This is a genomic window from Aquamicrobium lusatiense, from assembly GCF_014201615.1.
Classification (GTDB): Bacteria; Pseudomonadota; Alphaproteobacteria; order Rhizobiales; family Rhizobiaceae; genus Mesorhizobium; species Mesorhizobium lusatiense.
Genome location: NZ_JACHEU010000001.1, coordinates 267,631 through 491,642, shown reverse-complemented (window position 1 = coordinate 491,642; position 224,012 = coordinate 267,631). Strand labels below are relative to the sequence as shown.

The window sequence follows — 224,012 nt, the reverse complement described above, 5'->3', positions numbered from 1 at the left end:
ATGATGATCGTCTCGATGCTGCTGGTCAGCCTCTACAACTGGGTGATCGAAAAGATCGCCTACCGGCCGCTGCGCGGTTCCTTCCGTCTGGCGCCGCTGATCACTGCCATCGGCATGTCGATCGTGCTGTCGAACTTCGTGCAGGTCACGCAGGGTCCGCGCAACAAGCCGATCCCTCCCATGGTCAGCCAAGTCTACAATGTCTACGGCATCTCGATCTCGCTCAAGCAGATCATAATCGTCGTGGTTACAGCCCTGTTGCTGGTCATCTTCTGGTATGTCGTCAACAAGACCGCTCTGGGCCGCGCCCAGCGTGCCTGTGAGCAGGACCGCAAGATGGCGGCGCTTCTGGGCGTCAATGTCGACCGCACCATCTCAATCACCTTCATCATCGGCGCTTCGCTCGCCGCCGTCGCCGGTACCCTGTTCCTGATGTATTACGGCGTGGTGGTCTTCTCGGATGGTTTCGTGCCGGGTGTTAAGGCATTTACCGCGGCAGTGCTCGGCGGGATCGGCTCCATTCCGGGCGCCGTGATCGGCGGCCTTGCCATCGGCTTCATCGAGAGCATCTGGTCGGCCTATTTCTCCATCGACTACAAGGACGTCGCGGCCTTCTCGATCCTTGCCATCGTGCTCATCTTCATGCCCTCCGGCATTCTCGGCCGGCCAGAAGTCGAAAAGGTCTGACCCATGGCCATGGCTGAAACGAAAAATTCCGCTGGCAGCGCCAACATCGCTGCCGGGCTGCGCGAAGCTGTCTATGCAGCGGTGATCGCCTTCTTCATGTTCGTGCTGTTCATTGGCGTGAAGACCGAACAGAATATTCACAACGAACTGGTGCTGGTCACGCGCTGGGGCCTTCTGGCGACCGTGGTGGTGCTGGCTGCTGTCGTGCGCTTCCTTCAGGTCGTCTACCTGATGCCGTTCCTCGCATCGCAGAAGACGGTCGATGCGAAAACCGGCCTTCTGCCCACCAGCGTTGCGCTGCGCGTGTTCAGCAAGCGCAATCTGATCATCGGCGTGGTTGTGGCCGGCGCTCTGCTCCTGTTCGGCAATACCATCCAGGAGGCCGTCGGCCCTTACTGGGGCGCCTATGTAGGGCTGTTGCGCGCTGCTGCGATCATCTTTGTGATCGCCTGGGGCATCTTCTACTTCCGCAATTTCATCAGCACCTATTCCTATTCGCTCGGCTTCATCCTGCTGGTGCTCTATCCCGTCGTGATGGTGTCGCTGTTCGGCTTCCAGGGCTCGCTGAAATGGGTCGATAATTTCGGCATCCAGATCCTCATCTATGTGATGCTGGCCTGGGGCCTGAACATCGTCGTCGGGCTCGCCGGCCTGCTCGATCTCGGCTATGTCGCCTTCTACGCGGTCGGCGCCTATTCCTATGCGCTGCTCGGCACCCAGTTCGGCTGGTCATTCTGGATCCTGTTACCGGCGGCCGGAGCCATGGCGGCGATGTGGGGCATCATCCTCGGCTTTCCGGTGCTGCGCCTGCGCGGCGACTATCTGGCCATCGTCACGCTGGCCTTCGGCGAGATCATCCGCCTGGTGCTGATCAACTGGCGCGAAGTGACCAATGGCGCGGCCGGCATTTCCGGCATCCCGAAGGTCAGCTTTTTCGGCCTGATCTCGTTCAACGTCTCCGACCCGAACTACATCTCGAAGGTGCTCGGCATCGCCCAGTCCGGCTCCTACTACAAGATCTTCCTCTATTACCTGATCCTGGCGCTGTGCATGCTGACCGGCTATGTCACCATCCGTCTGCGCCGCCTGCCCGTGGGGCGTGCGTGGGAAGCGCTGCGCGAGGATGAAATCGCCTGCCGCTCGCTCGGCATCAACACCACCACCACCAAGCTCACCGCCTTCGCCATCGGCGCCATGTTCGGCGGCTTCGCCGGCTCCTTCTTCGCCGCGCGGCAGGGTTTCGTCAGCCCGGAATCCTTCATCTTCCTGGAATCGGCGATCATCCTCGCCATCGTGGTTCTGGGCGGCATGGGATCGCTCGGCGGCATCGCGGTTGCGGCGGCCGTCATGGTGGGTGGCACCGAGATCCTGCGCGAAATGCAGTTCCTCAAGCAGATCTTCGGGCCGGATTTCACGCCTGAACTTTATCGCATGCTGCTGTTCGGCGCGGCGATGGTGATCGTCATGGTGTGGAAGCCGCGCGGGTTCGTCGGCAGTCGCGAGCCGACAGCCTTCCTGAAGGAGAGCAAAGCCGTCTCGGGCTCGTTTACGAAGGAAGGGCACGGCTGATGAGCGCGACGATCACCACAGAGATGCCGATCCTGCGTGTCGAGCATCTGTCGATGAAGTTCGGTGGCCTCGTGGCCATCGGTGACCTGTCCTTCGACGTCAGGCGCGGCGAGATCACGGCCCTGATCGGTCCCAACGGGGCCGGCAAGACAACCGTGTTCAACTGCATCACCGGCTTCTACAAGCCGACCGAAGGCATGATCCGCTTTACCGGGCGCGAGGGCAACGAGTTCCTGCTTGAGCGCCTGCCGGACTTCCAGATCACGGCGAAGGCCAAGGTGGCCCGCACCTTCCAGAACATCCGCCTGTTCTCGGGCATGACGGTTCTGGAAAATCTGCTCGTGGCCCAGCACAACAAGCTGATGAAGGCCTCCGGCTATACCATTCTGGGGCTGCTGGGCATCGGTGGCTATCCAAAGGCCGCCGCCGAGTCGATCGAGAAGGCGAAGCACTGGCTTGAGAAGGCCGACCTGACCGATCGGGCCGACGATCCTGCCGGCGATCTGCCCTATGGCGCGCAGCGCCGGCTGGAGATCGCGCGGGCCATGTGCACCGATCCGGAGCTGCTGTGCCTCGACGAGCCGGCGGCAGGCCTCAACCCGAAGGAGTCGCTGGCGCTCAACGCCCTTCTCAACGACATCAAGGCCAATACCGGCACCTCGATCCTGCTGATCGAGCACGACATGTCGGTGGTGATGGAGATTTCCGACCATATCGTCGTGCTGGAATATGGCCGCAAGATTTCCGACGGCACGCCGGAAGAGGTGCGCACCGATCCGCGCGTCATCGCAGCCTATCTCGGCGTTGACGACGAGGAGGTCGAGGAGGTGCTGATCGAGGTCGGTGACGAGGACGTCATCGAACAGCTCGATACCGGCCCCGATGCCGATCACGGCCCGGAGGCGTCGTCCTCCATGCTGGCCGGCCCGGTGAACGATACCGTGGTGCATGGCAATGGCGAGCGGGTCACGGTCGAGAAGGGCGCTGGCAAGGCCGCTCAGGTGAAACCGCAGCAGGTGGCAGGCAGCACCGCCGCGCGCAAGCCGGCCGCGAAGGCGGCGAAAGCGAAAGCCGAACCGGCCCCGAAGGCCGCAACGCCTGCAAAGCAGGCAGGCGCGGCAAAAGCCGCGAAGGCAAGCCCCGCCTCAAAGGCCGCTCCCGCCAGTGAAAAGCCGATCCCGGCGGCCGGTAAGGGCAAGGAGGCAGGCATCTCAAACCGCCTTCCGGCAGCGCGCGGCGGCAAGGCGGACGATCTCCAGCTCATCAAGGGGATCGGACCGGTCAACGAGAAGAAGCTCAACGCCCACGGCATCTATCATTTCGATCAGATCGCAGCCTGGAAGAAGGCCGACATCGCCGCCGCTGAAGCCTATCTGGCCTTCGACGGGCGCATCGCCCGCGAAGACTGGATCAGCCAGGCGAAGGTTCTCGCCCGCAAGGCTGCATCCGCACCGGCAACCAGGCGCGGAGGGCGCAAATAATGTCCACAGCACCGCTTCTCGATGTCAGGAATGTCGAGACCTTCTACGGCAATATTCAGGCGCTCGGCGGCGTTGACGTCAGCGTCCAGCAGGGTGAGATCGTTGCGCTCATCGGCGCCAATGGCGCCGGCAAGTCGACCCTGATGATGACCATTTTCGGCACGCCGCGGGCAAGTTCGGGCAGCATCATCTTCGCGGGCACCGATATCACGCGCCTTCCCACGCATGAGATCGCACGGCTGCGTATTGCGCAGTCGCCGGAGGGCCGCCGCATCTTCCCGCGCATGACGGTGCTGGAAAATCTGCAGATGGGTGCCAGCCTCGATAACCTCAAATATTTCGATGAGGACGTGGAAAAGGTCTTTACCCTGTTCCCGCGCCTGAAGGAGCGCATCGCTCAGCGTGGCGGCACCCTCTCGGGTGGCGAGCAGCAGATGCTGTCGATCGGGCGTGCGCTGATGGCGCGGCCGAAGCTCCTGCTTCTGGATGAGCCTTCCCTTGGCCTCGCACCGCTGATCGTGAAGCAGATTTTCGATGCGATCCGCGAACTCAACCGGACCGAGGGCCTGACGGTGTTTCTGGTCGAGCAAAACGCCTTCGCCGCGCTCAAGCTCGCCCATCGCGGTTACGTGCTGGTCAACGGAAAGGTGACGATGAGCGGCAGCGGCAAGGATCTGCTGGCCGATCCGGAGGTGCGCGCCGCCTATCTGGAGGGCGGGCGCCACTAGAGCATGTCGTCCGAAAGCGGGAACCGGTTTCGGAAAAAAGACATGCGTGAAAACAGGGACTTAAAGCGTGAGGAGCGGATCTGAAGGATCGCGATGCGCTTTAAGGCAATTCCGGCAGAAGCGCGCAGCGTTTTTGCGTTCCGGAATTGAGAGAGACAAGGGGTGGAGCGTTTCTGCGATTTTCGGAAATGCTCCGGAGCCGGGATCGGAATGCCGGAGCTTCGGCATTCTGCGGAAACCGGAAGTTTGAACTGCGACCGGAGCCGGCGGGGCTCCGGCAGAGTGCGGAGACATGATCATGCAGGGCATTCTCTACGAGGAACCCTCAATCTGGCAGTTCTTCTTCGTCACCTGTCTGCTGGGTGGCTGGGCGGCCTGGATGACCGGGCGCGCCTGCGCGCAGACCTGGCGGCCGCAGCTGGCGCTGTTCTTCTATCTGCTTGGGCTGGGGCTTGCCGTCCGCTTCATCCATCATGCGCTGTTCAACGGCACCATGTTCAGCCTGCAATATTATGGCGTCGACACCATCATATTGATGGTGCTGGGCTTTCTTGGTTATCGCTATACGCGAACCAATCAGATGGTGACGCAGTATGGCTGGCTCTATGAAAAGGCATCGCCGCTGAGCTGGCGCTCGAAAGACCAGGCCCAATAGGCGAACAGGACGGGCGGATGCAGCAAAGATCCATGCAGGTTCCGGCAAGGCGGCGCTTCAGGGCACCGGGCCGGAGCATGCAGGATGTCTGTCGCTGGCCGTCTGTCTTCATTGTTCGGGCGACAAGTCGTTGCAAGATGAATCAACGTGACAACTGCCTTGAAATAGGCAAGGTTGGCTTTCTGCGAGATGGGTGGGCATCGCACGAAAGTATAACTGTCGCCCACTCTGAAAAAATGGGAGCGTTTAAATGAAGAAGTCACTCTTGTCCGCAGTATCGCTTGGCGCACTGCTGGTGTTCAGCGGTTCCGCCTGGGCCGACGTGCTGCTGGGCATCGGCGCACCGATCACCGGTCCGAATGCTGCTTTCGGCGCTCAGATTCAAAGGGGTGCCGAGCAGGCGGTAGCTGACATCAACGCCGCCGGCGGCATCAATGGCGAGCAGATCAAGGTGTCGATCGGCGACGACGTCTCCGATCCCAAGCAGGGCATTTCGGTTGCCAACAAGTTCGTTGCCGATGGCGTGAAATTCGTCGTCGGCCACTTCAACTCGGGCGTCTCGATCCCGGCGTCGGAAGTCTATGCCGAAAACGGCATCCTCGAAGTCACGCCGGCGGCCACCAATCCGGTCTTCACCGAGCGCGGCCTGTGGAACACGATCCGCGTCTGCGGCCGTGACGACCAGCAGGGCGAGGTTGCCGGCGCCTACATCGCGGAGCACTACAAGGACGCCAAGGTTGCCGTCATCCACGACAAGACCCCTTACGGACAGGGCCTTGCCGACGAGACCAAGAAGGCGCTCAACGCAGCAGGCTTCCAGGAAGTCATGTATGAAGGCGTCAACACCGGCGACAAGGACTTCTCGGCCCTCATCGCCAAGATGAAGGAAGCCGGCGTGACCCTCATCTACTGGGGCGGGCTGCACACCGAGGCCGGCCTGATCATCCGTCAGGCAGCCGATCAGGGCCTGAAGGTGCCGCTGTTCTCCGGCGACGGCATCGTTTCCAACGAGCTGGCCTCGATTGCCGGCGACGCGGTGCAGGGCACCCTGAACACCTTCGGCCCCGATCCGCGCAAGAACCCCGCTGCCGCGGAAGTGGTGGAGAAGTTCCGTGCCGCCGGCTTCGAGCCGGAAGCCTACACGCTCTATGCCTATGCCTCGACCCAGATCATCGCGCAGGCCGCTGCGGCTGCCGGCTCGAACGATCCTCAGGAAGTGGCCAAGGCGATCAAGGAAAAGGGTCCGTTCAAGACCGTTCTGGGCGAGCTCTCCTTCAACGAAAAGGGCGACCGCACCGACGCCGACTATGTCGTCTACGAATGGCGCAAGGCGGACGACGGCAAGTACAACTACTTCCAGCTCGACTAAGGCATTTCGCCAGCCGGACTGCATCGTCCGGCTGGCGTAGATGCGACGCGAGCAGGCTTGTCGCCTGACGAACAAAGGCCCGGCGCCCAGCGCCGGGCCTTTTTGCCTGTTTCGGCCATTTAGCGCCTCACGCCGCGTCATTCCCGGTTGCGCCGCAGCATTTTCACGCTAATCATTCGCGCGCCTTCTTCCAGACAGCGGAGTATCCCATTGGCCATCACGAAGATTCTCGTCGCCAACCGGTCTGAAATCGCCATCCGCGTGTTCCGCGCGGCCAATGAGCTGGGCCTCAAAACCGTGGCCATCTGGGCGGAAGAAGACAAATATGCCCTGCATCGGTTCAAGGCGGACGAGAGCTATCAGGTCGGGCGCGGACCGCATCTTGCGCGCGATCTGGGACCCATCGAAAGCTATCTGTCGATCGAGGAAGTGCTGCGCGTCGCGAAGCTTTCGGGGGCCGACGCCATCCATCCGGGCTACGGCCTGCTTTCTGAAAGCCCGGAATTTGTCGAGGCCTGCGAGGCGGCCGGCATCACCTTCATTGGCCCGAAGCCGGCCACCATGCGCCGTCTTGGCAACAAGGTCGATGCGCGCAACCTCGCCATCGAGGTCGGCGTGCCGGTCATCCCGGCCACGGAGCCGCTTCCCGACGACATCGAGGCGGTGAAGAAGCTTGCGGCCGAAATCGGCTACCCGCTGATGCTCAAGGCCTCATGGGGCGGCGGCGGGCGCGGCATGCGCGTCATCCGCTCCGAGGCCGATCTGTCCCGCGAGGTCATGGAAGGCAAGCGCGAGGCCACAGCCGCCTTCGGCAAGGACGAGGTCTATCTCGAAAAGCTGATCGAGCGGGCCCGCCATGTCGAGGTGCAGATTCTGGGCGACACCCACGGCAATGCGGTGCATCTGTTCGAGCGCGATTGCTCGATCCAGCGCCGCAACCAGAAGGTCGTGGAACGTGCGCCCGCCCCCTATCTCAGCGACGAGCTGCGGCAGGAACTGTGCGGCCATGCGCTGAAGATCGCCCGCGAGACCGACTATATCGGCGCCGGCACCGTCGAGTTCCTGCAGGATGCGGACACCGGAAAATTCTACTTCATCGAAGTCAATCCGCGCATTCAGGTCGAGCACACGGTGACGGAAGAGGTCACCGGCATCGACATCGTCAAGGCGCAGATCCACATTCTCGACGGTCATGCCATCGGTACGCCGGAATCGGGCGTGCCGGCCCAGGAGGACATCCGCCTGCAGGGCCATGCCCTTCAGTGCCGCATCACCACGGAAGACCCCGAGCAGCATTTCATTCCCGATTATGGCCGCATCACCGGCTATCGCTCGGCGGCGGGCTTCGGCATCCGCCTCGATGGCGGCACGGCCTATTCGGGCGCCATCATCACCCGCTTCTACGATCCGCTGCTGGTCAAGGTCACGGCTTCGGGGCGCACGCCGGAGGAGGCGCTGAGCCGCATGCACCGCGCGCTGCGCGAGTTCCGCATCCGCGGCGTCGCCACCAATCTCACCTTCCTCGAAGCGATCATCACGCATCCGAAATTCCGGGACAATTCCTACACCACCAGGTTCATCGACACGACGCCGGAACTGTTCACGCAGGTGCGGCGGCAGGACCGCGCTTCCAAGCTGCTCACCTATCTGGCCGATGTCAGCGTCAACGGGCATCCTGAAACGCGCGGCCGGCCGGCGCCGAAGCAGGATGCCGCAGCTCCGCTGGTGCCGTGGTTCACCGGCCCGATCCCGGACGGTACCAGGCAAAGGCTGGATGCGCTCGGGCCGGAAGGCTTTGCGAAGTGGATGCGTGACCGGAAAGAGGTCCTGATCACCGACACAACCATGCGCGACGGCCACCAGTCGCTGCTGGCGACGCGGGTGCGCACCCATGACGTCGCCCGCATCGCCGGCACCTATGCGCGCGCCCTGCCGCAGCTCCTGTCGCTGGAATGCTGGGGCGGCGCGACCTTCGACGTCGCCATGCGCTTCCTCACCGAAGACCCGTGGGAACGGTTGGCGCTGATCCGCGAGGCGGCCCCCAACATCCTGTTGCAGATGCTGCTGCGTGGCGCCAATGGCGTCGGCTACACCAACTATCCGGACAATGTCGTCCAGCATTTTGTCAAACAGGCGGCCGAAGGCGGCGTCGACCTGTTCCGTGTCTTCGACTGCCTGAACTGGGTCGAGAACATGCGCGTCGCCATGGATGCGGTGATCGCAGAGGGCAAGCTGTGCGAAGCGGCCATGTGCTACACGGGCGACATTCTCGATCCGTCCCGCGCCAAATACGACCTGAAATACTATGTGTCGCTCGCCAAGGAACTTGAGGCGGCTGGCGCGCACATCATTGCGGTCAAGGACATGGCCGGCCTTCTGAAGCCGGCCGCGGCGCGCGTTCTGTTCAGGGCGCTGCGCGAGGAGACGGACCTGCCGATCCACTTCCACACGCACGACACGTCCGGCCTGTCGGCCGCGACCGTGCTGGCGGCGGTGGAAGCGGGCGTCGATGCCGTCGAGGCGGCGATGGACGCGTTTTCCGGCAACACCTCGCAGCCCTGCCTCGGCTCCATCGTCGAGGCGCTGAAGGGCAGCGAGCGCGATCCGGGGCTGGATTCGGAATGGATCCGCAAGATCTCCTTCTACTGGGAGGCCGTGCGCAACCAGTATGCGGCCTTTGAGAGCGATCTCAAGGGACCTGCCTCGGAAGTCTACCTACACGAGATGCCGGGCGGCCAGTTCACCAACCTCAAGGAGCAGGCTCGTTCGCTCGGTCTTGAAACCCGCTGGCACGAGGTGGCGCAGGCCTATCACGACGTCAACCTGATGTTCGGCGACATCGTCAAGGTCACGCCGTCCTCCAAGGTGGTGGGAGACATGGCGCTGATGATGGTCAGCCAGGAGCTGACCGTCGCCGATGTCGAGAACCCGGATCGCGACATCGCCTTCCCGGACTCCGTGGTGTCGATGCTGCGCGGAGATCTCGGCCAGTCGCCGGGCGGCTGGCCGCAGGCGCTGCAGAAGAAGGCGCTGAAGGGTGCAAAGCCGATCACCGTGCGGCCGGGCTCGCTGCTGGACGCGGCCGATCTGTCTGCCGGCAGGAAGGAGGCCGAGGAGAAGGTCGGGCGCACGCTGTCGGAACCCGAATTCGCTTCCTGGCTGATGTATCCGAAGGTGTTCTCCGACTTCGCCGCCGCACAGGAAACCTATGGGCCCGTCTCGGTGCTGCCGACGCCGAACTATTTCTACGGCATGAAGCCGGAGGACGAGATTTTCGTCGACATCGAGAAGGGCAAGACACTGGTGATCCGCTGCCTCGCCGTCGGCGATGCCGATGAAAACGGCATGGTCACGGTGTTCTTCGAGCTCAATGGCCAGCCGCGCCGCGTGAAGGTGCCGGACCGCGCCCATGGCGCTTCGGCCGCCAGGGCGCGGCGCAAGGCGGAACCCGGCAACGAGGCGCATGTGGCTGCCCCGATGCCCGGCGTGGTCTCCACGGTCTCGGTGACGGCCGGGCAGAGCGTCAGGGCCGGCGACGTGCTCGTATCCATCGAGGCGATGAAGATGGAGACGGCGCTGCATGCCGAGCGCGACGGCACCGTGGCCGAGCTTCTGGTGCGGCCCGGCGACCAGATCGACGCCAAGGACCTGCTCATCGTTTTCGAGTGAGTGTCAGCAGATCGTTTGCGGGGCCTGATGGGGCCCCACAAACTGCTTGACCCGCCCGAGCCTGTCGGGCATCGAACCGGGCTGAATTTGCGGCCGGGCTTGCGAGTCGCCGCCACCAACCGGAAAAGATACGGAGAACATCATGGCCGACGAGATCACCGAAACCAGCAATACCGTGGCCGCCGGCCAGCTGCGGGCCTTCATCGAGCGCATCGAGCGTCTCGAGGAGGAGAAGAAGACCATCGCCGACGACATCAAGGAAGTGTTCGCCGAGGCTAAGGGCACCGGCTTCGACACCAAGGCGATGCGCACCATCATCCGCCTGCGCAAGAAGGATCAGGCCGAGCGCGAGGAGGAGGAATCGATCCTCGACCTCTACAAGGCCGCTCTCGGAATGGTGTGATCGCCGCAGCCTGTAACCGGCACCGCTGCTTTCCAAAAGAAAACGCCCTGAAGTGCTGCTTCAGGGCGTTTTCTTTTTGAGCGTTATAATGCGGCTCAGGCGGCCTTCTGCTTCGGCTGGATGAGCCTGCGTGCCACCAGCAGTTCGGCGATCTGCACGGTGTTGAGGGCCGCGCCCTTGCGCAGATTGTCCGACACGATCCACAGGTTCAGGCCGTTGTCGATGGTGGAATCCTCGCGGATGCGGGAGATGTAGGTGGCGTCCTCGCCGGCGCTCTCGATCGGCGTGATGTAGCCGCCGTCCTCATGCTTGTCGATGACCAGGCAGCCCGGCGCCTCGCGCAGGATGTCGCGGGCCTCGTCGGCGGTGATCGGCTTCTCGAATTCGAGGTTCACGGCCTCCGAATGGCCGATGAACACCGGCACGCGCACGCAGGTTGCGGTGACCTTGATCTTCGGGTCGAGCATCTTCTTGGTCTCGGCGACCATCTTCCACTCTTCCTTGGTGGTGCCGTCTTCCATGAACACGTCGATGTGCGGGATGACGTTGAAGGCGATGCGCTTGGTGAACTTCTTCGCTTCCACCGGGTCAGCCACGAACACGGCGCGGGTCTGCGTGAACAGCTCGTCCATGCCTTCCTTGCCGGCGCCCGACACGGACTGGTAGGTCGAGACAACGACGCGCCTGATGGTCGCGGCATCATGCAGTGGCTTCAGCGCCACCAGCATCTGCGCGGTCGAGCAGTTGGGGTTGGCGATGATGTTTTTCTTGGAGAAGCCGTCGATGGCGTCGGGGTTCACTTCCGGCACGATCAGCGGCACGTCAGGATCGGTGCGGAAAGCGGAAGAATTATCAATGACGACGCAGCCCTGCTTGCCGATCTTCGGCGACCATTCCTTGGAGACGTTGCCGCCGGCGGACATCAGGGCGATGTCGGTGTCGGAAAAATCGTAGGTTTCGAGCGCCTTCACCTTCAGCGTCCTGTCGCCGAAGGACACTTCGGTGCCCTGGCTGCGGCGCGAGGCAAGCGCCACGACTTCGCTGACCGGAAAACCGCGCTCTTCCAGAATGTTGAGCATTTCGCGACCCACATTGCCCGTGGCGCCGACAACCGCAACCTTGAAGCCCATCGAAATCTATCTCCTGTCGCTCTCCGCTTGTTTTGCTTGGAGAAACCCGCCGGCCATTCGCGGGTCCCGCCTCCCTCGGGCCGGACCCGGGGAGAGGGCGAGCAGGCCAAGGGAGATCAGACCGTGGTGGCGGTCGTTTTTTTGGCCGTGGTTTTGGTCGAAAGCAGCGACGCGATCATGCGCCCGGCGGGAGCCGGGGTCTCGCGGCTGAAAAGACCGCGTGCGAGAAGAGCCATGGTAAGGCCGCGCATGGTGGAAACGTCCTGTTCGGTGGCGCTTTTACGCGTTTTGCGTCAAGAGTCAATTGCGCACGCTCTGTACAATGGCCGCGTTGCGCAGTAGGAGCAGCGCAGTTTCGTTTCCGGCCGTGCGGGCGTTTGCCCCCGGGAGGCCGGCTTTGCTTTTATCGAAGGCCGCGACAGGCCCTGTATTCCGAAAGACGACGATGATGGTTGATGGTATCGCGCCCGCGCTGGCCGAAGCGCTGGAAAAGCGCGGTTATTCCGAACTGACGCCCGTGCAGAAGGCCGTGCTCGATCCGGCACTGGGGCAGTCCGACGCGCTGGTTTCCGCGCAGACCGGCTCCGGCAAGACGGTGGCCTTCGGGCTGGCGCTCGCTCCGACCCTGCTTGGCGAGACCGAGCGCTTCGGGGCGGCGGGTGCGCCGCTTGGACTGGTGGTCGCGCCGACCCGCGAGCTTGCCCTGCAGGTGGCCCGCGAACTTGTCTGGCTCTACGAATTCGCGGGCGCTTCGATCGCCACCTGTGTCGGTGGCATGGACATGCGCACCGAGCGGCGGGCGCTGGAACGCGGCGCCCATATCGTCGTCGGCACGCCCGGACGCCTGCGCGATCACATCACCCGTGGCGCCCTCGACATTTCCGGCCTTGCCGCCGTGGTGCTGGACGAGGCCGACGAGATGCTCGACCTCGGCTTCCGCGAGGATCTGGAATTCATTCTCGGCTCTTCGCCGGTCGAACGCCGCACGCTGATGTTCTCGGCCACCGTGCCGCGCGCCATCGCAACGCTGGCGAAGGAATACCAGCGCGATGCCGTGCGCATCGCCGCGGCGGGCGAGCAGAAGCAGCATCACGACATCGAATATCGCGCGCTGGTGGTGTCCCCTTCCGACCGCGACAACGCCATCGTCAACGTGCTGCGCTACTACGAGGCGCGCAACGCCATCGTGTTCTGCAACACGCGCGCGGCGGTGAACCATCTCACTGCCCGCCTGAACAACCGCAATTTCTCCGTCGTCGCCATGTCGGGCGAGTTGAGCCAGAACGAGCGCACCCATGCCTTGCAGGCCATGCGCGACGGGCGGGCACGGGTGTGCATCGCCACCGACGTGGCGGCGCGCGGCATCGACCTTCCGGGTCTCGAACTGGTGATCCATGCCGACCTGCCCTCCAATCCCGACACGCTGCTGCATCGCAGCGGCCGCACGGGCCGGGCAGGGCGCAAGGGCATCAGCGCCCTGATCGTGCCGCACCCGGCGCGCCGGCGCTGCGAGCGGGTGCTGCAGGCTGCGCGCATCGAGGCCGAATGGGCGCGGCCGCCCTCCGCCGACGAGGTTGTGGCGCGCGACAATGAGCGCATGCTGGTCGACCCGGCCCTGTCGGAGCCGGTCAGCGAGGGTGAGCGTGACTTCGTCGCCACCCTGCTCGACCGGTTCGGCCCCGAGCAGATGGCGGCGGCCTATCTGCGCCTCAGCCGCTCCGGACGCTCCGCGCCGGAATATCTTTCGGAAAGCGGGCCGCTGCCGGCCGCCGGCAAGGCACGCGGCCAAGCCGGTACTCCATCCAAATCGCGGGACGATTTCGGTGACAGCGTCTGGTTCTCGCTGTCGGTCGGCCGCAAGCAGAATGCCGAGCCGCGCTGGCTGATCCCGATGCTGTGCCGCACCGCCAATCTGACCAAGCGCGAGATCGGGGCCATCCGCATGCAGCCGGAGGAAACCTTCGTCCAGATTTCCGCTGACAGCGCCGATGCGTTCGTGGAAGCGCTGGGTCCGCATATGACCATCCAGGGCAACATCCGTGTCGAGGCGGTGGAAGGCGAACCGGATTTTGCGCGCAGCGCCTATCGTCCGCAGCGGCCGGAAAAGAAGCCGCACCGCGGCAAGGGCGGATACGACAAAGGCAATGACGAGCGTCCCGCCAAGAAGAAATTTACCGAGGCCGGTACCAAGCCGTGGGGCGATAAGCCGGGAGCTGACAAGCCATGGGGCAGCAAGAAGCCGGCCAAGCCGAAATTCGAGAAGGGCGCTGCTGCAAAGCCGGCAAAGAAGCCGAAGCGGCCGAAATCCGATTGAGACATCAGCGTCTTCAGCGTGCGCATCGGATATCGTCACGGGCGCAGCACCTCCTGAACAAAAAAGCCCCGGCATGACCGGGGCTTTTTAATTTGCACAAAGGCTGCGTGCTTATGCGTGGGGCGCTCAGCCGGCCGTTTCGAGGCTGGCTTCCCACTTGCCGAGCGCTGCCAGCGAGTTCATGCGGGCGCGGTGGGTGAAGGCAGCCTGCGCGGCGGCGACGTTTTCCACCTTGCCGGACCATGCCTTCTGCGGCGCGGCCTGAAGGGCGCGGCCGTAGGAGAAGGTCAGCTTCCACGGATGCGGGCCGATGGCGTTGATGGCGTTGAGGTTGGCGGTGGCCTCCTCATCCGACTGGCCGCCCGACAGGAAAGCGATGCCCGGAACGGCAACCGGAACCGTCTCGCGGAACAGCTTGATGGTCTTTTCGGCCACTTCCTCGGGCGAGTTCTTCGTGCCCGACTTCTTGCCGGCGATGACCATGTTCGGCTTGAGGATCGTGCCTTCCAGAACCACGTCGGCGGCGTTCAGCTCGGCATAGAGCTGGAGCAGCGTGACCTTGGTGACGTCATAGCAGGTGTCGATGTCGTGCGAGCCGTCCATCAGCACTTCCGGCTCGACGATCGGCACGATGCCGGCTTCCTGGCACAGCGCCGCATAGCGGGCCAGCGCATGGCAGTTGGCGTCGATGGCGTAGCCGGAGGGAACGGCCTCTTCATCGTTGATGTCGATGACCGCGCGCCACTTGGCGAAGCGGGCGCCGAGCTTGTAATACTCGGCCAGACGCTCGCGCAGGCCGTCGAGGCCCTCGGTGATGGTGTCGCCGGGGAAGCCGGCCAGCGGCTTGGCGCCGGCGTCGACCTTGATGCCTGGGATGGAACCGGCGGCGCGGATGACATCGACCAGCGGCGTGCCGTCGGCGGCCTTCTGGCGGATCGTTTCGTCGAAGAGGATGACGCCGGAGATGTACTTCGTCATCGCTTCTTCCGAGCGGAACATCAGCTCGCGATAGTCCCGGCGATTGTTCTCCGTGGATTCGACATTGATCGCGTCGAAACGCTTCTTGATCGTTCCGGAACTTTCATCGGCTGCAAGAATGCCCTTGCCGTCGGCCACCATGGCCGCCGCGATATCCTCAAGACGTTCGCTCATGTATCACTCCTCAAAAAGGTGCGTGCTGGAAAGCATGCCGGCCGCATAGCAGACCCGGCCCAGCAAAGGAATGCTGCGCCAAAGTCCTAATCGATTGAAAGTTCACCGTTTCCGCCTTTTGGGCGAAAGCTGTGGGAATCAGCGCTTCAGAACCTCGACGCCCGGCAGCGGCTTGCCTTCCATCCACTCCAGGAAGGCGCCGCCCGCGGTGGAGACATAGGTGAAATCGTCGGCAGCCCCCGCATGGTTGAGCGCGGCCACCGTGTCGCCGCCGCCGGCGACCGAGACCAGCCTGCCCTCGCGGGTGCGGCCTGCGGCATGACGCGCGGCCTCGACCGTGGCGCGGTCGAAGGGCTCGATCTCGAAGGCGCCGAGCGGGCCGTTCCAGACCAGCGTTGCGGCGCGATCGATCCACTGATTGATCACCTCGATGCTCTTCGCGCCTGCGTCGAGGATCATGGCGTCGGCGGGTACGGCATCGATGGCGACGGTTTCGTTCGGGGCATTTGCTTTGAACTCACGGGCCACGACGCCATCGGCGGGCAGGATGACCGCGCAGCCGGCCTCGGCCGCCTCGATCATGATCTGCTTTGCCGTTTTGGCCAGATCATGCTCGGCCAGCGACTTGCCGACCTCAGTGCCGCGCGCGGCAAGGAAGGTGTTGGCCATGCCGCCGCCGATGACCAGCGCGTCGACCTTCTTCACGAGGTTCATGAGCAGGTTGATCTTGGTGGAAACCTTGGCGCCGCCAACGATGGCGACGACCGGCTTGACCGGGTTGCCCAGGCCCTTTTCCAGCGCTTCCAGCTCCGCCTGCATGGTGCGGCCCGCATAGGCCGGCAATATATGCGCCAGCCCCTCGGTCGAGGCATGCGCGCGATGGGCGGCGGAAAAGGCGTCGTTGACATAGATGTCGCCGTTTTCGGCCAGCGCCTTCACGAAATCGGGATCGTTCTTTTCTTCACCCTTGTGGAAACGGGTGTTTTCCAGAAGCAGAACGTCGCCGTCCTTCATGGCGGCAATTGCGCCCGCAGCCTTTTCGCCAATGCAGTCGCCGGCGAAGCCCACGGCGCGGCCGAGCACTTCGGCCGTAGCCTTCGCCACCGGCTCCAGCGAGAATTCCGCGTTCGCCTCACCTTTGGGGCGGCCGAAATGGGCAAGCAGGATGACCTTCGCGCCCTTGCCGGACAGTTCGGCAATGGTCGGGCCGACGCGTTCGATGCGGGTGGCGTCGGTAACCTTGCCATCCGCCATGGGCACATTGAGATCGACGCGCACAAGCACCCGTTTGCCGGCTATGGAGCCGATGTCGTCCAGCGTCTTGAAGCCAGCTGTCATGTGAAAATCACCCTCTCAAGAAATGCGCCGGAGCCCACAGGCCGGCATTGCCATGCAAGGCTTATGACACAAAGCAAAACGCCCGGCAAAGCCGGGCGTTTCATTACGTTAATGCCGTTCAGGCGATGGTCTTGCCCAGCGCAACGGCCGTGTCGGCCATGCGGTTGGAGAAGCCCCATTCGTTGTCGTACCACGACATGACGCGCACCAGATTGCCTTCGATGACCTTGGTCTGGTCAAGCGCGAAGGTCGAGGACGCCGGGTTGTGGTTGAGGTCGATGGAGACCAGCGGCTCGTCGGTATATGCGAGAATGCCTTTCAGCGGGCCATCGGCGGCAGCGACCAGTGCGGCGTTGACCTCTTCGACGGTGACGTTGCGCTTCGGCACGAACTTGAAGTCGATGACCGAGACGTTCGGGGTCGGCACGCGGATCGACACGCCGTCCAGCTTGCCCTTCAGCTCAGGCAGCACGAGGCCGACGGCCTTGGCGGCACCCGTCGAGGTCGGGATCATGGAGACGGCGGCGGCGCGGGCGCGGTAGAGATCCTTGTGCATGGTGTCCAGCGTCGGCTGGTCACCCGTATAGGCGTGCACGGTGGTCATGAAGCCCTTCTCGATGCCAAAGGCGTCGTTGAGCACCTTGGCGACCGGGGCCAGGCAGTTGGTGGTGCACGAGGCGTTGGAAATGACGATGTGGTCCTTCGTCAGCTTGTCGTGGTTCACGCCATAGACGACGGTGAGGTCAGCACCATCGGCCGGGGCCGAGACGATGACGCGCTTGGCGCCGCCGGCGAGGTGAGCCGAGGCTTTTTCCTTCGAGGTGAAGATGCCGGTGCACTCCAGCACGATGTCGACGCCAAGCTCGCCCCACGGCAGCTTCGACGGATCGCGCTCGGCGAACACCTTGAAGGAGTCGGAGCCGACCGAAATGGTGTCGCCATTGACCTTCACTTCGCTCGGGAAGCGGCCATGCACGGAATCATAGCGCAGCAGATGCGCATTGGTTTCGACCGGGCCGAGGTCGTTGATGGCGACAACGTCGATATCCTTGCGGCCGCTCTCGTAAATGGCGCGCACGATATTGCGGCCGATGCGGCCAAATCCGTTGATGGCAACCTTCAAAGTCATGTCCGTCTCCTGAAGCGGGAAAATCCCTGCCGTTCTTAAGGGAGGCGGGCTCCGGAATCCATTGCCCGCCATCTGCTTCAAATCGATTAGCCAGGCTCTGGTCCACAACTTACCAGCGCCTGACTCCCGATTGTGCGAAGATCAGCCGTGCAGCCGGCCTTCCGCAGCCTTCGCCACAGCCTCGGCGGTGATGCCGAAATGCGCGTAGAGCTGCTCGATGGTGCCGCTGGCGCCAAAACCGGTCATGCCGACGAAGAGGCCGTCGGTGCCGATCACGGCGTCCCAGCCCTGACGGATGCCGGCCTCGACCGCGACCTTCACCTTCGCCGTGCCGATCGTGGCCGCGCGGTAAGCCTCGTCCTGCTGCCAGAAGATGTCGAGGCAGGGGGCCGAGACGACGCGGGCCGGATGGCCGTGGCCCTGCAACAGGTCGCGGGCCTTGAGGGCGATCTCGACCTCGGAGCCGGTGGCGAAGATGGTCACCGCAGCTTCACCGCCTTCGGCGGCGGCCAGCTCGTAGGCACCGCGTGCGGAGAGGTTCTCTTCCACATAGGTGGTGCGCACCGCCGGCAGGTTCTGGCGGGTCAGCGCCAGCGTCGACGGGGTCTTTTCCGTTTCCAGAGCGATCTGCCAGCACTCGGCCGACTCGGTCGCATCGGCCGGACGGAACACATTGTGGTTGGGGACGGCGCGCAGGGCGGCCAGATGCTCAACCGGCTGGTGGGTCGGGCCGTCTTCGCCGAGGCCGATGGAGTCATGGGTCATGACGAAGATGGAGCGGATGCCCATCAGCGAGGCCAGACGCATGGCCGGGCGCGCATAGTCGGAGAAGCACATGAAGGTACCGCCATAGGGAATGACGCCGCCATGCAGGGCAAGGCCGTTCATGGCAGCCGCCATGCCAAGCTCGCGAATGCCGTAATGGATGTAGCGCTCGCCGTAGTTGTCGGGCGTGATCGCCCTGGTCTGGCTGGTCTTGGTGTTGTTGGAGCCGGTCAGGTCGGCCGAGCCGCCGATGGTTTCCGGCAGCACGCCGTTGATGACCTCCAGCGCCATTTCCGACGATTTGCGGGTGGCGACCTTCGGCTTGTCCTCGGCCAGTTTCTTCTTGTAGTCGGCGATGGCCTTGTCGAGACCGGCCGGCAGCGCGCCTGCCATGCGGCGCTCGAATTCGGCGCGCTGGCCGGCATCGACCTTGCCGAGGCGCTCTTCCCATGCAGCACGTGTCTGGGCACCGCGCGCGCCAGCGGCGCGCCAGGCGTCCAGCACCTCGGCCGGAACCTCGAACGGCTCATAGGACCAGCCGAGCGCCTTGCGGGTGGCGGCGATCTCGTCGGCGCCTAGCGGCGAGCCGTGCACCTTGTTGGTGCCGGCCTTGGTCGGGGCGCCGAAGCCGATGGTGGTCTTGGCGGCGATCAGCGTCGGGCGGTCGGATTTCCGCGCGGCTTCGATGGCGGCAGCAATCGCTTCCGGATCATGGCCGTCGATCTTCAGCGTGTTCCAGCCGGAAGCGGCGAAGCGGGCCGCCTGATCGGTGTTGTCGGACAGCGTCACCGGGCCGTCGATGGAGATGTTGTTGTCGTCCCAGAAGACGATCAGCTTGTTGAGCTTCAGGTGCCCGGCCAGCGAGATCGCTTCCTGGCTGATGCCTTCCATCAGGCAGCCGTCACCGGCCAGCACATAGGTGTAGTGGTCGACCAGATCGTTGCCGAAGGCCGCATTCATGATGCGCTCGCCGAGCGCGAAGCCGACCGAATTGGCGATGCCCTGGCCGAGCGGACCGGTGGTCGTCTCGATGCCGGCGGCATGGCCGTATTCGGGGTGACCGGCCGTGCGCGAACCGAGCTGGCGGAAGTTCTTGATCTCGTCGAGGGTGATATCCTCATAGCCGGTCAGGTAGAGCAGCGAGTAGAGCAGCATCGAGCCGTGACCGGCCGACAGGATGAAGCGGTCGCGGTCGGCCCAGTGCGGCTTTTTCGCATCGAACTTCAGGTAGCGGGTAAAAAGCACCGTGGCGATGTCGGCGCAGCCCATCGGAAGCCCCGGATGGCCGGAATTGGCCTTCTCGATCGCATCCATGGAAAGAAAGCGGATCGCATTCGCCATCCGGTCGTGTTGTTCGCGCGAGGGCATGGTTCCTCCAGCAGGATCTGGGCAGGGAAAAGGGGTGGGGCGACACATAGCAGGCGACGCCTTGAAGTCAACAAATCGGTGCGTTTTCATGGCGTTTCGGCCGATTGGACGCAGTCCCGCGCAGCGTTAGCGGGGGACAGGATGAGAGCTTTGTTGACGCATGGTTCACCCGGAGCTTAATGTTTCGGAGATAACGCGTTCTGAACGCGTACGATTCGGTGATGCGCATAATGGGATATGAGCCATGACCGGGGACACCACGCTCAAGGAGGTCATCGCCCGTCTGGGCAAGGCCATGGAAAGCCTCGAGAACGCGGTCGCAGCCCGGCTCGAAAATGAACGCGACTATGCCGAGGCGGAAGCCGAGGTGCAGCGGATGAACGCGGACCGTTCGCGGCTGGCGCAGGAACTCGACAATTCGGAAGCCCGCGCCGAGCGGCTCGAAGAAGCCAACAAGGAAGTGTCGCGGCGTCTGGTGACCGCTATGGAAACCATACGCGCGGTGCTGGACAGGTAGTTCGGGAGTGTCGCAATGGCCCAGGTGACGGTTTCGATCGACGGCAAGCAATACCGGATGGCTTGCGACGAGGGTCAGGAAGAACACCTGATCGGTCTCGCCGAGCGTTTCGACCGCTATGTCCTCCATCTCAAGGAATCCTTCGGCGAAATCGGCGATCAGAGGCTGACGGTGATGGCCGGCATTATGGTGATGGACGAGCTGTCGGAATTGCAGAAGCGTCTCAAGGGCATGGAAAGCGAGATCGTGACATTGCGCAAGACGCGCGATGACGCCCTCAACAAGGCCGACAAGAACGACGCAGCCCTCACCGGTGCGCTGGGCACGCTCGCCGGGCGCATGGAAATGCTGGCCGCCACGCTGAACACGCGCAAGGAAGAGGTCTGAAATTTCCAGTTCCCCTCTGTTTGGAAGTTTCTACCTTAAATCGACATTTTTTGAGTGTGATTTTTCAGAAATCATAACTGCCCGGCATCGGCTTTCTTTCTGAAGCGAGCCATCGCGCGTTAGACTTCGTCCATCCTATTTTCAGACAACAAGGCAGGGACAAGGTCATGAGCCTTCGTATCAACGACACCGCGCCTGATTTCACGGCCGATACAACGCAGGGCGCAATCCGTTTTCATGAGTGGATCGGCGACGGCTATGCCGTGCTGTTTTCCCATCCGAAGGATTTCACGCCGGTCTGTACCACCGAACTCGGTACCATGGCCGGGCTTGAGGACGAGTTCGCAAAGCGGAATGCGAAGATCGTCGGCATCTCGGTCGATCCGGTGGAAAGCCATGAGCGCTGGAAGGACGACATCCGCACGGTGACCGGCCATGCGGTCAACTATCCGCTGATCGGCGACACCGATCTAAAGGTGGCCAAGCTCTACGACATGCTGCCAGCCGAGGCCGGCGACAGCTGCGAGGGGCGCACGCCCGCCGACAACGCCACGGTGCGCTCGGTGTTCGTCATCGGGCCGGACAAGAAGATCAAGCTGATCCTTACCTATCCGATGTCGACCGGCCGCAATTTCCAAGAGATCCTGCGCGCCATCGATTCCATCCAGCTCACTGCAAAGCATCAGGTGGCGACGCCGGCCGACTGGAAGCAGGGTGACGATGTCATCATCACCGCGGCCGTCTCCAATGAGGACGCGGTCAGGCGTTTCGGCTCCTACGAGACGATCCTGCCCTACATCCGCAAGACGAAGCAGCCGGCCGCCTGACTGGTTCGGCTCATTCTCAAACGTCGCGAAGCCGGGCCGGCTTCGCGACGTTTTTGTTCCGGATCAAGCGGGCCCGCAAGCAGACGTGCTATGCGTGCCGGGCATCCGGATGCAGGGACATGGCATAATGGGTATTCCGCTCAACAAGGGCGAATTGCTGAAGGCGATCAATTCGCGCTTCGACCGGCTTTTTGCCGATCTGGAGCGTGTAGATCCGGCGAAAGCCGCAGAACGCACCATGGAGGGCCATGTGCGGGACACGCTGATGAGCGTCTGCGATCTCGTGGCCTATCTCAGCGGATGGAACCAGCTGGTCCTGAAATGGCTGGAGCGGGATGCCGCCGGCCTGCCGGTCGATTTCCCGGAAACAGGTTTCAAATGGAACGAGCTTGGCCGGCTCGCCGGAAAATTCTACGCCGATTATGAAGGCATTCCCTATCCGCAGCTTCTGGAGCGGCTGAAAACCGCCAAGGAGGAGATCGTTCACGCCGTCGAATTCCGGGATGACGCCGAGCTTTACGGATGCGCCTGGTATGGCAAATGGACCATGGGACGGATGATCCAGTTCAACACGTCCTCGCCCTACGCCAACGCGCATGCCCGCCTGCGGAAATGGCGCGCGGCGGGCGGTCAGGCGCATGGCTGACCCGTCTTCCCGCAATGTCATCGACCTTTACGACCGCAATGCTGCGGAATGGGAAAGCCTGCGCGGCACAACCCTGACGGAGCAGCCGTGGCTTTCGGCTTTTCTGGCGGCGATGCCCGTGGCTGGCAAGGAAGTGCTGGACATTGGCTGCGGCTCCGGCGTCCCCGTCGCGCGCTGGCTGATCGGACAGGGGTGCCGGGTGACCGGCGTGGATGGAGCGGCGGCGCTGATCGACCGGGCGAGATCGGCTTTCCCCGATCACCGCTGGATCGTCGAGGATATGCGCACCCTTTCATTGACGGACAAATTCCATGGGCTGGTTGCCTGGCACAGCTTCTTTCACCTTCCGCCGGAAGATCAGCCGGCGATGTTCGGGCATTTTGGCCGGCTCTCGGCGCCGGGGGCGGCACTGATGTTCACCAGCGGCACGACCCATGGCGAGGCAATCGGCAGCTTTGCAGGCAGTCCGCTTTATCACGCCAGCCTCGATGCGGACGAATACCGGACGCTGCTGGCCCGCAACGGATTTACCCTTCTGAATCATGTCGGGAATGATCCGGCTTGCGGTGGCGCGACCATTTGGCTTGCCAGAAGGGAAGGGTGAGGACGAGGGCCTGATTTTTCAGGCAGGTCCTTCCGTATCGGAACATTGGTGTTGTCTTGTGACGGACCGGCGTTCATGACAGGTTTCGTGTCAAAGCCGTTATTCACGCGCACCCAAATCAAAGGCAGGTCAATATGGCTCCCGCCGGCTATCGGGTCTTTGCCCGGACCCCTTCCGTCGAAGATTACATGCGCCTGCGCGCCGCCGGGGGCCTGAGCGCCTTTTCCCGTGAAGCTGCCGGTGCCGGGCTGGAAGGCACCCGTTTCGCCGTTCTGGTCATGAAGGGCGACGCGGTCGTCGGCATGGGACGGCTGATCGGCGATGGGGGCTGCTTTTTTCAGATTGTCGACATCGTGGTGGAGCCTGAGCATCAGGGGCATGGGCTCGGCAAAGCCATCATGGCGGCGCTTATGGAGCATGTGAAGGCAGCACTTCCCTCATCGGCCTATGTCAGCCTGATTGCGGATGTCCCGGCAAACAGGCTCTACGAGCAGTTCGGGTTTCGCGAAACCGCGCCAAGATCCCTTGGCATGGCCTTCAAGGTGCCCTGACCGCAGACACCGGACAGGCCTTTGCGCAAATAAAAACGGCGCTCCGGGGAGCGCCGTCTGCTTTTTCCGAATTCGGGCCGTTACGCCGCAGGCTGCGCTTCGATGGTGCGCAGGGCCTGCAGCTGGCGCTTGGCTTCGGCCTTGACCGCATCCTGCACCTTCTCGAAGGCGCGCACCTCGATCTGGCGTACGCGCTCGCGGCTGATGTCAAACTCGCCGGACAGCTCTTCCAGCGTCAGCGGCTCTTCGGCAAGGCGGCGCGCCTCGAAGATGCGCCGCTCGCGGTCGTTCAGAACGGACATGGCGCCCGCCAACATCTTGCGGCGGTTGTCCAGCTCGTCCTGCTCGATCAGCATTTCCTCCTGGCTTTCGCTGTCGTCGACCAGCCAGTCCTGCCATTCGCCGCTCTCGCCTTCGGTGGCGCGGATCGGCGCGTTGAGCGAGGCGTCGCCCGACAGGCGGCGGTTCATCGAAACCACCTCCTCCTCGGAGACGTTGAGACGCGTGGCGATCTCCGCGATCTGCTCGGGCTTCAGGTCGCCGTCGTCCAGCGCCTGAATCTTGCCCTTCACCTTGCGCAGGTTGAAGAACAGGCGCTTCTGGTTGGCGGTGGTGCCCATCTTCACGAGGCTCCACGAGCGCAGGATGTATTCCTGGATCGAAGCCTTGATCCACCACATGGCATAGGTGGCCAGCCGGAAGCCGCGCTCCGGCTCGAATTTCTTGACCGCCTGCATCAGGCCGACATTGCCCTCGGAGATGACCTCGCCGATCGGCAAGCCGTAGCCGCGATAGCCCATGGCGATCTTGGCAACGAGACGCAGATGGCTGGTGACGAGCTTGTGGGCGGCCTCGGTGTCGCCATGCTCATTGTAGCGCTTGGCGAGCATGTACTCTTCCTGCGGCTGGAGCATGGGGAAGCGGCGGATTTCTTCCAGATAGCGGGTCAGGCCGCCTTCGCCGGAAACGATACTGGGTAGTGACTGGGCCATAAAGCACCCTCCTCTCTGGATCGATGCCCCCGAAACGCGGCGGGCATGTGGCGCGGATGCCGGAATGCGCACATCCACAGGGACAATCTATACAGGAACAAAACCAGAAACGCACGCATTTGTTCAATGCGAAACAGATTGTCACGACGAAGTGAACAAGGCGAGTCAGGTTTTTTGATGGCAGGTTCAGAGTTGGCGAAAGCCGCTCACCAGAGCGGCCATATCAGCGGGCAGCGGTGCCTCGAACGTCATCATCATATGGGTGGCGGGGTGGCGGAATGCAAGCAGGCGCGCATGCAGCGCCTGCCGCGGAAAGGCCAGCACGGTCGCCTTCAGCGCATCGGGAAGGCGGTTGGCCTTGGTGCGGAAGGCTTGCCCGTAGTCCGGGTCTCCCACCACGGGGTGACCGATATGGGCCATGTGCACCCTGATCTGGTGGGTGCGCCCGGTTTCCAGACGGCATTCGATGAGACTTGCCGGCGCATAGTTCGTCTGGTCTTCGCCGAACCGTTCCTCGACCCTGTAATGGGTGATGGCATGACGGGCATCGTCGCGGGTTTGCGGTACCACGGCGCGGCGCACCCGGTCGGCGGCACGGCCGAGCGGAGCATCGACGGTGCCGGACAGGCGTTCGGGAATGCCCCAGACCAGTGCGACATAGGCGCGTTCGAGATCGCCATCGCGGCCATGGTCGGCAAAGGCTTCCGACAGCGCCTTGTGGGCTCGGTCGGTCTTGGCCACCACCAGAACGCCGGAGGTGTCCTTGTCGAGGCGGTGGACGATGCCCGGCCGCTTGACGCCGCCGATACCGGGGAGGCTGTCGCCGCAATGGTGGATCAGCGCGTTGACCAGCGTGCCGGTCCAGTTGCCGGCCCCCGGATGCACGACCAGTCCGGCCGGCTTGTTGACGACGATCAGCTCGTCGTCCTCATAAAGAATATCGAGAGGGATGACCTCGCCCTGCGGGGTGGCGGGTTCGGGCTCCGGCATGGCGATCTCGACCTGTTCGCCGGCCGCCAGCTTGCGTTTCGGTTCGCCCGCTGCCACGCCGTCGATGAGAACCGCGCCCTGTCTGATGAGGGCCTGCACGCGGCTGCGTGAGAGGTTCGGCGCCAGCCGGGCGGCCAGCCACTGGTCGAGCCTCTGGCCGCTTGCGTCGGCATCCGCGACGAACCGTGCCCGCTCACCCTCTATCAATCCCGCATCCACTTCGTTATGACCGCCCGATCCAGATAAACAGTTGCGGACCCTGCCATGACCCGGCCCGAAGCCGAAGAAGACGACGACAAGCCGCTGGACCCTTCCATCGAGAAGGTGCGCCGCAAGATGGTCCGCTTCATGGGCATCAATCTCAGCATTCTGTTTCTCGCCCTTATGGTGGTGATCGCGGCCCTTGTCTACAAATCCCGGACATCGGCACCGCAGGTCGCAGCGCCAGCCGGCGACATACAGGCGCCCGCCGGGCAGGCCGCGGAAGGCGACATCGTGCTTCCGGTCGGCGCGCGGATCGTGTCGCAGTCGATTTCCGGCAATCGCATTTCGCTGGATGCAGAACTGGCCGGCGGCGAACGCGTGCTGTTCGTCTACGACATTGCCGAACAAAGGCTGGTCGGGCGTTTCACTATCAGAAACCGATAAAGCATGTCGCCCGAAAGTGGGAACCGGTTTCGGGGTAACGACATGCGTAAAACAGGAACCTGAAGCGTCGGAAGCGAATCTGAAAGATCGCGACACGCTTCAGCCCGATCACTTCTGCGCGCGCAGCGCCGGGTCGTCTTGAAACTGCAATGCGACTCTGCCTATCTTTCACCTGTCGCCTGATGTGCAGGCGGCATGGTTGTTCTTGTTGCGAAAGGAAAGACACTGAGAACAGCACTTCGGAAGAAGGCCGACATCGCGCCTTCGCCGGCCGGGATAGGCGTCAGCCAGCCCCGCGCCCTCGACATCGTCCTTGCCAGTCTGGAAGACTCCAAGGCCGAAAACATCATCCCCATTGACATTCAGGGCAAATCGAGCCTCGGCGACCACATGGTCATCGCATCGGGCCGGTCGCACCGTCATGTCGCGGCGGTTGCCGATCACCTGCTCACCGCGCTCAAGGATGCCGGCTTCGGCAATGCGCGCGTGGAAGGACTGTCCGGCGCCGACTGGGTGCTGATCGATTCGGGTGATGTCATCGTCCACATTTTCCGTCCGGAAGTTCGTGAGTTCTACAATCTGGAGAAGATGTGGCAGGCGCCGGATCTGGAGGACGGGACGCTCCACTGACAGGGCGCGTCCCGCTTTAGGGCGGGCATGAAACTCATCGTACACGCCGTGGGCCGTATGAAGTCCGGCCCCGAGAAGGAGCTTGGCGACCGCTATTACGAGCGGTTCGCCCGCAGCGGCCCTGCCGTCGGCCTCGAATTTGGCGGCATCACCGAAATTCCCGAAGGGCGCGGCCAGACCGTGGACGAGCGCCAGCGCGAGGAAGGACAGAAGCTGCTTGCCCATGCCAGACAGCTGGGAGGCCAGGCGGGAGGGCAGGCGGGCGCCGCCCTTTTGCTGCTCGACGAGCGAGGGAAAAGCTTTTCGTCGGAAGAACTCGCCCGCCGTATCGGTGCCATGCGCGACAATGGCCGCAAGGCGCTGGTCGTCGCGATCGGCGGCCCGGACGGCCACAGCGAGGCGCTGCGCAACGAGGCGGAACTGATCGTCTCCTTCGGCGCGCTGACATGGCCGCATCAGCTGGTGCGCGTCATGCTGGGCGAACAGCTCTACCGTATAGCCACTATCCTTGCCGGACACCCCTATCATCGCTCCTGAGAATCACGGCAGATGAGACGGCTTCGCCCGGATTTTCGCCCCATTCTGCCGTCACCAGCAGAGCCGGGTGCAGGTCGGGCTGCGAAACCCGCAAACATGGTTGATGATTCGTTAACGATGCCGCCGCTACTGTCGCTCCCGCATGGATGAGCGCTTGAGACCGCAACCGGGGCCGCATGGTGCCCGCCATCTGCTGGCAGCGCTGACGCTGCTGGCATCGTGCGTTTTTGGCCACGCCGCGCCGGAGGATGCCGCGCAGGAAGCGCCTGAAATCGATGCGAAACGCAGCGAATACGAACAGGTGACGAAGGAAATCAGCCTCTCTTCCGAGCGGCTGGCAAAGCTCGCCGCCGACATCGCCTCCGTGCGCAAGGATTACGCCTCGATCACCGCGGCGCTCATCCAGTCGGCCAAGACCGAGCAGAAGCTGGGCCAGGATATCGAGGATATCGGCACCAAGCTGGAAGACCTGAATATGCAGGATGCGCGCATCCGTGCTTCGCTGGCCGAGCGGGCCGATGTGCTGGCCGAGGTGCTTGGCGCCCTGCAGCGCATGGGCATCAATCCGCCGCCGGCCATACTGGTCCGGCCGGAAGATGCGCTGGCCTCGGTGCGCAGCGCCATTCTTCTGGGCGCCGTGGTTCCCGAATTGCGCCACGAGACCGAAAAGCTGATGGCGGACCTGAAGGAGCATTCGCGCGTCACCGCCTCCATCGAGGCCGAGCGCGCGCGGCTGACGGCCTCCGTGACCGAGCAATTGGCCGAAAAGCAGCGGCTGAACATGCTTCTCGAAGCGCGCCGGAAATTCCAGGCCGAAACGCAGGCCGCGATCGAGGCCGAGCAGCAGAACGCGCAGGAACTGGCGGCAAAGGCCCGCAGCCTGAAGGAACTTGTCGAATCGCTCGACAGGCAGGCGAAACGCAAGGCCGAGGAGGAGGCGCGCATCGCTGCTTTGCCTGTTCCCGACGCCAATCGCCTGCTGGAGCGCATCCCGTTCCGCTCGCTTCAGGGCCAGATCGCGCTGCCGGTGACAGGTCAGGTGAAGCGCCGCTTCGGCGCCAATGACGGTAACGGCTCAGTGATGCAGGGCGACATGGTTGCGACACAATCAGGCGCCATCGTCACGGCCCCGGTCGACGGGGAAATACTGTATGCGGGGCCGTTCCGTTCATATGGACAACTCTTGATCCTCGATGCCGGCGGCGGCTATCATGTCGTTCTGGCGGGGATGAACAGACTGACCGTCGCGTCGGGCCAGTCCGTTCTCGCGGGCGAGCCGATTGGCGCGATGGGTGAAGCAAGGGTGGCAAGCACCTCTGCGACACAGGATGCGAAAGCCACGCCGGAGCTCTATGTCGAGTTCCGCAAGGATGGTAAACCCGTTGACCCGACCCCCTGGTGGGCGGACCGTGTTTCTGGAAGGACGTGAAATGATGCGGAAACTCTCGCTCCTGTTTGCCGGTGCGCTGATGGGCGCTTCCGCCATGAGCCTTGTCTATGGCGTTCCGGGAACGGCGGCGAATGCCGCCGGTGCTGAGACCTACAAGCAACTCGCCATCTTCGGCGACATCTTCGAGCGCGTGCGCGCCCAGTATGTGACGCCGCCCGACGACAAGGCGCTGGTCGAGAACGCCATCAACGGCATGCTCACCTCGCTCGACCCGCATTCCTCCTTCATGAACGCGGAAGCCGCGCAGGACATGCGCGTGCAGACCAAGGGTGAGTTCGGCGGCCTCGGCATCGAGGTCACCATGGAAAACGACCTCGTCAAGGTCATCAGCCCGATGGACGACACGCCCGCCGCCAAGGCCGGCGTGCTGGCCGGCGACTTCATCGCCAAGATCGACGGCGAGGAAGTGCGCGGCCTGACCCTCAACGACGCCGTGCAGAAGATGCGCGGTCCGGTTTCCACCCCGATCACGCTGACGATCCTGCGCGAGGGCGCCGACAAGCCGCTCGAGATCAAGATCGTGCGCGACATCATCAAGGTGCAGGCGGTGAAGTTCCGCGCCGAGGACGATGTCGGCTACATCAAGATCACCTCCTTCACCGAGAAGACCTATGACGACCTGGAGGCCGCCATTGCCTCGATCAAGAAGGACATTCCGAAGGACAAGCTCAAGGGCTATGTGCTCGACCTGCGCCTCAATCCGGGCGGCCTGCTCGATCAGGCGGTAAGCGTTTCCGATGCCTTCCTCGACCGTGGCGAGATCGTTTCGACCCGTGGCCGCGATCCCAAGGACGTGACCCGCTTCGACGCCAAGCCCGGCGATTCGATCGACGGCAAGCCGGTCGTGGTGCTCATCAATGGCGGTTCGGCCAGCGCCTCGGAAATCGTCGCCGGCGCGCTTCAGGATCTGCGCCGCGCCACGGTCGTCGGCACCCAGTCCTTCGGCAAGGGATCGGTGCAGACCATCATTCCGCTCGGCGAGAATGGCGCGCTGCGGCTGACCACGGCGCTCTATTACACGCCGTCGGGCAAGTCGATCCAGGGCAAGGGCATCGCGCCCGACATCAAGGTCGACCAGCCGTTGCCGCCGGAATTGCAGGGCCGCGACCTGACCCGTGGCGAATCGGACCTCAAGGGCCACATCAAGGGCGCCGAAGAAGAGGATGCCGGTTCAGGCTCTGTCGCCTATGTGCCGCCGGAAGCCAAGGACGACATCCAGTTCAACTACGCGCTGGACCTGCTGCGGGGCAAGAAGACCGATCCGGCCTTCCCGCCGAACCCCGACAAGGCCGTTCTCAACCAATAGGGCCGTGCGGCTTCGCGGACCTGTTCATCCGCGCCATGCAATGTCATCCTGCCGGAACCGCGAGGTTCCGGCAGTTTTGATTCAGGTTTGATTCGGGGGGATGCCGCTTGCCAGATCAGAAGGACATCGACCGGCCGCTCGGGCAGGGGCAGAAACCGCGCGCCGGCGACGATTTCCGAGGCGCTGGCCGGTTCCGCATTCCGGCGGGCAGCGTGCTGGTCGGGCTGGCGGCACTGGTGGTGGTGGGCGCCTCGGCCATGATCGCATTGCGCGAGCAGCCCTTCCGTCAGCCTGAAGTGGTCGCCGTGCCCGAAAATCCGGTTCCGAACGCGCCGCCACCCCGCACCGAAGCACAGGTCACAAAGCAGCCGGGCGGGGCGCAGATCATCCGCGTGCAGCCCGACGCTACGGAGGGCGGTGGCATCGTTGTGCGCGATCCTTCCGCCCTGCAACAGGATTTGCGGGTCGCCCATCTGCCGGACCGGGCATTGGTGGAGGACAGCGAAACCGGCCCGTTGCCGCAACGCGCGGCGGACGGAAGGCGGCCCTTCGACGTCTATGCGCGGCCGTGGTCTGGCGCGCGGGGCGCACGCGTCGCCATCGTCATCGGCGGTCTCGCCGTCTCGCAGACCGGCACGCAGACAGCCCTCGCAAAGCTGCCGGCGGAGGTGACGCTGGCTTTCGCATCGGGTGGCAACTCGGTCGGCCGCTGGATGCAGGAAGGACGCCGCAAGGGGCACGAAATCGTCCTGCAGTTGCCGATGGAGCCGTTCGACTATCCCAATGTCGATCCGGGCCGCAACACGCTGACTGTGGATGCCGCGGCGCAAGACAATCTGCAGGCCATGCGCCGCGTGCTGTCGCGCACGACCAATTACACCACGGTGATGAATTACATGGGCGCGCGCTTTACCGCCGACGAGCAGGCGCTTGGTCCCGTCATGCGCGAACTGGCCGCGCGTGGTCTCGGCTATCTGGACGACGGCTCTTCCGCCCGCAGCCGAGCGCCGGAGCTTGCCGCGCAGGAACGCATGCCGCTCGCGATTGCCGACACCCAGATCGACGCCGTGCAGGATCGCACCGCGATCCTGAAGAAGCTCGATGAGCTGGAAGCCACCGCCCGCGCCAAAGGCAGCGCCATCGGCATCGGTTCGGCCTTCGACCTGACGGTTGACGCCGTGGCCGCATGGGTCGATGAAGCGAAGATGCGCGGCATCGAGATCGTGCCCGTTTCCGCCGTCGCCAACGATCCGGAGAAACGCTGAGCATCTCGCCCGAAAGTGGGAATCGGTTTCGGGCCAACGACATGCGTAAAAAAGAATTTGAAGCGCAGGGAGCGAATCTGAAAGATCGCGACACGCTTTAAGCCCGGAGAAAGGCCGCACCATGCCGAAGAACAAGCTCGTCGATCCCGAATCCCTCCCCTACCGCCCCTGTGTGGGCGTCATGGTGCTCAACAGCCGGGGTCTGGTGTGGGCAGGGCACCGGCTCCCTGAGCCGGATGACGAAACCACCGGCTCCGACATGTTGTGGCAGATGCCGCAGGGCGGCATCGACAAGGGCGAGGAGCCGCTGGCGGCGGCGCACCGCGAACTGTTCGAGGAAACCGGCATGAAGAGCGTCTCGCTGCTGGCCGAGGCCCCGGACTGGTTTCGTTACGACCTGCCGCCCGAACTGGTGGGGCTCGCCTTCAAGGGCCGCTATCGCGGCCAGATGCAGCGCTGGTTCGCCTTCCGCTTCGAGGGCGATGAAAGCGAGATCCGCATCAATCCGCCGCCGGCAGGAAACACGGCCGAATTCGACCGCTGGGACTGGCTCCCCATGTTCAGGCTGCCGGAGCTGATCGTGCCCTTCAAGCGCAGGGTCTATGAGGATGTGGTGAGCGCCTTCCGCCACCTTGCCGGATAATCATTCCTGCATCCCCGGATGAAGGCTGGAAACCGACAGGTTTTCGGCCTTTTTAGTGAATGCAGCATTTCCGTGCGGAATCGATGCTGCACAGCCTTTCTTGTCGAATGATCCACTAATGTGATGCCTATATTCGCAAGGAATGTGCGCATGATCGGTGTTACAAGCATTTAAGTGCGCTGCCGGCGCATATTTGCGAAAGAATACCGGGTGGAAGACATGAATCAGGTTCCGCGTGGATACAAGGCCGTTGCGACCGATCCGGCGGCCGATGCCGGCTCCGTCCTGACCATCGATCTCGGCGCAATCCGTGAGAATTATCGCCGCCTGAAGGCGAGGCTCGGCAACACGAAATGTGCCGGCGTCGTCAAGGCTGACGGCTATGGGCTCGGCGCGGAGCGTGTCGCCCGCGCCCTGATGCAGGAAGGCTGCGATACCTTCTTCGTGGCCCATGTCGGCGAAGGCATTGCATTGCGCGCCGCCATCGGCACTGGCCCCGCCATCTATGTGCTGAACGGGATGCCTCCCGGTGCGGAGACCGATGCGGTTGCCGCAGGCCTGATCGCCGTGCTCAACAGCACCGAACAGCTTAGCGCATGGCGTGAAGCCGCCAAAGCCGCAGGACATTCCCTGCCGGCAGCCTTGCAGGTCGACAGCGGCATGTCGCGGCTTGGCATGTCGCCACGGGAAGTCGAGGCGGTTGCGGCCGATCCAAAGGCGCTGGAGGGCATCGACCTCAGGCTGGTGATGAGCCATCTCGCCTGTGCCGACGAGCCGCATCATCCGGCCAACGAGGCGCAGCGCCGGGAGTTCGACCGCCTGCGCGCGTTGCTGCCGGCCGCGCCTGCCTCGCTAACCAATTCGTCCGGGATTTTCCTCGGGGAAGGCTATCATCACCAGATCGCGCGGCCGGGTGCCGCTCTCTACGGCATCAACCCGACGCCGGGTGAGGAAAATCCGATGCTGCCGGTGATCCGGCTTCAGTCCAGAGTGATCCAGACGCGCACGGTGGAGCAGGGTGCCGGCATCGGATACGGCCACACGGCAACCGCTGCTGGCGCGCAGCGCCTCGCCACGATTTCGCTCGGCTATGCCGATGGCTGGCACCGCTGCGCGGCATCCGCCGCCCGCTTCAACGGTATCGAACTGCCTTTTATCGGGCGGGTGTCCATGGATTCGATCATCCTCGACATTTCCACCCTGCCGGAAGGCGCGCTGCGGCCCGGTGATCTGGTGGACATGATCGATGCCGACCAGACCATCGACGATGTGGCAGGCTCCTACGGCACCATCGCCTACGAGGTGCTCACCAGCCTCGGCCACCGTTTCCATCGCATTTATGTCGGCGCGTGATCCAGCCGGGCCACAGATTTTTCGGGAGTAGAGCATGAAAGTACTGGTCCTCGGCAGCGGCGTCATCGGCGTTACCACAGCGTATTTCCTCAGTGAGGCCGGCCACGACGTGACGGTCATCGACCGTCAGAGCGGTCCGGCGCTGGAAACCTCCTTCGCCAATGCGGGCGAGGTTTCGCCCGGCTATTCGTCGCCGTGGGCTGCCCCCGGCGTGCCGGTCAAGGCGCTGAAATGGCTGACCATGAAGCATGGGCCGCTGGTGGTGAAGCCGACGCTCGACTGGCACATGTATGCCTGGATGATGAAGATGCTGCGTAACTGCACCGACGCGCGCTACGCACTCAACAAGTCGCGCATGGTGCCGATCGCCGAGTACAGCCGCGATGTTTTGAAGGATCTGCGCTCGCGCACCAACATCGCGTATGATGAACGCATGCAGGGCACGCTCCAGCTGTTCCGCACCCAGAAGCAGCTCGACGGCATCGGTGGCGATGTCGAGGTGCTGAAGCAGACCGGCGTTCCCTTCGAGGTGCTCGACCCCGAAGGCTGCATCGCCGTCGAGCCCGGCCTCGGCAATGTGCGCGGCAAGTTCGTCGGCGGCCTGCGCCTGCCCGGCGACGAGACCGGCGACTGCCAGATGTTCACCGAAAGGCTGGCGGAAATCGCGACCGCAGCCGGCGTGAAGTTCGAATATGGCGTTTCCATCACCGGCATCGAGACGTCCGGTGGGAAGATCACCGGCGTCAACACCAGCGCCGGCAAGCGCAGCGCCGACAGCTATGTCATGGCGCTGGGCTCGTATTCGCCGATCTGGATGCGCAAGCTTGGCCAGCCGATCCCGGTCTATCCGGTCAAGGGCTATTCGATCACCGTGCCGATCGTCGATGCGTCACGCGCACCGGAATCGACCGTGATGGACGAGACCTACAAGATCGCCATCACCCGTCTCGGCGACCGCATCCGCGTCGGCGGTACGGCGGAGATTTCCGGCTACAACCTCAATCTGAGCGATGCCCGCCGCGATACGCTGGTGCATTCGGTGACCGACCTGTTCCCGGGTGCGGGCGACATCGCTCAGGCGACCTTCTGGACCGGGCAGCGGCCGATGACCCCGGATGGACCGCCGATCATCGGTGCCTCGAAATACGCCAATCTCTACCTCAACACCGGCCACGGAACGCTCGGCTGGACCATGGCCTGCGGCTCGGCGCGGGTGCTGGCCGACATCATGTCCGGCCGCAAGCCCGATATCGACGCCAGCGCACTGGGGCCCCAGCGCTACGCGGCCTGATTCACGGGAAACAGGACTGTTGAAATGCCCGGTCTCAGCCGGGCATTTTCATTCGCGGCGTCGTCTGCGGTCAGTCGGCCGACTTGAAGTTCAGCGCTATGCCGTTGATGCAGTAGCGCAGGCCGGTTGGCGGCGGGCCGTCCGGAAAGACGTGGCCGAGATGGCTGCCGCAGGTGGCGCAGTGCACTTCGGTGCGCAGCATGCCGTGGCTGCGGTCGGTAGTGGTGCCGACCGAGCCCGGAACCGGATCGTTGAAGCTCGGCCAGCCCGTGCCGCTCTCGAATTTCAGGTTGGCCTCGAACAGTTTCGCATCACAGCCCGCGCAATGGAACGCGCCGGCGCGGTGCTCATGCAGCAGCGCGCAGCTTCCCGGCCGCTCCGTGGCGTGCTGGCGCATGACCGCATATTGTTCCGGCGAAAGCAGCGCGCGCCATTCGGCATCGCTGCGGGTGACGGGGTAGGTGGTGGTTTCCATGAAAATCTCCTGCCGTCGCGGTCCGCTTCATCGATCAGCGCGCTTGTCCTGACGCAAATCCGAACGCAAACCGCTTTGCACTTCTGCTGGAATTTCTCTTAAAGATAGGACCGCGTGGCCGGTCTGACCAGCCGCATCAATGCACGGCGCGTCCAAGCTGCTTTGTCGCCGCTTCCAGCCCGGCCAGAGTGAGCGGATACATGCGCTGCCCGAACAGCTCCTGGATAAGGCCGATGGAATAGGTATAGCCCCAGTGCTTTTCGGCGGTGGGATTCAGCCACACGGCGTTCGGCCACTGGGCGAGCGCGCGCTGCAGCCATGCGGCGCCCGCTTCCGGGTTCCAGTGCTCGACCGAGCCGCCCGGATGGCTGATCTCGTAAGGGCTCATCGCAGCGTCCCCGACAAAGATCGCCTTGTAGTCGGAACCGTATTTGTGGATCACGTCGAAGGTCGGGATCACCTCGGCATGGCGGCGGCGATTGTCCTTCCACACGCCTTCGTAGAGGCAGTTGTGGAAGTAGAAATATTCGAGCTGCCTGAACTCAGTGCGTGCGGCCGAAAACAGTTCCTCGACCACCTTGATGTGGTCGTCCATCGAGCCGCCGACGTCGAAGAACATCAGAAGTTTCACCGCGTTGCGACGCTCCGGCCGGGTCTTCACGTCGAGATAGCCATGCTCGGCGGTGGAGTGGATGGTGCCCGGCAGGTCGAGCTCCTCGGCCGCTCCGTCGCGCACCCAGCGGCGCAGGCGCTTCAGGGCGACCTTGATGTTGCGGGTGCCCAGTTCCACCGAATCGTCGAGATTGCGGAATTCGCGCTTGTCCCAGACCTTTACGGCGCGCCGGTGGCGGCTTTCGTGCTGGCCGATGCGGATGCCTTCGGGATTGTAGCCATAAGCGCCGAAGGGCGAGGTGCCGGCGGTGCCGATCCATTTCGAGCCGCCCTGATGGCGGCCCTTCTGCTCTTCAAGCCGTTCTCTCAGCGTCTCCATGAGTTTCTCGAAGCCGCCGAGCGCTTCCACCAGCCGCTTTTCCTCTTCGGAGAGATGCTTTTCGGCCAGCCGCCGCAGCCATTCCTCCGGCAGGTCGGTAACATCGACGCCGCCTTCGCCGGAAACGGCCTCGACGCCGCGGAAGACATGCGAAAACACCTGATCGAAGCGGTCGATGTGGCGCTCGTCCTTCACCAGCGCGGCGCGCGCCAGATAGTAAAAACCCTCGACATCGTAGTCGACCAGTCCCGCGTCCATGCCTTCCAGAAGCGACAGATATTCCCGGAGCGAGACGGGAATTTTTGCGGCCTTCAGTTCGAGGAAGAAGGGAATGAACATGCCGGCTTTGTAGCGCTTTTCACCGTATTGTAAAATGGCGGCAAGCCATGCCCCTTACAGCCGGTATTTGAGGAAACCCGTGTTTGTCGCCACCCGGTCGTAGAGCCGGCGGGCCGTGGCGTTGCTCTCATGGGTCAGCCAGTAGACCTCGCCTGCCTGTGCTTCTTCGGCGGCCCTGCGCACCGCTTCGATCAGGGCAGCACCCACCCCGCCGCCGCGCACGGCCGGATCGACGAACAGGTCCTGCAGATAGCATTTGTTGGCCAGCGACCAGCCCGACCGGTGATACATGTAGTGGGTGAGGCCCACCGCCTTGCCATCTGCCAGCGCGAGAAAACCTTTCGGCTCATATTCGCCGGGCAAAAACAGCCGCTTCCATGTCTCCGCGTAGACCTCCTGCGGCAGTTCGGTCTCGTAGAATTTCAGATAGGCGCGCCACAGCCGGCGCCAGTCGTCGTGGTCGCCCTGCTGCAGCGGCCTGATGGTGATGTCGCTCATGCTCTTCTCCCTTTGCCGGGTCAGCCTAAAGGGGCAGGTGGGTCCGTGCCATGGTGCAGGAGCGGGCTGTTGCCTGCGCCATGGAGAGCCCGCGCCTTTCCTTATGTGCCGGCTTTGTGTAAAGCGAAGGTCAGCAACTCCCGCAACGACACTACGGGCACAAGCCATGGATAAATTCACTCAGCTCACCGGCGTTGCAGCGCCCCTGCCGATCGTCAATGTCGACACCGACATGATCATCCCCAAGGATTATCTGAAGACGATCAAGCGCACCGGCCTCGGCAAGGGGCTGTTCGCCGAGATGCGCTACAATGAGGACGGCTCGGAAAATCCCGATTTCGTGCTCAACAAGCCGGCCTACCGCAACGCCCAGATCCTTGTCGCCGGCGACAATTTCGGCTGTGGTTCGAGCCGCGAGCACGCGCCATGGGCGCTGCTCGACTTCGGCATCCGCTGCGTCATCTCGACCTCGTTCGCCGATATTTTCTACAACAACTGCTTCAAGAATGGCGTTCTGCCGATCACGGTCAGCCAGGAAGATCTCGACAAGCTGTTGGATGACGCCTCGCGCGGCGCCAATGCCACGCTGTCGATCGATCTCGAAACCAAGGAAATCCGTGGGCCGGACGGTGGCGTGATCAGCTTCGATCTCGACGATTTCCGGCGTCATTGCATGCTCAATGGCCTCGACGACATCGGCCTGACGATGGAGAAGGCAAGCTCCATCAGCACCTTCGAGCAGAAGAACGCCGAAACACGCCCCTGGGCCTGACAGTCTCGGTCTGACAGTCTCGGCCTGACAGTCTGGGCCAATCCGGCCTCTCGACGGGATGCGCGCCGCAAGGTTCGCATCCCGTTTTTGTCAGGGGATTGAAATTCGCCGCCCGATGATGTGGACACCGCGGCGTCAGCTTCCTAGTTTTGCATGCTCCAGCCACCCCGATTCGGTCGCTCCGATCAGGCAGCGTCCAGTGCGCAACCGGAGTTTCGCAATCATGAAACTGATATTCCGTCCGTCGCTCGCGGCTCTCCTCGGTCTTGGCCTTTGCGCAAGTGCATTCGCCGAGACGGAGAAGCCGCAGTCCATTGCCTTCGCAGGCGGCGCTCTCACCATCACCCAGAAGGAAGAGTATGGCGAAAAGACCCTGTCCTTCGGCGACAAGGAGCTGGCCAGCGCCTATGTGATCTATTTCGACCAGATTGCCCGGTTGGGAGACACCGAGGTCGCGCTGTTCGATGTCGGCGACGGCGGCAATGCCTGTGGTCCGGCCAAGGTTCTGGTGTGGAAGGGCGACAACGACGCCATTCAGCGCGCCAGCATCGGCGAGGAGGATTGCGGCGCGCCGGTGACGGCAGTCGCCAGTGACTGGATCTATTTCGTTCCATGGCTGATGCCGGGCACTTCCGGCGTGGTCAAGCGCTGGACCCCGCAGGATGGTTTTACGACCGCAGGCGAACTCGTCTATGCGCCCGAAGCCGGAACGACGTGGAAAGATTTCAATCCGGAAAGACTCGGCAGCATGCTCGAGGCATTCCAGAACGAGGCCGTCTATGCGCAGGCAAAGGAGCTTCTGGGCGACAGGCTCGAAGAAGTTGCAACCAGCCTCATGGTCAGCGCCGAGCCGGAAAAGACCGCCTCGGGCCTGATCTACGGCGATGGCTGCATTCCGCATGCCTGCGGCACCTACGATGGTTTCATGGCTGTCGATGCGGCCAGCCAGAAGCTCTATCTGGCTCGCCAGACCGATGGCAAGTCTCCGGAAACATGGCCTGAAGCCGGGACGTGGCCGGCCGATCTGCGCCAGACCATGGAAAAGGCGCTGGCAAAGAGCGAATAGCCATGAAGGTCAGGCGCATCATCGCCAACATTGCCGCCGCAGACCTTGCGGCGGCGAAGCGCTTTTATGGCGATGTGCTCGGACTCGACCTTCTCATGGATCATGGCTGGATCGCCACATGGGGTTCGACCGAACAGATGCCGGTGCAGATTTCCTTTGCCGTGGAGGGCGGCTCCGGCACGCCGGTGCCCGATCTCTCCATCGAGGTGGATGACGTCGAAGCGGCGCTCGCCGGCATGAAGGCGGCGGGATTTGCGATCGAATACGGTCCCGCCGATGAGCCGTGGGGCGTGCGCCGTTTCTACGTGCGCGACCCCTTCGGCAGGCTGGTCAACATTCTCTCGCATCTGTAACGGGCATTCCGGGCGCCGCGTCTCGCCGCTTTCGTCTTGCGCAAGCGCGCCGGCGCGGCTAGCAAAGCTGCGGTTCAAAAATTCCCCGGGGAAATACGCATGGCTTCGAAAAAACTCTTCCTCCTTCCAGGTGACGGCATCGGTCCCGAGGCGATGACGGAGGTAAAGAAACTCATCGCCGTCATGAACGAGAACGGCGCCGGTTTCGAGACCGAGGAAGGTCTGGTTGGCGGCTCGGCCTACGACGCGCACGGACAGGCTATTTCCGAGGCCGACATGGAAAAGGCGCTGGCGGCGGACGCCGTTCTGTTCGGCGCGGTCGGCGGTCCGAAGTGGGATGACGTGCCTTACGAGGTGCGCCCCGAGGCCGGTCTGCTGCGCCTGCGCAAGGATCTCGAACTGTTCGCCAATCTGCGCCCGGCCATCTGCTATCCGGCGCTGGCTGCTTCCTCCTCGCTCAAGCAGGATGTGGTCGAAGGCCTCGACATCCTCATCGTGCGCGAGCTGACCGGCGGCGTCTATTTCGGCGAGCCCAAGCAGATCATCGATCTCGGCAACGGCCAGAAGCGCGGCATCGACACGCAGATCTACGACACCTTCGAGATCGAGCGCATCGCAGGCGTCGCCTTCGAGCTGGCCCGCACCCGCAACAACCACGTCACCTCGATGGAAAAGCGCAACGTCATGAAGTCTGGCGTGCTGTGGAACGAGGTCGTCACCGCCACACACAAGGCTAAGTTCAGCGACGTGAAGCTCGACCACATGCTGGCCGACGCCGGGGGCATGCAGCTCGTGCGCTGGCCCAAGCAGTTCGACGTCATCGTCACCGACAACCTGTTTGGCGACATGCTCTCCGACGTGGCCGCGATGCTGACCGGCTCGCTCGGCATGCTGCCCTCCGCCTCGCTCGGCGCGCCGGACGCGAAGACCGGCAAGCGCAAGGCGCTCTACGAGCCGGTGCACGGTTCGGCGCCCGACATCGCCGGAAAGGGCATCGCCAATCCGATCGCCATGATCGCCTCCTTCGCCATGTGCCTGCGCTACTCCTTCAACATGGTCGCAGAAGCCGACCGCCTGGAGAAGGCGATCTCGGCGGTTCTGGACGCAGGCTATCGCACCGGCGACATCATGTCGGAAGGCATGAAGAAGGTCAGCACCGCCGAAATGGGCGATGCCATAGTCGCGCAGTATCGCGCCGGCTGACATCGGTCGTTGAGGGCAAAAGGCTGCGTGAGAGCGGCCTTCAGGGAATTGCAACCCCTCGGTTCGCGGCACCAGCCGGGATCGAGGGGTTTTCGTTGCAGGGCTCGTGGTTTCGGAAACAAGGGAACACGGCGGCGGCTCGCGCATTGTGAAATGAGACAATCACAAGGCGGGAGAGTTCGACCATGCCTCTTACGACCCTTCTCATCATCGTTCTGGTGCTGATCCTGATCGGCGCCATTCCCAGCTGGCCTCATTCGCGCAACTGGGGTTATGGCCCCTCGGGCATTGTCGGCGTCGTGCTCGTCATCCTGCTGATACTGGTGCTGCTGGGCCGGGTCTGACCCCGCCCAGCGCCGGTCCCGTTTATTCGCCGGGGTGGTCTGCTGTGTAGTCGGCACGATGGGCCAGTCCCGACATCAGGAAGACGATGAACAGCAAGCCCGACAGCCCGATAAAAACCGGGCCGAAGCCGATATGCTCGGCGATGAAGCCGATGGCGGAGGGCGCGACCAGAATGCCGCAATAGCCCATGGTGGTGACAACGCTCATGCCGATGCCGGAGGGAATTCCCTGCTGGTTGCCGGCGGCGGAAAAGGCGATCGGCACCATGTTGGCGATGCCCACACCGCACAGGGCGAAGCAGGCGATGGCCATCCAGGGCAGGGGCGAGAGCCCGGCACCCAGCATCCCGGCGCAGGCCAGCAGCGCGCAGGCACGCAGCGTGGTCACCGCGCCGAAACGATTGCGAACCGAATCGCCGGCGAACCGCATGCAGGCCATCACGCCGGAAAAGGCGGCAAATGCGAGGCTGGCCGTGGCGAGGTCGGCGCCAAGCTCCTGCTGAAGATAAATGGCTGCCCAGTCGAGCACGGCGCCCTCCGGGGTCATGGAAAACAGCGCCATCACGCCGATCAGGTAGATGAGCGGATTGCGCGGCAGGGTGAAGCGCGGGCGCTCCTGCGCCGTTGCCGGCCTGTTCTCGGTCACGACATGGCGCATGGCCAGCGAAACGCCGGCAAGGGCCACGATCGTGATGATGACCGCATGGGCGAGATGGCCGAAAGTCTGGATGCCCATGCCGCCAAGGCCACCACCCACGAAGCCGCCAAGGCTCCAGAAACCATGCGACGACGACATGATGGCGCGGCCGAGCCGGCGCTCGACCACCACGGCATTGGTGTTCATGGCCACGTCCATCGCCCCGATCAGGCCGCCAAAGATCACCATGGCGACGGCGGCAAGGGTTACGTCCGGCGCCATGGCAACCAGAAGCAGGCCGAAGCTCGTGCCGACGGAAATGCGCTTAAGCGTGACGCCGGATCCGTACCTGGCAATGAAATGGCCGCACCATGACATGGCAACCACGGCACCCGCGCCGAACAGCAGGATGAGCAGGCCCAGGGTGAACTTGCTGATCTCCAGACGCACGAGCAGCGTGGGGATCTGCGGGGCCCAGCTTCCGGTGATGAAACCGTTGACGAAGAACATGGCGGCCACCGCCCAGCGGCCGCGCATGGCGATGTCCTTGTGGCCCTGATCAGTCATTGTAGCCGCCTGCAACGATGTGGTCAGCGCCTTTTAAATCGTTTTATATTGCGCGTCCAATCGCAACCGTGAACGAGTTTTGGGCCAGTACGCAACCAATGTGCGCGCTCAATGCGGATGAGCGGGCAGGGAGGCAGAACTTCCACGCCTTCCCTGCGAACCCGTCGCTCCCGTTCAAGCAGGCCTCAGCTCGTGCCGATCTTGTCGAGGTCGAAGGAGGTCGACTGGTAGACCTGATTCAGCCAGTTTCCGAACAGCAGATGGGCATGGGAGCGCCAGCGGTTGAGCGGCGGCCGTGCCGGATCGTTGTCCGGATAATAATTGTGCGGCACCTCGATTGCCGTGCCGGCGGCGACATCGCGGTCGTACTCCTCCTTCAACGACGTCGAATCATATTCGATGTGGTTGAACATATAGAGCCGGTTGCCCTTCTGCTCCGACAGCAGGCAGGGGCCCGTCACGTCCGATTCCATCAGCAGATCGAGCCCGCTGGATGGCGCGATGTCGGCGCTGCGCACTTCCGTCCAGCGCGACACGGGCACTGCGAAGTCGTCCGAAAATCCGGCCAGATAGGGCGAGGTCGGCGCGTTGTTGCGGTGCCGGTAGACGCCGAAGGCCTTCTTCTCCAGCGTGTATTTCGGGATGCGGTGGAAGTGCCAGGCGGCGGCCATGGCGCCCCAGCAGATGAAGAAGGACGAATGGACGTTGGTGGTCGTCCAGTTGAGTATCTGCTCCAGCTCCTTCCAGTAGTTGACCTCCTCGAAGGGCAGGAGCTCGATCGGCGCGCCGGTGATGATGAAGCCGTCGAACTTCCGGTCCCGCACTTCGTCCCATGTCTGGTAAAAGGAGATCAGATGTTCTTCCGGCGTGTTCTTGGCCTTGTGATTGCCGACGCGCACCAGCGTCAGCTCCACCTGAAGGGGCGTGGCGCCCATCAGGCGCGCGAACTGCGTTTCGGTACGGATCTTGTTCGGCATCAGGTTGAGCAGGCCGATCTGGAGCGGGCGAATATCCTGACGCATCGCGGTGCGTTCGTCCATGATGGATACACCCTCGCGCACGAGGACTTCGCGGGCAGGTAGCTGATCGGGAATCTTGATCGGCATTGCACAAGCTCCAAACAAAAAGACCGGCGGCGAAATCGCGGCCGGTCCCGACGTGCTCGTCAGCCTCGGCCTTTTTAGCGACTTCTTTAACGTGGCTGCAAGCCGACCGGCCAAATCACCACGGAACGGTTTTCTATCTATGGCCGGCTTGTGCCTGCGTCAATGCCAAGGTGCACGGGGCCACAGGTGCACGGGCCACAGATGTACGGGCCAGAGATGGACGAAGCCAGAGATGCCCTGTGCCAAGTCTTCACCCTCGACATTGCTCTTCATGGCGGTTATTTCCGAGCATCTTGCCGGAATGTTCCGGCGTTCAACGGATTCTGATCATGACCACGGCACAAGAAAACTCCCGTCCCCAGCCCCGCGCCGGTATTCTGGACATCGAGGCTTATGTGCCGGGCAAAAGCGCTGCTCCTGCCGGTGTGAAGCTGCACAAGCTTTCCGCCAACGAGAACCCGCTGGGTGCCTCGCCAAAGGCGATCGAAGCCGCGCGTGAAGTGGCCGGCCGGCTGGAATTCTACCCCGACGGTTCGTCAACGCGCCTGCGCGAGGCGATCGCCGAGGCGCATGGTCTGAACATGGCCAACATCATGTGCTTCAACGGCTCCGATGAGGCGCTGGCGCTGTTGTCGCGTGTCTATCTGGCTCCGGGCGACGAGGCGATCTATCCGCAATATGGCTTCCTCGCCTACCGCATCGCCATCATGGCGGCGGGAGCAACGCCGATCATCGCGCCTGAAACCAACGAGCGCGTCGATGTCGATGCCATCCTTGCCGGCATCACCGACAGCACGCGCATGGTGTTCCTCGCCAATCCCGCCAATCCGACCGGCACCTACATTCCCTTCGAGGAGGTGCGGCGCTTGCATGCCGGCCTGCCGAAGAACGTCATGCTGATCCTCGATGCGGCCTATGCCGAATATGTGCGCCGCAACGATTACGAGGCGGGCGTCGAGCTGGTGGCGGGCGCGGAGAACGTTGTCATGACCCGCACCTTCTCCAAGGCTTACGGCCTCGGCGGCGCGCGTATCGGCTGGATGTATGCGCCCACGCACATCATCGAGGCCGTCGAGCGCATTCGCGATGCCTTTAACGTGACCGCCACGGCGATCGCGGCCGGTACTGCTGCGGTGCGCGACCGCGCGCATGTCGACACGTCCATTGCTCACAATGAAACCTGGCTGCCCTGGCTGACCAGCGAGCTGACGGCGCTCGGGCTCAGGGTAACGCCCAGCGTCACCAACTTCGTTCTCTTCCATTTTCCGGAGAACGGCAGGCATTCGGCTTCGGCCGCCGACGAGTATCTGACCGCGCGAGGGTATATCCTGCGGCGCGTTGCAGGCTACGGTTTTCCCAACGCGCTGCGGATGACAGTCGGAACCGAAGAAGCCAATCGCGGCGTCGTCGCCGCACTGACCGAATTCCTGAAAAGTTGAGAAAATGTCCGAACCCATGTTTGAGAAGGTCGCCCTTGTCGGCATCGGCCTCATAGGCTCGTCGCTGGCCCGCGCGATCAGGCAGAACCATCTCGCCGGCCATGTGGCCATTTCCACCCGCAGTCCCGAGACGCTGAAGCGCGCCGAACAGCTCGGCCTCGGCGACAGCTACACCACCGATGCGGCAGAAGCCGTGCGCGATGCCGATCTGGTCATCGTTTCCGTGCCTGTGGGTGCTTCGGAAGCCGTGGCGAAGCAGATCGCGCCGGCTCTGAAGCCCGGCGCCATCCTCACCGATGTCGGCTCTACCAAGCTCTCCGTCATCGCCCAGATGCAGCCGCATGTGCCGGCCGGTGTCCACTTCATCCCAGGCCACCCGCTGGCGGGAACCGAGGATTCCGGTCCGGATTCCGGTTTTGCGGACCTGTTTCGCAACCGCTGGTGCATCTTCACCCCGCTGCCGGGAACCGATCCGGCAGCGCTGGAGAGGCTGTCGGAATTCTGGCGGCGCTGCGGGGCCAATATCGACACGATGGACGCCGACCATCATGACCGCACGCTGGCCATCGTCTCCCACCTGCCGCATATCATCGCCTACAACATTGTCGGCACTGCCGATGATCTGCAGACGGTGACGAAGCAGGAAGTCATCAAATATTCGGCTTCCGGTTTCCGTGACTTCACCCGTCTGGCGGCCTCTGACCCCACCATGTGGCGGGACGTGTGCCTGCACAACAAGGACGCCATCCTCGAGATGCTGGCGCGGTTTTCGGAAGATCTCGCTTCGCTGCAAAGGGCGATCCGCTGGGGCGACGGGGAGAAGCTGTTCGACCTGTTCACCCGCACCCGCGCCATCCGCCGCTCGATCATCGAGGCAGGGCAGGATATCGACGCCCCGAACTTCGGCCGTCAGGTCGCGGAGCAGCCCGCCAAGCCTTGACGCATGTCGCCCGAAAATGGGAACCGGTTTTGGGATAACGACATGCGTAAGGACAGGAGCTTAAAGCGTAAGGAGCGACTCTGAAAGATCGCGACACGCTTCAAGTGGCTGCGCAGCGGAAAAACACGACATGAAAAAGCGGCCGGACCCTCGGGTTCCGGCCGCTTTGCTGTTCTGCGCTTGGGGCAGGCGTCAGGGAAGCGGCTTGATGGCGCCGAGCGGGATGAAGCCCATCATGGCATTGCCCTTGACGATCTTCAGCGGCATCGCCGGCTGTTTGCCCATCATGGCGAGCGCACCGAAGCCCTGCCTTATCTTCTTCGCCTCTTCGGGAACGGCAGTCGCCAGAACCTCCGCCACGGCCTGCGGATTGGTCAGGCGGATCATCAGGTCCGCGTCCACCAGCCCTGCTTCGTCGACGGAGACAGGCCCGGACACGGAAATGCGGGCTTCGCCGGACGACAGTTCCAGATTGGTGATGTCGAGCGCCTGCCCGCGCAGGCTTTTCGGCTTCGACTGCACGACCGCGACGCCGTTCTTCAGCCGGGCTTCGCCAAAACCGTCGAGCGATGGCACGTTGCGGCCCTGAAGCGCGTCGGCGGTGATATCCAGCTCGGCAAAGCTGCCACGATAGAGGATGTCTTCGCCTTCGGGCCAGAAGTCGAGTGCGATGTCGCTCAGATTGAAAAGCTGTGTGGGCTCGTCATCCTCCGGGTCGGTCTGGCCCGAAACGCCGTTTGCGGTCAGCGTCACCTGCCGGGGCAGGGGCCAGAACAGCTTGGTGCTGACATCGAGGCTGTCCCAATCGAGCCACAGTGGCGCCAGTCCCGGCGCCAGTGTCCTCACCGGCCCGCGCAGGTTCACATCGGCCACCAGGGGCCGGAAGATGCTGGTGCTCGCCTCCAGAGCACCGGTGGTCGCGGCAATGCCTTTGGCGTCGTCCTGATAGGCAATGCCATTGCACAGAACGGCGAGCCGCAGCGGATAGCCTTCAACCCGAAGTCTCGCGCAATCGGAGCGGATACCTTTCCTTGAAAGATCGGCGATGGCCTGCCGGCTCTCATCCCTGATGCGGTCGGCTGCATAGAACCAGCCGGCGCTGTAGAGCCCGAACAGCACGGCGAGGAAAAGAAACAGCCATAAAAGACCGCGTCGCTTTCGTGGTTGCGCCTGATGTCTTGACGTCATGCTGCCGCTCTCGTTAACCCGTTGGTGTGAGGGAATGGACCTTCACCATGCTGCCCGGCGCGATTTTTTGCCGTGCCCGACTCTGGTCTTGCGATATGGGCGATTTTTGGGTTTTTGGCTATGGCTCTCTGATCTGGAAGCCTGGCTTCGATTATGCAGAGGCGCGCAGGGCTCACCTCTATGGCTATCGCCGGGCGCTGTGCATCTACTCCTTCGTCCATCGTGGTACGCCCGAGCGGCCGGGCCTCGTTCTGGGGCTCGACCGGGGCGGTTCGTGCGTCGGCATGGCCTTCAGGGTGGAGGCGGCATCGCGCGAGGCCGTGATCGCCTATCTGCGCGAGCGCGAGCAGGTCAACAACGTCTACATTGAGCGCAGCCTTCCGGTGCGGCTCGACAATGGCGAGCGTGCCGCCGCGATCGCCTATGTGGCGGATCGCAGCCACAGCCAGTATGCGGGCGCGCTGGACGAGACGGCGGCCGCCGCCGTGGTGCGCGGAGCCGCCGGCCAGTCGGGGCCCAACGAGGATTATGTGGCGAACACGGTGCGCCATCTGCAGGCGCTCGGCATTCGCGATCACTGGCTGGAAGATGTGGAGCGGCGCATCGGGCTGTCCGGATAGTTCCCGGATCGTCATTGGCAATTTGCATCCCAGCCCTATCTTCGACGCGGCGCCGGCTTATGCTGCGGGCGATTCCTGAAGGGAGACCGACTTGCAGAAGAGAACACTGGGCCGCACCGGTCCTGAAATCGCCCCGCTGGTTTTCGGCGGTAACGTCTTCGGCTGGACGGCCGACGAAAAAACCTCCTTCGACCTGCTCGACCGTTTTGTCGATGCGGGCTTCAACGCCATCGACACGGCCGATGTCTATTCCCGCTGGGTTCCCGGCAACTCGGGCGGCGAATCCGAAACCATCATCGGCAAATGGCTGAAAGCCCGCGGCAACCGCGACAAGGTGGTTCTTATCACCAAGGTCGGCTCCGACATCGGACAGGGACGGGTGGACCTGTCGCCGCTGCATATCGAGAAGGCGGTGGAGGCGTCCCTGAAGCGGCTGCAGACCGACGTGATTGACCTCTATCTGTCGCACTGGCCCGACCCGACGGTGCCGCACGCCGAGACGCTGGGGGCCTACAAACGGCTGATCGAGAAGGGAAAGGTACGCCATATCGGCGCCTCCAACCTCGACGCCGGCCAGCTCAAGGCCGCCCTTGATGCTGCCGACCATCACGGTCTTCCCAGGTATGAGGCGCTGCAGCCGGCCTACAATCTCTATGACCGCAGCGAATTCGACGGTCCGCTGCGCGACCTGTGCATGGCAAGGGGCATCGGCGTCATCAGCTATTACGGGCTGGCCAAGGGCTTCCTGTCGGGAAAATACCGCAGCAAGGCCGATCTCGGCAAAAGCACGCGCGGCAGCAGCGCTGCTTCCTATCTGAACGAGCGCGGCATGCGCATCCTCGCAGCCCTTGACGAGGTGTCGGCAGCTCACGGCGTCACTCAGGCGCAGGTGGCGCTGGCCTGGATCATGGCGCGGCCCGGTATCACCGCGCCGATCGCTTCGGCCACGTCGCTGGATCAGCTCGACAGCCTGACAGGTGCCGCATCCCTGCACCTTTCCGTCGCTGACATGAAAAGGCTGGATACGACGAGCGCGCCCTGAACACGTGTGGCGGCGGAAAGCAGCCTCAGGTCGCCGCGCTGCCGCCGTCCGGCTGGACAATGCCCGTTTCGGCGTCGCCGAAACGGGATGATCCGGCAAAGCGCATGCCGAGGCTCGGCGCGCCCTGTGGCGACAGCACCGGCACGAAGACGCGCCGCGAGGCGCGCTGGGCGACCGGGATGCCCTGATAGAGGCGTTTTTGCGCTTCCACGGCGATGACGCCTGAAAAGATCGGCCACAATATGCGTCCGCTGCGCTCCAGCACGCTGTTGAGCTGCATGACGAATTTGCGCCGCGAGGGTGGAAAAAACAGCGCATCCGACCAGGCGGCGGGCGTGAAGTTGGTTTCCCTGAGTAATTCGCCAAGCTGGCTTCGCGAATAGGGCCGGCCGGTGCCGAAGGGGGTGTGCTCGAAGCGCGCCCACACGCCGCGCCGGTTCGGCACCACGATGACGACCCGGCCGGCCGGCGACAGCACCCGCCAGATCTCGTTCAGCGTTTCGCGCGGGTTCTCGACATGTTCGAGCGAGTGCACCAAAAGCATCCGGTCCACCGAGGAGTCCATCAGCGGCAGCTCTTCCTCGAACACCAGCGCCGTGGCGGCCTTGCCCTGTGCGGGCCACACCACGGCGCCTTGAGTGGCCGGCATGAAGGCAAAGACGCGCTCGGCATCAGCGCCGAACCGCTCCAGCCATGGCAGCGCATAGCCGAGCCCCACCAGCCGCTCGTTCGGAACCGGCGCCCAGATCGACGACAGCGACATGGCAATCGAGCGCTCGGCAAGGCGGCCGAGCGGCGAGGCGTAGAACGAGCGCAGGTCGACGATGTCAGAATGCATGAAAAGCCTGTTTCGCGAGGTCCGGGCCAAAGGTAGCCCTTGCGGGGGCTGAGTTCAACGAAGCCTCTGCCAGCCAAAGGGGTGACAGGCGCGGGTGCAGCCCCTATCTCTGGGTCTCACAGGAGATTTTGTATGGCCATCGCGATCGAACAGTTCATGTGCCGTCAGGACAATTTCGGCGTGCTGATGCGCGATTCCGGAACGGGTGCGGTCGCGCTGGTCGATGCGCCGGAGGAAGCGCCGATCCTCGCAGCCATCGAGCGGACCGGCTGGGTGCCCTCGCTTCTCCTGATCACCCATCACCATGGCGACCATGTCGAGGCCAATCTGGCGCTGAAGGAGCGCTTCGGGCTGCGCATCGTGGGGCCGGAGGCGGAAAAGGCGAAAATTCCCGGCATCGACGAGACCGTTAAGGAGGGATCGCAAATCCCGTTCGGCGGCACGACCATCGAGGTCATCTCCACGCCCGGCCACACCGCCGGCCATGTCAGCTACCATCTGCCACGAGAGAAAGTCGCATTTACCGCCGACACGCTGTTCGCACTGGGCTGCGGGCGCCTGTTCGAATGCCCGCCCGAGGTGATGTTCGCTTCGCTGAACAAGCTGGCAGCGCTGCCAGCCGACACGCAGGTTCATTGCGGTCACGAATATACGCTCGCCAATGCCCGTTTTGCGCTGACCATCGATCCCGACAACGCCGCCCTGCAGGCGCGGGTGAAGGAGATCGAGGCGCTGCGCGCCGATGGCAGGCCGACGCTGCCGACCACGATCGGCGCCGAGATTGCCACCAATCCGTTCCTGCGCTGGGCCGATCCGGCGATCCGCAGGTATCTCGGCATGGAAGATGCCGGCGATGTCGAGGTGTTCGCAGAAATCCGCCGCCGCAAGGACAACGCCTGATCCATGCGCCCCGAAAGGGACGCGCAATAGGCTTCAGGCGCGGGCAGGTACCTTTCTTTTGCCGAACAGCAGCGATTTGGCGGCCAGCACCGCCCCGCCGGTGATCAGAACGCAGGCGGCAAGAATGCGCCAGCTTGGTTCCGCGAAGCCGGTGACGATCAGCACCAGCGTCGACAACAGCGGCGCGGCATAGCTGGCGGCGCCCAGCACCTGAATGTTGCCGCGCTTCACGCCGATGTCCCATGCATAGAAAGCCGCACCCACAGGCATCAGCCCGAGGCCGAGCACGGCCAGCCACTGGCCGGCATTGGCGGGCAGGACCGTTTCCTCAAGCATAAGATGACAGACGAGCGACAGCACGGACGTCGCCGCGCAGAACCATGTGACGATCGTGGTCGGCACCTCCGGGAAGCGCCGCGACAGAAGCGAATAGGCCGACCAGACCAGCGCGCAGACGCCGGCCATGGCGTAGCCGAAGGCGTAGTTCGCATCGAAGGACAGTCCGCCGCCGCGGGTGACGATCAGGAAAGTGCCGGCAAGGCCGAGCAGAGCGCCGGCGACATGGTTCCAGGCGAGGCGTTCACCCGGCATCAGTGCCGAGCCGACGACTATCAGCAGCGGCCACAGATAGGCGATGAGGCTGGCCTCCACCGCCGGCGCGTTGCGCAACGCGGTGAAGTAGAAGAAGTGGTATCCGAACAGGCCGGCGATGCCGATCACCCAAACGAGCGGCGGGATGCGGACCTTCTGTTGCGGCGGTGGCATGAAGATGCGGGCAACGAGGCCGACGCAGGTGCCGATGGCGAAGGTGATGGCCGACAACAGGAACGGCGGCACTGCGCCGGAAGCATCCGTCAGAAGCGCCAGCAGCGCCCACATGGCAACCGCTGAAAAACCGATCAGTGTCGCGCGTCCCATTCGCCTCCCCTTCCCGCTGCGCCCGCCTGCCACGGTCCGATGTGGGAGCAGGCAGAACCACCGCGGTCCGCTATCTGGCGGCTTCGAAGCGGTGCGCGCTGACGGTTATGGTGCCGATCTGGGTTCCTACCGTCGCATAGATGGGGGCATATACACCCGTCTCGCCAACCGGGGCAAACGTAACCATGATGCGGCTGCGGTTTTTCAGATAGTCCAGCGCCTTCTTGCCCTTGCGATACCCGGCAACCGGCTGGAAATTCATGCGGCAGGTCACGGTGGGGCCCTTGTAGCCCTTGACCGAGGTTGCGCCGCTGGATGCGAAGCTGAGCCGCAGGTCGGCCCGCAATTCACCGTCATACATTTTCACCGTGCGTCCGCACACCTTGTCGGGGCTGTCGGCGCGCACCAGCGTTGCGGCGATCGGGTCCACGGCCCGGCGCAGATGGGCTGCATCGAGGCCGATCCAGTCGCTGCCGCGCTTTTTTGGCGCAGGCTTCACCTGCGTCGAGGCGACAGTTCCATTGGCGAACCGGATATCGACCAGCGACGGCTTTTTTGCCGAAACGTAGTCGGCCCGGAAGGAGCTTGGAGCGGGGCTGTCACCGCTAAACTGTCCCACGGCGCGCAACGTGCCCTTCGTGTCGTCGAAGATGCGGGCAAGCCCGGCGCTCGTGACGCTGCCGTCGATGCTGTAATCATCACCGTCATAGCGGCTCTGGAACGAGGCACGGGCCACCGGCAGGCCGAGATAGGAGATCGTATAATCGCCATGGAAGGTTTGTGGTGAAGCGGCCTGAGCCGGAGATGCGGCCGTAAGCACGCCGGAAGCCGACAGGACAAAGGCAGTTGCGGCAAGCCGGATCGCAGGCGGAAAAGGCATGGTCGGATCGTTCCTGATGCTGGTGCGCCAACAAAATTGTGGCATCATGTCCCTTTGCGGTTGTATATAGGGCGGATTCCGGCCTTTGTGTGAAGCTTCGGCCGCGTGACGTTTTGCCGGGTTTTGCGAGCTTGCGCTTGACGCCTTGGCCAAATGACACTATGGAACGCCGACTTTCCTTTAGGCCGCCCGCTGGAGACCGCGCGCCGTATTGCGCGGGCACATGGGTTTGGCCGGAACAAGAATTGAAGGGTGCATCATGTCCCGCGCTTGCGAACTTACCGGCAAAGGCGTCCAGACTGGCAATAATGTCAGCCACGCCAACAACAAGACCCGTCGCCGCTTTCTGCCCAATCTGGTCAATGTCACGCTCATTTCCGAGGCGCTGAACCAGAATGTGCGTCTGCGCGTTTCCGCAGCCGCCCTGCGCTCGGTCGAGCATCGCGGCGGTCTCGACGCGTTTCTGGCCAAAGCCGACGAGGCTGAGCTGTCGCAGCGCGCCCGCCTGCTGAAGAAGCAGATCGCCAAGAAGACGGCTGAACAGGCTGCCGCCTGAGCCTGATTTTTTTGCGCAGTGCCGCCGCATGGCCGGCGCTGCTCTGGTTCCATCACCCAGGTTAAAAAAATGAACTTCCTGTTTCGCTATTTGCCTTTCGTGGCCGCCATGGCGCTCGTCGTCGTGGCGTCGAACGTGCTTGTGCAGTTCCCGCTGCAGCTTGCCATCGGCGATTTTTCGTTGGCCGACGTGCTCACATGGGGCGCGTTCACTTATCCCTTCGCCTTCCTCGTCACCGATCTCGCCAACCGCCGCTACGGACCTTCCGTGGCCCGGCGCATCGTGTTCGTGGGGTTCATGGCCGCCGTGCTGTGCTCCATCGTCAGTCCGCCGCTTCTCTACAGGCTTGGCCTGATCGAATTCGACACCGCAGCCGGAAGGCTGGTGCGGATTGCCTGCGCCTCGGGTGCTGCCTTCCTTGCCGCCCAGTTGCTCGACGTCGCTGTATTCAACCGGCTGCGCCGGCAAAGCTGGTGGCGCGCGCCGATCTTCGGCACGCTGGCAGGTTCAGTGCTCGATACGCTGGTGTTCTTCTCGGTGGCCTTTGCGCCGGCTTTCGCCTTTCTCGGCCCGAATGAGCCCTTCGCGCTCGAACAGGCACCGCTGATGGGCGTCTTCTCCACCGATGTGGTGCGCTGGCTGTCATGGGCGGCGGGCGACTTCACGGTGAAGCTCGCCATCGCCGTGTTCGCCCTCATCCCCTACCGGCTGATGGTGCTGCGCTGGAGCCGTCCGGCAACTGCCTGAAGCATGTCGCCCGAAAGCGGGAACCGGTTTCGGGATAACGACATGCGTAAAAACAGCCACTTAAAGCGTAAGGAGCGAATCTGAAAGATCGCGACACGCTTTAGAGCCGTTGCTTGTTTCACGGAATCGCTGAATGGCTCCAAGCCTTTGGCTTGTCGCGTTTCCGAACCGGAAAAGTATTTTCACTTTTCCTGGAAACGCTCTGGCGGATCAGTTGTTGCGCCGTGCCATGAAGGCAAGGCGCTCGAACAGGTGCACGTCCTGCTCGTTCTTCAGAAGCGCGCCGTGCAGGCGGGGCAGTGCGGTTCTGGCGTCGCCGCGCAGATCTTCGGGCGAAACGTCGTCGGAGACCAGCAGGCGGATCCAGTCGAGCGCTTCCGAAGTCGAAGGCTTCTTCTTCAGCCCGGGCGTTTCGCGGATCTCGAAGAATTGCGTAAGGGCCGCCTCGACCAACCTTTTCCTGATGCCCGGATAGTGCACCTCGACGATGCGCGACAGCGTGTCCACATCGGGGAAGCGGATGTAGTGGAAGAAGCAGCGGCGCAGGAAGGCGTCCGGCAGTTCCTTCTCGTTGTTGGAGGTGATGATGACGATCGGGCGCTGCACGGCGCGGATCGTCTCGCCCGTCTCGTAGACGAAGAACTCCATGCGATCGAGCTCCTGCAACAGGTCGTTGGGGAACTCGATGTCGGCCTTGTCGATCTCGTCGATGAGCAGCACGACCTTCCTGTCCGAGGCAAAGGCCTCCCACAGCTTGCCGCGGCGGATGTAGTTGCCGATGTCGTTGAAGCGGTCGTCGCCGAGCTGGCTGTCGCGCAGGCGTGAGACGGCGTCATATTCATAAAGCCCCTGCTGGGCCCTGGTGGTCGACTTCACGTTCCACTCGATCAGGTCGAGGCCAAGCGCTTCGGCAACCTGCCGGGCGAGTTCCGTCTTGCCGGTACCGGGTTCCCCTTTCACCAGAAGAGGACGCTCCAGAGCGATGGCCGCGTTGACCGCCACCATCAGATCCTTGTCGGCGATATAGGCCGAAGTGCCTTCGAAGCGCATGCTCTTCCTTCCCGTTGTGGTCGTGCCCGGACGGAGCTGAGTCCCGTCCGGGTCGTGCAGTTGTGTAGCCAATCCGCATTCGCCTGCCAAGGGAAGGTGCCTCGCGGAAGTTGCAGGCGGAAACTTTGCCGGTTTCGGTGATCAGGCGCATGCCGGCGCTGGCGCGGCGGCGCGGTTCGGCCTATATATGGGGCGACGGTCTGCGCTTCCCGGCAGGAGAGACATATCCCCGGGGCCTTATCGATCTCGAAGGGAGCTGTCCCTGACCGGACCCGTGGGTCCGGACATATGGCGCCCACCTACTTTGTAGGTTCCCGGGATCGACTTCTTCACCGGTCGTGTGGATCGTCACCCATGCCCTTGTCGGGCTGTGCCGTGTCCGTGTTTCGAACTGTGTGTCCCCCGCCACCGGTCTTCGCAACTGATGAAGACCCGCTTCGTTTTTCCGGAACAGACCGAGCATGATTTCTCTGAAGGAGCAGAAGAATTCCGTTCGCCGTGAAGCACTGGCGCGCCGCGATGCGCTGGACCAGACATGGCGTATCGAGATGTCCCTGCGCATTGCCGAGCTCGGCGCGCCGGGGATCGACATCGAGCCGGGTACGGTCGTTGCCGGATTTTTGCCGATCCGCTCTGAAATCGACCTGCGGCCCCTGATGTCGGCCCTGCGCGAAAAGGGTGCGCGGATCTGCGTGCCTGTGGTTCTCGACAAGCAAACCATCGTTTTCCGCGAGCTGGACCGGCGTGCGGAACTGATCGAGAGCGGTTTCGGCACGGTGGGGCCGGGGCCTGATGCCGCCGTTCTCGATCCCTCTGTCATGCTCATGCCTCTTGCCGCCTTCGATCAGCGCGGGCATCGGCTGGGCTATGGTGCCGGTTACTATGACCGTGCCATCGCGCGTATGCATGAAAGAGGCCTGAAGCCGCGCCTCATCGGTACGGCCTTCGAATGCCAGAAGGTGGAGCGGGTGCCGGAGGAGAACCACGACGTCGCGCTTGACGAAATCCTGACGGAGCTTGGGCTGAGGCATTTTCGCAAGGCCGACAATCCCGATCTCGCGCCGGCCTGAGCGTTTGGTGTGCGAACAAATCCCGCCCGTTGCTCCATGAGTTTGTTTTAGCTGCATTTGTGCGACGTCAGGTGATTCCACTTGCCTGCAAAATGCTCTAAGTAGCCTTCCCATGAGACTTCTTTTTCTTGGCGACATGGTTGGAAAAGCAGGCCGCACGGCGGTCTGGGAGCAGCTTCCCGGCCTGATTTCGGATTACCGGCTCGATTTCGTCATCGTCAATGGCGAGAACGCGGCCGGCGGCTTCGGCATTACCGAGCAGATCTTTCATGCCACCATCGAGGCCGGCGCCGATGTGGTGACCACGGGTAATCATGTCTGGGACCAGCGCGACGCGCTGAATTTCGCGCCGCGCGAGGACCGCTTCCTGCGTCCCGCCAACTTCCCCAAAGGCACGCCCGGCAAGGGCGCGGGGCTCTATATCGCCCGCAACGGCGCGCGCGTCATGGTCGCCAATATCATGGGCCGGGTGTTCATGCATCCCGAGCTTGACGATCCCTTCCAAGCCGGCGAACAGGAGCTGGCCGCCTGTCCGCTCGGGGAGCAGGCCGATGCGGTGGTCATCGACTTCCACGCCGAAGCAACCAGCGAAAAGATGTGCTTCGCCCATTTCGTCGACGGGCGCGCCTCGCTTGTCGTCGGCACCCACACCCACCAGCCGACCGCCGATCACCAGATCCTCAATGGCGGCACCGCCTATATCTCGGACGCCGGCATGTGCGGAGACTATGATTCCTCGCTGGGGATGGACAAGGAAGAGCCGCTCAACCGCTTTCTCTCAAAGGTGCCGAAAGGGCGCTTCGAGGCCGCGAACGGGCCGGCGACGCTGTGCGGCGTCGGTGTCGATATTTCGGATCGCACCGGGCTCGCCGAGCGCGTTGCGCCATTCCGGCGTGGCCCGCGTCTGGAAGAAACGGTTCCTTCTTTCTGGGCCTGAAAGAAGAAAAAGATGGTCCGGCATTGAAGGCCGTACCTTTGTACCCTAATTTCCGTCTCCACCTTATCTGGAGACCTTAGTCTACAATGTTAGACCTCATCGCCGACCATTTCGACTGGTTGAGCAATCCAACCGCGTGGGTAGCGCTTCTCACCCTTGTCGTCCTTGAGATCGTTCTCGGCATCGACAACCTGATTTTCATCTCCATCCTGACCAACAAGCTTCCGCCGGAACAACGCGCAAAGGCCCGTGTGCTGGGCATAGGAGCCGCTCTGGTGATGCGTCTGGTTTTGCTGGCGACGATTTCCTACATCGTCAAGCTCACCACCCCGCTGTTCACCCTGTTCGATGAACCTTATTCCTGGCGCGACATCATCCTGATCACGGGCGGATTGTTCCTTGTCTGGAAGGCAACGCGGGAAATTCACCACACCGTCGATCCCGAAACGGACAAGAGCGAAATGATCGGCCGCACGGTGCAGCTTTCGCTGGGTGCGGCGATTTTCCAGATTTTGCTGCTCGATCTGGTGTTTTCGATCGATTCCATCATCACCGCCGTGGGCATGACTGATGAGATCGCGATCATGTACATCGCGGTCATCACAGCGGTGGTCGTGATGTTGCTGGCGGTGAACCCGCTCTCCGCTTTCATCGAGAAGAACCCCACCATCGTCATGCTGGCGCTGGGCTTCCTTCTGATGATCGGCATGACGCTGATCGCGGATGGCATGGGCTTCCATGTGCCCAAGGGCTACATCTATGCCGCCATGGGCTTCTCGGCGCTGGTCGAGGGGCTCAACATGCTGGCAAGGCGGCGAAAGTCAAAAGTCAGGAGCGGCGGCGGGCACTGAGGCCGCCGCCACCTGAAACGTCAGCTGCCGTCCGGGGTTGGCAGCTCGCCGCGCATCTCGCTGGGGTAAAAACCCTCGCGCAGATTGATGCCGTATTCGACATAGGCCTTCATGCAGGACAGCATCTGCGACCAGCCCTCGCAATTGCCGTAGGAGGCCTTGCGGCCGCGTTCGTCCTCGCGCCAGCCGGATTCGGCGATGGTGACGAAAGTGCCGCCGTCCTCCAGCGGCTCGAAGCCCATCTCGATGCGCTGCCGATCAGGCGCATCCACGACCGCTGGATCAGCGAATATGCCGGCCATGCCATGAGCATTCTCGACCGCCTCAAGAGCGATCTCGACGGCTGATCGGTTTCAGACGCCTTTCAGCACGATGATGGTGCGCTGGCGCGGCAGGGTGCGCAGCGACACGGTGAGCGAGGGGCTGTCGCGGAACTCGACGGCGAAGCCCGCTCCCATGCGGCCGGTGAAGGCGCCGATCGGCGTGGAGTGCCGGTGCATGGGCAGGACGATGGACGAACTCAGCCGCCCGGCGATCTCGCTCATGCCGTCGAGGGAGAGCGTCATGCCGCCGTCTATGGGGACCATCACCACGTCGAGCCGGCCGATCGCCGCATAGTGGGCGTCGGCCAGCCGGATGTGCAGATGGCCGAGATGGCCGATACACAGCCCTGCCACCTCGAAGATGAAGATGGAATTGGCGTCGCGCTCCAGATCGCCGCCCCATGTGCGGATGTCGGTGGGCACGTTGCGGACATAGACGTCGTCGATGCCGAGCGCATGACTTGCCGGTCCGCCATCCGGGTTCCAGCCGCGCAGCACATGGGCGATGCCCGGATCGGGCGTTTCGGTGTAGTGGGTGCGGTGCGCCTTGTTCATGGTGACCACGTCCGGTAGCGGATCGGAGCCATAGGCGCCGTTGTAGTCGGTGGCGATGCGCACGCCGCCGGGCGTCTCGACGACATAGGTGGAGTGGCCGGCATAGGTGATGCGAACCTCGTCCTTCGCCCCGGCTTGCGCCGGGATGAAACTGGCAAAGGTGACATGCGGCAATGTCTGCGCGATGGCGAGGCAGCGCGAGGGCGCGGCCTGCTCCTGCGCCATGACGGGGGCAGCCATGAGCCAGAAAAGGCTGAGGCAGATGAGCAGCAGGCGCGGAACCGACATTGCTCCCTCCGGGTTGGACCCTCACCAGACGGGCCCCCTTTCCGGATGGGCCTCTCCATGCAGGGCGACACAAACTACGATTGCCCGCGCCATGACCGCCAGTCACGTTTTCGCGACCGGGCAAGGCGGTTCGTCTGGACGGATTGCGTTGATTTCTTTATAAGCCGGCCATTCCGAGCATCGGTTCCCCAGGCGGAATCAGGCTTGCGGACCACCCGATGCTTTATCACACAATCAGGTCCGATCCCCGGGTACACAGGCCCGCCGCGATCCGGATACCCGAGCATCAAGGAGTCCCATGGCCGGCCATTCACAGTTCAAGAACATCATGCACCGCAAGGGCCGTCAGGACGCGATGCGCTCGAAGCTGTTTTCCAAGCTGGCGCGCGAAATCACCGTCGCCGCCAAGCAGGGCATGCCCGACCCGGCGATGAACCCGCGCCTGCGTCTCGCGATTCAGAACGCCAAGGCTGAATCCATGCCGAAGGACAATATCCAGCGCGCCATCAACAAGGCGTCCGGCGGCGATGGCGACAATTACGAGGAGGTCCGTTACGAGGGCTATGGCCCCGGTGGCGTTGCCGTGATCGTGGAGGCGCTGACCGACAATCGCAATCGCGCCGCGTCCAACGTACGCGCGGCCTTCACCAAGGCCGGCGGCGCTCTGGGCGAAACCGGATCGGTTTCATTCATGTGGGATCGCGTGGGCGAAATCGTCTATCCGGCCTCCGCCGGTTCCGCCGATGCGGTAATGGAGGCAGCCATCGAGGCTGGCGCCGAGGATGTGGAGTCCGACGAAGAGACCCACACCATCTACTGTGCGTTCGGGGATATGGGCGAGGTTTCCAGAACGCTCGAAAGCGCCCTTGGTGAAGCCAGCTCCGTCAAGGCGATCTGGAAGCCCCAGAACACCATTCCGGTCGATGAGGACCGTGCCCGCTCGCTGATGAAGCTGGTTGGCGTCCTTGAAGATGACGACGACGTCCAGAACGTCTACGCCAATTTCGAGGTCGACGACGAGACCATGGCCAGGCTCAGCGCCTGATGCAGGCGGATCGCGGCCCCCGCATCGTCATAACCTACTGCACGCAGTGCCAGTGGCTGCTGCGTGCGGGGTGGATGGCGCAGGAGCTGCTGTCCACCTTCGGGCCCGATCTTGGCGAAGTGGCGCTGGTGCCCGGCACCGGCGGCGTCTTTTCGATCACCTGCGGCGACACCCTGATATGGGAGCGCAAGCGCGACGGTGGCTTTCCCGATGCCGCGCGGCTCAAGCAGCTCGTGCGCGACGTGATCGACCCCGAACGCAGCCTCGGCCATTCTGACCGCAAGCCGCAGGACTGAGCGAAAAGCTTGTCCCGCCGACCGGCCAATAAAAAACCCGCCTCGAAGGCGGGTTTTTTTATTCCAGTCCGGCGAACCGGCTCAGATGCCGAGATTGGCGAACTTGTTCTTGAACTTCGACAGACGGCCACCGCGGTCGAGCAGGGTCTGCTGGCCGCCGGTCCAGGCCGGGTGCGTGGTCGGGTCGATGTCGAGGTTCATCGTGTCGCCTTCCTTGCCCCAGGTCGAACGGGTCATGTACTCGGTGCCATCGGTCATCACGACCTTGATGGAGTGGTAGTCGGGATGGATATCTGCCTTCATCGCTCTCGTCCTGGCTTGGGGGGACGGCGGCCCTGCGGCGATGCGCCCCTTTTTAAAACTCGAAGCCGCAGCTATTCAAAAGCCGCGGCCTCTAAAACGGTCGGCGTGCCTATACATCAACCGAAATTGAATCACAAGGTCGTGCCGTAGCATAATGGCGGTGGCCGAAGGGCAGGGAGGACCACCGCAGACATGGCGCAACCGGAAAGCGCGGAACAGCGCAGGCGTTCTCTCAGGCCGCTGAGGCGGGTCTTCCCTTACATCGGCAGCTATCGCGGCCTCGTTCTGGGCGCCATGGTCTCCCTGATTCTGGCCGCCGTGACGACGCTGGCGCTGCCGCTGGCGGTGCGGCGCATGATTGACCACGGCTTTTCCCATTCCGACACGACGCTGGTGTCCAACTATTTCACCATGCTGCTGGCCATGGCCGCGATGCTCGCGCTAGCCTCGGCCGGTCGCTATTATTTCGTCATCACGCTGGGCGAGCGGGTGGTTTCGGACCTGCGCCGCGACGTGTTTTCGCATCTGACGACGCTGTCGCCGTCCTTCTTCGATCGGGTGCAGTCCGGCGAGATCGTCTCGCGGCTGGCCGCCGACACCACGCAGATCAAGTCGGCCGTCGGCGCCACGGCGTCGGTGGCGCTGCGCAACATCATTCTGGGGTTCGGTGCGCTTGCCATGATGGTGGTGACGAGCCCCAAGCTGTCCGGTCTCGTCATCGCCGCCATTCCGCTGGTGATCGTGCCGCTTGTCGCTTTCGGCCGCTCCGTGCGCGGGCGTTCGCGCGCCGCGCAGGACATGCTCGCCGCCGCCAATGCCTATGCCGGCGAGCAGATCGGCGCGGTGCGCACGCTGCAATCCTTCACCAATGAAGGGCTGGTCACGTCCCGCTTCCGCGCGGCGGTGGAGGCCGCCTTCAACGCCGCCCGCGCCTCCATACTGGCGCGCGCCATGCTCACCTTCGTGGCGATCTTCATCATCTTCGCGTCGGTGGTGGCGGTGTTGTGGTTCGGCTCGCGCGATGTGCTGACCGGTGCGATGACGCCCGGCACGCTTGGCCAGTTCCTGCTCTATTCGGTGTTCGCCGCCGGCGCGCTGGGCGCGCTGTCGGAGGTCTGGGGCGAGCTTTCTCAAGCCGCGGGCGCTGCCGAGCGGCTGACCGAGCTGCTGGAGGAGGAGCCGGGCATCAAGGCCTCGGCCCATCCAAAGCCGCTCCCGGTTCCCGCACGCGGTGAAATCGCCTTCGATCATGTCTCCTTCGCCTATCCGGCCAGCCCCAATCGCTCTGCGCTGCATGATCTCAGCTTCGCCGTGCGTCCGGGCGAGACAGTGGCGATCGTCGGCCCTTCGGGCGCCGGCAAGAGCACGGTGTTCTCGCTGATTCAGCGTTTTTACGATGTCGCCGGCGGCGCAATCGCGGTCGACGGGATTGATGTGCGCGAAGCGGACCCGCAGACGCTGCGCGCGCGCATGGCCATCGTGCCGCAGGAGGTGACGATCTTCGCCGCCACCGTGCGCGACAACATCGCCTTCGGCCGGCCCGATGCCACCGACACCGAAATCGAGGCAGCGGCTCGCGCGGCGCAGGCGGAGGAATTCATCCTCAGGCTGGAGCGCGGCTACGATACGCAGGTGGGCGAACGCGGCGTGACGCTTTCGGGCGGCCAGCGCCAGCGCATCGCCATTGCCCGCGCCATCCTGCGCGATGCGCCCATCCTGCTGCTCGACGAGGCAACCTCGGCGCTGGACGCCGCCAGCGAGACGCTGGTGCAGGAGGCGCTGTCGACGCTGATGCGTGCGCGCACCACGCTGGTCATCGCCCATCGTCTGGCGACAGTGCTGGAGGCCGACCGCATCCTCGTCATGGATGAGGGCCGCATCGTGGAAGAGGGCACACACCGCAGCCTCGTCATCAAAGGCGGCCTCTATGCTGAGCTTGCGCGTCTCCAGTTCGACGCCGGGGCCGGCATTCTGGAAGGGGCGGCGGAGTAGCGCAGCCGCTTATCCGAGAAGATCGCGCGCGGTGCGCATGAAGATCCGCGCGCCGATGGCGATCAGCTCGTCGGGAAAATCGTAATCGGGATTGTGCAGGTTCGGGCGGTCGACACCGGAGCCGAGATAGAGCATCGCCGATTTCGATGTGTGGCCGAAAATGCCGAAATCCTCGGAGGCGCGCATCGGCAGTTCCTCCTCGTCATGGGGCACGTTTTCGGCATCGAGCGCGGCCGCGAGAAGTGCTGCCGCTTCAGGCTCGTTCAGGCTGGCGACGAAGATCTCGTGATAGTCGAAGGTGCATTGAAGTCCTTCAGCCTTTGCTTCCTCGCGCGCCATCGCTTCGGCCGCAGTGCACAGGCCCTCCATGCGTGCATCCTGCCTCGTGCGCAGGGTCACGCGGATCTCCGCATGGCCGGGGGCGACGCCGAAAACGGGCTCGCCCATGCGCAGATGGGTGACGGTGGCCATCGAGAACTCGTCGCTGTCGAAGGAGCCGCCGCCGAGTGCTGCGAGCCTTGGCATCAGCCGGCTTACAGCAAGCATCGGCGAAACGCCGCTTTCCGGCATGGAGGAATGGGCGGTCCTGCCGTTCAGCGTGATGCGCAGGCCGCGCGAGGCGCAGTTGACGACGCCTTCGCGCAGGCGGACGTGGCCGAGCGGAGTGCCGGGCAGATTGTGCAGCGAGAAGGCGAAATCGGGCCGGATCAGCGCATAGCGCGGATCGGCGGTCACGCCGGCCGCGCCGTCGCCGGTTTCCTCGGCCGGCTGGTACATCAGCACCACGCGGCCGCTTGCCGGCCGCTGCCGTCCGAACAGGCGGCCAAGGGCGGCGAGGATGGCCATATGGCCGTCATGGCCGCACATATGGCCCTTGCCCTCGATGGTCGAGCGATGCGGAATGTCTGAAATCTCTGCGATGGGCAGGGCATCCAGTTCGGCGCGGAAGAGAAGCGTCGGGCCGGGTTTTCCGCTGTCATAGACGAGGGCGACGCCGTGGCCTCCCAGTCCGGTCAGCATTTCGTCGGCTCCGGTGTCGGCCAGAAAGGCAACCACGCGTTCTGCCGTCTCCTTCTCCTCGTTGGAGATTTCGGGGAAGCGGTGCAAATCGCGGCGGAAGGCGACGAGGTCTTCGATGTCCTGATTGGTAAGCTCCATTAAGGCTCTCCCTTGCCGCCATAGCGCTTTTGCAGATGGGCGATGAAGTGGTGCGCGTCGAGCTTTTCGCCGGTGGCGCGCTGCATCAGGTCCGGCGTCGACCAGCGCGAGCCCTGCGCCCAGATGCGGGTTCTGCGCCATTCGTTGACGGCGGAGAAATCGCCTCTCGCGATGGCCTCATCCGTGTCGGGATGTTCGCGCACAAGTGCCGCCCATTGCTGCGCCGCCATCATCGCGCCCAGCGTGTAGGAGGGGAAATAGCCAAAGGCGCCGCCCGGCCAGTGAACGTCCTGCATCGGTCCGTCGCCCGGATTGTCGATGGTGGAAAGACCGAGATAATCGCGCATGCGCGCATCCCATGCCTGCGGAATATCGGCGACGTCGAGTTTGCCGGAAATCAGCTCCTGCTCCAGCTCGTAGCGCAGGATGACATGCAGCGGATAGGTCACCTCGTCGGCATCGACGCGGATCAGCCCACGCCCGACCTGATGGACGTGAGGCAGGATGTCGTCCAGCGACCAGCTTTCGCCGAGGTGGCTGTCCACCACCGGCAGCGCCCAGCGCCAGAAGGCGGGGTTGCGGCCGATCTGCTTTTCCACGAACAGGCTCTGGCTTTCATGGATAGCCATGCCGCGCGCCTTGCCGAGCGGCCAATGCGACCAGTCGCGCGGCAGGTTCTGCTCGTAAAGCGCATGGCCGGTCTCGTGCAATATGCCCATCAGCGCCGACAGGAACTCGGTGGTGCGGTAGCGCGTGGTGATGCGCACGTCGCTCGGCACGCCGCCGCAGAACGGGTGGTGGGAGACCGACAGGCTGCCCCGCGTCAGGTCGAAGCCGACAGCCTCCATCATGGCGAGGCCGAGCGCCCGCTGTTTCTCGATCGCATAGGTGCCGGAGAGCGGTTTCAACGGGCGCTTTGCACGTCGCTGCGCCTGCACATCGAGCGCCTGCGGCACGAAATCCTTGAGGAACGCCTTGAGGTCGGTGAAGACCGGGGTGATGTCGGCGGCGCGGTTGCCGGGATCATATTGCTCCATCAGCGCATCATAGGGGGAAAGGCCCAGCACCTCGGCGCGCATGGCGGCTTCCTCCCGCGCCAGCGCCACCACGCCCTCAAGTGCCAGCTGGAAGCTCGACCAGTCGCCTTTTGCGCGCAGGTCGCGCCACAATTGCTCGCAGCGCAGGCGCGCCGCCGTCTGGCGCTCGACGAACTCGGCCGGCAGGCAGGTGAGGTTGGTGTGGTGGCGCCTGAATTCGCGCAGCGCCGCCGTCTGGTCCTCGTTCAGCGCCTCGGTCTCGGCAGCGGCGATCCAGTCGCCGATTTCGGGTGCGGTCGCCTGCCGGTGATACAGGCCGGAAAGGGTAGCCATGGCCTCGGCGCGCTTTTCGCCGCCGCCCACGGCCATATGCGTGGCCTCGTCGGCGCCCAGTATGGCCAGCGCATGTTCGAGCGCTTCGAGCCGGCGGCAAAGATCATCGAGCTTCTGGAACGACATTCTGCAGTCCTGATTCTGTAACGAAGGGCAGGGGACAGGAATGCGGCGCGTCTGGCAAGAGGAGCCGGCATGCGGGCCGTTATGGGTGCTTGCGAATCAGATAAGTGTGTGCTTATGTGATGGCATGAACGAGAATGAGATATTCCGCGCGCTGGCCGATCCCACCCGCCGCGCGATCTTCGAGAAGCTGGCGGGCGGCAGCATGAACGCCAGCGCGCTGCGCGAAGGCATGGCGATCAGCCAGCCGGCGATGTCGCAACATCTCGGCGTACTGCGTGGCGCCCGGCTGGTGCGCGAAGAAAGGCAGGGGCGCTTCGTCAACTATGAGGTCGATCCCGAAGGGCTGATAGCGATGGCGCGCTGGATGGCGAAATACCGCAATTACTGGCCGGCGCGCATCGATGGTCTGCGGGACCTGTTGAAGGACATGGATCAATGAACGACGCACCGACACAAGAGCAGGATGCCGGCATCGACCAGACTTACGAGCTGGATGCCCCGCCGCAAAAGGTCTGGCGAGCGATCAGCCTGCCGCAGTTCCGCGAGCAATGGCTGCCGGGCACGGATCTGGCCGATCCGCAGGCAGAAACCATCACGCCGGGCGCGGAAGTGCGCTACCGCATGCGCGACTCCGCGCCGCCCTTTCTTGAAAGCACGGTGACCTTCCGCATCGCCGCCAATGCGGATGGCGGCACCAGCCTGCGCGTCATCCACCGGCTTGTCGATGTGCGGTCGGCCAGTCGCACGCAGGCGGCCAACAGCAACGGAATGCCCGTCATGCGCGCCGCCTGACGTTTTCCAGATCTTCCCCAATCACTGAAAAACGGAGTTCGCCGATGCGCGAAACGATGCAACTCGTCCCTATGGTCATAGAGCAGTCGAGCCGCGGAGAGCGGTCGTTCGACATTTTCTCGCGCCTGCTGCGGGAACGGATCATTTTCCTCAATGGTGAGGTCAACGATACGGTTTCGGCTCTGGTCTGCGCGCAGATGCTGTTTCTGGAATCGGAGAACCCGAAGAAGCCGATCCATCTCTATATCAATTCGCCGGGCGGCGTGGTGACCAGCGGCCTCGCCATGTACGACACCATGCGCTACATCCGCGCCCCGGTGCACACGCTGTGCATGGGCACGGCCCGCTCCATGGGTTCGTTCCTGCTGATGGCGGGGGCGCCCGGCCATCGCGCGGCGCTGCCCAATGCCAGCCTCCTGGTGCACCAGCCGTCCGGCGGCTTTCAGGGGCAGGCCTCCGACATCTTCATCCATGCCGAGGAAATCCAGCGCACCAAGCGGCGCATGACGCAGCTTTACGCCGAACATTGCGGGCGCAGCTACGCGGAAGTGGAGCAGGCGCTGGACCGCGACCATTTCATGACGGCGGAGGAGGGACTGGAATGGGGCCTGATCGACCATGTCCTGCATGCACGCGATGAGAGTTCGGATCAGGGCGCCGGCGCGTGATCTCCGGCTGATTGGGCGAGGCGGGCACATGGCCCGCCCCGAGGATGCCCTGCAGGCATTTTCCTGGAGCAATCCCGGTGAAAAGAGGATCACCTGCAATGCTCTATCTCTTTGTTTCTACGCAATTCAGGGCGCAAAACCGCTACGCACTTTTGCTGGAATTGCTCTAGTAGATGATCGGGTTTACCTGATAGGAAATGCCCTGAACCCGGCCAAGCAGCTGATGATATTGCGCCGTCGGAATCTGGCCATGGTCGGAAGCGGCCAGCGCCATGGTGTCCTTGCGGATGCTGCGCGCGTCGGCGCGCAGCGTTCTGGCCTGATCCGGGCTGATGACATTGTCTGCGAGGGCCGCGTTGATGCCGTCGCTGACGCTGCCGAGCTGGTCGAGGATGACCCTGGCCGTGCCTGTCTGTGCGGTGACAGCGGGCAATCCCGGCGCTGCGTCATCCGCCGATGCAAAGGCACCGGTCAGCGGCGCGGCGGCAAGGGCGGCAGTGAGGGCGAGGGTGGTGTAAGACAAAGAGCGCATCTCGGCGTCTCCTTTTCTGAAGAGAAACATGATTTCTCTGAGCGGATCGTCCGGTTCCGTCGCGTCGCGGCATTGAAAGCCACCGGCAGTTCCCGATCCGCGAGCAGGCTAGGACCGGATGCCGGCAAACAAAAATTAAAAAAAGATAATGTTGGCCGCGCTTGCCGGCCGCATTTCACGCTCTAATCGGGAGTGTTACCGCTCGGTGAGCTTCAGTTCGATGCGGCGGTTGCGGTCACGCGCTTCCTGTGTGTCGCCTTCGTCGAGCGGCTGGTATTCGCCGAAGCCTGCGGCGACCAGCCGGTTGGCGGGTACGCCGTTGACGATCAGGAACTTGACCACGGAGATGGCGCGTGAGGCGGAAAGCTCCCAGTTGTCGCGGAAGCGGCCGGTGCCGGAGAGCGGCCGGTCGTCGGTGTGGCCGTCGACGCGCAGCACCCAGTTGATCTCGGGCGGGATTTCCTTCTGCAACTCGATGATGGCATCCGCGAGCTTCTTCATCTCGCCCTGACCGGCCTCGTTGATCTGGTCGGAGCCCAGCGGGAACAACACTTCCGACTGGAACACGAAGCGGTCGCCGACGATGCGGATGTTCTCGCGGTCAGCGAGGATCTCGCGCAGGCGGCCGAAGAAATCGGAGCGGTAGCGGTTCAGCTCCTGCACGCGCTGGGCGAGCGCAACGTTCAGCCGCCGGCCGAGATCGGCGATCTTGGTGTTGGATTCGCGGTCGCGCGCTTCCGAAGCGTCGAGCGCCTGTTCAAGGGCGGCGATCTGGCGGCGCAAGGCCGAAATCTGCTGGTTGAGCAGTTCCACCTGCGACAGCGCGCGCTGGCTGATCTGGCGCTCGCTGTCGAGTTCGCCCTCCAGCTTGTCAGCGCGGGCGGTGGCGGCGCTTCCGGCTCCTGTCCCGGCGGCCAGCAGTTGCTCAAGCCGGCTCTTTTCGGCCTCTGCCGCGGACAGGGAAGCCTGCAGGTTGGCCAGCGCATCCTGCGCGTCCTGCGTGTTGCCCTTTTCCAGAGCGAGCAACTGGGTCAGCTCGTTGATCTGCGCATTGAGGCGGTTGAGCGCTTCGTCCTTGCCGGAAATTTCGCGGCTCAGCAGGAACTGCGCCAGCACGAACACCGAAAGCAGGAACATGATGGCGAGCAGCAGCGTCGACAGCGCATCGACGAAGCCCGGCCAGTAGTCGATATGGCGATAGCTGCGGCGTCCGCGCCCCAGAGCCACCTCACTTCACTCCCTTCTGTGTGTCGAGGGCGGAGGCGATCTTCTCCAGCGTTTCGCGCATGGCGCGCTGCTCGTCGGACTGGGCTTCCACCCAGTCGCGCATGATCTGCTGTTCGGAGCGCATGTTCTTGACCAGCCCGGCAATGCCGTCGGCCAGATTGGCCATGGCGGCTGCCGTGCGTGGGTTGGAGCCGTTGCTTTCCTGCAGGGAGCGCAGCCGCTCAGACAGAGAGCGAAGCTCGTCCGTGGTGCCGGCGCTGCGTCCGTTTTCGGGGCCGGCCAGGTCGGAGGAGAGGTCCGTGACCGAGGAGAGCCAGTTCTCCAGCTCGGTGTAGAAACGGTTCTGCGCGCGGCCGGCCTGAAGGTCGAGGAAGCCCAGAACCAGCGAGCCGGAGAGGCCGAACAGCGAGGAGGAAAAGGCCGTGCCCATGCCGGACAGCGGCGCGGAAAGGCCCTGCTTCAGCGCTTCCAGAACCGAGGCCGAGTCGCCGGTGCCGGGATCGAGCGACTGGATGGTGTCGCTGATCGATCCGATGGTTTCCAGGAGGCCCCAGAAGGTGCCGAGCAGGCCGAGAAACACCAGCAGGCCGACGAGGTAGCGCGAGGTGTCGCGGGTTTCGTCGAGGCGGGTGGCGATCGAATCCAGCATTGTGCGCATGGAACTGGTGGAGACGGCGATCGCCGACGAACGGCCAAGCATCGCCTTCATCGGCGCCAGCAGGACGGGGTCGGTGGCTTCCACGCCGGCGCGGAAGGAGTTCACCCACCGAACCTCGCGAAACAGGCGGCCGACCTGCGCGAAGGCGAGCAAAATGCCGACGATGAGCACGCCGAGGATCAGGCCGTTCAGGCCGGGATTCGTGGAAAAGGCCGAGTGGATCTGGCGGGACAGGATGATGGCGATGAAGCCGACCAGTCCCAGAAAGATGACCATGGTGAGCAGGAACACCTGCGGGCTGGAAAGCTTGTGGGGATCATAGCTCAGCACATCCGAGCCGCCGCCTATGCCGAACGATCTGAGCAGGGCCATCCGTCTTCCATTTCGTTTCTGCGCGCTGGCGGCAACTCTAATCGGATTTGCGGCGAAATTGGAAGCCGCGCCGTCGAGATGAGAGGATTATGCGGCCGTGCCACACTCTCGCCCATCTCCAAATTATGCTGAAGCAGTCGAATCGGTGATGGCGGGAGGGGCTTTCGAGAGAAAAGACACGGATGCGTGCCGTCACTCATGAATCCAGTAAATATATACAGAAACAGCCATATCGATGCCCTAAGGGGTGCTGGAATACTTCTTGTCGTCTTCGGACATCTGATCGAGAAGCCGTCGTCAGATTCTGAATTGTTGCATGCGATCTATGTCGGCATCTACAGTTTTCATATGCCGCTTTTCATTTTTCTGTCCGGCATGTTCGCCCGTAACAGGCTTGAAGGGCGCGACTATCGCAAGATCGTGTGGACACTGATCCTGCCGCTGGCCGTCTTCCAGCTTGTCTATATCGGCGCCAGCCGGCTGACGGGCTGGTATGAATATTCGCTGCTCACGCCTTATTGGCTGCTGTGGTTCATCGCCAGCATGGTCATCTGGCGTCTTGTGCTGCCGCTGTTCGCCTCGCCGGCGGGTCTGGTGGCGGCCGTGGCGGTGGCGGTGGCGGCCGGATATGACGATGGCATCGGCTATACGCTGAGCCTCTCCCGCACGCTCTACTTCCTGCCCTTCTTCGTGCTCGGCCATCTTTATGGCGCCCAGCTCGTCGCTGCCGCGCGACAGCGCCCGGTTGCCTTCGCGCTGATGTTTGTCGGCAGTGTGGGTGCCGTGCTTTTCTGGTGGAAGCTGGGTCTCAATGCCGGTGCGCTCACCGGCAGCCGCGCCTATGCCAGCGGTGCCGCCGACGCCGATTATCCGGCGATCGCGCGTCTTGGCCTGATGGCGCTGGGCGGTTCGGCGGCTGTGGGTTTCGCGGCTCTGGTGCCGGCGCGGGCGGCGATGCTCGGCTGGCTTGGCGAGCGCTCGCTGGCCATCTATCTGCTCCACGGGCTGGTGGTGATGGCGTTCGTGGCTTCCGGCGCGCCGGCACTCATCCCGCAGGTTCTGCTCCTGCCAGTGCTGGCAACACTGTCGGTGCTGGTGGCGCTGGCGACCGCGCCGGCAGACGGGCCGATGCGGCGGCTGTTCAGCCCGCCGCAGGCCGCATGGAGCCGGATGGTGTCAGCGTGACGAGACGGGCCTTGAAAGCGTTTTGACCAGCGCGCGGTGGATGGTCTCGTTGCCGGCGACGACATTGCCGCTGTCGAGCATGTCCTGACCGCCATCCGGTTCGGAGGCGAAGCCGCCCGCCTCGCGCACCAGCAGAAGGCCGGCGGCGATGTCCCATGCCGAAAGGCCGGTTTCCCAGTAGCCGTCCATGCGTCCCGCCGCCACATAGGCAAGGTCGAGGGCAGCGGAGCCCATACGGCGCACGCCCGCCACTTCGTTCATGACGTTTCGCAGCTCGACAAGGAAGTTGCCGTGATGGCCGCGACCCAGATGCGGAATGCCGCAGCCGACAACGGCATCCGAGAGCTTCGTGCGGGCGGCGACGCGCAGCCGGCGGTCGTTCATGAAGGCTCCGCCGCCGCGCTCGGCGGTGTAGAGCTCATCCATGGCCGGGTTGTAGATGACGGCGGCGACGAGCTGGCCCTGACGCTCCAGCGCGATCGAGATGGAGAAGATCGGGATTCCGTGAAGGAAGTTGGTGGTGCCATCGAGCGGATCGACGATCCAGCGGTGCTGGTCGTCGTCGCCGGCCACCGCGCCGCGTTCTTCCATCAGGAAGCCGTAGCCGGGGCGGGCCTTGGCAAGCTCGGTGTAGATGATGTCTTCGGCCTTGCGGTCGGCCTGGCTGACATAGTCACCCGGGCCCTTGAGCGAGACCTGCAGGTTCTGCACCTCGCCGAAATCGCGCGAAAGCGAGCGGCCGGCCTTCATGGCAGCCTGAACCATGACGTTTAATATGGCGGAGCGGGCCATGTCTGTGAGGTCTCCGGATCTGTGGAATGGGCGCCGGCAAAGGGGCGTGCGATTGGCGTTCCCAAGACCACAAATCGCGTTCCGAAGCAAGAGAAAGGCCGTCGCAGTGGGTTCGTCGCCCGCATCAGGGCCTAATGGCGGGCATCAGGGCAGGCGGTTGGCCTTCTGCACCGCTTGCTTCATCTGCTCATCGGTCAGGCCTTCGAGATAGTCTTCCATCTCGCGGTCGATGAGCCCGGCGCGGCGTGCAACGATGTACCAGCCGGCGGCGAGGATCGGGTCGGGATCGGTGCCGAGGGCGGCGACATAGAGCTTGGCCAGCCGGTTCTGGGCGGCGACATTGCCGCCGCGCGCAGCTACCAGCATCCAGCCGAAGCCTTCCTTGTAGTCGCGCTCGCCGCCGCGACCGTCGATCAGCCATTGCGCAAGGTCGAGCTGGGCGGTGTCGAAATTCTGACGCGCGGCCTTTTCGAGGAAGCTGCGGGCTTTCGCATCGTCATGCGCCTTGCCGCCCACACCGTTGGCGTAGGCCTGCGCCAGCGCATATTGCGCATCGGCAAGGCCGGCTTCCGCAGCGCGCTCGTAATAGGTCACCGCGCGGGAGAGATCGCCCGGATTTTCCTTCACCAGAAGCTGGGCGAAATTGAACTGGGCGAGCGCATTGCCGGCCTCGGCCGCCGCCTGCATCAGCGCATGAGCCTGCTTTTCATCCTTTGGCACGAAGTCGCCGTCAAGCAGCATCAGCGCATACTGGAACTGCGCCTCCGGGATGCCGCGTTCGGCCGCGGCCGCATACCATTTCGCGGCTTCCTTGGCGTTGAGGGGAACGCCCATTCCGCGTGCCAGCAGTTCCGCCACCAGCGTCTGGGCGGCCGGGTCGCCGTTTTGCGCCCGGGGCAGGGCCAGGTTGTAGGCGGTCTGGTAGAGGCCGCGCTGATAGGCGCCATAGGCATCGTCGGTCAGCTTGCCGAAGCGGGCCGGATCGAGAGCGGGCAAGACGGCCTTGTCGTCGGCAGGTTGCGGCAGCTGGCGGTCGCCTTTGGCGGTTTCATCCACCTTGCCGGTGGTTTCATGGGTGGAAGCGGCGTCGGCCGGCGTCTCGGCCGCGTGCGCGGCGACGTGGCCTGCGCAGAAGATCATCACAGCCAGTGCCACACACCTTGCCATGGTTCATTCCCCGAAGCGCGGCGCGTTGGCGTCGAGCAATGCGTTGATTTCTGCGACAGCCGCACGCGGATCAGCGCCTTCGGCGAAGATGGCGGCGGACAGCGCCACGAATTCGGCCCCGGTCGCGGCCACTTCCGTCACCGAAGCGATTTCGGAACCGCCCATCACGATGCAGGGAATTTCCACCATCTCCGCCCACCATGCGCCAAGGCCCAGATTGCGCGGATGAGGCACCGGGTCATTGTCATAGCCGAAACGGCCGAAGAACATGTAGTCGGGACCAGCCTCGCCAAGCTCCAGCGCGGCATCGCGCGTCTTGACCCCGCCGGTGCCGACCATCATGCGCTCCTGCAGGCGTTCGATCGTGTCGGCGAGTTCCGCAGGAGCTGCTTCGACATGAACGCCATCCGCCTTTACCCGGTCGGCCACGCGGCTGTCGCCGGCGATTACGGCGGCGGCGCCTGCAGTCTGGGCGACTGGCACGAGGTCTGCGGCGACGCGCTGAAATGCGGAATCGTCGAGCGTTCCCTGCACGAAGATCACCGACGCCACATCGCCGCCTTCAAGTGCAGCCTGAAGCCGTCCGGCATCGGTGCCGGGCATGGCGATCAGGACAAGACGGCAGCGTTCGGGAGGCGATTGGGTGTTCATGGCGTATCCGGTTTCGATCTGCCCTATGCAGGGCGAAATTGGTGGCAATGGGGCATAGAGCAAAGCAGCTGTCTTGAACAGGTCGCTGCCTGAGGCAATACGATTGCGAAGACGCTGAAATACAAGCCCGCAGTACCGCTGCGGAAGGGGTTCTCGAGCAGAAATCCGGGCCCTGTTAACCGGGCATTAAGCTTTACAGCTGTTTACTATGTGCATCCAGTGATCTGGATTCTTACCGAGTGGTTGGAGCCACTTTGTTTGACGCCTCCCTGTTAACTTCTGAGAGCCGCCTTACCCGCGGCTCTTTTTTTCTTCTCAGGCGCGGGAATGGCCGGTGTGCCGATTTTGGCACGCAGCCTGTTCATATTAACCCTTTATTAAGTATAAGCTTGCCTTGCGAAGCTCTGAAGCGCATTTTCCGGCTCGGAAGCCTTATAGGGTGGCAGTCATGCTGCAGGGGCGAATCGCTTCTGCAGGTGACCAGGGTGCATCATGAATCGATCTTCACAGGAAAGCGGGAACACGATCAGGCTGGCCGAGCGCCGCATTTTCTCGCAATCCTTCCAGCCGCTGTACAATGAAGGCATGGGGCTGGTTGAACAGGCCGCCGAATATCTGGATTCGCGCGGGCGCACCGAGGCGAAGAAGCTGACCCGGCTGGCCGCGACCCTTTATGCGGCCGAATCGATGCGGCTGACCACGCGCCTCATGCAGATCGCCTCCTGGCTGCTGCTCCAGCGCGCCGCCAATTCCGGCGAGATGACGCGCGATCAGGTGGCCGCCGAAAAGGCGAAGGTGCGTCTCGACACCGTCTCGGCGCACGAGGATGCGGAAGGCTGGAGCGAGCTGCCGGTCGAGTTCGTCGATCTGGTGCGCCGCTCGTTGCGCCTGCAATCGCTGGTGCGGCGCATGGACGAGGAAGTCTATGGCGATGCGCTGCCGCAGGGTCTTGAGCGCGGCAGCCCGGTGTTCGACCAGATATCGCTGCTCAACACGGCCTTCGCGCGCGGCTGACGCGCTTTTCGTTTCTGGTTTGTTCACATTTCGCTGGCAAGTCTGCCGCCGGTGAATAGAGTGGGCAATCATGGCGGAAATGATTCGGATCATCGGCATCGACCCGGGGCTGCGACGCACCGGCTGGGGCATTGTCGAAAGCCTCGGCAATTCGCTGCGCTTCGTCGCCTCCGGTTCCGTGTGCTCGGATGACAAGGCGACGCTCGCGTCGCGTCTGTGCCAGCTTCATGACGGACTGTCGAAAATTCTGCATGAGGCCATGCCGCATGAGGCGGCCGTGGAGCAGACCTTCGTCAACAAGGACGCAACGGCGACGCTGAAGCTCGGGCAGGCGCGTGGCATTGCCATGCTGGTGCCGGCGCTGGCCGGCCTGCCGGTCGCCGAATATGCGCCCAATGCGGTCAAGAAAGCGGTAATTGGCGTCGGCCATGGCGACAAGAAGCAGATCCACATGATGGTCAAGGTGCTGATGCCCAAGGCGGTGTTCGACACCCATGATGCGGCCGATGCGCTCGCCATCGCCATCTGCCATGCCCATCACCGGCAAAGCGTGGCATACAGGCTGAAGCAGATTGCATAGCAGGGACGGGCGGGGATCATGATCGGCAAGCTGAAGGGCACGCTGGACGAGATCGGCGAGGATCATTGCGTCGTCGATGTGCATGGCGTCGGCTATGTCGCCTTCTGCTCGGCGCGCACGCTGGCCTCTATGTCAGGGCCGGGCGAGGCGGTCGTGCTGTTCATCGAAACGGTGGTGCGCGAGGACATGATCCGCCTGTTCGGGTTCAGCTCGGCGCTGGAGCGCGACTGGTTCCGGCTGCTGTCCACGCATGTGCCGGGCGTCGGCGCCAAGGTGGCGATGTCGGTCCTGTCGACGCTCAGCCCTTCGGATCTGGCCAACGCCATCGCGCTGCGCGACATCGCCATGGTCAGCCGCGCCCCCGGCGTCGGCAAGAAGGTGGCGGAACGCATCGTCACCGAACTGAAGAACAAGGCGCCTGCCTTTGCCGGCGAGGCCGCCGGCACCATCGGGCTCAAGCAGGAACTGGGCGAGGGCTTGGCGCCTGCGCCGATTGCCGACGCGGTTTCGGCGCTGGTCAATCTCGGCTACGGGCGCGACATTGCCGCCAATGCGGTGGCCGCCGCGCTGAAATCCGCCGGCGAAGACGCCGATTCGGCAAAGCTCATCCGTCTTGGCCTGAAGGAACTGGCACGGTGATCGCTGACTTGTTCCCGACATCGCGTCATGGCAGGACGGCATCATGAGTTCCGATGATCGCCTGATCTCCTCCGAAAAGCGGGGCGAGGATGCCGAGCAGACGCTGCGGCCGCAAACGCTTGACGATTTCGTCGGGCAGGCGGCGGCGCGCGCCAACCTGAAAGTGTTCATCGAGGCGGCGAGGGGGCGTGGCGACGCGCTTGACCATGTGCTGTTCGTCGGCCCGCCAGGATTGGGCAAGACTACGCTTGCCCAGATCATGGCGCGCGAGATGGGCGTCAATTTCCGCTCTACCTCCGGCCCTGTTATCGCCAAGGCCGGCGATCTGGCGGCGTTGCTCACCAATCTCGAAGACCGCGACGTGCTGTTCATCGACGAGATCCATCGCCTCAGCCCGGCGGTGGAGGAAATCCTCTATCCGGCGATGGAGGATTTCCAGCTCGACCTGATCATCGGCGAGGGACCGGCGGCGCGCTCGGTCAAGATCGACCTCGCCCGGTTCACGCTGGTGGCGGCGACGACGCGGCTCGGCCTGCTCACCAATCCGCTGCGCGACCGTTTCGGCATTCCGGTGCGGCTCAATTTCTACACGGTCGACGAGCTGGAGCTGATCGTGCGGCGTGGCGCGCGCCTGCTCAACCTGCCGATGAGCGACGACGGCGCTGTCGAGATCGCGCGCCGGGCGCGGGGCACGCCGCGCATCGCCGGGCGGCTTCTGCGACGGGTGCGCGATTTCGCGACGGTGGCCGGGGCGGAAACGGTCAACCGCAGGATCGCGGATGAAGCGCTGCTGCGGCTGGAAGTCGACGGCCTCGGCCTTGATGCGCTCGACCGCCGCTACCTGACCATGATCGCCGGCAATTTCGGCGGCGGCCCGGTCGGCATCGAGACCATCGCGGCAGCCCTTTCGGAGCCGCGCGACGCCATCGAGGACATCATCGAGCCCTATCTGATTCAGCAGGGCTTCATCCAGCGCACGCCGCGCGGGCGCGTGCTGACCGCCAATGCCTGGCGGCATCTGGGGCTGGAAGCGCCGCGCGACATCACCCAGCAGCAGATCGGCCTGTTCGAGGACGAATGACCACCGCCCCGCGCAGGATGGTGACGCTGGACCATGGCGCCCGGCGGTTCAACTTCAGGGTTGCGGGCGTTGCGCTGCGCGACGGGCATCTGCTTGTCCACCGCGCCGAGGCGGACGATTTCTGGGTTCTGCCGGGCGGCCGGGTGGAGATCGGCGAGACGACGGTGGCCGCGCTGGCGCGCGAAATGCGCGAGGAACTTGGGGTTGAGCCGGCCATCGGCGCGCTGTTGTGGACAGTGGAGAATTTCTTCGGGCTGTCAGGCAAGGAATGTCATGAACTTGCCTTTTATTACGCCATGGATCTGCCGGAGGCGTTCCCCTTCTCCTGCGAGGAGATCGTGCACCGCGTCGAGGATGGCGGCACAATGCTGGAATTCCGCTGGGTGGAACTGAGCCGGACTGTTCTGGCAGGCTTGCCGCTGCTGCCTGTCTTCCTGCAGGAGAGGCTCTGCGAGCCATTTTCCGCGACGCAGCATGTGGTGTGGTACGGATGAACCGACAGAAAGGTGAGGCAATGACCAGCCAAAGACCGTCACTTGCGGCACAGGAAGCAGCCCTTTCCGGAGAGCTCACGGAATTCGGCCACCGGCTGCTGGCGCGCGTCTACTATGCCGATACCGATTTCTCCGGCGTCGTCTATCATGCGCGCTATCTGGAGTTTTTCGAGCGTGGGCGTTCGGACTTCCTGCGACTGGTCGGCGTTCATCACACGGCGCTTGCTGCCGGTGAAGGCGGAGAAAAGATCGTCTGGATCGTGCGGCGCATGGAGATCGATTTCCGCGCGCCCGCCCGCATCGACGACATGCTGACGGTGGAGACCCGCACGGTAGACGTGTCGGGCGCGCGTATCACCATGGCCCAGCAGCTCAGGCGGGGCGAGGAACTGCTGGTGGAGGCGCGGGTGGAGGCTGCCATCATCGGCGAGAACGGCCGTCCGCGCCGGTTTCCGAAAGATTGGATCGCGGCCTTCATGCCGAAATCCTGAAAAATCCGCGGCCGGTGGGCACAAATGTTCCGCCGGCACCACAGAAAATATCGGCTGATCTGCGCAGCGCATCTTGCGCCTGAGAACAACATTCCGAAAACCGGCCGCCATTTCAGGCAAGATCGTGCCGGAAACCCGGCATGAGAAAAAGAGATCCTGTCGTGCCGGAAACGGCGTTGTTTCAGATCGCCGTGCGTCCATTCGGACGCACGGCGATCTGAATTATTGGTGGAGCATCGGAATAACCGAAAACCGGATTCCACTTTTCGGTCCGATGCTCTAACGCATCCTTAACCATAACGGTTCATGAAGGTTTCGATGAAAATCGAAGGAATCGGCGCGCCTTCCTTTTACCAACATTTGCCGCGACAAGGCCGCAAACGGCGCTGATCGCAGGCATTTGCGGCGGGGTTCGGCGCGCTGGACCATGAAGGGTTAAAGCGTCGTGGGCCGGCGGACGCCCAGCGCCCGTGAAGTTTTAAGGAACGTTTGGATGGAAAATATCGCTCTTGCCGAACCGGCGGCGAATCTGTCGATCTGGGCCCTGTTCATGCAGGCCAACTGGGTGGTCAAGCTGGTCATGATCGGCCTGCTCGGCGCATCGGTGTGGACGTGGGCGATCATCTTCGAAAAGATCGTCTCCTATGGCCGCATGCGCTCGGCGCTCAATCGTTTCGAGCAGATATTCTGGTCCGGCCAGTCGCTGGAAGAACTCTATCGCACCCTCTCCGACCGCAAGACCAGCGGCATGGGCTCGATCTTCGTTGCCGCCATGCGCGAATGGAAGAAGAGCTTCGAGAAGGGCGCCAAGTCGCCGCACGGCCTGCAGATGCGCATCGATAAGGCCATGGACCTTGCCCTGACCCGCGAGATGGAACGGCTTGAGGGCAATCTCGGCTTCCTCGCCACCATCGGTTCCGCCGCGCCCTTCATCGGCCTGTTCGGCACGGTCATCGGCATCATGACCTCGTTCCAGGCAATCGCCGGCTCCAAATCGACCAGCCTTGCCGTGGTGGCACCGGGTATCGCGGAAGCGCTCCTGGCAACGGCCATCGGCCTGATGGCGGCCATTCCCGCCGTCATCGCCTACAACAAGCTTTCATCGGATGCGGGCAAGCTCGCCGGACGCATGGAGGGCTTCGCCGACGAGTTCTCCGCCATACTCTCGCGCCAAATCGATGAGAAGGTCGCCCGGTCCTGACCGGTGAGATCTGATCGCGCAACGGGGCAGTCTGAGGTTTTTTAAATGGGAATGTCAGTAGGTACGGGCGGCGGGGCCAGAGGTGGACGCGGAAGGCGCGGCCGCCGCAACACGCTGATGTCGGAAATCAACGTCACGCCCTTCGTGGACGTGATGCTGGTGCTGCTGATCATCTTCATGGTCGCAGCCCCCCTGCTCACCGTGGGCGTGCCGATCGACCTGCCGGAAACGCAGGCCAGGCCGATGAATTCCGACACCCAGCCGATCACCGTTTCGGTGAACGACAAGGGCCAGGTCTATCTGCAGGAAACCGAGATCGCCGTCGACGAGGTGGTGCCGCGGCTCGAAGCCATCGCCAAGACCGGCTATGAGGAACGCATCTATGTGCGCGGCGACAAGACCGCCGACTATGGCACGGTGATGCAGGTCATGGCCCGCATTTCGGCGGCCGGATACAAGAATCTTGGCCTCGTCACGCTTCAGGAACAGGATCGGTAATCTTGAAGGCGAGCCTCACCACATCGTTGGCTCTGCATGCGGCGATGCTGGCTTTCGGGCTGGTGTCGTTGTCGGCGCCTGCCGCCTTTGAAGTGAGCGAAGTGGAATCGCTGCCTGTCGACATCGTGCCGCTGGAGGAACTGACGCAGATTCAGCAGGGCGACAAAAAGGCGCCGATGAACGAGAAGCCGGCGCCGATGCCCACCAAGCGGCCGGATATCGTCGCCGATGCCCGCGAGGTCGGCGAGAACATGGTCGATACCGACAAGCCGGTCACGCCCGACCCCAAGCCGACCCCGGTCGACAACGCCTCCGCACCCCCACCCGCTCCGACGCCGAGCGAGAAGCCGGTTCCGGCCGAGCCGCCCAAGCCTGTGGAGCAGCCGAAGCCTGAGCCCGTCAAGCCGCCTGAGCCGAAGCCGGATCCCAAGCCCGAGCCGGTGAAGGAACCCGAACCTGCGCCAAAGCCGGCGGAGCCGAAGCCTGCCGAGGCCAAGCCTGAGCCGGTTACGCCCGATGCCGTTGCCGAAGCGATCGCGGCGGAAGACAAGCCGACGGAACAGTCCGCGCTGCCCGACAGGGCACCCGCTCCGCAGGCGCGGCCGAAGCCGGCTGAAACACAGACAGCGAAAGCCTCGGAGAGCAAGCCGTCCGAGAAGCCGGCGAAGGACAGCTCGGCGGCACAGAAGTCCGACGAAAAGGACTTCAACGCCGATGAGATCGCTGCGCTGCTCGACAAGCGCAAGCCTTCCGGCGGCGGCGCCAAGCGCTCGACGGAGCAGGCTTCGCTGGGCGGCAGGAAGACGACCGGCGGCAATCGCCTGTCGCAGAACGAGATGGATGCCCTGCGCCAGAAGCTCGGCGGCTGCTGGAGCATTCCGGCCGGTGTCGATGATGCGGGCATGCTGAAGGTTTCGGTGCGATTCCGGCTCGACCGCTCCGGCGTTCTGGAAGGCCGCCCGGAAATAATTGCCGGAGGCGCTGCCTCCGGTCCCGGCCGCACGGCGGCCGAATCCGCGGTGCGCGCGGTCCAGAAATGCGCGCCCTTCAACCTGCCTGCCGACAAATATGACAGCTGGTCGGAAGTGGTGGTCAATTTTGACCCGAGCGACATGTTCTGATCGCCGGACTGGAACAAATGAGGCTGAAAGCATGAAGACACTGCTCAAGACGCTCATGATGGTCGCAGCCCTTGCCGGCGCCGCCACGGGGCTTGCCATCGGCCCCGCCAGCGCGCTGGTGGAGATCGACGTCAACAAGGGCACGATCGAGCCGCTGCCCGTCGCCATCACCGATTTCGCGGGTGGCGCGCTCGGCGCCGAGATCTCCTCCATCGTGCAGGCGGACCTGAAGCGCTCGGGGCTGTTCGCGCCGATCGACAAGGCCGCCTTCATCGAGAAGATCGCCAATCCCGATCAGACCCCGCGCTTCGACGACTGGAAGGTGATCAATGCGCAGGCGCTGGTCACCGGCCGCGTCAGCAAGGAAGGCGATGGCCGCATCCGCGCCGAATACCGGCTGTGGGACACCTTTGCCGGACAGCAGCTTTCGGGCGAGCAGTTCTTCGCCAACGGCGCCAATACCCGCCGCGTCGCCCATATCATCGCCGACGCGATCTATGAGCGGCTGACCGGCGAGAAGGGCTACTTCGACACCCGTGTCGTGTTCATCGATGAATCGGGCGCCAAGAATGCGCGCAAGAAGCGGCTGGCGATCATGGACCAGGACGGCGCCAATGCCCGCTTCCTCTCCGATGGCCGCTCCATCGTGATGACGCCGCGTTTCTCGCCGAACCGGCAGGAAATCACCTACATGTCCTATGAGAGCGGACAGCCGCGCGTCTATCTGCTGCAGCTTGAGACCGGCCAGCGCGAACTCGTCGGCAATTTCCCCGGCATGACCTTCGCGCCGCGCTTCTCGCCGGATGGTCAGCGGGTGATCATGAGCCTGATGCGCGACGATGGTAACTCCAACATCTATTCCATGGATCTGAGGAGCAGGAACACCACGCGCCTCACCAATTCCAACGCCATCGATACCTCGCCCTCCTATTCGCCGGACGGCTCGAAGATCGTCTTCACCTCCGACCGCGGCGGCCGTCCTCACATCTATGTGATGGGGGCCGATGGGTCGGGCCAGACGCGCATCTCTTTCGGTGAGGGTACCTATTCCACGCCGGTGTGGTCGCCGCGCGGCGATCTGGTGGCCTTCACCAAGCAGTCGGGCGGCCAGTTCCAGATCGGCGTGATGCGCACGGACGGTTCGGGTGAGCGTATCCTGACCTCCGGCTTCCTCCAGGAAGGCCCGACATGGGCGCCCAACGGCCGGGTGATCATGTATCTGAAGGAAACGCCGGGTGCCGGCGGGCCTAAGCTCTATTCGGTCGATCTGACCGGGCGCAACGAGCAGCAAATTCCAACCCCGAATTTCGGGTCCGATCCGGCCTGGTCGCCGTTGCTCGACTGAAGCTGATGAAGGATGGAGCGTGGCAATTGCGCTCCATTCGCGGCTTTTTCGGCCGGATACGGGCTTAAAATAGCCCGCGACGGGGAGGCGGACAAGATTTCGCCTCTTTGTCGTCATCTGGCTGCATGCCAGTGAGAGGGATGCGCATTCAGGGGGCTCGCCGGATGCGTGAACCGAATTTTAACCGTGTTTTTTGAGTGCCGGTTAACCGAGATGTGGTTACTGGCAGATCAACGAAGTCACTCGAATGCGAAGGAGAGGCGGTATGCGCCGTATCGCAAAACTAGCAGCAAACCCCGTGATGGTCGCGCTCGTAGCCTCGTTGGCGCTTGCCGGCTGCGCATCCAAGAAGACCCCCAACAACGCAGCTGATCTCGGCCTCGGCGGCAGCGCGGCGACGCCCGGCTCGGCGCAGGACTTCACCGTCAATGTCGGCGATCGCATCTTCTTCGATCTGGACTCTTCGTCCATCCGCGCCGACGCTCAGCAGACGCTGGCCCGTCAGGCTCAGTGGCTCAACCGTTATCGCCAGTATTCGATCGTTGTCGAAGGCCATGCCGACGAACGCGGCACCCGCGAATACAACCTTGCGCTCGGTGCCCGCCGTGCTGCCGCGACCCGCGACTATCTCTCGTCGCAGGGCGTTGCCGCCAACCGCATCAAGACCATCTCTTACGGCAAGGAACGTCCGGTCGCCGTTTGCGACGACATCTCCTGCTGGTCGCAGAACCGTCGCGCCGTCACCACGCTGGGCGGCGCCGGCTCCTGATAGGGAAGCACGGGCTTTCAAAGTGACAAAAAGGCGGCTCCCGGAGCCGCCTTTTTCATTGAAATAAGCTTCAAACAAAATTTGGCCGAAGTCTCGCGCCCTGCTAGAAACGGTGCTGTTCCTGACCTCGACGGGAGAGCAGGACGCGAAACCGGGTTTCACTGTAATGGCGAGAGGCTCATGCATCTAAGATCAATCCTGAGCGGCACGCTGGCTGTGCTGCTTCTGTCCGGCGCGGCCGCCATGGCGAGCGAAGCCGGACCTGCGGCTGCCGAGCGCGGCGGCTTTTCCTTCAAGCTGCCGGGCGTGGAACTGCCCGACCTGTTCGGCGCCAAAAAGGATGAAGGCACCGTTCAGCTGGCCCAGAGCGGCGGCATGACGGCGCTGGAAGAGCAGATTCGCTCTCTCAACGGCAAGGTCGAGGAACTCAACTTCCAGATCCTGCAAATGCAGGAGCAGATCCGCAAGCAGCAGGAGGACAATGAGTTTCGCCTCCAGCAGCTCGAAGAAGGGTCACAGGGCGGGCAGAAAAAATCGGATGCGGGCGGTTCGGGCAGTTCCATTGCCGCTGCCCCCGGCGCAACGAATTCCGACCCCGCAACCTCTGGCCCAACAACCTCCGGCGATGTCGCCGGAGGATCCACCGTGGAGGACATCATCGTCGATTCCGGCGATGGCGAGCCGGGCAAGCTCATTCCGGGTACCCCTCCCGGTAATTTCGGCACCATCACCGTCGACAAGGACGGAAATGTCATCGATGCCGGCGCCGGCACGCGCTCGGTAACAGTGACCGACCCCGGTGCTTCGGCGACACCGCCGGCCGATAGCGGGAATACGGTGGTTGCAGCCCTGCCGCGCACCGACAACCCGCAGGAGCTCTACCGGAACTCCTATCAGTTCGTGCTTTCAGGTGATTACAGCACCGCCGAAGCCGGTTTCCGCGAGCATATCGAGCGTTTTCCCAAGGATGCAAACGCTGCCGACGCGCATTACTGGCTGGGCGAATCCCTGCTCGGGCAGCAGAAGTATCGTGATGCCGCCGAAGTCTTCCTTGCCGCCAGCAAGAGCTATCCCAAGGCAAAGAAGGCCCCCGACATGCTGCTCAAGCTCGGCGTTTCGCTGGTGGGTCTCAAGCAGCGCGATGTGGCCTGCGCCACCTTCGGCGAGATCGGCAAGCGCTACCCCAACGCATCGGGTGCTCTGAAGGAACGCGTAAAACAGGAACGGGCGCTCGCGTCGTGCTGACGCTGGAAGCAGAACCGGACCACGAAGCCCGCCTTTTTTTTGATCTCGATCTGTCACGCGGTGCGGTCGTGGCAATTTCGGGCGGCAGCGATTCCACCGCACTTCTCTTTCTTCTCAACGATTTTTGCCGCAGGCATCGGCCGCACGCGAGGCTCGTCGCGGTAACGGTCGATCACGCCCTGCGCCCCGCCTCTCATGACGAGGCGTTGAAAGTCGGCGCTCTGTGCGCTTCGCTCGGCATCGAACATCGAATTCGCGTGTGGGAGGGCCAGAAGCCCAAGACGGGCCTTCTCGCCGCCGCGCGCGATGCGCGTTACGACCTGCTGGCCGGGGTTGCCCGCGACAAAGGCATCCCGATGGTGCTGACAGGCCACACGGCCAACGATCAGGCCGAGACCGTGACCATGCGGCTGGAGCGCCGCGACGTCGTTGACGCAACGGAGCGCGGGCTTGCCGGCATGGCCCCTTTTACCCTGTTCGACGGAGATATCTGGATCGTCCGGCCTTTGCTTCGCATGCGCCGCGAGGCTCTACGCGCCATGTTGCGGACAAGAGGTGCCGGCTGGATGGACGATCCCACCAATGAGGACCATAGCTATGAGCGGCCCCGCGTGCGTGCCGCCCTCGGTGAGCCCGGCATCGCTGCGGCCCTGAAGGTGGCAGAGGCGGCAGGCAGGAACCGAAGCGATCTCGATGCGCGCGCGGCCAGTCTGATCCGCCGCCATGCCTCCCGCCCCGCCCGGGGACTTTTCAGGCTGCATCCCGCTTTCGCGGACGAAGAAGATCGCGCTGCCGCTATCCATGCGCTGCGTCTGTTGCTGTCGACCATCGGCGGTCTTCCCATGCTGCCGGACGAGGCGGCTGTCACCTCTTTGCTGGAGGCGCTGGGGAAGGGCGGTTCGCATCGCGCGACGCTGGCGCGGGTTCTGGTCGATGCAAGACGGACCGGCATTTTCCTGCTGCGCGAGGCGCGCGGCCTGCCGGCGCCCCTGCGGGCAGTGGACGGAATGCTCTGGGATGGACGCTTCAGGGTTAGCATGCGGAAAACGGCCGCTGCTTCGGTCATTCGCGCGGGCGCGGTCCTTTCCAGGGGCAAACCCGTCGCCGGAACTCTGCCAGACCCATTTCCGCTCCCTGATGTGCCGGTGAGCCTCGTGCGTGCGGCCCTCGCCGCCGAGCCGGAGGTGGATTGCGCCGGAGAAAATGTCGCACTCATGCCAGTGATTGCGCCTTTCGCCCGTTTTTTGCCGGGTTTCGATGTTCAGTCGGCCGGGATTCTGGCAGAACTTGCAATGGCATCGCCGCTTCCTCCGCTGCCTTTGCCGAACGCAGCGGTTTAGACAGCCGGACAGGGACAATGCGCCGCCTTAACCGATTGTCGTGCTTTTGCTTGGCAATGGAGTATGGGCTGCCTATGTTAGGCGAAGGCTCCTTTCAACGACGCGCGCCTGACGGCCGCCAACGGGACAATCGATGAATCCGAACTACCGCAACCTTGCGCTCTGGGCGATCATAGCGGTTCTGCTTATCGCTCTCTTCAATCTGTTCCAGACGCCGCAGACGCGCGGAGCCGCGACCGACATTCCCTATTCGCAGTTCCTGCAGGATGTTCAGTCGGGCCGCGTCAAGACCGTGACCATCGCCGGCGACCGCATCAGCGGTTCCTACGGCGACAGCGCTTCCGGTTTCCAGACCTATTCGCCGGGCGATCCGTCGCTGGTTTCAAAGCTTGAGGCCAAGGGCGTGACCATCAATGCGCGCCCGGAGACCGACGGTTCCAACACGCTTTTCGGCTATCTCCTGTCGTGGCTGCCGATGATCCTGATCCTCGGCGTGTGGATTTTCTTCATGCGCCAGATGCAGTCCGGTTCCGGCCGCGCCATGGGTTTCGGCAAGTCCAAGGCCAAGCTTCTGACCGAGGCGCATGGCCGCGTCACCTTCGCCGATGTGGCGGGCGTGGACGAGGCCAAGCAGGATCTTGAGGAAATCGTCGAGTTCCTGCGCGATCCGCAGAAATTCCAGCGTCTCGGCGGCAAGATTCCGCGCGGCGTGCTGCTCGTCGGCCCTCCCGGCACCGGCAAGACGCTGCTGGCGCGCTCGGTTGCGGGTGAAGCCAATGTGCCATTCTTCACCATTTCCGGCTCGGATTTCGTTGAAATGTTCGTGGGCGTCGGCGCAAGCCGCGTGCGCGACATGTTCGACCAGGCCAAGAAGAACTCGCCCTGCATCATCTTCATCGACGAAATCGATGCGGTGGGTCGTCATCGCGGCGCCGGTCTCGGCGGCGGCAATGACGAGCGCGAGCAGACGCTGAACCAGCTTCTGGTCGAGATGGACGGTTTTGAGTCCAACGAATCGATCATCCTGATCGCCGCCACCAACCGTCCCGACGTGCTCGACCCGGCTCTGCTGCGTCCCGGCCGTTTCGACCGGCAGGTCGTGGTGCCGAACCCCGACATCGTCGGCCGCGAGAAGATCCTCAAGGTGCATGTGCGCAACGTGCCGCTGGCGCCGAATGTCGATCTTAAGGTGCTGGCACGCGGTACGCCCGGCTTCTCCGGCGCGGACCTGATGAACCTCGTCAACGAAGCGGCGCTGATGGCGGCGCGGCGCAACAAGCGCCTCGTCACCATGGCCGAGTTCGAGGACGCCAAGGACAAGATCATGATGGGCGCGGAGCGCCGCTCCTCGGCCATGACGCAGGCCGAGAAGGAGCTGACCGCCTATCACGAGGCCGGCCACGCCATTCTGGCGCTCAATGTTCCGTCCGCCGATCCGCTGCACAAGGCGACCATCATTCCACGCGGCCGTGCGCTCGGCATGGTCATGCAGCTGCCCGAGGGCGACCGCTACTCGATGAGCTACAAATACATGATCTCGCGTCTGGCGATCATGATGGGTGGCCGCGTGGCGGAAGAACTCAAGTTCGGCAAGGAAAACATCACCTCCGGCGCATCTTCGGACATCGAGCAGGCGACCAAGCTCGCCCGTGCCATGGTCACGCGCTGGGGCTTCTCCGACAAGCTCGGCCATGTTGCCTATGGCGACAATCAGGAAGAGGTGTTCCTCGGCCATTCGGTCGCGCGCACCCAGAATATCTCGGAAGAGACCGCGCAGATCATCGATGCCGAAGTTCGCCGCCTGATCGAGGAAGCCTACACCACTGCGATGAATGTCCTGACCAAGAAGAAGAAGGACTGGATCGCGCTGGCGGAAGGGCTGCTCGAATACGAGACGCTTTCCGGCGACGAGATCAGGGACCTGCTGGCCGGAAACAAGCCTTCGCGCGATCTGGGCGACGATACGCCGACCAGCCGCGGCTCGGCCGTGCCCAAGGCCGGCGGCACCGCGAAAGGCAAGAAGAAGGGTCCGGAGCCGGAAGGCGGCATGGAACCCCAGCCGCAGAACTGAGTTCCCCGGCGACCGCGCCGACACATGGAAAATGCCGCGCTCTGCGCGGCGTTTTCTTTTGAAGGGGTGTGCGGGACGGCTTTTTCGGGGAGGAAAAGAGCCTTCCGTCAGGAAATCTTATGATTTGGGCGAGATATTTTCCAAATTCAGTTCACCGTTTACCTTGGAATGATGACTTCCAATCATATAATTTGATATCGGGTGCGGGGCTGGGTGTGGCAATAGACGCCACTGTGCGATCGGTAAGGGGAAGCTTTTCATGGCACGTTACTTCGGCACCGACGGTATTCGCGGGCAGGCCAACAAATTTCCGATGACGGCGGAGATTGCCATGCGTGTGGGCATGGCGGCGGGTCTGTCGTTCCAGCGCGGCAGCCATCGCCATCGCGTCGTGCTCGGCAAGGACACGCGGCTTTCCGGCTACATGATCGAAAACGCCATGGTGGCCGGTCTGTGTGCGGCCGGCATGGATGTCTTCCTGCTCGGCCCCATTCCGACACCGGCCGTCGCCATGCTGGTGCGATCCCTGCGCGCCGACATGGGCGTCATGATCTCGGCATCGCACAATCCCTTTCAGGACAATGGTATCAAGCTGTTCGGGCCTGACGGCTACAAGCTTTCCGACAAGATCGAGGGGCGCATCGAATCACTGCTCGACAATGGTGTCGACATGGCGCTTGCCGACCCGGAGGGCCTTGGCCGGGCCAAGCGTGTCGACGGTGTCCATGACCGCTATATCGAATTTGCCAAGCGCACCCTGCCGCGTTCCATGTCCCTGTCGGGTCTGCGCATCGTCATCGACTGCGCCAATGGCGCTGCCTACAAGGTCGCCCCGGCCGCGCTGTGGGAACTGGGCGCCGACGTCATCTCGATCAATGACGATCCCAACGGTTTCAACATCAACAAGGAATGTGGCTCGACGCATCCCGCGGGCCTGCAAAACAAGGTCCACGAAGTGCGCGCCGATATCGGTATCGCGCTCGACGGCGACGCCGACCGGGTGGTGATCGTCGATGAAAAGGGCGAGATCGTCGATGGCGACCAGATCATGGCGCTTATCGCTGAATCCTGGCATCAGAGCGGCCGCCTCACCGGCAACGGCGTGGTTTCCACCATCATGTCCAATCTCGGTCTGGAGCGTTTTCTCACCGGACTGAAACTTGACCTCCACCGCACCAAGGTCGGCGACCGCTATGTGGTCGAGCATATGCGCGCCAACGGCCTGAATGTGGGCGGCGAGCAGTCCGGCCATATTGTTCTGTCCGATTTCTCCACCACCGGCGACGGGCTGGTTTCCGCCCTGCAGGTTCTGGCCTGCATCAAGCGGCTGAACAAGCCGGTCAGCGAAGTGGCGAAGAAGTTCGAGCCGGTGCCGCAGCTGCTCAAGAATGTGCGTATCTCCGGCGGCGCGCCGCTGGAGGAGAAGCAGGTTCAGGAAGCCATCGAAGAAGGACGTAACCGGCTTGGAGAGGGTGGTCGCGTGGTCATCCGGCCATCCGGAACCGAGCCTCTCATCCGCGTCATGGCAGAAGGCGATGACGCGAAGCTGGTGGAATCCGTGGTCGACGACATCGTGCAGGTTCTCTCCCAGGTGCGCAGCGCAGCCTGAAACTTTGCTTGTTTCTCTGGGGTTTGCGGCCGGGCAAGTTTTGTCCGGCCTTTCAGGTGATGCGCCGACCGCAACCTGTGTGCGATTTTTTTACGCCAGACACGTGGTTAATGAGCAGGGTTAAATCACCCTTAACCGTTACCATTCATTGTCCTTACTGAACGCAATGATTTTCAGACCCTCTTCGGGTCAGGGCATTCAGGGGAAGACAAGGATGTTCAGCTTCGCAAGGAAAGCTGTTTTGGCCGGCATCGGGGCGGGCCTGGTAGCTGGTTTCGCCGGTCCTTCACTGGCAGCGGACATTACGGACGAGCCGCTGGTGATCCGCGATCCAGCGCCGGTGGTTTATGAAGAGCAGGGCAGCTACAGCGGCTGGTACATCCGCGGCGACGTGGACTACCACTGGTCGAAATTCCGCGGCGCCGATTACATCACCTATGGCGCCAGTCCGGGCACAGGCAGCTTCGATCATCATAAGCTCAAAGGCGCCATGTCGGCGGGCATCGGCGCCGGTTATCAGTTCGACAACCGTTTCCGCACCGATCTGACACTCGACTGGCTGGCCAAGTCGAAGTTCCGCGGCGGCACGAGTGGCTGGTGCGGCGCCAGCCAGTGCACCTCTGTCGACACCACCTCCTATTCGGCGCTGCTTCTGCTGGCCAATGCCTATGTCGACCTCGGCACCTGGCACAGGATAACGCCCTATGTGGGCGGCGGCATCGGCGGCGCCCATGTGAAATGGGACAAGCTCGACAACACCATCTGCGACGACCCGAACAATCCGGGTTGCTCCACCACGACGCATGGCGGAAAGAAGGGCTGGCGCTTCGCCTATTCGCTTGCTGCCGGCGCATCCTACTGCCTGACGAAGAATCTCGACCTCGATGTCGGTTATCGCTTCACCCGCATCGAAGGCGGCAAGATGTTCGACTATGCCGGGCCAGCCGGCGGCATCGGCGCGGGTCCCGGGCACGACAAGGGCCTGAACAACCATGAGGTTCGTGGCGGTCTGCGCTACACCTTCGGCGAGGGATCTGGTCGTTGCGAAGAGCCGCAGACGGTCGTCTACGAGCCGGAGCCGATCTACACCAAGTAGCGTCAGCTTCCAGAACAGCCTGTTTTCCACCGCCCGGCCATGCGCCGGGCGGTTTTGCTTTTTCGCCCGGCAACGCAAACTCTTTGTGCCGTGGGTGCTGAAAGGATTGGTTAGCCTTAACGCTGATTTAACCGGTATGGTTAACAATGCTTCATGACAGGCGGCTGGGTTTCCCTTTTTTCGACCAGCGCCAACCTCGGGAGTTGGTGACATGAAGCTGAACACTTGCATCGCGCTGGCGCTGGCAACGGCCCCGCTTGCTCTTCTGACGGCTGCCGCATCGGCGGCCGATTACGATCCGCCGATCTTTGTGGAAGAAGCGCCGGAATATGTTCCCGTCGAGATCGGTTCAGGCTGGTATCTGCGCGGCGATGTGGCCTATCTTCCCGAGGAAAGCTACAAGCACGTCAATTTCGATTCCACGGTTTTCAGCTTTTCCGAAAAGGAAAAGCCCGTCTTCGCCAGCCTCGGCTTCGGCTACCATTTCAACGACTATCTGCGCGGCGACGTGAACATCGGCTGGCTTCCCGGCAACAAAACCGATGCATGGGGCACCGACGGCACCGCCGATCTGACGGCGCGGGTCAAGAACAACGCCTGGACGGCGATGGTCAACGGCTATGTCGATCTCGGCACCTATGTCGGCATCACCCCCTATGTCGGGGCCGGCATCGGCGTGATGCAGTCGCGCAGCAGCGCGTCGTACAGCTACACCGATCCTACCGGAATACTTGCCGCTTCGGGGAAGAAGAGCGAATATTCTTTCGCCTATTCGCTTGCTGCCGGCGCAGCCTACAAGCTGACGGACAATCTGGTTCTGGATGTCGGCTACCAGTATCTGTCTTCGCCCGATGCGGAGTATTTCTCGCTGGATGGCACCTCCGGTATTTCCCAGCACAAGGGCATCGACAACCATCAGATCAAGGTCGGCCTGCGCTACGACCTGTGGTGAACGGGACCTCGAACGGATTCTTACGAGGGCGGGCTCCGGTCCGCCCTTTTCGCATGTGCGGCCTTTTTGCGCGTGCGGATGTGTTCCGCCCGCGACATCAACTTTCCTCTTGACGCCTGAGGCATGAAGGCATATCGCCGTCCGTGGGCCACCCCTCCCCAACGAGGGGCTACCTATCTGGAAGGATAGACCACGATGACAGCACTGCCTCTGCCGGACAAGCGTCCGGCCAATCCCCGTTTTTCCTCTGGTCCCTGCGCGAAGCGTCCCGGTTGGTCGCTCGAAGCGCTTGCCGATGCCGCGCTCGGGCGCTCGCATCGAGCAAAGCTTGGCAAGAACAAGCTGGCCGAGGCCATCGATCTTACCCGTGAAATTCTGCAGGTTCCGGCCGATTACCGCATCGGCATCGTTCCTGCCTCCGATACCGGCGCCGTCGAGATGGCGCTGTGGTCGCTGCTCGGTCCGCGCGGCGTCGATCTGGTCGCCTGGGAATCCTTCGGCGCCGGCTGGGTGACCGATGTGGTCAAGCAGCTGAAGCTTCCCGACATCCGCAGGATCGAGGCGCCCTATGGCGAGCTGCCGGACCTTGCGCAGATCGATTTCGACCGCGATGTGGTCTTCACATGGAACGGCACCACATCCGGCGTGCGCGTGGCCAATGGCGATTTCATTCCCGCCGACCGTCAGGGCCTGACGATCTGCGACGCGACTTCGGCGGCTTTCGCACAGCGTCTCGATTTCGCGAAGCTCGATGTCGTGACCTTCTCCTGGCAGAAGGTGCTGGGCGGCGAGGGCGCGCACGGCATGCTGATCCTGTCGCCCCGCGCTGTCGAGCGGCTGGAAAGCTACGTGCCCGCCTGGCCGATGCCGAAGCTCTTCCGCATGACCAAGGGCGGCAAGCTGATCGAAGGCATCTTCAAGGGCGAGACCATCAACACGCCGTCCATGCTGGCGCTCGAGGACTATCTCGACGCGCTGCGCTGGGCGAAGGAGATCGGCGGACTGGATGCGCTGGTCGCCCGCGCCGACGCCAATTTCGCCGTTGTCGACCGCTTCGTGGAAACGTCGGACTGGCTCGCCAATCTCGCCACCGATCCGGCAACGCGCTCGAACACGTCCGTATGCCTGTCGATCGTCGATCCCGACATCGCAGCGCTCGACGCGGATGGTCAGGCGGCCTTCGCCAAGGGGGTGGTCGCGCTGCTCGACAAGCAGGGCGTCGCCTATGACATCGGCCACTATCGCGATGCCCCTCCGGGCCTTCGCATCTGGTGCGGCGCGACTGTCGAGACCTCCGATCTCGAAGCGCTGATGCCATGGCTCGACTGGGCCTTCGCCCAGCAGAAGGCGACGCTGAAGGCCGCTGCCTGATCGTGATTTCGGGCTGCCTGCTGTCAGGCGGCCCATTCCTCTCCCGAATTTCCAGATTTTCAGACGAAGGAGGCCATCATGGCGCCCCGCGTACTCGTTTCCGACAAGCTTTCTCCTACCGCCGTCCAGATCTTCAAGGATCGCGGCGTCGAGGTCGATTACCTGCCCGATCTCGGCAAGGACAAGGAAAAGCTTCTCGAAGTCATCGGCCAGTATGATGGCCTTGCCATCCGCTCGGCCACCAAGGTGACGGAAAAGCTGATCGCCGCCGCGACCAATTTGAAGGTTGTCGGCCGCGCCGGCATCGGCGTCGACAATGTCGACATTCCGGCCGCCTCGCGTCGCGGTATCATCGTGATGAACACGCCGTTCGGCAACTCCATCACCACCGCCGAGCATGCCGTTGCGCTGATGTTCGCCGTGGCCCGCCAGCTGCCGGAAGCCAATGCTTCCACCCATGCCGGCAAGTGGGAGAAGAACCGCTTCATGGGCGTCGAGATCACCGGCAAGACGCTGGGCATCATCGGCGCCGGCAATATCGGCTCGATCGTGGCGACCCGCGCCGTCGGCCTGAAGATGCATGTGGTGGCCTTCGACCCGTTCCTCTCCGAAAGCCGCGCCGAAGAGCTGGGCGTCGAGAAGGTGGAACTTGAAGAGCTGCTGGCCCGCGCCGACTTCATCACCCTGCACACGCCGCTGACCGACAAGACCCGCAACATCATCAACGCCGAATCCATTGCGAAGATGAAGGACGGCGTGCGCATCATCAATTGCGCCCGCGGCGGCCTGATCGTCGAGGCCGACCTTATCGCCGCGCTGAAGAGCGGCAAGGTGGCGGGCGCCGGCATCGACGTGTTCGAGGTCGAGCCGGCGACGGACAACGAGCTGTTCAACATGGAAAACGTGGTCTGCACGCCGCATCTGGGCGCTTCGACCTCGGAAGCTCAGGAGAATGTCGCCCTGCAGGTTGCCGAGCAGATGTCGGACTATCTGGTCAAGGGCGCGGTTTCCAACGCCATCAACATGCCCTCGATCACCGCCGAGGAAGCGCCACGCCTCAAGCCGTTCGTGAAGCTTGCCGAAGTGCTGGGCGCGTTCGTCGGTCAGGTCACGGAAGATCCGATCAAGGAAGTCGAGATCCTTTTTGACGGTTCGACCGCAACGATGAACACCAGGGCGCTGATCAGTGCTGCCCTTGCCGGCCTGATCCGCCCGCAGGTGGCCGATGTGAACATGGTGTCGGCACCGATCATGGTGAAGGAGCGCGGCATCATCGTCGCCGAGGTCAAGCGCGACAAGTCCGGCGTCTTCGACGGCTATATCAGGCTGACGGTGAAGACCGAGCATCAGGAGCGTTCGATCGCCGGGACCTGCTTTTCCGACGGCAAGCCGCGCTTCATACAGATCAAGGGCATCAATCTCGATGCCGAGGTCGGCCAGCACATGCTCTACACGACCAATGCCGATGCGCCCGGCATTATCGGTCTCCTGGGCACGCTGTGCGGCAAGCATGAGGTCAACATCGCCAACTTCGCGCTGGGCCGCAACCGCCCCGGCGGCGATGCGATCGCGCTGCTCTATCTCGATGCGCCGTTCCCGGAAGATGCTCTGGCCGAGGTGCGCGCGCACGAAAAGATCGATTCGGCCAAGCGCCTGCAGTTCGACGTCAACGGTCTGTAGACCACAGCTTCACATATTCAGAACAAGGCCGGGGACGGGTTCCCCGGCCTTTTTTACGTCCGGGCGCCCGAGGCCCGGCGGCGTCCGTCCCACTCGGCGACGAGCACCCCCGACAGCACCAGAACCAGCGCAATGGCGTGATAGGCCTGAAATTCCTCGCCGAGGATGACGACTGCCAGCAGTGCGCCCCAGACCGGCAAAAGGTTGATGAACAGGCCGGCGCGGTTGCCGCCGATGATCTCGACGCCGCGTATGTAGAAGATCTGCGACAGCAGCGACGGGAACAGCAGGACATAGGCGATGATCGCCCAGCCCGTGGCATCGGGCAGGATCAGCGCTCCGGCCGCCATTTCCGCCCAGAGCAGGGGCAGGGCGCTGATGAACGCGCCCGCGCACAGCGCCGCCATCAGGCTCATCCAGTGAAGCTGCGGCTTGCGCCGCAGGGCGGCGGTGTAGAAGCCGTAGGTCAGGATGGCGATGATCATGAGGGCGTCGCCGAAGTTGACGTCGAGCTGCAGGATCCGCTCCGGTTCGCCATGCGTGGCGGTGAGTATGATGCCCGCGAACGACAGCACGAAGCCGCCGAACTGGGCAAGCGTGGTGCGGGTGCCATAGAGCAGGTAGCTGAAGATGAAGACTAGCAGGGGGATGCCGCCCTGCTCGATGCTGGCATTGGTGGCGGAGGTGTAGAGGAGCGCGCTGTAGAGCGCCGCGCTGAAAATGGTGAACCCGATGGCGCCCATGGCCAGCAGGTACCATTTGTGCTGGCGGATGACGGGCCAGTCCGCCATGATCTCGCGGCGCCCGGCAACAGCCAGAACAACCAGCACGATGCCCCAGCGGATGGCGTTGAGGAACATCGGCGACACATGGCCGACCGCCATCTTGCCTGCAACGGAATTTCCCGCCCAGAACAATGTGGCTGCCGCCAGCAGGAGATAAGGGTTCTGTTTCATGGGATGGAAACCACCGGGACGGAAGGCAAGTGCGTTCGGGACGTTGTAATGGCTCTTCTTGCCAGATAAACCACGCCTCAGCCAAAATTGTTGTGCTGCCAGCGCCTCCAAACGGCAAACAAAGGTCGCGCGCAGCGTTTGTGGACGCTATAGAGGCCTGTCGTTTTTACGGGCGCGCTGGATTGCGGCCCGATTGAAGGGAAGAAGACATGGCCAATGTGGTGGTCGTCGGCTCGCAATGGGGCGACGAAGGCAAGGGCAAGATCGTGGACTGGCTGTCGGAGCGCGCCGATGTGGTGGTGCGTTTTCAGGGCGGGCACAATGCCGGGCATACGCTCGTCGTCGATGGCAACGTCTACAAGCTGTCGCTGCTGCCTTCGGGCGTGGTGCGCAACAAGCTCTCCATCATCGGCAATGGCGTGGTCTTCGATCCGCATGCCTTCGTGGCCGAAGTGGCCAAGCTGCGCGGGCAGGGCGTGGAAATTAATCCCGACAACCTGAAAATCGCCGAAAATACCGCGCTTATTCTTTCCCTGCACAGGGAACTGGACGGTTTCCGCGAAGACGCGGCCTCCAATTCCGGAACGAAGATCGGAACGACGCGGCGCGGCATCGGTCCTGCCTATGAGGACAAGGTCGGCCGCCGTGGCATCAGGGTGATGGATCTGGCGGATCTCGAAACACTGCCGGCAAAGGTGGACCGTCTGCTGACGCATCACAATGCGTTGCGCAAGGGGCTGGGCCACGCCGAGGTGGCGCATGAGGCGATCATGCAGGAGCTGACGTCGGTCGCCGGCGAGATCCTGCCCTACATGGACCGCGTGTGGAAGGTGCTGGACGATTGCCGCAAGGCGGGCGAGCGCATCCTGTTCGAGGGCGCACAGGGCACGCTGCTCGACATAGACCATGGCACTTATCCTTTCGTGACCTCGTCCAACACGGTGGCCGGGCAGGCCGCCGCCGGCTCCGGCATCGGGCCCGGCGCGCTCAGCTATGTGCTCGGCATCACCAAGGCCTACACCACGCGCGTCGGCGAAGGCCCGTTCCCGACCGAGCAGGTCAATGAGATCGGCGAGTTCCTCGGCACGCGCGGCCATGAATTCGGCGTCGTCACCGGCCGCAAGCGCCGCTGCGGCTGGTTCGATGCCGTGCTGGTGCGCCAGGCCGTCGCCGTCAACGGCATCAAGGGCATCGCGCTCACCAAGCTCGACGTGCTCGACGGTCTCGACGAGATCAAGGTGTGCACCGGCTATATGCTCGATGGCGAGAAGATCGACTATCTGCCGGCCAGCCAGGGCGCGCAGGCTCGTGTACAGCCCATCTACGAGACGCTGGAAGGCTGGAAGGAAACGACCGCCGGCGCGCGCAGCTGGAACGATCTGCCGGCGCAGGCAGTTAAGTATGTGCGCCACATCGAGGAACTGATCGGCGCCCCGGTGGCGCTGCTTTCCACCAGCCCGGAGCGGGACGACACGATACTTGTGACGGACCCGTTTCAGGATTAACTATGCCCGTTCGGCGGGGCGGGCCGTGGGCTCCGCGCCGCCGATGACAAGGACAGGTCGACTGTAGCATGGCAGATTTCGTTGCGGTTCTGAAGAAGACGCTCGGCGGTCTGGGCGAAACCACGCCCGAGATCCGGGCCAGGGTCTATGACAAGGCCCGTGCGACGATCGCTTCCAAGCTGGCCGCTCTGGATCCGCAGCCGCCGGAAGCGGTGGCCGAACGCCAGAAGAAGATGCTGGAGGACGCCATCGCCACGGTCGAGCGCGATTTCGCGCCGCCGCCACCTCCACCGGAACCTGAAATCGACCCGCTGGCCGAGCTGGAGAACATCTTCTCCTCCATCGACCGCAACAAGAACCAGCAGACGCATACGGCTCCGGCCGTGTCTGCTCCGGTCATTGGCCGCACGCCCCCTGCGGCTGCGCCCGCGCAGACGTCGGCTTCAGCCCCGGCTCCGACAAGATTGGAACCGGCGGCGCCGACACCTGCTGCTTTCCCTGCCAAGACGCCTGCTTCTCCTCTCCCGTCGGAAAAGCCGGTGCCGCCTCCAGCCGCTCCCGGGCCTGCCGAGGACATAGGCACAAAACCCTTTTCGGACCGTGGAGAGCCGGTTTCCCGCGCGGAACCGTTCCGATACGAGCCTGAAGTCGATGCCGGCGAAGCCGATATCGGGACAGGTCGTTCCCCTGCCGGCAACGCATATCCGCAGGATGATGACGATGAGCTGTTCGACATCCCGCCTGAGCCGCCTGTGGACCGCCAGCCCGAACTTGCGTTCGACTTCGAGGAAGAACGCGGGCGCAGAAGCTACCGGGGGCTGATCATCGGCCTGCTGGCACTGCTGGTTCTGGGCGGTGGCGGCTACGCGGCCTGGCTCAACAAGGACGCCCTCGGGGATGCCTTCGGCACCATGTTCGCAAGCAGCGATGGCGATCCGAAGCCGATTGTCGTCAAGCCGGTCAAGGTGCCCCCGCCTGCCGAGAATACGGCCGATGCGCAGCCGGCAACGCCCGCGCCGGCTCCTGCTTCCCCTCCAGCGACCGGCAATGGCGAAGGTTCGGAAAAATTCACCCAGCGCCTGCTGCCCGACGGCAAGGAAACCGATCCCGGCCCGGCCGGCGGCGGCAGTTCCATCGGTGAGGGCTCCTCGGTCGTGGCGCTGACGACGCCTCCGCCTTCGGCAGCTCCCGATTCCAGCCAGCCGGCCGCACCTTCGCAGGCCCAGCAGGCCCAGACCGGGCAGGCAGGCGTGGCCGTCGGCCAGAAGGCAATCTACTACGAAGAGCGCACCAATGTCGCGCAGGGCTCCGCTGAGCCCGGCAATGTGGTGTGGTCGCTGGTTCAGGAATCGCCGGGCGGCGACGAGCCGCCGGAGCCCGCCATCCGTGGCGAGGTTCAGGTTCCGGGCAAGGAGGTGCAGCTTCGCTTCACCATCCGTCGCAATGCCGACGACACTCTTCCCGCCAGCCACATCATCGAGATGATCTTCCTGACGCCCGACGGTTTCGAGGGCGGCGGCATCGACAATGTTCTGCGCATTGCGCTGAAGGCGGCCGAGCAGGAAGCGGGCAATCCGCTGATCGGCATCCCGGCCAAGATCGCGGACGGTTATTTCCTCGTCGCGCTCAACGACACGAAGGCGGATCAGGAAGCCAACCTGTCGCTGCTGCGCAATCAGGAATGGATCGACGTGCCGGTGATCTACAAGTCCGGCCGACGTGCCCTGCTCACCATGGAAAAGGGCATTCCCGGCGACAAGGTCTTCGACGAGGCGATCAAGGCATGGCAGGCGAAAGCGTCCGGACAATGATGTCCGGGCGGGGCTGACGGCTTAAAGCCGCCGAGGGTTGCCGGGAGGGGCGTCCATGGAAATCGTTGTTCCCAGTGCGGCCAGTCTCGGGCTGTTCGTGGTCTCCGCCATCGCGCTGCTCATCATTCCGGGGCCAGCGGTGCTTTACATCGTGGCGCGTTCGGTGGCGCAGGGGCGCAAGGCCGGCCTGGTTTCCGACATGGGCATCCATGTCGCCACGCTGGTTCACGTCGCTGCCGCCGCGCTCGGCCTTTCGGCGCTGCTCGCCTCCTCGGCCGTTGCCTTCTCCATCGTCAAATATGCCGGTGCCGCCTATCTGATCTGGATCGGCCTGCGCAAGATTTTCGGACGTGACGAAGAGGGCGGCACGGACATGCAGATGAAGCCGCACAGCTATCCGCGCCTGTTTCGCGACGGCTTCGTCGTCAATCTGCTCAATCCCAAGACGGCCCTGTTCTTCCTGGCCTTCCTGCCGCAGTTCGTCGAGGTGGAGCGCGGGCATGTGGCCATGCAGATCGCCTTTCTGGGGCTGGTGTTCACGGCGCTCGGCGTGGTCAGCGACGGATGCTACGCTTTCGCGGCTGGGGCTCTGGGTGAGCGTCTGCGTCAAAGCCGCTCCTATGCCCGTTTCGAGCGCTATGTGAGCGGCGTGCTGTTCATCGGCCTTGGCGTCAGCGCCGCCTTCGCCGGGAACAACCGCAAATAGATCGGCCGTCAGGAATCGGGTCGCCAGTAGCCTGACCGCGTGGCAGGGACCAGCGCGCGGCATTTCTGCTCTTTTTTAGCCGTACTCATGCGACGCCAGCTGTTTTCAGCTGGCTGCGAAATGCTCGGGGTGAGACATGACGAAACCAGTTGCGGCCAACCGGCCGATGACCCCGGCGGAATGGGCAACCCTGTTGTGCCTGTCGCTGTTATGGGGCGGGTCGTTCTTCTTCAACGCCATCGCGGTGCGGGAACTGCCGGTGTTCACCGTCGTGGTGGGGCGCGTGGTGGTGGCGGCGGTGCTGATGCTTGTCCTGTTGAGGGCGACGGGGCTGAAACTGCCGACCGGCAGGCGCATATGGGCGGCCTTTTTCGTCATCGGCCTTGCCAACAACGCCATTCCCTTTTCGCTGATCGTCGGCGGCCAGCAGCATATCGCGGCCGGCGTCGCCTCCATCCTCAACGCGGCGACGCCGCTGTTCACCGTGCTATTCGCGCATTTCCTGACTGCGGACGAAAAGATGACGGGCAACCGCTTCATCGGTGTGGTCATCGGTTTTCTGGGCGTTGCCGTCATGGTCGGCATCGATGCGGTGCAGGATCTGGGCAGCCATGTCACGGCGCAGCTGATGTGCCTGTCGGCCACGGTGTCCTATGCGCTGGCCAGCATTTACGGGCGGCGCTTCCGCACCATGGGCGTGGCGCCGCTGGTGACGGCGACCGGGCAGGTGGTGACCGCCAGCATCCTTTTGGTACCGGTCATGCTGGTGGTGGACAGGCCGTGGGAACTGCCGATGCCGTCAATGGCGGCAATCGGCGCCGTGGCGGGGCTTGCGGTGCTTTCGACGGCGCTTGCCTATGTGCTGTTCTTCAGATTGCTGGCATCAGCCGGAGCCAGCAATCTGGCACTGGTCACCTTCCTTGTGCCGGTCAGCGCCATTCTGCTTGGCTTCCTGTTTCTCAACGAGGTGCTGCTGCCGCGCCATCTGGCCGGCATGGCGCTGATCGGCCTCGGCCTCGCCGCGATCGACGGAAGGCTGTGGCGGGCGCTGGCCGGGCGACGCGTGCCGCCGCCCGCGGACGGGGCCTGACCGATTTACCCTTCCAGCTCTTCGCGGAGCATTTCCAGTTCCAGCCATTCCTCCTCGAAGGCGGCGAGTGCCGCGCGCTCCTTGTCGAGGGCGGCGATGGTTTTCTGGAAGCCTGTCGGGTCGCGGTCGTAAAACCCCGGATCGGCGATCTGGTCTTCCAGCCGGTTGATCGTGTCGGTCGCGGCCTCGATCTTCTTCGGCAGGTTTTCGAGCGCGAATTTCTGCTTGAAGGACAGTTTTTTCGAGGCGGCCTTCGCGGCTTCCTGCGATCTGGCGGCGGGCTTGTCGTCATCGCCGGAGCTGCGCGCGCGTAGCTTGCGGTCGTCCAGCTTCGAGGTCCCGCGCTGCGAGAGCATGTCGGAATAGCCGCCGGCATATTCGATCCAGCGCCCGTTTCCTTCAGGAGCAATCACGCTGGTGACGGTGCGGTCGAGGAAATCGCGGTCATGGCTGACGAGGATGACCGTGCCGGCAAAGCCCGCGACGAGCTCCTGCAACAATTCCAGCGTCTCCATGTCGAGGTCGTTGGTCGGCTCGTCCAGCACCAGAAGATTGGCCGGACGCGACAGCACGCGCGCCAGAAGCAGGCGGGCGCGCTCGCCGCCCGAAAGCTCGCGCACCGGCGTGCGCGCCTGCTCCGGCTTGAACAGAAAATCCTTCATGTAGGAGACGACATGGCGCTGCTCGCCATTGACGATCAGGCTCTCGCCGCGCCCGTCGGTGAGATAATGGGCGAGCGTCTCGTTCGGGTCGGCGGCCTCGCGCTTCTGGTCGAGGGTCGCGATCTCCAGATTGACGCCGAGGCGCACATTGCCCGCGTCCGGCTTCAGCTCGCCGGTCAGCATTTTCAGCAGCGTGGTCTTGCCGGCGCCATTGGGGCCGACGAGGCCGATGCGGTCGCCGCGCTGGATGCGGGTGGAGAAGTCGCTGACGACGGTCAGCTCGCCAAAGCTCTTCGAGATCGACTTCGCCTCGATCACCAGCTTGCCGGATTCCGCCGCGTCGCTCGCCACCATGGTGGCAGCGCCTTCCGCGCCGCGATAGGTGCGGTGGCGCTGGCGCAGGGTCTGCAATTCGCCGAGGCGGCGCACATTGCGCTTGCGCCGGGCGGTGACGCCATAGCGCAGCCAGTGTTCCTCGCGCGCGATCTGGCGACCAAGCTTGTGCTGGTCGCGCTCTTCTTCCTCGAGAATCTGGTCGCGCCATTCCTCGAAATGGGCAAAGCTCCGGTCGAGCCGCCTTGTCTGGCCGCGATCGAGCCAGACGGTGGCGCGCGAGACGCGCTCGAGAAAGCGGCGGTCGTGCGAGATGATGACGAGCGCCGAAGAGGAGCGGATCAGCTCTTCTTCCAGCCACTCGATGACATTGAGGTCGAGATGGTTGGTCGGCTCGTCGAGCAGCAGAATGTCGGGCTCCGGGGCCATGACGCGGGCAAGTGCGGCGCGGCGGGCCTCGCCGCCCGAAAGCTCGCCCGGTGCTTCATCGCCGCTGAGGCCCAGATGTTCGAGCAGATAGGTGGCGCGGTAGGGATCATCGGCGGGGCCGAGACCTGCCTCGACATAGGTGCGCACCGTGGCGAAGCCGTCCATGTCGGGCGCCTGCGCCAGATAGCGGATGGTGGCTGTCGGCTGGCGGAAAACCTCGCCGTCCTGCGCCTCGGCCAGACCGGCCGCGATCTTCAGAAGTGTCGACTTGCCCGAACCGTTGCGCCCGACCAGCGCGATGCGGTCGCCGGGCGCGACGGTGAGGTCAGCGCCGTCGAGTAGTGGTGTGCCGCCGAAGGTCAGGCGGATGCCGGCGAGATTGAGAAGCGGGGGAGCCATGTCAGCCCTCTTTTGAAGTAAGTGGATGGGCGACGAGCAGGGCGCGGCCCTGTTCAAGCCCGACGCCGAGCCGGCCGCGCACCTCGTTCGACATCGTCAGCGACGAACCGAACGGGACGCGCACGGCTTCAAGCGGCCATTTCGCGCCGTGCACGGTCAGGCCGGTCAGCTCCGAAAAGCCGAGGATCGAGAACAGCGTGCCGTCCGAATAATCGAAGACTGTGGTCTTGCGATGGAGGAGCGGGCGGCCTTCCTGCGTGCCGCTCGTCAGCAGCACCTCGGTTCCCGCCTCTGCCAGCCGCAGCGCCAGCGCAAGGTGCAGGAACGCGTGGTCGGCGCGCGCGCCGCCGAAAGCGCCGGCCAGCACCAGCGCGGTCGCGCCCTGTTCAAGGGCGATGTCTACCGCCAGTTCGCCGTCGGTGCTGTCCTTGTCGGCAGGGAATTTCTGCGTCGGCACCGATGCCAGATGATCCGGCAGGTCCGGCGGCGCGGAATCGAAATCGCCCACCCACAGCTCGGGAACGATGCCGAGCGTCTCGGCGTGGCGGATGCCGGAATCGGCGGCGATGAAGCGCGTGCCGGCGATCTGGCGATCGAGGGCGGGGGTGCGGACAAGCTCGCCGCCGAGAAGGATGGTGTATCGGCTCATGGGATCAGGGCATTAGCAGTCCCGCCGGAGGAACGGAAGGGCGGGGCATCGCTCTTGCTTCCCGCCGCATGGGGGCCTATTTCTGAAGATGCTCTAACGGGGTGCCGGACGCGTCATTGCGGCCCGGCTGAGAGGCGAGACCACGCCAACCCGCTGAACCTGATCCGGTTTGTACCGGCGGAGGGATTAGAAGCTGTCGGACATCCGGCGCCTCGACCCCCTGAAACGCAACCAAGGAGGCGCCGATGCGCACGATGCTCTTATCCTTTCTGTCGGTCGCAGCCGTGCTGGCCGCCGCACCGGCTTCGGCGGAAGGCAGGCTCACCATCTACACCTATGACAGCTTCACCGCCGAATGGGGCCCCGGCCCACAGGTGAAGGCGAATTTCGAGGCCGAATGCGGCTGCGAGGTCGATTTCGTCTCGGTGGCCGACGGGGTCGCCCTGCTCAACCGGGTGAAGCTCGAAGGCGCGTCCACCAAGGCCGACATCGTGCTCGGTCTCGACACAAATCTCACCGCCGAGGCGCGGGGCACAGGCCTGTTCGTCGCCAATGGTGCGACGCCGCGGGTCGACGTTCCGGGCGGCTGGGACGATGACATGTTCGTGCCCTACGACTACGGCTATTTCGCCGTGGTCTATGACACGGAAAAGCTGCCCAACCCGCCGGCCAGCCTCAAGGAACTGGTCGAAGGCGACGCGAAGCAAAAAATCGTCATCCAGGACCCGCGCACCTCGACGCCGGGGCTCGGCCTGCTTCTGTGGGTGCGCTCGGTCTATGGCGACGAGGCGGGTGCGGCATGGGGGAAGCTCAAGGACCGCGTGCTGACGGTCACGCCGGGCTGGAGCGAGGCCTATGGGCTGTTCACCAAGGGCGAGGCGCCGATGGTGCTCTCCTACACGACCTCGCCCGCCTATCACATGATCGCCGACAAGAGCGACCGCTATCAGGCCGCCGCCTTTGCGGAAGGGCATTATCTTCAGGTCGAGGTGGCCGGCATCACCGTTACCGGAGCGAAGAATCCGCTGGCCGGAAAGTTCCTCGCCTTCATGACCGGTCCGGGTTTCCAGGACGCGGTGCCGGAAACGCAGTGGATGTATCCGGCGGCGAAGACCGACAAGCCGCTCGACCCTGCCTTCGACAAGCTCGTGAAGCCGGCAAAGGCCCTGCAATTCAGCCCGCAGGAGGTCGCCGACAACCGCAAGGCATGGGTGGACGAGTGGCTGTCCGTGATGGGCCGGTAAGAAAACTTGGCCGATCGCGTCGCCTCCGAATACAGGGATCCGCGCGTCGCCGCCGGCATCGTGGCGCTGGCGGCGATCTCGCTGCTGATCGGCGGGGCCTTCGCCGGGCTGATCGTGGAGGGCATGCGCGATCTTTCCGGAGCGATTGCCGCTTTCGACCCCTACCTGTTCAGGGTTGCCCGCTTCACGCTGTGGCAGGCGCTGTTGTCTACGCTTTTGTCGGTCGTGCCGGCGCTGTTCGTGGCGCGGGCTTTCGTGCGCCATCCGGATTTTCCGGGGCGGGGCCTGATCCTTCAGCTTTTTGCGGTGCCGCTGGCTCTGCCGGCACTCGTGGCCGCACTTGGCGTGCTGGCGCTCTATGGTCGGGCCGGTTATTTCGCCGGCTTTCTTTCGATGCTGGGTGGCGAGACGTGGCCGGGCATCTACGGGCTTTCCGGTATCCTCGTAGCGCATGTGTTCTTCAATCTGCCGCTGGCGACGCGCCTGTTCGTCGAGGCCTTGCAGACAGTGCCGGCGGACCAGTGGCGGCTGGCGAGCCAGCTTGGCATGGGCGCGCGCGCCGGCTTCAGGCTGATCGAATGGCCGGTGCTGCGGCAGGCGCTGCCGGGTGTCGCCGGGCTGGTGTTCATGCTGTGCGTGACCTCCTTCACCATCGTTTTGACGCTCGGCGGCGGCCCGCGCGCCACCACACTGGAAGTGGCGATCTATCAGGCGCTGCGCTTCGATTTCGATCCCGCGCGCGCCGTGGCACTGACCGCTTTGCAGATCGTGCTGACGCTCGCCATCGTCTTCGTTCTCAGCCGTTTCGGGGCCGGCACCGTGGCCGAGGCCAGCCTCTCGGTGGCACCACGGCGGTTCGTTTCGGTGAGCGGCGGGGAGACGGCGCTGAACGGCGCGTTGATCCTGCTCGCCCTGCTGTTCGTGGCCGGACCCATGGCGGCCACCGTGGCGGCGGGGCTGCAGGCCGAGCTTGGCCGTCTCGTTATGGAGCCCGCCGTGCAGCGCGCCGCGCTGACCAGCCTCGTTCTGGCGCTGTTGTCGGCGTTGCTGGCGGCAGCCCTTTCCATGGCGCTGGTGATGGCAAGGCAGGCGCTTGCCCTGCACCGCGCCGGCGCGCGTAGGCCCTTGCTCGAATATCTCACCGATACGGGAGCAGGCTTCGTTCTGGTGGTGCCGCCCATCGTCGTCGGGGCGGGCTGGTTCATCTTGCTACGCCATGTGGCCGATGTGTTCGCTTTCGCGCCGGTGCTGGTCGTCACCGTCAATGCGGTGATGGCGATGCCCTTTGCGCTGAGGGCTTTGCGCCCGGCCTATGATGCGGCAAGCGCCCGTCACGAGCGGCTGTGCGCACAGCTCGGCATCGGCGGCTGGACGCGGTTTCGGCTGATCGACTGGCCTTCGCTGCGCCGGCCTCTGGCCACCGCCGCCGCCTTCGCCATGGCGCTGTCGCTGGGCGATCTGGGCGTCATCGCGCTGTTCGGCTCCGATGCGGTGCAGACGCTGCCCTATCTGCTTCTGGCGCGCATGGGCAGCTACCGTACTGCGGACGCGGCGGGGCTGGCGCTGCTTCTCGGGCTCGCCTGTCTCGCCCTGATGTTCCTGTCCGCCCGGCTGGCGAGGGAGACGAAGCCATGACCCAACCGGCAGCATCCGGCGTGGAGGTCCGTCTGGACAAGGTGGCGTTCAGCTATGGCGAGACGGCATTCGCCTTCGATGTGACGTTCCGGCCGGGCTGCATCACCGCCATCATGGGGCCGAGCGGATCGGGCAAATCCACGCTTCTCAATCTGGTGGCCGGTTTCGAGATGCCGCAGAGCGGCCGGGTGCTGATCGGCGCGCGCGACGTGACCGGCGATCCGCCGGCGTCCCGGCCCGTCTCCATGGTGTTTCAGGAAAACAATCTGTTCGCGCATCTTTCGGCGGAGCAGAATGTCGGGCTCGGCCGCTCGCCGTCGCTGCGCCTCACCGATGCCGACCGCGCGGCGGTGGCGCAGGCGCTGGAGCGCACCGGGCTTTCCGGCAAGGGGCGGCGGCTGCCGCGCGAACTGTCGGGCGGCGAGCGCCAGAGGGTGGCGCTGGCGCGGGTTCTGGTGCGCGAGCGGCCGGTGCTGCTGCTCGACGAGCCCTTCGCTTCGCTGGGACCGGCCCTGCGGGAGGACATGCTGGATCTGGTGGCCGGTTTGCAGGCCGAGCGCAACATGACGGTTCTGTTCGTGACCCATCAGCCCGAGGATGCACGGCGCATTTCTCACGACATGACCTTCATCGAAGCCGGCAAACCCGTGGCGAGCGGCCCGATCGGCGACTTCTTCGGCGAGGCTGGACCGGAGGCGTTTCGGCGCTATATCGGGTTTTCCTGAGGGGTGGCGCGCAGGTTTGCCCGCATGCGGACATAATTTGCCATCAATGCGACATTAGGGAATATGGCAGGACTGGCCGAATCGTGGCCGTTTGGTGCCTGGTCAGGTCCGGTATGGTCAGATCCGGGCGGGTGCGGCCGGCGCCACAGCCGTGGAAAGGAAGTTCAACTGTCGTCCGTCGTCAAGCCCGAACGCAAGCAGTTCCCGGCCCGAGCTTTCCTGCTCGCGGGCGTCGCTCTGGCGCTGGCTTCATGTCAGGCCATCGTGCCTCCGGACATGCAGGAATCGGCGTTCCGGCCATCCGCGAAGCCCGTGACGGTGGACAACGTCACCGCCAACAATAAGCTGGCGGAACTGGCGCGCGCGCAGCATCCCAGAATTCTGGCGACCTATGGCGGCGAATATTCCGATCCCAAGCTGGAGCGCATGGTGGCCAAGGTCATCGGCAGCCTGACCACGGTTTCGGCGAATCCGACCCAGAACTACCGCATCACCATTCTCAATTCGCCCAACGTCAACGCCTTCGCGCTGCCGGGCGGCTATCTCTACATCACGCGCGGGCTTTTGGCGCTCGCCAATGATTCATCGGAGCTGGCGGCTGTGGTGGCGCATGAGATGGGCCACGTCACCGCCAATCACGGGCTCCAGAGGCAGCGGCTGGAAGCGGAAGAGGGACTGGCCACCAAGGTCGTCTCCGACGTTCTGGGCGACAGCCCGACCGCCAAGGCAGCCCTCATCCGCGGCAAGCTGAGGCTCGCCCAGTTCTCGCGCAATCAGGAACTGGAAGCCGACGTCATCGGCATCCGGTCGGTGGGTGAGGCGGGCTATGATCCTTATGCGGCGAGCCGCTTCCTGCAATCCATGTCGGCCTACACCGATTTCCGCTCGGTCAGCGGAGCGACCGACGCCAGTCTCGATTTTCTCGCGACACATCCGAATACACCGCAGCGCATCGAACTGGCGCTGCGCCACGCGCGCCAGTTCGGCCAGCCGGGCACCGGTACGCGCGATCGCGACAGCTATCTGGCCGGCATAGACGGTCTGCTCTATGGCGACACGCCCGATGAAGGCTATGTGCGCGGCAACAATTTCCTGCATCCGAAGCTCGGCATCTCCTTCTCCGTGCCGGATGGCTTCATGATCGACAATTCGGCCGCCGCCGTGACCGCTACGGGTCCGGGCGACATGGCGGTGCGCTTCGATGGCGTGTCGCTCGATCCGAACCGCTCGCTGTCAGACTATATCCGCAGCGGCTGGGTGGCGGGCCTCGAAACGGACAGTGTGCGTGAAACGACCATCAACGGCAGCCCGGCGGCAACCGCGCGGGCGCGGGCCGAAGGCTGGCAGTTCGACGTCACCGTGATCCGGGCCGGCAGTCAGGTCTACCGGCTTTTGACCGCGGCACCCGCAGCCAGCACGTCGCTCGACAGCGTGGCAAGGGCGGTCGGCGGCTCCTTCCGGGTTCTTACGCAGGCGGAGAAGGATGCCCTCAAGCCGCTTCGCATCCGGGTCGTGACCGTCAGGCCCGGCCAGACCATGGGCATGCTGGCGGCGCAGATGGTAGGCGTCGATCGCAAGCTCGACCTGTTTCGGGTGCTGAATGCGCTGGCGCCGGGAGCGACGCTTTCAGCCGGAGACAAGGTCAAGATCGTCACCGACAGGTAGGTGCCGCCACGGCGTTCTTCCGTGTCGTCGCGTCGGCTATGCCGTCTGCCTCAGGCGATGATGTCGGGAATGATGCGATCTTCCAGCGTGCGCAGCCTGTCTTTCAGCGCCAGCTTCTTCTTCTTCATGCGCTGGATCTGCAACGGATCACAGCCCGTGGCGATCATGGCGTTTATCGCGGCGTCGAAATCGGCATGGTCCTGCTTCAAACGCGCAAATTCGAGTCGAATCTCGGCCTGTTCCTGCTCGGACATTACCTACCATATATAAAATTCGACGCCCGCCGCATGCTGCAACGGGTATCCGATTAGGAGGGGGAGAGGCTCGAAAAAACCGCTCGCTGGCAAATCACTACCACATTTTGGCCAAGGGTGGAATGCAACCCTTATGCGTTCGACAACCGCCGCCGTTGATGGCACAGTGTCATGCAGCCGTCACAAATGTGGACTGGCAACATCGGTGGCGGCCGCAATCGAGGAAACCATGAAAGGGAGAACCAATCATGTCTCTTGCATCCCATCTTGACGAACTCAGCAGGAAGCACAGCGATATCGAGCGGCAGATCAACGCGGCGATGCTGCATCCATCCATCGATGCTCTCGAAATCGCCAACCTGAAGCGACGCAAGCTGGCCCTCAAGGACGAGATTGAGAAACTCAAGTCCCAACCAACCTCTCACTGAATTTCCGCCGGCCTGACAGCCGGAAACAAGGCAGACCCGGTCAGCGGCGTCAGGCCGCTGGCTGGTCAGCCGTTTTGCCGGATCGACAATCAGCCGCATCCTGACGATGTCTGTGGGCGCCCGCGCTTGATGTGATTTTCCATCACATGGCAGCCGTGTGCATTGGCGGCATTGACAAGATCGGTTGCGTCCTCCACCTCATGGCAGAGTTTCGCGTGCCTGGTCTGCGCGTGCCGGTGCCTGTTCTGCCGGTCGCGCTATCCCGGACCGGTATGCAGAATGTGTTGCAGCAGGGTTTGCGACGCGTCCCGCGGGATGCGGACAAGTCCATGGAATAATGTCAGAGGCAGCCGGTATGACCGGGTATTTTTCCTCTCCGTTCCCGCGCCGCGCCTCGGTCGGCGTCGATGTCGGCGGCGTCATGGTCGGCGGCGATGCGCCTGTCGTGGTGCAGTCGATGACCAATACCGACACGGCCGACATCGACGGCACGGTCGCGCAGGTGGCCGCCCTGCATCGGGCCGGTTCCGAACTGGTGCGCATCACGGTGGACCGCGACGAGAGCGCTGCGGCCGTGCCGAAGATCCGCGACAGGCTGGCGCGGCTCGGCATCAACGTGCCGCTGGTCGGCGATTTCCACTACATCGGCCACAAGCTTCTGGCCGACCATCCGGCCTGCGCCGAAGCGCTGGCCAAGTACCGCATCAATCCCGGCAATGTCGGCTTCAAGGACAAGAAGGACAAACAGTTCGCCGATATCGTGGAAATGGCGATCCGCTACGACAAGCCGGTGCGCATCGGCGTCAACTGGGGCTCGCTCGATCAGGAACTGCTGACGCGGCTGATGGACGAGAACCAGGCCAACGGCTTTCCGATGACCGCGCAGCAGGTGACGCGCGAGGCGATCGTGCAGTCGGCCATCCTGTCGGCGCATATGGCGGAAGAGATCGGTCTTGGCCGCAACCGCATCATCCTTTCGGCCAAGGTCAGCGGCGTGCAGGACCTGATCGCCGTCTATGCCGAGCTGGCACGGCGCTGCGACCATGCGCTGCATCTTGGCCTCACCGAAGCCGGCATGGGATCGAAAGGCATTGTCGCCTCCTCGGCCTCGATGGGCATCCTGCTCCAGCAGGGCATCGGCGACACCATTCGCATCTCGCTGACGCCTGAGCCCGGCGGCGACCGCACGCGCGAGGTGCAGGTGTCGCAGGAACTGCTCCAGACCATGGGCTTTCGCCAGTTCGTGCCGATCGTCGCCGCCTGTCCGGGCTGCGGACGCACGACCTCGACCGTGTTTCAGGAACTGGCGCAGAACATCCAGGCGGACATTCGCCGCAACATGCCCGTGTGGCGCACGAAATATCCGGGCGTGGAACAGCTCAAGGTGGCCGTCATGGGCTGCATCGTCAACGGACCGGGCGAATCCAAGCATGCCGATATCGGCATATCTCTGCCCGGCACCGGCGAGACGCCCTCCGCACCCGTGTTCATCGACGGCCAGAAGGCGGCGACGCTGCGCGGACCCAACATCGCCGCCGATTTCGAGAAAATGGTTTCCGAATACATCGAAAACCGTTTCGGCATGGGGATCACGGCCAGAGCTGCCGAGTGAAGCCATGCGTCTGGCCGCGCCGCTGATCGCTGTCCTGATCGGCGCCTGTGCCGCCAATGCCGCCTGTGCAGATCCGCCGAAGCCGGCGCGGGAGCGGCTGATCGATCGGGTATGTGACCTCATCGAGTTTCATTCGGATCGTGCCGGGCTGCCGCGTGATTTCTTCGCGCGGCTGATCTGGAAGGAAAGCCGCTTCGATCCCAACGCGGTGAGCCCGGTGGGCGCGGAAGGCATCGCCCAGTTCATGCCGGGCACCGCGAAAATTCGCGGACTGGCCGATTCCTTCGACATCGAGCAGGCAATCCCGGCCTCGGCCGCCTATCTGGGCGAACTGAAGCGGAGTTTCGGCAATCTGGGACTGGCTGCCGCTGCCTACAATGCCGGCGAGAACCGGGTGGCGCGATGGCTCTCCTCCGGCGGTTTCCTGCCGCTGGAGACGGAAAACTACGTGCTCGACATCATGGGCGAACCGGCCGATGTGTTTTCGGACAGGGCCTATGCCGGCAAGGTGCAGCCGCTGCATACCGCGCTCGGCTTCGGCCCGGCCTGCCGGCGCCTGCCGGTTTCCGCGCCGTCGACCATCGCCATGGCGACGGTGACGGTCCAGCCATGGGGCGTGCAGGTGGCCGGCGGCTTCAACCGGGCGGCGGTGATCCGGCAGTGGCAGCGCTTGCAGGCGCGCCATTCCAGCGTGCTCGAAGGGCATGATCCGGTGGTAAGCCGGGTGCGCTCGCCGCGCGGACGGCGTGGCATCTATGCGGTGCGCATCGGTGCGGAAAGCCGTTCGCAAGCCGACACGATCTGCCAGAAGCTGCGCGGCTCCGGCGGCTCCTGCGTGGTGCTGCGCAACCGCTGAGGACTGAAGATCAGCCTGTTCTGGCAGTCAGCGTCTCGCCCAGCCAGTTGCCGATCTTGGCGGCCAGCCGGTCGGGCGATACGGGCTTGGGCAGGTAATCGTCCATCCCGGAATCGAGGCATTTCTCGCGGTCGCCCTTGAGGGCGTGTGCCGTCACGCCGATGATCGGGATGCGGTGGCCGCTGACAGCTTCCGAGGCCCGGATGGCGCGGGTTGCCTCATATCCGTTCATGTCGGGCATCGAGACATCCATGAGGATCAGCCTCGGGTTCAGCGCCCGGTGCATGTCGATCGCAGTGCGGCCGTTGCCGGCGATGCGATAGCTGAGGCCGAGCCCATTGAGGATCTGGCTGAACACCAGCTGGTTCACCTCATTGTCCTCGGCAATCAGGATGTCGATCGATCCGTCAGCCATATCATTGCCTGAAACCGAAACGAGGACCGGCTTCTCGATCTTCCGCACGGCCTGTAAAGGCCGTGGCGGTTCGCGCACGAACTGTGTCGCACCCGGCTGCATGCGCGCCTTCTGGATGGTCGATATGATGGTTCCCAGGAGCACGACCGAGCGGGCCGGCTTGGTGAGGTGCGCGGCGATGCCGTAATCGATGACCAGACGGCCGAAATCCACCTGATCGACCGATGTCAGGAGCACCACGGGTATGGAGGAGAAGCGGCTGTCGGTGGCAAGCGCGCGCGCCACGTCCGCGCCGTTCATGCCCGGCATCTGGTAGTCGAGGATGATGCAGTCGACGCAGGCGCCGAGCTGGCTTGCCCGTTCGAGGAAGGCGAGGCCGACGGCGCCGCTTTCGGCGGCTGCGCAATCGAAGCCCCAGCTCCGCAGCTGTTCCAGCAAGATGTCGCGGTTGACCGGATTGTCGTCGATGATCAGCACCCGCGCGCCGGTCACGTCTCCGGGGACGTTCTCGTCGTCTACATGGGTGTCGTGGACCGGCATCGGCACCCTGAACCAGAAGATGGAACCGCGGCCCGGCTCGCTGCTCACGCCCATCTCGCCGCCCATCAGCTCCACCAGACGGGCTCCGATGGCAAGGCCGAGGCCGGTGCCCTCATGGCGGCGGGTCGAGGAGGCGTCCACCTGCGCGAATTTCTCGAACACGCTTTCCAGCTTTTCCGCGGGAATGCCGATGCCGGTGTCCTCGACGCTGACCTTCAGCATTGCGATGCCGTCCACAACCTCGCCGCTGACATCGACCAGGACATGGCCCTTCTCGGTGAATTTCACGGCATTGCCGAGCAGGTTGGTGATGATCTGGCGCAGGCGGCCGGCATCACCCACCATGAAATGCGGCAGGCGGGGATCGACACGCACGATCAGTTCGAGGTTCTTCTCGGCGACGCGCGCCGAAACCAGCGTGGCCACGTCCTCCACGGCTTCGCTCAGCCGGAAGGGCGCGGGGCTCAGCGTCAGCTGGCCTGCGTTGATCTTGGAGAAGTCCAGAATGTCGTTGATGATGGTCAGCAACGCATGGCCGGATTTCACGATCACGTCGGTAAAGGTCTTCTGGCGCGGGGTCAGGTCGGTGTTGGCCAGCAGTTCCGCCATGCCGAGAACGCCATTCATCGGCGTGCGGATCTCATGGCTCATATTGGCGAGGAACTCGGATTTGGCGCGGTCGGCTTCCTCGGCGCGCTTGAGCGATTCCGCCGTGCGGGCGAAGGCGCGCCGGATGGCCTTTTCCATCGGCCGGAAGATCCAGAAGGTGACGCCCGCCAGCGTCAGCGCGAAGACGATCGTTCCCCACATGAGCAGGTTTGATGAGCGGGCATCGGCCAGCCGGCGCTCGCCATCCAGCGCGACGCGCGCCCGCATCAGCAGGGGCTGCGCAAACAGGGTGTTCTGGTTGAGGATGTCGCGGTGGTTCCAGTCGTCGAGGCTTTTTGCCTGCGTCATCAGCGCGAGGTTGCGGGCCATGTCGCGCGCCGACCACATGAGATCGCGATTGACCGAGGCCGCCGCAAGCGCGTCGGTCGTTTTTTGCGTCATCCGGGGCGTGAGTTCCGCCAGATCGTCGGTAATTTCCTCGATGCCCTGCATCAGCTTGCGGGCATGCAGGCCGGCCGATCCGGTAAATTCTTCCTTCGCCGTGACGTGCCATGCGGATGCGGCGTTTTCAGCAAAGTTCGCCGCGTTGTCGAGGCTGGTGCCGAAGCTGGCGATGAGCGCGCTCAGCATGTCGACGCGGTTGCGGTAGGTGTTGATATGGTTGAGGGCCGCGATGAGGCCGATCACCGACAGCGCCAGCACGGTGAGGCCGGAAAGATATCTGATCCGGACCGACCGGATGAACGACGAATATTCCGGCATGCGCAGTCCCCAACCCATCTACGCAATTCCAGAGCGTGTCGCGATCTTTCGGATTCGCGCCTTACGCTTCTGGTCTTGTTCTGCGCAGGTCGTTGTCCCGAAAGCGGCGGTTCGCACTTTCGGGCGACATGCGTCAGTGGCCGGGATTACGCTCCATATACCATTAACATTCCGTTGCGGGCCGGACCGGCGGGATCACCTGTCGCGATAGGCCACGAAGCGGGCGGCCTGCCTGAGGATCGCGGCGTTTTCGCCAAAGGGTTCGAGCAGGCTGGATGCCTGTTCGACAAGGCCGTGAAGCTGGCTGCGGGCCCAGTCCGGCCCATGCAGCGCGGCAAGGGTCGCTTTGCCGGCGGCGGCATCCTTGCCTGTCGCCTTGCCAAGCTGGCTGGCGTCGGCGGTCAGGTCGAGAAGATCGTCGGCAAGCTGGAAGGCAAGCCCGATGGCCGAGCCGAATTCGGCCAGCCGCTCGCGGTCGCCTTCGCCAGCGCCGGCCACGATGGCGCCTGCCTCGCAGGCATAGCGGAACAGTGCGCCGGTCTTCATCGCCTGCAGGCGGATGATGCCGGCTTCGTCGGGTTTTTCCTGCCCAGCGGAAAGATCGAGCATCTGGCCGCCGACCATGCCGCCTGGCCCCGAGGCGCGGGCAAGGCCGCGCACCAGTGCAAGGCGCGCCGCTGGCGGCACGGCTGCCGGGCCCCGGTCATGGGCATCGTCGGAGAGGATATCGAAGGCCAGCGTCAGCAGCGCGTCACCGGCCAGAATGGCGGTCGCCTCGTCAAAGGCCTTGTGGACCGTCGGCTGCCCCCGGCGCATGTCGTCGTCATCCATCGCCGGCAGATCGTCATGAACCAGCGAATAGCAATGCACGCATTCGAGTGCGGCCGCCACGCGCGCCGCTTCAGGCTGACGTGCCTTCGCACCGAACAGGGCGGCACTTTCAATGACAAGGAAGGGCCGCAGGCGCTTGCCGCCGTTGAGCGCGCCATGGCGCATGGCATCGATCAGGCGTTCCGGGCGTACGATCTCGCCGGGCAGCGGGTTCTGATCGAGAATGCTGCGCAGCAGCGTCTCTACGGCCTGAGCGCGTTCATCGAGCAGGGTTTCGAAGCGAATTCGGGCATCGTTTTCCATGCCGGGAGCGGTAGCCGACGCGCAGACATTGCGCAAGAAGCCAACCACCTTTATGCGGGAAGGGAGAAGGCGGGAGCGGCCGGGTGTCGGAACCGATCATAGAGCAGGAGACCGAGGGGCTGGTCCATCGGCAACGGAGCAGGGCTTCCCGATCCCGGGCGAGAGGCGGTCGTCGGGGATGGATTCGCTCGTTCGTGCGGGTTGCGGTGGTCATCGCACTGGTGCCGGCGGTGCTGACCCTGCTTTACCTGCCGTCCTTCGTGCATCCGGTTTCCACGCTGATGCTGAAGGACCTCGCCACGTTTTCGGGCTACGATCGCCGCTGGGTGCCGCTGGACGACATCGCGCCTGTGCTCGCCCATTCCGTGATCATGTCCGAGGACGGGCAGTTCTGCTCGCATCATGGGGTGGATCTGGGTGAATTGCGTGCGGTTGTCACCGATGCGATGTCCGGCGGCGGTGCGCGGGGCGCTTCGACGATCACCATGCAGATGGTGAAGAACCTCTATCTGTGGCACAGGCCGCTCACCACGCTGCGCAAGGGCGTCGAACTGCCGCTTGCGGTCTATGTCGATCTGGTGATGTCGAAACGGCGCATCATGGAAATCTATCTCAATATCGCCGAATGGGGGCCTGGCATCTATGGCATCGAGGCGGCTGCGCAGCACCATTTCGGCGTCTCCGCCTCGAAGCTGACGCGCCGGCAGGCGGCGCTTCTGGCCGTGACGCTGCCCAATCCCGAGGCCCGCAATCCGGCAAAGCCTGGTCCTGGCCTGCGCCGGCTCGCCAACCTGATAGAGCGGCGCGCGGCCCGCTCGGGCAGCTATGTCGGCTGCCTCAAATCGGCGCGCAGCTAAAAAACTTAGCTCCCCCCGCTGGCCAAAAGGCTGCAGGACGTGTATAGGCACGCCACTTTCATCTGGAATTTGGCCCTGCAGGCGGCCCTTGATCAAGGGCGAAGCGGGCTGTCGAACATGAGCGGAGCATATCCATGGCCGTACCGAAGCGAAAAACCTCCCCGTCCAAGCGCGGCATGCGCCGTTCGGCCGACGCGATCAAGGCGCCGACCTATGTCGAGGACAAGAACTCCGGCGAGATGCGTCGTCCGCATCACGTCGACCTGAAGACCGGCATGTATCGCGGTCGTCAGGTTCTGACGCCGAAGGAAGGCTGATCCTTCAGGATCGGCAAGAATTTTGAAGAGACCGCCTCCGGGCGGTCTTTTCGTTTCTGCAACCTGTCACTACCGCGCGCGCAACCCGCCACTACCGCGCGGAGAAACGGACCCGGGCCTCAAACGGCCCAGAACTGGTCAAGCCACAGGTTCAGGCTGACGAAGCCATTGTTGCTGACACTGTAGACGCGACGGGTTCCTTCCGCCTGCGCGCTGACCAGCCCGGCGTCCAGAAGCACCTTCAGATGCTGGGAAACGGCCGGCCGCGAGACGGGAAGCCCCGATGCAAGTTCAGTAACGGTTTTCGGGCCACGCCGGAGTTCCTCCAGAATATAGCGCCGGTTCGGATCGGCAATTGCCATGAATGCATCTGCAAGCATCATGATGCTAGTAGTGCGTCAAACTTGCTTAATTCTCAACCGTCGGTTTCATTTTTTGTGCGGGGATCGAGGGTCAGAGACTGCGGCGTAATCGACCGCTCCACCGGAAGGGTGTTGAAAGCCTCACGATCCTCGATCGGGACCGGAGCCCGGCGCCTGATCCGCAGCATGGTGTAGCCCGCGATCAGAAGATGGGCGAGCGCGGTGGTGAGGAACAGCCCCTCCGGTCGCCACCATTCCATCATGCCCGCCGCCAGCATGGGGCCGATCATGGTGCCGAAGCCGTAGAGAATCAGCAGCCCGCCGGATACCTTGACGAATTCCTCGGCCTTTGCGTGGTCGTTGGCGTGGGCGACCGCAATCGAATAGAGCGTATAGGCGAAGGCGCCATAGGCGGCAGTCATGATCAGCACGAAAATGCCGGAGCGTGGCTGGACCAGAAAGATCAGCACGGCCACGATCGTGCCGCCAAGAGAGGCGGCAGCCAGAACATAACGGCGGTCGGTGCGGTCGGAGAGGCGGCCGGCTGGAAGCTGCATGAAGGCGCCGGCAATGACGACGAGGCTCATCATCAGCGCGATTTCGGCGGTGGAAACGCCGATGCGTGCGCCGTAGACGGCGCCGAGCGTTCCCCATGCGCCATTGGCCACGCCGACCAGAAGGCAGGCCAGCGCTGACACGGGCGAGTTGGCGTAAAGCCCCTTCAGGTCGAGCGACACATCCTGCAAAGGCTGCGGGTGCGAAGCGGTGGAGACTGCCGTGGGAATGAGCGACAGACAGAAGAAGATGCCGGTGATCATGAACAGCGAGGCCGAGCCGACATCGCCCGCGGCGACGATCATCTGCCCGCCCATGATCGAGGCGTAGGTGACCATCATATAGAGGCCGAAGACGGTGCCGCGGTTCTCGTTGGTGGACTTTTCGTTCAGCCAGCTCTCGATGACCATGAATGCGCCGGCCATGACGAAGCCGGTGAAGGCGCGCAGCGTGATCCAAGCTGCCTCGTTGATGACGAGACCGGTGAGCAGGGCGATGATGGCGCCGCAGGCGGCGAAGGTGCCGAAGGCGCGCACATGGCCGGCGCGGCGCACGATGCGCGGGGCGAAATAGCAGCCAAGCACGAAGCCGGCCGCCCATGCCGTGCCGATCAGGCCGAGAGAGGTGGTCGAAAAACCTTCCATCTGACCGCGCAGGGGCAGAAGAAGACCATGCAGACCGGATGCGGCAAGGAGAAAGGCCGTGCCACGCAGGAGGGACAGGATCGGTCTGTAGGCTGCAAGCATCTGGCGGGTCCGGCGTCGAATCAGGTCTGCTGGGTATCTCGGCAGATTGTTTCAGGCTTTTCGGTGGCCGTCTCCCCGGTTGGCGACCATGCCGCGTCGCGATGTGCTGCTTTTCACCGCCTGTCAGCTGCGGCGAAAGAGCGCCTCGGCTGCCGAGCGTGTCGATCCTCTGCTGTGCAGCTCTGTCTCGACGCGTGTGATCTCGCCGCGCAGCATGTCGATGCGCGCCCGCAGATCGTCAATCGAGAGCCGGCTCAGATCCTGGCCGATTTCATGAGGGGTGTTTTTTCTTGCCGGTTCGTCGTGGAAGATCGCCATGGTCGTTCCCCGGAAATCCTTTTGTGTACGGCATCGACAGTTTGCCTGCGCCGTCAATCCGAATAGATAGAAGCATAGATAGGGCAGGTGTCCTGTGCAAACAGGGCTGTCAGAGACGGGAAAGGAAGAGGTCGCATGACGAGGACCGAAAATTTGCCGGAAACCATGACGGCAGTCGCCATTTCGGAACCGGGCGGGCCGGCCGTGCTCAAGCCGGAGCGGCGTGCTTTGCCGCAGCCGGGGCCGGGTGAAATCCTGATCCGCGTGCGTGCCGCCGGCGTCAACCGGCCTGATATCGCCCAGCGCAGCGGTTCCTATCCGCCGCCACCGGGCGCTTCCGATCTGCCGGGGCTGGAGGTGGCCGGCGAGGTGGCGGCCCTTGGAGACGGTGCTGCGCGCTGGCGTGTTGGTGATCAGGTATGCGCGCTGACGCCGGGCGGCGGCTATGCCGAATATGTGAAAGTCCACGCCAGCCATGCCTTGCCGGTGCCCTCCGGCTTCACCCTCACCGAGGCTGCTGCCGTGCCGGAGACCTATTTCACGGTCTGGCACAATGTGTTCGAGCGTGGCGGCCTTCAGTCCGGCGAGACACTGCTGGTGCATGGCGGCACCTCCGGCATCGGCACGACGGCGATCCAGCTTGCCACCGCACGGGGATCGCAGGTGATCGTCACCGCCGGTTCGGCGGAAAAATGCGAGAGCTGTGTGAAGCTTGGCGCCATGCGCGCGATAAACTATCGCGAAGAGGATTTCGTCAAGGTCGTCAGGGAGGTCACGGACGGTAAGGGCGTCAACGTCATTCTGGACATGGTGGGAGGCGACTATGTCGACCGCAACTACATGGCGGCAGCCGAGGAGGGCCGCATCGTGCAGATTGCCGTGCAGGGCGGCATGACTGCGACGGCCAATTTCGCCCGGCTGATGGCCAAGCGGCTGGTGCATACCGGCTCCACGCTCAGGCCGCGCAGCGACGAGTTCAAGGGCAGGATCGCGCAGGCGCTGGAGGCGGAGGTCTGGCCGCTTCTTGCCAGTCGCCGTGTCGCGCCGGTAATGGACATGATCTTCCCGCTTCGGGAGGCCTGGCGCGCGCATGAGCGACTGGAAAGCGGCGAGGCGATCGGCAAGATCGTTCTCGACGTCGCATGAGTGAAAGGTTCGCTTAACCTTTCATTTATGCTGCAATGCACAAACGCATTGCCGCTATGCAAAAGCGTCTGTTCAATAATTGGGCAGGACAGCCTATCTAGAGGGCATCGAATTCATACACCCTTAGGAGGCAAACATGAACCTGATCCAATCTTACAAGAACTGGCGCCGTTACAACGAAACCGTTCGTGCGCTGAACCGCCTGAACACCCGCGAGCTCAAGGATCTCGGCATCAACCGCGCCGACATTCCTTCGGTTGCCCGCGCCGCTCTCTAAGCCTGAGAGCGCCCAAGCAGAGCTGATGTCTGGCACTTGAGAAAGTGCCTCCGGCTCCGAGCCCGCTGGACCTCGTCCGGCGGGTTTTGTTTTTGTGCCTGCCAGATGTGCATTATGTTGCACTGCACATAATAAGATCATTTCGAGCCTGTCGGCCTGTGGCCTTCTCGACATCGGCAGTATCTCCCCCTTATCTGTCCTCCATGGAATCGGGCAAGGACGACACAATCGCGGTGCGAATCGCAAAGGCTCTGGCCGAGCGCATCATTTCGGGTGCGATCGAGCCGGGTGCGCGTTTGCGTCAGGACCATGTTGCGGAGGAATTCGGTGCCAGCCATGTGCCGGTGCGCGAGGCGTTCCGGCGGCTGGAGGCGCAGGGCCTTGCCGTGAGCGAGGCGCGCCGGGGTGTGCGGGTCGCGGCTTTCGACCTCGATGAGGTGAAAGAGGTGGCGGAGATGCGCGCTGCCCTGGAGGTTCTTGCGCTGAAGCATGCGGCACCGCATCTGACGGCCGCGATCCTCGACAAGGCCGAGGAGGCGACGCACGCCGGCGACCGTTCGCGCGATGTGCGCTCATGGGAAGAGGCCAACCGTACCTTCCACCGCCTGATCCTGACGCCCTGCGGCATGCCCCGCCTGCTGGCTGCCATAGACGATCTTCATGCCGCCAGCGCCCGCTTCCTGTTTGCTGCATGGCGTTCGGAGTGGGAAACCCGCACCGATCACGATCACCGGGCAATCCTCAGCGCCCTGCGGCAGGGGCAGGTGGATACGGCGGCCTCAATTCTTGCCCGGCATGTCCAGTGGATCGGCCAGCGCCCGGTGCGCATGCAGTCCGGTGCCACCCGCGAGGCTTTCACAATCGTCGGCTGACGTTGCCGTCGAGGGAACGGACGAATCGGCGGTCTGTGTCGCGGGTGCCGTTTCGATCCCGCGCTTTGATGCGTTGTGCGCGCATGGCGGGCGATGCCCCTGAACCAGTCATTGAAATCAAAATGAAATTTCGGATTCTGCGTGGGTTTTTCCAGCGCCGGAGAGCCGGTTTTTGTCTGATCAGATCAAAAGCACTTGCCTCCGGATTGAAAATATGGATTCGATAATAGATCAGAATCAAAAATTATCTATAATTTGGAGAATGCCAGTGTCGCAGTCAGAAATCCCCACCGTAACGCCCTCCCTCAGCCCGCTTCGCCTGCAGGAGCGACCCCTGCTGTGGCAGGTGGCTGCTATTGCCATCGGTACGCTGTTGCTTGCGCTGTCGTCGCGAATCGAAGTGCCGATGATTCCGGTGCCGATCACCATGCAGACCTTCGCGGTCACGCTGGTCGGCGCGCTCTATGGCTGGCGGCTTGGTGCGCTCACCATTCTGGCATGGCTTGGCGAAGCGGCGATCGGCATGCCGGTGCTAGCCGGAGGCTCAGGCGGCCTGGCGCCTTTCGTCGGTCCGACTGCGGGCTATCTGGCCTCGTTCCCTATCATCGCCGCCCTTGTCGGCTGGCTGGTCGAGCGCGGCTGGAACGGGGATCGCGTGTTCATGGCCTTCGCGGCCATGCTGATCGGCAACGGTCTGTGCCTTGTCATCGGCGCGCTGTGGCTGGCCGGCCTCGTTGGATTTGAAAAGGCGGTGGCGCTTGGCGTCACGCCCTTCATTGTTGGCGGCGTGCTGAAGTCGGCACTCGCTGCCGCCACGCTGCGGCTGTTCCCCCGCGCAAAGACGGAGCGGCAGGCTTCGTGACCATCAGGCTGAGGGCGCATCACCTTCTGTGCATGCTCACCTATGTCGGCAAGGGGTACACGCCTGCCTTCACAGCCAATTATGACGTGATCGCCGGGCGGCTGAGCCGTGGCGAGGACATCGTGATCGTGGAGGGGCCGGACGATGTCTGCGCCCCTCTGCTGTCAGATCCGGAAGCGCATTGCCTCAACGCAAGCGTTCTGGAACGGGATGCGCAGGCCGCCCGCGATGTCGGAGATCTGCTTGGCCGGCGCATCGGTGCCGGCGAACGGATCGCACTTGACGCGATCTTGCTGGAAAAGCTGCGGTCGGGTTTTGCCGCCGGGCTGACACGCACTGCCTGCGTGGGGTGCGAATGGGCGGGATTGTGCACGGACATCGTTGGTGATGCCTATGCCGGCGTGAAGGTTGGCGGGCCGCCCTGCTGACGGCCCGCCTTTCTGGAAATCAGTTGAGCGCGGCGACATTGCCGAGCCGCAGGAACAGGGTTTCGCCGGACGAATCGGCGACGCCGTCATTGTCGGTGACGACGAAGGCTTCGCCGTTCTTGTCGATGGTGAAGCCCTCCACCTTATCGAGCACATAGCCGTTGGTGGCGGCCTTGAGGTCAGGCACCAGGTCGCGCACCAGCGTCTTTTCCACCAGCGGCAGGTCGCCACCCAGTTCCGCCGGCGTGAAGCCATCGAGCGCCACGCTGTAGATGCGCTTCACCTTGGCAGCATCGCCGATCAGATTGTCGCGCTCGACGATGTAGAGCTTGCCGTCATGAGCGGTGATTTCCGACAGGCCCATCCAGCCGCTTTCGGCCTTCTCCAGCGGATAGCGCACGGCCGACCATTCCTTTGCCTTCGGCTTGTAGGCGAGCAGCTTGACTTCGCCCTTCGCATCGTCACCCCATTCGCGCTGCACGGCGGCGATCAGCGTCAGCTCGTCACCTTCGCCAATGGTGGTGATGCCTTCGAGGCCATAGCGGGTCTGATGCGCGACCAGCTCGGCCGGCAGGGCGATTTCCTGTTTGATCTCGCCCTTGGCGTCGACGCGGAAGATGGCATGCGGAACGAGCTTGGCGACGTCGCCTTCATTGGACAGCCAGAACCCGCCTTCGCCGTCCGAAGCAATGCCTTCGAGGTCGAGCTTCTGGGCGGGGTTGCCGCCGCGCGTGATCACGGTCTTGCTTGTGATACGGGCCGGGGACTGGGTGGCATCGATGGTGAAGATCGCCGGTTCCGCGCCATAGACCGAATCGGATACGGCGTAGAGCTTGCCGGGCGCCTCGGAATCGGCGGCGAGGCCCGACAGCGCACCCCAGCCGATCGGCAGGCCGTTGGCGTCGGTGTCGGACCGGATCATCGGGTAGATCGGCTGGCCTTCGGCTCGCTCGAAGATCATCACATGCGAGCGGGCGCCGCCATCCTCGACCAGATCGGTTTCGTTGGCGGTGACGAAGAGGTTGCGGGCGGGAAGCGCCAGCAGGCCTTCCGGGCCGATGCCGGAGGGCAGCGCCTGAAGGAATTTCGGCTCCGCGCCGGTGTCCTCATAGACGCCGACCAGCGAGGCGCGCTCGGCGCCGACGAAGATCAGCTTCTGGTCGCCATAGGTGCCGACCTCCATGCCCTCGGGTTCGATGCCCTTCTTGTTGCGGTGCTCGGGGTAATGGCCGAGCTGCGCCGCGATGTATTCGAATGAAGGGCCGGATTCGTAGAGCACTTCGCCGGTCTTCGAGAAGATGGTGAAGCCGCGCGAGCCACCCTTGTAGTCGCCCTCATTGGCGATGACGAGGCGGTCATTGTCGAGCCATTGCACGGCGTCGGGCTCGCGCGGAGCATTCTCGACCTTGCTCGTGAAGGAGAGCCTGCCGTCCTTCTTGGTGTCGACGTTTTCGAGCGACACCGATCCGGCCGAAAAATGCGAGACGATCTCGCCCGTTTCGGCATTGACGATGGCGATGTGGTTGTTCTCCTGCAGGGTCACGGCGATCTCGCCGGCCTCATTGAAGTCGACGAATTCAGGTTCCGCATCTTCCGGAGCGATCTCGGCAAGGCCGTTCAGGTCGACGGTGCGGATGGTGGCGCAGTCGGGCGCGCCATCCTTCAGCGAGACGATCTTAAGGTTGCCGGCGGGAAGCTGCGGGATCTCGCCGTCGTTGAGGTCCTCGTCGCGCTCGTTCTCGATGGCGACGGCGAGGAAGCGGCCATCCTTGCTCACCGCTACCGAATCCGGCTGGCCGCCGAGATCGCAGGATGCTTCGATCGTCTTCGAGGCGATGTCGATGACCGTCAGGTTTCCGGAAGGCTCGGTGTAGCTCTTCGAGGTGTTGACGCCGGCCAGAACCCTGTTGCCGATGACGGCGACGGAGGTGGGCTCGCCGTCGATCCTTACGATGCCGCCGGCCTTCGGGGCTTTCGGGTCGGTGATGTCGATGAAGCCGATTGCGCCCAGCGGGCTGTCGGAATAGACGAGCGTGTTGCCGTCTTCGGTGGCGGTGATGATCTCGGAGGATGTCGCCGTGGCCGGATCGGTGCCTTCGGGCAGGTTGGAGGCGACCGGGAACGTGGCGATGCGGTTGAAGACCTGATCGGCGTGAGCCGGCAGGGAAACGGATGCGGCAAGTGCGGCCATGGCCGCGACGAGTGACGAACGGGTGCGCATGGGATCTCTTTCCCTCATGAGAAGAATGCGCATTCCCTTTGTGCCATCGGTATTTCAGCCCGATGACGGTTTCGCGACACAAGCATGACGTTCCGGAGCGTGCTTCTTTCGGCCGGGATTTTCTTGCTCTCGGGCACGAACGCGGTTATAGGAAAGCGGATTTTCCCTTTTTCGGTGGCTTGTAAAACCACCGCCCGCGTAACGGGACGCGGGCGAACGAGAGGATTTTATTCGATGGCAAATACGCTTCTCATGCCGAAGGCGACCGCCGTCTGGCTGGTCGACAACACCGCGCTTTCCTTCGACCAGATCGCCCAGTTCTGCGGCCTGCATCCGCTTGAGGTGAAGGCGATCGCGGATGGCGAATCGGCGCAGGGCATCAAGGGCATGGACCCGGTGATCACCGGCCAGCTCAGCCGCGAGGAGATCGCGCGCGGCGAGCAGGACCAGAACCATCGCCTGAAGCTTTCCGAGCCGAAGGTGCGGGTGCCCGAGACCAAGCGCAAGGGCCCGCGCTACACGCCGCTGTCCAAGCGTCAGGATCGTCCCAATGCGATCCTGTGGCTGGTGCGCAACCATCCCGAGCTGAAGGACGCGCAGATTTCGCGTCTGGTCGGAACCACCAAGTCGACCATCGAGCAGATCCGCAACCGCAGCCACTGGAATGCAGCAAATCTGGTGCCGATGGATCCGGTGACGCTGGGGCTGACCTCGCAGATCGACCTCGACATCGAGGTGCAGCGCGCTTCCCGCAACCGCGAGGTTCAGCCCACCGGTGATACGCTGCTGCCGGCTTCCCTCACCGAGCGCCTGGACCCGCAGGCCGATGCACCGCGCGACGAGGATGCGGAGCTGGACGCGGATGCCGTGTTCGCCAAGCTCTCGGCGCTCAAGGGCGTGGAGCCGGAAGAGGACGACGAGGAATAAGCCTCGCCTTATAGTCATTTAGAAAAAGCGCGGGCCTGACCCGCGCTTTTTTGTTGCGGTTTCAGCGGCGGATCAGCCGGGTGACGGCAATGCCGCAAACCATTGAGGCGACGAAGATCAGTGCGGCGGGTTGGCCCAGTCCGAGCGCCGGGATCGAACCGCCGGGGCAGAAACCGGCGATGCCCCAGCCGACGCCGAACAAGCCGGCGCCTGCCAGCAGCGGCAGATCGATGTCTTTGCGGGCCGGCAGGTGGAAAGCTGTATCGAGCAGTGGCGCCGGGTTTTTCAGCACCAGCCGGTAGCCGATGGCCGTGACGATCAGTGCGCCGCCCATTACGAAGGCGAGCGAGGGATCCCATGTCCCCGCGACATCGAAGAAATTCAGCACCTTGGCCGGATTGATCATGCCGGAAAGCGCGATGCCGGTTCCGAACACGAGGCCGATCAGCAGGGCGGTGATCATGCGCGACATCACAGCCCTCCCACGATGTGACGCACGACATAGACGGTGATGCCGGTCGTTGCCATGAAGGTCAGCGTGGCGGCGATGGAGCGCACGGACAGGCGCGCCATGCCGCACACGCCGTGACCCGAGGTGCAGCCGGAACCGAGGGTGACGCCCACACCGACGATCAGGCCGCTGACGATCAGCCAGAATGTCGGCGTGGTGCTGGCAAAGGCGATGTCATGGCCGGTCAGCGCGATGATGAGTGCAGGTGCGGCGATCGCCCCGGCAAGGAAGGCAGCGCGCCAGCCCCAGTCGGCGGCCGCTGGCGGCAGGATTCCGCCGATGATGCCCGATATTCCGGCGATCCGGCCATGCAGCGCCATGAGCAGCACGGCGGCCAGACCGATCAGCGCACCACCGGCGAGCGACGTCAAAGGCGTGAATTCGGTCATCTCCTGCAGGCCTTTCCGTTGGTGGAGCAGCCCAGCATGCAGTAGGCGGGACAGAAGCGCAGGATGCCGGTGATGACGAGGACAAGGCCGACGATGACCGACAGCCACGTCCACAGTGCGCTTTCAAAGAAGGCCCAGCCGGACATGAAGGGCAGGGCAACGAGCAGGACACCGGCGACGATCCTGACGATGCGCTCCGGGGTTCCGATATTGGCGGTCATGGAGTTTTCTCCTGTGAAGCGGTCACTGCCCTATTTGCAGAACAGGGCATGCATGGTGTGGATGAAGGTCGCGATGCGGGGGTCGGCAAGCCGGTAGAAAACCTGCTTGCCCTCCTTGCGGCTGGCAACGAGGCCGGCCTCGCGCAATTCGGCGAGCTGCTGCGACAGGCCCGGCTGGCGGATGCCGAGCAGGTCCTCCAGCTCGCGAACCGAATGCTCGCCATCGACCAGCGCGCAGCACACCATCAGGCGATCCGGGTTGGACACCTTCTTCAGGAAGGCGGACGCCTCGTCGACATTGGCGCGAAGATTGGCGGCCTCGCAGGACAGCTTTTCCGATGTGGTCATGTCCGGTTCACCCCCATGGTGCGCCCTTGAGCAGGTCGAGCGGGATCTTCAGGTAGCGGGTGCCGTTGGCTTCCGGCCCGGGAAGCCGGCCGCCATTGGTGTTCACCTGCAGGGCGTGCAGGATCAGCTTCGGCATCGGCAGGGTGGCGTCGCGCGCCTCGCGGGCGGCGACATAGTCGGCCTCTGTCAGATATTTCGACATGTGGCTGTTTTTCGCCTTCTGCTCGGCCACGGTCGATTCCCACAGCGGTTCACGCCCGCCCGGCTGGTAGTCGTGGCCGGTGAAGATGCGCGTGTCGTCTGGCAAAGCGAGGATCGCCTGGATCGACGCCCACAGGGCCGCAGCGCTGCCTCCGGGGAAATCGGCGCGGGCCGTGCCGCTGTCGGGCATGAACAGCGTGTCATGCACGAAGGCCGCGTCGCCAATCACATAGGTGATGGAAGCGAGTGTATGGCCGGGCGAGAACATCACGCGGGCGGGGATCGAGCCGATCATGAAGGTGTCGCCGTCGGCAAACAGCCGGTCCCATTGCGAGCCGTCGGCCGGGAAATCGGGCCAGTTGTAGAAACCCTTCCAGAGCTTCTGGACGTCGACCACCTTTTCACCGATGGCCGTCGGGGCGCCGGTCTTCTGCTTCAGATAGTGCGCGGCCGAGAAATGGTCGGCGTGGGGGTGAGTGTCGAGGATCCATTCGACCGTGAGGCCCTTTTCCTGCACGAAATCCAGGATTCGGTCGGCATTGGTGGAGGCGGTCTGCCCGGACTTTTCATCGTAGTCATAGACCGGGTCGATGATGGCGCATTTGCCGGTGGCCGGGTCGGCCACGACATATTGCACCGACCATGTGCGCGGATCGAAGAATGCAGTGACGTCCGGTTTCTGGCTCATGCGATGTTTCCTCTGGCTTGCCGGATGGTTCATCCGGTCACATCTTGATATTTGCATAAATATGATTGCAAAAAAATGCAATCGTTATCTTGAAGAAACAAAGACCAGAGGTGGTCGGCCGGAAAAACAAGGCGGCGTTTTAGTCGCCGAGCAGGGTTCTGGTCAGGGGATGATCGGGGTCGGCAAGACCGTCGATAACGTTGAAGTGATGCCGGTCGGGTTCCGCCACGGCGGCGGTGCGCGCGCCAAGTCCGGTCCAGATGTTGGCCAGAAGCGCGTTCTGGCGCAGGAATTCCGCTCGCTCCGCGGCGCCGACCCAGCAGGTGAGGCGGATGCCTTCGCGCGGCTGCAGCAGGGCGGGGCTCTCGGCCAGCGCCTCGGCCTCGTAGATGTGCAGCGTTGCGTTCATGCCGGTGCGCATCAGCGGTCGCAGGTCGTGCACGCCGGAGATCGACACGACATGGCGGATGCGGGCCTGTACGGCTTCCGGCATTGGCGCACTGGCGCTTGCCATGCGCGACACGAGATGGCCGCCGGCGGAATGGCCGGTGAGCATCAGCGGGCCGTCGATCTCGCCGGCGGCGAAGGCGATGGCGGATGCGACCTCGCGGGTGATGCCGGAAATGCGGATGTCCGGGCACAGCGTGTAGGAGGGCATCGCCACCGCATAGCCATGGGCGAGCGGCCCGGCCGCCAGATGCGACCAGTAGCTCTTGTCGAGCCCCATCCAGTAGCCGCCATGCACGAAGACCACAAGTCCGCGTGGGCTGGCTTCCGGCAGAAACAGGTCGAGCCGGTTGCGGGCGGCATCGCCATAGGCGAGGTCGATTTTCGCGCGTCCCTGCGCCGCCAGTTGCTCGCGGAAGCTCTGTGCCGGCTCCACCCATGCCGCGGGCCAGCGGTCGCCGCCGGGTATATGCGCGCCATTGGTGTAGGCGTCGCTCCAGTCCTCGATATGGCGGCTCAGCATGGTCGGTTCTCCGGTCTTTCGGTATCTGTGCAGAAAGCCCTGCGCAGGGCGGCGAAGTCAATTCCCGTCGCAATCATCGTAGCGAAGAAACTTTAGGCTTGAAATAATTTTCGGCCGGTGTCATTTTTTCTTCTGTCGACGATGCCGGCGTGCCCCTTCCGGGAAGCGCGGATGCCGGGCCGGGGGAGGAACCGGCCGGCAACGATCCGGCGCTCCATGCTGAGCGGGCCCCGGCAGTCGTCGCAGGGAGGACATCACGCGCATGCTTGGGCCTACGGCACATATCGACACCTTCACCCGTGACAACCTTCCCCCGCAGGAAGAGTGGCCGGATTTCCTGCTCGACGGGTTCGACTATCCCGAATTCATCAATGCGGGCCACGAACTCACCGACCGGCTGGTCGAGCAGGGTTTTGGCGATCATACGGCGCTGATCGGCAACGGTCGGCGGCGCACCTACAAGGAACTGTCGGACTGGACCAACCGCCTCGCCCATGCGCTGGTCGAGGACTACGGCCTGCAGCCCGGCAACCGGGTGCTGATCCGCTCCGCCAACAATCCGGCCATGGTGGCCTGCTGGCTGGCTGCGACCAAGGCGGGCGCTGTTGTGGTCAACACTATGCCGATGCTGCGGGCAGGGGAACTGGCGCAGATCGTCGACAAGGCGGAAATCTCGCTGGCGCTGTGCGACACGCGGCTGATGGACGAGATGGTGGCCTGCGCCAAGGACAGCCGTTTCCTGAAGAAGGTGATCGGCTTCGACGGCACCGCCAACCATGACGCGGAGCTGGACCGCATCGCGCTCGGCAAATCCGTGCGCTTCGAGGCGGTGAAGACCGGCCGCGACGATGTCGCCCTGCTCGGCTTCACCTCGGGCACCACCGGCGTGCCGAAGGCGACCATGCATTTCCACCGCGACCTGCTGATCATCGCCGACGGCTATGCGAAGGAGGTTCTGGACGTGACGCCGGACGATGTGTTCGTCGGCTCGCCGCCATTGGCCTTCACCTTCGGCCTTGGGGGGCTGGCGGTGTTTCCGCTGCGTTTCGGGGCGACGGCCACCCTGCTTGAAAACGCCTCGCCGCCCAACATGATCGAGATCATCGAAACCTACAAGGCGACCATTTCCTTCACCGCGCCCACCGCCTACCGGGCGATGATGAAGGCGATGGATGAGGGGGCGGACCTGTCGTCGCTGCGTGTCGCGGTGTCCGCTGGCGAAACGCTGCCGGGGCCCGTCTTCGAGGAATGGGTGCAAAAGACCGGCAAGCCCATTCTCGACGGCATCGGCGCGACCGAAATGCTGCATATCTTCATTTCCAACCGCTTCGGCGACATGCGCGCCGCTTCAACGGGCAGGCCCGTGGGCGGATATGAGGCGCGCATCGTCGACGATGACATGAACGAGGTGCCGCGCGGCACGGTGGGCCGGCTCGCCGTGCGCGGCCCGACCGGCTGCCGCTACATGGCGGACGAGCGCCAGCGCGCCTATGTCCGCGATGGCTGGAACCTCACCGGAGACACCTTCGTGCAGGACGAGGACGGCTTTTTCCACTTCGCCGCCCGGTCCGACGACATGATCGTCTCGGCCGGCTACAACATTGCCGGGCCGGAGGTGGAAGCCGCGCTGCTTGCCCATGACGATGTGGCCGAATGCGCGGTGATCGGCGCGCCCGACACCGAGCGAGGCCAGATCGTGGAAGCCTATGTGGTGCTGGCGCGCGGCATGGCGGGCGATGCGGAGATGGTCAGGCGCTTGCAGGATCACGTCAAGGCGACTATCGCTCCCTACAAATATCCGCGCTCGATCCGCTTTCTCGATGCCCTGCCCAAGACGCAGACGGGGAAGATTCAGCGCTTCAGGCTCAGAGTGGAGCGCCAATGAGCGACAAGCCCTACGATCCGTCCGCCGAGGGCGCGCAGATGTCCTTTCGGGGGCGCATGTCCTATGGCGACTATCTGCGGCTGGACAAGGTGCTCGACGCGCAGGAGCCGCTTTCGGCCGCGCATGACGAGATGCTGTTCATCATCCAGCACCAGACCTCCGAATTGTGGATGAAGCTGGCGCTGCACGAACTGCGTTCGGCCATTGCCTGCGTGCGGCGCGGCGAGGTGCGGCCCTGCTTCAAGATGCTGACGCGGGTGGCGCGCATCTTCGAGCAGCTCAACAGCGCCTGGGACGTGCTGCGCACCATGACGCCCAGCGAATACACCGAGTTCCGCGATTCGCTCGGCCAGTCTTCCGGCTTCCAGTCGTGGCAGTATCGGGCGATCGAGTTCCTCGCTGGCAACCGCAACCTCGCCATGCTGGGGCCGCACAACCATCGCCCCGATGTGGTGGCGAAGCTTGAGGAAATTCTTAGCCAGCCCTCGCTCTATGACGAGGCGATCCTGCTGCTTGGGCGCAGCGGCTTCGACATCGGCGCGGACGGCCGGCGCACGGACTGGCGCGAAACGCGCACGGAAAGCGAAGCCGTTCTGGAGGCGTGGCGGGCGGTCTATCACGAGCCGAACCGCTACTGGGAGCTTTACGAGCTGGCCGAGAAGCTGGTCGATTTCGAGGATTATTTCCGCCGCTGGCGCTTCAACCACGTCACCACGGTGGAGCGGGTGATCGGCCTGAAGCGCGGCACGGGCGGCACCGGCGGCGTTTCCTACCTGAAACGGATGCTTGAGGTTGAACTGTTTCCGGAACTCTGGAAAGTTCGGACACGGCTGTAGAAAACGTCTGCGGACGGGGAACTCTGGGAGGAGAACAAGATGAAAAGAATTCTGACGGCGAGCCTGCTCGCGCTTTCAATGACGGCGGCCGGCGCAGCACTGGCTGATCCGGTCAAGATCGGCGTCATCACCACGCTTTCGGGCGGCGGTGCCGGACTTGGCGTCGACACGCGCGATGCCCTCGTTCTGGCATTCAGGAAGTCCGGCAACACGGATGTCGAGCTGGTCATCGAGGACGATGCGCAGAAGCCGGAACTCGCCGTGCAGATCGCCGAAAAGATGATCCAGAGCGACAAGGTCGATCTGATGACCGGCATCATCTGGTCGAACCTTGCCATGGCGGTGGTCCCGAACACTGTGGCGCAGGACGTGATCTATCTCTCGCCCAACGCCGGCCCCTCGGCGCTCGCTGGCGCCAACTGCAACAAGAATTATTTCAACGTCGCCTACCAGAACGACAATTTCCACGAGGCGATGGGGCAGTACGCCAATCAGGATTACAAGAAGACCTTCATCCTCGCGCCCAACTATCCGGCCGGCAAGGATTCGCTGACCGGCTTCAAGCGCTACTACAAGGGCGAGCTGGCCGGCGAACTTTACACGCAGGTCGGCCAGACCGACTATGCGGCCGAGATTGCGCAGATCCGCGCTGCGGGCGCGGATTCGGTGTTCTTCTTCCTGCCCGGCGGCATGGGCATCGCCTTCATGAAGCAATATGCGCAGTCGGGCGTCGGCCTGCCGGTGCTTGGTCCGGGCTTCTCCTTCTCTCAGGACGTTCTGCCGGCCGTGGGCGATGCCGCGCTCGGCGTGAAGAACTCGGCGAGCTGGTCGAAGGACCTCGACAACGAGGCCAACAAGGAGTTCGTCGAAGCCTTCCAGGCCGAATATGGTCGCCTGCCGTCCATCTATGCGGCGCAAAGCTGGGATACGGCGAACCTCATCCTGTCGGCGCTCGCCAAGGCCGACGTCAAGGACAAGGACGCCTTCCGCGCGGCGCTTAAGGCAGCGGATTTCAAGTCGGTGCGCGGCGAGTTCACCTTCAATACCAACCAGCACCCGATCCAGAACATCTATGTGCGCGAGGTGGTGAAGGAAGGCGATGTGCTGACCAACAAGATCATCGCCACCGCCTTCGAGAAGCATGGCGACGCCTATGTCGAGCAGTGCAAGATGTAGCCTTTTCTCTCCTGCGGGAGAATGAAGCCTCTTCTTGTTTCCGCTGCCTGAACGGGTTTATCCCGCTGCCGGTTTCCCGTCTTCCTGTGAGTCGGAAAACCTGCAGGGGATGTGAACCCCGCAACAGGTGGATCCATCTGAAAATCCAGCCGGAAGCTTTCGCTTTTGTCCATCGCCCTCATCATCGAGCAATTGCTGAACGGATTGCAGCTCGGCGTCATGCTGTTCCTGATTGCGGCCGGCCTGACGCTGATCTTCGGCGTCATGGGGCTGATCAACCTCGCCCATGGCTCGCTCTACATGATCGGGGCTTTTGCCTGTGCGGCCGTCGCCGCGGCGACCGGCTCGTTCTGGCTGGGGCTGGCGGCGAGCCTTGCCGCCGCCGCCGCCGCCGGGGCACTGATGGAAATGGCCATTATCCGCCGGCTTTATGAGCGCGATCATCTCGATCAGGTGCTGGCGACCTTCGCGCTGATCCTCATCCTGTCGGAAGGCACGCGCTGGATGTTCGGCTCCTTCCCGCTCTATCTCGACATTCCGCCGCTGTTGCAGGGCGCGGTGCCGCTGCCGGGTGGCGGGCAATACCAGCTTTACCGGCTGGCGATCATCGGCGTCGGCATCGTCGTGGCGGTGGGTCTCTACCTGCTGATTTCGCGCACAAGGCTCGGTATGCGCATCCGCGCCGGCGAAAGCGACCGCGAGATGATCGCCGCGCTCGGCGTCGACATCCGCACGCTCTACACGGTGGTGTTTGCGCTAGGTGCTGCCCTTGCCGGTCTTGCCGGCGCGCTGGTCGGCGCGCTGCAATCTGTTCAGGTGGGTATGGGCGAGCCGGCGCTGATCCTTGCCTTCGTGGTCATCGTCATTGGCGGCATCGGCTCGATCAAGGGCGCGCTGGTCGGGGCCATTCTGGTCGGGGTGGTCGATACGATGGGCCGTTTCCTGCTGCCCAAGCTGCTGGCGCTGACCATGCCCGCTTCGCAGGCCAATCTGGTGGGGGCAGCCCTTGCCTCGATGCTCATCTACATTCTCATGGCGCTGATCCTGGCATTGCGGCCGCGCGGCCTGTTCGCGGGGCAGGCATGATGGCTCTGTCGCGCGGAACGCTGGTCAGCGCGCTGCTGCTCGTGCTGCTGGTCGCCATTCCCGTGGCGGCGACGATGGCGGGCGAGCCGTTCTACGTGACGCTTGCCACCCGCATCGCCATTCTGGCGCTGGCGGCGGTGGGGCTGAACATCGCGCTCGGCCTTGGCGGGCTGGTGTCGTTCGGACACGCCGCCTTCTTCGGCCTTGGCGGCTATGTCGCCGGCATCTTCGCCACCCACGCCTTCAATGGCGAGCCGCTGCCGTTCGGCCTTACGGCGACCACCTCCATGCCGGTGATCTGGCTGAGCGCCATGGCGCTGTGCGGACTTGTGGCGCTGCCGATCGGGGCGATCAGCCTGCGCACCTCGGGCGTCTATTTCATCATGATCACGTTGGCCTTCGCCCAGATGATCTATTATTTCGCCGTCTCCTGGCCGAGCTATGGCGGCGAGGACGGGCTGTCGATCTATGTGCGCAACGGCTTTCCGGGCCTGAATACGGCGCAACCCTTGCCCTATTTCCTGCTTTGCCTCGGCGTTCTGGCGGCGGGGCTCGTGCTGTTCCAGCTCATCAAGGGCTCGCGCTTCGGCACGGCGCTGGAAGCCTCGCGGCAGAACCCGACGCGGCTTGCGGCCGTCGGCATCGCACCGTTCGCCATCCGGCTGGTCGCCTTCGCCGTTTCGGCCATGGTGACGGGGCTGGCCGGCGCGCTGTTTGCCGATCTCAACCGCTTCGTCAGCCCCTCCATGCTGTCCTGGCACATGTCGGGCGAGCTGATCGTGCTCATCATCCTTGGCGGCAAGGGCCGGCTGTTCGGTCCGCTGGCCGGGGCGATGGTCTATGTCCTGTTTGAATATGCGCTGGGGGGCATCACCGAGCGCTGGCAGTTCTTCCTCGGGCTGATCCTGCTTGGCGTGGTGCTGTTCGCGCGCGGGGGACTTCTCGGACTTCTGGCCGGAAAGGCGCGCCATGGCTGAGCCCGTCCTCCAGCTTTCCGATCTGCGGAAGAACTTCGGCGCGCTCAAGGCCACCGACGGCGTGAGCCTCGACCTGCGCGCGGGCGAAATCCATGCGCTGATCGGCCCCAACGGGGCCGGCAAGAGCACGCTGATCCACCAGATCTGCGGGTCGATCCGGCCCGACAGCGGCACCATCCGCTTTCTCGGCGAGGATATGGCCGGGCTCGACATGGCGGCGCGGGTGCGCAAGGGGCTGGGGCGCAGTTTCCAGATCTCCTCGCTGGCGTCGGAATTTTCCGCTGTGCGCAACGTCATGCTGGCCGTGCAGGCAAGGCAGGGGTCCAGCTTCCGCTTCCTGCGCCCGGTGGCGAGCGATGGCAGCCTGACCGGGCCCGCCATGGCGATACTGGAGCGTGTCGGGCTTGAGGCGCGGGCGAAGGTGCCAGCGGCGGAACTGTCGCATGGCGAGCGTCGCCAGCTCGAGATCGCCATTGCACTGGCGCTGGGGCCGAAAGCCTTCCTGTTCGACGAGCCGATGGCGGGGCTTGGGCCGGAAGGCTCGAAACGGCTGACCGGATTTCTCGATGGCCTGCGTCACGAAGCGCCGATCCTGCTGGTCGAGCACGACATGGATGCCGTCTTCGCGCTTGCCGACCGCATCTCGGTGCTGGTCTATGGCCGCATCATCGCCACCGGCACCGTGGCCGAAATCCGCTCCGATGCGGAGGTCCGGCGCGCCTATCTCGGAGATGGGGCATGAGCCTGCTCGTCCTCAATGGTGTTGAAAGCTTCTATGGCGCCTCGCAGGCGCTGTTCGGTGTCGATCTTGCCATCGAGGATGGCGAGGTGGTGGCGCTGATGGGCCGCAACGGCATGGGTAAGACCACGACCATCAATTCCATCCTCGGCCTTGTGCGGCCGCGCGCGGGCTCGGTCCGCTTTGCCGGCAGCGAACTGGCGGGCTTGCGCCCGCATCGCATCGCACGGCTGGGGCTCGGCCTTGTGCCGGAAGGACGGCGCTGCTTCCCCAATCTCACCGTGGAAGAAAATCTTTTGGTGGCGGCGCGCGGCAGTGACTGGACACTGGAGCGGGTGAACGACCTGTTCCCGCGCCTCGGTGAGCGTCGCGGCCAGTACGCCAACACGCTGTCAGGCGGCGAGCAGCAGATGCTGGCCATCGGCCGGGCGCTGATGACCAATCCGCGCCTGCTGATCCTCGATGAGGCGACGGAGGGGCTCGCTCCGGTGATCAGGCAGGACATCTGGGCGGCGATCCGCAAGCTGAAGGCCTCCGGCCAGTCGATCCTCGTGGTCGACAAGACCCTGTCGGAATTGCTGCCGGTCGCCGACCGCTGCTTCGTGCTGGAAAAGGGCGTCACCGTATTTGCCGGCACGCCACAGGCGCTGACATCCGACTTGCAGGACCGCTATCTGGGCGTTTGAGCCCTGAGCCTCGTTCTCATCCGGGAAACCGTCGCCATGCGATGGCTTCCCGGTTCATGGGCCGGATGATTGGGAAAGGTCAGGTCACCGCGGCGCGCACGGCGAAGCGTGGCTCTTTCCACACGCCGCTCGCCAGAATGTCTTCCAGAACGGCCACCGCATCCCAGACATCGCGATAGCTGGTGTAGAGCGGCGTGAAGCCGAAGCGGAGTGTGGACGGGGCGCGGAAATCGCCGATCACGCCGCGCTCGATCAGCGCCTGCATCACCTCATAGGCATGGTCATGCACGAACGGCACCTGACTTCCCCGGCTGGTGCGGGCGCAGGTGGTTTCCAGCGAAACGCCATATTGGCCGCAGCGGGACTCGACCAGTTCGATGAACAGGTCGGTCAGGGCGAGGCTCTTCTCCCGCAGCGCCTGCATGTCGACCTCGTCCCAGATGTCGAGAGCGCCCTTGAGTGCCCGCATCGACAGGATCGGCTGGGTGCCGCACTGGAAACGGCGTATGCCTTCAGCCGCCGCAAATCCGGTTTCCATGGCGAAGGGGCGGGCATGACCCCACCAGCCGGAAAGCGGCTGTACGATATTGTCGTGATGCCGGCGGGCCGCGTAGACGAAGGCCGGGGCGCCGGGGCCGCCATTGAGGTATTTGTAGGTGCAGCCGACGGCGAAGTCGGCCCCGGCGGCGTCGAGCTCCACCGGCAGGGCGCCGGCGCTGTGGCACAGGTCCCAGACGGCGAGCGCGCCGGCATCGTGGATACGCTTGGTCAGCGCCGCCATGTCGCGCAGGGTGCCGCTCTTGAAGTTGACGTGGTTGACGAGCACCACGGCCACCGTCTCGTCGATGAGATCCTCGATCGCCGGCGCATCGATGCCTTCCAGTTTCAGCGACGTGCCCGGACGGGTCGAGACGACGCCTTCGGCGACATAGAGATCGGTCGGGAAGGAGCCGCTTTCGGCGACGATGGTGTTGCGGCCGGGACGCAGGGCGAGTGCGGCATGGAGGGCCTTGAAGATGTTGACCGAGGTGGTGTCGCCGACCACGATCTGGCCCTCGGCGGCACCCACCAGCCGGCCGATGCGGTCGCCGAGCTTCACCGGCATGTCGAACCAGCCGGCCGTGTTCCATGAGCGGATCAGGTCCTGGCTCCATTCCTGCCGGGCAGCCGTTTCGAGCTCCGCAAGTGCGGCATGCGAGGCAGCACCCAGCGAATTGCCGTCGAGATAGATCACGCCTTCGGGCAGCACGAACCGATCGCGGAATGCGCGCAGCGGATCGGCCGCATCAAGCGCCTCGATAGCGGAAAGATCGGGAAGAGCGGACATGTAAACCTCCGGGGGCTTTTTCTGCTTTTCTCCGCATTCGGAGAAAAGCTCCAGCCCCTTGTTCTGGCGCAATTCTGAACGCAAAGCCGCTTCGCACTTTTGCTGGAATTGCTAAGGCGGGCCACGCCGTGGGAGCAGAGGCATTGCCCGATTGTGTGGGTTACGGGCTGCCGGCGAAGCGCTGAGGCTTCGCCGGAGCTTTTTGCGGAGCGTACTCCCTATTCGCGGAACGTTTCCTTGGCGGCGGCGGGGCCGCGGCCGCGCTTGATGCTGGGCAGCGCCAGCATGATCAGCACGAAGAGGCCGGTGGCCAGCTTCAGGTCGGGCGGCGGCATGCCGGCGGCAAGGCACAGCGATACGAGCTGGTAGTAGACGATGGCGCCGACAAACGGGGCCAGAAGCTGGCGCAGCACGGTCTGCTTGCCGGTGATCGCCTCGCCGATCATCAGCGCGGCCAGACCGTTGATCAGCACGCCGATGCCCATGTTGACGTCGGCAAAGCCCTGGCTCTGCACCATCAGCGCGCCGCCGGTGGCCGAGAAGGCGCCGGCGAGGCCAATGCCGCCGATGGTGGCCGCCCAGACATTGATGCCCTGCGCTTCGGCCATATCCGGATTGGAGCCGACCGCGCGCATGGCGGTGCCCTTCTCGGTCTTGAAGTAGAAGTAGAGCAGGCAAAACACCGCCAGAACGACGATGCCGGCGACCACGATCTTGGAGGCCGGGAACCCGCCCTGCAGGCCCGGCACCCAGTCGAAGACGGTGGCGTTGCCGAACACGGACAGGTTGGAGCGGCCCATGATGCGCAGATTGACGCTGTAGAGCATGGTCATGACCAGAATGCCGGCCAGAAGCGTGTGGATGCGGAAGCGCAGATGGATGAAGGCCGTGCAGCAGCCGGCCACGAAGCCGGCGAGCAGAGCGCCGGCAATGGCGACGACCGGCGAAGCGCCGGCGATCATCAGCACGCCGCAGACGCTGCCGCCCAGCGGGAAGGCGCCTTCGCTGGTCAGGTCGGGAAAGCTCAGCATGCGGAACGGGATCATGATGCCGAGCACGACAAAGCTCAGGATCAGGCTCTGCGCCAGCGTGACGGGAATGAGCGAGACGAAGCTCGACAGGGTGGTTTCGATGAAGCCCATGATGTCAGCTCGCCAGCAGCATGCGGTCGGTCTTGACGGAGAAGTGGCCGATCAGGTCCACCACCGTCACGTTTTTCTTTTCCTCGCCGGCGATTTCCAGCTTCACCTTGCCAGCATCCAGCATGATGACACGGTCGCCGAAGTCGACGGCGTGCTGCATGTTGTGGGTCACCATCAGCGTGGTCAGCTTCAGCGAGGAAACGGTGCGGATGGTGGCCTGCATGACGATGTCGGCGGTGCGCGGGTCGAGCGCTGCGGTGTGCTCGTCGAGCAGCAACACATCCGGCCGGTCGCTCACCGCCATGATCAGCGACAGCGACTGGCGCTGGCCGCCGGAAAGCAGCTCGACCTTGGTGTCGAGGCGGTTTTCAAGGCCGAGGCCGAGCACCGAAAGGCGCTCGCGATACTCAGCCAGACGGCCGGCATTCAGGCCGGGCCGGAACGTGCGGCTTTTGGCGCGCAGTTCGGCCAGCAGCATGTTCTCGGCCACCGTCATCGAGGCGGCGGTGCCGCGCATCGGGTCCTGAAACACGCGCGCCAGCCGTGCGGCGCGCTTGTGAACTGGCATCGAGGTGACGTCGGCGCCGTTGATGAGGATCTTGCCGGAATCGAGCACCAGCGAGCCCGAGATGGCGTTGAGCATGGAGCTCTTGCCGGCGCCGTTGGAGCCGATGACGACGCCGAATTCGCCGGTGGCGAGCGTCAGATTGAGATTGTCGAGCGCGACCTTCTCGTCGGGCTGACCCCGATAGAAGACCTTGCGCGCGGACCGGACTTCCAGCATCCGCACCTCCTGCGCGTTTCCAAAAGAACTTAAGAAAAAGGCGGCGCTTTCAGAGCGCCGCCATTTCCGGCGATGGAGATATTCGTCAGTCGACGAAGCATCCGCAATCATCGAGGGCGGCCGGGATTTCGAGGCCGAACTCCTTGGCGGACTTCTTCGAGATCACCATGACGTGGTCCTCGTAAGCAGGCTTGGAGGGGGCGATGGACTTCGGATCCTCGCCCTTGAGGATGCGCACGGCGATCTTGCCGGCGTTCTCGCCGACCTTGTCGTAGTTGACGGCAAAGCTTGCCGGAACCACACCCTCGCGGACAGCACCGTCGTCGGAGTTGACGATCGGGATGCCGGCCTGGCGGGCGGCGGCGGCCACGGCGGCAACGGCCGGCTGCAACAGGTTCGAGGTCGGAACGTAGATCACATCGGCCTTGCCGGCGAAGGAGGCAACGCGCTGCTGGATGTCGTTGACGTTGTCGACGCCGACGGCAACGATCTCCAGACCGGCATCCTTCGCCAGTTCGCGGGCGCTGTCGACCAGCGCCACGTCATTGGCCTCGCCTGGATTGTAGGGAATGCCGAAGCGCGTGGCGTTGGGCATCAGCTCCCTGGTGAACTTCATCACGGCGGCCAGATCCTGAAGGTCGGAAGAGCCGGTGATGCCCTCGCCGCCTTCATCCCAGGACGGCACCAGCTTGGCGGCGACCGGATCGGTAACGGCGGTGAAGACGATCGGAATGCCGGAGCCCGCGAGCGCCTTCTGGGCGATCTGCGAAACCGGGGTGGTGACGGTGTAGATCAGCTTCGGCTGCTCGGCCTGCAGCTTGGCGATCATCTGCGGCACCAGCGAAGCGTCGAAATTGGTGTGGCTTTCGGTGTAGACGACATCCTTGCCGTCTTCGTAGCCGGCGTCGGAAATGGCGCGCTTGAAGCCTGCAATGGCAATGTTGAGCTGCGAGTGCTCACCGAAATTGGCGATGCCGATGCGGACAGGATCCGCCGCCGCCGTCATGGCGCTTGCCAGCATGGCGCCGGCGACAACAATTCCGGACAGCCAGCCGGATTTCGACATGTTCATTGTAACCTCCCGAGACATCGACCATCGGCGTTTTCATTTTCGCCTTGGGGCGTGATCATACCGGCTTCGGAAGTCTTGTCAAACGTATATATATAGATCGGAGGAATGCAGCGGATGATATATAATTTGGCTCTGGAGCCATTTCATATATAATTCGTGCGGAGCCGGGGAGGAGACGCGATCATGGCCGGAGACGGCCTGATGCAAGCGGATGGCACGATGCAGGAAGAAACCCGACAGAGCAAGACGGAAGCAGCCTACAGCCTGCTGCGGCGCGATATTCTGGCCACCCGGCTGAAACCGGGGGCGGCGCTGAAACTGGGCGCGTTGCGCGATGCCTATGGCGTCGGCTGGACGCCGCTGCGCGAGGCGTTGTCGCGGCTGGAGGCGGAGAAGCTGGTCACAGCCATCTCCAATCGCGGTTTCGCGGTGGCGCCGGTGTCGAAGGGCGAGCTTGAGGATCTGGCGCGAGCGCGCATGGTGGTGGAGTTACCGCTGTTGCTGGAATCGATCGCCAACGGTGATGAGGCGTGGGAGGCGGCGGTCGTCACCAGCCATTTCCGTCTGTCGCGCTGCAAGATCGCGCCCGACGATCCGTCAGAAGCTGCGGTTGACGAATGGGATGAAAAGCACAGTGCTTTCCATGATGCCCTGCTGAGCGCTGCGCGATCAAGCTGGCTGCTGCGCTTCCACGCCACGATCTCCGATCAGTTGCGCCGGCACCATCGCTTTCTGGGTCTGGCACCTACCCTGCGCGCCGCTGAAGGGCGGCAGGAAGGCTATGAGGCAGCGGTGACGGCGTTGCGCGAAGCAATGGGGATCGAGCATCACACGGCGCTGATGGAGGCGGCGCTCGACCGCGACATGGAGCGGGCGCGCCGGCTGATGGAAGAGCATATCGGCTACACGCTCCATGCCTATATTCAGGCCGGGGAAGAAGCGGGGCGCCGCAAAAGGTCGGACAAGGCCGGGAGCAGAAAGGCCGCTGTGGAATGAACGCCCCGCAAAGACCGGTGCTTGCAGCGATGCAGGCGGCGCAAGCACGCCTCGTCGCTTATATGCAGCCGACTCCGCTGGTGCCGCTCGATCTCGGGCTTCCGGACCGGCGCATTTTCCTGAAGCTGGAAACGCTCTCGCCCATCGGCGCTTTCAAGCTGCGGCCGGCGCTCAATGCGCTGCTGTCGCGAAAGCAGGCGGAGCTGTCCAGCGGCGTCGCCACGGTCAGTTCCGGCAACATGGCCTATGGCATGGCGTGGGCGGCCCACGCGCTCGGCGTGAAGATGGCCGCCTACATGTATGAAGGCGCGCCGCAGACCAAGATCGACGGCGTGCGGGGTCTCGGCGGCGAGGTGCGTTTCATAGGCATGGACGACTGGTGGCGCTACATCACCGATGCCGACCGTCCGCAGCTTGACGAGTTGCTGATCAATCCGGTCACCGATCAGGCCGTGCTGGACGGCAACGGCACCATCGGGCTCGAAATCGTCGAGGCGCTGCCTGAGGTCGATGTGGTCTTCACTCCCTATGGCGGGGGCTCGATGACAACGGGTGTCGCCAGCGCTATGCGGGCGCTGAAGCCGGACACAAAAATTCTGGCCGTCGAGGACGAGAATGCCGCGCCGGTCACCGCGGCTCTCGCCGCCGGCCGCATCGTGGATATCGAAACGAAGCCGTCCTTCATCAAGAGCATAGGCGGACCTTCGCTGGTGCCGCAGCTGTGGCCCGTGGCGCGCGAGCTGATCGACGGCGCCGAGACCGTCAGCCTCGAGCAGGTGACGGATGCCATGCGGCTTCTGTTTTCGCGGGCCAGGGTGGTGGCGGAGGGTGCAGGTGCTGCTTCGCTTGCCGCCGCCCTTTCCAGTCCGCGCGCGCAAGGCAATGTGGTGTGCGTGATCTCCGGCGGCAACATCGATGCGGACGCCTATGCGACGGTGCTTGCAGGCGGCATTCCCCGGCCCTGACGCCCTGCCGATGCAAGCTGCGGCTTGTCCAGACCGGCTAAACGGCTCTACAAGAGCCGGATTGCTGGAGGACGACCGGGCCGGAGATGAACGAGATCAGGGACGACGAGCGTCAGGCCGAATGGCTGGACGGGGAGACCAAGGTGCTGGAGGCGCCGGGCGACCATGGCGCGGAAATTCGCCTGTGGCTCAGGCTCCTGACCTGCGCGACGCTGGCTGAGACCGAGATCCGGCGGCGGTTGCGCGAGGAGTTCGACTTCACCCTGCCGCGCTTCGACCTGATGGCGCAGCTCGAACGCGCCGAAAACGGCATGGTGCTGGGCGAGGTTTCGCGGCGCATGATGGTTTCGGCCGGCAATCTTACCGCGCTGGTCGAGCGGCTGGTGGAGATGGGCTATGTCAGCCGCACTGTCTCGCCGAAGGATCGCCGCGTTCAGATCATCGCCCTGACCGATGAGGGACGTGCCGCATTCCGCACCATGGCGGACCGCCATGGCGAATGGATCGGCGAATTGTTCGGCCATCTGTCGCGCAATGACGAAGCCTTGCTGATGGATGCACTGGGCCGGCTCAAGGGTTCGATCCGTCAGGCACTGTCGGTCACCTAACCCCCTTTTCGCCGGCTGGTGCATGGTTCCCGCCAGTTCGCCCGGCGGGAGAGTTGCGATTTTTGCGTCACTCCAAGAAACTTTAAGCTTGAAGTTTTTTTCGGAATGCTCTTTCTTGAGAGCGGCAAAGGTGGTGTTCAGGCTCCGCCATGCCGATGACGGGAGGAACGATCATGCGCATTGTCTGCATCGGAGGCGGGCCGGCCGGTCTCTATTTCGCCCTGCTGATGAAAAAGCAGAATCCCGCGCATCGGGTGACCGTGGTCGAGCGCAACCGGGCCTTCGACACGTTCGGATGGGGCGTGGTGTTTTCCGATGCCACCATGCAGTCGATGCGCGAGTGGGACCCGCAGACGGCCGCCACCATCGAGGACGCCTTCAACCACTGGGACGACATCGAGCTGGTGTTCAAGGGTCGCAAGATCCGCACCACCGGCCACGGCTTCGTCGGCATCGGCCGCAAGAAGATGCTCAACATATTGCAGGAGCGCTGCCTCGAACTCGGCGTCGAGCTGGTGTTTGAGCAGGATGTGCAGAGCGACGAGGAATTCGCCGATGCCGACCTGATCATCGCTTCGGACGGCGTCAATTCGCGCATCCGCACCCGCTATGAAAACGTGTTCCGGCCCGACATGCTGATGCGGCCCAACCGCTATATCTGGCTCGGCACCGACAAGGCCTTCGATGCCTTCACCTTCGATTTCCAGCGCACCGAGCATGGCTGGTTTCAGGCGCATATCTACAAGTTCGACGACAGCACCTCGACCTTCATCGTCGAGACCACCGAGGACGTGTTCAACGCCCACGGCATCGGCGAGATGGATCAGGACCAGTCGATCGCCTTCTGTGAAAAGCTGTTCGCGGATACGCTGGGCGGCTCGCGCCTGATGAGCAATGCGCGCCATCTGCGCGGCTCCGCATGGCTGAATTTCGGCCGGCTGATCTGCGAGAAGTGGAGCCATTTCAACGGCAAAAGCCATGTCGTGCTGATGGGCGACAGCGCTCACACCGCCCATTTCGCCATCGGCTCGGGCACCAAGCTCGCCATCGACGACGCCATCGAGCTGACCCGCCAGTTCAACGCCTTCGGCCACGATGCGAAAAATATCCCGGCCGTGCTGGACGCTTATGAGGAGGTGCGCCGCATCGATGTCGCGCGCATCCAGAACGCGGCCCGCAACGCCATGGAATGGTTCGAGGTCGTTGGGCATCGCTATGCCGACCGGCTTGAACCCGAACAGTTCATGTATTCCATGCTGACCCGCTCGCAGCGCATCAGCCACGAAAACCTGCGCCTGCGCGACCCTGAATGGCTGGAAGGCTACGAGCGCTGGTTCGCGAAACGGGCCGGCGTGGAGCCGGCAGCCGACGGCAGCGTGCCGCCGCCCATGTTCACGCCCTACACGGTGCGCGGCCTGACCCTGCGCAACCGCATCATCGTGTCGCCCATGGCCATGTATTCCGCCACGGACGGGCTGGCCGACGATTTTCACATGGTGCATCTCGGCGCACGCGCCATGGGTGGGGCAGCCCTCATCTTCCCCGAGATGACCTGCACTTCGCCGGATGCCCGCATCACGCCGGGCTGTCTTGGCCTTTGGAACGACGAGCAGGCTGCGGCGTTGAAACGCATCGTCGATTTCGTGCATGGCCAGACGCCGGCGAAAATCGGCATCCAGCTTGGCCATGCCGGCCGCAAGGGTTCCACAAAGCGCGGCTGGGAAGGCATGGACCAGCCGCTTGATGAAGAGAACTGGCCGCTTCTTTCGGCTTCCGCCATTCCCTATCTGCCGCAGTCGCAGGTGCCGCGCGCCATGACACGGGACGATATGGACCGCGTCGTTGCCGATTTCGTCGCGGCCACGAAACGTGCCGCAGCGGCCGGTTTCGACATTCTTGAAATCCACGCCGCGCATGGCTATCTGCTGTCGTCCTTCCTGTCGCCGCTGACCAACCGGCGTGATGACGCGTATGGCGGCAGTCATGAGAACCGCGCCCGCTTCCCGCTGGAGGTGTTTCGCGCCGTGCGCGCGGCATGGCCGCAGGATCGCCCGATCTCGGTGCGCCTCTCGACCACCGACTGGCACGAGGGCGGCAACACGCCGGAGGATGCCGCCATCTTTGCGCGGATGTTCAGGGAGGCCGGCGCCGATCTCATCGACTGCTCGACCGGGCAGGTGGTGACCGACGACAGCCCCGTTTACGGGCGGCTGTGGCAGACGCCGATGTCGGACAAGATCCGCAACGAGGTCGGCGTTGCGACCATCGCGGTCGGCGCGATCTCCGAGGCCGATCATGCCAATTCCGTCATTGCCGCCGGCCGTGCCGACCTGTGCGCCGTCGCCCGCCCGCATCTGGCCGATCCGTCCTTCGTTCTGCATGAGGCGGCGAAGATCGGTTTTTCCGGCGTGGAATGGCCGAAGCAATATCTGTCGGCGCGTTCGCAGTACGAAAACAATCTGGCCCGCGCGGCCGCAGAAGCGGCAGGCCGGAAATGAGCGCGCAACACGCCTTCGTCACCGGGGCGGGCACCGGCATCGGCCGGGCCATCGCGCTGGCGCTGGCGGGCAAGGGTTTTGCCGTCTCATTGGCGGGGCGGCGGGCCGGACCGCTTCAGGCGGTTGCCGCCGAAATCGTGGCTTTGGGCGGCAAGGCGCTGGTGGTCGACGGTTTCGACGTGATCGACGAGCAGGCAGTTGCCGCTGGCGCTGCGCAGGCAATTTCGGCGTTGGGCGAGGTCTCGGTGCTGGTCAATTGTGCCGGCGAAGCGCCGTCCGCGCCCTTTGAAAAAACCGATCCTGGGCTGTGGAACCACGTCGTCGCGGTCAATCTCACCGGCACCTATCTGGTCACGCGCGCGCTGCTGCCCTCGCTGCGCAAGGCCGGCTCGGCGCGCATCATCAACATCGCCAGCACCGCCGGCATGACCGGCTACGCTTACGTTTCCGCCTATTGCGCGGCCAAGCATGGCGTGGTCGGGCTGACGCGGTCGCTGGCGCTGGAATTGGCGCGCACCGGCATCACCGTCAATGCCGTCTGCCCCGGCTTCACCGATACGCCGCTGCTCGATGCGGCAGTGGACAACATCACCGGCAAGACCGGGCGCAGCGCCGACGATGCGCGGGCGGCGCTGGCGCGGGCAAACCCGCAGGGCAGGCTGGTCACGCCGCAGGAGGTCGCCGATGCCGTGCTGTGGCTGGCCGGCGAAGGGGCCGGCGCCGTCACCGGGCAGGCGATCGCGGTGGCCGGCGGTGAAGTGATGAACTGAAACCGGGAGGACATGATGGCAGAAAAAGATGAAGTCGAAGGCGGGATCACCGCGAACGGCAAAGGCTACGGGAATGTGGAGTGGAACATTCTCGGCCAGCGTTATTTCCCCAAATCCGTCGGCGCTTCGAGCTTTGCGTTCGAGACCAACAGTGCGGCCGGTCAGTTCGTTCCGGTGCATGTTCACCCGACGCAGGATGAGTTCATCCTCGTTCAGGAGGGCGAGTTGCAGGTGAAGCTGGATGGCAAGTGGTTCACCGCTTCCGCCGGCGATCTCGTGCGCATGCCGCGCGGTGTCCCGCATGGCTATTTCAACAAAACCGACAAGCCTGCCCGCGCCCTGTTCTGGGTGTCGCCGGCCGGGCGGCTGAAAGAGCTTTTTGAGAAGCTGCACAACATGACCGACACCGACGAGGTGGTGAAGGTCTCGGCTGAACACGATGTGGATTTTCTGCCGCCTTCCGCCAACGACTGAGCGGGCCGGACAAGAGGAAGAGAGTTTGTCATGACCAATGCCATGCAGGCCAAGCTCCGGCCGTTCCGGGATTTCCAGCCGAAGCATTTTCGCTTTGAGACGGATGAGGACGGGGGCGTGGCAACGATCACGCTCAACCGGCCGGACAAGAAGAACCCGCTCACCTTCGAGAGCTACGAGGAGCTGGGCGATCTGTTCCGGGCGCTGACGCGCGCCAGCGATGTGCGCTGCGTGGTGCTGACCGGCGAGGGCAACAATTTCTGCTCCGGCGGCGACGTGTTCGAGATCATCGAGCCGCTGACGGTCATGAAGATGCCGGACCTTCTGGCCTTCACCCGCATGACCGGCGATCTGGTGCGCCAGATCCGCGCCTGCCCGCAGCCGGTGATCGCCGCGGTGGACGGCATCTGTGCCGGGGCGGGCGCGATCCTCGCCATGGCATCCGACTATCGCCTTGCCACGCCTGAGGCGAAAACCGCCTTCCTGTTCACGCGCGTCGGGCTGGCCGGGGCCGATATGGGCGCCTGCGGCATTCTTCCGCGCATCATCGGGCAGGGCCGGGCAGCGGAGCTTCTGTTCACCGGCCGGGTGATGACGGCGGCGGAAGGCCATAACTGGGGCTTTTACAATGAGATTGCCGAACGCGATGCGCTTCTGGGGCAGGCGCAGGCCTTCGCCCGCAGGCTGGCGGACGGTCCGTGGTTCGCCCATTCCATGACCAAGAAGATGCTCGATCAGGAATGGGCGATGGGCATCGAGGAAATGCTGGAATCGGAAGCGCAGGCGCAGGCGATCTGCATGGCGACCGGCGATTTTCGTCGCGCCTTCGAGGCGTTCGCGGCCAAGGCCAAGCCCGATTTCAAGGGGAACTGAGCCATGGCGCATTCCTCGACCCCGGCCTCGACCCCGGCCCCAACCCCGGCAAAGCCGCCACCCCGCGACCATCTCGACTGGCCCTTCTATGGCGACGGGCATCGGGCGCTGGCGGCGGAGGCAGACGCGTTCATCGCTGCCGGCGGGCTTGGCGAGATCGACCATGGCGATGCTGACGCGGCCTGCAGGGCGCTGGTGAAGAAACTCGGCGCTGCCGGTTTCCTGCGCCATTGCGTGCCTGAGGCTTATGGCGGCATTTCGCCGGAGATCGACAGCCGCTCGCTGTGCATTCTGCGTGAGACGCTGGGCCATGAGGATGGGCTGGCCGATTTCGCCTTCGCCATGCAGGGGCTTGGCACGGGGGCCATCAGCCTTTCGGATAGCGAGGACCTGAAACAGAAGATCCTGCCGAAGATCGCGAAGGGCGAACTGATTTCGGCTTTCGCGCTGACAGAGCCCGACGCCGGGTCGGACGTGGCGGCAATGAGCTGCTCTGCCCGCCGCGACGGTGACCATTATGTGCTCGATGGCGAGAAGATTTTCATCTCCAATGGCGGTATCGCCGATGTCTACACGGTCTTTGCCCGCACCGGCGAGGCACCCGGCACGCGCGGCATTTCGGCTTTTGTCGTCGATGCCGATACGCCCGGCTTCATAATCGCCGAGCGCATCGAGACCATCGCCCCGCATCCGCTGGCGCTGATCCGTTTCGAGAACTGCCGCATTCCGGCAGGGCGCCTGCTGGGAGCGCCGGGTGAGGGCTTCAAGATCGCCATGCGCACGCTCGACATCTTCCGGCCTTCGGTAGCCGCTGCCGCGCTCGGTTTCGCACGCCGCGCGCTTGCGGAAGCCGTCACCCATGCCGGTTCGCGAACGATGTTCGGGGCCACGCTGGCCGATCTTCCGACGGCGCAGAGCACGCTGGGTGAAATGGCGACGGCCATCGACGCGGCGGCACTTCTGGTGGCGCGCACCGCATGGCGGCGCGACGTGCAGAAGCTGCCTGCGACGAAGGAAGCGGCCATGGCCAAGCTGACCGCCACCGAGAACGCACAATGGGTAATCGACCAGGCCGTGCAGATGTTCGGCGGGCGCGGCGTGCAGGTCGGCAACATCACGGAGCGGCTCTATCGCGAGATCCGGGCGCTCAGAATCTACGAAGGCGCCACCGAGGTGCAGAAGCTGATCATCGGCCGTGAGCTGGTGAAACTATCGAGACAGGAGTCGTCATGAGCGAGACCAAGCCCGCAGAGCAGGCCCCGCCCGCAACCTTGCCCCGTACCCCGCATCGCATTCTGCACCCGGAAGGCTGGGACAAGCCTGTCGGCTATTCCAACGGCATCGATGCGCGCGGACGCACCATCTATGTCGGCGGCCAGATCGGCTGGAACGGCCAGATGAAGTTCGAGGCGCACGATCTGCCGGGCCAGATCAGGCAGACGCTGGAAAACGTGCTCGCCATCCTGCGCGAAGGCGGCGCGGGTCCCGAGCACATCACCACCATGACGTGGTACGTCACCGACAAGAAGGTATATTCGGCTTCGCTGAAGGAAATCGGCGCTGCGTGGAAGGCCACGATGGGACGCAATTTCCCGGCCATGGCCGTGGTTGAGGTGTCGGGCCTGATTGAGGACGAGGCGCTGGTCGAGATACAGGCGACGGCGGTTATCCCGGACTGAGCGGCTCGCCTGCCGCCCGCCCGATGGCCGGGCTGACCGGGCCGACTGTGCGGGCCCTTTTGCTGCCTGTGCTGTCAAAGTGGCTCGCCTGCTCTTTTTCCCGGTCCCGAACTGTTCTATATTTTGACCGGAGTGGAACAATCTGCCGGGATCGGGACAGGCATGACAGAGGAATTCGATATCGGCGCGCGGCTCAAGGCGCTGCGCGCAGCCGCTGGCCTGTCGCAGCGCGAACTGGCGGCGCGCGCGAGTGTTCCGCATGCCCAGATTTCGATCATCGAGAAGAACAAGTCGAGCCCTTCCATCGCCACGCTGCGCAAGATACTGGGCGGGCTCGACGTGTCGATGTCGGACTTTTTCGAGGACGACCAGCGCCAGCGGCATGGCCCCTTCTTCGGCGCCGACGATCTCAAGGACCTCACCTCGCGTGTCACGGCGCGGGCTATCGACAAAGGGGAGGGCCGCCTGACGCTGCGCCAGATCGGCGATGCGCGCGCCTATAACCTCCAGATTCTGCACGAGATCTATGAGCCGGGCGCCGATACCGGCGAAGCCATGCTGGCGCATTTCTCGACCGAGGGCGGTTATGTGGTGGAGGGAGAACTGGAGCTCACCGTCGGCGACGATGTGCGGGTTCTGAAAGCGGGCGAATCCTATCTGTTCGACAGCCGCCTGCCGCACCGGTTTCGCAATGCCTCCGAGGGCGTCACCATCGTCATCTCAGCCTGCACACCCCCCTACCTTTGACTAATGGCGCTCAATATATTGAGCGGTATGTTGCGCAAAATTTTGAACGGTGTTAGGAATTCCGCAGGGGCAAGGTCGCCGATATGGCGGCATCTGGGGCGCGGCAGGAATGGAGGCCTGCATCGCGGCATATCCGGAGCCGGGCCCTGCAAGGCAGGCTGAGGAGACGACTGCGTTGATTGCAAAGCATGGTGAAATGCCGTCGCAAACGGTCTGCCTCGTGCAGAGCGGTGCTTTGGTCCGGGCCGGCCGCATCCTTTCATCTGGTGATGCGCCAGGGGGCGCTGCGCCTTCTTCCGCAACAGAGCGAAAAGCGGTCGGGTCCTGTCCGGCCGTCCTTATCTGATCCGAAAAGCTTGACAGTTTTCCGCGACGGTCTTTGGATTGTCGCTGACGGCTTCAGGCATACGAAAACAACAACCTGGCCAAAATGGGAGATAGCATGCGTAAATTGACGGGAATTCTGGCAATCAGCGGCCTGATGGCGGCAACGATGGGCATGATGTCGCCGGTTCAGGCCCGCGACCTCACCGTGGTGTCATGGGGCGGCACCTATCAGGACGCGCAGCGCGAAATCTATTTCAAGCCCTATGCGGAAAAGACCGGCAAGCCGCTTCTGGACGAGGCATGGGATGGCGGCATCGGCGTGCTGCAGGCGAAGGTGAAAGCCGGCAACCCGAACTGGGATGTCGTGCAGGTCGAGGTCGAGGAGCTGGCGCTGGGCTGCGCCGACGGCCTCTATGAAAAGATCGACTGGGCAAAGCTGGGCGGCGAGGACAAGTTCATTCCCTCGGCCGTGAACGAATGCGGCGTCGGCGCGATCGTCTGGTCGACGGCGATCGCCTATGATTCCGAGAAGATCGCCGACGGGCCGCAGTCCTGGGCAGATTTCTGGAACGTGGAGAAGTTCCCGGGCAAGCGCTCGCTGCGCAAGGGGCCCAAATACACGCTCGAATTCGCGCTGATGGCCGATGGGGTTGCCCCCGCCGACGTCTACGACACGCTCGCCACCGACGAGGGTGTGGACCGCGCGTTCAAAAAGCTTGAGGAGCTGAAGCCCAACATCGTGTGGTGGGAAGCCGGCGCCCAGCCGCTGCAATTCCTGGCATCCGGCGAGGTGGCGATGGCTTCCGCCTATAATGGCCGCATCACCGGCATCAACCGTTCGGAAAACCGCAAGTTCAAGGTGGTGTGGCCGGGCTCGATCTATGCCGTCGACAGCTGGGCGATCCTCAAGGATGCCGAGAACAAGGAAGCCGGCATGGATTTCATCGCCTTCGCCAGCCAGCCGGAAAACCAGGCCAAGCTGCCGCAATATGTGGCCTATGGTCTGCCGGCAAAGGATGCGGCGGCGATCGTGCCGGACGAATACAAGGCCGACCTGCCGACCGAGCCTGAAAACATGAAGGACGCTCTGGCGATCGATGTCGATTTCTGGATCGACAATGCCGAGGCCCTGACCCAGCGCTTCAACGCCTGGCTGGCCCAGTAACGGCCACTTCGATGAGAGACGGCACGGGACTGCTATGGTCCCGTGTCCCATTCCCTTTTTGCAGAGGGCCGCTTTCCTGAGCGGTGATCATCCTTGAGCCAGTCGGACATCCGCTTTGAAAAAGTCAGCAAGGCCTATGGCACGCTGCGCGTCGTAGACGATCTCGACCTGAACATCGCTCAGGGTGAGTTCCTCAGCCTGCTCGGTCCCTCGGGGTCGGGAAAGACCACCATCCTGATGATGCTGGCGGGCTTCGAGGCGCCGAGCGGCGGCACCATTTCGGTGGGCGGCCGGCGCGTCGACCATCTGCCGCCGCACAAGCGCAATATGGGCGTGGTTTTCCAGAACTATGCGCTCTTTCCGCATATGAGCGTCGCGGCCAACGTGGCCTTTCCGCTGGAAATGCGCGGTGTTGCGCGATCAGAGATCGAGGAGAAGGTCACGCGCGCGCTCGACATGGTGCAGCTCGGCGCCATGAAGGACCGCCGCCCGGTGCAGCTCTCCGGCGGCCAGCAGCAGCGCGTGGCGCTGGCCCGGGCGCTGGTGTTCGAGCCCTCCGTCGTGCTGATGGACGAGCCGCTCGGCGCGCTGGACAAGCAGTTGCGCGAACAGATGCAGCTCGACATCCGCGCCCTGCACAAGCGGCTCGGCCTCACCATCGTGTTCGTGACCCACGACCAGTCGGAGGCGCTGACCATGTCGGACCGCATCGCGGTGTTCAACCGCGGCAAGATCGAGCAGATCGGCAGCCCGCGCGAAATCTACGATCAGCCGCGGTCGCGCTTCGTGGCGCAGTTCATCGGCGAGACCAATCTCGTCGAGGGAACGCTCGCCGAGGCCGGCGATGCCGGTGCGACGGTCAAGCTGGACGGCGGCGGCACCATCCGCGTGCAGCCCTCCGATATTCGTGCCGACGCTGGCCGGATCCTCGTGTCGGTGCGGCCGGAGCGCATCCGGCTGGGCACGGATGCCGGCTCGCAGAACGCCTATCCGGCGACCGTTGCCGACGCCGTCTACCATGGCGATCATCTGCGCATCCAGCTCGATGACGGCGCTTTCGGCTTCATCGCCAAGGCAGACCGCAAGACGGCCGAATTCAATCCCGGCGACAAGGTCGTCGTGTCCTTCGCCCCGTCCGATTGCTGGATGCTGCCGGCATGAGCGAGACCTCGTTCAAGGGACGCCTGACGGCACTCGCGCTGGTCGCGCCTCTGGTGCTGTTCCTGGCGATCTTCTTCGCCTGGCCATTGGCCACGATGCTCAAGGAATCGGTTTCCGATCCGGTGGGTTCGCGCGCCTTTCCGCTCACCGCTGAGGTGGCGGGTGACTGGGACCGGCAGTCCGATCCGCCCGAAGAGCTGAAGCAGGCTTTCGTCGATGATCTGCGGGCCATTGACGACCAGCAATTGCTGGGCGATGCGGTGCGCCGCCTCAACAGCGCCCAGAACGGCTTCCGCACGCTGATGAGCCGCACCACGCGGGCGCTGGAAGATCAGCCGCAGGGGCCGGTCGATCTGGTCGCGGTCGACAAGCGCTGGTCCGATATCCGTTTCTGGCGCGCTGTGGCCGATTCAACCAATCCCTACACCGACCGCTATCTGCTGGCGGCGCTGGATTATGAACGCGATGCCAGCGGCAAGATCACGGCCCTGCCGACGGAAGCTTCCGCCAACAGCGCAATCCTTCTGCGCACGCTCGGCATCGGCGCCATCGTGACGCTGGCCTGCGCGCTGATCGGTCTGCCCTATGCGATGCTTGTGGCGTCCGTGGACGGATGGAAACGCCAGCTCCTGCTCGGCGCGGTGCTTCTGCCGCTGTGGACGTCGCTTCTGGTGCGCACCGCCGCATGGTTCATCCTGTTGCAGGAGAAGGGGCTGATCAACGACACGCTGATGTCGCTCGGCCTCATCAGCGGACCCTTGCCGCTGATCTTCAACCGGCTGGGCGTGGTCATTGCCATGACCCATGTGCTCTTACCCTTCATGGTGCTGCCGATCTATTCGGTGCTCTTGTCGATCCCGCGCAACCTTATGCCGGCGGCTGCCTCGCTGGGTGCGCCGCCGTGGCGGGCCTTTCTGCGCGTGCTGTTGCCGCTGTCGCTGCGCGGGGTGGTGTCGGGCTCGCTGCTCGTCTTCATGACCGCCATCGGCTACTACATCACGCCAGCGCTGATCGGCGGCGCGCAGGACCAGATGATCTCCTCGGTCATCGCCTTCTACGCCATCGGCTCGGCCAACTGGGGCATGGCGGGCGCGCTGGGCGCCATCCTGCTGGTCGCCACGCTGGCGCTCTACACGGTGTATGGCCGCCTTTCCGCTGACCGTACGGGAGGCCGCTGATGCGCGCGTCGAACCTCGTCAGGCTGGTGTTCGCGATCGCTGCGGTGGTTTTCCTGATCGCGCCCCTCATCGCCATCCTGCCGCTTGCCTTCACCTCAAGCGTGTTTCTGACCTATCCCATTCCCGGCTATTCGATGCGCTGGTTCGATGAACTGGCCAGCGCCGATGTGTGGCGCATGTCGATCGTCAACAGCCTGATCATCGGCACGGGAACGACGCTGCTGGCGGGAACGCTGGGAACGCTGGCGGCATTGGGGCTGCGCAATGCGGGGCTGGTGCTTCCGGGCCTGTTCCGCACCGCCTTCCTGCTGCCGATGGTGGTGCCGGCGGTGGTGCTGGGCGTCGGCATGCAGGTGTTCTTCGTGCATCTGGGCCTCGCCAACTCCTATGCCGGCGTCATCGCGGCGCATTCGGTGGTGGCGGTGCCTTTTGTCGTGGTTTCGGTAACGGCTTCGCTCGCCGGCATCGACAGGCGGGTCGAGCGAGCCGCTGCCAGTCTGGGCGCGGGGCCGCTGACCGTGTTCCGGCGCGTGACCCTGCCGCTGGCGCTGCCCGGCATATTGTCGGGCGCGGTGTTCGCCTTTGCCACATCGCTCGACGAGGTGGTGCTGACGCTGTTCGTCGCCGGTCCCAACCAGCGCACGCTGGCGCGGCAGATGTTTTCCTCGATCCGCGAGAACATCAGCCCGGCGATTGCCGCTGCCGCCTTCCTGTTCATCATCGGCACGCTGCTGATCGCGGCGGTGGCGGTGCTGGTCAGGCGGCGCACCGAACGGCTGAAGCAGCCGGCGGAAGCCTAAAGCGTTTCCAGGAAAAGTGGAAACACGTTTCCGGTTCGGAAACGCGCCAAAACAAAGACTTATAGCCGTTCAGCGATTCCGTGAAACGCTGAACGGCTATAAAGCATGCCGCGCGAAAGTGGGAACCGGTTTCAAGATAACGACATGCGTAAGAACAGGAACTTAAAGCGTAAGGAGCGAATCTGAAAGATCGCGACACGCTTTGGTGGCGCTTACATGCCCCGGGCCGTCGGCCCGGTGCCGTAGGTCTCGCTGTCTTCCACGGCGCGGTAAAAATCCGTCAACTGTTTGCCGGGCTCGGGCCTGAAAGCCCGCCCGGCTCTGACCAGGGAGCTGATGCGGTCGATGCGGAAGGCGCGGAAGTCGTTGCGCATTTCGCACCATGCGATCAGCGTCCACACCTTTCCCCAGAACCACAGGCCAAGCGGGCGGATGTCGCGCATCGTGGCGCGCCCTGCCTCGTCGCTGTAGTCGAGGGTCAGCACCTGCCGCTTTTCGACGGCGCGCTCGATGATGTCGATGGCTTCGCGGGCGCTGTCGGTGAGCACCCACAAAGGGGTATGGATTTCCGTGCGGGCGATGCGTTCTCGCTCGGTCTGCGGCAGAACTGCGCCGATCTTCACCAGCGCCTCGTCGGCGGCGCGGGCCATGGCTGCACCGCCGAAGGCGCGCACCATGCGGGCTCCGGCGACCAGCGCCACGATCTCGTCACGCGTGAACATCAGCGGCGGAAGGTCGAAACCTTCCCGCATCAGATAGCCGACGCCGGCCTCGCCGTCGATCGGCACGCCGGTCGATTGCAGGTCGGCTATGTCGCGATAGATGGTGCGTTCGGACACTTCCAGCCAGGTCGCCAGCTTGCGGGCGGTGACCAGCCGGCCACCGCGCAGATGCTGCACGATCTGGAAAAGCCTGTCGGCCCTGCGCATTGTTCGCTCCCTCGGCGTCTGTCCCCCGAGCCCTTGCTGCCAATTCCTGACAATCTCCCTTCGGACGGCTCGTGCCAAGCATTATCTGGCCCGGCTGCTTTTGCCACAGCCCTGCTGACAGCATGGTGTCAGCAGCCACCGGCTCCCTGCACACGGCGCGGTCAGGCGGCGCGCCTTGGCGGCAGCGAGGGCAGTTTCCAGCTCGCTTGCTGGTGTTGCGCGGCTGGGCCGGGAAGGGCGGTGCGCGGGCGCAACCGCGCCACGGCGGAGTCGGGCTGGCCTATGCCGGGAGGCAGGCGGACGAAACCGTCCATTGCGACATGGAAATCGGGCCAGCCTATGTCGGCCTGGATTTCCGGTGGCAGGGATGCCAGCAGGCGTATGGTTCGCACCTGTCTGCGACGGAGGCGCGACCATGCGACGTAGCGCGCGAGCGCGGAAAAAATGCCGGTGCGGGTCATGTGGCTCTCCTTGCAATCTGAAGGGAGCAACATCGCACAGAGCTGCTGACAGCTCTCTGTCAGCAGCCGCGGAGGCAAATGTCTATAGCGGCCAGACCAGCATCAGCATCGGAACGGCCACGATGACGACCATGAACGAAAGCGGCAGGCCGAGCCGCGGATAATCCGAGAAGCGGTAGCCGCCGGGGCCCATCACCAGCGTGTTGCACTGGTGGCCGATGGGGGTCAGGAAATCGCAGCCGGCGCCGATCGCCACAGCCATCAGGAAGGCTTCCGGCCGGTAGCCCAGATTGGCGGCGAAGCTTGCGGCGATCGGCGCCATGACCAGAACCGTCGCGGCATTGTTGAGGAAGGGCGTCACCATCATCGCAGCGATCAGCATGAGCGCCAGCGCGCCTTCGCCGGGCAGCATGTGGCCGAGATCGGCGAGAACGGCCGCGATCACATCGGTTGCGCCGGTGGTGCGCAGCGATTCGCTGACCGGAATGAGGGCGGCGAGCATAACCAGGATGGGGCCATCCAGCGCATCGTAGGCCTCGCGCAGCGGAATGGCGCGAAACAGCACCATGGCCACAGCGGCGGCGAAGAAGGCCAGCGCCACCGGCAGCAGGCCGAGCGCGGTCGCGCCCATGGCGGCGATGAGGATCGACACCGGCACCAGCCCGCGCCGCACGGAGCCCAGCAGCACCTGCCTTTCGGCAAGCGGCAGGAGCTCGAAATCCTTGAGGAACTGCGGCAGGGTCTGGCTGTCGCCGCGCAGCATGACGATGTCGCCGAAATTGAGGGTGATGCTGCCGAGCCGCTGGTTGAGCCTCGTGCCCTTGCGGGAGACGGCGAGCAGATTCACATTGAAGCGGTCGTAGAGCATCAGATGCTGGGCCGACCAGCCGATGAGGCTGGAATTCTGGGTGACCACGGCTTCCACGGCCATGGTCTCGGGCCCGGCGCCCTTGCCACGTCCTGCGCCCACTTCGAGCTTGGCCTGCGCGACCAGCCGGTCGAGCGCTTCCTGTCCGCCCTCGATCAGCACGATGTCGTCCTCGTGCAATATGGCGTCCGGCAGCGGCGCGATCCGCAATCCGCCAGCCCGCAATATCGCGGTTATGGCAGCTTCGCCGGCGGAAATCCTGAGCAGGGCCGACAGGGGTTTTCCCGCCACCGTTGAGGTGGCGGTGATGCGCGCTTCGGCGGAATAGTTCTCGATGGCAAGTGCCGCGTTCAGGCCATTGTCGTTGCGCTCGCGCGCCGGCACGAGGAAATAGAACAGGGTGAGGAACACGCAGCCGGCCGCCGTCAGCGCCAGCCCGACCGGGGTGAAGTCGAACATGGTGAAGGACGTGCCGGTCAGTTCCTCGCGCAGGCGCGGCACCACCACGTTGGGCGAGGTTCCGATCTGCGTCATCAGCCCGCCGAGCAGCGAGGCAAAGGCCATCGGCATCAGGAAGGTGGACGGCGACACACCGGAGCGGCGGGCGAACTGGAAGGCGATGGGGATCATGATCGCCAGCGCGCCGATGTTCTTCACGAAGGCGGACAGTATGGCGACGGTGACGACCAGCAGGGCAAGCTGCGCGCGCACCGAGGTGACGCCGGGCGCATAGCGCTGCAGCGCAAATTCCATGATGCCGCTGCGGGCGACGCCGGCGCTCACCAGCAGCGCGCTGCCGACGATGATGACGATGTCGTCGCTGAAGCCGGAAAACGCCTCGTCGAACGGCACCACGCCGACCGCCACGGCGGCCAGCAGCGACAGGGCCGCGACCAGATCGTAACGCAGGCGCCCCCATATGAAGGCCGCCATCATCAGGATGATGACGGCAAATGACAGGGTCTGCGGCAGTGTCAGCATGATTTTTCCCGATCGACAAAGAAAAACGCCGCATGGCGGCGTTTTCCGTCTGAACAGGGAAAGATTATGCCGCGATGCCCATGTCAAGCGGCATCATGTTTCAATGGCCTATTCCGCGCGACTTCAGCACTGCGTCGATCTCGTCGAGAACGGCCGGATCGTCGATGGTGGCCGGCATCTTCCATTCCTGCCGGTCGGCGATCTTCTGCATGGTGGCGCGCAGCACCTTGCCGGAGCGCGTTTTGGGCAGGCGCTTGATGGTCAGCACCGTCTTGAAGGCGGCGACCGGCCCGATGCGCTCGCGCACCAGCGTCACCACTTCCTGCTCGATGGCGACCGTGTCGCGGGCGACACCGGCATTGAGCACCACGAATCCCAGCGGCGACTGGCCCTTGAGCGTGTCGGAAACGCCGATCACCGCGCATTCGGCCACATCGGGATGGGCGGCCAGAACTTCCTCCATCGCCCCGGTGGAGAGGCGGTGGCCGGCGACGTTGATGATGTCGTCGGTGCGCGCCATGACGAAGAGATAGCCGTCTTCGTCGAGGATGCCGGCATCGGCGGTGTTGTAGAAGCCGGGGAAGGCATCGAGATAGGATTTGCGGAAGCGATCTTCCGCCTCCCACAGCGTCGGCAGGCAGCCGGGTGGCAGAGGCAGTTTCAGAACGACATTGCCGAGCGTTCCGGGCGGCACCTCGTGGCCGGCCTCGTCCAGCACCCTGATGTCGTAGCCGGGCATGGGAACGCCGGGCGAGCCATATTTGACCGGCAGCATGCCGAGGCCGACCGGATTCTGGGTAATCGGGGCGCCGGTCTCCGTCTGCCACCAGTGGTCGATGACGGGAATGCCGAGGCGCTGCTCGGCCCATTTGATGGTCTCGGGGTCGGCGCGCTCCCCGGCGAGGAACAGCGTGCGGAAGGTCGACAGGTCGTATTTGCCGATGAATTCGCCCTGCGGGTCCTGTCCCTTGATGGCGCGGAAGGCGGTCGGCGCGGTGAACAGGGCGACCACGCCATGATCGGAAATGACGCGCCAGTAGGTGCCGGCATCGGGCGTGCCGACCGGCTTGCCCTCGAAGACGACGGTGGTGCAGCCATGCAGCAGCGGCGCATAGACGATATAGGAATGGCCGACCACCCAGCCGACGTCGGAAGCAGCCCAGAACACTTCGCCCGGCCTGATGCCGAACTCGTTTTCCATGGACCATTTCAGCATGACCATGTGGCCGCCATTGTCACGCACCACGCCCTTGGGCTGGCCGGTGGTGCCGGAGGTGTAGAGCACATAGAGCGGATCGGTGGAGGCGACGGGCACGCAGGGCACTTGCGTGCCGGCTTCCTTTTCCCGAGCAACGGCTTCAGCATAGTCGATGTCGCGGCCTTCGATCAGGTCGCAGCCAAGCTGCTCGCGCTGGAACACGACGCAATGCTGCGGGCGGTGTTCCGAAAGCGCGATCGCCTCATCGAGCAGCGGCTTGTAGGCCACGATGCGGTTGGGCTCCAGCCCGCAGGATGCGGAGATGACCAGTTTCGGACGGGCGTCATTGATGCGGGTGGCCAGTTCGCGCGCTGCGAAACCGCCGAAGACCACGGAATGGATGGCGCCGAGACGGGCGCAGGCCAGCATCGACACCACAGCCTCGGTGATCATGGGCATGTAGATGATCACCCGGTCGCCCCTGGTCACGCCATGATTGGCGAGAACGGCGGAAAGCGCCACAACTTCGCGCAGCAGTTCGCCATAGGTCAGGCTCTGCTTCGTGCCGGTGATGGCGCTGTCGTGGATCACCGCTGTCTGGTCGGCGCGGCCATTGGCGACGTGCCGGTCGAGCGCGTTGTAGCAGGTGTTGCAGGTTGCGCCGGGAAACCAGCTTCCATAGACGCCGGCGTCGGCGTCGAACACTTTATCGAAGGGCGTGAACCAGTCGATGTCGCGCGCGGCTTGCGACCAGAATGCTTCAGGGTCCCGCTTCCAGTCGGCATAGACCTGATGATAACGCGATACCATGTTTCAAGAACCTCCCAATTCTCCTCGACAGGTTTGTAACCCCTGCGAAGGGGGGGCGTCCATCTGACTAAGGGCCAATGGCCGGATTGGGGAGACGGACTGCCGCAGGTGCAAGTGCTTTGACAGAACGGGCCGGGGCTGCTCAAAAGCGGCATGACGAAGATCCTCGCCTTCCTGATCCTTGCGATGATGGTGTTTCACCTGATCAAGCCGCTCGGCCTGCCCGGCCTGAGGCGACGCGCGGATTTCTGGAAGCTGGCGGTGCTGGCGCTGGGGCTGATGGCTCTGGCTGCGGCAGCCAGTCACGGTCGCTGAGTGCAGATTGGGGGCCTTGCCCCGTGACAAAGCGGCCGGAATGGTGTATCGCCCCGACCGGATCGGAGAAATGGGTCTTCCGGTCCGGGTCACCCGTCAATACAGGACGGTGTAGCCGCCCCTGCCAAAGGCCTTCACGGTCGGCGGCATAGCCCAGCGGTCATGGTACTGCTGCGGCGAGTGCAGGGCGCTCTGGCTGTCGGAAGAACAAGAAGTGGATTGAAAGATGGATATCATCCGTCAGCTTGAGGCCGAGCAGGCCGCAAAGATCGAAGAAAAGCGCAAGCTTCCCGAATTCCAGCCCGGCGATACCGTGCGCGTCAATGTGCGCATCACGGAAGGCAGCCGTACCCGCGTTCAGGCCTATGAAGGCGTCGTCATCGCGCGTTCGGGCTCGGGCCTGCATGAGAATTTCACCGTCCGCAAGATTTCCTACGGCGAAGGCGTGGAGCGCGTGTTCCCGATCTACTCGCCGATGGTCGAAAGCGTCGACGTCGTGCGTCGCGGCAAGGTTCGCCGCGCCAAGCTCTATTACCTGCGTGACCGTCGCGGCAAGTCCGCGCGCATCTCGGAGAACACGGGCGTTCGCGCCCGCAAGCTCAACGATGCCGAGCGCGAGGCGCTGAACGCCGAGAAGGCCCGCATCGAGGCCGAGAAGGTCGCCGCAGCGCAGGCTCTGGCTGCCGAGAAGGCCGCTCAGGAAGCCGCTGAAAAGGCCTCCGCGGAAGCTGCTGCCGCCGAGGCTGCTTCGGCCGAGTAAGCTGTTTTTCAGCAGAAAATATCGGAAAGGCGGCTTCGGCCGCCTTTTTCGTAACTGCCATGCAGAAGCTTTCGGAGCTTTTTCGCCTGCCGACCGTTTCGGCGAACGACGTGTCTTGCAAGCGGCCGGCAGTTGGCTAATCTTGGCTGATACCAGCCATTTCACCTGAAATTTTCCTACACCGGAGCGCCGCATGAACAGGTTTACCATCGCATTGGCGGGTTTGCTGGCCTGTGTTCTCTCGCCCCTGACGGCCGTGGCGCAGTCGCTTCCCGATCTTGGCGGCAGAACGATCACGGTGGTGACGGAAAATGCCTATCCGCCGCTGCAGTTCGTGGATCCCAAGACGGGTGGGAAGATCGGCTGGGAATATGACGCCATGGCCGAAATGGCCAGGCGCCTGAATTTCAAGGTCGAATATCAGAACACGTCGTGGGACGCGATGATGCAGGCCGTTGCCGATGGCGAATACAATATCGGCATGACCGGCATCACCATCAAGGAAGAGCGCAAGCAGAAGGTGGACTTCTCCGACCCCTACATGCATTCGGAAATGCGGATGCTGGTTCGGGCCGATGAAGACCGCTTTTCCGACGAGAAGTCCTTCGCCGCTTTCGAGGACGGGCTGATCGCAGCGCAACCCGGCACCACGCCGTTTTTCGTGTCAGTCTACGATATTCTCGACGGCAACGAACAGAATCCGCGCATCAAGCTGCTGGAAACGTTCGGTGCGACCGTGCAGGCCCTCAAGGCCGGCGACGTCGATCTGGTGCTGACCGATGGTGTTGCCGCCCAGGGATATGTCGATACTTCGGAGGGCAAGCTGAAGATCATCGGCGGCCCGCTGGGCAATGAAGAGTTCGGTTTCATTTTCCAGAAAGGGTCCGATCTCGTTGCGCCCATCAATGCGGTGATCGCCGCGATGAAGGCCGATGGCACTCTCGATGCCCTGAACAAGAAATGGTTCCTCGACTACAGGATGGGCCAGTAACGGATCAGGCAGGGCCGGCTGTCCGGTTCATGCCGGACGCCCGGTTCCCGCATTTTCGAGATGCAGGTTCCCCCGACCGCTTCGCGCACGAAAGCTGATTTTCCCTGGTGGCTTGCAGTCGCTGCTGCGATTGCAGTCGCTGTTGCGGTTTTCGTTGCCACCAACGACCTTTATGCGCAGGTCTTTTCGACCGTCATACAGGGCCTCGGGATCACCATATTCGTCACGCTGGTCGGTTTCAGCCTTGCTTCGACCCTGGGGCTGCTCGTCGCCCTGATGGGGCTTTCGGGATCGATATGGCTTCGCCAGATTTCGCGCTTCTATGTCGAGGTGATCCGTGGGGTGCCGATCCTCGTCCTTTTGTTCTGGATCGCCTTTGTCGGCGCACCTGCCTTTGTCGCAGGGTGGAATGCGCTGACGGCCTCCCTTCAGGACGCCGGATTGCTGAAGCCATTGCATGTGCGCGACGTTTCGCTGCTGTGGCGCGCCATCATGGCTCTCACCATCGGCTATTCGGCTTTCATCGCCGAAGTGTTCCGTGCCGGCATCCAGTCGGTCGAGGCGGGGCAGATCGAGGCGGCGAAGGCACTCGGTCTGAGCCGTTTCCAGCGTTTTCGCCTGATCGTCCTGCCGCAGGCGATCCGCACCATCCTGCCGCCGCTCGGCAATGATTTCGTCGCCATGGTGAAGGACTCCTCGCTGGTCTCGGTGCTTGGCGTGGCCGATATCACCCAGATGGGCAAGGTCTACGCCACCGGTTCGTTCCGCTTCTTCGAGACCTATGCGATCGTGGCCTATATCTATCTCGTGCTGACGCTGAGCCTTTCGCTCGCGCTGAGGGCGCTGGAGCGGCGCATGCGCAAGGGGCGCGGCGTGTAGTCTGCGGCCCGTCCCGATCATCTGCGGCAAGCGCCGTCATTGCGGACCCCATCAACCGACGCGCGCACTGGCCGCAGGGTGCGCGTGCGTGGGCAATTGCCGTGTCGGCAAAAGATTGGTATCTAGGGGTGATGGAAGAACTGTTTGGAGACCCGTGCTACAAAGGGTTCGTGCTGCAGGACAAGAAGCGTCTGCCGGCACGGTTCTTTGCGTGGGTCTCAGGCTCGGCGACAAGCCGACTTCGCTAAAGCGCGCCTGATCGCCATCGGCCCGGCTTGAGGGCCTCCCTTTCCATTGTCGACGGATTTACGCAAATGAGCGCACCGCGCACCCTCTATGACAAGATTTTCGACGATCACGTGGTCGATCGCCAGGACGACGGCACCTGCCTGCTCTACATCGACCGCCATCTCGTGCATGAAGTGACCAGCCCGCAGGCCTTCGAAGGGCTGCGCATGGCTGGCCGCAAGGTCCGCCATCCCGAGCGCACGCTGGCCGTGGTCGATCATAACGTTCCGACTTCGCCCGACCGCGTCAACGGCATCAAGAACGAGGAAAGCCGCATTCAGGTCGAGGCTCTGGCCCGCAATGCCGCCGACTTCGGCGTGGAATACTACTCCGAGAAGGACCGCCGGCAGGGCATCGTCCACATCATCGGTCCCGAGCAGGGTTTTACCCTTCCCGGCATGACCATCGTGTGCGGCGACAGCCACACCTCGACGCACGGCGCTTTCGGCGCGCTGGCGCACGGCATCGGTACCTCGGAGGTGGAGCATGTGCTCGCCACCCAGACGCTGATCCAGAAGAAGGCGAAGAACATGCTGGTGCGCGTCGACGGGCAGTTGCCCGATGGCGTCACCGCCAAGGACATCATCCTCGCCATCATCGGTGAGATCGGCACGGCCGGCGGCACCGGCTATGTCATCGAATATGCCGGCGAGGCGATCCGCTCGCTGTCCATGGAAGGCCGCATGACGGTCTGCAACATGTCGATCGAAGGTGGTGCCCGCGCCGGCCTCATCGCGCCCGACGAGATCACCTTCGACTATGTGAAGGACAAGCCCCGCGCGCCGACAGGCAAGGCGTGGGACATGGCGGTCGATTACTGGAAGACGCTGAAGACCGACGAGGGCGCGCATTACGACAAGGTCGTGGTGCTGGACGCAGCCTCGCTGCCGCCGATCGTCACATGGGGCTCATCCCCGGAAGACGTGGTGTCCGTCACCGGAACGGTTCCCGATCCGGAGTTGATCGAGGACGAGAACAAGCGCAATTCCAAGAAGCGCGCGCTGGAATATATGGGGCTGACGGCCGGCACGAAGATCACCGACATCGAGATCGACCGTGTCTTCATCGGCTCCTGCACCAATGGCCGTATCGAAGACCTGCGCGCCGTTGCGGCGGTCGCCAGGGGCAAAAAGGTCAATCCGCGCGTCAATGCCATGATCGTGCCGGGTTCGGGCCTTGTGAAGGCACAGGCCGAGGCCGAGGGTCTGGACAAGATCTTCATCGAGGCCGGCTTCGACTGGCGTGAGCCGGGCTGCTCCATGTGTCTTGCCATGAATGACGACCGGCTGAAGCCGCATGAGCGCTGCGCGTCGACATCGAACCGCAATTTCGAGGGCCGTCAGGGCTTCAAGGGCCGCACCCATCTGGTTTCGCCGGCCATGGCGGCTGCAGCGGCGATTGCCGGCCATTTCGTCGACATTCGCGACTGGCAGTAAGCCGTTCCACCCACATATTTGAAAAAGGCCCCGTGCGATCCGCGCGGGGCTTTTTCTTTCTGGCTACTCCGGCTGCCGTTCGAGCATTTCTGCTTTTCGTCGCATCGGAGAAATGCCATACCTATTTGTTTTTAAACGTATTTATGCGACGCCAGATGTCTACATCGGGCTGCAAAATGCTCTAGCGGCAGGGACTCAGTTCCGGCATCTCGCCCTCGGCGAGCCCGTACATGTAGCTGCGGCCCTTGACGAAGACCGGCGGCCGGTAGCAGTCGGACCATGCCGCCTCCTGTTCCGCTCCGTCCAGATAGACGACACGCGGCTCACCTGTGGTCGTGTTCGCAGCCGTGTGCCGTGCCATGTGACCCTGCCCGACGACGATGCGCTTGTAGCCGGCGGCACTGTCGACCACGAGATTGCCGAACGAATCAGCGTAGACATGGTCGTTGTTCTGAAAGGCGCTGGCCGGAACGGCAGCCCCGGCGCACAGCGCTGCAAGACCGAAACCCGCAGCACGCAGCAGATGGTGAATATGCGGCATTTCTGCCTCCTTCAGGACTGCGGAGAGGGCTTCCCCGCAAGATTTCAGGATGCAGAATTAACTATTTCTTAATCTTTGTTAAGAGGCAGAAGAAGAGCGCGGCTTCTTTTCTGAAAGTGCTTCCTATGTAGCTGATATCAAAGGCTGTTTTCAAGGTGCTCCACCGCTTTCTCGTGAAAGGCGTGCGTTGCCCTTGATCCTGAAAGGGGAGCGCGGTTACATCGTGCCGCGCCACCGCTCGTGGGCGCATGGTTCGGTTTGCAGATGCAGACGATCGAATTGATTCGCGTCCGGATGCCGCCTCGGGGCATGTTTGCTCTGGCAGTCCGGTTCGGTTCCCCTTGGAGGTATCACCGCATGAAACTGTGCCGGATGGCGAGGGTGGCTTTCGTTCTTCTTCCTGTTGCCTGCGCGGCCTGCGTGTCCGGTCAGGGCGCGAAAGTGCCTGAAGACAAGGCGCTGATCGGTCCCGACGGCGAGAAAACCTCGATGACCATCACGGCTGAGAAGGAGGTCTCGCAACCCTCTACCTCCACATATAACTGTGCCGATGGGTCAATGATGACGATCCGCAATCTCGGCAGTTCCATCCGGGTCATGGGACTGGACGAAGAGGAAGAGCTGCCGGCCGCACCGGCAAATCAGCGCAGCCGCTACGGCAAGGGCGTGGATGCAGTTGTGCTGGACGGGCGTGAGGCACTGGTGGTCAAAGGACGCCATTCTCCACTCACCTGTACAAGATGACTATTTTTGTCAACTTAAGTATTCGCGCGGCTGATCTTGAATTTCTTAACCGGTTGAATGTCACCGAATCGAATTGTTCAGACTAAATTATGAATAGGAAACGGTTTTCTGGCTTTGACGCGGTGCAAAAAGAGTTCTAGAACGCCGCTGTCCTTAAAGTCGCTTTCCGAGCCGGCCATGACGCATATGCGTCCGACGGCCTGTATCGGTGGAGCTCAATTGGGGGAGCCATGAGCCGTTCACCAGCCACCCACGCGCAGCCGAGACCAAGGCCGCTATCGCCGCATCTGACGGTCTACCGGCCGAAGATCACGATGACCACGTCGATCCTGCACCGCATCACCGGCGGCGCGCTTTATGTCGGCACCGTTCTGGTCGCGTTCTGGCTGATCGCCGCCGCCGGATCGAAAGAAAGCTTCGACTACGTCAACTGGCTTTTCGGCACCATCATCGGCCGGCTGATCCTGTTCGGCTACACATGGGCGCTGATGCTGCATATGCTGGGCGGCATCCGCCACTTCATCTGGGATACGGGTGCTGCGCTTGAGAAGCACACGGCCTCGAAGCTCGCATGGGCGACCGTGGTGGGCTCGGTGGTGCTGACGATTGCGGTCTGGGTTGTGGGCCTGATGGTTCGGGGAGGCTGGGCATGAGTCGTTCCCGCAAGGATATGCGTACGCCGCTGGCCAAGGTGCGCGGGCTGGGCTCCGCCCATGAAGGCACCATGCATTTCTGGCGCCAGCGTCTGACCGCAGTGGCCAACATTCCGCTGTTCCTGTTCTTCGTCGGCTTCCTGATCGTCATGAACGGGGCGGGCTATGATGAGGTGCGCGCAGCGCTCGCTCATCCCGCCGTGGCGCTGGTCATGGTCGCCATGCTGGTTTCCGGCCTCTACCACATGCGTCTCGGCATGCAGGTCATCATCGAGGACTACGTTCACGCCGAAGGCATCAAGCTGGTGTGCCTCCTCCTCAACACCTTCTTTACCGCAGCAGTCGGCATCGCTTCGATCTTTGCCCTGCTCAAGCTTGCATTCGGAGGCTGACCCGTGGCCGCCTATACTTATGTCGATCATAAATTCGATGTCGTCGTCGTCGGCGCCGGCGGTGCCGGCCTGCGCGCTACGCTCGGCATGGCCGAGCAGGGGCTGAAGACGGCCTGCATCACCAAGGTTTTCCCGACCCGTTCGCATACGGTCGCGGCACAGGGCGGCATCGCCGCCTCGCTGCGCAACATGGGGCCGGATCACTGGCACTGGCATCTCTACGACACCGTGAAGGGCTCCGACTGGCTGGGCGATACCGACGCCATGGAATATCTGGCGCGCGAGGCGCCGGCTGCCGTCTACGAGCTTGAGCATTACGGCGTGCCGTTCTCGCGCACCGAGGAAGGCAAGATCTATCAGCGCCCGTTCGGCGGCCATATGCAGAATTTCGGCGATGGCCCACCCGTGCAGCGCACCTGCGCTGCCGCAGACCGTACCGGCCACGCCATCCTGCACACCCTCTACGGCCAGTCGCTGAAGCACCATGCGCAGTTCTTCATCGAGTATTTCGCGCTCGACCTGATCATGGATCAGGACGGCACCTGCACTGGTGTGGTGGCCTGGAACCTCGATGACGGCACCATCCACCGCTTCTCGGCCAAGATGGTCGTGCTGGCGACCGGCGGCTATGGCCGCGCCTATTTCTCGGCCACTTCCGCCCATACCTGCACCGGCGACGGAGGCGGCATGGTCGCACGCGCCGGCCTGCCGCTTCAGGACATGGAATTCGTGCAGTTCCACCCGACCGGCATCTATGGCGCGGGCTGCCTGATCACCGAGGGCGCGCGCGGCGAGGGCGGCTATCTGGTCAATTCCGAGGGCGAGCGCTTCATGGAGCGCTATGCGCCATCGGCCAAGGACCTTGCCTCGCGTGACGTGGTTTCGCGCTGCATGACGCTGGAAATCCGCGAAGGCCGTGGCGTGGGCAAGAACAAGGACCACATCTTCCTGCATCTCGACCATCTCGATCCGGCCGTGCTGCACGAGCGGCTGCCGGGCATCTCCGAGTCGGCCAAGATCTTCGCCGGCGTCGACCTCACCAAGGAGCCGATCCCGGTGCTGCCGACGGTGCACTACAATATGGGCGGCGTGCCGACCAACTACTGGGGCGAAGCGCTCAATCCGACCGCCGACGATCCCAATCGCGTGACGCCCGGCCTGATGGCTGTCGGCGAGGCCGGCTGCGCCTCGGTGCACGGCGCCAACCGTCTCGGCTCCAACTCGCTGATCGATCTTGTTGTGTTCGGTCGTGCGGCTGCCATCCGCGCCGCCGAGGTCGTCGACGCCAAGGCGCCGGTGCCGGACCTGAACGTTGCCGCGTGCGACAAGATCATGGAGCGCTTCGACCGCCTGCGCCACGCTAACGGCTCGACGCCGACTGCCGTCATCCGCGAGCGCATGCAGCGCGCCATGCAGGAAGACGCCGCCGTGTTCCGCACCCAGGAATCGCTTGAGAATGGCTGCAAGCGCATCGCCCAGATCTGGGGCGAACTGAAGGACATCAAGGTTTTCGATCACTCGATGATCTGGAATTCCGATCTGGTGGAAACGCTGGAGCTGGAAAACCTGATGGCCAACGCCATCACCACGGTCGTCAGCGCAGAAGCGCGCAAGGAAAGCCGCGGCGCGCATGCGCGTGAGGATTTCTCGGCACGCGATGACGTGAACTGGCGCAAGCACACGCTTTCGCACCTCAGCCCCGATGGCAAGGTCACGCTCTCCTACCGCCCGGTGAAAACCGAGCCGCAGATCAAGCCAGAGGATGGCGGCATCGACCCGGCCAAGATCGCGCCCAAGGCGCGCGTGTATTGAGGATCTGAAAAATGGTCGAACTCACGCTCCCCAAGAACTCGCAGATCCGGCAGGGCAAGACCTGGCCGAAGCCGGAAGGCGCCACCAATCTGCGCGAGTACCGGATCTATCGCTGGTCCCCCGACGACGACGAGAATCCGCGCATCGACACCTATTTCGTCGACATGGACGATTGCGGGCCGATGGTTCTCGACGGCCTGTTGTGGATCAAGAACAAGATCGATCCGACGCTGACGCTGCGCCGCTCCTGCCGCGAAGGCATCTGCGGTTCCTGCGCCATGAACATCGACGGCGCCAACACGCTGGCCTGCACCAAGGGCTCTGAGGAGATCAAGGGGCCGATCAAGGTCTATCCGCTGCCGCACATGCAGGTGGTGAAGGATCTGGTTCCCGACCTCAACAATTTCTATGCCCAGCACGCCTCGATCGAGCCGTGGCTGCAGACCGTTTCGCCCGAACCGGCCAAGGAATGGTTGCAGAGCCACGAGGACCGCGAGAAGCTGGACGGCCTCTACGAGTGCATCCTGTGCGCCTGCTGCTCCACCTCCTGCCCGAGCTACTGGTGGAACGGTGACCGCTACCTCGGTCCCGCCGTGCTGTTGCAGGCCTATCGCTGGCTGATCGATTCCCGCGACGAAGCCAAGGGCGAGCGCCTCGACAACCTGGAGGATCCGTTCCGGCTCTATCGCTGCCACACCATCATGAACTGCGCGCAGACCTGCCCCAAGGGCCTCAACCCGGCCAAGGCGATCGCCGAGATCAAGAAGATGATGGTGGAGCGCCGCGTCTGACGGCAGCATTCCTCAAAGCCGGCGCGAAAAGTTTGCGCCCCGGTTTCGATGGGTTATAGCAAGGCCGCTGCCGGGACCCCGGTGGCGGCCTTTTTGTCTGGATCGGAGAGTTCAAAGCGATGGATAGCGAAGGATTGCCGCAGCTGAGCGCCCTTGAGGCCCGCATTCTGGGCTGTCTTATCGAGAAGAAGGAACTGACGCCGGACGTCTACCCGCTCACATCGAATGCGCTTCTGGCGGCGGCGAACCAGAAGACTGCGCGCGATCCGGTCATGGCGCTGACCCAGCCGGATATACTGCGCGGCCTCAAGATGCTGGAGCAGAAGGGTTTCGTGCGCCAGATCTTCGCGTCGCGGGTTGAGCGCTACGAACATCTGATGGCGCAGAAATTTTCGCTGACCGTGCCGCAGACCGCACTGCTTGGCCTGCTCATGCTGCGCGGCCCGCAAACGGTGCACGAGCTTCTGGCGCGCGCCGAGCGCTTTGCACGCTTCGCCTCCGCCGACGATCTGCGTACCGAACTCGACATGCTGATCGGCAAGCGTCCGCCGCTGGTGCAGGAAATCGGCCGTGGTCCCGGCCAGCGTGAGGATCGCTATGTGCATCTTCTGTGCGGGCCGGTCGATGTGGCAGCCCTTTCCGCGGCATCTGGCCCCGTGGTGGTGGCCGGAGATGCAGAGCTTGAAGCGCGCATTGCAGCGCTTGAGGAGCAGGTGCGCCAGCTCGCCGAACGGCTGGACGCGTTGGGCGCCTGAGACTGTTTCATGAAAAAAGCCCCGGATTTCCGGGGCTTTTTTGTTCGTGCCGGGTGTTGCCGGAACGGCGGTTCAGGCGAGTTTCGCGTCGAGCGATACCTTGATCGCACCGAGCGCTTTTGAAACGGGACAGCCGCTCTTTGCCTTCTCGGCCAGTTCCCGGAACTTCGCCTCGTCTATGCCCGGCACCTTGCCGGTCAGCTTCAGCGCGCTTTCGGTGATCTCGAATCCGCCACCTGCTGCCGGGCCGTAAGTGACGACGGCCTCCGCTTTCAGTTCTTCGGCCGGGGTGCCGTTCTCGGCCAGAAAATGCGAAAGCTGCATGGCGAAGCAGCCGGCATGGGCGGCCGCGATCAGTTCTTCGGGATTGGTGCCTGACTTGCCTTCTTCATCCTGGAACCGGCCCTTGAAGGAATAGGGCTGGCCGGCGAAAGCCCCGCTCTGGGTGTCGAGCGTGCCGGCTCCGTCGGTGAGCGTGCCTTTCCAGACGGCGGTGGCGTGACGGTTCATGATCTTCTCCTTCTGCCAGATTGGCAGGCGGCGCCTGCCTGATGAAGGAGAGATAGTGCGCGCGGCCGGCTTTGTAAGGCAAGGCTGCCTGAAGCGCGTCGCGTCCAGGTGCAGCCAGATGCCGTTGCTTCAGGCCTTCGCCTTACCTCGTTTTCCGGGTCCGACCAGCTTTTGGGGCATGCTTTTATTGGCAGACATCCACCCATTCGGCGCCGGTCAGTTCGGCCAGCCGTTCGGTTTCCATGCGCACGGCGGCGTTGGTGGCGCCGGCGGCCGGCACGACCTCGGCGAATGCGCGCAGCGAGATATCGCAGTAGATCGGCAGCGCGGCCGGCAGGCCGAACGGGCATACGCCTCCGACCGGGTGGCTGGTGAGTTCCACCACTTCCTCGGCGCCTGCCATGCGTGCCTTGCCGCCGAACCTGTCCTTGAACTTTCGGTTGTCGATACGGGCGAGTCCGCCGGTGACGATCAGCATGGGCGGCTGGTCTGCAGCCCTGAGGCAGATGGTCTTGGCAATCTGCGAAGGTTCGACGCCATGCGCCGCCGCGGCAAGCGCAACCGTTGCCGAGCTTTCCTCGGTGACGATGATTTCAACGTCGGGGGCATGTTCGCTGAACCAGGCACGGACGGACTCGAGGCTCATGGGCCACCTCCTGAAATGACTGCGATGATGGGAAAGGCTTCAGATAGGCTCGCCCCGGAGCAGTTTTGGCGTGTGGGGGGAAAGACCTGCGGCCTGACGAATGAAGAAGTCCTTCAGCCGTGGCAGGCGCTCGACCAGCCCGAGACCGAAGTCGCGGGCGAAACGCAGGGGGGTGCTGTCATTGGAGAACAGCCGCGTCAGAACGTCCGTGGTCACGCCCATCTGCACCGTGTCGAACCGGCGCCATTGCTGGTAGCGCTCCAGCACGTCGAGTGCGCCGATGTCCTGACCCAGGCGGTCGGCCTCGACGATCACTTCCGCAAGTGCTGCCACATCTCTGAAGCCGAGGTTGAGGCCCTGTCCGGCAATCGGGTGGATGCCGTGCGCGGCATCGCCGGCCAGCGCCACACGCGGGGCGACGAAACTGCGCGAGAGGGTAAGTCCGAGCGGCCATGCGCGCGGCTTGTTCTCGACGCGGATTTCACCGAGTTCCAGTCCGAAGCGGCGCTCCAGTTCCGCCTCGAAGATCATTTCGTCGCCATTGACGAGCCGCTCGGCTTCTTCCGTCCGTTCAGCCCACACCAGCGAGGAACGGTTGCCTTTCAGGGGCAGAATGGCGAAGGGGCCGGAAGGAAGGAAATGCTCCACGGCGCGGCCATTATGCGGGCGCTCATGGGCCACCGTGCAGACGATGCCGGACTGGCCGTAATCCCAGTGCACCGTCTTGATGCCGGCCAGGTCGCGCAGCCTCGAGCGCACGCCGTCGGCGGCGACCAGCAGCCGGGAGCGCAGCGAAGCGCCATCCGCCAGTTGCACGGTGATGCCGCCGCCATCGGTTTCAAACCCCTGCACGCCCACGCCCTGAATGATGTCGATGCCGAGTTCGGCCGCCCGTGGGCGCAATGCGCCGTTGAGGTCGCGGTTGGCGATCATGTGGGCAAAGGGTTCGCCCTCACCCACCTCGCCATCGAAAGTGAGGAACACCGGTCGCACCGGATCGGCCGTGCGTGAATCGGTGATGATCATTTCGGTGATCGCCTGCGCTTGCGGTGCGACGCGGTGCCAGACATCGAGTTGCTCCAGCATCCGGCAGGCGGCGGCGGCGATTGCGGAGGCGCGGTTGTCCTTCTGCCAGGCGTCGGCAGGGGCGGCATCGACCACGGCAACCCTGAGGTTCGGGCGGGCATGCTTCACGGCGACGGCGCTGGCCAGCCCGACATATCCGGCGCCTGCGATCAGAATGTCGAGCTTGTCGGCACCGGCCGACTTTTCCGCTGTTTTCGTCGCTTTGCTCTTGACCGTCATCGTCCAACCTTCTTCACCGGCTGCCTGAGGATATATAGCAGCCTTGACGCCATGCCCATCCTGTCGGACATTACAGAACACGATAAGGCAGGGGACCACTCATGATCACCGCGATGGACGAGCTTCTTTCCATTCTCGACCTCGAAAGGCTGGAGCACAATCTGTTCCGTGGTCGCAGCCCTGAAAGCGACTGGCAGCGCGTGTTCGGCGGCCAGACCATCGCGCAGGCGCTGGTGGCGGCGCAACGCACCGTAGGCGGGGATCGCCATGTGCATTCCCTTCACGGCTATTTCATGCGTCCGGGCGACACCAAGCTGCCGATCGTTTATGAGGTCGACCGCATTCGCGACGGGGGCTCCTTCACCACGCGGCGCGTCGTGGCGATCCAGCACGGGCACGCCATTTTTTCTCTGGAAGCCTCCTTCCAGCAGGATGAGGAGGGGCTGGAGCATCAGGTGGCGATGCCGCTCGACGTTCCCGAACCCGATTCGCTGATGACGCAACAGGAGCTGATCGGCCATTTCGGCGACAGCGTGCCGGAGGGAATAAGCCGCTACTGGGAGCGGCCGCGCCCCGTGGAAATGAAGCCGGTCATGCTCAAGCACTATACGAGCCGCGAAAAGCTGGAGCCAAAGCAGAACATCTGGATCCGCACCACTGGCCCGGTTCCGGCCGACCGCGCGCTGCAATGCGCGGTGCTGGCCTATCTTTCCGACATGACCCTGCTCGACACCTCCACCTTCGCGCATGGGCGGGCGGTGTTCGACCGCGACATCCAGGCTGCGAGCCTCGATCATGCCATGTGGTTCCATCGCCAGAACCCGCTGGACGACTGGATCCTCTACACGCAGGACAGCCCTTCGACGCAAGGGGCGCGGGGTTTCACCCGTGGCGCGCTGTTTGCACGTGACGGAACGCTGATCGCCTCCGTCGCGCAGGAGGGGCTTATTCGCCTGCGCAAGAAGCCTTAATTTTGTGCATCTTGAGATTACTGCCTAATATTTAATCTCATCGATTGCCGGCGGGCGCATGACCAGCCTCGGCAGGAAAGTTTTATCGCTTTGAAATCAGTGTGTTGAGCGCGTGCCACGGCAACTGGCACGGCGCTTGATTGTCACTTTGTGCTGCCGGTCCGCGTCGGGTCGGTGAGACAGCGTGCGGGATGCCGCACCAGCAGAGGGTGAAAGCTGATGAAAATCGTGATGGCTGTCATCAAGCCGTTCAAGCTCGACGAGGTGCGCGAGGCGTTGATGGCGCTCGGCATCGAAGGTCTGACCGTTACCGAGGTCAAGGGCTACGGGCGTCAGAAGGGGCACACTGAAATCTACCGCGGCGCCGAATACGCCGTGAGCTTCCTGCCGAAAATAAGGATCGACGTCGCGGTCGCCGGCGATCTTGCCGACAAGGCCGTCGAGGCCATCCGCACCGCCGCCCGCACAGGCCAGATCGGAGACGGCAAGATCTTCGTCTTCGGCATCGATCAGGCCGTGCGCATCCGTACCGGCGAAACCGACACCGACGCCCTGTGATCAGGCGCGCCCGATTTATCATGGAGAGATCAATGAATTTTTCTTCCACCCTGACAAGAGCGGGGCTGCTTGGCCCGGCGGCTCTGGCGCTGTTCGGCCCGCTCGCCGCCTCGGCGCAGGAAGCTGCCCCGGAGGCGGCGGAAGCCGCGACGGAAGCGGTTGCGGCAGCCGCGATCAATTCCGGCGATACAGCCTGGATGCTGGTTTCGACCATTCTCGTGCTGTTCATGATCCTGCCGGGGCTGGCCCTGTTTTATGGCGGCCTCGTGCGGTCCCGGAATGTGCTGTCGGTGCTGATGCAGTGCACCATGATCACCGCTGCCGTCATCGTGGTGTGGGTGCTGTGGGGCTATTCCTTCGCTTTCGGCGGCAGCGACAGCCCCTTCTTCGGCGGCTTCGGCAAGCTTTTCCTCACCGGGGTGACGCCGGACTCCGTCTCGGGCACCATTCCCGAACTCGTCTTCATCTGTTTCCAGATGACCTTCGCCTGCATCACGCCGGCGCTGATCGTGGGTGGTTTCGCCGAGCGCGTGAAGTTTGGCGCCGTCATCCTGTTCGTCGTTCTGTGGGTCAGCCTCGTCTACTTCCCGGTCGCCCACATGGCGTGGGATGAGAACGGCCTGTTCTTCGGCTGGGGCACCATGGACTTCGCCGGCGGCACGGTGGTTCACATCAATGCCGGCATCGCGGCGCTGGTCGGTGCGATCGTGATCGGCAAGCGTGCGGGCTACGGCAAGGAAAACATGGCGCCGCACAATCTGCCGCTGACGCTGGTGGGTGCGGCCATCCTGTGGGTGGGCTGGTTCGGCTTCAATGCGGGTTCAGCGCTTTCGGCCGGTGGATCCGCAGCTCTTGCCATGATCAACACCTTCACGGCCACCGCCGGCGCCGTCATCGCCTGGTCGCTGGTGGAAAAGGCGGCGCGGGGCAAGGCCTCGATGCTGGGTGGCGCGTCCGGTGTGATCGCTGGTCTCGTCGCGGTGACGCCTGCGGCCGGCTTCGTTGGCCCGGTCGGCGCCATCGTTCTCGGCGCCATCGCCAGCGTGGTGGCCTATTACTTCGTTGCGGTCGTCAAGATCCGGCTTGGCTATGATGACTCGCTCGACGTGTTCGGCATCCACGGTGTCGCCGGCATTGTCGGGGCCATCGGTACGGGCATCTTCGCTTCGACCTCGCTGGGCGGTGTCGGCTACGGTGAAGGCGTGACGATGGGTGCGCAGCTGTGGACGCAGTTCCTCGCTGTCCTCATCACCATCGTCTGGTGCGGCGTCGTGTCAGCCATTCTCTACAAGCTTGTCGATGCGCTTGTCGGGTTGCGGCCCAAGGCTGAAGAGGAAGCGCAGGGGCTGGACATCACCTCCCATGGCGAGGTCGCGTATCACTCATAACCACCCCCATCACTTAATAACCACCAAAGGGGAACGCCCCGCAAAGGGAGCAAACAGAGTGGACATGTTGAGGTCTGATTCTCAACACAACTCGGGGCCGGTTTTGCCGGCCTTCTTTTTTTGGTTGCGGGGCGATTCGCGCTTGTTGGTGAAGGATAATCTTCCCTTACGGGACCCGTTGGTTAACAAGAGGTTTCCATCGCCGCAAAAACCGTTGCGTTTGTGCAACACACCTTTCGGATAGCGGCGGCGAGGGTTGCAGTGAGTTGTGTTCCCTGTTGAACCCGAAAGCGCGATAGGTAATGTCGATTTCGAAGAAGAAGCGCGGTGCGCCTCTTTTTCGATCGTGGGGATGGGGGCAGGGAACAATGTCCTTCAGTAAAGACAAAGCCCAAACCCGTTTTTGAACTTTTGACTGGAGGTCAGAAAATGAACATCAAGAGCCTTCTTCTCGGCTCCGCTGCGGCCCTCGTCGCAGTCTCCGGCGCCCGTGCTGCCGACGCTATCGTCGTGGCCGAGCCGGAACCCGCTGAATACGTCCGCATCTGCGACGTCTACGGCGCTGGCTACTTCTACATCCCGGGCACCGAGACCTGTCTCAAGGTCGGCGGCTACCTGCGTTACGACATCGGCGTGGGTGATGTATCGGGCCGTGAAAGCTGGGACAAAAAGGATGCCTATAACGGCATCTCCGACAAAAACGACACGTACTTCAAGCGCATGCGTGCCCAGCTCACCTTCGACGCTCGTGGTGAAACCGAGTACGGCACGCTCCGTTCTTTCACCTCGGTGTATTTCCAGCGCGATTCCTTTGAGAACAGCGCCGGTTATTCCGACATCAATCAGGCTTGGGAACTTGAGCACGCCATCATCCAGCTCGGTGGCCTGACCGTCGCTTACACCGACTCGCTGTTCGAGACGCTGACTGGCTCGGCCGGTTCGGTCATCAACGACAGCATCGGCGTCAACTACACGCCGGGCAAGACCCACCTGATTGCCTACACCTTCGATGCCGGCAACGGCTTCTCCGCCACGGTCGGCGTGGAAGAAGGTAAGGGTGAAGATTACACCATCGACTCCTACGTTCCGCATGTCGTGGCCGGCGCCTCGTTCACGCAGGGTTGGGGCAAGGTCTCCGGTGTCGTTGCTTACGACTCCAACTGGGGTGAAGTTGCTGCCAAGCTGCGCGTTGACTTCAACGTCAACGAAGCTCTGAGCCTGTGGGTGATGGCCGGTTATCAGGACTACGATTTCGATCGCGCCTGGAATCTCGGCACCGCTACCACGCTCGCCAAGCCCAGCTACTACGGCGTCTGGGGCGGCGACTGGGCTGTCTGGGGCGGCGGCAAGTACAAGTTCACCCAGAAGGCTGCACTGGACTTCCAGCTCGCCTATGACGACCATGAGAATTTCGGCGCTGCTGTTGGCGTGAACTACGCGCTGGTTCCCGGCTTCAACATCCGTCCGGAAGTTGTGTACGCCTCGGGTTACGAGCGTGACATCACCGGCGCCAAGGTTGGCGGCAAGAAGGACGGTTGGGGCGGCTACCTCCGCTTCCAGCGTTCGTTCTAAGATCGGTTTTACCGTCTGAACAAAAGAACCCGGCAGGCAACTGCCGGGTTTTTTCTTTTGCCTTGGAGAAGGTGACGAGCCTCGTGTCTTCGTCTGCATTTCTGATGCGATCAGGCGGTGTATGAATTGCACGCAATATTCTCAGGGTTAACAATGCGTTACCGTTGAGCCCAAAATGTATCAGAACTGCAACACCCACGCTCCCGCAGCACTTTTTGCCGGCTCCGAAATGGCAAACAAGCTTGTAAGTGCATGCTCCTTTGGCGACTAATCGGTGCACAGAGGCGAACGGGAATCACCCAGTTCCTGAAAACGTCCGTGAGCGATATCGGCATGCACGATATCAAGTTGTGTCAATTTCGACTGGAGATAAACATGAACATCAAGAGCCTTCTTCTCGGCTCCGCTGCGGCCCTCGTCGCAGTCTCCGGCGCCCGTGCTGCCGACGCTATCGTCGTGGCCGAGCCGGAACCCGCTGAATACGTCCGCATCTGCGACGTTTATGGCGCTGGCTACTTCTACATCCCGGGCACCGAGACCTGCCTGAAGATCGGCGGCTATCTGCGTTACGACATCGGCGTGGGTGATGTGACGGGTATTGAAAGCTGGGACAAAAAGGATGCCTATAACGGCATCTCCGACAAAAACGACACGTACTTCAAGCGCATGCGTGCCCAGCTCACCTTCGACGCTCGTGGTGAAACCGAGTACGGCACGCTCCGTTCTTTCACCTCGGTGTATTTCCAGCGCGATTCCTTTGAGAACAGCGCCGGTTATTCCGACATCAATCAGGACTGGGAACTTGAGCACGCCATCATCCAGCTCGGTGGCCTGACCGTCGCTTACACCGACTCGCTGTTCGAGACGCTGACCGACTCGGCCGGTTCGGTCATCAACGACGACATCGGCGTCAACTACACGCCGGGCAAGACCCACCTGATCGCCTACACCTTCGACGGTGGCAACGGCTTCTCCGCCACGATCGGCGTGGAAGAAGGTAAGGGTGAAAATTACACCATCGACTCCTACGTTCCGCATGTCGTGGCCGGCGCCTCGTTCACGCAGGGCTGGGGCAAGATCGCCGGTGTCGTTGCTTACGACTCCAATTGGGGTGAAGTTGCTGCCAAGCTGCGCGTTGACTTCAACGTCAACGAAGCTCTGAGCCTGTGGGTGATGGCCGGTTATCAGGACTACGATTTCGATCGCGCCTGGAATCTCGGCACCGCTACCACGCTCGCCAAGCCCAGCTACTACGGCGTCTGGGGCGGCGACTGGGCTGTCTGGGGTGGCGGCAAGTATCAGTTCAACCAGAAGGCCTCTCTCGACGTTCAGCTCGCCTATGACGACCATGAGAATTTCGGCGCTGCTGTTGGCGTGGACTACGCGCTGGTTCCCGGCTTCAACATCCGTCCGGAAGTTGTGTACGCCTCGGGTTACGAGCGCGACATCACCGGCGCCAAGGTTGGCGGCAAGAAGGACGGTTGGGGCGGTTACCTCCGCTTCCAGCGTTCGTTCTAAGATCGGTTTTACCGTCTGAACAAAAGAACCCGGCAGGCAACTGCCGGGTTTTTTCTTTTGAAGTCCTGTCCGGCTTAAAGCATTTCGCAGATTCCGTGGAGTTTAGCTTCCGGACAGGCGGCGGTTGAAAAGCACTCACCTCCCGCATGGTTAATGCGGTTTTAACCATCCCTTCGTTAGTTTGAGCCTCAGAGTCCGTCCGGCGTTCGCGCCGGCTCACCAAGACCGACGAGGACCAGATTCATGCGTTCAGGGGCGACAGCACGGCTTGCGCTGGAAGAACCGGCCTATGGAGGCCTGCAGGCATTCGCGCGACGGCAGGTCGGGCGGATAACCGGCTTCGCGCTGTTCGCTTTCGTGGGCTTCGGCGTGGCAAGTCTGGCTACCTGGAACGTCTCCGATCCAAGTTTCAGCCATGCTACCGATAACATCGTCACCAACGCCATGGGCTATGCCGGCGCGGTGTTCTCGGATCTCGCTATGCAGTTCTTCGGTCTGGCTGCCGTCGCCAGCCTCGTGCCGGCGGTGATCTGGGGGTTCCTTCTGTTTTCATCGCGCGGGATCGGGCGTCTGCCCCGGCGCGCGCTTGGCTGGCTGGGCTTTTCGCTGCTGGCCGCCGCGATGGCCGCCTGCATCACGCCGCCGCCTACCTGGCCGCTGCCAACAGGGCTCGGGGGTGTTTCCGGCGACATGGTGCTGCGAATCCCCGGCATGTTCATCGGCGATTATCCGACCGGACTGGTGGCTGCGGTCATTGCCGGCGTACTGGCGGCGCCCTGCCTGTGGCTGTTTGCCTATGGTTCGGGCCTGATCCGGCGCGGCAATGGCGTCGCCATCACAGATGCAGATGAATATGACGACGCAGATGATGCGGATTCCGTCCTCTATGAAGATGACGAGGACGAGGACGACGATGAGGGGCGTGGCAGCCTGCTGCTGGGTATGCTGGGCCACTGGTGGATGTCGGCTCGGGGCTGGATGCACCGGCACGTGCCGTCCCGTCGGGCGGCTGACGATGGTTATCCCGAAATGCCGGCCCAGTCGCGCCGCAGCGCATGGCGGCAGGCGGCTGAGCGCGTCGAAACGGCGGAGATGGAAGAAGAACGCATGTATCGCGGCAGAAGCGCTCGCGTGGAGCCCGAGCTTTTTGCGGAAATGGTCAGGCAGCCCTCACCGCCGCTCGATCCGCATGACCGCGGCGTCTTCGACGAGGGGGACGAAGGCGATCTCTGGTTCGACGATCAGCACGGCCATGCGCCGCAAGGCCATGTCCAGAACTTCCGCTCGCCCGAAGGCGGAGCGCGCGTGGCATCGCCCGCGCCGCGTCCCGCGCCCGGCGCCCGCGTGCAGCGCGAGGCGCAGACTTCGCTCATTCATCCGGGCATGAGCGGTGCGCACAGCTTTGAGATGCCGTCGCTGCACTTCCTGTCCAACCCGCCCAATGTGGTGCGTGATTCCAGCCTCTCGGCGGATGCGCTGGAGCAGAACGCCCGCCTGCTGGAAGGGGTTCTGGAGGATTTCGGCGTCAAGGGCGAGATCATTCAGGTGCGCCCCGGTCCGGTGGTCACCCTCTATGAGCTGGAGCCCGCGCCCGGCATCAAGTCGAGCCGCGTCATCGGCCTTGCGGACGACATCGCCCGCTCCATGAGCGCGATCGCCGCGCGCGTCGCCGTGGTTCCCGGCCGCAACGCCATCGGCATCGAGCTTCCCAATGCAAGGCGCGAAACGGTTTATCTGCGCGAGATTCTGGCCAGCCGGGATTTCGAGACCAGCAAGGCCAAGCTCGCTCTGGCGCTCGGCAAGACCATCAATGGCGAGGCGGTGATCGTCGACATCGCCAAGATGCCGCACGTTCTGGTGGCCGGCACCACCGGTTCGGGCAAGTCGGTGGCCATCAACACCATGATCCTGTCGCTGCTTTATCGGATGACTCCGGAGCAGTGCCGCCTGATCATGATCGATCCGAAGATGCTGGAGCTGTCGGTTTACGACGGCATTCCCCATCTGCTGACGCCGGTGGTTACCGATCCGAAGAAGGCCGTCGTGGCGCTGAAGTGGACGGTGCGGGAAATGGAAGACCGCTACCGCAAGATGTCCAAGGTGGGCGTGCGCAACATCGACGGCTTCAATGCGCGGGTGGCGGCGGCCGACAAGAAGGGGGAACAGATCACCCGCACCGTGCAGACCGGCTTCGACCGCCAGACCGGTGAGGCGATCTACGAAACCGAACACCTCGATCTTGAGCCGATGCCCTATATCGTCGTCATCATCGACGAAATGGCCGACCTGATGATGGTGGCCGGCAAGGACATTGAAGGCGCGGTGCAGCGGCTGGCGCAGATGGCGCGTGCGGCCGGCATCCATGTCATCATGGCGACGCAGCGGCCGTCAGTGGACGTCATCACCGGTACGATCAAGGCCAATTTCCCGACCCGCATTTCCTTCCAGGTCACCTCGAAGATCGACAGTCGCACCATTCTGGGCGAGCAGGGCGCCGAGCAGCTTCTGGGCATGGGCGACATGCTCTACATGGCCGGCGGCGGTCGTATCCAGCGCGTTCACGGTCCTTTCGTTTCCGATGATGAGGTCGAGAAGGTGGTCGCGCACCTCAAATTGCAGGGCGTGCCGCAATATCTCGATGCCATCACCGAGGATGACGAGGAGGATGGCGATGAGCCCGCCGGCAAGGGCGGTTCCGGTGGCAATTTCGAGGACTCGGACGATCCCTACGATCAGGCGGTTGCCGTGGTGCTGCGCGACGGCAAGGCCTCGACTTCCTACATTCAGCGGCGTCTCGGCATCGGCTACAACCGGGCTGCCTCGATCATCGAGCGCATGGAGCAGGAAGGCATCGTCGGGCCCGCCAACCACGCCGGCAAGCGTGAAATCCTCGTGCCGACGGAAGAGGACAAGTTCTGACCGGAGCAATTCCGGTGAAAAAAGAAACACCTGCAATGGTCTGTTTCTTTGATTCTACGCAATTCCGGACGCAAAATCGCTACGCACGTTTGCTGGAATTGCTCTGGCCTCATGGAACTTCCTGCGGCGGTCAAACTTAAGCCCAACTGAAAGCTCAAAAGCATTTTGAAGGGCAGACGAGACGAGAGCGACACGAATGACGAACCAGACTTTTGCCACGGCCGCCGAAACCGGTTTCTCCCGCCGCCGCCTGATTCGCCTCGGATTGGGCCTCGGGCTGGCCTGCGTCGGCGCGGCGGCGCTCAATATCGCTCCCGGCTTCACGCCGGAGGCTGCAGCGCAGACGGTTCCTGCCGCCGCGCAGCGCATTGCCGATCATTTTTCCTCAGTCAGGTCGATGACCGGCGAGTTCGTGCAGTTCGGCCCCAAGGGTGAGCAGACCGGGGGCAAGTTCTTTCTGGAACGCCCCGGAAAAATCCGTTTCAACTATGACGGCTCCTCCAAATTCCGCGTGATTGCCGATGGGAAATCGGTGGTCATTCTCAACCAGAAGCTCCAGACCTCCGATCTTTATCCTCTGTCGAAGACGCCTTTGAAGCTGCTGCTCGATGAACGCATCGACCTGTCGGGCGACAAGGTTCGCAGCGTGAAGCAGGAAGACGATCTCACCACCATCCAGCTCGCCGACAAGTCGGTGTTCGGCAACGCCATGATCACCATGATGTTCGACCCGAAAACCTTCGAGCTGCGCCAGTGGACGATCACCGACGCACAGGGCAAGGACACGACGGTGATGATCTTCAACGTGCAGGAAGGCGTGCGTTTCGCTGCCGACACCTTCACCATCGATTATCGCGCCAATCGCGTGCTCAACAGCAAGGGGCCGTAAGGTCTTCACGGCGTCTGTGGAAATCCCGCCGGGGCGTGTCGGAAGGCGCTCCACGGCTTGTTTTTCGCATCCGTCGCTGACATGTTCCGCGCCATGTCTTTCAAGCTCGCCACCTGGAACATCAACTCCGTTCGTCTGCGCATGCCGCTGGTGGAACATTTCCTCCAGCTCCATCAGCCGGATGTCCTGTGTTTGCAGGAAACCAAGTGTCCGGACGACCTGTTTCCGTTCAAGCCTTTGCGCAAACTGGGTTACGAGCACATCGCCATCCACGGCCAGAAGGGCTACCACGGCGTTGCAACCATTTCGCGCCGGCCGCTGGAGATCGTCGAGAAGCGGCGTTTCTGCGAGATCGACGACAGCCGCCATCTGTCGGTGACGCTGGATGCGGGATCGCGGAAAATCCTTCTGCATAATTTCTATGTGCCGGCCGGCGGCGATGAGCCTGATCCCGAGATCAACCCGAAATTCCGCCACAAGCTGAGTTTCGTCGAGGAAATGCGCGCGATCCGCGCCGAGCATGACGAGGTGTCCGGTTCGATTCTGGTCGGCGATCTCAACATCGCGCCGCTGGAACATGATGTCTGGTCACACAAGCAGCTGCTCAAGGTGGTCAGCCACACGCCGGTCGAGACGACGAATTTCGAGGCGATGCGCGAGGCTGGCGAATGGGTGGACCTGATGCGCCACAACATTCCCCATGAGCAGAAGATCTATACGTGGTGGAGCTACCGTGCGCGCGACTGGGACATTTCGGATCGCGGGCGGCGTCTGGACCATGTGTGGTCCTCGCCCAATCTGGTGCCGCACTTTGCCGGATATGAGATCCTGCGCGAGGCACGCGGATGGGAGCGTCCGTCGGACCATGTGCCGGTGATCGCCAGCTTCGATCTGTGAAGCGTACGCCGGCTTATTCCTCGAAGCGGGGCGCCATGCCTTCGATGCGCGCCACCAGCGCCTGAAAGCGTTGCAGGATGCGGCCGTGCAGGTGCACGGCGACCTCCGGATATTCTTCCAGAATGCGCCGGAACATCGACCGGTTGAGCCGCAGCACCTGCGTGTCGGTCTGGGCGTAGGCGCTGGTCATGCGCCGCGTGTCGGAGATAAGAGCCATCTCGCCCAGAATCTCGCCGGCGCCGGCCACGGCGATCGGCGTTCTTTCCGCGTCATCCTCGTAATACAGCGCGATGCGGCCGCCGATGATGATGTAGGCGCAGTCGGCCTCATCGGCTTCCCGAAACAGCTTGCGCTCTGCCTGCAGGCTTGTCGTTTCCGCACCGAAGGCGAGCAGGCGCAACTGTTCGCTCGTGAAGTCGGCAAAAAGCTCCACGCCAGACAGGATGCGGATGTCATCATCCAGCGCCATCAGCTATGTCCCCGTATCGGCAGGCCGCTCCCTCCATCCACGACCCGCCCCGAATCATTGTCGGTTAATACACCTGAAATTGCTTAAGGAACCAGCTTGTAGCCTCCACTTTCCGTTACGAGAATCTCCGCATTGGAGGGATCGCGTTCGATTTTCTGGCGCAAGCGATAAACATGGGTCTCCAGCGTATGGGTGGTGACGCCTGAATTGTAGCCCCACACCTCCTCCAGAAGCACGTCGCGGGTGACGACTTTCTGCTCTGCCCGGTAGAGATATTTGATGATCGCGGCTTCCTTTTCGGTGAGCCTGATCTTGCCGCCGCGCTGGTCGATCAGCAGCTTCTGGCTGGGCTTGAAGGTGTAGGGACCGACGGTGAAGGTGGCATCCTCGCTCTGCTCGTGCTGGCGCAGCTGTGCACGGATGCGGGCCAGCAGCACCGCGAAGCGGAACGGCTTGGTCACATAGTCGTTGGCGCCTGCTTCCAGCCCCAGAATGGTGTCGGAATCGGTATCATGTCCGGTCAGCATGATGATGGGGGCCTTGAAGCCGCCCTTGCGCAGCATCTTCACCGCCTCACGGCCGTCCATGTCGGGCAGGCCGATGTCCATGACGAGCAAATCGATCAGTCCGTTGCGCACAGCGGCCATGCCGCGCGCGGCGCTGGCTTCCTGCAGAACGTCGAATTCCTCGTAGAGCGACAATTGCTCCACCAGCGTTTCGCGCAGGTCCTCGTCATCATCGACAATCAACAGGGTCCGTGAGGTCATCGTGGATCAGTCCGTTCTTCTGCCTGGTCTTCCGGCTTCCGGTTGACCGGGGCGATTTTTTGCGGAAGGTGACCGGCAAACTTCCGATCACGCTGATTTGTTCCGTGGCCAGATCATACAGGAAAATGCGCGGACGCAAGGCCGCGACTGAAACTTTCCCCGGCAGCCTTGCTGTTCTGGTGGTCCGGGCGCGTCCGGGCAAGCCCATGCAGGGGCTTTTGCAGGCCGGACCGCTGGTCATTCCATGCGCGCTGGGCAAAGGCGGAATCACCGCCAACAAGCGTGAAGGCGATGGGGCAACGCCGCTGGCCGCGATGCGCATCCTCTCCGGCTACTTCCGCAATGAGCGCTTTGCCGGCGCCCGCCGCACGCTTTTGCCCATGGCGGCGACGGATGCGGGGCTCGGCTGGTGCGACGCGCCGGGCGACCGCAATTACAACCGGCCGGTGCGGCTGCCCTGCAAGGCAAGCCACGAGACCATGCAGCGTGCGGATCATCTCTATGACGCCTGTCTCGTACTCGACTGGAACATCGCGCCGCGCAGGCGCGGGCGTGGCAGCGCCATCTTCTTTCATCTGGCAAGACCGGGCTACACGCCGACCGAAGGCTGCGTGGCCATCAGCCGCCGCGACATGGAGCGGCTGCTGCCGCATCTTTCCCGGCGAACGGTGCTGAAGGTGATCAGATAGCGGTGCCGCCAAACCGCCACACGGTGGTGCGCTTGACCTCGGCATCCTCCAGCGCGCGCGTGACCGGCACTTCATAGACGGCGAGCTTTTCGAGCCCGGATTTCGGCAGGTAGGAGCGACCGGGATCGCCGACCAGTATGTCGGCTCCCCGTGCCCTCAGGGCTGCAAACCATGGCACCAGCCGCTCGGCAAAGGGCTTTTCGTAGAACACGTCACCGGCCAGAATCACGTCCCAGTCGCCATCGGTGCCGACGAGGTCGGAACCGTCAAAGGCGATGGAAACGCCGTTAGCTGCAGCATTGAGGTTGATGGCGGTTTCGCAGAATGGATCGATGTCGCAAGCCATCACACTGGTCGCGCCGGCTTTTGCGGCCGCAATGGCGACAAGGCCGGAACCTGAGGCGAAATCCAGCACGCTTTTGTCGCGCACGATTTCGGGATGATCGAGGATGTGGCGGGCAAGCCCCTGTCCGCCCGCCCATGCGAAGGCCCAGAAGGGTGGTGGAAGGCCGATCTCGGCCAGCTCCTCCTCGGTGCGCTGCCACAGATCATGCGCTTCGTCGGCCAGATGGAGCGCGATTTCCGGCACATGCGGCGGCCTGATCAGGCCCGTATTGGCGCGGATGAACGTCTCTGCCGTCCGCGCCGTTAGCTTCATGGAGCGGGCCTCATGGGAGCGGGCACGAGGCCGCCCATGCGGCAGACCTCTTCCCATTCCGCCCGCGTCACCGGCTGCACCGAAAGGCGGCCAAGGCGCACCAGCGCCATTTCCGACAGATGCGGATTGGCCTTCACATCGGCAAGGCTCACGGGTTGCGGCATGTCGCGCACATAGCGGATGTCAACGCATTCCCAGCGCGGATCGTCGATGGTGCTGTCAGGATGGGCCAGCGCGCAGACTTCCACGATGCCGACGACGTTCAGCCCCTCATTGGAGTGGTAGAAGAAGCCGAGGTCGCCGATCCGCATGGCGCGCATGTTGTTGCGCGCGGCATAGTTGCGCACGCCATCCCATTCCTCGCCCTTCTCGCCTTTCTTCTTCAGGTCGTCGAAGGAGAACTTGAACGGCTCGGATTTGAACAGCCAGTGGTTCATTGCTCAAGCGCTCCCCTCAGGCCGACGGCTTGTTGAAGACCCAGTTCCAGGCCCGCACCTCGACGCTGTCGAACAGGCTGGCGAGTGCATACGGGTCGGCCGCAGCAATGGCTTCGGCCTCAGCCTTGTCCGCGGCCTCGACCACGACGAGGCTGCCCTCCGGCTTGCCGTCGGCATCGAGGAAGGGCCCGGCGAAGGCGAGCTTTCCGGCTGCGTTGAGCCCTTCCAGATAGGCGGCATGGGTGGGCCTTGTGTCTAGGCGCAGTTGCAGCGATCCGGGCTTGTCCTTGCAGATCAGGGCGAAAAGCATGTTTCTGGCTCCTAGATTTTGTTTTCGTGCTTCAGCGGCCGGGTCATCAGCGCTTCCACGGCTTCCGTGACGGTGATGGCGCCCTGCAGGATGGCGGCGACGGCCGAGATGATGGGCGCTTCCACGGCATGTTCGGCGGCAAGACGCGCGGCAATGGCGGCTGTCGGCACGCCCTCGGCCAGCGGCCGGCCTTCAAGCGATTCGCCCCGGCCCAGCGCCAGCCCGTAGGTGAAGTTGCGGGACTGGGTGGAGGAGCAGGTGAGCATCAGGTCGCCGAGGCCGGAAAGGCCCATCAGCGTTTCGGGCTGCGCGCCGAAGGCCGCGCCCAGACGGCGCAACTCCACGAAGCCGCGGGTGACCATGGCAGCCTGCGCGCTGGCGCCAAGCTCTGCGCCGACGACCGCGCCGGCGGCGATGGCGAACACGTTTTTCAGGGCACCGCCCAGTTCCACGCCAATGATGTCGTCGCTGGCATAGCAGCGCAGGTTCTGCGCGGAAAAGCGGGCTGCAAGCTGCATGGCGAGGTCGTTGTCGCGGGCCGCCACGACCACCGCCGTCGGCAGGCCGCGCGCCACATCCGCCGCGAAGCTCGGGCCGGAAAGGATGGCGACCGGATTGTCGGGCAGGATTTCGGCGACGATCGAGGACAGCAGCGCGCCGGTCTCGCGCTCGATGCCCTTGGCGCACAGAACGAACGGAATGCCGGCCGGCATATGCGGTTTCACCTGCTCCAGCACGCTGCGCAGCGATTGCGCGGGCGTGACCGAAAGCACGCAATCGGCATCGGCAAGGGCGGCCTGCAGATCGGTGGTCGTTTCGATGCCGGAGTCGAAGGAAATGCCGGGCAGGTAGCGCGGGTTTTCGCCTTTCGCGATCGCAGCCGCCATGTCCGCATCGCGGGCCCACAGGCGCACGGCATGGCCGGCATGAAGGGCGGCAAGCGCCAGCGCCGTGCCCCAGGCCCCGCCGCCCAGAACGGTGGTTCGTGGCGTGGCTGGATTTCGGCTCATGCTTTTGCTCCGCGTCTGCCGGACCCGATCAGGGGTGCGGAAACCTCATCCAGCGGCCAGCGCGAGCGCGGTGCGAAATCGAAGGCGTCGATGTCGGCCTTGCCGGCGTTCAGCCGCTCGATGCCCGCCCATGCGATCATCGCGGCATTGTCCGTGCACAGGCTGTGCGGCGGGGCGACGAAACGAAAGCCTTTCTCGGCGCACAGGCGCTCAAGCGTTTCGCGAATGGCGCGGTTGGCGGCGACGCCGCCGGCCACCACCAGCGCAGGTTCGGCCTTGCCGGGATAGTCCGCCCGGAAACGGTGCAGGGCGCGCGCGACGCGGTCGGCCAGCGCGTCGGCCACCGCCGCCTGAAACGAGGCGCAGATGTCGGCCACGTCCTGATCGGACAGGGGCGCAATCGCCGTCGCGGCCTGCCGCACGGCGGTCTTGAGGCCGGAGAAGGAAAAATCGGGCTGGGCCGAGCCCTTCATCGGGCGCGGGAAGGCGAAGCGGGACGGATTGCCGTTCGCAGCCGCCTTCTCGACATTGGGGCCGCCGGGATAGGGCAGGGCCAGCATCTTGGCGACCTTGTCGAAGGCTTCACCCAGCGCGTCGTCGATGGTCGTAGCCCAGCGGCGATAGTCGCCGACGCCGGCGACGCGCACGATCTGGGTGTGCCCGCCCGAGACCAGCAGCAGCAGATAGGGAAACGCCAGCCCGTCCGTGAGGCGGGCGGTGAGCGCATGGCCTTCCAGATGGTTGACGGCGATAAGCGGCTTGTTCGCGGCGGCGGCAATGGCCTTGGCCGTCATCAGGCCGACGATCAGCCCACCGACAAGGCCGGGACCGGCTGTGGCGGCGACGGCATCGACTTCGGCAAGCGTGACCCCAGAATCGGCAAGCGCTGCCTCGATGATGCCGTCCAGCGCCTCGACATGGGCGCGGGCGGCGATTTCCGGCACCACGCCGCCGAAGGCGGCATGTTCTTCCACCTGGCTGAGGATCACGTTGGACAGGATCCGGGGCGGTGCCGACGCATCGTCGAGCGCGACGACGCTTGCCGCCGTCTCGTCGCAACTGGTTTCGATGCCAAGCACGCGTATCACGTCGCCGCGAACCTCAAAGTTGCCCCTCATCGCTTTCCCCGATAGGAGAAGGGCCGATCACAATCGTCGCCGGGTTATCATGGACCGCGTGTGATGCAAACCGTTATCAGGAAGGGGCAATCCGTGCTGAAGATCGGAACACGCGCCAGCCCGCTGGCCATGGCACAGGCGCATGAGGCGCGCGACCGGCTGATGGCGGCGCATGGGCTCGGTGCGGAAAGCTTCGAGATCGTGCCGATCACCACCACCGGCGATGCGATTCAGGACCGGCCCCTTTCGGAAGCCGGCGGCAAGGGCCTGTTCACCAAGGAACTGGAAGACGCGCTTTACGACGGGCGCATCGACATCGCCGTCCATTCTTCCAAGGACATGCCGACCCTGCTGCCGCCCGGTCTGGTTCTGTCCACCTTCCTGCCGCGCGAGGATGTGCGCGACAGCTTCATCAGCCTCTCCGCGCCGTCGATCATGGACCTGCCGCAGGGCGTGAAGTTCGGGTCGTCGTCGCTGCGGCGGCAGGCACTGATCCGCCGCATGCGGCCGGATATCGATGTGGTGATGTTCCGGGGCAATGTGCAGAGCCGGCTGCGCAAGCTGGAAGAGGGCATCGTTTCCGGCACCATGCTGGCGCTCGCCGGCCTGAGGCGGCTGAAGATGGAGCATGTCGCCACCGACATCATGCCGGTGGACAGCTTTCCGCCCGCCCCGGGGCAGGGCGCGATCAGCATAGAGCATCGCGGGAACGACGCGGAGGTCGTGCGCATGCTGGCACCCATCCATGACGAGGTGACGGGACAGGCGCTTGCCTGTGAGCGTGCTTTTCTCGCGGCACTGGACGGGTCCTGCCGCACGCCGATCGGCGGCCATGCGGTAGTCGAGAACGGCATGCTGCGCTTCAAAGGGCTGATCATCACGCCGGACGGCACGATCTGGCATGAGATCGGCGCCGAAGGCCGGGTGGAGAATGCCGCAGCCATCGGCGCGAAGGCCGGCGCCGACGTGCGCGAGAAGGCCGGAACGCAGTTCTTCGAGGGCTGGTTCTGACGCGGGTTCTCGTCACCCGGCCGGAACCGGGCGCCACCCGCACGGCGGCCCGGCTGGCCGGTCTGGGCTTCGAGCCGCTGGTGCTGCCCCTGTCACGCACCGAAGCGCTCACCATCGATCTTTCCACTGTTTCCGGCGATGCCGGGGCGGTGGCCGTGACCAGCGCCAATGCGCTGCGCCACGCCTCGCCGGAGCTTATCGGCAGGCTGTCGCACCTTGTCTGTCATGTCGTGGGCGCGCGCACTGCGGAGGCCGCACGCAAGGCCGGCTTTACCCGTATCGAGGAAGGTCCGGGCGATGCCGCCGGGCTCGCCCGGCAGATCGCTGCCGGGTTTTCCGGCAAGCTCGCCTATCTGTGCGGGCGTGTGCGGTTTTCGGGCTTCGAGGAACGATTGGCCGCATCCGGCGTTCGTGTCGAGGCGCTGGAGGTCTATGATACGGTGGCGATCGACTATGACGAGGCGGATATCCATGAACGGCTTGGCGGACAGCCAGTCGATGCGGTGCTGCTTTATTCGGTGACGGCGGCGCAGGCCATGCGCGCTCTGATGCGGCGGGAAGCTCTGCGCCCGCTCTTTGCGAAGGCGGATTTTTTCGCGCTTTCGCAACGTATTGCCGCCGGTCTCGGTGAAGAATCTGCGGTCATGGTGAACAGCGCTCCGCAGCCCTCGGAGCCTGCATTGCTGGCGCTTCTGTCCGGCCGCCGGGGTATGTAAGTTGGGGGGCGCGTCATCACACCGCCCCTTTTCACCGCTTTGAGGTGTGCTAGACCTCTGTTGAAATCCTGTGTCCGCGGGCGGCACGAAGAAGTGGGGAGCCGGCATGGTCAAGACGCCAAGAACGCGCCATTCGAAGAGCAGCCGTGAACCGGTGACAATCGATCTGGAGTCCGATCAGGTGTCGCGGGTGGAAAAGGCCGATACAGACGCGCCCACGCCAGAGCCTGTGCCTTCCGCGCCCGAACCTGCGGTGAAAGCGGAAGAAACCGTCAGAGCCGCAGCAGAGGCAAAGCCGGCGGAACCGCCGGTGCGCGACCATGCTCGGGACTACAGTTTTACGGAAAAGCCTGCGTCGAAGACAGACGAAAAACCGGTAGCAGACACCGCAAAGGATACCGCGAAGCCTGCCGAAACGGCATCTCCGGCAAAGCCGGCACCCCAGGCGGAACCGCCTCGGCGCAGCGGCATCGGCCTGCTGGCTGCCGGCATCGTTGGCGGTGTGGTGGCGCTGGCCGGTGCTGGCGCCCTGCAGTTCGCCGGGGTGCTTGGAGCTCCGGGCGGCTATGCTTCGACCGACAGCAGCGGGCGTATCGCAGAATTGCAGGCGCAGGTTTCCGATCTTGCCGCATCGCGGGGCGATGACGGATCCGCACAGCGTATCGAAAGCCTTTCCACCGGTCTCGACCAGCTGAAGGGCGAACTTGCCTCCCTGAAAAGCGCAGTGGAGGCGAGCGCAGGCAGCAGCGACAATGGCGAGGCGCTGGCAGCGCTGTCGCAGAAGGTGGGCGAACTCGAAACCTCGGTGGCCGCGCTTGGCGAGGCGGCAAGGCCGGAAGCCGTCGATCTGGGCCCCGTCAATGAGCGGCTGGCCGCGCTGGAGCAGCAGGTGCGCGCTGCCGGCGACGGTGTTGAGCAACAGGCCAGCCGTCTGGCGGTGCTGGACCAGTCGCTGGCAGACGTGACCGGTAAGGTCGAGGAGCAGGCGGGACAGCCGAAGATCGCGCTGGCGATCGCCGCTTCCGCGCTGAAATCGGCGCTGGAGCGTGGCGCCCCGTTCAAGGCCGAACTGGAGACATTTGCGGCGATCGCACCGGAAGCGCCGCAGCTTGCAGGCTTGCGCAGCTATGCCGAACAGGGCGTGGCGACGCGCACGGAGATCGCCGCGCAGGTGGATGCGGCGGCCGACGCCATGGTGGCGGCCGACAATCCGGTCGACGACAATGCCGGTTTCGTCCAGCGCCTGATGTCGAGCGCGGAAAAGCTGGTCAAGGTACGGCCCATCGGGGCCGTAGAAGGTGCCGGCGTGCCGGAGACGGTGGCGCGGCTGGAAGCGGCCGTGACTCAGGGGGACTACGGCAAGGCGCTCACCGAATATGAGGCCCTGCCGGCGCCGGTGCAGGCAGCGGGCGCGGATTTCGCCGCCGCGCTCAGGGCCCGCATGGAGGCCGAAGCGCAGGTCGATGCGCTGGTGGCGGAGACCATGGCGGGAGGCGAAGGGTAAGGCATGATCCGCATCCTGTTCTATCTCCTCATCGTTCTGGCGCTCGGTCTCGGCTTTGCGTGGCTGGCGGATCGTCCGGGCGACATGGTCGTCACCTTCGGCGGCTATCGCTATCAGGTGAGCCTGATGGTGGCTGCGGTGGGCGTCGTCGCCGTCGTTGCGGCGACGATGATTTCCTGGTGGCTGATCAGGTCGATCTGGAACAGTCCCTACGCCATCGCCCGGCATTTTCGCGTGCGGCGGCGTGATCGCGGTTATCAGGCGCTGTCCACGGGCATGATCGCAGCGGGAGCGGGCGATGGCGTGCTCGCCCGCAAGAAGGGCAAGGAAGCCGCCAAGCTGATCAGCTCCGATCAGGAACCGCTGATCCATCTGCTGGAAGCCCAGACGGCCCTGCTGGAAGGCGATCATGATGCGGCGCGGCGGAAATTCGAGGCGATGCTCGACGATCCCGAGACGCGGCTGCTTGGGCTGCGCGGGCTTTATCTGGAGGCCGGGCGTCTCGGCGACCGCAATGCGGCGCGCCACTATGCCGGCCGTGCGGCGGCCGTGGCTCCGCAGCTCAACTGGGCGACGGAAGCGACCATCGAGGAACTGGCCGCGCGCAGCCAGTGGGACGGCGCGCTGGAACTTGTGGCAGCACAGAAATCGACGAAGCGGATCGAGCCGGCCGTGGCCAACCGCCAGCGTGCGGTGCTGCTGACGGCCAAGGCGACGGAGCTGATGGACACCGATCCGGCGGCGGCAAAGACGGCGGCGCTGGAAGCCAACAAGCTTGAACCCGACTTCGTGCCGGCCGCGCTGGTCGCGGCCAGAGCGCTTCTGCGCAATGACGATGTGCGCAAGGCCTCGAAACTGCTTGAGCATGTGTGGCGGGCCGCACCACATCCCGAGGTCGCCGATCTCTATATCCATGCCCGGCCGGGGGATGCCGTGCTCGACCGGCTGAAGCGGGCGCGCAAGCTTCAGGACATGAAGAAGAACAACGCCGAATCGGCGCTGGCGGTGGCGCGCGCGGCGCTGGACGCAAAGGACTACCGCTCGGCGCGCGCCGAGGCGGAAGCCGCCATTCGCATCGACCCCCGGGAGGGCGCCTACCTGCTGCTTGCCGACATCGAGGAGGCCGAAACCGGTGACGAAGGCAAGGTGCGGCAGTTGCTGGCAAAGGCCGTGCGCGCACCCCGCGATCCTGCATGGGTGGCGGATGGCGTGGTTGCGGAAACCTGGGCGCCTGTCTCGCCCGTCACCGGCAGGCTGGACGCCTTCGAATGGCGTGCGCCGGTCGAGCATATCGGCCACATGATCGAGAGCGATGAGCCCGGCAAGACTGAAAAACCGGCTCCCGCTATTGCCGCGCCCGTCGCTGCGGAACGGCTGGGCGAGGTTGCTGAAGCCGAGATCATCGAGGCTGGACCGGCTGTCGTAGTTGCGGCCGAACCAGCCGCCCGCAACGGGCAGGCTCCGGCCGTGGTGCCGCCCGCAAGTCAGGCCCCGGCTGCGTCACCGCCCGCCCAACCGGCGGAAGCGCCGGCCCCGAAGCCTTCCGTGGCGGTCAGGGAAGAGCCCGCTCCGGCCCCTGCGCAACCCGATTCGGCAAGGCGGGCGGGTGCGAGCAAGATTCCGCCGCCACCGGATGTCGAAAGCGCGTCCCGGCAGGATTTCATGCCGCGCCTTCCCGATGATCCCGGCGTCGATCCCGACGACGAGCCAGAGCCCCAGGCAACAAGGTTCAAGCTGTTTTGATGTTCGAGCGTTTTCTAAGCTTCCTCAAGGAGATTCCGGGCGGGTCCGGTCGCAGCACCGGTGACGACGATCCGCGCGTGGCCGCCGCAGCACTGCTCTACCACGTCATGAATGTCGACGGTGTGCGGCAGGATGCGGAGTGGGAGCGCTTCAAGGCCGTTCTCGGTGAGAATTACGGCGTGTCCGGAACCGAGCTGGACGAACTGGCAAAGGCTGGCGAGCAGGCGGACCGCGAGGCCGTTGATTTCTATGCCTTCACCAGCGTGCTCAAGCGCCATCTCGATCCCGACGGGCGCAAGGCCTTCATCGGGCTGATGTGGGAGATCGTCTTCGCCGATGGCGAGCTGCACGAGCTGGAGGACAATACGGTGTGGCGCGTTGCAGAGCTGCTGGACGTGGAGCGGCAGGACCGTATCAGCGAACGCCGCAAGGTAGCGGCGAGCCTGCCGGACCCTGCTAAAATTCCTGACGAGGAGTAGGATCCGACCGCAAAGCGTCTGGTTTTCTCTGCGCGCCACACTGACGATCTAACCCTTTGTTTTCACGCAATTGCGCTTCGCACTTTTGATGAAGTCGCTATAATCCGGCAAATCATCTGCTGATTCTGCCCGCGATGCTTGCCAGAACCCGACCGAGAATACTGACAGTCCTGCATCAGGAGACGTCGAGCCCCGGCCGCGTCGGGCACATGCTCATGGAGCGTGGCTTCGATCTCGACATCAGACGCCCGCCGCTTGGCGATCCCTTGCCGGACACGCTCGACGGCCATGCCGGAGCGGTGGTGTTCGGCGGGCCGATGAGCGCCAACGATCCCGATGAGTTCGTCAGGCGCGAGACCGACTGGATGCGCGTTCCGCTGAAGGAGGACAAGCCCTTCCTCGGCATCTGCCTCGGCGCGCAGATGCTGGCAAAGCATCTCGGCGGCAAGGTGGAGGGACATGGACGTGGGCTGGTGGAGATCGGCTGGTATCCGATCGAGGCGACCGGCTGTGGACGGCAGCTGCTGCACTGGCCCGACATGGTCTATCAGTTCCACCGCGAGGGCTTTACGCTGCCGTCCGATGCGACGCTGCTCGCCACGGCCGACACATATCCCAATCAGGCCTTCCGCTATGGCGAAAAGGCTTATGGCATCCAGTTTCACGGCGAGCTGACGCAGGCGATGATGCATCGCTGGGTGGTGCATGGGGCGCAGCGCTTCTCCCTTCCGGGTGCCCAGCCCGGCCGCGACCATCTCGGCGGGCGGCTGATCTGGGACATGCATCTCAGGCGCTGGCTCGGCGAGTTCCTGGAGACGATCTTCGGCCACGCGCCGGTGCGGTAAGGCGATTCAAGAAAAAACCGCGGATCTTGCGACCCGCGGTTTTCATGTTTCGGTCGCCAGTGCCAGATAGGATCAGGCGGCTTCTTCCTGCTCGCCTTCCTCATTGTCGGCCTTGGTGCCGCGCTTGGGACCCTTGTTGAGGTTCACCTCGATCAGGCGCACCGCTTCGGTCTCCGACATGCGGTTGACGGCCGCGATCTCGCGGGCCATGCGGTCGAGGGCTGCCTCATAGAGCTGACGCTCGGAGTAGGACTGCTCGGGCTGGTTCTCGGCGCGGTAGAGGTCGCGCACGACTTCCGAGATCGAGATCAGGTCGCCGGAATTGATCTTGGCATCGTATTCCTGCGCGCGGCGCGACCACATGGTGCGCTTGACGCGGGCGCGGCCCTGAACGACCTTCAGGGCGCGATCGACATAATCGGTTTCCGAAAGCTTGCGCATGCCGATGGAGGTGGCCTTGGCCACCGGAACCTTCAGCCGCATCTTGTCCTTCTGGAAATCGATGACGAACAATTCCAGCTTGTGCCCTGCGACTTCCTGCTCCTCGATGGTTACGATCTGGCCGACGCCATGGGCTGGATAGACGATGAACTCGCCGCTTTTGAAACCGTGACGCGTGGGAGCAGACTTCTTCTGCGGGGTGCTGGTTGCCATTACGCCATAGACTCCTTGTTGTGGCCGGCGCCACGCCGACCGTACACAGTGGGGCCGGACCAGCCGGCAGATACCGCGCAACAGTGAATTGTCCGGAAGAAAAGCTGAGGGCCGGGACGCTAAACGACCACATGGCCCAGATCGCTCTGGTCCGGACTGGGAGATTCACCTTTCAGTGATTAGGGCGTGTGCGCCATAAATCGACGTTGTGTCACGGGCATGTTGGCCGATGTGTAACACAAAAAGTCGCAAGAATCAAGATTTTGCTGCACACGCTAACGGCAAGCGCCATGAAGGGCAAGCATAGCTGCCATTCTCAAAGGCACGATGACAAAATAAAGTGCTAGTCGCCGCTGCCGGCTTCAGGAGAAAAATACTTCTCCAGCTTGCCGGTCTGTCCGTCGAATTCCTCGGCTTCGGGAAGCTGATCCTTCTTGGTGGTCAGGTTCGGCCACTTCTCCGCATATTCGGCATTGAGCTGCAGCCACTGATCGAGGCCAGGTTCCGTGTCGGGGCGGATGGCGTCGGCCGGGCATTCCGGTTCGCACACGCCGCAGTCGATGCACTCGTCGGGATGAATGACGAGCATGTTCTCGCCTTCATAGAAGCAGTCGACCGGACACACTTCGACACAGTCGGTGTATTTGCACTTGATGCAATTGTCGGTGACTACATAAGTCATACGAGGCTCCGGGCGTCCCGTACATGCCAATTTCGGGTCGCGTCATCGAGGGGTGAGGTAACGCCTTTGCGCCGCGCTTTCAAGCCGAAGCGCATGCGCCATAGCGCCCCTGGCGGAATGGTTTTGCGCCGGTGGTTCTCGCTCCAGCATGTTATTCCCGCCCCAGCAGCCGGTTCGTGATACGGCGTTCCTTCTTGGTGGGACGACCGCTTCCCGCCTCCCGCAGGGGAGCCTGCGCATCCGGAATTTCCGCCTGTGACGGGGCCGGAGACAAGTCCTCGTAAAGGGTTCGGGCTTCGGGTGCCGGGCCGCGGCGCGTGCCGGTGTCGAGCACTTTCCAGACCAGTATGCGACGCTCCAGCGTGATGGTGAGAACGTCGCCCGGCTTCACCAGATCGGAGGCCTGCGATGCTTTGTCGCGATTGATACGGACGCGCCCGCTGACCGCCAGTTTGGCGGCAAGCGAACGCGATTTCACGACACGCGTAAAGAACAGCCATTTGTCGAGGCGCTGGCGGCCTGCTGCTGCCATCGTCCGACGCCGGGCCCGGAGCTACTTCTTGAGCTGCTCGCGCAGGGCGGCGAGCTTGGCAAAGGGCGAATCCGGATCGATGCGCACCGGGCGCTCCTCGCGCTTGCGCGGCTCGAACTTCGGCTTGCCGCCGGATTTGCTGTCCGGCCGTTCGGGGCGATCCCCTCCCGGCTTGCCGCCCTTGCGGTTGCGGTCGAAGCGGCGGTTGTCGCCTTTGTTGCCCTCGCCGCCTTCGCGACGTTCACCGCCCCCGTGCTGGCCGCGCCCCTGCTGGCCGCGCTGGCCCTGCCTGCCGCCCGGCCGCTGGTTCTGGCGATCGAAGCGGCCCTGACGCCAGATGAGCACCGGCTTCGGCTCTTCGGCCGGCTCCGGAGCTGCTTCCGGTGCAGGCTCGGATGGCGCCGGAGTGGCTTCTTCCGTCGTCGTAGCGGTTTCTTCGGCAACGGGGGCCATGGCTTCTTGCGAAGTCCCGGCGGAAGCATCGGGCGCTTCGGCCTGCGCCGGCTGGTCCTGCCCGGCCTCGGTGGGGGCCTGTTCGTCGGATGCCGGCTGATCGGCTGCCGAAGCATCCACTTCGACTGCCGCAATCTGATCCTGCGCGGCTGCTTCCGTATCCGCAGGTGCCTGCGTCTCAGCGGTGGCTTCTGCCTGTGCTGCGTCCGCTGCCGCCTTTGCTTCTGCGGCTTCGCGGGCGGCGGTGTCGAAGGCCTCGACCTTCGCCTTCACCTCTTCGGCCGGCTTCGGGTCGGCACGGTAGCCGAGGCCCTTGAGAATTTCCTCCATGTCCTCGGCGGTCGCGCCGAGGATCGACATCATCGGCGGCGTGACCGTGAAGGTGCCGCCATCGAAAGCGCCATCCGGGCGGGGCCCGAGGCCCGGCTTCCAGTTGATGGCGGGGCGGATGAGATCGGCCAGTCGTTCCAGAATGTCCACGCGCACGGCGCGGCGGCCAAGGCTGCGATAGCCGGCGAGGCGATAGAAGTTGCGGTCGAACGTCTGGTCCACCACTACCGACGTGCGGCCGGTGGAGAGCGCATTGACGACATCGCCGAAGCCCGGCTTGTCCTTGCCGTCATTCTGAAGCGCCCACAGCAGCGTGACGAGCCCGGCAGGCGCCGGCTTCAGCAGGGCCGGAACGAAGACATGGTATGCTCCGAAGCGCACGCCGAGGCGGCGCAGGGCCGCGCGGCCATCCTGCTCCAGCGAGCGCATGTCCTCGGCGATGTCGCGGCGGTTGAGAACCCCAAGATTCTCCACGAGCTGGAAAGCAATACCGCGCGCGATGCCGGTGAGCTGGTCGTTGGCCTTCAGGTCGACCAGCGGCTTCAGCAGGCTTTCGATCTGGAAGGTGACGAAGCGCTCGGCGCGGGCGGCAACCTTGTCGCGTGCCGGACCGGTCAGCTGCTCGTCGGCCAGCAGAACCAGACGCGGACGCAACACGTCCTCGCCGGCGACAAGCGTGGCGATCGGCGCGCCGATCCAACGCAGCACGCCATCGGAGCCGAGTGCAATGTCGTTGTTGCCGGAGGCGGCAAAGCGGTCGGCGCGGGTTTCAAATTCGACGGCCAGCGCCTTTTGTGCCGCGGCGCGAACCGCCTTGGCGGCTTCGCCACCGGCGCTCTGGTCCGCGGTAAAACGGAACCCCTGCAATTCTCCGACATGGTGCCCTTCGACGAGGACTGTTCCGGAAGGGCTGATTTCTGCTTCGGACATGGTATTTTCTCTGAGGCGGCGCATAAGCACGGAAGTCCTGCGGTCTACGAAGCGTTTCGTCAACCTGTCATGCAGCGCATCCGACAATCTATCCTCGATTTCGCGCGTCTTTTCCTGCCAATGTGCCGGATCGGCAAGCCAGCCGGGCCGGTTCGACACGAAAGTCCAGGTGCGGATCTGGGCAATGCGCGCCGACAGGGTGTCGATGTCGCCCTCGGTGGTGTCGGCGCGGCGCACCTGTTCGGCCATGTAATTCTCATCGACATGACCCCGCCGGGCGATGTCCATGTAGATGGACGCGATCAGGTCGGCGTGCTGGGCCGGCGAGATGCGGCGGTAGTCGGGCAGGGCGCAGGCGTCCCACAGTTGCGCCACCCGCTCCGGGCGTGAGGCAAGGGCGCGGATGTCGCCGTCGCGCGACAGATATTCCAGCGCCTGCGCATCGACGGCCGGCAGCGCCCGCGTCAGCCCCTCGACCGGTGCATTGGTTTCGATCGACCGGCGCAGCGCATCGAGGCTGGCGAAGTCGAAGGCGGCGGTGCGCCATTGCAGCACCTTCACCGGCTCGAAATCGTGGCTCTCGATCTTTTTGACCAGATCGTCGTCGAACGGATCGACACGGCCGGTGACGCCGAATGTGCCGTCGCGCATGTGGCGGCCGGCGCGGCCGGCGATCTGGCCAAGCTCGGCGGCGGTGAGCTGGCGGAACTGGTAGCCGTCGAACTTGCGGTTCTGGGCGAAGGCGACATGGTCGACGTCGAGGTTGAGCCCCATGCCGATGGCGTCGGTGGCGACCAGATAATCCACGTCGCCATTCTGGTAGAGCGCCACCTGCGCGTTACGGGTGCGCGGCGACAGCGCGCCAAGCACCACGGCCGCGCCGCCCTGCTGGCGGCGGATCAGCTCGGCGATGGCGTAGACTTCGTCGGCCGAGAAGGCGACGATGGCCGTGCGCCGTGGCAGGCGGGTGAGCTTTTTGGAACCGGCATAGGCCAGATGCGACAGGCGCGGGCGCGTCACCAGCGAAATGCCGCGCAACAGCTTCTGGAGAATGCCCTGCATCGTCGCAGCACCCAGAAGCAGCGTTTCCTGCCGCCCGCGCAGATTGAGGATGCGGTCGGTGAAGATGTGGCCGCGTTCCAGATCCCCGGCAAGCTGGACTTCGTCGATGGCGACGAAAGCCGCATCGGTCTCGCGGGGCATGGCTTCCACGGTGCAGACCGAGTAGCGGGCGCCTGCGGGCTGGATTTTCTCCTCGCCGGTGATCAGCGCCACTTTCGCCGCGCCCACCTTCTCGCAGAGCCGCGCATAGACCTCGCGGGCGAGCAGGCGCAGCGGCAGGCCGATGACGCCGCTTTCGTGCGCCACCATGCGCTCGATGGCCAGATGCGTCTTGCCGGTGTTGGTGGGACCGAGCACGGCGGTCACGTCGCGGCCGGACAGGATAAGCGGCTGTTGGGGCTTGGGTTGGATGTTCATCGGCGGGGAAAGTCTCTCCGGCCACACTGCAGCAAGGGACGCCCGAAAGCGCTGGATCGCCTCCGACCCGTCTGACACATAGGCATTTATGCACCGGGGTGAAAGGCGGAAGTTTCAGCGCGTCCCTCAGTCGCTGCATCCGAGGCGGCTGGCGGCCCGCGTTAACGGGTGGAACGAGTCTGGAACGAATCGGCGACGAATCGCTGACTCTTGCCGATTCATGGTTCGTTCACGGCTACATATAGGCCTTCAGGTGCGGTCCGGAGCTACATGCTGAATCGCCTTCGGAACAAGACATTGCCTGCTCTTCACTATCGTTAAGGTTTGCCGGCCGCTTGCATCGCGGTAACTGGCGTCAGAAGGCAATTCATTGAAAAATAAGGAAATTATTAACTTCCCTTAAGAAATTCCAATCGCGCACATGGCTGTTTTCTTAACGATTCGATCAAAGGCGGAACGAAACGGCGACGAATCGCCGACCTGTGAATTTTCCCGTTTCGTTCACCGCTACATGTTGTGTCCCGCACAGCTTATCCACAGGCCTTCCACAGCAGGGGTGCAGCCGGATGTGGAAACGGCGCGGCCATGAAGGCCGCGCCGTTAACCGTTTCGTGCCGTATCGGGACAGGCAGCCTCAGGCGAGGTACTGCCCGCCATTGGCCGTCAGCGTCGAGCCGGTGATGAAGCCGGCGTCGTCGGAAGCAAGGAAGAGCACACAGCGCGCGATCTCCTCGGCTTCGCCCAGCCGTCCGACCGGGATCTGGGCAATGATGGATTCGCGCACCTTCTCCGGCACGGCCATCACCATGTCGGTGGCGATATAGCCGGGGCAGATGGCGTTGACCGTGATGCCAGCGCGGGCGCCTTCCTGCGCGAGCGCCTTGGTGAAGCCGATATCGCCCGCCTTGGCCGCCGAATAGTTGGCCTGCCCCATCTGGCCCTTCTGCCCGTTGATCGAGGAGATGGTGATGATGCGGCCGAACTTGCGGTCGCGCATTCCCGTCCACAGCGGATGCGTCATGTTGAACACGCCGCTGAGATTGGTGCCGATCACTTCGTTCCACTGCTCGCGCGTCATCTTGTGGAACATGGCATCGCGGGTGATGCCGGCATTGTTGACCAGAACCGAGACGGGGCCGAGATCCGCTTCCACCTGAGCGATTCCTGCAGCGCAGGCATCGTAATCGGCCACGGACCATTTGTAGACCGGGATGCCGGTTTCCTCGTTGAAGATGCGGGCGGCATCATCATTGCCGGCATAGTTGGCCGCAACCTTGTAGCCCGCATCCTTCAACGCCCTGGCGATGGCGGCACCGATGCCCCGTGTCCCACCGGTGACGATAGCTGTTCTGCTCATGCTGGTGATTCTCCATTATCAGGGCAGTCCGCCGCAGCCGAGCAGGAGATTGAGGCCTTATGGTGCCTTAACAGCTTGCCCTTGCGGTCGTTCTGCCCTGTCCTCCCTTTGTTGCCTAGTTCAGCCCCTCGAGACACATGGCAACGCCCATGCCGCCGCCGATGCACAGCGTGGCCAGACCCTTCTTCGCATTGCGGCGCTTCATCTCGTAGACGAGCGTGTTGAGGATGCGGGCACCCGAAGCGCCGATCGGGTGACCGATGGCGATGGCGCCACCATTGACGTTGACGATTTCCGGATTCCAGCCAAGCGACTTGTTCACGGCGCAGGCCTGCGCGGCGAAGGCTTCGTTGGCCTCGACGAGGTCGAGATCGCCGACAGACCAGCCGGCCTTTTCCAGCGCTTTCCGGGAAGCCGGGATCGGTCCGGTGCCCATCACCGCCGGGTCGACGCCGGCCGTTGCCCAGGAAGCGATGCGGGCGATCGGTGTGAGGCCGCGGCGCTGAGCCTCTTCTTCGCTCATCAGCAGCACGCCGGCGGCGCCGTCATTGATTCCGGAAGCGTTGGCGGCGGTCACGGTGCCTTCCTTGTCGAAGGCGGGCTTCAGCTTCTGCATGGCCTCGATGGTGGCGCCGTGGCGGATATATTCGTCATCTTCGACGATGGTGTCGCCCTTGCGGCCCTTCACCGTTACCGAAACGATCTCGTCCTTGAACTTGCCGGCCTTCTGGGCCGCTTCGGCCTTGTTCTGGGATGCGAGCGCGAACTGGTCCTGCTCGTCGCGGGAAATCTGGAACTCGCGCGCCACGTTCTCGGCTGTGATGCCCATGTGGTAGCCGTTGAAGGCATCCCACAGGCCGTCCTTGATCATGGTGTCGATCATCTTGTAGTCGCCCATCTTCACGCCGTTGCGCAGATGCTGGGCGTGGGGCGAGAGTGACATGGATTCCTGTCCGCCTGCGATCACGACGCGGGCGTCGCCCGTGGCGATCTGCTGCATGCCGAGCGCAACCGAGCGCAGGCCCGAGCCGCAAACCTGGTTCATGCCCCAGGCCGAAGTTTCCTTCGGAATGCCGGCCAGCATGGATGCCTGACGGGCGGGGTTCTGGCCCTGCGCTGCGGTGAGCACCTGACCGAGGATGACTTCGTCCACCTCCGCCGCGTCGACGCCTGCGCGCGCCAGCAATTCCCTGATGACGATGGCGCCAAGCTCATGCGCCGGCATGTTTGCGAAGGAGCCGCTGAAGGAGCCGACCGGTGTGCGGGCGGCGCTGACGATGACGATGGAATTGGAAGACGACATTGTTTTCTCCGGACTTTGCAGAACTGCACTCGGCGGTGTCATGACTTTTGTTGCCCTTTCCGAAAGGCGAGTCAAATCCGAAAAAGTCGCGGCGAAGTGACCTGCGGTAAGTCGGCTCAGCAATGCTGCGCAGCATTTTGCAGGTGACAGGAACATGCCTGCCGTTCCGCACTGCACAAAATCTATTGGAGTCGGTGCCGTTTTGGGCCTATCCTGTTGCAAAGCAATGCAAAAGGTAAGCTCATGCTTACCAATTCGACAAAGCTGTTCGGGGAGGACGCTGGTGGCTGCGAAAGACGATAGTGTGATCATCAAGAAATACGCCAACCGTCGGCTCTACAATACGGGAACCAGCACCTATGTGACGCTGGAAGACCTCGCCGCCATGGTGAAGCGTGGCGAGGATTTTACGGTTCAGGACGCCAAGAGCGGCGACGACATCACCCATTCCGTGCTCACCCAGATCATTTTCGAGCTGGAAAACAAGGACGGGCAGAACATGCTGCCGATCCCGTTTCTGCGCCAGCTCATCGCCTTCTATGGCGATCAGATGCAGATGATCGTGCCGTCATTTCTCGAACAGTCGATGATGGCCTTCTCCAAGGAGCAGGAGCGGTTTCGCGAGCAGATGAAGGACGCGCTGCCGAAATCGCCCATGGACATGATGAAGATGCCGCTGCCGATGAAGGCGCTGGAAGAGCAGACGCGGCGCAACATGGAGATGTTCCAGAACGCGATGCGCATGTTCACGCCATTTCCCGCCGGCGCTGCGGCGAAGCAGGGCGACGGCGAACCGCAGAAGGAAGCGGGCGAGCGCGATGGCGACCTTCAGGATCTGAAGGAGCAGATTGCCGCGATGCAGCGCAAGCTCGACACGCTGTCCTGAGCGACACATCGCGCTGCCGGATGCCGGCCCGAAATCTTCAGGCGATTTCGGCCACATCCTCCGGCGCCATGCCGACAATGGCCTCGTAACGACCCTTGTCGGTGGCGGTTTCCGTGTTGATCGCCAGAACGCGCGCGTTCACGTCCAGACCCAGCATTTTTCTCCCTTCAGGGTCCGACGCCGCGCGGATCAGCCCGGCGAGCCCGGCACAACCGCTTTCACCGGCGACGATGGCGGGATCCGGGGCCACCGGCCGGGCGAGGCGCCGCATGGTCGCTGCCGCGGCGTCCTCGTCCACGGTCATGAAGGCGTCGGCCTTGCGCGAGAGTATCCGCCACGCCACCAGCGATGGCTCGTAGCACTCCAGCATCGCCATGATGGTCGGCTCCCCATGCGGGGTTTTGACCAGTCGCCCGGTGCGCGCACTTTCATGAATGCAGGCCGCGCGGGCTGGCTCGACAACGATGAGTTTGGGACGGTCCGCTCCGAACACGATGGCGAAATGTCCGGCGAGGGCTGCCGCCAGCCCGCCGACGCCGGCCTGCACGAAAACATGCGTCGGCCTTTGCGGCAACGTTTCCAGCACCTCGCCGAGCATGGCGGTATAACCCTGCATGACCAGCGAGGGGATGCGCTCATAGCCTGGCCATGAGGTGTCGGAGACGACGCTCCAGCCGTTTTGCTCACAAACACGGGCAGCCTCTGCAACGGAATCGTCATAGGTGCCTTCAACGCGGATTATCTCGGCGCCACAGGCTGCGATTGCCGCCACGCGCTCGTCGCTGACGCCGGCATGCACGAAGATTGCGGCGCGGGCGCCCACCATGCGTGCGCCCATGGCGACGGATTTGCCGTGGTTGCCGTCGGTCGCGCAACCGAAGGTCATCTGCCGTGCGATCTCGCGCACCTGCGGTGAATTGAGATCGGCGATGTCTTGCGGATGGCCGAGCCTGCGGCCCGCCTCCTCCAGCACCAGGCGGATGACGGCATAGGAGCCGCCAAGCGCCTTGAAGCTGCCGAGGCCGAGCCGCAAGCCCTCATCCTTGAGGAAAATGGCTGCGACCCCGAGTTCTCCGGCGAGGCCGTCGAGCCGGTGCAGCGGCGTCTGCCTGTGGTCGGGGCGACAGGACAGGAAGCGCTGCACTTCCCGGGCGGCCTCCATCCCAAGAGTGGTGGAATCCGCAGGGTCCAGCGCCGCATTATAGCCGGGAAGTGTGTTCAGGGTGATCATGGTCTCATCTCTCTTTGCGTGATGAGATTTTATCGCGGATGAAGACTGGATTTTCCTCGATTTGACCGCCAGAATGCAAAAAACTCTCGATTTTGGTGGTTTTGATGCCTGAATCCGAGCAGGATGGCCTCGACAGTTTCGATCTTGCGATCCTCGATATTCTGCAGCGGGACAACACGACCGCTCACCGCATCATCGGTGAACGGATCGGCCTGTCGGCGGCGGCCGTGCATCGCAGGGTGCGCCGCATGCATGAGAACGGGGTCATCACCGGCAATTTCGCCGTCGTCGATCCGGGACGCGTCGGCCAGCCGATCACCATCGTGGTGGAGGTCGAGATCGAAAGCGAGCGGCTCGATCTGCTTGATGCGGCCCGGCGCAGCTTCGCCGCCGATCGGTCTGTGCAACAGTGCTACTATGTGACCGGCGAAGCGGATTTCGTGCTGATTGTCACAGTCGCCTCCATGGCTGACTATGAGGCGCTGACGCGGCGGCTGTTCTTCGAGAACCACAATGTCAGGCGCTTCCGCACCCTCGTGGTCATGGACAGGATCAAGGCGGGGCTGGCGGTCCAGTTGCCGGAGCGGCCGCCAAGGCGAATCAGATAGGCTTTTTCTCAGACAATCACCTTCCCAAGGATGCGACAGACGTGACAGACCTTATCCCTGTTTTCGATGGCCACAATGATACGCTGATGAAACTCTACCAGTCCGCCGAGCCGGACAAGGAGAAGCTTTTCGTCAAAGGCAGTCCCTCCAGCTGGCATATCGATCTGCCGCGTGCCCGCAAGGGCGGGTTTGCAGGCGGCATGTTCGCCATCTTTCCGCCGCCGCTGGAGGACGCGCCGATGCGTACCACCGCACCCGCAACCAACGAGCCGATGGCGCCCGAACTGAGCCGCGCCGATGCGATTGTGTCGACCACGGGCATGGCCTCGATTTTGCTGCGTCTCGAACGGTCAGGTGCGCTGAGCGTGTGCCGCAGCGCCGCCGACATCAGGCGCGCGATGGCTGCTGGCTCTCTGGCCACAGTCTTCCATATCGAAGGCGCGGAGGCGATCGATACCGATCTGGCCGAACTCGACGTGCTTCATGCGGCGGGCTTGCGCTCGCTCGGCATCGTCTGGAGCCGGCCCAACGCATTTGGCCATGGCGTGCCGTTCCGCCTGAACTCGACGCCGGACACCGGCCCCGGTCTCACCGATGCCGGCAAGGCGCTGGTGCGTGCCTGCAACGAGCTGGGGATCATGATCGATCTGTCGCATCTCAACGAAAAAGGGTTTCGCGACGTCGCCTCCCTGAGCACCGCGCCGCTGGTCGCCACCCATTCCAACGTGCATGCACTCTGCCCCCATGCGCGCAACCTGACCGAATGGCAGCTTGGTGCCATTCGCGACAGCAACGGCATGGTCGGGCTGAATTTCGCCACCGGCTTCCTGCGTGAAGATGGCCGCATGGATCCCAACACCGGCCTTGAGGTGATGGTTCGCCACATCGATGCCCTGATAGAGGCACTGGGCGAGGACCGCGTCGGCTTCGGGTCCGATTTCGACGGGGCCACGATCCCCGCCGCCATCGGTGACGTTTCCGGCCTTCCGAATCTCATCGATGCATTGCTCGAAAAGGGCTATGGGCGCGAGCTGGTCGAGAAGATCGCCTGGAAGAACTGGGTGGCTGCCCTGGAGCGCAGCATAGGATAGTCAACCTCTGACTCTCTTCGGGCTGGAACAAATTCCGCCCACATCACGTTAAGGCTGCGGTTCCGTACATGTCCGCAGCTTCATGCGGCATGCGGCAAAGGTCGTTCGAATGCCGGAATATCGTGATGATTCAAAACAGCCTTGAACGTAAATTCATTCGCCTGGCCATGACCGCGCCCTATCTGGAGCGCGATGAAGAGCAGGAACTGGCGCAGAACTGGCGCGACCACGGAGATCAGGAAGCGCTGAACCGCATGACGATGGCGCATATGCGTCTCGTCATCTCCATGGCCGGCAAGTTCCGCAATTACGGCCTCCCCATCGGGGACCTCATTCAGGAAGGCCATGTAGGGCTGCTGGAGGCGGCGGCAAGGTTCGAGCCGGAACGCGAGGTACGATTTTCCACCTATGCAACATGGTGGATCAGGGCTTCGATGCAGGATTATATCCTGCGCAACTGGTCGATCGTGCGCGGGGGCACCAGTTCGGCGCAGAAGGCCTTGTTCTTCAATCTGCGGCGGCTGCGTGCGCGGCTTGCGGCTGGCTCCGACACGCTTTCCAGCGCCTCGATCTACGAGGAAATAGCCACGGCCCTCGGCGTGCAGACCGCCGACGTCGCCACCATGGATTCACGCCTCTCGGCACCCGACAGCTCGCTCAACGCCCCGCTTTCGGGAGAGTCGGATTCCATGGAACGCATGGACTTTCTGGTCAGCGATGCTCCGCTGCCGGATGAAGTGGCGTCCGAGGCTATCGACGTGGAGCGGCGCAACGGCTGGCTCAAGGATGCGCTCGGCGCGCTCAATCCGCGGGAGCTGCGCATCATCGAGGAGCGGCGGCTGAAGGATGACGGCGCGACGCTTGCCGAACTTGGCGATGTGCTGGGCATCTCCAAGGAGCGGGTGCGTCAGCTCGAAGCGCGCGCCATGGAGAAGCTGAAAGTGGCGCTGGTGGCGCGCAATCCGGAGTTCATGGCAGCCTGACCCGGACCAGCCGATGGGCCGCCCGAAAGGCAGTGTCGTCAGGCTGCGCCCGGTCAGTTGCCGGAAAGCAGGTCGGGCCGTCTTTCCCGCGTCAGCTTTTCGGCTTCGGCACGACGCCATGCCGCGATCTTCGCATGGTTACCGGAGGTCAGCACCTCGGGGATCGTGCGGCCCTCGAACTCCTGTGGGCGCGTATAGTGCGGATGCTCCAGCAGGCCGCCTTCAAAACTTTCCTCCTCGCCGGAGAGTTCATTGCCCATGACGCCCGGCAGCAGGCGCACGATTGCGTCGAGCAGCACCAGCGCTGCCGGTTCGCCGCCTGAGAGGATGTAGTCGCCGATCGAGACCTCCTCCAGTTGCCGGGCCTCGATCAGCCGCTGGTCGATGCCTTCGAACCGCCCGCACAGGAGGACGGCGCCGGGGCCGGCGGCGAGTTCGCGCACACGCGCCTGCGTCAGCGGGCGCCCGCGCGGGCTCATCAGCAGGCGCGGGCGCGGGTCGGACGGTGGGGCCGCGTGGTCGATGGCGCGGGCCAGCACGTCGGCGCGCATCACCATGCCGGCGCCGCCGCCTGCCGGTGTGTCGTCCACCGTGCGGTGGCGGTCGGTGGCGAAATCGCGGATCTGCACCGCTTCCAGAGACCATGTGCCGGCTTCAAGCGCCCGGCCGGCAAGCGACAGGCCGAGCGCGCCCGGAAACATTTCGGGATAAAGTGTGAGGACGGAGGCCGAAAAGCTCACCGGTTGCCCCCGGCGCTTTTCGGTCCGCGCGGCCGGTCCGTGCCGGAGGGCTCGCCATCGGGCGCATCCCCGTCATGGTCGCCGGCCAGTCCGGCAGCGACCGGGTCGATGCGGATGAAGCCGCCGGCGACCGACACTTCCGGCACAGCGGCCTGCGTGAACGGGATCAGCACGCCCTTGCGGCCGCCGATCATCAGGTCGAGTATGTCGCCGCCGCCGAAATTCTGAACCGCCAGCACCTTGCCCAGCGTCGCGCCGGTCTCGTCGCGCACGGCAAGCCCCATCAGGTCGGCATGGTAGAACTCGTCGTCTTCCTCCGGCTCGGGCAGCATGGAGCGTTCGATAAACAGTTCGGTGCCGGTCAGCGCTTCGGCCGCGTTGCGATCCTTCACCTCGGCGAACCGCACCACGGCCATGTTGCCGGCCGGCCTGATGCTGAGGATCTCGAAGCTGCGTCCATCCAGTGTGTAAAGCGGGCCATAGTCGCCCAGCGCCTCGGGATCGCCGGTGTAGGTCTTGACGCGCAGCTCCCCCTTGATGCCGTGCGGGGCGCCGATCACGGCCATCTGGACGGGGTTTTCGAGCCTGGTCATGGAACTGATCCTTGCAATGATCTGCCTGTCCTAGTTTCAGGACGCCTGCTTTTCAAGCAAGCTTCACCGCTTCCTAACCGTATGCGGGCATCATGCCGGTATGACGACGCAGGAACAATTTCTCATTTCGGCAAAGCCGGACCTGCAGGCCGCGCGCATGGCGTGGCTGCAATCGCTCGGCGGCGAGCGCCGCTTGTCTCAACTGACCGTCGATGCCTATGAGCGCGACACGCGCCAGTTCCTGCAATTTCTGACCGGCCATTGCGGCGGCGCACCCGGAATAGCCGACATAAAAGAACTCAGGCCGGCTGACCTGCGCGCCTATCTTGCTTCAAGGCGAAGCGCCGGGGCAGGGGCCCGCACGCTGGGACGGGGACTGGCCGGAATCCGTTCGCTGCTGCGCCATCTTGAAAGGCAGGGCATGGTCAATGCGGCCGGCGCGGCGGCCATGCGTGCGCCCCGCCAGCCGAAATCGCTGCCCAAGCCGCTGACGGCAGCCGATGCAAAGCGCGTGGTGGCAACGGATGAGCAACTGGCGGAGGAGCCATGGATCGCGGCCCGCAACGCGGCGGTGCTGACCCTGCTCTATGGCTGCGGCCTGCGCATTTCCGAAGCGCTTGGCCTGACCGGCGGCGATCTGGCCAGCGGAGACGAAACCGTGCTGCGGGTAACGGGCAAGGGCGGCAAGACACGGCTTGCGCCGCTGCTGCCGGTCACGGTGAAGGCGGTGATGGAGTATCGAAGCCTGTGTCCCTATCACCTCGATGCCGGTGAACCGCTGTTTCGGGGTGCAAGGGGCGGGCCGCTCAATGCCGCGATCATCCAGCGAGAAATGGCGAAGCTGCGCTCGGCACTCAACCTGCCCGAAACGGCGACGCCGCATGCGCTGCGCCATTCCTTTGCCACGCATCTGCTGGGGCGGGGCGGTGACCTGCGCACCATTCAGGAGCTGCTCGGCCATGCCAGCCTGTCGACCACGCAGGTCTATACGGGCGTCGATACGGCGAGGCTGCTCGAAATCTACGATTCGGCGCATCCGCGCGCATGAAACGGCACCGCCTTAACGGTTTGGCCGGGATTTAAGGCTAGTGGAAAACCATGACACGCACACTCGCTCTCGCTGATCGCGCCGCCCTGTTCTGCATGAAGCTGCTTGCCGGGCTGAACCTGATGTTTTTCATAACCTTCCTGATCGTTCTGGCGATGGCGACCGGCCGGGCGCATGCGGATGCAACTGCCTGCTCGGGCGCCGACCTCATGGAAAAGCTCCGCAAGGACGATCCGGACGCCTACTCGGACGTGCGCAAACAGGCCGATGCCGTGCTCAATGGCAAGGGCGTTCTGTGGAAGCTGGAGAAGCAGGGCGCAGCACCCTCCTATCTGTTCGGGACCTTCCATCTGAGCGACCCGCGTGTCGTCACGCTGCCGCCTGCGGCGCAGACTGCGTATGACGCAGCTGCGACAGTGGTGATCGAAACCACGGATGTGCTTGATCAGTCCCGCATGATGGCGGCCATGTCCGAAGAGCCTGAACTGATGATGTTCACGGGATCGCAGACGCTTACCTCGCAGCTTTCTGCCGAGGATGCCGAGGCTTTGAAGAAAGGCCTCAAAGCGCGCGGAATCCCGCTGGCCAGCGTGGCGAAAATGAAACCGTGGATGCTGCTTGGTGTCGTGGCGGTTCCGCAATGCGAGCTTGCCCGCCGCTCGGCCGGGGAAGCCATTCTCGACGTGAAGCTGGCGCAGGATGCCGACGCCGCCGGCAAGGCGCTGGGCGGCCTTGAAACGGCGGCGGACCAGCTTCGCGCCATGGCGTCCCTGCCGATGGAGTTTCACATTCAGGGGCTGGTGGAAACGCTGCAACTGGGCGATGGCATCAACGATCTTATCGAGACCATGATCCGGCTCTACCAGCAGGGGGAGGTTGGCATGATCATGCCGATGTTCACCGCGGTGATGCCGCACCAGGGCGGCGACATGGCCGGCTATGCAGCGTTCGAGGAAGCGCTGATCAACAAGCGCAACAAGGGCATGATTGCCAGCGCGGACGCGTTCCTTTCGCAGGGCAACGCCTTCATCGCGGTGGGCGCGCTGCACCTGCCGGGGCCGGAAGGGCTCGTGGAAGGGTTCCGCAAGGCGGGCTACACTGTGAGTGCCGTGCAATAGCACTGCCGGCTGCTCTGCAGGGGCGGATGCAACCTGTCGGCGCTTTATGCGTTGACCTCTTGTTGCCTGATCCGTTTCCTGGAGGACAGAATGGCCAATCCGCACAAGCCGGGTCCAGACGATCCCCGTCCGCTGGATCCCCTGAATCCCATTCCACCACATGCGGACCCCGATCCGCATCTCGATCCAACGCCCCCGCCGCGCGGTGGTGGCACCACCTGGCTGATCGCGCTGATCGTTCTGGTGCTTGCGCTCGGCGCCTATTACCTTTTTGCTGGCGGCAACCGACCGGCGACCGAGCCTGATGCGGCGCCGCCGCCTGCTGCCACCGAGCCGGCGCCTGCGCCCGCGCCCGTCGAACCTGCTCCGGCACCCGCACCTGCGGAACCTGCACCTGCACCGGCAGAGCCTGCGCCGCCGGCCGAACCGGCTCCTGCACCGGTAGAGCCTGCACCGGCTCCCACCGACAGCACGCCGGCTCCGGCCGAGCCTGCGCCACAGCAGCCGGCGAACTGACCGGACAAGACCCGAAAAAGAAACGGCCCGCCGGTTGGCGGGCCGTTTTTGGTTCCGGGATCTGGATTATCGGGAGAGCAGCGGAACACCCGAAACCGGGGTCCAATGCTACGGCCGATAAGCTATGGGGCCGATCAGATGTGGATCGGCTTGAAGAATGTGGCGAGCGCGGCTTCCTTGACCGCCTCCGACATGGTCGGGTGGGCGTGGCAGGTGCGTGCGAGGTCTTCCGAGGAACCGCCGAACTCCATCAGGACCGCCGCCTCGTGGATCATCTCGCCGGCACCGAAGCCGACGATGTGAACGCCGAGCACGCGGTCGGTCTCCTTGTCGGCCAGAACCTTCACGAAGCCGTCGGTGTGCTGCATGGCGCGCGCACGGCCATTGGCGGTGAAGGGGAACTTTCCGGACTTGTAGGCGACGCCGGCCTTCTTCAGCTCTTCCTCGGTCTTGCCGACGGAGGCGACTTCAGGGCTGGTGTAGACGACGCCCGGAATGACGTCGTAGTTCACATGGCCGGCCTGACCGGCTATGATCTCGGCAACGGCTACGCCCTCGTCCTCGGCCTTGTGGGCGAGCATCGGGCCGGCGACCACGTCGCCGATGGCATAGATGCCCGGCACATTGGTGCGCAGATGGCCGTCGGTCTTCACGCGGCCGCGCTCGTCCAGTTCGACGCCGGCTTCGCTGAGGCCGAGACCTTCCGTGTAGGGCTTGCGGCCGGTTGCGATCAGCACGGCATCGGCCTCGACGGTTTCCGCGTCGCCGCCCTTCACCGGTTCGAACGTCACCGAAGCGCCCTTGCCGGACTTCGCCACGCCGGTGACCTTGGACCCAAGCCTGAAGTCAAATCCCTGCTTGCCCAGCAGGCGCTGGAACTGCTTGGCGACTTCGCCGTCCATGCCGCCGAGAATGGTGTCGAGGAATTCGACCACCGTGACCTTCGCACCAAGACGAGCCCAGACCGAGCCGAGCTCCAGACCTATGACACCACCGCCAACGACGACAAGATGCTCAGGCACCTTTGCCAGCGACAGCGCGCCGGTGGAGGAGACGATGACCTTCTCGTCGATGTCGACCTCGACGCCCGGGATGCCGGCCACGTCGGAGCCGGTGGCGATGACGATGTTCTTCGTCTCGATTTCCTGTGCGCTGCCGTCCTCGGCAACGACGGCCACCTTGCCGGCGGCGACGACCTTGCCGGTGCCGCGGAAGGAGTCGATCTTGTTCTTCTTGAACAGGAAGGCGACGCCGGCCACGTTGGCGGACACGGTCGTGTCCTTGTGGGCCATCATCTTTTCGAGGTTCAGCTTCGGAGCGGAAATTTCCACGCCGAGCGCGTCGAAGGAGTGGCTTGCCTCGGCAAACATTTCCGAGGCATGCAGCAGTGCCTTGGAGGGGATGCAGCCGATGTTCAGGCAGGTGCCGCCGAAGGTCTCGCGCTTTTCAACGACCGCGACCTTGAGGCCGAGCTGGGCTGCCTTGATGGCGCACACATAGCCGCCCGGACCAGAGCCGATGACGACGACATCATATGCCATTTGTCCATTCCTTTCCTGCTGGCCGATCCGGCCATTTCAATCGGGTCGCGTCGGCCGTCCAGCGGCGCGCGGGTGAGAAATCTATTCCTGACAGCCACTCAGCGCGAAAATGTCGCCGGGAAGCTTGTCTTCGGCAGCGGATTCGAAAACGGCCGCCTGCCGCAATGTCGGACCGAGGTCGGGGAATATCAACGCCTGCGGGGCGGAGGCGTCTTCTTTGGGGAGAAGACCGACGGTGCCCTTGTCATCCACGGCGTAGAGCGGCCCTTCCCACAGGGTGCACTCGGCGATCTCATCCCCGGTCACGTCCCCTTCGGGACATTCGTGCAACAGGGATGCATAGGGGCGCGGGGTTTCCTCGCTCCACATGACGATGCCTTCGAGCTGGACGCCGGTGGCGAGGTTCATCCTGAAGCTGTTGGTGACCACCATCGAGTCTCCCGTCGGGCGGAAGTCGATGCCGGTGCCTTTGGCCGCGTCTTCATAGACGGCCAGCGGCATCGGGCAGGCGGCACGCGCACCCGCCGTCTGCGCGATGAGCAGGGCGGCAAGGCAAACCGCCCCGCCACCCCGCCGGATAAGATGGTTCGTCACCACGGACGACCGCTCCCTGCTCAGAGATCCAGAACCAGACGCTCCGGGTCCTCCAGCGTTTCCTTGACGCGGACGAGGAAGGTCACCGCTTCCTTGCCGTCGACGATGCGGTGATCGTAGGACAGCGCCAGATACATCATCGGACGCACGACGATCTGCCCGCCGACCACGACCGGGCGCTCCTGGATCTTGTGCATGCCGAGGATGCCGGATTGCGGCGCGTTGAGGATCGGCGTCGACATCAGCGAGCCATAAACACCACCGTTGGAGATGGTGAAGGTGCCGCCCTGCATGTCTGCAACCGACAGCTTGCCATCGCGCGCGGCAATGCCGAGGCGTCCGATTTCCTTCTCGATCTCGGAGATCGACATGGAATCGGCGTCGCGCACGACCGGAACCACGAGGCCCTTGTCGGTGCCGACCGCTACGCCGATATGGGCGTAGTTCTTGTAGATGATGTCGGTGCCGTCGATCTCGGCGTTGACGGCCGGGATTTCCTTCAGCGCGTGGGTCACAGCCTTGGTGAAGAAGCCCATGAAGCCAAGCTTCACGCCGTGCTTCTTCTCGAACAGGTCCTTGTACTTGGCGCGCAGATCCATCACCGGCTTCATGTCCACCTCGTTGAAGGTGGTGAGCATGGCGGCGGTGGACTGGGCGTCCTTGAGGCGGCGTGCGATGGTCTGGCGCAGGCGCGTCATGCGCACGCGTTCTTCACGCACTTCGTCCTCAGCGGCGGAAGGTGCGCGGGCCACGGCCGGAGCCTCGGCCGGCTGCGAAGGCGCGCCCCTGGCGATGGCGTCGAGCACATCGCCCTTCAGCACCTGACCGCGCTTGCCCGAGCCTGAAACCTGATCTGCCGACAGGTTCTTCTCGGCCAGCAGCTTTGCGGCGGAAGGGGCCGGCGGCATGGTGCGGGGCTCGATCGGGCTTTCGCCCGCGATCTTGGCCTGCTGGGCCGCGGCTTCCTTCGTGGTGGAGGCGGCGGTCGGGGCGGAAGCCTGTGCCACGGCAACGTCCTGCTTCGGCGAGGGTGCTGCGCCCGCGCCTTCGCCGATGGTGCCCAGCAGCGCGTCGATGCCGACGGTCTCGCCTTCCTTGGCGGTGATCTCGACCAGCGTTCCGGCGGAGGGCGCCGGCACTTCCACCGTCACCTTGTCGGTTTCGAGTTCGACCAGCGGCTCGTCTACAGCGATAGCGTCGCCAACCTTCTTGAACCACTTGCCGATGGTGGCTTCACTGACGGATTCACCCAGAGTGGGAACGCGGATTTCGGTAGCCATGATGCCTGTCCGTTCTTTCTTCTTGAATTGTTATTCGCCGAGCGCGTCTTCGAGGAAGGCGGCAAGCTGCGCCAGATGCTTCGACATGAGGCCCGTCGCCGGGGAGGCGGCGGCCGGGCGGCCTGTGTAGCGCACGCGCTGGTGCTTGGCGTCGATATGGGCCAGGACCCATTCCAGATAGGGGTCGATGAACGACCAGGCGCCCATGTTCTTGGGCTCCTCCTGACACCACACCATCTCCGCATTGCGGAAACGCGACAGTTCGGTGATCAGGGCCTTTGCCGGGAACGGGTAGAGCTGTTCGACGCGCAGCAGGTAGATGTCGTTGATGCCGCGCTTCTCGCGCTCCTCGTAAAGGTCGTAGTAGACCTTGCCCGTGCACAGCACGACGCGGCGGATCTTCGAATCCTTGACCAGCTTGATCGGCTGGTCGCCCAGATACTGCGCATCGTCCCACAGCAGGCGGTGGAAGGAGCTTTCACCCGACAGTTCGGCGATCGTCGACACGGCGCGCTTGTGGCGCAGCAGCGACTTCGGCGTCATCAGGATCAGCGGCTTGCGGAAGTCGCGCTTGAGCTGCCGGCGCAGGATGTGGAAGTAGTTGGCAGGCGTCGTGCAGTAGGCGACCTGCATGTTGTCCTCGGCGCAGAGCTGGAGGAAGCGCTCCAGACGGGCGGAGGAGTGTTCCGGCCCCTGTCCCTCATAGCCATGCGGCAGCAGGCACACGAGACCCGACATGCGCAGCCACTTGCGCTCGCCCGACGAGATGAACTGGTCGAACACAACCTGAGCGCCGTTGGCGAAGTCGCCGAACTGGGCTTCCCACAGGGTCAGCGCCTTGGGCGCCGACAGCGAGTAGCCATATTCGAAACCGAGCACGGCCTCTTCCGAGAGCATCGAGTTGATGACCTCATAGCCGGCCTGTGCGGCCGACAGGTTGTTCAGCGGAATGTAGCGGTTCTCGTCGCGCTGGTCGTAGAGCACCGAATGGCGCTGCGAGAAGGTGCCGCGCTCCGAATCCTGACCCGAAAGGCGGATCGGATTGCCGTCGAGCAGGATCGAGCCGAAGGCCAGAGCCTCGGCCGTCGCCCAGTCGATCCCGGTGCCGCTTTCGATCGCCTGACGGCGATTGTCGAGGAAGCGCTGGATGGTGCGGTGCGCCTCGAATTCAGCGGGAACCTCGGTCAGCTTCTTGCCGATTTCCTTCAGCGTCTTGACCGGAACGGCGGTCTTGCCACGGCGCAGCTCGTCCTGATGGTCAGCGGCGCGCAGGCCCGACCACACGCCGTCCAGCCAGTCGGCCTTGTTGGGCTTGTAGGTCTGGCCGGCCTCGAACTCCTCTTCCAGACGGGCGCGCCATTCGGCGCGCATGCGGTCGAGTTCGTCCTGGGTGATCAGACCTTCGGCGATCAGGCGGTCACCATAGAGCTGAACGACGGTCTTGTGGGCGCGGATGGCGCGGTACATCAGCGGCTGGGTGAATGCCGGCTCATCGCCCTCATTGTGACCGAAGCGGCGGTAGCAGAACATGTCCACGACCACCGGCTTGTGGAACTTCATGCGGAATTCGGTCGCCACCTTGGCGGCGTAGACAACGGCTTCCGGATCGTCGCCGTTGACGTGGAAGATCGGCGCCTCGATCATCTTGGCGACGTCGGACGGATAGGGCGACGAACGCGAGAAGCGCGGATTGGTGGTGAAGCCGATCTGGTTGTTGATGATCACATGCAGCGTGCCGGCGACGCGGTGGCCGCGCAGGCCGGAAAGCCCGAGGATTTCCGAAATGACACCCTGACCGGCGAAGGCGGCATCGCCGTGGATCAGCAGCGGAAGAACCTTGGCGCGCTCTTCCAGCGGCACGATCTCCTCGCGGCTGCGGCCATAGAGCTGGTCCTGCTTGGCGCGGGCCTTGCCCATCACCACCGGATTGACGATCTCCAGATGCGAAGGGTTTGCCGTCAGCGACAGGTGAACCTTGTTGTTGTCGAATTCGCGGTCGGACGAGGCGCCGAGGTGATACTTCACGTCGCCCGAGCCTTCCACATCGTCAGGCGCGTAGGAGCCGCCCTTGAACTCGTGGAAAATGGCGCGGTGCGGCTTTGCCATCACCTGCGAAAGAACGTTGAGGCGGCCGCGGTGGGCCATGCCGAGCACGATTTCCTTCATGCCGAGCGCGCCACCGCGCTTGATGATCTGCTCAAGAGCCGGGATCAGCGACTCGCCGCCGTCGAGGCCGAAGCGCTTGGTGCCCTTGTACTTGACGTCGATGAACTGCTCGAAGCCTTCCGCCTCGATCAGCTTCGACAGGATGGCCTTCTTGCCTTCGGCGGTGAAGGAAATCTCCTTGTCGGCGCCTTCGATGCGCTCCTGAATCCATGCCTTTTCCTCAGGATCGGAAATGTGCATGAACTCCACACCCAGCGTCGAGCAATAGGTGCGGGTGAGAATATCGAGCATCTGCCGGATGGTGCCGAATTCCAGGCCCAGAACGTTGTCGAGGAAGATCGGGCGGTCGTAGTCGGCTTCGGTGAAGCCGTAGTTCTGCGGCGATAGCTCGTTATAATCCTCAAGCGGCTTGGCGATGCCGAGCGGATCGAGATTGGCATGCAGATGGCCGCGCATGCGGAAGGCGCGGATCATCATGATGGCATGGATGGAATCGCGCGTCGCCTGATGCACGTCGGCGTTGGACAGCGGGGTTCCGGCCGTGGCCGCCTTTTCCTGCACCTTCTTGCCGACAACCTTCTCGATCAGGCCCCAGTTGCCGTCGAGCGCGGAGATCAGCTCGCCATTGGCCTGCAGCGGCCAGTTGGGCTTTTTCCACGATGCGCCTTCGGCGTTCTTCTTCACCGTGGCGGCGTCGTCCTGCAGCGCGGCGAAGAATTCCTGCCACTCGGTGTCGACCGCCGAGGGGTCGTCCTGCCATGCGGCGTGAAGCGCCTCGATATAATCGGCGTTACCGCCGTAGAGGAAGGAGGAGAGTGAGAATTGGTCGTTCTTCTGGTCTTGTCTCGACATGTCGCTTTTGAAGCTTCTGCTTCAACTCCTGACGGTTAGCGGCGGTTCTGCCGATGGGGATGGCCATGCGGCCATCCGTTGAAAGTATCCCCTCCTGACCGAGTACGCCGGGCAGAGGAACTGCCCGGCGTGTCAGATCAGCCCTTGATGGCTTCGACCAGGGTCTTGCCCAGTCGCGCCGGGGATGGAGACACCCGGATGCCTGCCGCTTCCATGGCGGCGATTTTGTCTTCGGCTCCACCCTTGCCGCCCGAAATCACGGCGCCGGCGTGGCCCATGGTGCGGCCGGGAGGGGCCGTGCGGCCTGCGATGAAGCCGGCCATGGGCTTGGAGCGCCCACGCTTTGCTTCGTCACGCAGGAACTGCGCGGCGTCTTCCTCGGCGGAACCGCCGATCTCGCCGATCATGATGATCGACTGGGTTTCGTCGTCGGCAAGGAACATCTCAAGCACGTCGATGAACTCCGTGCCCTTGACCGGATCGCCGCCGATGCCGACAGCGGTGGTCTGGCCGAGGCCTTCGTTGGTGGTCTGGAACACTGCCTCATAGGTAAGCGTTCCCGAGCGCGAAACAACGCCGACCGAGCCCTTGCGGAAGATGTTGCCGGGCATGATGCCGATCTTGCACTCGTCGGGGGTGACGATGCCGGGGCAGTTCGGGCCGATCAGGCGCGACTTCGACTTGTCGAGCTTTGCCTTGACCTTGACCATGTCCATGACCGGGATGCCCTCGGTGATGCACACGATCAGCTCCATCTCGGCCTCGATGGCTTCGATGATGGCGGCTGCGGCACCCGCCGGCGGAACGTAGACGACCGAGGCGGTGGCGCCGGTCTTGTCCCTGCCCTCAGCGACGGATGCGAAGATCGGCAGGGTCTCGCCCTTCGAGCCGGTCCAGTTCTCGCCACCCTTCTTCGGGTGGATACCGCCGACCATCTTCGTGCCGTGATAGGCCAGCGCCTGCTCGGTGTGGAAGGTGCCGGTCTTGCCGGTCAGACCCTGAACGAGAACCTTGGTGTCTTTGTTGATGAGAATGGACATCTGAGGTCAGTTCCCTTTCACGGCCTTGACGATCTTCTGGGCGGCGTCGTCGAGATCATCGGCCGAGATGACGTTGAGGCCGCTCTCGTTGATGATCTTCTTGCCCAGTTCCACATTGGTGCCTTCGAGGCGCACCACCAGCGGCACCTTGAGGCCGACTTCCTTGACGGCTGCGACAACGCCCTCGGCGATCACGTCGCACTTCATGATGCCGCCGAAGATGTTGACGAGGATGCCCTCGACGCGCGGGTCGGCGGTGATGATCTTGAATGCCGCAGCGACCTTCTCCTTGCCGGCGCCGCCGCCGACGTCGCAGAAGTTGGCAGGCTCGGCGCCGTAGAGCTTGATGATGTCCATCGTCGCCATGGCAAGGCCCGCGCCGTTGACCATGCAGCCGATGTTGCCGTCGAGCGCGACATAGGCGAGGTCCCACTTCGAGGCCTCGATTTCCTTGGAATCTTCCTCGGTGATGTCGCGCAGTTCCTTCACGTCCTCGTGGCGGAAAAGCGCGTTGCCGTCGAAGGAGACCTTGGCGTCGAGAACGCGCAGGCGGCCATTGGTCATGACGATCAGCGGGTTGATCTCAAGCAGGCTCATGTCCTTCTCGGAGAAGGCCGTGTAAAGCAGCGGGAACAGCTTCTTGCCGTCCTCGGCAGCTTCGCCGGTGAGCTTCAGCGCGTCGTTGATCTTCGCGACATCGGCGTCGGTGACGCCGGTTTCGGGGTCGATGGCGACGGTGATGATCTTCTCCGGCGTTGCCTCGGCGACGGCCTCGATGTCCATGCCGCCCTCGGTGGAAACCACGAAAGCGACGCGGCCGACGGTGCGGTCGACCAGCAGCGACAGGTAAAGCTCACGGTCGATGTCGGCGCCGTCCTCGATGTAGAGGCGGTTGACCTGCTTGCCGGCGGGGCCGGTCTGCTTGGTCACCAGCGTGTTGCCCAGCATCTCGTTGGCGTTCGCAACCACTTCCTCGATCGACTTGGCGAGGCGCACGCCGCCCTTGGCATCGGCGGGCAGTTCCTTGAACTTGCCCTTGCCGCGGCCGCCGGCATGAATCTGGCTCTTCACCACATAGAGCGGGCCGGGCAGCGTCTTTGCCGCAGCTTCCGCCTCGTTGGCCGACAGGATCGCCACGCCGTCCGCGACGGGCGCGCCGTAGGCTTTCAGGAGCTGCTTGCCCTGATATTCATGGATGTTCATGTGAACGCCTTTCCTTGATTACTTCTGGGCAAGCTGCGGCGCGATGCCCGTGCAGGCCTCGGTCAGGCTCTGGACGGCGGCAAGCGACTTGTCGAACATCGCCTGCTCTTCCTTGTTGAACTCGATCTCGATGATGCGCTCGACACCGCCGGCGCCGATCACCACCGGAACGCCGACATAGGTGTCCTTGACGCCGTACTGGCCGTTGAGATGCGTGGCGCAGGGCAGCACGCGCTTCTTGTCCTTCAGGTAGCTCTCGGCCATGGCGACAGCCGAGGAAGCCGGCGCGTAGTAGGCGGAGCCAGTCTTGAGCAGGCCGACGATCTCGCCGCCGCCCTTGCGGGTGCGCTCGACGATGGCGTCCAGCTTCTCCTTCGAGGTCCAGCCCATCTTGACCAGATCGGGCAGCGGGATGCCGGCAACGGTGGAGTAGCGCACCATCGGCACCATGTCGTCACCGTGGCCGCCAAGCGTCATGGCCGACACGTCCTCGACGGACACCTTGAACTCCTCGGCGAGGAAGTAGCGGAAGCGGGCGGAATCCAGCACGCCGGCCATGCCCACGACATGGCTCTTCGGCAGGCCGGAGAACTTCTGCAGCGCCCAGACCATGGCGTCGAGCGGGTTGGTGATGCAGATGACGAAGGCGTTCGGCGCATATTTGGCGATGCCGGCGCCAACCTGTTCCATCACCTTGAGGTTGATGCCCAGAAGGTCGTCGCGGCTCATGCCCGGCTTGCGCGGCACGCCGGCGGTGACGATGCACACATCCGCACCCTCGATGCCGGCATAGTCGTTGACGCCGACATAGCGCGCATCGAAGCCGTCCACCGGCGAGGATTCAGCGATGTCGAGGCCTTTGCCCTGCGGAATGCCTTCGGCGATGTCGAACAGGACGACGTCGCCCAGTTCCTTGAGGCCGATGAGGTGAGCGAGCGTGCCACCAATCATGCCGGAGCCAATCAGTGCTATCTTCTTGCGTGCCATGTCAGGATGGTTTCCCTTTGCTATGACGGCGCCGCGATGGCGTCGAGGTGAGGCAGGCAGGCCATGGAGAGCCCGCGAATTTTCGCCGCACCCCATAGCCCCGGTATCCAAAAAACTCAATCGATTATTTCAAGCCCTGAAATTTCAATCGTTTAGAACTTGTTTAATTTACGTAAGCGTCAAAATTAATGTCGCTTTTCCACCGCGCGTGAATTCTAAGCAGAAGATTGTCTCCAAAAAGTGACGAACTCAGCTCTCTTGCGGAGCTGCCGCATTTTCCTGCGTGGGGTTCTGCCTGCCCTCGCGGTTGCGGGCGTTCCAGGTGTCGCGCCAGTCGCGGCTCTGCATCTCGATGAGGCGCGAGGCGGTCCGGTCGAACTCGAAGGCTTCGGTGCCGGTGCGCCCGACATAGAGCCCGGTCGGCGGCGCATCGGCGCTGATGAGCAGGCGAAGCTGCTGATCGTAGATCACGTCGACCAGCAGGATGAAGCGCTTGGCTTCGTTGCGGCGGCTTTCATCGAGCACCGGAACATGATCGATGAACAGGGTGGAGTAGCGGGCGGCGATGGCGAGATAGTCGCGGGCGCCGAGCGGCTTCTCGCACAGATCGGCAAAGCTGAAGCGGGCGGCGTCGCCGGCGGCGCGCGGCACGGGAATGGTGCGGCCCTTCACCGAAATGCTTGCCGGCAGCGTTTCGTGGCCTTCGGTCATTGCCTGCCATGCTTCGTCCAGCGCTTCATCGGCGGCCGTATCGGCGGGCGTGATGTAGACCGGCAGGCTGTTCAGCTTTTCCAGCCTGTAGTCGGTGTCGATGTCGAGGTTGAGCACTTCGGCATGACGTTCGAGAATGGTGATGAAGGGCAGGAAAAGCTGGCGGTTGAGGCCGTTGTGATAGAGGTCGCGGGGGGCGACGTTTGAAGTCGCCACCAGCACGACGCCTTGATCGAACAGAACCGAGAACAGCCGTGACAGGATCATGGCGTCGGCAATGTCGGTGACGGCGAACTCGTCGAAGCACAGCACCCACGCTTCCTCCGCCAGCGCGCGCGCCACCGGCGGGATGGGATCGTCTTCCTTCGTCTTGCCGTCCTTGCGTGCCTGCCGCTGCTTCTGGATGCGGTCGTGCACGTCGGCCATGAAGTCGTTGAAATGGGCGCGGCGCTTGGCGCGGGCCGGGACGTGCTCGAAGAACATGTCCATCAGCATGGTCTTGCCGCGCCCGACACCGCCATAGATGTAGAGGCCGCGCACGTCGGCATGTTTTTCGCGCTTGCGGCCGAACAGCCAGCCAAGCGCGCTGGATTTTCTGGAAAGCCGCTTGTCGGCGATCTCGCCGATCAGCCTGTCAAGCTGGTCGGCTATGATGAGCTGTGCATCGTCGCGGCGCACAGCGCCGGTTTCGACGCGGTGAAGATAGTCCTGCCTGACGGTCGCGCGCGTCTGGAGGCCGTCACGCAGATGCATGTCGATGTCGTCCTGCGAATATCTAGCGGGTCAGCGCGATGGGCTGGCCATTGGACGTCTGGCCATCAAAGCGGCCGCCGCCCGACGAGTAGAGGCGGGCCAGCGGGCCGCCGTCCTGATCGTAGAGCGTAAGCTGCTTGCCGGCGACGTTCCAGGACTTCACGCCATCGACCGGGGCGGGACAGCGAAGCGGGCCGGCGCGGTAACCCTGCCCGAATTTGGTTTGCGGCGTCGCGACCTTGCAGCTCTGGCCGCTGACATTGACGGTCCACACACCGGCGACGCTGGCAGGCGTCAGGTCGGCGGCCGTTGCAGGTGCGCTGCCGTCCGGCGGCAGGGAAGCGACCTGCGTGTTCTGCTGGGGCGCTGCCGGGAACTGCGAGGGATCGCCCGGAACGCCGGGTCCGGTGGGCGGTGGGAGCTGGTTGGAGGAGATCGTACCCGACGGCGCGGGCTGCAGCGGTTCGGGGCGTGTGTTGTCCATGGAGGAAAACCGCGTGCTGGAACAGCCGCTTGCCAACAGGGCGGCGCCAATTGCCACGATCGCGCCCGTTCTCAGAAATGTCATCGCAACCTCCGCGGGGCCTGACCGGCACCGTCTCAATACTCGCCCCCTACCAATTCGGTGAAGGTGGCAGAATTTCAACTTGATATGGTTAAAATAAGGTTTGCGTTGGCTTGTGTGATGTTTTTGCAACGCATAATGAAGGCGCAGCCGCCTCGTCGTGGCGGATGGTCCGTCCGGACTGCACTGGTAATTCCCGGCTGTTTCCGCCATATAGCGCGCTGGAACAAGCTGGAAACGAAATGGACATGTCAGGCCCGGCTCCCTTCGCTAGGATGAACGGTATCGGCAACGAGATCATCGTTGCGGACATGCGCGGGCGCACTGACCGCGTATCGCCGCAGGCGGCCCTTGCGCTTGCCGCCGATCCGGCCACGCATTTCGATCAGATCATGGCCATTCACGATCCCCGCACGCCGGGTACGGATCATTTCATCGAGATCCTCAATCAGGATGGCTCGTTCGCGCAGGCCTGCGGCAACGGCACGCGCTGCGTGGTGCAGGCGCTGGCGGCCGACACCGGCAAGGACGCTTTCACGTTCGAGACGGTTGCCGGCATTCTCAACGCGCGCCAGCATGAGGATGGGCTGATCTCGGTTGATATGGGAAAGCCGCGCTTCGGCTGGCAGGACATTCCGCTGGCCGAGGAATTTCGAGACACGCGCATGATCGAATTGCAGGTCGGTCCGATCGACGCGCCGGTTCTGCATTCTCCGTCCGCCGTCTCCATGGGCAATCCGCATGCCATCTTCTGGGTCGACGAGGACGTGTGGTCTTATGCGCTCGATCGCTTCGGGCCGTTGCTTGAGAATCATCCGCTGTTTCCCGAGCGCGCCAACATCACCATCGCGCAGGTGACCGGGCCGGATCACCTGACCATTCGCACATGGGAGCGCGGGGCGGGGTTGACCAGAGCCTGCGGCTCTGCCGCCTGTGCGGCAGCGGTTGCCGCCGCGCGCACCCGGCGCACCGGGCGCAGCGTTTCGCTGACCGCTCCCGGAGGTCAGCTCCATGTCGAGTGGCGCGAGGATGACCATGTCGTCCTGACGGGTGCTGCCGAATGGGAGTTTGCCGGTACCTTCGATCCGGCCACCGGCGCATGGCAGCGGGACGCCGAGAGCGCGGCCTGATGAGCGACAACGAACCCATGCGGCAGGACAAGGGCATCGAGGTCGTCACCTTCGGCTGCCGGCTGAACACCTATGAGTCCGAAGTCATGCGCCGCGAGGCGTCCGCCGCGGGGCTGGGCGAGCTTTCGGGCGGCGCGATCATCTTCAACACTTGCGCGGTCACGGCAGAGGCGGTGCGGCAGGCCAAACAGTCGATCCGCAAGGCCCGGCGCGAAAACCCGGAGGCGCGCATCATCGTTACCGGCTGCGCGGCGCAGACCGGACCGCAGGATTTCGTGGCCATGGACGAGGTCGATCTCGTTCTCGGCAATGAGGAAAAGCTGAAAAGCCATTCCTATCGGGCGCTGCCGGATTTCGGCGTCAACCTGTTCGAGAAGGCGCGGGTCAACGACATCTTCTCGGTGCGCGAGACGGCCTCGCACATGGTCGACGCCATCGAGGGGCGGGCGCGGGCCTTCGTGCAGGTTCAGAACGGCTGCGACCATCGCTGCACCTTCTGCATCATCCCCTATGGGCGCGGCAATTCACGCTCCGTGCCGATGGGCGCGGTGGTGGAGCAGGTGAAGCGCCTGGCCGGCAACGGCTATGCCGAGGTGGTGCTCTCGGGCGTCGACATGACCAGCTACGGCGCGGACCTGCCGGGCGCGCCCAGGCTCGGGCGGCTGGTGAAGGCGATCCTGCGGCAGGTGCCGGACGTGAAGCGGCTGCGTCTGTCCTCCATCGATTCCATCGAGGCCGATGACGAGCTGCTCGAAGTGGTGGCATCGGAAAAGCGGCTGATGCCACATTTGCATCTTTCCCTTCAGGCGGGCGACGACCTGACCCTAAAGCGCATGAAGCGCCGGCATCTGCGCGACGATTCGATCCGGTTTTGTGCGGAGGTGCGCAGGCTGCGCCCCGACATCGTGTTCGGCGCCGACATCATCGCCGGTTTCCCGACGGAGACCGAGGAGATGTTCCAGCGCTCGCTCGACATCGTGGAGGAATGCGGCCTCACTCATCTGCATGTCTTCCCGTTCAGCCCGCGCGAGGGCACGCCGGCGGCGCGCATGCCGCAGGTGCGCCGCGACGTGGTCAAGGAACGGGCCGCGCGGCTGCGCGCCGTGGGCGAGGCTGCCTATCGCCGGCATCTGGAAACGCTTGCCGGCACGTCTCAATCGATCCTGATCGAGCGCGACGGGCTTGGCCGCACCGAAGGCTTTACGCTGGCCGCCATCGATGCCGGCCAGCCCGGCGAGATCATCGAGGCGCTGGTGACCGGCCATGACGGCACCCAGCTTCAGGCGGTACCGCTCGCCGCGCGCGCGGCCTGAGACAGGAAACAGCATGGCATTCGGTTTCATCAAGAAAGTCTTTTCCTTCGGCAAGAAGGATGCAGCCGCTGAAAAGGCTGCTGAGACCGCGCCGGCACCGGAAACGGATGTCGTATCTGCACCGGAGGCTGCGCCCGAACTGACACCGGCAGAGGTTGGCGAGTCTGTTGCGGCTGCCGAAGCTGTAGAAGTCGCAAAAGCTGAACAAGCGCCGCCGGCAGACGCGCCGGAAGTTTCGGCCGAACCGGCCTCTGAACCGGAAAATCAGGACTTGCCTGCCGGTCCGGCACAGGCTTCGCTCAAGGAGCCAGAGCCAGAGCCAGAGCCAGAGCCAGAGCCAGAGCCAGAGCCAGAGCCAGAGCCAGAGCCAGAGCCAGAGCCAGAGCCAGAGCCAGAGCCAGAGCCA

Annotated in this window: 221 protein-coding genes, 1 other RNA gene, 2 pseudogenes and 2 riboswitches (1 of these 226 running past the window's edge); of the genes and pseudogenes, 142 read left to right on the top strand and 82 right to left on the bottom strand. The window is 63.7% G+C overall.

Translation table 11 applies throughout. The features are described from left to right. The 8 genes from HNR59_RS02515 to HNR59_RS02480 all read left to right on the top strand — a co-directional run. On the top strand, positions 1-687 hold the 3' portion of the coding sequence (locus HNR59_RS02515) for a branched-chain amino acid ABC transporter permease (protein ID WP_183825519.1). It extends 216 nt beyond the left edge of the window; the window shows 687 of its 903 coding nt (coding positions 217-903); its start codon lies beyond the left edge, outside the window; it ends in the stop codon at positions 685-687. Between the two features lie 9 nt (positions 688-696). Next, positions 697-2,256 carry a high-affinity branched-chain amino acid ABC transporter permease LivM gene (gene livM, locus HNR59_RS02510; RefSeq protein WP_183825516.1) on the top strand — a complete coding sequence of 520 codons (1,560 nt, stop codon included), beginning with the start codon at positions 697-699 and terminating at the stop codon, positions 2,254-2,256. Beyond that, a complete protein-coding gene (locus HNR59_RS02505) occupies positions 2,256-3,737 on the top strand; it encodes an ATP-binding cassette domain-containing protein (protein ID WP_183825513.1) in 1,482 nt (493 codons plus the stop codon). Before livM ends, HNR59_RS02505 begins: the two co-directional genes overlap by 1 nt. After that, positions 3,737-4,465: an ABC transporter ATP-binding protein gene (locus HNR59_RS02500; protein ID WP_183825510.1), complete on the top strand. Its 729-nt coding sequence runs from the start codon at positions 3,737-3,739 to the stop codon at positions 4,463-4,465. Before HNR59_RS02505 ends, HNR59_RS02500 begins: the two co-directional genes overlap by 1 nt. Before the next feature lie 298 nt (positions 4,466-4,763). Beyond that, positions 4,764-5,120 (top strand): DUF6867 family protein, encoded by a 357-nt coding sequence (locus HNR59_RS02495; RefSeq protein ID WP_183825507.1) that lies wholly within the window; start codon positions 4,764-4,766, stop codon positions 5,118-5,120. A gap of 250 nt (positions 5,121-5,370) precedes the next feature. After that, the gene (locus tag HNR59_RS02490) at positions 5,371-6,489 is read left to right on the top strand and encodes a branched-chain amino acid ABC transporter substrate-binding protein (protein ID WP_183825504.1); all 1,119 of its coding nucleotides are present in this window, start codon (positions 5,371-5,373) and stop codon (positions 6,487-6,489) included. A gap of 210 nt (positions 6,490-6,699) precedes the next feature. Continuing rightward, positions 6,700-10,158: a pyruvate carboxylase gene (pyc, locus tag HNR59_RS02485; RefSeq protein ID WP_183825502.1), complete on the top strand. Its 3,459-nt coding sequence runs from the start codon at positions 6,700-6,702 to the stop codon at positions 10,156-10,158. A 142-nt stretch (positions 10,159-10,300) separates the two neighbouring features. Continuing rightward, the gene (locus HNR59_RS02480) at positions 10,301-10,561 is read left to right on the top strand and encodes a DUF2312 domain-containing protein (protein ID WP_183825499.1); all 261 of its coding nucleotides are present in this window, start codon (positions 10,301-10,303) and stop codon (positions 10,559-10,561) included. A 95-nt stretch (positions 10,562-10,656) separates the two neighbouring features. Here the strand turns inward: HNR59_RS02480 and HNR59_RS02475 are convergent, their stop codons facing one another. Both HNR59_RS02475 and HNR59_RS20880 read right to left on the bottom strand, forming a co-directional pair. Further along, positions 10,657-11,691 (bottom strand): aspartate-semialdehyde dehydrogenase, encoded by a 1,035-nt coding sequence (locus tag HNR59_RS02475; protein WP_183825496.1) that lies wholly within the window; start codon positions 11,689-11,691, stop codon positions 10,657-10,659. Positions 11,692-11,807: 116 nt separating this feature from the next. After that, complete coding sequence (locus HNR59_RS20880) at positions 11,808-11,942, bottom strand: hypothetical protein (RefSeq protein WP_275592334.1); 135 nt, start codon at positions 11,940-11,942, stop codon at positions 11,808-11,810. A 197-nt stretch (positions 11,943-12,139) separates the two neighbouring features. Between HNR59_RS20880 and HNR59_RS02470 the strand changes: the two genes are divergently transcribed. Then, positions 12,140-14,005 carry a DEAD/DEAH box helicase gene (locus tag HNR59_RS02470; protein ID WP_425488652.1) on the top strand — a complete coding sequence of 622 codons (1,866 nt, stop codon included), beginning with the start codon at positions 12,140-12,142 and terminating at the stop codon, positions 14,003-14,005. A 126-nt stretch (positions 14,006-14,131) separates the two neighbouring features. Here the strand turns inward: HNR59_RS02470 and HNR59_RS02465 are convergent, their stop codons facing one another. From HNR59_RS02465 to tkt, 4 genes are all read right to left on the bottom strand, one after another. Further along, positions 14,132-15,157: a class I fructose-bisphosphate aldolase gene (locus tag HNR59_RS02465; protein ID WP_183825490.1), complete on the bottom strand. Its 1,026-nt coding sequence runs from the start codon at positions 15,155-15,157 to the stop codon at positions 14,132-14,134. Between the two features lie 138 nt (positions 15,158-15,295). Then, positions 15,296-16,495: a phosphoglycerate kinase gene (locus tag HNR59_RS02460; RefSeq protein ID WP_183825487.1), complete on the bottom strand. Its 1,200-nt coding sequence runs from the start codon at positions 16,493-16,495 to the stop codon at positions 15,296-15,298. Between the two features lie 118 nt (positions 16,496-16,613). Then, positions 16,614-17,624, bottom strand: a complete 1,011-nt coding sequence (gene gap / locus HNR59_RS02455; RefSeq protein ID WP_183825484.1) for a type I glyceraldehyde-3-phosphate dehydrogenase — start codon at positions 17,622-17,624, stop codon at positions 16,614-16,616. Between the two features lie 141 nt (positions 17,625-17,765). Next, positions 17,766-19,757 carry a transketolase gene (gene tkt, locus HNR59_RS02450; RefSeq protein WP_183825481.1) on the bottom strand — a complete coding sequence of 664 codons (1,992 nt, stop codon included), beginning with the start codon at positions 19,755-19,757 and terminating at the stop codon, positions 17,766-17,768. A gap of 244 nt (positions 19,758-20,001) precedes the next feature. On the opposite strand from tkt, the gene HNR59_RS02445 reads away from it, so the two are divergent. From HNR59_RS02445 to HNR59_RS02420, 6 genes are all read left to right on the top strand, one after another. Next, positions 20,002-20,274, top strand: coding sequence for a DUF4164 domain-containing protein (locus tag HNR59_RS02445; RefSeq protein ID WP_183825478.1), 273 nt, complete (start codon positions 20,002-20,004; stop codon positions 20,272-20,274). Positions 20,275-20,289: 15 nt separating this feature from the next. Next, positions 20,290-20,661 carry a cell division protein ZapA gene (locus HNR59_RS02440; protein WP_183825475.1) on the top strand — a complete coding sequence of 124 codons (372 nt, stop codon included), beginning with the start codon at positions 20,290-20,292 and terminating at the stop codon, positions 20,659-20,661. Positions 20,662-20,828: 167 nt separating this feature from the next. Then, positions 20,829-21,488 carry a peroxiredoxin gene (locus tag HNR59_RS02435; protein WP_183825472.1) on the top strand — a complete coding sequence of 220 codons (660 nt, stop codon included), beginning with the start codon at positions 20,829-20,831 and terminating at the stop codon, positions 21,486-21,488. 127 nt (positions 21,489-21,615) lie between these two features. Then, complete coding sequence (locus tag HNR59_RS02430; RefSeq protein ID WP_183825469.1) at positions 21,616-22,134, top strand: ClbS/DfsB family four-helix bundle protein; 519 nt, start codon at positions 21,616-21,618, stop codon at positions 22,132-22,134. Continuing rightward, entirely contained in the window at positions 22,127-22,738 is a 612-nt protein-coding gene (locus HNR59_RS02425) for a class I SAM-dependent DNA methyltransferase (RefSeq protein WP_183825466.1), read from the top strand. Before HNR59_RS02430 ends, HNR59_RS02425 begins: the two co-directional genes overlap by 8 nt. A gap of 134 nt (positions 22,739-22,872) precedes the next feature. Further along, entirely contained in the window at positions 22,873-23,289 is a 417-nt protein-coding gene (locus HNR59_RS02420) for a GNAT family N-acetyltransferase (RefSeq protein WP_246374462.1), read from the top strand. Between the two features lie 80 nt (positions 23,290-23,369). Here HNR59_RS02420 and rpoH read toward each other — a convergent pair whose 3' ends face one another. Both rpoH and HNR59_RS02410 read right to left on the bottom strand, forming a co-directional pair. Then, positions 23,370-24,281 (bottom strand): RNA polymerase sigma factor RpoH, encoded by a 912-nt coding sequence (rpoH, locus tag HNR59_RS02415; protein ID WP_183825463.1) that lies wholly within the window; start codon positions 24,279-24,281, stop codon positions 23,370-23,372. Between the two features lie 186 nt (positions 24,282-24,467). After that, complete coding sequence (locus HNR59_RS02410; RefSeq protein WP_210307191.1) at positions 24,468-25,478, bottom strand: RluA family pseudouridine synthase; 1,011 nt, start codon at positions 25,476-25,478, stop codon at positions 24,468-24,470. A 57-nt stretch (positions 25,479-25,535) separates the two neighbouring features. Between HNR59_RS02410 and HNR59_RS02405 the strand changes: the two genes are divergently transcribed. The 9 genes from HNR59_RS02405 to HNR59_RS02365 all read left to right on the top strand — a co-directional run bounded on the left by HNR59_RS02405 (position 25,536) and on the right by HNR59_RS02365 (position 34,394). Continuing rightward, positions 25,536-25,919 (top strand): fimbrial protein, encoded by a 384-nt coding sequence (locus HNR59_RS02405; RefSeq protein ID WP_183825456.1) that lies wholly within the window; start codon positions 25,536-25,538, stop codon positions 25,917-25,919. Positions 25,920-26,114: 195 nt separating this feature from the next. Next, the gene (gene rsfS, locus HNR59_RS02400) at positions 26,115-26,549 is read left to right on the top strand and encodes a ribosome silencing factor (protein ID WP_183825453.1); all 435 of its coding nucleotides are present in this window, start codon (positions 26,115-26,117) and stop codon (positions 26,547-26,549) included. A 27-nt stretch (positions 26,550-26,576) separates the two neighbouring features. Beyond that, the gene (gene rlmH / locus HNR59_RS02395; protein ID WP_183825450.1) at positions 26,577-27,086 is read left to right on the top strand and encodes a 23S rRNA (pseudouridine(1915)-N(3))-methyltransferase RlmH; all 510 of its coding nucleotides are present in this window, start codon (positions 26,577-26,579) and stop codon (positions 27,084-27,086) included. A gap of 142 nt (positions 27,087-27,228) precedes the next feature. Next, positions 27,229-28,515 carry a murein hydrolase activator EnvC family protein gene (locus HNR59_RS02390; RefSeq protein WP_183825447.1) on the top strand — a complete coding sequence of 429 codons (1,287 nt, stop codon included), beginning with the start codon at positions 27,229-27,231 and terminating at the stop codon, positions 28,513-28,515. A 1-nt stretch (position 28,516) separates the two neighbouring features. Further along, on the top strand, positions 28,517-29,842 hold the full coding sequence (locus HNR59_RS02385) for a S41 family peptidase (RefSeq protein ID WP_183825444.1): 1,326 nt from the start codon (positions 28,517-28,519) through the stop codon (positions 29,840-29,842). Positions 29,843-29,949: 107 nt separating this feature from the next. Beyond that, complete coding sequence (locus tag HNR59_RS02380) at positions 29,950-31,107, top strand: divergent polysaccharide deacetylase family protein (protein ID WP_183825441.1); 1,158 nt, start codon at positions 29,950-29,952, stop codon at positions 31,105-31,107. Positions 31,108-31,228: 121 nt separating this feature from the next. Continuing rightward, on the top strand, positions 31,229-31,750 hold the full coding sequence (locus HNR59_RS02375) for an RNA pyrophosphohydrolase (RefSeq protein ID WP_183825438.1): 522 nt from the start codon (positions 31,229-31,231) through the stop codon (positions 31,748-31,750). Between the two features lie 219 nt (positions 31,751-31,969). Continuing rightward, positions 31,970-33,103 carry an alanine racemase gene (gene alr, locus HNR59_RS02370; RefSeq protein WP_183825435.1) on the top strand — a complete coding sequence of 378 codons (1,134 nt, stop codon included), beginning with the start codon at positions 31,970-31,972 and terminating at the stop codon, positions 33,101-33,103. 34 nt (positions 33,104-33,137) lie between these two features. Beyond that, positions 33,138-34,394, top strand: coding sequence for a D-amino acid dehydrogenase (locus HNR59_RS02365; protein ID WP_183825432.1), 1,257 nt, complete (start codon positions 33,138-33,140; stop codon positions 34,392-34,394). A 70-nt stretch (positions 34,395-34,464) separates the two neighbouring features. On the opposite strand, the gene msrB is transcribed toward HNR59_RS02365, so the two are convergent. The 3 genes from msrB to HNR59_RS02350 form a co-directional block, all read right to left on the bottom strand. Then, on the bottom strand, positions 34,465-34,869 hold the full coding sequence (gene msrB, locus HNR59_RS02360; RefSeq protein ID WP_183825430.1) for a peptide-methionine (R)-S-oxide reductase MsrB: 405 nt from the start codon (positions 34,867-34,869) through the stop codon (positions 34,465-34,467). Positions 34,870-35,005: 136 nt separating this feature from the next. Beyond that, positions 35,006-36,199, bottom strand: a complete 1,194-nt coding sequence (locus HNR59_RS02355) for a vWA domain-containing protein (protein ID WP_183825427.1) — start codon at positions 36,197-36,199, stop codon at positions 35,006-35,008. Positions 36,200-36,253: 54 nt separating this feature from the next. Then, on the bottom strand, positions 36,254-36,697 hold the full coding sequence (locus HNR59_RS02350) for a GNAT family N-acetyltransferase (protein WP_183825424.1): 444 nt from the start codon (positions 36,695-36,697) through the stop codon (positions 36,254-36,256). A 166-nt stretch (positions 36,698-36,863) separates the two neighbouring features. On the opposite strand from HNR59_RS02350, the gene leuD reads away from it, so the two are divergent. The 5 genes from leuD (at position 36,864) to HNR59_RS02325 (ending at position 40,435) form a co-directional block, all read left to right on the top strand. Further along, a complete protein-coding gene (leuD, locus tag HNR59_RS02345) occupies positions 36,864-37,469 on the top strand; it encodes a 3-isopropylmalate dehydratase small subunit (RefSeq protein WP_183825421.1) in 606 nt (201 codons plus the stop codon). A 223-nt stretch (positions 37,470-37,692) separates the two neighbouring features. After that, positions 37,693-38,535, top strand: a complete 843-nt coding sequence (locus tag HNR59_RS02340; protein ID WP_183825419.1) for a hypothetical protein — start codon at positions 37,693-37,695, stop codon at positions 38,533-38,535. Positions 38,536-38,537: 2 nt separating this feature from the next. Beyond that, positions 38,538-38,888: a VOC family protein gene (locus HNR59_RS02335; protein WP_183825416.1), complete on the top strand. Its 351-nt coding sequence runs from the start codon at positions 38,538-38,540 to the stop codon at positions 38,886-38,888. A gap of 99 nt (positions 38,889-38,987) precedes the next feature. After that, positions 38,988-40,091: a 3-isopropylmalate dehydrogenase gene (gene leuB / locus HNR59_RS02330; RefSeq protein WP_183825413.1), complete on the top strand. Its 1,104-nt coding sequence runs from the start codon at positions 38,988-38,990 to the stop codon at positions 40,089-40,091. Positions 40,092-40,276: 185 nt separating this feature from the next. Further along, the gene (locus tag HNR59_RS02325; protein ID WP_183825410.1) at positions 40,277-40,435 is read left to right on the top strand and encodes a DUF3309 family protein; all 159 of its coding nucleotides are present in this window, start codon (positions 40,277-40,279) and stop codon (positions 40,433-40,435) included. Positions 40,436-40,457: 22 nt separating this feature from the next. On the opposite strand, the gene HNR59_RS02320 is transcribed toward HNR59_RS02325, so the two are convergent. Together HNR59_RS02320 and metA are read right to left on the bottom strand one after the other, a co-directional pair. After that, positions 40,458-41,639, bottom strand: a complete 1,182-nt coding sequence (locus tag HNR59_RS02320; protein WP_183825407.1) for an MFS transporter — start codon at positions 41,637-41,639, stop codon at positions 40,458-40,460. Positions 41,640-41,824: 185 nt separating this feature from the next. Continuing rightward, positions 41,825-42,745 (bottom strand): homoserine O-acetyltransferase MetA, encoded by a 921-nt coding sequence (gene metA, locus HNR59_RS02315; RefSeq protein WP_183825405.1) that lies wholly within the window; start codon positions 42,743-42,745, stop codon positions 41,825-41,827. A gap of 53 nt (positions 42,746-42,798) precedes the next feature. Then, positions 42,799-42,877: riboswitch (SAM riboswitch) on the bottom strand. 197 nt (positions 42,878-43,074) lie between these two features. Here metA and HNR59_RS02310 point away from each other — a divergent pair. After that, a complete protein-coding gene (locus HNR59_RS02310) occupies positions 43,075-44,184 on the top strand; it encodes a pyridoxal phosphate-dependent aminotransferase (RefSeq protein ID WP_183825402.1) in 1,110 nt (369 codons plus the stop codon). Between the two features lie 4 nt (positions 44,185-44,188). Next, a complete protein-coding gene (locus tag HNR59_RS02305; protein WP_183825399.1) occupies positions 44,189-45,124 on the top strand; it encodes a prephenate/arogenate dehydrogenase family protein in 936 nt (311 codons plus the stop codon). A gap of 192 nt (positions 45,125-45,316) precedes the next feature. On the opposite strand, the gene HNR59_RS02300 is transcribed toward HNR59_RS02305, so the two are convergent. After that, entirely contained in the window at positions 45,317-46,312 is a 996-nt protein-coding gene (locus HNR59_RS02300; protein WP_183825397.1) for a DUF2125 domain-containing protein, read from the bottom strand. A gap of 95 nt (positions 46,313-46,407) precedes the next feature. On the opposite strand from HNR59_RS02300, the gene HNR59_RS02295 reads away from it, so the two are divergent. Beyond that, positions 46,408-46,932: a gamma-glutamylcyclotransferase gene (locus tag HNR59_RS02295; protein ID WP_183825394.1), complete on the top strand. Its 525-nt coding sequence runs from the start codon at positions 46,408-46,410 to the stop codon at positions 46,930-46,932. Positions 46,933-47,023: 91 nt separating this feature from the next. Next, the gene (locus HNR59_RS02290; protein ID WP_183825391.1) at positions 47,024-47,974 is read left to right on the top strand and encodes an aldo/keto reductase; all 951 of its coding nucleotides are present in this window, start codon (positions 47,024-47,026) and stop codon (positions 47,972-47,974) included. A 25-nt stretch (positions 47,975-47,999) separates the two neighbouring features. Here HNR59_RS02290 and HNR59_RS02285 read toward each other — a convergent pair whose 3' ends face one another. Next, positions 48,000-48,812, bottom strand: a complete 813-nt coding sequence (locus HNR59_RS02285; protein WP_183825388.1) for a class I SAM-dependent methyltransferase — start codon at positions 48,810-48,812, stop codon at positions 48,000-48,002. A gap of 132 nt (positions 48,813-48,944) precedes the next feature. Between HNR59_RS02285 and gloB the strand changes: the two genes are divergently transcribed. Then, complete coding sequence (gene gloB, locus HNR59_RS02280) at positions 48,945-49,712, top strand: hydroxyacylglutathione hydrolase (RefSeq protein WP_183825385.1); 768 nt, start codon at positions 48,945-48,947, stop codon at positions 49,710-49,712. 33 nt (positions 49,713-49,745) lie between these two features. Here the strand turns inward: gloB and yddG are convergent, their stop codons facing one another. Then, complete coding sequence (gene yddG, locus HNR59_RS02275; RefSeq protein ID WP_183825382.1) at positions 49,746-50,630, bottom strand: aromatic amino acid exporter YddG; 885 nt, start codon at positions 50,628-50,630, stop codon at positions 49,746-49,748. A gap of 70 nt (positions 50,631-50,700) precedes the next feature. Then, positions 50,701-51,510: a DUF3108 domain-containing protein gene (locus HNR59_RS02270; protein WP_183825379.1), complete on the bottom strand. Its 810-nt coding sequence runs from the start codon at positions 51,508-51,510 to the stop codon at positions 50,701-50,703. A gap of 259 nt (positions 51,511-51,769) precedes the next feature. Between HNR59_RS02270 and rpmB the strand changes: the two genes are divergently transcribed. Next, entirely contained in the window at positions 51,770-52,066 is a 297-nt protein-coding gene (rpmB, locus tag HNR59_RS02265) for a 50S ribosomal protein L28 (protein WP_183825376.1), read from the top strand. 69 nt (positions 52,067-52,135) lie between these two features. Continuing rightward, a complete protein-coding gene (locus HNR59_RS02260; protein WP_183825373.1) occupies positions 52,136-52,813 on the top strand; it encodes a queuosine precursor transporter in 678 nt (225 codons plus the stop codon). Between the two features lie 210 nt (positions 52,814-53,023). On the opposite strand, the gene HNR59_RS02255 is transcribed toward HNR59_RS02260, so the two are convergent. After that, on the bottom strand, positions 53,024-53,863 hold the full coding sequence (locus tag HNR59_RS02255) for an AAA family ATPase (protein WP_183825370.1): 840 nt from the start codon (positions 53,861-53,863) through the stop codon (positions 53,024-53,026). 194 nt (positions 53,864-54,057) lie between these two features. On the opposite strand from HNR59_RS02255, the gene ssrS reads away from it, so the two are divergent. The 4 genes from ssrS (at position 54,058) to HNR59_RS02235 (ending at position 56,721) form a co-directional block, all read left to right on the top strand. Continuing rightward, positions 54,058-54,214: non-coding RNA, 6S RNA (gene ssrS / locus HNR59_RS02250), on the top strand. A gap of 110 nt (positions 54,215-54,324) precedes the next feature. After that, positions 54,325-54,933 (top strand): 5-formyltetrahydrofolate cyclo-ligase, encoded by a 609-nt coding sequence (locus HNR59_RS02245; protein ID WP_183825367.1) that lies wholly within the window; start codon positions 54,325-54,327, stop codon positions 54,931-54,933. A 112-nt stretch (positions 54,934-55,045) separates the two neighbouring features. After that, the gene (locus tag HNR59_RS02240) at positions 55,046-55,870 is read left to right on the top strand and encodes a TIGR00282 family metallophosphoesterase (protein ID WP_183825364.1); all 825 of its coding nucleotides are present in this window, start codon (positions 55,046-55,048) and stop codon (positions 55,868-55,870) included. An 86-nt stretch (positions 55,871-55,956) separates the two neighbouring features. Beyond that, positions 55,957-56,721, top strand: a complete 765-nt coding sequence (locus HNR59_RS02235) for a TerC family protein (protein WP_183825361.1) — start codon at positions 55,957-55,959, stop codon at positions 56,719-56,721. A gap of 20 nt (positions 56,722-56,741) precedes the next feature. On the opposite strand, the pseudogene HNR59_RS02230 reads toward HNR59_RS02235, so the two are convergent. Further along, positions 56,742-56,975, bottom strand: a pseudogene (locus HNR59_RS02230) (SRPBCC family protein); the annotation flags it as partial. Between HNR59_RS02230 and HNR59_RS20685 the strand changes: the two are divergent. Then, positions 56,961-57,068 (top strand): annotated as a pseudogene (locus HNR59_RS20685) (transcriptional regulator); the annotation flags it as partial. The pseudogenes HNR59_RS02230 and HNR59_RS20685 overlap by 15 nt on opposite strands. A gap of 6 nt (positions 57,069-57,074) precedes the next feature. Here the strand turns inward: HNR59_RS20685 and HNR59_RS02225 are convergent. Beyond that, entirely contained in the window at positions 57,075-57,887 is an 813-nt protein-coding gene (locus tag HNR59_RS02225) for an MBL fold metallo-hydrolase (RefSeq protein WP_183825358.1), read from the bottom strand. A gap of 298 nt (positions 57,888-58,185) precedes the next feature. Between HNR59_RS02225 and HNR59_RS02220 the strand changes: the two genes are divergently transcribed. Both HNR59_RS02220 and HNR59_RS02215 read left to right on the top strand, forming a co-directional pair. Beyond that, on the top strand, positions 58,186-58,932 hold the full coding sequence (locus tag HNR59_RS02220; RefSeq protein WP_183825355.1) for a YebC/PmpR family DNA-binding transcriptional regulator: 747 nt from the start codon (positions 58,186-58,188) through the stop codon (positions 58,930-58,932). Then, positions 58,932-59,228, top strand: coding sequence for an Rdx family protein (locus tag HNR59_RS02215; protein WP_183825353.1), 297 nt, complete (start codon positions 58,932-58,934; stop codon positions 59,226-59,228). Before HNR59_RS02220 ends, HNR59_RS02215 begins: the two co-directional genes overlap by 1 nt. 81 nt (positions 59,229-59,309) lie before the next feature. Here HNR59_RS02215 and rpmE read toward each other — a convergent pair whose 3' ends face one another. After that, positions 59,310-59,531 carry a 50S ribosomal protein L31 gene (gene rpmE, locus HNR59_RS02210; RefSeq protein ID WP_183825350.1) on the bottom strand — a complete coding sequence of 74 codons (222 nt, stop codon included), beginning with the start codon at positions 59,529-59,531 and terminating at the stop codon, positions 59,310-59,312. Between the two features lie 192 nt (positions 59,532-59,723). Between rpmE and HNR59_RS02205 the strand changes: the two genes are divergently transcribed. Then, on the top strand, positions 59,724-61,523 hold the full coding sequence (locus HNR59_RS02205; protein ID WP_183825347.1) for an ABC transporter transmembrane domain-containing protein: 1,800 nt from the start codon (positions 59,724-59,726) through the stop codon (positions 61,521-61,523). A gap of 9 nt (positions 61,524-61,532) precedes the next feature. On the opposite strand, the gene HNR59_RS02200 is transcribed toward HNR59_RS02205, so the two are convergent. Further along, complete coding sequence (locus HNR59_RS02200) at positions 61,533-62,681, bottom strand: amidohydrolase (RefSeq protein WP_183825344.1); 1,149 nt, start codon at positions 62,679-62,681, stop codon at positions 61,533-61,535. Next, the gene (locus tag HNR59_RS02195) at positions 62,681-64,177 is read right to left on the bottom strand and encodes a carboxypeptidase M32 (RefSeq protein ID WP_183825341.1); all 1,497 of its coding nucleotides are present in this window, start codon (positions 64,175-64,177) and stop codon (positions 62,681-62,683) included. Before HNR59_RS02195 ends, HNR59_RS02200 begins: the two co-directional genes overlap by 1 nt. A gap of 106 nt (positions 64,178-64,283) precedes the next feature. Here HNR59_RS02195 and HNR59_RS02190 point away from each other — a divergent pair, with 106 nt between their 5' ends. The 3 genes from HNR59_RS02190 to HNR59_RS02180 are packed head-to-tail and all read left to right on the top strand — an operon-like array spanning position 64,284 to position 65,637. Continuing rightward, positions 64,284-64,616 carry a metalloregulator ArsR/SmtB family transcription factor gene (locus tag HNR59_RS02190; protein WP_183831264.1) on the top strand — a complete coding sequence of 111 codons (333 nt, stop codon included), beginning with the start codon at positions 64,284-64,286 and terminating at the stop codon, positions 64,614-64,616. After that, complete coding sequence (locus HNR59_RS02185) at positions 64,613-64,969, top strand: SRPBCC family protein (RefSeq protein WP_183825338.1); 357 nt, start codon at positions 64,613-64,615, stop codon at positions 64,967-64,969. The genes HNR59_RS02190 and HNR59_RS02185 overlap by 4 nt, the downstream gene beginning before the upstream one ends. Before the next feature lie 44 nt (positions 64,970-65,013). Beyond that, the gene (locus HNR59_RS02180; RefSeq protein ID WP_183825335.1) at positions 65,014-65,637 is read left to right on the top strand and encodes an ATP-dependent Clp protease proteolytic subunit; all 624 of its coding nucleotides are present in this window, start codon (positions 65,014-65,016) and stop codon (positions 65,635-65,637) included. Positions 65,638-65,803: 166 nt separating this feature from the next. Here HNR59_RS02180 and HNR59_RS02175 read toward each other — a convergent pair whose 3' ends face one another. The 3 genes from HNR59_RS02175 to HNR59_RS02165 all read right to left on the bottom strand — a co-directional run bounded on the left by HNR59_RS02175 (position 65,804) and on the right by HNR59_RS02165 (position 68,426). After that, positions 65,804-66,169 carry a hypothetical protein gene (locus tag HNR59_RS02175; RefSeq protein ID WP_183825332.1) on the bottom strand — a complete coding sequence of 122 codons (366 nt, stop codon included), beginning with the start codon at positions 66,167-66,169 and terminating at the stop codon, positions 65,804-65,806. A gap of 195 nt (positions 66,170-66,364) precedes the next feature. Next, positions 66,365-67,396, bottom strand: a complete 1,032-nt coding sequence (locus HNR59_RS02170; RefSeq protein WP_183825330.1) for a peptidoglycan -binding protein — start codon at positions 67,394-67,396, stop codon at positions 66,365-66,367. Between the two features lies 1 nt (position 67,397). Beyond that, positions 67,398-68,426 (bottom strand): MotA/TolQ/ExbB proton channel family protein, encoded by a 1,029-nt coding sequence (locus tag HNR59_RS02165; protein ID WP_183825327.1) that lies wholly within the window; start codon positions 68,424-68,426, stop codon positions 67,398-67,400. A 198-nt stretch (positions 68,427-68,624) separates the two neighbouring features. Between HNR59_RS02165 and HNR59_RS02160 the strand changes: the two genes are divergently transcribed. Continuing rightward, positions 68,625-69,611, top strand: a complete 987-nt coding sequence (locus HNR59_RS02160; RefSeq protein ID WP_183825324.1) for an acyltransferase family protein — start codon at positions 68,625-68,627, stop codon at positions 69,609-69,611. On the opposite strand, the gene HNR59_RS02155 is transcribed toward HNR59_RS02160, so the two are convergent. From HNR59_RS02155 to HNR59_RS02145, 3 genes are all read right to left on the bottom strand, one after another. After that, positions 69,603-70,403, bottom strand: coding sequence for an inositol monophosphatase family protein (locus tag HNR59_RS02155; protein WP_183825321.1), 801 nt, complete (start codon positions 70,401-70,403; stop codon positions 69,603-69,605). The two genes, HNR59_RS02160 and HNR59_RS02155, sit on opposite strands and share 9 nt — an antisense overlap. 144 nt (positions 70,404-70,547) lie before the next feature. Continuing rightward, the gene (locus HNR59_RS02150) at positions 70,548-71,570 is read right to left on the bottom strand and encodes a tetratricopeptide repeat protein (protein WP_246374457.1); all 1,023 of its coding nucleotides are present in this window, start codon (positions 71,568-71,570) and stop codon (positions 70,548-70,550) included. A gap of 3 nt (positions 71,571-71,573) precedes the next feature. Then, positions 71,574-72,221: a thiamine phosphate synthase gene (locus HNR59_RS02145; RefSeq protein WP_183825318.1), complete on the bottom strand. Its 648-nt coding sequence runs from the start codon at positions 72,219-72,221 to the stop codon at positions 71,574-71,576. A 492-nt stretch (positions 72,222-72,713) separates the two neighbouring features. On the opposite strand from HNR59_RS02145, the gene rcdA reads away from it, so the two are divergent. From rcdA to serA, 19 genes are all read left to right on the top strand, one after another. Beyond that, positions 72,714-73,235, top strand: a complete 522-nt coding sequence (gene rcdA / locus HNR59_RS02140; RefSeq protein ID WP_183825315.1) for a protease adaptor protein RcdA — start codon at positions 72,714-72,716, stop codon at positions 73,233-73,235. Between the two features lie 70 nt (positions 73,236-73,305). Further along, a complete protein-coding gene (gene ruvC / locus HNR59_RS02135; protein WP_183825312.1) occupies positions 73,306-73,815 on the top strand; it encodes a crossover junction endodeoxyribonuclease RuvC in 510 nt (169 codons plus the stop codon). Between the two features lie 18 nt (positions 73,816-73,833). Next, positions 73,834-74,454 (top strand): Holliday junction branch migration protein RuvA, encoded by a 621-nt coding sequence (gene ruvA / locus HNR59_RS02130; protein WP_183825309.1) that lies wholly within the window; start codon positions 73,834-73,836, stop codon positions 74,452-74,454. 43 nt (positions 74,455-74,497) lie between these two features. Next, positions 74,498-75,535: a Holliday junction branch migration DNA helicase RuvB gene (ruvB, locus tag HNR59_RS02125; RefSeq protein WP_183825306.1), complete on the top strand. Its 1,038-nt coding sequence runs from the start codon at positions 74,498-74,500 to the stop codon at positions 75,533-75,535. Continuing rightward, complete coding sequence (locus HNR59_RS02120; RefSeq protein ID WP_183825303.1) at positions 75,532-76,029, top strand: NUDIX hydrolase; 498 nt, start codon at positions 75,532-75,534, stop codon at positions 76,027-76,029. The genes ruvB and HNR59_RS02120 overlap by 4 nt, the downstream gene beginning before the upstream one ends. A gap of 20 nt (positions 76,030-76,049) precedes the next feature. Further along, entirely contained in the window at positions 76,050-76,520 is a 471-nt protein-coding gene (gene ybgC, locus HNR59_RS02115; protein WP_183825300.1) for a tol-pal system-associated acyl-CoA thioesterase, read from the top strand. A gap of 493 nt (positions 76,521-77,013) precedes the next feature. After that, a complete protein-coding gene (tolQ, locus tag HNR59_RS02110; protein WP_183825297.1) occupies positions 77,014-77,721 on the top strand; it encodes a protein TolQ in 708 nt (235 codons plus the stop codon). Positions 77,722-77,766: 45 nt separating this feature from the next. Beyond that, on the top strand, positions 77,767-78,219 hold the full coding sequence (gene tolR / locus HNR59_RS02105; RefSeq protein WP_183825294.1) for a protein TolR: 453 nt from the start codon (positions 77,767-77,769) through the stop codon (positions 78,217-78,219). A gap of 2 nt (positions 78,220-78,221) precedes the next feature. Next, positions 78,222-79,340 (top strand): hypothetical protein, encoded by a 1,119-nt coding sequence (locus tag HNR59_RS02100; protein WP_183825291.1) that lies wholly within the window; start codon positions 78,222-78,224, stop codon positions 79,338-79,340. Between the two features lie 31 nt (positions 79,341-79,371). Further along, positions 79,372-80,685 (top strand): Tol-Pal system beta propeller repeat protein TolB, encoded by a 1,314-nt coding sequence (tolB, locus tag HNR59_RS02095; RefSeq protein WP_183825288.1) that lies wholly within the window; start codon positions 79,372-79,374, stop codon positions 80,683-80,685. 265 nt (positions 80,686-80,950) lie between these two features. Next, the gene (pal, locus tag HNR59_RS02090) at positions 80,951-81,454 is read left to right on the top strand and encodes a peptidoglycan-associated lipoprotein Pal (protein WP_183825286.1); all 504 of its coding nucleotides are present in this window, start codon (positions 80,951-80,953) and stop codon (positions 81,452-81,454) included. 180 nt (positions 81,455-81,634) lie between these two features. After that, positions 81,635-82,699: a tol-pal system protein YbgF gene (gene ybgF / locus HNR59_RS02085; RefSeq protein ID WP_183825283.1), complete on the top strand. Its 1,065-nt coding sequence runs from the start codon at positions 81,635-81,637 to the stop codon at positions 82,697-82,699. After that, positions 82,693-84,039: a tRNA lysidine(34) synthetase TilS gene (gene tilS / locus HNR59_RS02080; RefSeq protein ID WP_343060590.1), complete on the top strand. Its 1,347-nt coding sequence runs from the start codon at positions 82,693-82,695 to the stop codon at positions 84,037-84,039. Before ybgF ends, tilS begins: the two co-directional genes overlap by 7 nt. 133 nt (positions 84,040-84,172) lie before the next feature. Continuing rightward, on the top strand, positions 84,173-86,110 hold the full coding sequence (ftsH, locus tag HNR59_RS02075; RefSeq protein WP_183825280.1) for an ATP-dependent zinc metalloprotease FtsH: 1,938 nt from the start codon (positions 84,173-84,175) through the stop codon (positions 86,108-86,110). A 259-nt stretch (positions 86,111-86,369) separates the two neighbouring features. Further along, a complete protein-coding gene (gene glmM / locus HNR59_RS02070) occupies positions 86,370-87,719 on the top strand; it encodes a phosphoglucosamine mutase (RefSeq protein ID WP_183825277.1) in 1,350 nt (449 codons plus the stop codon). Positions 87,720-87,933: 214 nt separating this feature from the next. Then, the gene (locus HNR59_RS02065; protein WP_183825274.1) at positions 87,934-88,815 is read left to right on the top strand and encodes an outer membrane protein; all 882 of its coding nucleotides are present in this window, start codon (positions 87,934-87,936) and stop codon (positions 88,813-88,815) included. Between the two features lie 211 nt (positions 88,816-89,026). Beyond that, a complete protein-coding gene (locus HNR59_RS02060; RefSeq protein WP_183825272.1) occupies positions 89,027-89,767 on the top strand; it encodes an outer membrane protein in 741 nt (246 codons plus the stop codon). A 195-nt stretch (positions 89,768-89,962) separates the two neighbouring features. Further along, positions 89,963-91,138: a phosphoserine transaminase gene (locus tag HNR59_RS02055; protein WP_183825269.1), complete on the top strand. Its 1,176-nt coding sequence runs from the start codon at positions 89,963-89,965 to the stop codon at positions 91,136-91,138. Positions 91,139-91,216: 78 nt separating this feature from the next. Next, entirely contained in the window at positions 91,217-92,818 is a 1,602-nt protein-coding gene (gene serA, locus HNR59_RS02050) for a phosphoglycerate dehydrogenase (protein ID WP_183825266.1), read from the top strand. A 53-nt stretch (positions 92,819-92,871) separates the two neighbouring features. Here the strand turns inward: serA and HNR59_RS02045 are convergent, their stop codons facing one another. Next, on the bottom strand, positions 92,872-93,774 hold the full coding sequence (locus HNR59_RS02045) for a DMT family transporter (protein ID WP_183825263.1): 903 nt from the start codon (positions 93,772-93,774) through the stop codon (positions 92,872-92,874). 209 nt (positions 93,775-93,983) lie between these two features. Here HNR59_RS02045 and HNR59_RS02040 point away from each other — a divergent pair, with 209 nt between their 5' ends. From HNR59_RS02040 to HNR59_RS02025, 4 genes are all read left to right on the top strand, one after another. After that, positions 93,984-95,279, top strand: coding sequence for an adenylosuccinate synthase (locus HNR59_RS02040; protein WP_183825260.1), 1,296 nt, complete (start codon positions 93,984-93,986; stop codon positions 95,277-95,279). A 68-nt stretch (positions 95,280-95,347) separates the two neighbouring features. Continuing rightward, positions 95,348-97,090, top strand: a complete 1,743-nt coding sequence (locus HNR59_RS02035) for a hypothetical protein (RefSeq protein ID WP_183825257.1) — start codon at positions 95,348-95,350, stop codon at positions 97,088-97,090. 55 nt (positions 97,091-97,145) lie between these two features. Further along, positions 97,146-97,796 (top strand): LysE family translocator, encoded by a 651-nt coding sequence (locus HNR59_RS02030; protein ID WP_183825255.1) that lies wholly within the window; start codon positions 97,146-97,148, stop codon positions 97,794-97,796. 136 nt (positions 97,797-97,932) lie between these two features. After that, a complete protein-coding gene (locus HNR59_RS02025) occupies positions 97,933-98,886 on the top strand; it encodes a DMT family transporter (RefSeq protein WP_183825252.1) in 954 nt (317 codons plus the stop codon). Positions 98,887-98,891: 5 nt separating this feature from the next. Here the strand turns inward: HNR59_RS02025 and HNR59_RS02020 are convergent, their stop codons facing one another. Both HNR59_RS02020 and HNR59_RS02015 read right to left on the bottom strand, forming a co-directional pair. Continuing rightward, on the bottom strand, positions 98,892-100,709 hold the full coding sequence (locus tag HNR59_RS02020) for an ABC-F family ATP-binding cassette domain-containing protein (protein WP_183825249.1): 1,818 nt from the start codon (positions 100,707-100,709) through the stop codon (positions 98,892-98,894). Position 100,710: 1 nt separating this feature from the next. Then, on the bottom strand, positions 100,711-101,358 hold the full coding sequence (locus tag HNR59_RS02015) for a thiamine diphosphokinase (protein WP_183825246.1): 648 nt from the start codon (positions 101,356-101,358) through the stop codon (positions 100,711-100,713). A gap of 87 nt (positions 101,359-101,445) precedes the next feature. Further along, positions 101,446-101,561: riboswitch (TPP riboswitch) on the top strand. A gap of 42 nt (positions 101,562-101,603) precedes the next feature. Between HNR59_RS02015 and thiB the strand changes: the two genes are divergently transcribed. From thiB to HNR59_RS01995, 4 genes are all read left to right on the top strand, one after another. Then, positions 101,604-102,602 carry a thiamine ABC transporter substrate binding subunit gene (thiB, locus tag HNR59_RS02010; RefSeq protein WP_183825243.1) on the top strand — a complete coding sequence of 333 codons (999 nt, stop codon included), beginning with the start codon at positions 101,604-101,606 and terminating at the stop codon, positions 102,600-102,602. Positions 102,603-102,608: 6 nt separating this feature from the next. Beyond that, positions 102,609-104,237 carry a thiamine/thiamine pyrophosphate ABC transporter permease gene (gene thiP / locus HNR59_RS02005; protein WP_183825240.1) on the top strand — a complete coding sequence of 543 codons (1,629 nt, stop codon included), beginning with the start codon at positions 102,609-102,611 and terminating at the stop codon, positions 104,235-104,237. Beyond that, the gene (gene thiQ / locus HNR59_RS02000; RefSeq protein ID WP_183825237.1) at positions 104,234-104,962 is read left to right on the top strand and encodes a thiamine ABC transporter ATP-binding protein; all 729 of its coding nucleotides are present in this window, start codon (positions 104,234-104,236) and stop codon (positions 104,960-104,962) included. Before thiP ends, thiQ begins: the two co-directional genes overlap by 4 nt. Before the next feature lie 63 nt (positions 104,963-105,025). Continuing rightward, positions 105,026-106,627, top strand: coding sequence for a M48 family metalloprotease (locus HNR59_RS01995; protein ID WP_246374455.1), 1,602 nt, complete (start codon positions 105,026-105,028; stop codon positions 106,625-106,627). A 50-nt stretch (positions 106,628-106,677) separates the two neighbouring features. On the opposite strand, the gene HNR59_RS01990 is transcribed toward HNR59_RS01995, so the two are convergent. After that, on the bottom strand, positions 106,678-106,881 hold the full coding sequence (locus HNR59_RS01990) for a YdcH family protein (protein ID WP_183825234.1): 204 nt from the start codon (positions 106,879-106,881) through the stop codon (positions 106,678-106,680). A gap of 248 nt (positions 106,882-107,129) precedes the next feature. On the opposite strand from HNR59_RS01990, the gene HNR59_RS01985 reads away from it, so the two are divergent. From HNR59_RS01985 to HNR59_RS01975, 3 genes are all read left to right on the top strand, one after another. After that, positions 107,130-107,309, top strand: coding sequence for a YdcH family protein (locus tag HNR59_RS01985; protein ID WP_183825231.1), 180 nt, complete (start codon positions 107,130-107,132; stop codon positions 107,307-107,309). Positions 107,310-107,664: 355 nt separating this feature from the next. Then, positions 107,665-108,921: a flavodoxin-dependent (E)-4-hydroxy-3-methylbut-2-enyl-diphosphate synthase gene (gene ispG / locus HNR59_RS01980; protein ID WP_183825228.1), complete on the top strand. Its 1,257-nt coding sequence runs from the start codon at positions 107,665-107,667 to the stop codon at positions 108,919-108,921. 4 nt (positions 108,922-108,925) lie between these two features. Continuing rightward, positions 108,926-109,777: a lytic transglycosylase domain-containing protein gene (locus HNR59_RS01975; protein WP_183825224.1), complete on the top strand. Its 852-nt coding sequence runs from the start codon at positions 108,926-108,928 to the stop codon at positions 109,775-109,777. 10 nt (positions 109,778-109,787) lie between these two features. Here the strand turns inward: HNR59_RS01975 and HNR59_RS01970 are convergent, their stop codons facing one another. Beyond that, positions 109,788-112,103, bottom strand: a complete 2,316-nt coding sequence (locus HNR59_RS01970; RefSeq protein WP_183831256.1) for a response regulator — start codon at positions 112,101-112,103, stop codon at positions 109,788-109,790. Between the two features lie 195 nt (positions 112,104-112,298). Further along, a complete protein-coding gene (locus HNR59_RS01965) occupies positions 112,299-113,237 on the bottom strand; it encodes a polyprenyl synthetase family protein (RefSeq protein ID WP_183831254.1) in 939 nt (312 codons plus the stop codon). A gap of 83 nt (positions 113,238-113,320) precedes the next feature. Between HNR59_RS01965 and mtgA the strand changes: the two genes are divergently transcribed. Together mtgA and rpmF are read left to right on the top strand one after the other, a co-directional pair. Continuing rightward, positions 113,321-114,094: a monofunctional biosynthetic peptidoglycan transglycosylase gene (gene mtgA, locus HNR59_RS01960; protein ID WP_183825221.1), complete on the top strand. Its 774-nt coding sequence runs from the start codon at positions 113,321-113,323 to the stop codon at positions 114,092-114,094. 134 nt (positions 114,095-114,228) lie between these two features. After that, positions 114,229-114,411 carry a 50S ribosomal protein L32 gene (gene rpmF / locus HNR59_RS01955; protein ID WP_183825218.1) on the top strand — a complete coding sequence of 61 codons (183 nt, stop codon included), beginning with the start codon at positions 114,229-114,231 and terminating at the stop codon, positions 114,409-114,411. Between the two features lie 119 nt (positions 114,412-114,530). On the opposite strand, the gene HNR59_RS01950 is transcribed toward rpmF, so the two are convergent. The 3 genes from HNR59_RS01950 to HNR59_RS01940 all read right to left on the bottom strand — a co-directional run bounded on the left by HNR59_RS01950 (position 114,531) and on the right by HNR59_RS01940 (position 116,392). Then, the gene (locus HNR59_RS01950; protein ID WP_183825215.1) at positions 114,531-114,794 is read right to left on the bottom strand and encodes an ArsR/SmtB family transcription factor; all 264 of its coding nucleotides are present in this window, start codon (positions 114,792-114,794) and stop codon (positions 114,531-114,533) included. Positions 114,795-114,826: 32 nt separating this feature from the next. After that, a complete protein-coding gene (locus HNR59_RS01945; RefSeq protein WP_183825212.1) occupies positions 114,827-116,074 on the bottom strand; it encodes an MFS transporter in 1,248 nt (415 codons plus the stop codon). 123 nt (positions 116,075-116,197) lie between these two features. Beyond that, positions 116,198-116,392 carry a DUF1192 domain-containing protein gene (locus tag HNR59_RS01940; protein WP_183825209.1) on the bottom strand — a complete coding sequence of 65 codons (195 nt, stop codon included), beginning with the start codon at positions 116,390-116,392 and terminating at the stop codon, positions 116,198-116,200. Positions 116,393-116,527: 135 nt separating this feature from the next. Between HNR59_RS01940 and HNR59_RS01935 the strand changes: the two genes are divergently transcribed. From HNR59_RS01935 to HNR59_RS01915, 5 genes are all read left to right on the top strand, one after another. Beyond that, positions 116,528-117,538, top strand: coding sequence for an NAD(P)H-quinone oxidoreductase (locus HNR59_RS01935; protein WP_183825206.1), 1,011 nt, complete (start codon positions 116,528-116,530; stop codon positions 117,536-117,538). A gap of 136 nt (positions 117,539-117,674) precedes the next feature. Then, entirely contained in the window at positions 117,675-117,815 is a 141-nt protein-coding gene (locus HNR59_RS01930; protein WP_183825203.1) for a DUF1127 domain-containing protein, read from the top strand. A gap of 203 nt (positions 117,816-118,018) precedes the next feature. Then, positions 118,019-118,687, top strand: a complete 669-nt coding sequence (locus HNR59_RS01925) for a GntR family transcriptional regulator (RefSeq protein ID WP_183825200.1) — start codon at positions 118,019-118,021, stop codon at positions 118,685-118,687. 268 nt (positions 118,688-118,955) lie between these two features. Beyond that, on the top strand, positions 118,956-119,549 hold the full coding sequence (locus HNR59_RS01920; RefSeq protein ID WP_343060584.1) for a biotin transporter BioY: 594 nt from the start codon (positions 118,956-118,958) through the stop codon (positions 119,547-119,549). Next, positions 119,546-119,977, top strand: coding sequence for a DUF1284 domain-containing protein (locus tag HNR59_RS01915; protein WP_183825195.1), 432 nt, complete (start codon positions 119,546-119,548; stop codon positions 119,975-119,977). The genes HNR59_RS01920 and HNR59_RS01915 overlap by 4 nt, the downstream gene beginning before the upstream one ends. Before the next feature lie 19 nt (positions 119,978-119,996). Here the strand turns inward: HNR59_RS01915 and HNR59_RS01910 are convergent, their stop codons facing one another. Beyond that, positions 119,997-122,198, bottom strand: a complete 2,202-nt coding sequence (locus HNR59_RS01910; RefSeq protein WP_183825191.1) for an esterase-like activity of phytase family protein — start codon at positions 122,196-122,198, stop codon at positions 119,997-119,999. 234 nt (positions 122,199-122,432) lie between these two features. Here HNR59_RS01910 and HNR59_RS01905 point away from each other — a divergent pair, with 234 nt between their 5' ends. Beyond that, positions 122,433-123,125 (top strand): DUF1013 domain-containing protein, encoded by a 693-nt coding sequence (locus HNR59_RS01905; protein ID WP_183825188.1) that lies wholly within the window; start codon positions 122,433-122,435, stop codon positions 123,123-123,125. A 61-nt stretch (positions 123,126-123,186) separates the two neighbouring features. On the opposite strand, the gene HNR59_RS01900 is transcribed toward HNR59_RS01905, so the two are convergent. From HNR59_RS01900 to HNR59_RS01875, 6 genes are all read right to left on the bottom strand, one after another. Further along, positions 123,187-123,597 carry a DUF6691 family protein gene (locus HNR59_RS01900; RefSeq protein WP_183825185.1) on the bottom strand — a complete coding sequence of 137 codons (411 nt, stop codon included), beginning with the start codon at positions 123,595-123,597 and terminating at the stop codon, positions 123,187-123,189. Continuing rightward, positions 123,597-124,025, bottom strand: coding sequence for a YeeE/YedE family protein (locus tag HNR59_RS01895; RefSeq protein WP_183825182.1), 429 nt, complete (start codon positions 124,023-124,025; stop codon positions 123,597-123,599). Before HNR59_RS01895 ends, HNR59_RS01900 begins: the two co-directional genes overlap by 1 nt. Continuing rightward, positions 124,022-124,246, bottom strand: a complete 225-nt coding sequence (locus HNR59_RS01890) for a YgaP family membrane protein (RefSeq protein ID WP_183825179.1) — start codon at positions 124,244-124,246, stop codon at positions 124,022-124,024. The genes HNR59_RS01895 and HNR59_RS01890 overlap by 4 nt, the downstream gene beginning before the upstream one ends. A 30-nt stretch (positions 124,247-124,276) precedes the next feature. After that, positions 124,277-124,594: an ArsR/SmtB family transcription factor gene (locus tag HNR59_RS01885; RefSeq protein ID WP_183825176.1), complete on the bottom strand. Its 318-nt coding sequence runs from the start codon at positions 124,592-124,594 to the stop codon at positions 124,277-124,279. A 7-nt stretch (positions 124,595-124,601) separates the two neighbouring features. Beyond that, complete coding sequence (locus HNR59_RS01880) at positions 124,602-125,483, bottom strand: MBL fold metallo-hydrolase (protein WP_183825173.1); 882 nt, start codon at positions 125,481-125,483, stop codon at positions 124,602-124,604. 139 nt (positions 125,484-125,622) lie between these two features. Further along, the gene (locus HNR59_RS01875) at positions 125,623-126,453 is read right to left on the bottom strand and encodes an alpha/beta hydrolase (protein ID WP_183825170.1); all 831 of its coding nucleotides are present in this window, start codon (positions 126,451-126,453) and stop codon (positions 125,623-125,625) included. Between the two features lie 262 nt (positions 126,454-126,715). Between HNR59_RS01875 and HNR59_RS01870 the strand changes: the two genes are divergently transcribed. From HNR59_RS01870 to HNR59_RS01840, 7 genes are all read left to right on the top strand, one after another. Then, entirely contained in the window at positions 126,716-128,338 is a 1,623-nt protein-coding gene (locus HNR59_RS01870) for an AMP-binding protein (RefSeq protein WP_183825167.1), read from the top strand. Next, positions 128,335-129,174 carry a tryptophan 2,3-dioxygenase gene (kynA, locus tag HNR59_RS01865; protein WP_183825164.1) on the top strand — a complete coding sequence of 280 codons (840 nt, stop codon included), beginning with the start codon at positions 128,335-128,337 and terminating at the stop codon, positions 129,172-129,174. The genes HNR59_RS01870 and kynA overlap by 4 nt, the downstream gene beginning before the upstream one ends. Before the next feature lie 39 nt (positions 129,175-129,213). Then, positions 129,214-130,350 (top strand): ABC transporter substrate-binding protein, encoded by a 1,137-nt coding sequence (locus HNR59_RS01860; protein WP_183825160.1) that lies wholly within the window; start codon positions 129,214-129,216, stop codon positions 130,348-130,350. A gap of 165 nt (positions 130,351-130,515) precedes the next feature. Then, complete coding sequence (locus HNR59_RS01855) at positions 130,516-131,436, top strand: branched-chain amino acid ABC transporter permease (protein WP_183825157.1); 921 nt, start codon at positions 130,516-130,518, stop codon at positions 131,434-131,436. Continuing rightward, a complete protein-coding gene (locus tag HNR59_RS01850; protein ID WP_210307189.1) occupies positions 131,433-132,413 on the top strand; it encodes a branched-chain amino acid ABC transporter permease in 981 nt (326 codons plus the stop codon). The genes HNR59_RS01855 and HNR59_RS01850 overlap by 4 nt, the downstream gene beginning before the upstream one ends. Further along, a complete protein-coding gene (locus tag HNR59_RS01845; RefSeq protein ID WP_183825154.1) occupies positions 132,406-133,155 on the top strand; it encodes an ABC transporter ATP-binding protein in 750 nt (249 codons plus the stop codon). The genes HNR59_RS01850 and HNR59_RS01845 overlap by 8 nt, the downstream gene beginning before the upstream one ends. Continuing rightward, complete coding sequence (locus HNR59_RS01840) at positions 133,152-133,838, top strand: ABC transporter ATP-binding protein (protein ID WP_183825151.1); 687 nt, start codon at positions 133,152-133,154, stop codon at positions 133,836-133,838. Before HNR59_RS01845 ends, HNR59_RS01840 begins: the two co-directional genes overlap by 4 nt. Before the next feature lie 79 nt (positions 133,839-133,917). Here the strand turns inward: HNR59_RS01840 and kynU are convergent, their stop codons facing one another. The 4 genes from kynU to HNR59_RS01820 form a co-directional block, all read right to left on the bottom strand. Then, entirely contained in the window at positions 133,918-135,165 is a 1,248-nt protein-coding gene (gene kynU / locus HNR59_RS01835; RefSeq protein WP_183825148.1) for a kynureninase, read from the bottom strand. A gap of 218 nt (positions 135,166-135,383) precedes the next feature. Further along, positions 135,384-136,307 carry an ABC transporter permease gene (locus HNR59_RS01830; protein ID WP_183825145.1) on the bottom strand — a complete coding sequence of 308 codons (924 nt, stop codon included), beginning with the start codon at positions 136,305-136,307 and terminating at the stop codon, positions 135,384-135,386. Positions 136,308-136,311: 4 nt separating this feature from the next. Next, positions 136,312-137,091: an ABC transporter ATP-binding protein gene (locus HNR59_RS01825; protein ID WP_183825142.1), complete on the bottom strand. Its 780-nt coding sequence runs from the start codon at positions 137,089-137,091 to the stop codon at positions 136,312-136,314. Positions 137,092-137,176: 85 nt separating this feature from the next. After that, positions 137,177-138,163 carry an ABC transporter substrate-binding protein gene (locus HNR59_RS01820; protein WP_183825139.1) on the bottom strand — a complete coding sequence of 329 codons (987 nt, stop codon included), beginning with the start codon at positions 138,161-138,163 and terminating at the stop codon, positions 137,177-137,179. Positions 138,164-138,346: 183 nt separating this feature from the next. Here HNR59_RS01820 and HNR59_RS01815 point away from each other — a divergent pair, with 183 nt between their 5' ends. The 14 genes from HNR59_RS01815 to HNR59_RS01750 all read left to right on the top strand — a co-directional run bounded on the left by HNR59_RS01815 (position 138,347) and on the right by HNR59_RS01750 (position 152,404). Continuing rightward, complete coding sequence (locus tag HNR59_RS01815; RefSeq protein ID WP_425488611.1) at positions 138,347-139,159, top strand: GntR family transcriptional regulator; 813 nt, start codon at positions 138,347-138,349, stop codon at positions 139,157-139,159. Beyond that, positions 139,156-140,124 carry a pyridoxal-phosphate dependent enzyme gene (locus HNR59_RS01810; protein WP_183825136.1) on the top strand — a complete coding sequence of 323 codons (969 nt, stop codon included), beginning with the start codon at positions 139,156-139,158 and terminating at the stop codon, positions 140,122-140,124. Before HNR59_RS01815 ends, HNR59_RS01810 begins: the two co-directional genes overlap by 4 nt. A gap of 86 nt (positions 140,125-140,210) precedes the next feature. Continuing rightward, the gene (locus HNR59_RS01805; RefSeq protein ID WP_183825134.1) at positions 140,211-140,732 is read left to right on the top strand and encodes a MarR family winged helix-turn-helix transcriptional regulator; all 522 of its coding nucleotides are present in this window, start codon (positions 140,211-140,213) and stop codon (positions 140,730-140,732) included. Positions 140,733-140,905: 173 nt separating this feature from the next. Next, positions 140,906-143,230, top strand: a complete 2,325-nt coding sequence (locus HNR59_RS01800; protein WP_183825131.1) for a bifunctional salicylyl-CoA 5-hydroxylase/oxidoreductase — start codon at positions 140,906-140,908, stop codon at positions 143,228-143,230. Next, a complete protein-coding gene (locus HNR59_RS01795; protein ID WP_183825128.1) occupies positions 143,227-144,000 on the top strand; it encodes an SDR family NAD(P)-dependent oxidoreductase in 774 nt (257 codons plus the stop codon). The genes HNR59_RS01800 and HNR59_RS01795 overlap by 4 nt, the downstream gene beginning before the upstream one ends. Positions 144,001-144,015: 15 nt before the next feature. Then, on the top strand, positions 144,016-144,474 hold the full coding sequence (locus HNR59_RS01790) for a cupin domain-containing protein (RefSeq protein WP_183825125.1): 459 nt from the start codon (positions 144,016-144,018) through the stop codon (positions 144,472-144,474). A gap of 30 nt (positions 144,475-144,504) precedes the next feature. Then, positions 144,505-145,347: an enoyl-CoA hydratase family protein gene (locus HNR59_RS01785; protein ID WP_183825122.1), complete on the top strand. Its 843-nt coding sequence runs from the start codon at positions 144,505-144,507 to the stop codon at positions 145,345-145,347. A gap of 3 nt (positions 145,348-145,350) precedes the next feature. Next, complete coding sequence (locus HNR59_RS01780; RefSeq protein WP_183825118.1) at positions 145,351-146,580, top strand: acyl-CoA dehydrogenase family protein; 1,230 nt, start codon at positions 145,351-145,353, stop codon at positions 146,578-146,580. Then, a complete protein-coding gene (locus HNR59_RS01775; protein ID WP_183825115.1) occupies positions 146,577-147,026 on the top strand; it encodes a RidA family protein in 450 nt (149 codons plus the stop codon). Before HNR59_RS01780 ends, HNR59_RS01775 begins: the two co-directional genes overlap by 4 nt. A 162-nt stretch (positions 147,027-147,188) precedes the next feature. After that, entirely contained in the window at positions 147,189-147,773 is a 585-nt protein-coding gene (locus HNR59_RS01770) for a cupin domain-containing protein (RefSeq protein ID WP_183825112.1), read from the top strand. Between the two features lie 481 nt (positions 147,774-148,254). Next, positions 148,255-149,265: an ABC transporter substrate-binding protein gene (locus HNR59_RS01765; RefSeq protein ID WP_246374589.1), complete on the top strand. Its 1,011-nt coding sequence runs from the start codon at positions 148,255-148,257 to the stop codon at positions 149,263-149,265. Between the two features lie 93 nt (positions 149,266-149,358). Next, complete coding sequence (locus HNR59_RS01760; RefSeq protein WP_183825106.1) at positions 149,359-150,426, top strand: ABC transporter ATP-binding protein; 1,068 nt, start codon at positions 149,359-149,361, stop codon at positions 150,424-150,426. Further along, a complete protein-coding gene (locus HNR59_RS01755) occupies positions 150,423-151,604 on the top strand; it encodes an ABC transporter permease (protein ID WP_183825104.1) in 1,182 nt (393 codons plus the stop codon). The genes HNR59_RS01760 and HNR59_RS01755 overlap by 4 nt, the downstream gene beginning before the upstream one ends. Then, positions 151,604-152,404 (top strand): ABC transporter permease, encoded by an 801-nt coding sequence (locus tag HNR59_RS01750; RefSeq protein ID WP_183825100.1) that lies wholly within the window; start codon positions 151,604-151,606, stop codon positions 152,402-152,404. Before HNR59_RS01755 ends, HNR59_RS01750 begins: the two co-directional genes overlap by 1 nt. A 212-nt stretch (positions 152,405-152,616) precedes the next feature. Here HNR59_RS01750 and HNR59_RS01745 read toward each other — a convergent pair whose 3' ends face one another. The 4 genes from HNR59_RS01745 to HNR59_RS01730 form a co-directional block, all read right to left on the bottom strand. Then, positions 152,617-153,333, bottom strand: coding sequence for a helix-turn-helix transcriptional regulator (locus HNR59_RS01745; protein WP_183825097.1), 717 nt, complete (start codon positions 153,331-153,333; stop codon positions 152,617-152,619). Positions 153,334-153,494: 161 nt separating this feature from the next. Beyond that, positions 153,495-153,794 carry a hypothetical protein gene (locus tag HNR59_RS01740; protein WP_183825094.1) on the bottom strand — a complete coding sequence of 100 codons (300 nt, stop codon included), beginning with the start codon at positions 153,792-153,794 and terminating at the stop codon, positions 153,495-153,497. 82 nt (positions 153,795-153,876) lie between these two features. Then, complete coding sequence (locus HNR59_RS01735) at positions 153,877-155,640, bottom strand: SLC13 family permease (RefSeq protein ID WP_183831248.1); 1,764 nt, start codon at positions 155,638-155,640, stop codon at positions 153,877-153,879. A gap of 103 nt (positions 155,641-155,743) precedes the next feature. Next, positions 155,744-157,651 (bottom strand): propionyl-CoA synthetase, encoded by a 1,908-nt coding sequence (locus HNR59_RS01730; protein WP_183825091.1) that lies wholly within the window; start codon positions 157,649-157,651, stop codon positions 155,744-155,746. Positions 157,652-157,804: 153 nt separating this feature from the next. On the opposite strand from HNR59_RS01730, the gene HNR59_RS01725 reads away from it, so the two are divergent. The 5 genes from HNR59_RS01725 to leuC all read left to right on the top strand — a co-directional run bounded on the left by HNR59_RS01725 (position 157,805) and on the right by leuC (position 162,320). Continuing rightward, positions 157,805-157,966, top strand: a complete 162-nt coding sequence (locus HNR59_RS01725; protein WP_183825087.1) for a hypothetical protein — start codon at positions 157,805-157,807, stop codon at positions 157,964-157,966. A gap of 226 nt (positions 157,967-158,192) precedes the next feature. Next, positions 158,193-158,726 (top strand): 50S ribosomal protein L19, encoded by a 534-nt coding sequence (rplS, locus tag HNR59_RS01720; protein WP_183825083.1) that lies wholly within the window; start codon positions 158,193-158,195, stop codon positions 158,724-158,726. 193 nt (positions 158,727-158,919) lie between these two features. After that, complete coding sequence (locus HNR59_RS01715; protein WP_183825080.1) at positions 158,920-159,717, top strand: transporter substrate-binding domain-containing protein; 798 nt, start codon at positions 158,920-158,922, stop codon at positions 159,715-159,717. A gap of 60 nt (positions 159,718-159,777) precedes the next feature. After that, positions 159,778-160,596 (top strand): amino acid ABC transporter permease, encoded by an 819-nt coding sequence (locus HNR59_RS01710; RefSeq protein ID WP_183825077.1) that lies wholly within the window; start codon positions 159,778-159,780, stop codon positions 160,594-160,596. A 314-nt stretch (positions 160,597-160,910) separates the two neighbouring features. Continuing rightward, positions 160,911-162,320 (top strand): 3-isopropylmalate dehydratase large subunit, encoded by a 1,410-nt coding sequence (gene leuC / locus HNR59_RS01705; protein ID WP_183825074.1) that lies wholly within the window; start codon positions 160,911-160,913, stop codon positions 162,318-162,320. Between the two features lie 181 nt (positions 162,321-162,501). Here the strand turns inward: leuC and HNR59_RS01700 are convergent, their stop codons facing one another. Then, positions 162,502-162,861 (bottom strand): hypothetical protein, encoded by a 360-nt coding sequence (locus HNR59_RS01700; RefSeq protein WP_183825071.1) that lies wholly within the window; start codon positions 162,859-162,861, stop codon positions 162,502-162,504. 372 nt (positions 162,862-163,233) lie between these two features. Here HNR59_RS01700 and HNR59_RS01695 point away from each other — a divergent pair, with 372 nt between their 5' ends. The 6 genes from HNR59_RS01695 (at position 163,234) to HNR59_RS01670 (ending at position 168,008) form a co-directional block, all read left to right on the top strand. Further along, a complete protein-coding gene (locus tag HNR59_RS01695) occupies positions 163,234-163,605 on the top strand; it encodes a hypothetical protein (RefSeq protein ID WP_246374588.1) in 372 nt (123 codons plus the stop codon). Between the two features lie 230 nt (positions 163,606-163,835). After that, a complete protein-coding gene (gene sdhC, locus HNR59_RS01690; RefSeq protein WP_183825068.1) occupies positions 163,836-164,258 on the top strand; it encodes a succinate dehydrogenase, cytochrome b556 subunit in 423 nt (140 codons plus the stop codon). Beyond that, positions 164,255-164,650 carry a succinate dehydrogenase, hydrophobic membrane anchor protein gene (sdhD, locus tag HNR59_RS01685; protein WP_183825064.1) on the top strand — a complete coding sequence of 132 codons (396 nt, stop codon included), beginning with the start codon at positions 164,255-164,257 and terminating at the stop codon, positions 164,648-164,650. Before sdhC ends, sdhD begins: the two co-directional genes overlap by 4 nt. 3 nt (positions 164,651-164,653) lie before the next feature. Then, positions 164,654-166,462 (top strand): succinate dehydrogenase flavoprotein subunit, encoded by a 1,809-nt coding sequence (gene sdhA, locus HNR59_RS01680; RefSeq protein ID WP_183825061.1) that lies wholly within the window; start codon positions 164,654-164,656, stop codon positions 166,460-166,462. 11 nt (positions 166,463-166,473) lie between these two features. Next, a complete protein-coding gene (locus HNR59_RS01675) occupies positions 166,474-167,253 on the top strand; it encodes a succinate dehydrogenase iron-sulfur subunit (RefSeq protein ID WP_183825058.1) in 780 nt (259 codons plus the stop codon). 119 nt (positions 167,254-167,372) lie between these two features. After that, positions 167,373-168,008 carry a YceH family protein gene (locus tag HNR59_RS01670; protein WP_183825055.1) on the top strand — a complete coding sequence of 212 codons (636 nt, stop codon included), beginning with the start codon at positions 167,373-167,375 and terminating at the stop codon, positions 168,006-168,008. A 72-nt stretch (positions 168,009-168,080) separates the two neighbouring features. Here HNR59_RS01670 and HNR59_RS01665 read toward each other — a convergent pair whose 3' ends face one another. The 3 genes from HNR59_RS01665 to HNR59_RS01655 all read right to left on the bottom strand — a co-directional run bounded on the left by HNR59_RS01665 (position 168,081) and on the right by HNR59_RS01655 (position 170,469). Then, the gene (locus tag HNR59_RS01665) at positions 168,081-168,518 is read right to left on the bottom strand and encodes an OsmC family protein (RefSeq protein ID WP_183825052.1); all 438 of its coding nucleotides are present in this window, start codon (positions 168,516-168,518) and stop codon (positions 168,081-168,083) included. 184 nt (positions 168,519-168,702) lie between these two features. Continuing rightward, the gene (locus HNR59_RS01660) at positions 168,703-169,164 is read right to left on the bottom strand and encodes a YbaK/EbsC family protein (RefSeq protein ID WP_183825049.1); all 462 of its coding nucleotides are present in this window, start codon (positions 169,162-169,164) and stop codon (positions 168,703-168,705) included. 39 nt (positions 169,165-169,203) lie between these two features. Next, the gene (locus HNR59_RS01655) at positions 169,204-170,469 is read right to left on the bottom strand and encodes a ubiquinone biosynthesis hydroxylase (RefSeq protein WP_183825046.1); all 1,266 of its coding nucleotides are present in this window, start codon (positions 170,467-170,469) and stop codon (positions 169,204-169,206) included. Between the two features lie 101 nt (positions 170,470-170,570). On the opposite strand from HNR59_RS01655, the gene HNR59_RS01650 reads away from it, so the two are divergent. The 8 genes from HNR59_RS01650 to HNR59_RS01615 all read left to right on the top strand — a co-directional run bounded on the left by HNR59_RS01650 (position 170,571) and on the right by HNR59_RS01615 (position 181,181). Then, on the top strand, positions 170,571-171,440 hold the full coding sequence (locus HNR59_RS01650; RefSeq protein ID WP_183825043.1) for an acyl-CoA thioesterase: 870 nt from the start codon (positions 170,571-170,573) through the stop codon (positions 171,438-171,440). A gap of 219 nt (positions 171,441-171,659) precedes the next feature. Next, positions 171,660-171,998 (top strand): P-II family nitrogen regulator, encoded by a 339-nt coding sequence (locus HNR59_RS01645; protein ID WP_183825039.1) that lies wholly within the window; start codon positions 171,660-171,662, stop codon positions 171,996-171,998. Between the two features lie 32 nt (positions 171,999-172,030). Beyond that, positions 172,031-173,386 (top strand): ammonium transporter, encoded by a 1,356-nt coding sequence (locus tag HNR59_RS01640; RefSeq protein ID WP_183825036.1) that lies wholly within the window; start codon positions 172,031-172,033, stop codon positions 173,384-173,386. Between the two features lie 429 nt (positions 173,387-173,815). Continuing rightward, positions 173,816-174,958: a porin gene (locus tag HNR59_RS01635; protein WP_183825033.1), complete on the top strand. Its 1,143-nt coding sequence runs from the start codon at positions 173,816-173,818 to the stop codon at positions 174,956-174,958. Between the two features lie 375 nt (positions 174,959-175,333). After that, positions 175,334-176,476, top strand: a complete 1,143-nt coding sequence (locus HNR59_RS01630; protein WP_183825030.1) for a porin — start codon at positions 175,334-175,336, stop codon at positions 176,474-176,476. Between the two features lie 243 nt (positions 176,477-176,719). Continuing rightward, positions 176,720-179,395 carry a DNA translocase FtsK gene (locus tag HNR59_RS01625; protein ID WP_183825027.1) on the top strand — a complete coding sequence of 892 codons (2,676 nt, stop codon included), beginning with the start codon at positions 176,720-176,722 and terminating at the stop codon, positions 179,393-179,395. A 196-nt stretch (positions 179,396-179,591) separates the two neighbouring features. Continuing rightward, complete coding sequence (locus HNR59_RS01620) at positions 179,592-180,284, top strand: outer membrane lipoprotein carrier protein LolA (protein WP_183825024.1); 693 nt, start codon at positions 179,592-179,594, stop codon at positions 180,282-180,284. Positions 180,285-180,377: 93 nt separating this feature from the next. Further along, complete coding sequence (locus tag HNR59_RS01615; RefSeq protein WP_183831244.1) at positions 180,378-181,181, top strand: exodeoxyribonuclease III; 804 nt, start codon at positions 180,378-180,380, stop codon at positions 181,179-181,181. Between the two features lie 13 nt (positions 181,182-181,194). Here HNR59_RS01615 and HNR59_RS01610 read toward each other — a convergent pair whose 3' ends face one another. Beyond that, positions 181,195-181,650, bottom strand: coding sequence for a Crp/Fnr family transcriptional regulator (locus tag HNR59_RS01610; protein WP_183825021.1), 456 nt, complete (start codon positions 181,648-181,650; stop codon positions 181,195-181,197). 83 nt (positions 181,651-181,733) lie between these two features. Beyond that, complete coding sequence (locus HNR59_RS01605) at positions 181,734-182,417, bottom strand: response regulator transcription factor (protein ID WP_183825018.1); 684 nt, start codon at positions 182,415-182,417, stop codon at positions 181,734-181,736. A gap of 125 nt (positions 182,418-182,542) precedes the next feature. Here HNR59_RS01605 and HNR59_RS01600 point away from each other — a divergent pair, with 125 nt between their 5' ends. Continuing rightward, positions 182,543-183,106 carry a L,D-transpeptidase family protein gene (locus HNR59_RS01600; RefSeq protein ID WP_183825015.1) on the top strand — a complete coding sequence of 188 codons (564 nt, stop codon included), beginning with the start codon at positions 182,543-182,545 and terminating at the stop codon, positions 183,104-183,106. On the opposite strand, the gene HNR59_RS01595 is transcribed toward HNR59_RS01600, so the two are convergent. From HNR59_RS01595 to tsaD, 5 genes are read right to left on the bottom strand one after another with little or no spacing between them, the layout of a single operon-like run. Further along, entirely contained in the window at positions 183,099-183,821 is a 723-nt protein-coding gene (locus HNR59_RS01595; protein WP_183825012.1) for a class I SAM-dependent methyltransferase, read from the bottom strand. The genes HNR59_RS01600 and HNR59_RS01595 overlap by 8 nt on opposite strands. Beyond that, positions 183,761-184,201, bottom strand: a complete 441-nt coding sequence (locus HNR59_RS01590) for an EVE domain-containing protein (RefSeq protein WP_183825008.1) — start codon at positions 184,199-184,201, stop codon at positions 183,761-183,763. The genes HNR59_RS01595 and HNR59_RS01590 overlap by 61 nt, the downstream gene beginning before the upstream one ends. A gap of 16 nt (positions 184,202-184,217) precedes the next feature. Then, positions 184,218-184,511, bottom strand: coding sequence for a YciI-like protein (locus HNR59_RS01585; protein ID WP_183825005.1), 294 nt, complete (start codon positions 184,509-184,511; stop codon positions 184,218-184,220). An 11-nt stretch (positions 184,512-184,522) separates the two neighbouring features. Beyond that, positions 184,523-185,521: an NAD(P)H-dependent glycerol-3-phosphate dehydrogenase gene (locus HNR59_RS01580; protein WP_183825002.1), complete on the bottom strand. Its 999-nt coding sequence runs from the start codon at positions 185,519-185,521 to the stop codon at positions 184,523-184,525. Beyond that, positions 185,518-186,606, bottom strand: a complete 1,089-nt coding sequence (gene tsaD, locus HNR59_RS01575) for a tRNA (adenosine(37)-N6)-threonylcarbamoyltransferase complex transferase subunit TsaD (RefSeq protein ID WP_183831242.1) — start codon at positions 186,604-186,606, stop codon at positions 185,518-185,520. The genes HNR59_RS01580 and tsaD overlap by 4 nt, the downstream gene beginning before the upstream one ends. Before the next feature lie 96 nt (positions 186,607-186,702). Here tsaD and hemC point away from each other — a divergent pair, with 96 nt between their 5' ends. The 6 genes from hemC to HNR59_RS01545 all read left to right on the top strand — a co-directional run bounded on the left by hemC (position 186,703) and on the right by HNR59_RS01545 (position 192,937). Beyond that, a complete protein-coding gene (hemC, locus tag HNR59_RS01570) occupies positions 186,703-187,650 on the top strand; it encodes a hydroxymethylbilane synthase (protein ID WP_183824999.1) in 948 nt (315 codons plus the stop codon). Further along, positions 187,641-188,366, top strand: a complete 726-nt coding sequence (locus tag HNR59_RS01565) for a uroporphyrinogen-III synthase (protein ID WP_343060825.1) — start codon at positions 187,641-187,643, stop codon at positions 188,364-188,366. The genes hemC and HNR59_RS01565 overlap by 10 nt, the downstream gene beginning before the upstream one ends. A gap of 106 nt (positions 188,367-188,472) precedes the next feature. Then, entirely contained in the window at positions 188,473-189,870 is a 1,398-nt protein-coding gene (locus HNR59_RS01560) for a COG4223 family protein (RefSeq protein ID WP_183824996.1), read from the top strand. A gap of 3 nt (positions 189,871-189,873) precedes the next feature. Continuing rightward, on the top strand, positions 189,874-191,613 hold the full coding sequence (locus HNR59_RS01555; protein WP_183824993.1) for a heme biosynthesis protein HemY: 1,740 nt from the start codon (positions 189,874-189,876) through the stop codon (positions 191,611-191,613). Further along, positions 191,613-192,092, top strand: coding sequence for a tellurite resistance TerB family protein (locus tag HNR59_RS01550; RefSeq protein ID WP_183824990.1), 480 nt, complete (start codon positions 191,613-191,615; stop codon positions 192,090-192,092). The genes HNR59_RS01555 and HNR59_RS01550 overlap by 1 nt, the downstream gene beginning before the upstream one ends. Positions 192,093-192,226: 134 nt before the next feature. After that, complete coding sequence (locus tag HNR59_RS01545) at positions 192,227-192,937, top strand: glutamine amidotransferase (RefSeq protein WP_183824988.1); 711 nt, start codon at positions 192,227-192,229, stop codon at positions 192,935-192,937. A gap of 72 nt (positions 192,938-193,009) precedes the next feature. Here the strand turns inward: HNR59_RS01545 and HNR59_RS01540 are convergent, their stop codons facing one another. From HNR59_RS01540 to HNR59_RS01515, 6 genes are all read right to left on the bottom strand, one after another. Continuing rightward, complete coding sequence (locus tag HNR59_RS01540) at positions 193,010-193,591, bottom strand: CarD family transcriptional regulator (RefSeq protein ID WP_183824985.1); 582 nt, start codon at positions 193,589-193,591, stop codon at positions 193,010-193,012. A 343-nt stretch (positions 193,592-193,934) separates the two neighbouring features. Next, positions 193,935-194,273 (bottom strand): ferredoxin FdxA, encoded by a 339-nt coding sequence (gene fdxA, locus HNR59_RS01535; RefSeq protein ID WP_183824982.1) that lies wholly within the window; start codon positions 194,271-194,273, stop codon positions 193,935-193,937. A gap of 151 nt (positions 194,274-194,424) precedes the next feature. Further along, a complete protein-coding gene (locus HNR59_RS01530) occupies positions 194,425-194,805 on the bottom strand; it encodes an RNA-binding S4 domain-containing protein (protein ID WP_183824979.1) in 381 nt (126 codons plus the stop codon). Between the two features lie 21 nt (positions 194,806-194,826). Next, a complete protein-coding gene (locus tag HNR59_RS01525) occupies positions 194,827-197,997 on the bottom strand; it encodes a helicase-related protein (protein WP_183824976.1) in 3,171 nt (1,056 codons plus the stop codon). Positions 197,998-198,631: 634 nt separating this feature from the next. Next, entirely contained in the window at positions 198,632-199,354 is a 723-nt protein-coding gene (gene phbB, locus HNR59_RS01520) for a beta-ketoacyl-ACP reductase (RefSeq protein WP_183824973.1), read from the bottom strand. A 115-nt stretch (positions 199,355-199,469) separates the two neighbouring features. Then, positions 199,470-200,657, bottom strand: a complete 1,188-nt coding sequence (locus HNR59_RS01515) for an acetyl-CoA C-acetyltransferase (RefSeq protein ID WP_183824970.1) — start codon at positions 200,655-200,657, stop codon at positions 199,470-199,472. A gap of 283 nt (positions 200,658-200,940) precedes the next feature. Between HNR59_RS01515 and phaR the strand changes: the two genes are divergently transcribed. After that, positions 200,941-201,543 (top strand): polyhydroxyalkanoate synthesis repressor PhaR, encoded by a 603-nt coding sequence (gene phaR / locus HNR59_RS01510; protein WP_183824967.1) that lies wholly within the window; start codon positions 200,941-200,943, stop codon positions 201,541-201,543. Between the two features lie 37 nt (positions 201,544-201,580). On the opposite strand, the gene HNR59_RS01505 is transcribed toward phaR, so the two are convergent. Beyond that, on the bottom strand, positions 201,581-202,774 hold the full coding sequence (locus tag HNR59_RS01505; RefSeq protein WP_183824963.1) for a diaminopropionate ammonia-lyase: 1,194 nt from the start codon (positions 202,772-202,774) through the stop codon (positions 201,581-201,583). Between the two features lie 104 nt (positions 202,775-202,878). Here HNR59_RS01505 and HNR59_RS01500 point away from each other — a divergent pair, with 104 nt between their 5' ends. The 3 genes from HNR59_RS01500 to HNR59_RS01490 all read left to right on the top strand — a co-directional run bounded on the left by HNR59_RS01500 (position 202,879) and on the right by HNR59_RS01490 (position 205,456). After that, positions 202,879-203,382 (top strand): Lrp/AsnC family transcriptional regulator, encoded by a 504-nt coding sequence (locus HNR59_RS01500; RefSeq protein ID WP_183824961.1) that lies wholly within the window; start codon positions 202,879-202,881, stop codon positions 203,380-203,382. 41 nt (positions 203,383-203,423) lie between these two features. After that, a complete protein-coding gene (locus HNR59_RS01495) occupies positions 203,424-204,473 on the top strand; it encodes a membrane dipeptidase (RefSeq protein ID WP_183824958.1) in 1,050 nt (349 codons plus the stop codon). 125 nt (positions 204,474-204,598) lie between these two features. Continuing rightward, positions 204,599-205,456, top strand: coding sequence for an RNA polymerase factor sigma-32 (locus tag HNR59_RS01490; RefSeq protein ID WP_183824955.1), 858 nt, complete (start codon positions 204,599-204,601; stop codon positions 205,454-205,456). A 53-nt stretch (positions 205,457-205,509) separates the two neighbouring features. Here the strand turns inward: HNR59_RS01490 and trmD are convergent, their stop codons facing one another. After that, positions 205,510-206,196, bottom strand: coding sequence for a tRNA (guanosine(37)-N1)-methyltransferase TrmD (trmD, locus tag HNR59_RS01485; protein WP_183824952.1), 687 nt, complete (start codon positions 206,194-206,196; stop codon positions 205,510-205,512). Further along, positions 206,193-206,789: a ribosome maturation factor RimM gene (gene rimM, locus HNR59_RS01480; RefSeq protein ID WP_183824949.1), complete on the bottom strand. Its 597-nt coding sequence runs from the start codon at positions 206,787-206,789 to the stop codon at positions 206,193-206,195. The genes trmD and rimM overlap by 4 nt, the downstream gene beginning before the upstream one ends. A 100-nt stretch (positions 206,790-206,889) precedes the next feature. Between rimM and HNR59_RS01475 the strand changes: the two genes are divergently transcribed. From HNR59_RS01475 to HNR59_RS01465, 3 genes are all read left to right on the top strand, one after another. Then, complete coding sequence (locus HNR59_RS01475; protein ID WP_183824946.1) at positions 206,890-207,837, top strand: tyrosine recombinase XerC; 948 nt, start codon at positions 206,890-206,892, stop codon at positions 207,835-207,837. 50 nt (positions 207,838-207,887) lie between these two features. Continuing rightward, entirely contained in the window at positions 207,888-208,955 is a 1,068-nt protein-coding gene (locus tag HNR59_RS01470; RefSeq protein ID WP_183824943.1) for a TraB/GumN family protein, read from the top strand. 90 nt (positions 208,956-209,045) lie between these two features. Continuing rightward, positions 209,046-209,471 (top strand): hypothetical protein, encoded by a 426-nt coding sequence (locus HNR59_RS01465; RefSeq protein WP_183824924.1) that lies wholly within the window; start codon positions 209,046-209,048, stop codon positions 209,469-209,471. A gap of 134 nt (positions 209,472-209,605) precedes the next feature. On the opposite strand, the gene lpdA is transcribed toward HNR59_RS01465, so the two are convergent. From lpdA to HNR59_RS01420, 9 genes are all read right to left on the bottom strand, one after another. Continuing rightward, positions 209,606-211,012, bottom strand: a complete 1,407-nt coding sequence (lpdA, locus tag HNR59_RS01460; RefSeq protein WP_183824921.1) for a dihydrolipoyl dehydrogenase — start codon at positions 211,010-211,012, stop codon at positions 209,606-209,608. Between the two features lie 81 nt (positions 211,013-211,093). Beyond that, entirely contained in the window at positions 211,094-211,606 is a 513-nt protein-coding gene (locus HNR59_RS01455; protein WP_183824918.1) for a hypothetical protein, read from the bottom strand. 20 nt (positions 211,607-211,626) lie between these two features. Next, the gene (gene odhB / locus HNR59_RS01450; protein ID WP_183824915.1) at positions 211,627-212,886 is read right to left on the bottom strand and encodes a 2-oxoglutarate dehydrogenase complex dihydrolipoyllysine-residue succinyltransferase; all 1,260 of its coding nucleotides are present in this window, start codon (positions 212,884-212,886) and stop codon (positions 211,627-211,629) included. 30 nt (positions 212,887-212,916) lie between these two features. Then, positions 212,917-215,904 carry a 2-oxoglutarate dehydrogenase E1 component gene (locus HNR59_RS01445; protein WP_183824912.1) on the bottom strand — a complete coding sequence of 996 codons (2,988 nt, stop codon included), beginning with the start codon at positions 215,902-215,904 and terminating at the stop codon, positions 212,917-212,919. Between the two features lie 137 nt (positions 215,905-216,041). Continuing rightward, entirely contained in the window at positions 216,042-216,944 is a 903-nt protein-coding gene (sucD, locus tag HNR59_RS01440) for a succinate--CoA ligase subunit alpha (protein ID WP_183824909.1), read from the bottom strand. 6 nt (positions 216,945-216,950) lie between these two features. Further along, the gene (gene sucC, locus HNR59_RS01435) at positions 216,951-218,147 is read right to left on the bottom strand and encodes an ADP-forming succinate--CoA ligase subunit beta (protein ID WP_183824906.1); all 1,197 of its coding nucleotides are present in this window, start codon (positions 218,145-218,147) and stop codon (positions 216,951-216,953) included. An 18-nt stretch (positions 218,148-218,165) separates the two neighbouring features. Further along, positions 218,166-219,134 (bottom strand): malate dehydrogenase, encoded by a 969-nt coding sequence (mdh, locus tag HNR59_RS01430; RefSeq protein WP_183824903.1) that lies wholly within the window; start codon positions 219,132-219,134, stop codon positions 218,166-218,168. A gap of 249 nt (positions 219,135-219,383) precedes the next feature. Further along, positions 219,384-220,598 carry a cell division protein ZapE gene (gene zapE, locus HNR59_RS01425; RefSeq protein ID WP_183824900.1) on the bottom strand — a complete coding sequence of 405 codons (1,215 nt, stop codon included), beginning with the start codon at positions 220,596-220,598 and terminating at the stop codon, positions 219,384-219,386. Between the two features lie 22 nt (positions 220,599-220,620). Further along, positions 220,621-221,166, bottom strand: a complete 546-nt coding sequence (locus HNR59_RS01420) for a protease inhibitor Inh/omp19 family protein (RefSeq protein WP_183824897.1) — start codon at positions 221,164-221,166, stop codon at positions 220,621-220,623. 245 nt (positions 221,167-221,411) lie between these two features. On the opposite strand from HNR59_RS01420, the gene dapF reads away from it, so the two are divergent. Together dapF and mtaB are read left to right on the top strand one after the other, a co-directional pair. Next, positions 221,412-222,293: a diaminopimelate epimerase gene (gene dapF, locus HNR59_RS01415; protein WP_183831238.1), complete on the top strand. Its 882-nt coding sequence runs from the start codon at positions 221,412-221,414 to the stop codon at positions 222,291-222,293. Further along, a complete protein-coding gene (gene mtaB / locus HNR59_RS01410; RefSeq protein ID WP_246374450.1) occupies positions 222,293-223,606 on the top strand; it encodes a tRNA (N(6)-L-threonylcarbamoyladenosine(37)-C(2))-methylthiotransferase MtaB in 1,314 nt (437 codons plus the stop codon). Before dapF ends, mtaB begins: the two co-directional genes overlap by 1 nt. Positions 223,607-224,012 lie beyond the last annotated feature (406 nt).

Bases quoted from the DNA above. Each gene is read 5' to 3' on its own strand.
- HNR59_RS02310 (WP_183825402.1), top strand. From the start codon at position 43,075: ATGACCACGGCACAAGAAAACTCCCGTCCCCAGCCCCGCGCCGGTATT.
- tolR (WP_183825294.1), top strand. From the start codon at position 77,767: ATGGGAATGTCAGTAGGTACGGGCGGCGGGGCCAGAGGTGGACGCGGA.
- ybgF (WP_183825283.1), top strand. From the start codon at position 81,635: ATGCATCTAAGATCAATCCTGAGCGGCACGCTGGCTGTGCTGCTTCTG.
- HNR59_RS02390 (WP_183825447.1), top strand. From the start codon at position 27,229: ATGGATGAGCGCTTGAGACCGCAACCGGGGCCGCATGGTGCCCGCCAT.
- HNR59_RS01870 (WP_183825167.1), top strand. From the start codon at position 126,716: ATGCTTGGGCCTACGGCACATATCGACACCTTCACCCGTGACAACCTT.
- HNR59_RS01970 (WP_183831256.1), bottom strand. From the start codon at position 112,103: ATGCCGGAATATTCGTCGTTCATCCGGTCGGTCCGGATCAGATATCTT.
- HNR59_RS02355 (WP_183825427.1), bottom strand. From the start codon at position 36,199: ATGTTCATTCCCTTCTTCCTCGAACTGAAGGCCGCAAAAATTCCCGTC.
- HNR59_RS01925 (WP_183825200.1), top strand. From the start codon at position 118,019: ATGGAATCGGGCAAGGACGACACAATCGCGGTGCGAATCGCAAAGGCT.
- HNR59_RS01490 (WP_183824955.1), top strand. From the start codon at position 204,599: ATGATTCAAAACAGCCTTGAACGTAAATTCATTCGCCTGGCCATGACC.
- kynA (WP_183825164.1), top strand. From the start codon at position 128,335: ATGAGCGACAAGCCCTACGATCCGTCCGCCGAGGGCGCGCAGATGTCC.
- HNR59_RS02255 (WP_183825370.1), bottom strand. From the start codon at position 53,863: ATGCGCTTCGAAGGCACTTCGGCCTATATCGCCGACAAGGATCTGATG.
- tolQ (WP_183825297.1), top strand. From the start codon at position 77,014: ATGGAAAATATCGCTCTTGCCGAACCGGCGGCGAATCTGTCGATCTGG.
- rlmH (WP_183825450.1), top strand. From the start codon at position 26,577: ATGAAACTCATCGTACACGCCGTGGGCCGTATGAAGTCCGGCCCCGAG.
- HNR59_RS01935 (WP_183825206.1), top strand. From the start codon at position 116,528: ATGACGAGGACCGAAAATTTGCCGGAAACCATGACGGCAGTCGCCATT.
- HNR59_RS01930 (WP_183825203.1), top strand. From the start codon at position 117,675: ATGAACCTGATCCAATCTTACAAGAACTGGCGCCGTTACAACGAAACC.
- HNR59_RS01880 (WP_183825173.1), bottom strand. From the start codon at position 125,483: ATGAGCCAGAAACCGGACGTCACTGCATTCTTCGATCCGCGCACATGG.
- HNR59_RS02435 (WP_183825472.1), top strand. From the start codon at position 20,829: ATGAGCCTTCGTATCAACGACACCGCGCCTGATTTCACGGCCGATACA.
- HNR59_RS01850 (WP_210307189.1), top strand. From the start codon at position 131,433: ATGATGGCTCTGTCGCGCGGAACGCTGGTCAGCGCGCTGCTGCTCGTG.
- HNR59_RS02505 (WP_183825513.1), top strand. From the start codon at position 2,256: ATGAGCGCGACGATCACCACAGAGATGCCGATCCTGCGTGTCGAGCAT.
- HNR59_RS02225 (WP_183825358.1), bottom strand. From the start codon at position 57,887: ATGTCGGTTCCGCGCCTGCTGCTCATCTGCCTCAGCCTTTTCTGGCTC.
- ybgC (WP_183825300.1), top strand. From the start codon at position 76,050: ATGACCAGCCAAAGACCGTCACTTGCGGCACAGGAAGCAGCCCTTTCC.
- leuD (WP_183825421.1), top strand. From the start codon at position 36,864: ATGGATAAATTCACTCAGCTCACCGGCGTTGCAGCGCCCCTGCCGATC.
- HNR59_RS01825 (WP_183825142.1), bottom strand. From the start codon at position 137,091: ATGCTGGAAGTCCGGTCCGCGCGCAAGGTCTTCTATCGGGGTCAGCCC.
- rpmB (WP_183825376.1), top strand. From the start codon at position 51,770: ATGTCCCGCGCTTGCGAACTTACCGGCAAAGGCGTCCAGACTGGCAAT.
- HNR59_RS02285 (WP_183825388.1), bottom strand. From the start codon at position 48,812: ATGCATTCTGACATCGTCGACCTGCGCTCGTTCTACGCCTCGCCGCTC.
- gloB (WP_183825385.1), top strand. From the start codon at position 48,945: ATGGCCATCGCGATCGAACAGTTCATGTGCCGTCAGGACAATTTCGGC.
- HNR59_RS01820 (WP_183825139.1), bottom strand. From the start codon at position 138,163: ATGAACATGTCGAAATCCGGCTGGCTGTCCGGAATTGTTGTCGCCGGC.
- HNR59_RS02185 (WP_183825338.1), top strand. From the start codon at position 64,613: ATGAACGACGCACCGACACAAGAGCAGGATGCCGGCATCGACCAGACT.
- HNR59_RS01965 (WP_183831254.1), bottom strand. From the start codon at position 113,237: ATGGAAAACGATGCCCGAATTCGCTTCGAAACCCTGCTCGATGAACGC.
- HNR59_RS02405 (WP_183825456.1), top strand. From the start codon at position 25,536: ATGACCCGGCCCGAAGCCGAAGAAGACGACGACAAGCCGCTGGACCCT.
- HNR59_RS02215 (WP_183825353.1), top strand. From the start codon at position 58,932: ATGCAGGCGGATCGCGGCCCCCGCATCGTCATAACCTACTGCACGCAG.
- HNR59_RS02460 (WP_183825487.1), bottom strand. From the start codon at position 16,495: ATGACAGCTGGCTTCAAGACGCTGGACGACATCGGCTCCATAGCCGGC.
- thiB (WP_183825243.1), top strand. From the start codon at position 101,604: ATGCGCACGATGCTCTTATCCTTTCTGTCGGTCGCAGCCGTGCTGGCC.
- sdhC (WP_183825068.1), top strand. From the start codon at position 163,836: ATGAGCCGTTCACCAGCCACCCACGCGCAGCCGAGACCAAGGCCGCTA.
- HNR59_RS02150 (WP_246374457.1), bottom strand. From the start codon at position 71,570: ATGGCAAGGTGTGTGGCACTGGCTGTGATGATCTTCTGCGCAGGCCAC.
- sucD (WP_183824909.1), bottom strand. From the start codon at position 216,944: ATGTCCATTCTCATCAACAAAGACACCAAGGTTCTCGTTCAGGGTCTG.
- ftsH (WP_183825280.1), top strand. From the start codon at position 84,173: ATGAATCCGAACTACCGCAACCTTGCGCTCTGGGCGATCATAGCGGTT.
- HNR59_RS01885 (WP_183825176.1), bottom strand. From the start codon at position 124,594: ATGACCACATCGGAAAAGCTGTCCTGCGAGGCCGCCAATCTTCGCGCC.
- HNR59_RS01610 (WP_183825021.1), bottom strand. From the start codon at position 181,650: ATGGCGCTGGATGATGACATCCGCATCCTGTCTGGCGTGGAGCTTTTT.
- HNR59_RS01790 (WP_183825125.1), top strand. From the start codon at position 144,016: ATGGCAGAAAAAGATGAAGTCGAAGGCGGGATCACCGCGAACGGCAAA.
- HNR59_RS02500 (WP_183825510.1), top strand. From the start codon at position 3,737: ATGTCCACAGCACCGCTTCTCGATGTCAGGAATGTCGAGACCTTCTAC.
- HNR59_RS01585 (WP_183825005.1), bottom strand. From the start codon at position 184,511: ATGCTTTTCGCCCTGATCTGCAAGGACAAGCCCGGATCGCTGCAACTG.
- HNR59_RS01815 (WP_425488611.1), top strand. From the start codon at position 138,347: ATGGCCGGAGACGGCCTGATGCAAGCGGATGGCACGATGCAGGAAGAA.
- livM (WP_183825516.1), top strand. From the start codon at position 697: ATGGCTGAAACGAAAAATTCCGCTGGCAGCGCCAACATCGCTGCCGGG.
- HNR59_RS01860 (WP_183825160.1), top strand. From the start codon at position 129,214: ATGAAAAGAATTCTGACGGCGAGCCTGCTCGCGCTTTCAATGACGGCG.
- odhB (WP_183824915.1), bottom strand. From the start codon at position 212,886: ATGGCTACCGAAATCCGCGTTCCCACTCTGGGTGAATCCGTCAGTGAA.
- HNR59_RS01875 (WP_183825170.1), bottom strand. From the start codon at position 126,453: ATGCTGAGCCGCCATATCGAGGACTGGAGCGACGCCTACACCAATGGC.
- HNR59_RS01895 (WP_183825182.1), bottom strand. From the start codon at position 124,025: ATGACCGAATTCACGCCTTTGACGTCGCTCGCCGGTGGTGCGCTGATC.
- HNR59_RS02340 (WP_183825419.1), top strand. From the start codon at position 37,693: ATGAAACTGATATTCCGTCCGTCGCTCGCGGCTCTCCTCGGTCTTGGC.
- HNR59_RS01675 (WP_183825058.1), top strand. From the start codon at position 166,474: ATGGTCGAACTCACGCTCCCCAAGAACTCGCAGATCCGGCAGGGCAAG.
- HNR59_RS01635 (WP_183825033.1), top strand. From the start codon at position 173,816: ATGAACATCAAGAGCCTTCTTCTCGGCTCCGCTGCGGCCCTCGTCGCA.
- HNR59_RS01505 (WP_183824963.1), bottom strand. From the start codon at position 202,774: ATGATCACCCTGAACACACTTCCCGGCTATAATGCGGCGCTGGACCCT.
- HNR59_RS01695 (WP_246374588.1), top strand. From the start codon at position 163,234: ATGGCGAGGGTGGCTTTCGTTCTTCTTCCTGTTGCCTGCGCGGCCTGC.
- HNR59_RS02120 (WP_183825303.1), top strand. From the start codon at position 75,532: ATGACCACCGCCCCGCGCAGGATGGTGACGCTGGACCATGGCGCCCGG.
- HNR59_RS02425 (WP_183825466.1), top strand. From the start codon at position 22,127: ATGGCTGACCCGTCTTCCCGCAATGTCATCGACCTTTACGACCGCAAT.
- HNR59_RS01975 (WP_183825224.1), top strand. From the start codon at position 108,926: ATGCGTCTGGCCGCGCCGCTGATCGCTGTCCTGATCGGCGCCTGTGCC.
- HNR59_RS02030 (WP_183825255.1), top strand. From the start codon at position 97,146: ATGGAAATCGTTGTTCCCAGTGCGGCCAGTCTCGGGCTGTTCGTGGTC.
- HNR59_RS01640 (WP_183825036.1), top strand. From the start codon at position 172,031: ATGAATTTTTCTTCCACCCTGACAAGAGCGGGGCTGCTTGGCCCGGCG.
- HNR59_RS02045 (WP_183825263.1), bottom strand. From the start codon at position 93,774: ATGAAACAGAACCCTTATCTCCTGCTGGCGGCAGCCACATTGTTCTGG.
- zapE (WP_183824900.1), bottom strand. From the start codon at position 220,598: ATGCATCTGCGTGACGGCCTCCAGACGCGCGCGACCGTCAGGCAGGAC.
- HNR59_RS02240 (WP_183825364.1), top strand. From the start codon at position 55,046: ATGAGACTTCTTTTTCTTGGCGACATGGTTGGAAAAGCAGGCCGCACG.
- HNR59_RS02175 (WP_183825332.1), bottom strand. From the start codon at position 66,169: ATGCGCTCTTTGTCTTACACCACCCTCGCCCTCACTGCCGCCCTTGCC.
- HNR59_RS02480 (WP_183825499.1), top strand. From the start codon at position 10,301: ATGGCCGACGAGATCACCGAAACCAGCAATACCGTGGCCGCCGGCCAG.
- HNR59_RS01725 (WP_183825087.1), top strand. From the start codon at position 157,805: ATGACGAAGATCCTCGCCTTCCTGATCCTTGCGATGATGGTGTTTCAC.
- mdh (WP_183824903.1), bottom strand. From the start codon at position 219,134: ATGGCACGCAAGAAGATAGCACTGATTGGCTCCGGCATGATTGGTGGC.
- HNR59_RS02065 (WP_183825274.1), top strand. From the start codon at position 87,934: ATGTTCAGCTTCGCAAGGAAAGCTGTTTTGGCCGGCATCGGGGCGGGC.
- HNR59_RS01580 (WP_183825002.1), bottom strand. From the start codon at position 185,521: ATGAGCCGAAATCCAGCCACGCCACGAACCACCGTTCTGGGCGGCGGG.
- HNR59_RS01750 (WP_183825100.1), top strand. From the start codon at position 151,604: ATGCGCGCGTCGAACCTCGTCAGGCTGGTGTTCGCGATCGCTGCGGTG.
- metA (WP_183825405.1), bottom strand. From the start codon at position 42,745: ATGCCGATCAAGATTCCCGATCAGCTACCTGCCCGCGAAGTCCTCGTG.
- HNR59_RS01545 (WP_183824988.1), top strand. From the start codon at position 192,227: ATGCTTGCCAGAACCCGACCGAGAATACTGACAGTCCTGCATCAGGAG.
- HNR59_RS02325 (WP_183825410.1), top strand. From the start codon at position 40,277: ATGCCTCTTACGACCCTTCTCATCATCGTTCTGGTGCTGATCCTGATC.
- phbB (WP_183824973.1), bottom strand. From the start codon at position 199,354: ATGAGCAGAACAGCTATCGTCACCGGTGGGACACGGGGCATCGGTGCC.
- HNR59_RS01780 (WP_183825118.1), top strand. From the start codon at position 145,351: ATGGCGCATTCCTCGACCCCGGCCTCGACCCCGGCCCCAACCCCGGCA.
- HNR59_RS02195 (WP_183825341.1), bottom strand. From the start codon at position 64,177: ATGTCGTTCCAGAAGCTCGATGATCTTTGCCGCCGGCTCGAAGCGCTC.
- HNR59_RS02490 (WP_183825504.1), top strand. From the start codon at position 5,371: ATGAAGAAGTCACTCTTGTCCGCAGTATCGCTTGGCGCACTGCTGGTG.
- msrB (WP_183825430.1), bottom strand. From the start codon at position 34,869: ATGGAAACCACCACCTACCCCGTCACCCGCAGCGATGCCGAATGGCGC.
- HNR59_RS01465 (WP_183824924.1), top strand. From the start codon at position 209,046: ATGGCCAATCCGCACAAGCCGGGTCCAGACGATCCCCGTCCGCTGGAT.
- HNR59_RS02495 (WP_183825507.1), top strand. From the start codon at position 4,764: ATGCAGGGCATTCTCTACGAGGAACCCTCAATCTGGCAGTTCTTCTTC.
- thiQ (WP_183825237.1), top strand. From the start codon at position 104,234: ATGACCCAACCGGCAGCATCCGGCGTGGAGGTCCGTCTGGACAAGGTG.
- HNR59_RS01890 (WP_183825179.1), bottom strand. From the start codon at position 124,246: ATGACCGCCAATATCGGAACCCCGGAGCGCATCGTCAGGATCGTCGCC.
- HNR59_RS01755 (WP_183825104.1), top strand. From the start codon at position 150,423: ATGAGCGAGACCTCGTTCAAGGGACGCCTGACGGCACTCGCGCTGGTC.
- HNR59_RS01785 (WP_183825122.1), top strand. From the start codon at position 144,505: ATGACCAATGCCATGCAGGCCAAGCTCCGGCCGTTCCGGGATTTCCAG.
- HNR59_RS01660 (WP_183825049.1), bottom strand. From the start codon at position 169,164: ATGAGCCTCGAGTCCGTCCGTGCCTGGTTCAGCGAACATGCCCCCGAC.
- HNR59_RS02470 (WP_425488652.1), top strand. From the start codon at position 12,140: ATGGTTGATGGTATCGCGCCCGCGCTGGCCGAAGCGCTGGAAAAGCGC.
- HNR59_RS02200 (WP_183825344.1), bottom strand. From the start codon at position 62,681: ATGGAGCTTACCAATCAGGACATCGAAGACCTCGTCGCCTTCCGCCGC.
- HNR59_RS01840 (WP_183825151.1), top strand. From the start codon at position 133,152: ATGAGCCTGCTCGTCCTCAATGGTGTTGAAAGCTTCTATGGCGCCTCG.
- HNR59_RS02060 (WP_183825272.1), top strand. From the start codon at position 89,027: ATGAAGCTGAACACTTGCATCGCGCTGGCGCTGGCAACGGCCCCGCTT.
- tolB (WP_183825288.1), top strand. From the start codon at position 79,372: ATGAAGACACTGCTCAAGACGCTCATGATGGTCGCAGCCCTTGCCGGC.
- kynU (WP_183825148.1), bottom strand. From the start codon at position 135,165: ATGTCCGCTCTTCCCGATCTTTCCGCTATCGAGGCGCTTGATGCGGCC.
- gap (WP_183825484.1), bottom strand. From the start codon at position 17,624: ATGACTTTGAAGGTTGCCATCAACGGATTTGGCCGCATCGGCCGCAAT.
- HNR59_RS02445 (WP_183825478.1), top strand. From the start codon at position 20,002: ATGACCGGGGACACCACGCTCAAGGAGGTCATCGCCCGTCTGGGCAAG.
- HNR59_RS01475 (WP_183824946.1), top strand. From the start codon at position 206,890: ATGACGACGCAGGAACAATTTCTCATTTCGGCAAAGCCGGACCTGCAG.
- HNR59_RS02270 (WP_183825379.1), bottom strand. From the start codon at position 51,510: ATGCCTTTTCCGCCTGCGATCCGGCTTGCCGCAACTGCCTTTGTCCTG.
- alr (WP_183825435.1), top strand. From the start codon at position 31,970: ATGAATCAGGTTCCGCGTGGATACAAGGCCGTTGCGACCGATCCGGCG.
- HNR59_RS02040 (WP_183825260.1), top strand. From the start codon at position 93,984: ATGGCCAATGTGGTGGTCGTCGGCTCGCAATGGGGCGACGAAGGCAAG.
- HNR59_RS02260 (WP_183825373.1), top strand. From the start codon at position 52,136: ATGAACTTCCTGTTTCGCTATTTGCCTTTCGTGGCCGCCATGGCGCTC.
- HNR59_RS01740 (WP_183825094.1), bottom strand. From the start codon at position 153,794: ATGACCCGCACCGGCATTTTTTCCGCGCTCGCGCGCTACGTCGCATGG.
- HNR59_RS01795 (WP_183825128.1), top strand. From the start codon at position 143,227: ATGAGCGCGCAACACGCCTTCGTCACCGGGGCGGGCACCGGCATCGGC.
- HNR59_RS02035 (WP_183825257.1), top strand. From the start codon at position 95,348: ATGGCAGATTTCGTTGCGGTTCTGAAGAAGACGCTCGGCGGTCTGGGC.
- HNR59_RS01710 (WP_183825077.1), top strand. From the start codon at position 159,778: ATGCAGGTTCCCCCGACCGCTTCGCGCACGAAAGCTGATTTTCCCTGG.
- HNR59_RS01630 (WP_183825030.1), top strand. From the start codon at position 175,334: ATGAACATCAAGAGCCTTCTTCTCGGCTCCGCTGCGGCCCTCGTCGCA.
- HNR59_RS01620 (WP_183825024.1), top strand. From the start codon at position 179,592: ATGACGAACCAGACTTTTGCCACGGCCGCCGAAACCGGTTTCTCCCGC.
- HNR59_RS01715 (WP_183825080.1), top strand. From the start codon at position 158,920: ATGAACAGGTTTACCATCGCATTGGCGGGTTTGCTGGCCTGTGTTCTC.
- HNR59_RS20880 (WP_275592334.1), bottom strand. From the start codon at position 11,942: ATGCGCGGCCTTACCATGGCTCTTCTCGCACGCGGTCTTTTCAGCCGC.
- HNR59_RS01445 (WP_183824912.1), bottom strand. From the start codon at position 215,904: ATGTCGAGACAAGACCAGAAGAACGACCAATTCTCACTCTCCTCCTTC.
- HNR59_RS01905 (WP_183825188.1), top strand. From the start codon at position 122,433: ATGGCAAATACGCTTCTCATGCCGAAGGCGACCGCCGTCTGGCTGGTC.
- HNR59_RS02430 (WP_183825469.1), top strand. From the start codon at position 21,616: ATGGGTATTCCGCTCAACAAGGGCGAATTGCTGAAGGCGATCAATTCG.
- HNR59_RS01540 (WP_183824985.1), bottom strand. From the start codon at position 193,591: ATGGCAACCAGCACCCCGCAGAAGAAGTCTGCTCCCACGCGTCACGGT.
- HNR59_RS01530 (WP_183824979.1), bottom strand. From the start codon at position 194,805: ATGGCAGCAGCAGGCCGCCAGCGCCTCGACAAATGGCTGTTCTTTACG.
- HNR59_RS01500 (WP_183824961.1), top strand. From the start codon at position 202,879: ATGCCTGAATCCGAGCAGGATGGCCTCGACAGTTTCGATCTTGCGATC.
- HNR59_RS01700 (WP_183825071.1), bottom strand. From the start codon at position 162,861: ATGCCGCATATTCACCATCTGCTGCGTGCTGCGGGTTTCGGTCTTGCA.
- HNR59_RS02300 (WP_183825397.1), bottom strand. From the start codon at position 46,312: ATGACGTCAAGACATCAGGCGCAACCACGAAAGCGACGCGGTCTTTTA.
- HNR59_RS01775 (WP_183825115.1), top strand. From the start codon at position 146,577: ATGAGCGAGACCAAGCCCGCAGAGCAGGCCCCGCCCGCAACCTTGCCC.
- hemC (WP_183824999.1), top strand. From the start codon at position 186,703: ATGCAAACCGTTATCAGGAAGGGGCAATCCGTGCTGAAGATCGGAACA.
- rsfS (WP_183825453.1), top strand. From the start codon at position 26,115: ATGGTTGTTCTTGTTGCGAAAGGAAAGACACTGAGAACAGCACTTCGG.
- HNR59_RS02385 (WP_183825444.1), top strand. From the start codon at position 28,517: ATGATGCGGAAACTCTCGCTCCTGTTTGCCGGTGCGCTGATGGGCGCT.
- HNR59_RS01595 (WP_183825012.1), bottom strand. From the start codon at position 183,821: ATGGGAAGAGGTCTGCCGCATGGGCGGCCTCGTGCCCGCTCCCATGAG.
- HNR59_RS02180 (WP_183825335.1), top strand. From the start codon at position 65,014: ATGCGCGAAACGATGCAACTCGTCCCTATGGTCATAGAGCAGTCGAGC.
- HNR59_RS01995 (WP_246374455.1), top strand. From the start codon at position 105,026: ATGGCAGGACTGGCCGAATCGTGGCCGTTTGGTGCCTGGTCAGGTCCG.
- HNR59_RS02350 (WP_183825424.1), bottom strand. From the start codon at position 36,697: ATGAGCGACATCACCATCAGGCCGCTGCAGCAGGGCGACCACGACGAC.
- rimM (WP_183824949.1), bottom strand. From the start codon at position 206,789: ATGACCAGGCTCGAAAACCCCGTCCAGATGGCCGTGATCGGCGCCCCG.
- HNR59_RS01845 (WP_183825154.1), top strand. From the start codon at position 132,406: ATGGCTGAGCCCGTCCTCCAGCTTTCCGATCTGCGGAAGAACTTCGGC.
- HNR59_RS01655 (WP_183825046.1), bottom strand. From the start codon at position 170,469: ATGACGGTCAAGAGCAAAGCGACGAAAACAGCGGAAAAGTCGGCCGGT.
- HNR59_RS02235 (WP_183825361.1), top strand. From the start codon at position 55,957: ATGTTAGACCTCATCGCCGACCATTTCGACTGGTTGAGCAATCCAACC.
- HNR59_RS01830 (WP_183825145.1), bottom strand. From the start codon at position 136,307: ATGGGCTTCATCGAAACCACCCTGTCGAGCTTCGTCTCGCTCATTCCC.
- HNR59_RS02165 (WP_183825327.1), bottom strand. From the start codon at position 68,426: ATGGCCCTGCTCAGATCGTTCGGCATAGGCGGCGGCTCGGATGTGCTG.
- HNR59_RS02155 (WP_183825321.1), bottom strand. From the start codon at position 70,403: ATGGCCCGCTCCGCCATATTAAACGTCATGGTTCAGGCTGCCATGAAG.
- HNR59_RS02020 (WP_183825249.1), bottom strand. From the start codon at position 100,709: ATGGCTCCCCCGCTTCTCAATCTCGCCGGCATCCGCCTGACCTTCGGC.
- HNR59_RS02420 (WP_246374462.1), top strand. From the start codon at position 22,873: ATGGCTCCCGCCGGCTATCGGGTCTTTGCCCGGACCCCTTCCGTCGAA.
- rpoH (WP_183825463.1), bottom strand. From the start codon at position 24,281: ATGGCCCAGTCACTACCCAGTATCGTTTCCGGCGAAGGCGGCCTGACC.
- HNR59_RS02055 (WP_183825269.1), top strand. From the start codon at position 89,963: ATGACAGCACTGCCTCTGCCGGACAAGCGTCCGGCCAATCCCCGTTTT.
- HNR59_RS01745 (WP_183825097.1), bottom strand. From the start codon at position 153,333: ATGCGCAGGGCCGACAGGCTTTTCCAGATCGTGCAGCATCTGCGCGGT.
- HNR59_RS01605 (WP_183825018.1), bottom strand. From the start codon at position 182,417: ATGACCTCACGGACCCTGTTGATTGTCGATGATGACGAGGACCTGCGC.
- HNR59_RS02375 (WP_183825438.1), top strand. From the start codon at position 31,229: ATGCCGAAGAACAAGCTCGTCGATCCCGAATCCCTCCCCTACCGCCCC.
- HNR59_RS01940 (WP_183825209.1), bottom strand. From the start codon at position 116,392: ATGGCGATCTTCCACGACGAACCGGCAAGAAAAAACACCCCTCATGAA.
- HNR59_RS01730 (WP_183825091.1), bottom strand. From the start codon at position 157,651: ATGGTATCGCGTTATCATCAGGTCTATGCCGACTGGAAGCGGGACCCT.
- HNR59_RS01650 (WP_183825043.1), top strand. From the start codon at position 170,571: ATGATCACCGCGATGGACGAGCTTCTTTCCATTCTCGACCTCGAAAGG.
- sucC (WP_183824906.1), bottom strand. From the start codon at position 218,147: ATGAACATCCATGAATATCAGGGCAAGCAGCTCCTGAAAGCCTACGGC.
- HNR59_RS01910 (WP_183825191.1), bottom strand. From the start codon at position 122,198: ATGCGCACCCGTTCGTCACTCGTCGCGGCCATGGCCGCACTTGCCGCA.
- HNR59_RS01470 (WP_183824943.1), top strand. From the start codon at position 207,888: ATGACACGCACACTCGCTCTCGCTGATCGCGCCGCCCTGTTCTGCATG.
- HNR59_RS01665 (WP_183825052.1), bottom strand. From the start codon at position 168,518: ATGAACCGTCACGCCACCGCCGTCTGGAAAGGCACGCTCACCGACGGA.
- HNR59_RS01945 (WP_183825212.1), bottom strand. From the start codon at position 116,074: ATGCTTGCAGCCTACAGACCGATCCTGTCCCTCCTGCGTGGCACGGCC.
- HNR59_RS02295 (WP_183825394.1), top strand. From the start codon at position 46,408: ATGGGCGATTTTTGGGTTTTTGGCTATGGCTCTCTGATCTGGAAGCCT.
- fdxA (WP_183824982.1), bottom strand. From the start codon at position 194,273: ATGACTTATGTAGTCACCGACAATTGCATCAAGTGCAAATACACCGAC.
- HNR59_RS02365 (WP_183825432.1), top strand. From the start codon at position 33,138: ATGAAAGTACTGGTCCTCGGCAGCGGCGTCATCGGCGTTACCACAGCG.
- HNR59_RS01590 (WP_183825008.1), bottom strand. From the start codon at position 184,201: ATGAACCACTGGCTGTTCAAATCCGAGCCGTTCAAGTTCTCCTTCGAC.
- HNR59_RS01765 (WP_246374589.1), top strand. From the start codon at position 148,255: ATGGCGGCAACGATGGGCATGATGTCGCCGGTTCAGGCCCGCGACCTC.
- ispG (WP_183825228.1), top strand. From the start codon at position 107,665: ATGACCGGGTATTTTTCCTCTCCGTTCCCGCGCCGCGCCTCGGTCGGC.
- HNR59_RS01525 (WP_183824976.1), bottom strand. From the start codon at position 197,997: ATGAACATCCAACCCAAGCCCCAACAGCCGCTTATCCTGTCCGGCCGC.
- rpmF (WP_183825218.1), top strand. From the start codon at position 114,229: ATGGCCGTACCGAAGCGAAAAACCTCCCCGTCCAAGCGCGGCATGCGC.
- HNR59_RS02015 (WP_183825246.1), bottom strand. From the start codon at position 101,358: ATGAGCCGATACACCATCCTTCTCGGCGGCGAGCTTGTCCGCACCCCC.
- HNR59_RS02205 (WP_183825347.1), top strand. From the start codon at position 59,724: ATGGCGCAACCGGAAAGCGCGGAACAGCGCAGGCGTTCTCTCAGGCCG.
- HNR59_RS01600 (WP_183825015.1), top strand. From the start codon at position 182,543: ATGCGCGGACGCAAGGCCGCGACTGAAACTTTCCCCGGCAGCCTTGCT.
- HNR59_RS02335 (WP_183825416.1), top strand. From the start codon at position 38,538: ATGAAGGTCAGGCGCATCATCGCCAACATTGCCGCCGCAGACCTTGCG.
- HNR59_RS01555 (WP_183824993.1), top strand. From the start codon at position 189,874: ATGATCCGCATCCTGTTCTATCTCCTCATCGTTCTGGCGCTCGGTCTC.
- HNR59_RS01985 (WP_183825231.1), top strand. From the start codon at position 107,130: ATGTCTCTTGCATCCCATCTTGACGAACTCAGCAGGAAGCACAGCGAT.
- HNR59_RS02475 (WP_183825496.1), bottom strand. From the start codon at position 11,691: ATGGGCTTCAAGGTTGCGGTTGTCGGCGCCACGGGCAATGTGGGTCGC.
- glmM (WP_183825277.1), top strand. From the start codon at position 86,370: ATGGCACGTTACTTCGGCACCGACGGTATTCGCGGGCAGGCCAACAAA.
- HNR59_RS01615 (WP_183831244.1), top strand. From the start codon at position 180,378: ATGTCTTTCAAGCTCGCCACCTGGAACATCAACTCCGTTCGTCTGCGC.
- serA (WP_183825266.1), top strand. From the start codon at position 91,217: ATGGCGCCCCGCGTACTCGTTTCCGACAAGCTTTCTCCTACCGCCGTC.
- HNR59_RS01805 (WP_183825134.1), top strand. From the start codon at position 140,211: ATGAACGAGATCAGGGACGACGAGCGTCAGGCCGAATGGCTGGACGGG.
- HNR59_RS01800 (WP_183825131.1), top strand. From the start codon at position 140,906: ATGCGCATTGTCTGCATCGGAGGCGGGCCGGCCGGTCTCTATTTCGCC.
- HNR59_RS02440 (WP_183825475.1), top strand. From the start codon at position 20,290: ATGGCCCAGGTGACGGTTTCGATCGACGGCAAGCAATACCGGATGGCT.
- mtaB (WP_246374450.1), top strand. From the start codon at position 222,293: ATGAGCGACAACGAACCCATGCGGCAGGACAAGGGCATCGAGGTCGTC.
- HNR59_RS01770 (WP_183825112.1), top strand. From the start codon at position 147,189: ATGACAGAGGAATTCGATATCGGCGCGCGGCTCAAGGCGCTGCGCGCA.
- HNR59_RS01560 (WP_183824996.1), top strand. From the start codon at position 188,473: ATGGTCAAGACGCCAAGAACGCGCCATTCGAAGAGCAGCCGTGAACCG.
- rpmE (WP_183825350.1), bottom strand. From the start codon at position 59,531: ATGAAGGCAGATATCCATCCCGACTACCACTCCATCAAGGTCGTGATG.
- HNR59_RS01515 (WP_183824970.1), bottom strand. From the start codon at position 200,657: ATGTCGTCTTCCAATTCCATCGTCATCGTCAGCGCCGCCCGCACACCG.
- leuC (WP_183825074.1), top strand. From the start codon at position 160,911: ATGAGCGCACCGCGCACCCTCTATGACAAGATTTTCGACGATCACGTG.
- HNR59_RS02245 (WP_183825367.1), top strand. From the start codon at position 54,325: ATGATTTCTCTGAAGGAGCAGAAGAATTCCGTTCGCCGTGAAGCACTG.
- HNR59_RS01810 (WP_183825136.1), top strand. From the start codon at position 139,156: ATGAACGCCCCGCAAAGACCGGTGCTTGCAGCGATGCAGGCGGCGCAA.
- HNR59_RS02305 (WP_183825399.1), top strand. From the start codon at position 44,189: ATGTCCGAACCCATGTTTGAGAAGGTCGCCCTTGTCGGCATCGGCCTC.
- dapF (WP_183831238.1), top strand. From the start codon at position 221,412: ATGTCAGGCCCGGCTCCCTTCGCTAGGATGAACGGTATCGGCAACGAG.
- HNR59_RS02320 (WP_183825407.1), bottom strand. From the start codon at position 41,639: ATGACTGATCAGGGCCACAAGGACATCGCCATGCGCGGCCGCTGGGCG.
- rcdA (WP_183825315.1), top strand. From the start codon at position 72,714: ATGAATCGATCTTCACAGGAAAGCGGGAACACGATCAGGCTGGCCGAG.
- yddG (WP_183825382.1), bottom strand. From the start codon at position 50,630: ATGGGACGCGCGACACTGATCGGTTTTTCAGCGGTTGCCATGTGGGCG.
- HNR59_RS01950 (WP_183825215.1), bottom strand. From the start codon at position 114,794: ATGATGCTTGCAGATGCATTCATGGCAATTGCCGATCCGAACCGGCGC.
- HNR59_RS01645 (WP_183825039.1), top strand. From the start codon at position 171,660: ATGAAAATCGTGATGGCTGTCATCAAGCCGTTCAAGCTCGACGAGGTG.
- leuB (WP_183825413.1), top strand. From the start codon at position 38,988: ATGGCTTCGAAAAAACTCTTCCTCCTTCCAGGTGACGGCATCGGTCCC.
- HNR59_RS01550 (WP_183824990.1), top strand. From the start codon at position 191,613: ATGTTCGAGCGTTTTCTAAGCTTCCTCAAGGAGATTCCGGGCGGGTCC.
- pal (WP_183825286.1), top strand. From the start codon at position 80,951: ATGCGCCGTATCGCAAAACTAGCAGCAAACCCCGTGATGGTCGCGCTC.
- HNR59_RS01420 (WP_183824897.1), bottom strand. From the start codon at position 221,166: ATGACATTTCTGAGAACGGGCGCGATCGTGGCAATTGGCGCCGCCCTG.
- HNR59_RS02220 (WP_183825355.1), top strand. From the start codon at position 58,186: ATGGCCGGCCATTCACAGTTCAAGAACATCATGCACCGCAAGGGCCGT.
- HNR59_RS01625 (WP_183825027.1), top strand. From the start codon at position 176,720: ATGCGTTCAGGGGCGACAGCACGGCTTGCGCTGGAAGAACCGGCCTAT.
- HNR59_RS02465 (WP_183825490.1), bottom strand. From the start codon at position 15,157: ATGAGCGAACGTCTTGAGGATATCGCGGCGGCCATGGTGGCCGACGGC.
- HNR59_RS01990 (WP_183825234.1), bottom strand. From the start codon at position 106,881: ATGTCCGAGCAGGAACAGGCCGAGATTCGACTCGAATTTGCGCGTTTG.
- HNR59_RS01670 (WP_183825055.1), top strand. From the start codon at position 167,373: ATGGATAGCGAAGGATTGCCGCAGCTGAGCGCCCTTGAGGCCCGCATT.
- lpdA (WP_183824921.1), bottom strand. From the start codon at position 211,012: ATGGCATATGATGTCGTCGTCATCGGCTCTGGTCCGGGCGGCTATGTG.
- HNR59_RS01900 (WP_183825185.1), bottom strand. From the start codon at position 123,597: ATGTCGCGCATGATCACCGCCCTGCTGATCGGCCTCGTGTTCGGAACC.
- tkt (WP_183825481.1), bottom strand. From the start codon at position 19,757: ATGCCCTCGCGCGAACAACACGACCGGATGGCGAATGCGATCCGCTTT.
- ruvA (WP_183825309.1), top strand. From the start codon at position 73,834: ATGATCGGCAAGCTGAAGGGCACGCTGGACGAGATCGGCGAGGATCAT.
- HNR59_RS02145 (WP_183825318.1), bottom strand. From the start codon at position 72,221: ATGAACACCCAATCGCCTCCCGAACGCTGCCGTCTTGTCCTGATCGCC.
- HNR59_RS02160 (WP_183825324.1), top strand. From the start codon at position 68,625: ATGAATCCAGTAAATATATACAGAAACAGCCATATCGATGCCCTAAGG.
- HNR59_RS02025 (WP_183825252.1), top strand. From the start codon at position 97,933: ATGACGAAACCAGTTGCGGCCAACCGGCCGATGACCCCGGCGGAATGG.
- ruvC (WP_183825312.1), top strand. From the start codon at position 73,306: ATGGCGGAAATGATTCGGATCATCGGCATCGACCCGGGGCTGCGACGC.
- ruvB (WP_183825306.1), top strand. From the start codon at position 74,498: ATGAGTTCCGATGATCGCCTGATCTCCTCCGAAAAGCGGGGCGAGGAT.
- rplS (WP_183825083.1), top strand. From the start codon at position 158,193: ATGGATATCATCCGTCAGCTTGAGGCCGAGCAGGCCGCAAAGATCGAA.
- sdhD (WP_183825064.1), top strand. From the start codon at position 164,255: ATGAGTCGTTCCCGCAAGGATATGCGTACGCCGCTGGCCAAGGTGCGC.